A 225,615-nucleotide genomic window follows, 5' to 3' on the forward strand; every position below is an offset into this window, starting at 1 on the left:
CGTTCCAGCGCTGGGCCCGCCCGGTCCCGGTCGTGCTGACCGGCGTACACGCGCCCGACCTCCAGCAGGGTGTACGCGGCGCAGCGCTCGTCGGCGAGTTCCTCGAAGGTGGCCAACGCCTGCCGCAGGCAGCGCAGCGCCTCGTCCGGGTCGCCGCGCCGGTCGTGCAGTCGGCTGAAGCGCCGCAGCACGACGGCCACGCGGTGCCCGTCGCCCAGCGCCGCGGCCTGGCTCAGCGCCCCGTCGAACCAGGACTCGGCCTCGTCGAGTTCGCCCTGCATGAGCTTCATCACGGCCATGGAGCAGGACAGTTGCGCCTCGACGTGCCGGTCGCCCTCGCCGGCCGCGATGGCCAGCGCGCGCTCGACGCGTTCGAGGGCTTCGCCGTCGCGGCCCTGTACCCGGCTGACCGTACTGAGCATGGCCAGCGACAGCGCCTCGCCGCGTTTGTCCTCGCCGTCCTGGCACAGCCCGAGCGAGGACTCCAGGGCGCGGGTGGCGCGGTCGAACTCGTCCTGGTAGATGTGCAGTTGACCGAGGCCGCGCAGCAGGACCGCGGCGCCGCGTACGTTGCCGGCGGCCTCGGCCGCGTCCAGTGCGAGCCGGTGGCCGTGCTGCCAGTCCTGATAGAGGCACCGGTGGTCGTAGTAGGTCGCCGCGCCGGCCGCCAGCTCCCAGGCGAACTCGTCCATGCCCCAGTCCACGGCGAGTTTCACGGCGCCGAGCAGGTTGTCGCGTTCCGTGTCGAACCAGCCGGCCGGGTCGGCCATCAGCCGGTCCACGACCGCGTCCGGCAGCGACCTGCGCGGTGCCAGACCCGGGGCGGCGGCCAGCAGTCCGCCCGGCAGCCGGTCGGTGCCGCGCCCGATCAGGTCGAGCCAGACGGACAGCACCCGGGTGATCGCGTCCCGCTTGTCCGGCGTCGGCAGTTGCGCCGCGATCTCCACGGCACAGGTCCTGATCAGGTCGTGCAGCCGGTAGCGCGGCTCGCCGAGGGCGTCGGTGGCGGTCAGCCGCACCAGGCTGGCGTCGACGAGGGTGTCCAGCACCTCCTCGCCGTCCGAGCGGTCGAGGAGCGGGCCGACCACCCAGCCGGGCAGGGTGTGCGCGCCGAGCAGGCCCAGCAGACTCAGCGCGCGCACCGCGTCGGCCGGAAGCAGTCGCAGGCTCAGTTCGACGCTGGCCCGTACGCTGAGGTCGCCGATCCTGAGCTCGGCCAGTCGCCGTGACTCGTCCTCGATGCGCTCCCGCAGCACCCGCAGCGACCAGGCCGGGCGGCCCGTGAGCTTGCCGCTGGCGATCCGGATCGCCAGCGGCAGGTTGCCGCAGCAGTCCAGGATCGCGTCGGCCTCCTCCGGTTCCCGTTCGACCCGCGGCCGCCCGACGATTCCGGTGAACAGCTCCCGCGCCTCCGCCGGGCTCAGCACGTCCAGGTCGATGTGCCGGGCGCCGGGGAGCTGTGTCAGCAGCGTGCGGCTGGTGATGAGCACGGCGCAGCCGTCGGCCGCGGGCAGCAGGGGAAGCACCTGATCGGCGTGGCCGGCGTCGTCCAGCACCACCAGCATGCGGCGGTCGACGAGCAACGACCGGTAGAGCGCGGCCCGCTCGGACAGGCCGTTCGGGATCGCGCTGCCCGCGATCGAGAGCGCGCGCAGCGCCTCGGCCAGCATCAGCCCCGGGTCCCTCGGCTCGTCCGACGTCCCGGCCAGGTCCAGGTAGAGCTGGCCGTCCGGGAAGGCGGTGCTCGCCAGCCGCGCGGCGTGCGTCACCAGGCTGGACTTGCCCACCCCGGGGCCGCCCACGACGACGGCCACCGGGGCCCGGTTCCGCGCCGATCCGTCGAGCAGTCCGGCGATCTCGGCCAGCGCCTCGGACCGGCCCACGAAGTCGGTGACGTCGAGGGGAAGTTGGCGTACGGGCATCGCCATGGCCGGACGGCCGGCCGCCGCGTCCGGGCTCTCAGGGGGTGTGCCCGAGGGGCTGCTCACCGGGGCCGGAGCGGCCAGGGCGGGATCGGCGGTGAGGATGCGCTGGTGGAGTGCCTGGAGCGGCGGGGTGGGATCGACCCCGAGCTCGTCGGCCAGCGTCCGGCGCAGCCGCTCGTACACCTGCAACGCCTCGCCCTGTCGCCGGCACCGGTAGAGCGCGACGATGAGGTGCTCGGCGACGTACTCGTCGTAGGGGTGCTCGCGGAGCAGGGTGGTCAGCTCGTCGACGACCTCTCGATGGCGGCCCAGGTCGAGTTCGAGGGCCAGGCACTGTTTGTGCGTGGCCGCGCGCTTCTCGTTCAGCCGTGCCGCGTCGATCTCGAGGACCCGGCTGGAGAGGTCGGCCAGCGCGTTCCCGCGCCAGCAGGCCAGCGCCCGCCGCAGCGCGGCGGCCGTCTCCGGCGGGGCGGCCTGGCGGTCGCGTTCGGCGAGGTGCCGCTCGTGGTCGAACTCGAGCAGGTCGAGCTGGTGCCGGGCCAGGTGGATCTCGTAGCCGCCGCGCCGCGTGCTGATGACGGAGTCGGGCGCTCCGCACGCCACGAGGTTGCGGCGCAGCCCGGAGACGGCGTCCTGGACCTGGCGGACCGCGGTGGCGGGCGGGCTTCCGTCCCACATCACGGCGACCAGCCGTTCCATGGTGACGGTGCTGTTGGCGTCGATCAGCAGGGCGGCCAGCATCTTGGCCTGCCTCGGCCCGTTGAACCGGACCGCGTGTCCGGAAATCTGGGCGTGTAACGGCCCCAGCACGCCGAATCTCATGCATCCCCCGGCACGTGAAGACGGACGTCGGCCCCCGGCTGACCTCGCGTGAGGACGAACCTAGGACGACCGACGGACCCTCGTCCATAGTGAGCCCGTTGCCGGGGTCATCGAACGGCGGGATCCAGCCCGTCCCGCGTGCGGCGGCGCGCCGCCTTGAGGAGTCGGGCCCCAGCGTCTCTCGCCCGATTCGCCGGACGGCCGGCCCCGCCGAGCTCTACCGTACGTACATGACCTGTAGCCCATCGTGGTCAACCGAGGAGGATTCCTGTGTCGTCGCGCTACGGCCCCCAGCACGCTCCCGCCGGTGACGTCGGTGCGGCGCTGATGGTGGTCGACTCCCGGCTCAAGGGCATCCATGACGGCATGCGCCGGCCCGCACCCGAACAGCGGGCGCTCGTACAGCAGTTCACCGCGTCGTTGGACTCTCAAGGGGCCGACGAGCTGTTGGACGGGGCGTGCACGCTCGTCTATATGTTCATGACGTGGCTGCGGCAGGCTCACGAGGAGCACGGCAAGGACGTCGTCGAGTACGTGGTGCCCAGCCTCGTGGCGTCGATGCGCAGGATGCCCAGGAGCGTGAGGCCCGAGGCCATTCCCACCATGGCCGGGCTCGTCATCGCCGCGGGCAGCGGCCTCAGCCCCAGTCTGTGGCGCAAGCAGTACGGGGACTGGACAGCGGCCGAGATGAACGCCCTGGAGGCCACCGCCTTCCTGCTCGCGGACCACATCAACCGCATCGCCGACGACCCCGACTTCGCCACCCGCTTGATCACCGACGCCCTCTCCCGCGCGGAGGGGAGCTGACCGAGGGGCGGGAGGGGGACGCGTGGCCCCGTGGGGCGCGTCAGAACTCCAGCATTCCCAGCTCCCGTACCGTCTCCGCCAGTCCTCTGATCAGCTCGTTCTCCGCTCCCTTGCGCCACACCAGGGCGTAGGTGAGCGTGCCCATGTCGGGGACGGGGATCCAGCGGATGTGGGACATGGACCAGTAGCGGGTGACGTGGGAGGGGAACGGGTGGACTATCTCGCGGGTGCTGACCAGGTGGATCAGTTCGTCCGCGTTCGTGATCGGCTCGATGCGTTCGATGGGCTTGCCCCGGGGCGTGTGGAACGAGAGATAGCCGTCCTCCCAGTAGTCGGGCATGTCCGGGGCCGTCGCGTGGGCGAAGTCGGCCAGGGCTTCCAGGGGGACCGAGGAGCGTTCCGCCAGTTCGTGGTCGGCGGCGACCGCCAGGACGCGGGGATCGCGGAAGAGCGGCGGGCCGACCGTGAGGTCGGGCTCGTCCACGGGCAGCCAGCAGATGAGGACGTCGATGTCGCCCTCGCGGAGCCTGCCGAAGGGCTCCACGTAGGGCGCCCGGCGCAGTTGCAGTTCCCACTCGGGGTGGCGGGCGTTGAAGGCCTGCCAGTAGCGGTGCAGATCGGGCACGTTGAAGGGCAGCATGCCGACGCGCAGCCGTGCCGCCTTGCCGCGCGCGGCCATCCGGGCGCGCTCCAGGCTGTTGCTGAGCTGGGTGTAGACCGGTTGCAGGTCGGCCCGTAGCTGTCGGCCGAGCGGGGTGAGCCGGACCTGGCGGCGGTTGGAGCGGTCGAACAGCAGTCCGCCGAGTCTTCGCTCCTGACGGCCGATGGCCTGGCTGACGCGGGCCTGGGTGAGGTGCAGCCGGGTGGCGGCCCGGCCGAAGTGCAGCTCCTCGGCGAGCGTCAGAAAGATCTCGATGTCGCGTATTTCCACGTGCGGCCGTCCCCCGTCAGAAGCCCTGGTGGTCGCATCCTAGGGACTGTGTGATCAAATCCTTGCGTTCGAACCCATGCCGGCGTAGCCATGTGATCGGAAGGAAGAAACCCTCGTGCAAGAACACTTCGACGTGGTCGTCCTGGGAGCGGGGCCCGGCGGCTACGTGTCCGCCATCCGCGCCGCCCAGCTCGGCAAGCGGGTCGCGGTCGTGGAGGAGAAGTACTGGGGCGGTGTCTGTCTCAACGTGGGCTGCATCCCCACCAAGGCGCTGCTGCACAACGCCGAGCTGGCGCGCATCTTCACCCACGAGGCCAAGGAGTTCGGCATCAGGGTGAACGGCGAGGTGTCCTTCGACTACGGCGAGGCGTTCCGGCGCAGCCGCCGCGTCGCGGACGGCCGGGTCAAGGGCGTCCACTACCTGATGAAGAAGAACGGGATCACCGAGTTCGACGGCCGGGGCACCTTCCTGGACGCGCACACCCTCGAGGTCGCCCGGGCGGACGGCGGCACGGCCCGCGTCACCTTCGACAACTGCGTCATCGCGACCGGCGCCACGCCCCGGCTGCTGCCCGGCACCCGGCGCAGCGAGCGCGTGGTGACGTACGAGGAGCAGATCCTCGCCGAGGACGTGCCGCAGTCGATCGTGATCGCGGGCGCCGGTGCCATCGGCATCGAGTTCGCGTACGTCCTGCACAACTACGGCGTCAAGGTCACCATGGTCGAGTTCCTGGACCGGATCGCGCCGCTGGAGGACGCGGACGTCTCCGCCGAACTGGCCAAGCAGTACCGCAAGCTGGGCATCGAGGTGCTGACCTCGACCCGGGTGGACACCATCGACGAGTCCGGTCCGCAGGTGCGGGTGACGGTCACCGGCAAGGACGGCGCGCCCCGGGTCCTCGAGGCCGACAAGGTGCTCCAGGCGATCGGCTTCGCGCCCAACGTCACCGGTTACGGTCTGGAGACGACGGGTGTACGGGTCACCGAGCGCGGCGCCATAGAGGTGGACGGCCGCTGCCGTACCTCCGTGCCGCACATCTACGCCATCGGCGACGTGACGGCGAAGCTGATGCTCGCGCACACCGCCGAGTCCATGGGAGTCGTGGCCGCCGAGACGATCGCGGACGCGGAGACGATGGAGCTCGACTACCCGATGATCCCGCGCGCCACCTACAGCCATCCGCAGATCGCCAGCTTCGGCTGGACGGAGGCGCAGGCGCGGGAGAAGGGCTTCGACGTCAAGGTCGCCAAGTTCCCGTTCACCGCGAACGGGAAGGCGCACGGCCTGGGCGACCCCGTCGGATTCGTCAAGGTGATCAGCGACGCCACGCACGGCGAGATCATCGGCGCCCATCTGATCGGGCCCGACGTCACCGAGCTGCTGCCGGAGCTGACGCTGGCTCAGCAGTGGGATCTGACCGTGCACGAGGTCGCCCGCAATGTGCACGCCCACCCGACGCTGGGCGAGGCGGTCAAGGAGGCCGTGCACGGGCTGGCCGGGCACATGATCAATTTCTGAGCGACCCGGGCCCGCCGGTCACCGGGGACGGTGGCGGGGCGGGCCCGAGGGGCCGTCGGTGACCGGCCGCCTGTCGCCGGCGCGGCTCACTTGCCCGGGTCGCGGAAGCGGCCGAACGCCTTGGTGAGGGCGCTCAGCGGGGACGCGTCCGGCTTCGGCTGCCTCGGTGCGGGCAGTCCCGGTACGCCGTCGCCGCCGGTCGCCTCGGCCAGTGCGGCCTGCGCCGCCTCGGCGGCCTCCCGGTACAGGTCGCGGGACTTGGTCATGGCGTCCAGCGCCTCGGCGTACTTGGTGACCATGGCCTGGGCGTGGACCAGCTCCTCCTCCGGGGTGAGCAGGTGCCAGCCCTGGCGCAGCCGGGCCAGGGCCCGCTCGGCGTCGGCCGTCAGCGGGCGCGCCAGCGCGTCGAACTCCTTGATCCGGTCGAGGAGTTCGGTGGGCTCGGAGCCGTCGAGGAAGACGCTGCGCACGGTGAAGCGGTCCGCGTCGTAGCCGGGGGCCTGCGGTGACGTGGGCAGGACGACGGCGCCGCCGCGCGGCAGCCGTACACCGAACTCCTTCTTCATCGCGAAGTCCGCGATCTGCGCCTGGTCGGGTGTGCTGCGGTGCTCGACCACCCGGTGGCGCAGGCTCGGCGGCAGGAACGCCGAGACCGGCCGCTGTCCCGCCGCGTCCGGCGTCATCGCCTCGTGCACCACGACATGGACGAACCAGCTCTGCCGGGTGCAGTCGCGCAGCCGGTGGCGCAGCTGGTCGTCGTCCTTGGGCAGATGGTTCGTGGTGCGCGCCCGCACGTCCGGGACCGTGTCGTGGTCCCAGGCGATCCGGTCGCTGTCGGGCCAGAACATGGTGGCGGGCGAGGGCCACTCGGCCTGCCACGACCGCTCCGCCTCGGCGGCGAGGACCCAGGTGACACCCGCGCCGTCCTTGCGGCGGCCCTCCGGGTCGTACGTGGTCAGCTGGGCCCGTACGGTCACGTCGTCGGCGACCCGCCAGCGGGCCTCGAAGACGCGGCGGGCCGAGGCGCCGGGGTCGGCGGCCTCGTCGCGCGGGTGCAGCACGGTGGAGCGGGCCGCCTCGACGGGGTCGAGGTCCAGGAAGTCGTCGAGCACCCCGGCCGCCTTCAGAGCGATCAGGTTGCGCCGGACGTCCTGCTCGGGCTCGGGCCCGAGGTGGCGCGCCCGCCCCAGCCACACGGTGTCGGGGACGGTGGTCGATGTGGTGGAGTTCTTGGCCATGGAGTCGTTCTGTAGATGATCAGGGCCTGACCAGTATGCTCCGTCGGCCTGCGGAAGGAAGCGGTCCGGGGCCACGGGTTCACCACATCGTGCCACCGGGGGCCGGAGCCGGCCGGAGCAGCCGCGGAGGTGTCAGGCGCAGGCCGGGCACAGCCCCCGGTAGGTGACCTCGGCCGTGTCCACCGTGAAGCCGAAGCGCTCCTCGGCCGGGAGGTGGGCCAGCAGGTCGCCCGTGGTGCCGACGTCGCGGATCGTGCCGCAGCCGGAGCAGACCAGGTGCTGGTGGGGGCGGTGCGCGTTGGGGTCGTAGCGCTTGGCCCGGCCGTCGGTGGAGACCTCCAGGACCTCGCCGAGGGAGACCATCTCGCCCAGCGTGTTGTAGACCGTCGCCCGGGAGATCTCCGGCAGCAGCCGGGCCGCCCGGGCGTGCACCTCGTCGGCCGTGAGGTGCACATGGTCGCCGTCGAGCACCTGCGCCACCACACGCCGCTGCGACGTCACGCGCCAGCCACGGCCGCGCAGGCGCTCCAGCAAGTCACTCATAGGGGTCCATCCGTTCCGGCTCGGTGGAGCGTCGAGTAGGGGCCAGTAGTGGTGTACCCGCATTCGCCGGGGCCGTACAGCTTCTGACCGAGAACGGAATCGGTGAGCTTCTTGACCTGGACTCTGTCCATCGTAGGATCGAATCACGACGACAGCCAAGGGAGCGGACGAGTCCGGTACGGCAGTACGGCAGGAGAATGAGTCCCTCCGTCCGCCCCACCGGGCCTTGTTCCCTGCCGACGGTCCACCGTCCACCATTGATCGCGACGGGAACCTCCGCCGCAGCACCACGTTCGACCACCCGAAGTCCCCTGAGCAGTGTGATCCACCCAGGAAGGATTCCGATGTCTGAGAACCACGACGCGATCGTCACGGACCCGAAGCCGGAGGACGCGACGGGCGGCTGCCCGGTCGTACACGGTCGCGCCCCGCATCCCACGCAGGGCGGCGGAAACCGTCAGTGGTGGCCCGAGCGGCTCAATCTGAAGATCCTCGCCAAGAACCCCGCCGTGGCCAACCCGCTGGGCGAGGAGTTCGACTACGCCGAGGCGTTCAACCGTCTCGACCTGCCCGCGGTGAAGCGGGACATCGCCGAGGTCCTGACGACCTCGCAGGACTGGTGGCCCGCCGACTTCGGCAACTACGGCCCGCTGATGATCCGGATGGCCTGGCACAGCGCCGGCACCTACCGCATCAGCGACGGCCGCGGCGGCGCCGGTGCCGGTCAGCAGCGGTTCGCCCCGCTCAACAGCTGGCCGGACAACGTCAGCCTGGACAAGGCCCGCCGACTGCTGTGGCCGGTCAAGAAGAAGTACGGCCAGAGCCTGTCCTGGGCCGACCTGCTGGTCCTCACCGGCAATGTCGCCCTGGAGACCATGGGCTTCAAGACCTTCGGCTTCGGCGGCGGCCGCGCGGACGTCTGGGAGCCCGACGAGGACGTCTACTGGGGCCCCGAGACCACCTGGCTCGGCGACGAGCGCTACACGGGCGACCGCGATCTGGAGAACCCGCTCGGCGCCGTCCAGATGGGCCTCATCTACGTCAACCCCGAGGGCCCCAACGGCAACCCGGACCCGATCGCCGCGGCCCGCGACATCCGTGAGACCTTCCGCCGGATGGCGATGAACGACGAGGAGACGGTCGCGCTCATCGCGGGCGGCCACACCTTCGGCAAGACCCATGGCGCGGGCCCCTCGGAGGCCGTCGGCCCCGACCCCGAGGCCGCCCCGCTGGAGGAGCAGGGCCTGGGCTGGCGGAACACGCACGGCACCGGAAAGGGCGGCGACACGATCACCAGCGGCCTCGAGGGCATCTGGACGAACACGCCGACCACCTGGGACAACAGCTTCTTCGAGATCCTCTTCGGCTATGAGTGGGAGCTGTTCAAGAGCCCGGCGGGCGCCTACCAGTGGCGGCCCAAGGACGGCGCCGGGGCGGGCACCGTGCCCGACGCCCACGACCCGTCGAAGAGCCATGCGCCGACCATGCTCACGACCGACCTCTCGCTGCGTCTCGACCCGGTGTACGAGCCGATCTCGCGGCGCTTCAAGGACAACCCCGCCGAGTTCGCGGACGCGTTCGCGCGCGCCTGGTACAAGCTGACCCACCGCGACATGGGCCCGGTCTCGCGCTACCTCGGCCCGGAGGTCCCGTCCGAGGTCCTGCTGTGGCAGGACCCGCTGCCCGAGGTCACCCACGAGCTGGTCTCGGCCGAGGACGTCGCCTCCCTCAAGGAACGGATCCTCGCCTCCGGCCTCACCGTCTCCCAGCTCGTCTTCACCGCCTGGGCCGCCGCCTCGTCCTTCCGCGGCAGCGACAAGCGCGGCGGCGCCAACGGCGCCCGGATCCGGCTGGAGCCGCAGCGCGGCTGGGAGGCCAACGACCCGGACCGCCTCGCGGTGGTGCTGAGCACCCTGGAGGGGATCCAGCAGGAGTTCAACTCCGGCGGCAAGCAGATCTCGCTGGCCGACCTGATCGTCCTCGGCGGGTCCGCCGCCGTGGAGAAGGCCGCCAAGGACGCGGGGCTCGACCTCCAGGTCTCCTTCACCCCGGGCCGCACGGACGCCTCCCAGGAGCAGACCGACGTCGAGTCCTTCGCCGCCCTCGAGCCGACCGCGGACGGCTTCCGCAACTACCTGGGCAAGGGCAACCGCCTCCCGGCCGAGTACCTGCTGCTCGACAAGGCGAACCTGCTGACGCTGAGCGCTCCCGAGCTGACCGTCCTGGTCGGCGGTCTGCGCGTGCTGGGCGCCAACCACCAGGAGTCCTCGGCGGGCGTCTTCACCGAGACCCCCGGGGTGCTGACCAACGACTTCTTCGTCAACCTGCTCGACCTGGGCACGACGTGGAAGGCCACCTCCGACGACGCGCACGCCTTCGAGGGCCGCGACGCCAGTGGCGCGGTCAAGTGGACCGGCACCCGTGCCGACCTGGTCTTCGGCTCCAACTCGGAGCTGCGCGCCCTCGCCGAGGTGTACGCGAGCGACGACGCGAAGGAGAAGTTCGCCAAGGACTTCATCGCCGCGTGGGAGAAGGTCATGAACCTGGACCGGTTCGACCTGGTCTGACCGTCCACAGCAAGTGAAGAGGCGCCTGGCCCGGGCTTTCGCCCGCCAGGCGCCTCTTCGCTCATCTCAGGAGCGCTCAGGCCGTCGGCACCGGGTACGTCGGGTACTCGACGCCCGAGACGTGCTGGACGACCCGGATGACCTGGCACGAGTAGCCGAACTCGTTGTCGTACCAGAGGTAGAGGATCGCGTTGTCGCCGTCCACCTTGGTGGCGCCGGCGTCGACGATCGAGGCGTGGCGCGAGCCGACGAAGTCCATGGAGACGGCGTCGGGGGCGGTGGTGAAGTCGATCTGGCGCTTCAGCGGCGAGTGCAGCGAGACGTCGCGGAGGTGCTCGAGGACCTCCTCGCGGGTGGTCTCACGGCCCAGGCGCAGGCTGAGGATGGCGATCGAGACGTCCGGGACGGGGACGCGGATCGAGCTGCCGGTGATGGGCGCCTTGAGGTCGGGCAGCGCCTTCGCGACGGCGGAGGCGGCACCGGTCTCGGTGATGACCATGTTCAGCGGCGCGGAGCGGCCGCGGCGGTCCGCCTTGTGGTAGTTGTCCAGCAGGTTCTGGTCGTTGGTGAACGAGTGGACGGTCTCCACGTGGCCGCGCAGCACGCCGTACTCGTCGTCCATGGCCTTCAGCGGCGGGACGATCGCGTTGGTGGTGCAGGAGGCGCAGGACAGGATCCGCTCGTCCGGCTTGATCGTGTCGTGGTTGACGCCGTGCACGATGTTGGGCACGTCGCCCTTGCCGGGCGCGGTCAGGACGACCTTGTCGATACCGGGGCGCAGGTGCTGGGAGAGACCCTCGCGGTCGCGCCACTTGCCGGTGTTGTCGATGAGGATGGCGTCCTTGATGCCGTACGCCGTGTAGTCGACCTCGGAGGGGTCGTTGGCGTAGATCACCTTGATCGCGTTGCCGTTGGCGAAGATCGTGCTGGTCGCCTCGTCCACGGTGATCGTGCCCTGGAACTGGCCGTGGATGGAGTCACGGCGCAGCAGGGAGGCGCGCTTGACGAGGTCCGCCTCGCCGCCGCCGCGCACGACCACGGCGCGCAGCCGCAGACCGTTGCCGGAGCCGGCCTTCTCGATGAGCAGGCGCGCGACGAGCCGGCCGATGCGGCCGAACCCGTAGAGGACGACGTCGCGGCCCTCGCGGCGCTCGATCTTGTTGGCACCCGTGGCGCCGATGACGGCCTGGGCGGTGAACTCCGCGACGCTCAGACCGCGGTCGTCGGCCTGGTACTCCGCGGCGAGCATGCCGATGTCGATCTGCGAGGGACCGAGGTCGAGGGTGGTGAGGGCCTGCAGGAAGGGAAGGGTGTCGGTGACCGAGAGCTCCTCGCCGGCGATCTGCCGGGCGAAGCGGTGCGTCTTGAGGATGCTGACCACCGACTTGTTCACCAGGGAGCGGCTGTGGAGGAGGACGGTCACGTCCCGCTCCCGGTGCAGCTTCCCGATGATCGGGATCATCGACTCCGCGATCTCCTCGCGGTTCTTCCAATTGGTGAACGAGTCGTCATTGACAGTCACGAGTTTATCTTTCGAGCTAGGCGGCGCTCATATGCTAACCCGACCCCTGTTCGAACGTTCAAGGGGTGCCGCCCAAGGGTGGGAAGGTCACGCAAACGCCCTGGTCGGTGACCGCGAGTGAGCGATCAGCCCTGTGGCTTCCTCCCCCACACGTACACCGCGTCCCCCTGCTGCAAGGCGCCCCACAGGTGGTGGGCGTCCTCGTGGCGCAGATTGACACAGCCGTGGGAGCCGGGGCCCTCGTAGAGGTTGTTGTAGACGCCGTGGATGGCCTGGCCGCCGCTGAAGTACTGGCTGTACGTCATCGGCGAGTTGTACAGCGTCGACCAGTCGTCCTGCTTGCGCTGCTCGATACGGAACCACCCGGTGCGGGTGGGCAGCTCGGCCCGGCCGGACCTGACGGCGACGGGGGTGAAGACCACCTTGCCGTCCTTGGCGACCCACAGGATCTGGTGGCTCAGGTCGACGCAGGCGACCCGGCCCTCGCGCCTCGGGCAGCCGGTCAGCTTCTCGGGGTAGTTCTGGGCCCACTCCCAGTACAGGGCGGTGTACGTGATCGCTCCGGCGGATCCGTCGGCCGGCACGATCAGCTGGCTCTCCTGGTAGCGCTGGATCGCCTGGCAGTCGGCGGGCGACTGCGAGCCGTCCGCCTCCAGCCCCATCAGCTCCTCGACCTCGCGCTGGTACGGGCCGTCGGAGGTCGAGCACGTCAGCGGGGCGCCCGAGGGCGCCGGTGGGGCGACGCCGTACGCGGGCAGGGCGCCGGCGGTCAGCGCGAGGGGCACGGCGGGGAACAGCGCCCGCACTGCGCGGCGGGCTCGCGGCAACGTCCACATGGCGCTTACATGTGCACCGTCCGCCGAGCGCGTATCCGCGCCGGGCGGAACTTCACTCTCCCGCGCCGGGGCTGAGGGCCCGTCAGGGCCCGGCGGTCCGGTGCGCGGTGGAGGGGGCCGGACGAGGGCCGGCCCCCTCCACCGGTGGGTCAGCAGCCGCTGGTGTGGATGCGGCAGGCGGTGATCAGCGCGGCGGCGTGGTCCTCGCCGCCGAGGCTCTCGGTACGGACGTCCTCGGGCAGCACCTGGAGGGCGTCGATGTCGTGCTCCATCATGATGGGCTCCTTCGTTCGGGAGGTCGTGCCGGACCCGGTGGGTCCGGCTGCCGGCGGCCGGGTGGCCGCCGGACGTTCAGGGGTGGGCGCGTCCGCCCTCGGGCAGCCGCGCGCGGGGACCACGCCGGGCGGGCGGTGGCTTCGGCGCGTGTCGGCCCTCCGGCAGCCACGCGCGCGGTCCGCCGAACCGCAGGCGCAGCAGCAGCGAGAGGCTGCCGCCGAGGCCGCCGGCGTACTCGGCGAGCACCGTCCTGCGGTTCTCGTCCGGCACCAGCAGCCGGCCGTCGTGGACGACGGCCTGTGCGGCCAGGTGCTCGACCAGCAGCTCAGCGGCGGCGCGGTGATGTTCCTCGCCGGTCAACTCGGCCGCGTCGAGCAGGAACTCGGCGTTGCCCGCGAGCCCGTGGCAGGTGGAGGTCGAGTCGGTCGCCCTGCCCGCCCGTACGGCGAGGGCCGCGTCCTCCACCAGTGCGCGCAGGGCGTCGTCGTGGGCGCCGGTGGCCGACCAGAGCCGAACCAGGAAGGTGCCCACCCCGGACGAGCCGCTGCACCAGTGCCGGGCGAGGTCCGGTGAGTCGGAGAGATGACGGGCGCGGTCCACCGGCCACAGCGCACCGGCCGGCCCCGGCCGTGCGGCGGCCGCGAGGGTGGCGCCCGCCTCGACGGCCGCGCCGAGGAACCGCTCCTGCCCCGTGGCCTCGGCCGCGAGCAGCAGGAAGGTGGCGACACCGGCCACGCCGTGCGCGAAGCCGTAGTGCCAGGCTCCGGCGAGGGCGGACGCGAAGTCCTCGGGCACCGGCCAGAAGATCCCCTCGGGGGTGCGCCGGGCCGCCGCGAGCAGTCCGTCGGCGGCCCGCGTGGCACGGTCGAGGAAGCGCGGGTCCCCGGTGGCACGCCAGAAGTGCAGCTGGGCGAGGCCGGATCCGGCCGCCCCGTGGCACACGTCGGGGTTGGGCCACTCGACGGGGAGGGCCAGGGCGAGCGCGGTGGCGCGGGCGGCGAGCGCCGGGTCGTCCAGCGCCCGGGCGGCGTCCAGCAGCGCCCAGGCGGTGCCCGAGCGGCCGAAGTGCAGGCCGGGCAGGTCGCTGGGCAGGGCGTCCTGCCGGTCCGCCGTCCAGTGCGCGGCGGCGGCGAGCCCGTCGCGCAGCGCGTCCCGTGTCACGGCCGCCGAGTCCCCGAGCGCGTCCCAGTGGCGCAGCGCCCGGGCCAGTACGCCCACGCCGCCCGCCGAACCGTGCTGCACGGCCACCGGGTCGCACGTCTCGCCGAACGCCTCCGAGGCCCAGAGCCGTTCGGGGTCGCGCGGACGCATCGTGGCGAGGAGGTGGGCGACGCCGTCTCGCAGCAGGCGTACGGGTGCGGTGGCGTCCGGCCGGGGGTGCGGCGCGGCGCCGGGGGCGAGCGGGGCGGAAGCCGGACCGACGCCCAGCGCTCCCGCGGGCTCGTCGGGCGCGAGGAACCGCCGCGCCCGCTCCAGCGGCCAGCGGTCGGCGGGCTCGTCCCGCATCAGCCCCCGTATCAGGGGCGCGAAACGCCGTACCGGCGCGTTGTCGCGGGCCAGCAGCCCCACCAGGGCGGCCAGGCGCTCCTCCTCCGGCCGGGCGGTCCCGGTGCCCGGCCGGTCCGGGGCGAAGAGCGGGTCGGCGCCGCTCAGCGCGTGCAGGACGGTCGCCCCGAGGGCGTACAGGTCGACGCCCGGCGCCGACGCGGGCGCCACCTGGTCCTGGGCGCGCAGCTCGGGGGCGGTGTAGCCGGGCGTCGCGCCGAGCACCCAGAGTTCGCCCTCGCGCGCCGCCATCTCCAGGTCGATCAGCAGGAGTCGGCCGTCCGGGGTGGCCATCACGTTGTTGGGGTTGAAGTCGTGCAGGGTGACGCCCAGTTCATGGGCGGTGCCGACGAGGTCGACGAGCTGGCGGACCAGGGAGTGGGCCGTACGGTCGTCGGGGCACGCGGTGCCGTCCTGGATCAGCCGCTCGGCGACGGTCCGGCGCAGGGTCGCGCCGGGCACCGCCTCGGCGGCCAGGAACTCGCTGCCCTGCTGCTCGAACACCTCCACCAGGCGCGGGACCCGGCCCGGGCGCAGGCTCCCGAAGCGGTCGAGCAACGCCGCCTCGCGGCGCAGCAGATCGCGGACGTCCAGCCCCTCGAGGCCCGCCCCGACATGGGGCCGCGCCTGTTTGACGACGACCTGGGCACCGGTCCTGGTGTCCTCGGCCCGGAACACCCCGCCCTTGTTGGAGTGCTGGATCGCGCCGCGTACGAGATAGCGGTCGTTCAGCAGGACCGGCTTGGCTGTGGCCTTGCTGCGCGCGGGGGCCGCCGGGCGGTCGGGGAAGGGGTCGCCCGCCCAGCTCGGCGGGCTGAACCAGGCGTTCCGCTCGTCCGCGACCGGCTGGCCATCGGGGTCGGTGAGCCGGGCGGCGAAGCAGCCGTCGGGGGTCAGGACGGGAGCGGCGGAGAACACCCCGTACCGGTAGTACACCTGGCTGCCGGGCAGATAGCGCCGGTCGGAGAGGACGGCCGGCCCCGGCAGCCCGGCCGTGGCCAGGTGCAACTCCTCGGCGAGCAGCCGGAACTGGTCGTCGTCGGCCGGATAGACGGTCAGGAACTTGCCGCCGCCGCCCCGCTCGTACCGCCCGGAGACCAGGGCCGCGACGCGGGCGGGGCTGCCCGCGAACTTGAAGGCGGCCCGGTGGGCGACGAGCACCTCGGCGGAGCGGGCCAGGGTCACGGGGGCGGAGAGCGGCGTGGCCGAGACGTGCAGCTTCCAGCCCTGGGCGCGGCGGGCGGCCCCGGCGGGGACCACATGGCACCAGAAGTCGCCCTGCGTGACGCTCCAGTCGGGCTCCGCGCTCCGCTCGGCCGCCCCACCGCGCTCGGGCGCGGACCGGGCGATGGCGGCGTGGACCAGATCGGGCAGGAGCGCCAGGTCCGCCGGACCTTCGGCGCGGGCCCGCCGGGGGCCCGGGAGGGCCGGGGACGCGGCGGGCGGCGGCGCGGACAGGGGTGACACGCTGTTCGACCTCGCAGTTCACGGGTGGCGGCGGGGCACGCCCCGCCGGGGCGGCTGCACCGAGGGGATCTACTGCTCGGGCCGGATGTAGTCGTCGCCCCAGCTGGTGTCGAGGATGTCCGCCGCGACCGTCCTGGTCGCCGTGCTCCCACCGCCGCGCCCCGCGGCCGCCGCCCCTGGCCCGCCGCCCGCCGAGGTGACGCACGCGCCACCCACCACCAGGACCGTCAGGACGAGAAGACAGCGGACTGCTCTGGGCATGGCACGGCTCCAGGGTCGGGAGGTCATGAACGGGCAACTCCGTTCCTCGTGGGGCCTACGGAGGCACGCGTTCACACAGACATGAGGACCGGAATGTCGGCCTGGCGGGGTTTGCCCGGCCGGACACCCGAAGTCCATCCCGGCGAGCCCTGTTGGTCCAGCGCTTTGACCTGGCAATAGCCTGCATGGCACGGAAGTAGTACGGCCGCATTGCGGGGGAAACACATGACTATCGGGGCAAACTTGGACGGCCTGCCGCAGCTGGACGCGAGGGCCGTCGCGGTCTTCGAGTACGTGCTGTCACAGGGCAGCCTCAAGGGCTGGCCGCCCGCCGCGCCCTCGGCCCTCGGGCTGACCCAGCAGGAGGTCGAGGCCGCCTGCCGGACCCTGCTGCTGCTCCGGCTGCTGCGCCCCGCTCCCGGCAGACCCGAGGAGCTCATAGCCGTCAGCCCCGACGCCGCCGCCGCGGAGGTGGTGGGGCCACTGGAGGCCCGACTCGCCCGGGACGCGGCACACGCCCAGTCCGTACGCGACGACCTGCACTCCCTGATGCCCGCCTACCGCTCCACCCGCCGTCGGCGCGGCCACCGGGAGGGCATCGACCTGCTGCCCGACCTGTCGGCCGCGTCCGCGATGCTCACCGAGGCCGCGGCGGACTGCCGCGAGGAGGTCTTCAGCATCCAGCCGGGTGGCGGCCGCGCACCCCACCGCCTCGGGGACGCCATCGACCGGGATCTGGCGATGCTCCGCCGGGGCATCCGGATGCGCACGCTCTACCAGCACTCGGCGCGCTCCAGCCTCTCCACCCAGGGATATGTGGAGACGCTCGCCGAGGCCGGCGCCGAGTACCGCACCGCCGCCGAACTGCCCGACCGGGCCGTGGTGTTCGACCGGGCCGTGGCCTTCCTCCCCCGGCGCGCGGACGGCGGTTCGGGCGAGGGCGCGGTGCTCGTCCGGGACCCCGATGTGGTCGCCTACCTCTGCCGGGTGTTCGAGCAGCACTGGTCGGGGGCCACCCCGTTCCTGGGCACCAGCGAGGCCGCGTACAAGGAGGTCGGGCCCAGTCTGCGGCGGGCGCTGGTGGGTCTGCTCGCCGAGGGCGCCAAGGACGAGGTGATCGCCCGGCGCATGGGCATGTCGCTGCGCACCTGCCGCCGCCACATCGCGGAGCTGCTGGAGGAGCTGGGCGCCGAGAGCCGTTTCCAGGGCGGTGTGCTGGCCGAACGCGCCGGGCTGAGCGCGCCCGAGGAGCCGGTGGCCCGGGAGCTGGACGAGACCCTGCGCGGGTAGCGGGCCGGTGGTCGGCGTCACCCCGGCCCACCTGCGGGGCCGCTGTGCCCATGGGGCAGGATGGCAGCCCGTTCGGCGCGCGCGTCCGCGGCCCCGAACGACGCTTCACGCACGACGAACTGACAGGTGACAAGATGGCGACACTTCACATAGGACGGCCGGTGTCGGCCCTCGCGCTCGGCCCGGCGCCCGGCCTTCGCCCAGCCCTTTCTCCCTGCCCGGCCCGACGCGGCTCGGAGGGCGTCCGTTGACCCGGGGCCTCGTGCTGCACGACTGGGTGGTCGCCGGGATCGCGCTGGCCGCCGGGCTCGTCGCCGCAGTGCTGCTGCGCGCGCTGCTGCGGTGGCTGGGCAGGCACGCGCTGAGGACGAAGTGGAAAGGCGACGACATCATCGTCGACGCGCTGCGCACGGTCGCTCCCGGGGCCGCCGTCATCGCGGGCGCCGCCGCCGCGGCCTCGGCGCTGCCGCTCACCACCCGTATCGCGGCGATCGTCAACCACTCGCTGACCGCCCTGCTCATCCTCATCACCACGCTCACCACGGCCCGGGTGATCGCGGAGCTGGTGCGGTCCCTGGCGCAGTCGCGGACCGGGGTGGCCGGGTCGGCCACCATCTTCGTCAACATCACCCGTGTCGTGGTGGTGGCGATGGGCTCGCTGGTCGCCCTGGACACCCTGGGCATCTCCATCGCCCCGCTGCTCACCGCCCTCGGCGTGGGCGGCCTCGCGGTGGCTCTGGCGCTCCAGGACACCCTCGCCAACCTCTTCGCCGGGGTGCACATCCTCGCCTCCAAGACCGTGCAGCCCGGTGACTACATGCGGCTCAGCAGCGGCGAGGAGGGGTATGTCGTCGACATCAACTGGCGCAACACCGTGGTGCGCAACCTGTCGAACAACCTGGTCATCATCCCCAACGCCCGCCTCGCGCGGACGAACATGACCAACTTCAGCCGCCCCGAGCAGGAGCTGTCGATCCTCGTGCAGGTGGGGGTGGGGTACGACAGCGACCTGGAACACGTCGAGCGGGTCACCCTCGACGTCATCGACAGCGTGATGGTCGACGTCACCGGCGCGCTCCCCCACCACGAGGCGGCCATCCGCTTCCACACCTTCGGCGACTCCCGGATCAACTTCACGGTGATCCTGGGCGTGGGCGAGTTCAGCGACCAGTACCGGATCAAGCACGAGTTCATCAAGCGCCTGCACAAGCGCTACCGCGCGGAGGGCATCTCCATCCCGGCCCCCGCCCGGACGGTCTCGCTCCAGCACGACGACCCGCTCACCTCCACCGTGCTTCCGCTCCCGCACCCGCGCGAGGCCCCCGAGGCCGCACGACAGCCCTAGGGCCTGTCCGACGGGTCCGCAACGTGGCCGCAACCCCGCCCGTGCTTGGTTGGCGGGGCCGGGGCACGACACGCAGACCGAAGGGCCGTGATCCTCATGTCCGCAGGGAACGCGGGAGACCCGCACGACGGCGGCCACGCGCGCGTGGAGCTGACGCCCGCGGCCGCCGAACTGCTGCGGCGGCTGCGGGCGGCCCACGGGCCCCTGATGTTCCACCAGTCGGGCGGCTGCTGCGACGGCAGCGCGCCCATGTGCTACCCGGACGGCGAGTTCCGTACGGGAGGCTCGGACGTCCTGCTCGAACGCCTCGCCGTCGACGGGGTCGAGGAGCCCGTCCCGTTCTGGATGTCGGCGAGTCAGCACGAGGTCTGGCAGCACACCCGGCTCATCGTCGACGTCGTCGAGGGGCGCGGCAGCGGCTTCTCGCTGGAGGCCCCGGAGGGGGTCCGCTTCCTCATACGCTCCCGGCTGATCTGACTACCCCTCCCCCTGTCAGTCCCGGTCGCGCACGGCGACGATCCCGTTGAAGACTCCCACGTAGGCCGTGCCGTCCGGTCCGATCGTCACCGGCGCCCAGTTGTTGTCGTACGCGGGCCCGGTCCCGGTCAGCCGCTTCCAGCGCACCGCGCCGGTACGGAAGTCGACAGCGGTCAGATACCAGGCGTCGATGCCCAGGGCGTTGGGCTCCTTCTCGTAGAAATAAAGCAACCCGTTCGCCGTGGAGAGCTTGGGGACGGTCGAGGGGGAGCGCACCGCGCTCTCCCACACCGTGTCGCAGCCGCTGCCGTCCGGGCGGACGTCGATCCGGGTCACGCCGCCGGTGACACTCCTGCCGAAGGTCAGCGAGGTGACGTTCTCGTAGCCGTAGTTGTTCTCGACGACGATGCTGTTGCCCCAGGTGATCAGGGAGTTGTCGGTGGTGGAGCGGCCGGCGGCGAACACCGGCACCTTGCAGACCAGCCGCCGGTCGTCCGGGACGCCCGCCCCGCGCCGGTACACCACCACGTTCATCCGGTCGTCGGCGTTGTCGGTGATGGCCACATAGCCGTCGCCGAAGAGGTCCGGGGTGGTGCCCGAGCCCTGGTTGACCGAGCCGGGCTTGGTGCCGGTGCCCCGGTCGTACGTCTGGCGCCACCGCACCACCGGAGTGCCGTCCGCGCTCGCGCCGAAGCTGTACAGGGCGTGGTCGGAGACGATGGAGACGCCGTCCTCGGCCACCGAGAAGGAGTTCTGGATCTCCTCCCCCGCCAGCTCCACCGAGCGGATCCGGCCGGTGCCGGGGTCCACCGTGCCGACCCGGCCCAGCCGCGTCACCCACCAGATGCGGCCCTGCCAGTCCGGCATGACGGAGGTGACCGGGTCGCAGACGCCGCTGGGGAAGAGGTTGGTCCAGCTGACGCAGTCGTGCGGGACGACGCCGGTCAGGTCCCAGTCGTCCACGACGGCGAAGTGCCAGGCGCCGTCCGGCGCCTGCTCGTGGGCGATGCGCAGGATGTGGTGGCGGGAGTCGGCGAGGACGACGCGGTCCTCGTTGTCGAGGTAGAAGTAGGCCCCGCCCGAGGTGTCCTTGAAGATCTTCGAGAAGTCGAGCCGGGTGAGGGCCTCCACGGTGGAGGAGCGCTGCGGCAGCTGGTACTCCGCGAGGGTGGCGAGCGTGCGCGGTTCGAGGAGCTTGAGCCTGAAGCCCTGGAAGGTGCCGCAGACGGTGATCAGCCGGCCGGCCGCGTCGAACGTCGTCGTGGCGCACTCACCGCCGAGGGCCGCGATCTGCTCGCTGGTGACCTGCGGGTCGCGCCCCAGCGGTCCCGCGTACGGGTGGGTGCCGCTGCCCCAGGCGTCGCCGTGCATCCCGCTGCGCCCGTTGGGGGCCAGGAACGGATGCTGGGCGGGGGCCGGCCCCGGGACCGGCCGGGCAGGGGCCGGGGCTCCCTCGTACTGGCTGACCAGGCGGTGGCCGGGCGCCCTGGGTATCTCGGCGGCCCCGGCGGTGGCGGCCGGTGCGGCCAGGGCCAGGGTCAGGGCCAGTGCGCGGGCGAGCGTCCTGCGGGACATACGGCTCCTCTGCGTGCCTGCGTCCGCACGCCTGAATGCCCGCGTACGCACGTCGGTTGTCGCGCCGACGGCCGACGCTAGAGCCGCGATCTTGAAGTGTCCATGGCGGTAGAGGCGGCTTCACGGGCACTTCATGATCGTGCAACGATCGCAGCCGGGGCGCGCCCTGGGCCGCCCGCGCTACGCGGAGAGCCGCCGCTCCAGCGGGGTGCGGAAGCTCGGCCGGACGCGTACGTCGCCGAAGTACTCCGTCAGCCGCCCCGCCTCGGCCTCGATGGCACGGCGGGCGTCGGCGCCCACGTCCGCGAACACATGGGTGACCACCTCGCCGTCCGGGCGCTGCGCCCAGCCCCCGGCGATCCGGCCGTTCCACCACACCGAGGGGCCGATGTTGCCGGTCTTGTCGAAGAGTTCGGCCTTGTGGCCGGTGTCCAGATACCAGTCGCGGTGGCGCCAGCCCATCGGGGTCGGGTCCAGGGCCGGGAGCAGCGCGACCCAGGGCTCGGGCGTCGGCGGCTCCTCCAACTGGTGGGGCAGGGCGTGGCCGGGCCCCTCGTCCAGGTCGACGTCGACGGCTTCGGTCCCGGCCAGCGCCTTGCGGGTGTCGGTCAGGGTCCAGCCGGTCCACCACTTCACGTCCTCGGTGGTGGCGGGCCCGAAGGCGTCCAGATAGCGGGCGGCGAGTTCGGCCCTGGCCTCGTCGGCGGCGAGCTCGGGGTGCGGCTCGGCGACCGTCCAGCGGAACTGGCTCGACGCCCAGCTGCCGAGCGGGCGGCCGCGCCGGATGCGGCCCTCGGCGGCCAGCACACCGAGGAAGCGGCTGGTGATGCGGGGCCGCGCCTCGTACGGCTTGCCCGCGGCCTGGACGATCTGCGCCTTGAGGTCGGGGACGTCGTCGGCGAGTTGGGCGGCCGTCGCCTCGCCGCGCGCCGCGAGGGCCGCGAGCACCGCCTCCTGGGTGGCGGCGAACCAGGCGGCGTCGTGGCCGAGTTGTTCGCCGATCACCTTCGCCAGACCCGCGCGCTCACGGACGGCGACGGCTCGGGCGGCCGCCGCGTCGGCCACCGGGGCGAACTCCGTGGGCAGCACGAACATCGTGCGGCGCATACAGAGCATCCGGACCAGTGAGTGGTCCTCGTACAGCGCGCGTTCGAGCTCCGCCGCCGAGGCGTCGGCGGTACGGGCGGCGACCGACAGGAAGACCGTGGCCGGGTCGGTGGCGTGCAGCGCCACCAGCCGGCGGGCGACCTCCTCGGGGGTGCCCGCGCGAGTGGCGGGGGTGAGGAGGTGGCGGGGGCCGAGGCGGGCGCGCCGCGCCTCGGCCGTGATCTTCCGGCGGGCCGCTGTCATGGCCTGAGGCTACCGACCACGCTCGCGGTGGCGTTCAGCCCGTCCTGGATCGTGGGCGCCATGCTCGTACCGGCGAGGAAGAAGCCGAGCAGCACACAGACCATCGCGTGCGAGGCCTTGAGCCCGCCGCTGCGGAGGAAGATCACCGCCAGCACCATGAGCAACAGCACCACCGAGATCGAAATGGCCATGGCCAACCTCCTCCACCGCGCCGGAATTGCGGCATTCGGCGGCCAGTGTGGCGGAGGAGGCGGGCCGGTCGGGCGTATGGCGTGTCCGCCGTACGGGTGTTGTCGGCCGGGTGACGTCCGTGACGGGCGGGTGTGCCGTCGCGGGGACTAATCGCCGTGGGCGCGCAGGAAGGCCTCCAGGCCCGCGAGGTCGTCGGTGTTGAGGTAGTCGACGTCGGCGGCGAGCAGTTCGCGCCACAGCGCCTCCCGCTCGGGCCCGGCCAGGTCCGGGGTCGCCCAGAACCGTACGCGCTGGCGGTGCGCGTGGGCCCGGGCCACGATCGAACGCAGCTTCTGGCGCTCGGCGTCCGGGAAGGGCCCGGCGCCCAGCCAGCTGAAGCTCTGCGTCCAGTTGCTGCTGATCAGGGGGATGAAGGCGCCGGTGGCGGCCGTGCCGAGGTCGTCGAGGCGGCCGTCGTAGAAGGCGTGGCGCACCTGCTGCGCCTCCATGGGCGCACGGGCGGCGCGGTCGCCGGAGATGACGGGGGTGACGGCGCCCGTCCGCACACGGCCGTACGCGTAGCCGCTGAGCATCCGGCGGTACGGGCGCAACCGCCGGTCGAGTTCGAGGTAGGCGGCGGCGCCGTCGGCCTTGATGTCGATCAGGAGCTGTACGGGGTGGTGGTAGCCCCGGTAGACCGCGCCGTGGTTGGCGTGGACGAGGGCCCGCAGCGGGTCGAGGTAGAGCCTTTCGAGGGTGCGGGCCGGGTCGAGGTCGGCCGGGTCGTGGGCCACCAGGAGCCGGCCGTCGACCAGGTAGATGTCGGCCTCGACGCTGGTGAACCCGTGCCCGAGGGCGTCGAAGAGGGGGTGCGGGTGCTCGTAGTCGTTGTGCGCGTGGGTGCGGCGCAGCGGTCTGGGCCCGGCGGGGCGGGCGCCGGGGCGCTCGGCCGCGGTGGCGGCGGGCGCGATGGCGGCGCAGGCGGCGGCCGCGGCGAGGGCGGCGACGGCGTTGCGGCGGGTCGGTCGAGCCATGGGGTGCTCCCGGGGCGGGGGACGGGCGGACGCGACCGAGTATGCGGGCCCGCCCACGCGGACCGGCAGGCTGCTTCGCGGAGTTGGCCGGTACTTCGCCGGCCGGTCACCCGGTGTCGGGTCGCCGCGCGCGGCGGGCACCGGCCGTCGCAGGCACGTATCGCCACGGCTCTCCCCGGCGTGCCCCGGCCGGCCGGGAGCGGAGGGGCCCACGGGAAGCGTGGGGCGCAGGCACGTTACTGCGACAGCGCGTCCCACTCGGCCGCCCGGTCGCACCACCGCGACAGCAGCGCCCGGTCGTGGCCCACCGCGAGCAGGGACGCGGACGTCTGGGTGCGGTAGCGCTCGACCACCGCCACCAGGGCTGCCGTCGTGGAGGCGTCCAGCATCGCCGTCATCTCGTCGCAGACCAGCAGCCGGGGCCGCAGCACCAGGGCGCGGGCCAGGCAGGCGCGTTGCAGCTGGCCGTCGCTGACCTCGTGGGGGCGGCGGTTGAGCAGGTCGCCGCCGAGGCCGACGAGGTCGGCGAGTTCGTCGACGCGCTCGCGGGCCTCGATGCGGCGGCCGGTGGCGCGCAGCGGCTCGGCGACGATGTCGCGCAGCCGCAGCCGGGGGTCGGCGGAGAGCCGGGGCGACTGGAAGACGACGCCGACGGCGGTGCGCCGCGCGCGCGGCGCGCGGTGGCGCCACTCGGTGACGAGGGCGCCGTCGAGGGTGACCGTGCCGTCGTCCGGCCGGTGCAGCAGCGCCGCGACCCGGGCCAGGGTGGACTTGCCGCAGCCGCTGGGGCCGAGCAGGCCGACCGCCTCGCCGGGGGCCACGGCCAGGCTCACCCGACGGACGACGGGGCGCCCGCGCTCGTACCCGGCGGTGATGTTCTTCAGGTCAAGCACGGCCGGGCTCCTCCAGGTGGTGACAGGCGACCTGGCCGTCGAACGGCGGCAGGGTGCCGCACTGGCCGGTGGCCCGTTCGCAGCGGGGAGCGAACGCGCAGCCCTCCGGCAGGTCGCCCAGTTCGGGCGGCATCCCGGGGATGGGTGCGAACGCCCGCTCCGGAAGCGCGTCGAGCAGGCCCCGAGCATACGGGTGGCGGGGTCCCTCCCCGCCGAAATACGAGGTGGCGTCGGCGAGTTCGACGACGCGCCCGGCGTACATCACGGCCACCCGGTCGGCGATCCGCTCGGCCGCCGCCAGATCGTGGGTGATCATCAGCAGCGCGCGGCCGTCGTCGGCGGTGCGGCGCAGCTCGTCGGCCGTGCGGTCCACCAGGTCGCGGTCGAGGCCGGTCGTCGGCTCGTCCGCGAGCAGCAGCGGCGCGTCCCCGACGAGCGCGAGCGCGGTGGCCGCGCGCTGGGCGAGGCCGCCGGACAGCTCGTGCGGATAGCGGTCGAGGTGCCCGGGCGGGAAGGCGGCCCGGGCGGCGGCCGCCTCGGTCGCGGCGCGCAGTTCGCGCCGGGGGGTGCGGGTGAGCTCGCGCAGGGTCTCGGCGAGCTGCGCCCGTACGGTCCGCACCGGGGTGAGGTGGGCGGCCGGGCTCTGCGGTACGAGACCGATGCGGCGCCCCCGTACCGTACGGGCCAGGGTGCGTTCGTCGGCGGCGAGCAGGTCGACGGGGTCGCCGCCGGCGTGCAGCACGGCGCTGCCCGCCGTCTGGGCGTTGCCCGGCAGCAGGCCGAGGAGCGCGGAGGCGAGGACGGACTTGCCGCAGCCGCTCTCGCCGACCAGGGCCAGGCACTCCCCCGCCGCCAGGTCGAAGGAGACCCCGGTGACGGCGGCGATGGGGCGCCCGCCGCGCATCCGGAAGCGCACGGACAGATCGCGCACCGACAGGACCGTGGTCACAGCATCAGCTCCGATCGGCGGCGCGGGTCGAGGCGTTCGCGCCAGGCTCCGGCCAGGCCCGCGACGGCGAGGGTCGGGACGATGAGCAGCAGCCCGGGGAAGAGCGTCGGCCACCAGTGCCCGGCGAGCAGCGAGCCGCGGGCGGACTGGACGAGGTTGCCGAGGCTGGCCTGGTGGCTGGGCAGGCCCAGGCCCAGGAAGGAGAGCGCGGACTCGTGCCACATGGCGTGCGGCACCATCAGCACCGCCGCGAGCCCGGCGCGCGGCAGCACGGCCGGCAGCAGATGGCGCAGGGCCACCCGCAGCCGGGAGGAGCCGCCGGAGACCGCCGCGTCGATATAGGGGCGGGAGCGCAGCGAGAGCACCTCGGCGCGCACGATCCGGGCCGTGGACAGCCAGTGCGTGACCGCGACCGAGGCGATCACCGGCCATACGCCGGGGCGGAACATCGCGACCACGAAGATGCCGAGGAGCAGATGGGGCACCGAGGAGAACACGTCCACGAGCCGCATCACCAGCCGGTCCGTCCAGCCGCCCAGCGCGGCGGCCGCGGCGCCCACCACCGTGCCGACGACGGTGGCGGTGAGCGCGGCCACGACCCCGACGAGCAGGGAGACGCGCAGGCCGTAGACACAGCGCAGCAGCAGGTCGCGGCCGACGTCGTCGGTGCCGAACGGGTGCTCCCAGGACGGCGGCAGGAGCTTGTGCGAGAGGTCGACGGCCTGCTGGTCGAGCTGGGCCAGCGGCGGTACGAGCAGGACGGCGAGGACGGCCGCCGCCAGGATCACGGCGCAGGCGCGCACCCGCAGGGTGCGGGTGGAGCGGCGGGTGCGCCCGTGCGAACGCCACACGGTGTCCAACGGGTCAGCCATCGAAGCCCACTCTCGGGTCGGCGATGCCGTAGAGCAGGTCGGACAGCAGGTTGCCGAGCAGCACGGCGGCGGTGGCGAGCACGGTCAGCGCGGCGAGCAGCGGGAAGTCCACCGAGGTCGCGGCCTGCACGGTGGCGGCGGCGATGCCCGGCCAGCTGAAGACGGTCTCGACGAGCAGCGCGCCGGTGATGAGTTCGGGCACCCGCGAGCCGACGAGGGTGAGCATCGGCAGCATGCCCGAGCGCAGGGCGTGGCCGAGCAGGACGGTCCGCTCGCTCAGCCCCCGCGCGCGGGCCCCGCGTACCGGGTCCTCCTCCAGGGCGTCGCCGACGCCCTGGCGTACGTACAGGTAGAACCAGGGCAGTTGGGAGACGCCGAGGACGGCGGCTGGCAGCACGAGGTGGCTCGCCACCTGGCCGAAGGTGACGGTGTCGCTCGCCGTGTCGGTCAGTCCTCCGGCGGGCAGCACGTCGAGCTCGAGCGCGAAGAGCCAGATCGCCAGCAGCCCGAGCCAGAAGGCGGGCGCGGCTTCCAGGGTGTACGCGAGCGAGCTGACGCACCGGTCGAGCCAGCCGCCCGGGCGGCGGGCGGCGAACACGCCGAGGCCGGTGCCGAGGACGACGGCGATGAGGAAGGCGGTGGCGGCGAGCAGCACCGACCAGCCGAGCCGTTCGCCGATGACGTCGGCGACGGGCTGGCGCAGGACGCTGGAGTCGCCGAGGTCGCCGGTGAGGGCGGCGGTCAGCCAGTCCCACCAGCGGGTGACCAGGGGCTGGTCGACGCCGAGGTTGGCGCGCAGCTGGTCGAGGTCGTCCTGCGAGGCGGTCAGGCCCGCGGTGCCCGCGTACGCCTTGACCGGGTCGAAGGGGGAGGCCGCGGCCACGGCGAAGACGCCGAAGGTCACCACGAGCAGGACGGGGGCGGCGAACAGGGTCCGCCGCCCCGCCATCCGTGCCATCGGCCCCCAGGGGAGGCGGCGGCTCACTTCTTCGGCGCCCAGGTCTCGACGTTCCACCAGGGGCCGGAGGCGAGTCCGTGGTCGTGCGGCTCGGTCTGGGTGGAGAGGCCCTCCCAGCGGTCGGAGACGACGTAGAGGTGGTCGATGTGAGTGAGGAAGGTGTAGCCGGGGTTCTTCACCAGCTCGCGCTGGATCGTGTCGTACGCGGCCTTGCGCACGGCCGTGTCACCGCTGCGGCGGCCTTCTTCGAGCGCCTTGTCGACGGCCGGGTCGGCGTACCACGCCATGTTGTTGAAGCCGTCGCCGCCGAGGGTGGACTTGAGCAGGTTGTACTGGTCGAAGTCGGGGTCGGCGGGCGAGCCGCCGCCCGCGAGGACCGCCTCGTCCTTCATCTTCGGCTCGATGACCTCCCAGGAGCCGGACTGGGTGGTGATGGCGATGCCCGCCTTCTTGGCGTCGGAGGCGTAGGCGAGGGCGTGGTCCTGGCGGAGCTTGTCGCCGGAGAGGTACCAGAGCGGGAAGGCGGCGCGGACGCCGTCCTTCTCGCGGATGCCGTCGGCGCCCGGCTTCCAGCCCGCCTCGTCGAGGATCTTCTTCGCGCCCGCCAGGTCGTGCCGCCGCTCGGTGCCCTTGGCGAACCAGGGGCTGCCGGTGGGGACCGGTCCGTAGGCGGGCTTGCCGGCGCCGTCGAGGATCTTGTCGACCATCGCCTCGCGGTCCACGGCGAGGTCGAGGGCGCGGCGCACGGCCGGGTCGCCGGTGACCTTGTTGCCGGTGGGCAGGGTCACGTTGCGGTAGTCGTAGGTCTTCGCCGTGTAGGTCTTCTTGTGCTTGTCCTTCTCGAAGCCCTGGGCGAGGTTGGGCGGCAGGATCGCGCCGTCGAGGTCGCCGGAGCGCAGCCGGGTGGCGCGCACGTCGTCGTCCTTGATGATCGCCATGGTGAACTTCTTCACCTTGGGCGCGCCGCCCCAGTACGAGGGGTTGGCCTCGAACGTGATCTTCTCGCTCTTGGACCACTTCACCAGCTTGTAGGGCCCGGTGCCCACGGGGGCGGTGGCGAAGCCGCCGGTGTTGACGTCCTGCCTGCCCGCGAGGTGCTCGGGCGCGATCGGCAGCACGGTGCGCTGCGCGAAGGGCGCGTAGGGGTACTTGAGCGTGAAGACCACCGTGTCCTCGCCCTCGGCGCGCACCTCCTTGACGGCGTCGAGCTCGCCCTTGGAGGGGTTGTTGGTCTTCGGGTCGAGGATCGTCGCGTAGGTGAAGACCACGTCCTTGGCGGAGAACGGCTTCCCGTCGCTGAACGTCACGCCCTTGCGGAGCTTGTACGTGTAGGTCAGCCGGTCGGCGCTGACCTCGGGCAGGGCGACGGCGAGCGCGGGCTTGAGCGCCATCTTCGCGTCGAGGGTCAGCAGCCCGTCGAAGATCTTGGAGTTGCCGTCCTTGCCGTAGCCGAGGAGCGGGCTGAGCGTCTCGGGCTCGTAGGCGATGCCGACGACCGCCGAGTCCTTGGCGCCGCTCTCCCCGCCGTCACCGGGGGTGGAGCAGGCGGCCGCGGTGAGGGCCAGTGCTCCGGCCAGCGCCGCGGCGCCCGCTCCTCGTATCGCCCTGCGGCCCGAACGGGCGACCATGCCCCACACCCCTTATTGAAGATCGACTGTTATTGCGAACTACTTGCAACAGCTCGCCATTTAAACAGCACGCAAAGGAGTGGTCAAAAACGGGACACTCGACGCGGACTATGCAGGTCCGGGCAGCCCCACCAGCTCCGCGACCGCCGCGCGGTGCTCGCCGGCCGAACCCAGCGCGTTCTGCGCCGACTTGGCCCGCTTGAGGTAGAGGTGCGCGGGGTGCTCCCAGGTCATCCCGAGGCCGCCGTGCAACTGGACGCACTCCTCGGCCGCGTGCACCGCGACCCGCGAGCAGTACGCCTGCGCGACCGCCACCGCCAGCGACGCGTCCGGGCTCCCGGTCGCCAGCGCGTCGGCGGCGTTGCGGGCGGCGGCCCGCGCGGAGACGACCTCCAGCCACAGCTGCGCCATCCGGTGCTTGAGCGCCTGGAAGGAGCCGACCGGCCGGTTGAACTGCTTGCGGTCCCGGGTGTACGCGACGGTCTCGGTCAGACACCACTCGGCGACGCCCAGTTGCTCCGAGGCGAGCAGCCCGGCTCCGGCGAGCAGTCCGCGCCGGACAGCGGCCCGCCCGTGGTCCGCGTCGGCCAGCAGCGTGCCGCGCGCGCCGTCGAGGACGACGTCGGCCAGGGGCCGGGTGAGGTCGAGCGGGGTGAGCGGAGCCAGGGCCGCCTCGGCCGCCTCGACGACGTAGAGGCCCTGCCCGGTCGGCACGAGCAGCACGTCGGCGGTGGCGGCGTCGGCCACGGTCCGCACGATCCCGTCGAGTCCGCCGCGCGGCCGCAGCGAGTCGGGCCCCTGCGAGAACGGCACGGCGAGCGCCGCCGTCCTGCGCCCGGACGCCAACTCCGCGACCAGCGCGGCGACTTCGGAGACCTCGGTGTCCAGTCCCAGCAGCGTCTCGGTGGCGATGACGGAGCTGGTGAGGTACGGGACGGGGGCGACGCTCCGGCCGATCTCCTCCAGGACCACGGCGGCCTCGCGGTGCCCCGCGCCCTGACCGCCCAGCTTCTCCGGCACCAGGAGTCCCGCGAGCCCCATCTCGGCGCCGAGCGCCTGCCACAGCCGGGGATCGTACGGGGTGTCGGACTCGGCGCGGGCGAGCGCGGCCGGGGTATCGGTGCGGTCCGCGAGCAGGGAGCGCACGGCGGCCCGGAGGTCCTCCTCGGCCTCCGAGTACAGCAGGTCGGGAGCGGTCTCGGTCATCGGGCCAGGTCCTTCCAGGCGATGTCCTTGTCGTTGCGCGGCTCGGCGGGCAGCCCGAGCACGCGCTCGGCGACGATGTTCAGGAGTACCTCGCTGGTGCCGCCCTCGATGGAGTTGCCCTTCGAGCGCAGATACCGGTATCCGGCGTCCCGGCCGGTGAAGTCGACGAGCTCGGGCCGGCGCATCGTCCAGTCGGAGTACAGCAGCCCCTCCTGGCCGAGCAGTTCGACTTCCAGGCCGCTGATCTCCTGGTTGAGCCGGGCGAACGCGAGCTTCATGCCCGAGCCCTCGGGGCCGGGCTGGCCCGCGACGAGCTGCTGGCGCAGCCGCTCGCCGGTGAGGCGGGCGACCTCGGCCTCCACCCAGAGGGTGAGCAGGCGCTGGTGCAGGTCGTGGGTGCGCAGTTCGGGGCGCTCGCGCCAGGTCTTCGCGACGGACCCGATCATGCCGCCCTCGCGGGGCAGCCGCATCCCACCGATGGAGACCCGCTCGTTCATCAGCGTGGTCTGGGCGACCTTCCAGCCCTCGCCGACCGCGCCGAGGCGGTGGGCGTCGGGGATGCGGACGTCGGTGAGGAAGACCTCGTTGAACTCGGCCTCGCCGGTGATCTGGCGCAGCGGACGCACCTCGACACCGGGGTCGCTCATGTCGCAGATGAAGTAGCTGATGCCCTGGTGCTTGGGCAGATCGGGGTCGGTGCGGGCGATCAGGATGGCCCAGCGGGCGAGATGCGCGCTGGAGGTCCACACCTTCTGCCCGTTGACGACCCAGGTGTCGCCCTCGCGTACGGCTCGGGTGCCCAGCGCGGCGAGGTCGGACCCGGCGCCCGGCTCGCTGAACAGCTGGCACCACACCTCCTCGCCGACCCACAGCGGCCGCAGGAACCGCCGCTTCTGCTCCTCGGTGCCGTACTTGAGCACGGTCGGCGCGGCCATCCCGAGTCCGATGCCGATCCGGCGCGGGTCGTTGTCGGGCGCGCCCGCCGCCGCGAGTTCCGCGTCGACGACCGGCTGGAGCGAGCGCGGCGCCCCCAGCCCGCCCAGGCCCACCGGGTAGTGCACCCAGGCGAGCCCCGCGTCGAAGCGGGCCTTGAGGAAGTCGAGCGCCTCGGTGGTGGCGGGCGGGTGCGCGGCGAGCAGCTCCTGGGTCAGCGCCCGCAGTTCGGCCGCGTCGGGCTGCCGCTCGCTCATCGCCCGGCTCCGTCCGGGAGCACGACGACACGGCCGGTGGTGGTGCCGTCGGCGACCCGCTGGACGGCGGCGGCCGCGTCCTTCATCGGCACGCGCTCACTGATCAGCGGCTTGACCGCGCCCTTGGCGGCGAGCTCGGTGAGCTGCTCGTGGCAGCGCAGGATGGAGGCGGGGTCCTTCTGCGCGTACAGGCCCCAGTGCAGACCGACGATGGAGTAGTTCTTCACCAGCGCGTGGTTGAGGGCGGGGGCGGGGATGCTGCCGCTGGCGAAGCCGACGACGAGGATGCGGCCCTCGAAGGCGACGCACTTGGCGGACTTGGCGTACGCGTCGCCGCCGACCGGGTCGTAGATCACGTCCGCGCCGCGTCCGCCGGTGGCGTCCTTGACGGCGGCCACGATGTCCTCGGTGCGCCGGTCGATGACCAGGTCGCAGCCCAACTGCCGGGCGATCTCCGCCTTGTCGGCCCCGCCGACCACACCGATGACCCTGGCCCCGGCCGCCTTGCCGAGCTGGACGGCCGCGCTGCCGACCCCTCCGGCGGCCGCGTGCACCAGCAGCGTCTCGCCCGCCTGGAGGTTGGCCCTGCGGTGCAGCCCGAACACACCGGTCTGGTAGCCGATGTGCAGGGCGGCGGCCTCGGCGTCGTCGAGCGCGTCGGGCGCGGGCAGCAGGGCGCGCTCGTCTGCGATCACATGGTCGGCGAGCCCACCGAACGGCAGCACGGGGTTGGCGATGACCCGCCGCCCGTCCTCGGTCTCCCCGCAGATCTCCACACCGGGCGTGAACGGCAGCGGCGGCTTGATCTGGTACTGGCCCCGGCACAGCAGCGCGTCCGGGAAGTTGATGTTCGCGGCGCGCACCTTCAGCAGCACCTGCCCCGGGCCCGGGGTGGGGCGCTCGACCTCTTCGAGCCGCATCACCTCGCCCGGCTCGCCGTTCTCGTGCACTCGCCATGCCTGCATTCGGGGCCTCCACGCGCTGTAGGCGGTACGGCTGCGTACCCTTGCGCTCGCATACTAAGCGGTCGCTTGCCGGTGAGGGAACAGCTGGCGCGTTCTCGACGGGTCACGACCCCGCGGTGGCTTACGCGCTCGCGCCCCGCGGCCGCGCCCGTACATGCATCCGCTCCCCTTGCGGCCCGAACAGGCTCAGGAACTCCACCGGCGCGTCCCCGGCGGGGCCGAACCAGTGCGGCAGCCGGGTGTCGAACTCGGCCGCCTCCCCCGCCCCCAGCACCACGTCGTTCCCGGCGAGCACCAGCCGCAGGCGCCCCGCCAGGACGTACAGCCACTCGTAGCCCTCGTGGACGCGCGGCTCGGGCGTGCCACCCGTCCCCCGGTCGACCACCTTGTACGCCTGGAGGCCGCCCGGCTGGCGGGTGAGCGGGACCATGGTCTTGCCGCCGCGCACGATCGGCTTGGCCCGCACCCGGGGGTCCCCGACGGGCGGGGCGCCCACCAGGTCGTCGAGCGGCACCTGATGGGCGCGGGCGATCGGCAGCAGCAGCTCCAGGCTGGGGCGGCGGTTCCCGGACTCCAGACGGGAGAGCGTGGAGACGGAGATCCCGGTCGCCGCCGACAGGTCCCCGAGCGTGGCCCCGCGCTCCTTGCGGATCCTGCGGAGCCGGGGGCCGACCTCGGTCAGTACGTCGTCGAGCGCGCGTTCGTCGTCCATCCGCCCATTGCAGAATCGGCAAAGCGGATTGTCAATCCGGCCTGCGGCTCCGCGCGTCCGCTACTGCCCGGCGGCGGCCAGCCTCCGGAACTCCCAGTGCGTGATCACCATGTCCTGCTCCTGCCCCGGGGTCAGCCCCGCGAGCCGTACGGACCCCTTCCGCCGCCGGGCGACGGCCGCCTGCTCGTGGGCGAAGACGAACAGCAGCCGGGGGAAGGCAAGGAGCAGACGGTCGAGCAGCTCGGTGTCCGGCGGCTGGTACAGCACGATGGTGAATGGCCCCGACTCTGCCTCGTGGCGCGCGAGCAGCCGCCGCAGGGTGTCGTCGTCGTGATCCATCCCGAACCCGATCGCGTCCAGCACACAGCCCCGCACCTCGGCGATCACGCCCTCCACGAAGTCCACCGCGTCGTGCCGGGGAGCGGGCTTGCCGACGAGCCACGAGTCCGGGGCCTCGCTCGCTCTGCGGACGTACATGTCCGCGGTCTCCTTGAGCGTCGACTCCAGCAGCGCCACCCGGTCGCCCGCCGCCTTCCCCATCAGCCGGAGCTGATCGGCGCCCTCCTTGGGCACCCGCGCGAACGGCACCACCAGATCGACGATCTCCTGCCGGTGGTCGCGGCTGCGCACCTTGGGCAGGAGGTGCTTGACCGCCCTGCGCATCGCGCAGCTGTCGCCGACGTGCTCGACCGGCCGCTCCACCAGCAGCCCCTGGGCCACCGCGTAGCGCGAGTGGCTGCGGGCGTAGGCGAAGGTGGCGACGCCCAGGATCTCCGCCGTGTGCTCGAGGGCCGCGTCCGAGAGGTCGGAGATGCGGTCCACCAGGAAGTCGGTGACCTCCGGATACGGCAGGGAGCCCTGGCGCTCGATCAGGGGCCGCAACGCCCTGGCGATCTTCGCCGGGGGCTTGCCGGGCCCGTACCGCTTCTGCCAGTCCGCCATGTCGAAGCGCCCGAGGTTCAGCTTCCCCAGCCACCGGCTGTCCGGAAGCTGGCGCCGACGCACTCCGGGCAGTGTCACGGGCAGCACCACGAAGGCATCGCCGGTCGCGGCCCGTTCGGCGTCGGCGACGATCGCCTCGACCATCACGTAGTACGAGTCGAGCGCGTGCGGCGACAGCAGGATGATCATGCCGTGGCACTTCTTGAGCTCGGTCAGCACCTTGCCGTACCAGACGTCGCCGCCGTTCAGGAAGCCGCTGTCCAGGACCGGTTCGCAGCCCAGGTCCTCCAGGTGTGCGCGGAGTGCGTGCAGGTAGTCACGGCAGTCGCACCCGGCCTCGGGGGTGCACTGCGAGCTGTGGCTGAGGAAGATGCGCGGAGGTGCCATGGCCGCTACTCCCCCGGGCCGAGCGGGCGCGGTATCGGCAGCAGTGCGTACCACCGGACGGCCCCGCCCTCGACGGACAGGCTCGCGGAACCGTCGTCGGAGCGCGGGACCACGGTCCCGTCGAGGAGGTCCACCAGCCGTGCCTCGCCCAGGCCGCGCAGGTCGCGCGGGTGGACGTGGGCAGACACCCGGACCGTCCCGAGGTTGGCGACGCACAGCACGGTCTCGTCGCCATGGCGCCGTACGAGGGTGAGCAAATCCGCCGGGAGGAGGTCCTGTTGATCGACGTCGCCCCGGGACAGGGCGAGGTGTTCCCTGCGCAGCTCCAGCATCGCCGCCACCTCCGGATCCTGGCTCAGCAGAAGCGACAGGGGAACGACGGGGCAGCCCGGCAGACAGAGCAGGATGCGCAGCGCCCAGGCCTGCTGTTCCGGTCCGAGGCCGTCGGACAGTACATGGCCCCACTGCGGTTCGGGCCGCGCCGTGGCCATGAGCGGCTGCGGGCCGCCCACGAGGGCGGTCTCGAGCCCAGCGCTGTACGAGACTCCCGTGCCGAAGCCCCCGAGCACATCCGGCACCACGACATGGCAGGCGGCGCCGTTCGGTTCGGTGCCGCCGAAGTCGGCGACCGCCGTGCTGGGCGGCTCGGTGGTCCGCATCCCGATCAGCACCCGGTCCTCGTAGCCCTCCAACAGGTGGCGCACCTCGGTGAGGACGTCCACCGGGAGCCCGTGGCCGTCGAGCAGGCGCAGCCCGTCGGCGTCGTAGTCCAGCCACTGGCGCATCGAGTCGAGGATCCAGCCGACCGGAACAGTGGCGTCCGCCCCCTGCGAGACCGCCAGATCCACGTCCACGATGACCCGTACCCCGTGGTGGTGGGCGGACATGAGCAGCGACACGAAGCCTCCGAAGTCGCCCAGGGAGTCCGGGATCTCGTCGTCGCGCGGGATTCCGGCCACGTCCCGCCGGACGAACGGGGTGATCGGTCCGATGGCCAGGCAGGTCACCCCGGCCGCCCGGATCGACGCCATCGTCTCCGCCAGGCCGACGAAGGTGACCGGGTCCCGGCCCGCGCGCACCTCCGCGATCACCTCGCCCCGCAGCCACGCGGGCACGTCCGCCGGGTCGGACAGCGCTTCGGTGTCCGGCGTGATGACGTACTGGCGGCCGTCGTCCATGGTGAGTTCGACCGGTCCGCCCGTGCCGGACACGGCCCATTCACCGTCAGGGAGGGCGAAGACGCGGTCGGCGCAGAAGCCGAGGCGCAGTTCACGGGGGACGGACGATCCGCTCGCGCGTTCCCAGAGCATCAGCCTGGAGTCACCTCCTACGGCCGCGATCCGTTGGCCGTCCGTGCTCACGGCCAGGGAAGTGACCTGCCAGGGCGTGGTGCCGTAATCCGTCGATGTCGTGCCCGTGTCGCCGCTGAACCGCTCGTAGACCTTGCCGCTCGCATGCGCCCAGACGAGGAACGCCCCGTCGGGCGATCCGGCGACAGCCACGACGTTGGAGTCCAAGGACCATTCCTCCAGGCCGGGGCCGTACGTCCACAGCTCGCCCGATTCCTTGACGAGCACCATCCACTCCTCGTCGGCGGACAGCCACAGCGCCCTTACCGGGCGGTCCTCGTGCAGCCCGATATCGAGTACTACCCGACGTCTGGGCAGCAGGAGCCCGCCGTCCTCGAAGCTCAGCCGGACGAGACCCGCCCCACGGTCCGCCGGGAACCGCACGAGGCGAGCAGGGCCGTGCAGTTGCCTTTGCCCGGAGGCCACCTCGTACGTGATCGCCCCACCCTCCTCGGTCCAGGCCAGCGCCGCTCCCTCCGTCGACAGGCTGAGGGACCCGCGCGCGGTGGCGCCCCCGGGGACCCGGCCCCTCTCCCCGCCGTCGTCGCCGTGCAGCACGATCGTCCCGTCCCCCAGCAGTACGGCGTACCGCACCCCCTCCGCCACCGCGCCCGAGGCGACCGCCACCTCCTGCGCGCCCCCGGCGTGCGCGATGCCCAGCAAGGGCTCGCCGCTCGCCGACAGCCGCTGCACCACGGCGAAGGGCAGATGCACGCTCTGACCTTCCGCCAGCTCCAGCAGCACCGGCGCCGACCGGGGTGCCAGCACACTCGCCGCCTCGACCCGTGCCGTACGCACCCCTGGGACCGTCACCGTGCGGGCCCCGTCGACCGGCGGGCGGCTGAGCACCACGCCGTCGGAGCGGGCCAGCACCCCGACGGGCAGGTCCCGCTGCACCAGGGCGCGGGCCGAGGCCGTCGTGCCGGGCGGGCGCGCGAAGGCGTCCTGCGGCGGCGCCAGGCCCAGGCGTTCGCAGGACGCCACCTGGATCCGCCAGGCGTCGTCGTACCGCCGCACCCCGCTGGGCAGGCGCGGCACATAGTGCAGGGCCCAGCGCCCGGTCTCGTCGCCCGCGTGACCGGTGGCCGTCACCGCGCGCAGGACACGGCGCAGCTGTTCGCCGATGTGCTCGGGCGTGGAGGTGGCCGGGAACAGATCCGCCCACAGCAGGTCCTCGAACCAGCGGGCGACCGGCTGCGCGCCCAGATGCGCCTCGACCGTCATGTCCCGTACGTCCTGCACGAACTGGCGGGGACGGCGGGCCAGTCGGCGGCGCAGGACGCTGGCCGCGGCCGGGTCGAGGAGCAGGGAGTGCTCGCTGGCCGCCTCCACCAGCGGGGAGAACCACAGCTCGGCCTCCAGGCCGGCCGCCGAGCGCGGCAGGAAGCGCAGCCGGGCCCGCCGCAGCAGTGGCCGCTCGACGCCTGCCGCGAGCGAGAGGCACTCGGCGAGCCGGACGAGATGGGGGCGGCTGTGCGCGAGCTGCGGGATGTACTCCTCCATGGCGCGTTCGGCCTGGGAGCGAAGCTGTGCCGCGGGCGCCTCGACGGGGCTCGTCATGGGCACTCCGCTGGGCCGCGCACCCGCGCCGCCGCCTCGCGCGCGTGGCGTAGCGAGACCCGCCGGTCCAGGGGCACGAACGCCACCTTCTTGCGCAGCGCGGCCGGATAGTCGGTGCTCTCGTACGGAGTGAGACAGACGACGGGGCAGCCGGAGTGGGTCACGGCCTGGACGAAGTCCCGCCACTCCTGCGCGCTCGCGACGCCCGGGCCGGCGAACGGCGGGCGCATCCGGCCGAGGTCGGAGAAGAGGATCACCGGTGTGCCGGGGGGCGGCGGCCGGTACGGGTCGAGGGTGAGCGGGTCCTGGCGCACCACTCCGCGTCCCGGCGCGCCCCGGAACCTCAGCACCTCGACCCGGTCGCGTCCGGCGACGCTGCCCACCAGTTCGCGCAGCCACACGCCGTCCTCGCGGAAGGGCGCCATGCCCGGGCCGTGGTCGAGCAGGAGCTGCGCGCCTCGCCGGGTGCTGAAGCGGCGCCGGCGCGGTACTGCGCGCAGCGCCTGGCGGCCCGCGACGCCGCGCAGCAGCGCCCGCTGGTCGACCTCCCGGCTCGCCACGGGGGTGGCCACCACCGCGAACATGATGCCCCGGGCCCAGTCCGCCTTCCAGGGCGGCTCGTGGGAGAGCGGTACGGCGGTGGTGCTGCGCTCCGGGAGCTCGGTACCGTCAGCCGCGCCGAGGGCACCGTCCGCCGCGCCCGTCCGCCGCGCGGGTCCGCCGATCGCGGTGAGCGAGAAGTCCACCGGCCGTTCGGTCAGCAGGACCGCCCGCTCCTCGCCACGCGGTTGGAGCCCCTCCGGTTGCGGCCCGGAGGGCTCCGGCGGGGTCGCGCGTGCCGCGCCCTCGGCCGTGACGGCCCGCGGCGCCGAGCCGGGTGAGCTGCGCGGGGGCCCGCCGGACACCGCCCCCTGCCGTACCGCCCGCGCGGCGCCGCTCGCCGTGCCGCGACCGGTGGCCCGGGCCGGATGGCTCGGCGCCAGTGCGGTGGGGGCGCGGCGGCCCTGCCCCAGCAGCGCGGCCATGGCGGCGGCGGTCTCCAGGTCCGCGGGCCTCAACTCGGCCATGGCCCGCACCAGATCGCCGAGGAAGAGCTCGCCGCGCCCGCTCACGCGGTCGGCTCCGCCGTGTCGCGCCGCTTGCGCAGGGTCACCGCCTCCAGAACGGCCCACTCCGGCGTGCCCGGCACCACGCCGAGCTGCTGGCTGGCCTTGAGCGCGTCCAGGTACTCGGCGGTGCTGGGCCCGGCCCCCGGCTCCTCCAGTCCTTTGCGGACGTCCAGGATGTGGAGGGCGACCTTCTCCGCGAGCTCCGGATCGTAGCGCTCCCCGAGATGGGAGCCCGCGACCTTCAGCAGATGGGGCTTGGAGGGGGAGCCGAGCTCGAAGACGATGCAGCGGCGCAGGAAGGGGCGGGGCAGCTCCCGCTCGTCGTTGGTCGTGATCACCACGAACGGCGCACGCTCCGGCGGTACGGAGACCGAGCGCTCGTCGTCCCACGGCACCGGGAACGACAGCGAACCGAGCGGGCCCAGCAGGCTGTTGGGCAGGTCCGGATCCGCCTTGTCGATCTCGTCGATGAGGACGACCGACCGCTCCCCTTCGGCGGCCTCGAAGGCCCGCCACAGCGGGCCCTTGGTGTAGTAGTACCCCTTGTCGTCGACGAGCTGCTGCGCCTGCGCGTCGTTGAGCCGCTTCAGCGCGTCGAACCGCCACAGCAGGTCCTCCGGCTCGGTACGGGCCGTGACGACGTGCGCGTGGTAATCCCAGCCCTTGATCCTGGCCACGTTGGGGGCGAGGGTGGACTTGCCGGAGCCGGGCGGGCCGAACAGCAGCAACGGCCGGCCGGTCTTGAGGGCGACGTTGACCGCGAGGACGACCCGGTCGTCGTCGAAGACGTACACCTCGTCGTCGGCGGCATAGCGCCCCGGGGCCACGGCCGGGCCGCTGCCCCTGGGGTCGAACTCCTTGTCGTACCGCAGCACGCGGCCCTCCCTCGACGGTGCGTCCGGAAGTCATTCTGCACGCCCGCGCGCCGCCTCACCCGAGGACGCCGGAACGCGGTACGAGCTGCACGCCCGGGAGGCCCGCGCGCAGCGCCTCCAGGTCGAACTCCCCTTCGGGCAATGGGAATCCGAGCACGCGTAGCCGCTCCGCGCGCGCGAGTGCCGCCATCGCGGCGAGCCCGGGGTTGGGCGCCACGTCCAGGAACACCACCCCGGTGCGCGCGAGCGCCGTCAGGTCGCGCAGGGCCGGGCACGCGGTGATCCGTACCGTACGCAAGCGGCGCAGCCCGACGAGGCAGTCGAGGTCCTCCAGGGCCGGGCTGTCCGCGATGACCAGGGTGCGCAGCAGCGGCAGCCGGGACAGGGCGGCGTTCGGGGACCTGGCACCGCGCCAGACCACGTGGTGGACGCTGTGGGCGAGGCGGTCCAGGCCGCTGGGCAGCTCGCTCCCGGAGATCTCCAAGGACCCGGGCCCGGCCCCCGCTCGGCGCGCCATGGTGGACCACGACTCGACCCGGACGGACTCCGGGGCCGGGCGGGCGGGCGCCGGGAGCACCCGGGCGGCGCGTTCCCTGCGGGCCGCGACGAAACGGCGGACCAGCTCGTGGGCGGCGGCGCCCCCGATCCGCTGCGCGGTGCGCACCACCATCTTCGCCTCCGGGCCGTCGGGCTCCAGGTTCTCCGGGCCGGGCATCAACTCCAGCGCCAGTTCGCCCACTTCGGCGAGCGCGTCCGACTCGGCGGGCGTCCGGGGCGGAATCATCCGGGCCACCCGGAACTCGATCCGTTCGCGCAGGGAAGGATCGACCTCGGCGGTGTACCCGAGCGCCGCCCCGGCCAGCAGATGGAGCCGTACGCGGTGGTCGGCGTCCCGTTCCGCGCGGTCCAGCAGGCCCTCGAGCAGCTCCCCGGCTTCGCGCCGCCGGGCGTGGCCGCACGCCAGGAGGACGACGTCCTGCCAGGCCGGTTCATGGGCCCGGGCCACCAGGAGACCGAAGTCGCCCTGCTCGACGGCGGCTTTCGCCGCGAGATGGGACTGGAAGGTCCGGTGCTGGAAGGAGAGGTAGCCAGGAGCGGGCAGTTGGAGCAGGCCGCTGCGTTCCAGCAGGTGGACCAGGAGCGCGTCGGGCGTCCACCGCTCGGCGGCGGCGGGAAGCGCCGGCAGCAGCCCGGCGAACAGCGCCACCGCCCGGTCCCGCTCGGCCTCGGTGCGGCCGTTGGTGTGCATCCAGTAGGCCAGCCGCTGCAACAGCGCGGTCTTTTCCTCCCGCCCGAGCTCGGCCGCCGCTCCGGGCACCGGGATCTCCCGCTCGACGTCGCGCCGTGACAGCATCATGTCGAGCACCACGTCGTAGAGCTGCAACCGGCTGTGGGGCAGCAGGCCGCGCCGCTGCTCGTGGACGAAGCACAGCAGCGAGCACAGCAGCGGGCTGCTCGCCAGTTCCCGCAGGTCCGGCCGTTCGACGACGGCGGCAAGCAGCGCGTCCCGCCTCTCCTCGAAGAGCCGCTCCGCCCGCCCTTCGGTGCCCGCCGCAGCGACGGCGTACCAGCGGGTGATGAGCTCACGGGCTTCCTCGGGGCCCAGCGGACCCAGGTCCAACGGTGTGAACTCCCAGGCGTCCAGCCACGATTCGGGCACGGCCTGGACCCGTGACGTCACCACGTACGAACAGTCCGGATACGCGGTGAGCAGCTCGCCCAGCCAGGAGTGGATCCTGCCCCGTTCGGCTTCGTCCACCTCGTCGACGCCGTCGACGAGTACGAGGGCCCGGCCGGACGCCAGCACGCGCTCGGCCCAGCCCACCGGCTGTTCGCCAGCGATCGGCACCCCCGTGGCGGCGAGGAACTCGGACGGTCGGGGCAGGACGTCGCCCCGGCCGAGGCTCCTCACCGGCAGGACGAAGGGGAGGTGGTCGTGGAGATGGTCGCCGCCTTCCAGCTGGCCCCGCGCGGCCGAGACGGCCACGTGCCACAGCAGCGTCGTCTTCCCGGAGCCCGCCGCTCCGCGCAGGAGCGTCCGCCGGTTCCCGGCCAGCGCGGTGCCCACGCTGACCGGCATGGAATCCCCGGCGGCGGAGAACGCCCGCAGATCCATGACCAGGTCGCGCAGCGGCCAGCCGCCCTTCGGCTGCGCCGAGGGCACACCGATGCCGAGGACCTCGACCCGGTCGTACCGACGGGCCACGAACTCCAGATACCGTCTCTCGAACGCCTCGTCCGGCACCGGCTCGGATGCACTGTTCATCAGCCCACCGTCCAGCGGATCATCCACGCCTCGTTCTGGATCGAGATGACGTGCTCGCACTCGGCGACGAACGCCTCGGCCGCCTCGGGAGTCTCCACCGACCCGGGCGCGTGCCGCCAGCGGTGGAGCAGCCGCTCCAGCTCCTCGGCGGTGCGCATGAATTCGAGCTGCTGGTACGCGTACCGCTGGGCGATGGCGTGGGCGGTCAGCGCGACCGACACCGACGCCACCACCGGCACCCACGCGGCGAGTCCGCCGGCCGAGAACACCCCGGCGGCCGCCGCCAGCAGGGCGGCCAGCGCGCCGAGGGCCAGCTCCACCCGGCCCGCCAGGGCGACCTTGCCGCGCATCCACTCGGCCTTGGGCCGGTAGTACGTCTCGATCTGGCGCCGCAGCCGGTGCTCGACGTAGGAGTCGAGGTCGGTGACCGGCGGCAGCGGTCTCGCCGACGCGGTGATCCCGGCGGTGTACCGGACCAGGTCGCCGCCGTCCGCGCGGTAGGCACGCCCGCGCTCGGCCAGCAGCCGCCCCGCGCCCTCCGGCTCGCGGTAGGGCCCGACCCGCGCCAGGCAGGTGTACACCTCGGCCTTCAGCGCCTCCGACACCGCCCGCACCCGGATCCAGTCGCTGAGCCGGGCCGCCCCGCCGCGCTGGGCGAACAGCGGCGCCGCCCCGGCGGCCAGGGCCGCGGCGAAGGCGAGCGCCTTGCCGGCGACCTCGCTGTGGCCCATGGCCTGGGCGGCCCCGGTGCCGAACACCGCGGCGAGGAGCGTGAGCAGCAGCGCTCTGCTCCGCGCCCCCTCCACGGCCTTCTTCAGCCGGTCCGCGCTGCGCGACCACACGTTCTGCTGGTCCCAGACGGCCGCGATCTCCGATGCGTCCTCAGTCAGTGCCACAGAGGGATTTTGACGTCAACTCGGCTGCCCCGCACAGGGAAGGCCGCAACCCGGCGACCTCTGCGCGGCCCTGGAGTGTTGAGGGAGTTGCCGGTAGGGATGCGGCCATGACGGACGACACCGCGCCCCCCGCCCCGCTCCCCGGGCTGCCCGCCCCTCCCCCACCCGGCGCCCACGCGCTGCCGCCGGGGACGTACGACGGGACCGCCGTCCTGGTGACCGGCGGCGGCTCCGGTCTGGGCAAGGCGATGGCCGCCGAATTCGCCCGCCTGGGGGCCGACTTGGTGATCGTGGGGCGCGGGAAGGAGCGGCTGGAGGCGGCCCGGGAGGAGCTGGTGGGGCTGGGCGGCCGCGTGGTCGTCGCGGTGTGCGACGTCCGCGAGCCGGAGGCGGTGGGTGCGGCCTTCGACCGGGCGGTACGGGAGGTCGGGCTGCCCGGCGTGCTGGTCAACAGTGCCGCCGCCAACTTCCCCTGCCCGGCCGAGGACTTGTCGCCCAACGCCTGGCGGGCCGTCGTCGACATCACGCTGACCGGCACCTGGTTCACGACCCGCGAGTTCGGCCGCCGCCACCTCGCGGCCGGGACGCCCGGATCGGTGATCAACGTGGGAGCCTCGTACGCGTGGACAGGCGGGCCCGGCTTCGCGCCTTCGGCGGCGGCGAAGGCTGGAGTGCGCAATCTGGTGGAGACGCTGGCGGTGGAGTGGGGCCCGTACGGCATCCAGGTCAACGGGCTGGTACCGGGCCTCTTCCCGCATCCCGACATGCCGCAGGCCATCCGGTCGGGCCTCGACGAGGCGGCGGCGCGCGGCGAACTCGACGCCCGCCAGCCCGCGTCACGGGTCGGCGTGCCCCGTGAGCTCGGCTGGGCGGCCACCTTCCTGGCCTCCCCGTACGCCCGTTTCATCAGCGGCCACACCCTGGTGGTCGACGGCGCCAACTGGCAGCGCCGCACGGTGGTCGCCGCGCCGGTGACGCCCGTACGGGAGCAGCTGGGGCGGGGGCCGTTCCAGGGTTAGGAGCCTGCCTCACGCGCCGTCGAACGTCGGCGGGCGCCGGGCCGCCTTGGCCGTGTAGCCCTCGCGGGCGTCCTCGGAGGTGAGGGTGAGCGCGGCGGCCAGCGCCGTACGGTCGAGTGCCTCGGCCAGCCCGGCGTCGGCGAACGCGTCGATGTTCCGCTTGACCGCCCGCACGGCGAGCGGGGCATTGGCCGCGATCTCGTCGGCCAGCTCCCGCGCCCGCTCCTCCAACTCGTCCACGGACACCACCTGTTGGACCAGCCCCAGGCGCTCGGCGGTGGGCGCGTCGATCCGGCGGCCGGTGAGCGCCAGGAGCTTGGCCCAGCCCGCGCCCGCGTCCCGGGCGATCCGCAGATCGCCGCCGGCGTCCACGGCGACGCCGATCCCCGTCTCGGGGAGCGCGAAGACCGCGTCGCGCGCGGCGATCCTGATGTCGGCCATCAGGGCGAGCTCGAAGCCGAACCCGAGGCAGTAGCCCTGGACGGCGGCGACCACGGGCTGCGGGAGCCGGGCGAACGCGGCGAAGCGCTCGTGGGCCCAGCGGATGCCCTCGTAGTAGCGGTGGGTGCGCTCGGCCGGGGAGCGGCCGGTGAGGGCGCCGCCGGGGGCGGTGACGTCGATCCCGGCGCAGAAGGCCCGGCCCTCGGCGCGCAGCAGGACGCTTCGGATCGCGTCGTCGAAGCGGATCCGGTCGGCGAGGAGGCCGAGCTGGCGGCTGGACTCCCAGCTCCAGCCGTTCAGCTTCTCGGGGCGGCAGAGGGTGAGCACGCCGAGGCCGTGCGCGGTGACCTCCAGGCGCATCCGTTCCTCGCCGTCGCGCACCTCCCGGTCGAGGGTGTCGATCACCGCTGGCCCCATCTCCACGACGACGGAACTGACCTGACGGTACGTCAGAATACCGGCGGCCGGGCCCGAGCGGGAAGCCGTCCCGCTCGGCCCCTCGGCTCCTCCCCTACCGGGGGAACAGCTCGAACGGCACCGCCGGGCGGCCGCCGAAGCGGGCCGCGGCGCGTTCGGCGTTGGCGGTCAGGAAGGTGCGGCAGTACAGCTCGGGCTCCTCGTCCGTGAGGCCCTCGATGTAACTGCGGTGCTCCATCAGCGAGTCCACCGACCGTTCCAGCCCGGCGCTGGCGTCGACCGCGTGGGTCGGCGAGTCGGAGCCCGCCACGGCCACCCACCGCACCCCGTTCCAGGGCTCCAGGCCCTGCTCGACGAGCTCGGGGAAGATCCAGCGGTTGCCGGCGTCCCCGGCGGCGTCGAGCGTGGCCCGGCCGACGGCCCGGTGGTCGGGGGTGTTCCAGACGACGCCGCCCCAGGTGTCCCGGTGGTTGAGCGTGATGACCAGTTCGGGGCGGTGGCGGCGGATGGCGGCCGCGATGTCCCGGCGCAGCCCGGTCCCGTACTCGATCACCCCGTCCCGGTGGTCGAGGAACTCCACCGCCGAGACGCCCACGACGGCCGCGCTCGCGCGCTGCTCCTGCTCGCGCAGCGGCCCGCACTTGGCGGGCTCGATGCCGTCGATGCCCGCCTCGCCCCGGCTGGCGAGCAGATACGTGACCTCGCGGCCCGCGTCGGTCCATCCGGCGATCGCGGCGGCGCACCCGTACTCCAGGTCGTCCGGGTGGGCGACGACGGCGAGGGCGCGCTGCCAGTCGTCGGGCATCTCTTCCAACTGCTCCAACTGCTCTGTCATGGCCGCAGCTTACGAGGCCGGACGGGTGGGGCGGCGCCACGTATCGCCGGTCGCGGTCATGCCTCGCCCCGTACGAGGGCGAGGAGGCGGTCCAGGACGCGCTCGCCGCCCGCCCGCACGCCGTCGTGCTCGTACTCGTCGGTGACCCAGGTGCGCAGTCCGCGTACCGCGCGGGCGGTGGCCAGCGAGTGCGCGGTGTCGACGTACATGTCGTCGTGGTAGACGGCGGCCGCCACCGGCACCTCGTTGGCGGCGAGCGCGGCCGGGTCGTACAGCGGCGTCCAGTCGGTGCGGGCGGCCAGCAGGTCGGCGGTCTCGCGCAGCCGGCGCAGCGCCGGGTCGGTCTCGAAGTGCCAGGGGTGCACGGATTCGCCGGTGAACAGGACGGGGCCGTCCCCGGCGAGCGCCTTCTCGGCGGAGAACTGGGGGAACTCGCCGCGCACCCGGTCGGCGGACCAGGCGGTGGGGCGGGCGTCCTGGGCGTAGATCGCCTCGTGCAGCACGGCGTAGAGGGGGTGACCGGCGTAGGAGAGGGCCGCGTGCACACCCTCCTGGAAGGCGTCCGAGAGCGCGGGGCCGCCCGCCGTGCGGACGAAGGCGTCTTCGATGAGGTAGTGCAGCTGGTGGGCGCCGTCGCCACCGCCGAGGAGCAGGCCGAGGGACTGGAAGGCCGCCGGGGTCAGCACGTAACCGCTGGTCAGGACCGTGCGTTCGGAGGCGAGGCGCTCGGTGACACGGCGCACCCGCTCGACGTCCTGCGGATAGCGGTCGTAGTACGCGGCGTTCTTGCGCTCGATGCGCGGGAAGGCGGCGCGGTAGACGTCGTCCGCGTGCGCGTCGAGGGAGGGCAGTCCGCCCGTGATCAGGACGGCGTCGAGGCCCTCGGGCGCGGTGCAGAGGTAGTGGGTGGCGCAGAAGCCGCCGAAGCTCTGGCCCAGGACGGTCCAGGGCGCGCCGCCGGTGAGCTCGCGGCGGACCAGCTCGCAGTCCTTGACGATGGAGTCGGCGCGGAAGTGGGCGAGGTAGTCGGCCTGTTCGCGGGGGCCGCCGCGCATCGGGAGGGTCTGGCGGTTGGCGGGGGTGGACAGGCCGGTGCCGCGCTGGTCGAGCAGGAGCACCCGGAAGTCGCGCAGGGCGCGCCCGAGCCAGGCCTGCTGTCCGACGAACCGCCGGGCGCCGAAGCCGGGCCCGCCCTCCAGATAGAGCAGCCAGGGCAGTCGCTCCCGCTCGGCCGCGCGTCCCGCGGCGACGACCTCGCGCGCGTAGAGCTCGATCCGCTCGCCGTCGGGGCGGGCGTGGTCGAGCGGCACGGCGAACCGGTGGTCGAAGAGGACGGTTCCGGGCTGGCGGTAGGCGGGCGCGGTGGTCAAGGGTGAGGGCTCCTGATCTCGGGCGTACGGCCGGTCCGGCCCAGTGGATCACACGGGACCGGCGGTGCACGCCCGCGCCCGCCACCTTCCGGCCGTCCGGGAGCGCACTCCGCCGGCGGCTGTCCGTGTGCGTACGGGCGGCGGGCCTCCTAGCGTGGGTCCATGATCAGGTTCGAGCGGGTCAGCAAGGTGTATCCGGACGGCACCAGCGCCGTCGACGGCCTCTCCTTCGAGGTGGACGAGGGAGAACTCGTCACCCTGGTCGGCCCCTCGGGCTGCGGCAAGACCACCACGATGATGATGGTGAACCGGCTGATCGAGCCGACGTCCGGCCGGATCCTGGTGGACGGTGAGGACATCGCCTCGCTCGACCCGGTGAAACTGCGCCGCCGGATCGGCTATGTCATCCAGCAGGTGGGCCTGTTCCCGCACCGCACGGTCCTGGACAACACGGCCACCGTTCCGGCCCTCGTCGGCTGGAAGAGGGCGAAGGCGCGGGCACGGGCCGCCGAACTCCTGGACCTGGTGGGCCTGGACCCGAAGACGTTCGGCTCCCGATATCCCGCCCAGCTCTCCGGCGGCCAGCGCCAGCGCGTCGGGGTCGCGCGGGCGCTGGCGGCGGATCCGCCGGTGCTGCTGATGGACGAGCCGTTCGGGGCGGTGGACCCGGTGGTGCGCGAACGGCTCCAGAACGAGTTCCTGAGCCTCCAGGCGACCGTGCGCAAGACCGTGCTGCTGGTCACGCACGACATCGAGGAGGCAGTGCGGATGGGCGACCGGATGGCGGTGTACGGGGAGGGCCGCATCGAGCAGTTCGACACCCCGGCGGCGGTCCTGGGCGCCCCGGCGACCCCGTACGTGGCCCAGTTCGTGGGCGCGGACCGGGGCCTGAAGCGGCTGTCGGTCACCACGGTGGAGGAGGCCGACCTGGAGCAGCCGCCCCTCGCCCGCCTCGACGAGCCCGCCGACCTGGCCGCCGCGCGGCTGCGCGAGACGGGCGCGCGCTGGGCGGTCGTCCTCAACGCATCGGGCGAGCTGCACGGTTGGGTCTCCACGGACGAGCTGTCGCTGGCCGGGACCCCGGCGAGGGTGGCTGACCTGGCCCGGCGCATGGACGCCTGGGTGCCGGTGGGGGCGCCGCTGAAGCAGGCGTTCAGCGAGATGCTCCAGTACGACGCTGGCTGGGTGGCGGTCCTGGACGGCTCCCACTTCGCGGGCGTCCTGACCCCGGCGAAGCTCCACGAGGCGCTGCGCAGGTCGGTGGACGCGGACGCGCAGGGCGTGGGGCGGGACGAGGTGGACTTCGACTCGGTGGCGGACGCGTAGCCGCGACTTCGGCGGCGGGAATGGTCGGGCACGCCCTGGGGCCAGGCCCTGGAGCCAGGCCCTAGGAGGCCCGCAGCGCCTCCACCGCGAGGCGGGCCGCCGTGCCGATGACCGCGTCGGCCGGGGGCAGGGTGGCGGCGGTGCTGGCGGCGCGGGTGAAGACCGCGACGGCGTAGCGCCCCCCGTCCGGGTACTCGATGACCCCGACCTCGTTGCGCAGGGTCGGCAGGCTGCCCGTCTTGCCCGCGACATGGACGTCGTCGAAGGGGAAGCCGGAGGCCATCCGGTGCGGCCACACCTGGAGCCCGAGCAGCCTTCGGATCGCGGCGCCGTGTTCGGGAGCGCAGGCCTCGTCCCGCCAGACGGCGCCGAGCAGCCTGGTCATGTCACGGGGCGTGCTGCGGTTGGTGCGGGCCGGGTCGAGTGCCCTGAGCCGGGCGACGACGTACGGGTCGGCGAGCGCCCGGGCGCCGCCGGGCCCCGCGTCCTCCTTGATGGTGGCGAGGAGTTCGCGGAAGGTGTGGACGGCGTAGGTGTGCGTCAGGCCGAGCCGGGCCGTGGTGGCGTTGACGGCGTCGAGGCCGACGCGGCCGAGGAGCAGTTCGGCGGCCGCGTTGTCGCTGACGGCCGTCATCAGATAGGCCGCGTCGCGCAGCGACATCCGTACGGGATCGAGCATGGCGGCGACGCCGGTCGGCCCCGACTCCCGCTCCGCAACCGGCACTTCGACCTGCTCGGTGAGGTCCAGGCGCCCCGCCGCCGCCTGCTCGTGCAGCGCGACCAGCAGACAGAGTTTGTGCACGCTCGCGGTGACCACGGCGTGATCGCCGTCGACGCCGATCTCCGCGCCCGAGTCGATGTCCAGGGCGTGCAGCCGGCCCGTGACTCCGGCTTCGTCGAAGGCCTCGCGGATGCGGGCGGGGGCGCCGGTCACAGCCAGTACTCCGCGGCCGGGCGCAGATGCAGCGGGCGCGGAGGCAGTTCGGTGCTCACGGCCGAAGTCTCCCGCAACGCGCGCGCGGCCGCCTCGGCGAAGCTGCTCACCGCCGTGTCGCTGCGGCCGCGCGGCCACGCCACCGACAGCCGCCACGACAGCGGCGCCCCCGCGAGCGGACGCCACACGAGGTCCGGGTCACGGTCGGCGGCGTGGTCGGGATGGGCGTCCCTGGGGGTGAGGGCGACCGCTCGGGCGGAGAGGACGAGGCCGCGGATGAAGCTGGCGCCCTGCCCGTGCCGCAGGGCCGGGGGCGTGTAGCCGTTGCGCGCGCAGGTGGTCAGCACGTCGTCGTGGAGCGCGGGCGCGGCGGCACGGTGGAAGAGGATCAGGTCGTACGGGGAGAGCGCGGACAGCGGGACCGCCTCCAGCGCGGCCTCGGGGGCCTCGCGCGGCAGCAGGACGCCCACTTCGCGGCGCAGGACCGGGCCCAGTTCGAGGCCGGAGACGTCGCAGGGGTGGTGGATGAGCCCGGCGTCCAGGTCGTGCGAGGCGAACTGGGCCAGCTGCTGGCTGGTGGTCAGCTCGCGCAGCTCCAGTTCCACCCCCGGATGCCGCTCCCGGAAGTGCGTCAGGATCGCGGCGACGGTCTCGCCCGCGGTGTCCGGCGGCAGCGCGGCGCGCAGCAGTCCGCTCTCGCCGTCGCGGATGCGGCGCGCGGTGGCCATCAGCGCCTCGGAGCGGGCGAGCAGCTCACGGGCCTGAGCCAGGAGCAGGGTCCCGGCCTTGGTGATCGTCACCTGTCGGCTGCTGCGCTCGAAGAGCCGTACGCCGAGCTCGCGCTCCAGACGCTGGATGCGCTGCGAGAGCGGCGGCTGAGCCATACCGAGCCGCTCGGCGGCCCGACCGAAATGTGACTCTTCTGCAACAGCCGCGAAGCACTCCAGATGCCGAATCAAGTCCACGACCAGCGACGATATCGCAATTTTATCGATCGAGGACTGATAGTGAACTTGGACATACGGCACAGAGTGCTGCTCTGCTCTTGCCATGTCCGCCGCCGGCCCCCGCGCCGGCGACCACCGCGACCCCACCGGAGTGTGATGAACCGGCCCCTGCGGCGTACCGCCGTCTTCTGCGGCGTGCTCACGCTGGCCCTGCTCATACGGGCGACCTGGGTGCAGTTCGCGCGGAGCGACTCGCTCGCCCACCACCCGAACAACCACCGGGTGCGGATCGAGGCGTTCGCCCAGCCGCGCGGCAACATCATCGTCGGCGGCACACCCGTCACCGGGTCGGTGGCGACCCCGGGCTCGGACCTCAAGTACAAGCGCGTCTACAAGGACGGCCCGATGTACGCGCCGGTCACGGGTTTCCTCTCGCAGGCGCAGGGCGCGACGTTCCTGGAGGGCGTGCACGGCGACGTCCTCGGCGGCAAGGACAGCAGGCTGCTCGCCGGCCCCCTCGACACCCTGACCGGGGTGAAGCCGCGCGGCGGCGACGTCATCACCACCATCGCCCCGGAGGCGCAGAAGGCCGCGTACAAGGGGCTGACGGATCTGAAGGCGAAGGGCGCGGTGGTCGCGCTCGACCCGCGTACCGGCCGGATCCTCGCCATGGTGAGCACGCCCTCGTACGACCCCTCGGTCTTCGCGGGCATCTCGCGCAAGGAGAGCGAGGCGTTCAAGAAGCTCGACCAGGACAAGGACAAGCCGCTGAGCAACCGGGCGATGCGCGAGACCTATCCGCCCGGCTCGACCTTCAAGATCCTCACGGCGGCGGCCGCCCTGGAACACGGCACGGTCACCGACATCGACGCGCCCTCGGGTGCCCGGGCCCCGTACCGGCTGCCGCTCAGCACGACGGAGATCGGCAACGTCGTCCCCGACTCCCAGTGCGACAAGGTCTCGATGAGGACCGGCCTCCAGTGGTCCTGCAACAACGTCTTCCTCGACGCCGCGCTGAAGACCGGCAAGGACGGCATGCGCGAGACGGCGGAGAAGTTCGGCTTCAACAAGGAGCAGTTCACTCCGGTACGGGCGGTGGCGAGCGGCTACCCCGAGAAGCTCGACAAGCCGCAGACCGCGCTCACCGGAATGGGCCAGGGCAGCGTCACCGCCACCCCGTTGCAGATGGCCATGGTGACGGCCGGGCTCGCGAACGACGGCAAGGTCATGAAGCCGTACCTGGTCGAGGAGCTGCGCGGGCCGGACCTCTCCCCGCTCGCCAGGACCCGGCCCGAGGTGCTGAGCCAGGCCGTGTCCGGGGCCACCGCGAAGAAGGTCCAGGAAATGATGGAGTTCACCGTCACCGACGGCTCGGGCAGCAAGGTGCGGATCCCGGGTGTGACGGTCGGCGGCAAGCCCGGCACCGCGCAGCACGGCGCCGATGTGCGCGACGAGCGCCCGTACGCCTGGTTCGTCGCGTACGCCAAGCGCGGCGACGGCACCTCCCCGGTCGCGGTGGCGGTCCTCGTCGACCCCAAGGACATGAACATCTCACGCGACGCCATCGCGGGCGGACGCCTGGGGGCACCGATCGCGAAGGCGGTGATGCGGGCGGTGCTGAAGAGGTAGCGCGCCGGGCGCGGGGTTCACAGCTCGGGCTGTGATGGTGTGAGGACGACGGTTCGGATCGGATCCGATCGAACGAGGAGAGAAGCAGTGGCGGGCCAGTCCCCCGATGAGGGCAACGAGCGGAAGACGGACGTGGTGGAGGAGGAGAGGGGGGCGGCGGAGGCCGGGGCGAGCCGGGGTGGCGCGTCGCGGACCGACGTGGCGGAACCCGGCGCGGCGCGGACCGATGTGGCGCAGGCCGGCGCGGCGCGGACCGATGTGGCGCAGGCCGACGTGGCAGAACCCGACACGGAGCATGCCAGCGCGGCAGAACCCGGTACGGGGCAGGACGGCGCGCCGGATCGCCGACCCGAAGCGGCCGACGCGGCCGAGCCCGGCGCGGCGGCGCCCGGCGCCCCGGGTGCCTCCCGTGGCGCTGGCCCGGCCCCCGCATCCGAACCCGAATCCGCAGCCGAACCCGCACCCGAATCCGAATCCGAATCCGAGCGTACGAGCGAGTTCGTGGCGCTCAAGCCGCTCGACCCGCCGGTCGTCAACAAGCCGTCGCGGCCGGTGGCGGCCGGTCCCGCGTCCCGTCCCGCGTCCGGTCCCGCCTCCGGCGCCCGGGACGGGGCGGCGCCGACGCCCGCCCCCGACGCGGCACCGACCGCACCCGCCCCGCTCCCGCCCCTCGACCTGCTCGCGGAGCTCACCAACACCCCGAAGCCGCCGGAGACCCGGGCCCGTACCCTCACCCGTCGTTTCAAGATCTGGATGCCGGTCGTCCTGCTTCTGGCGCTGGTCTTCGTGGTCGTACAGGCGGTGCGCCCGCTGCCGGCGCCGTCGCTGAAGCTGGGCGCCGACACGTCCTCGTACACCTTCGACGGGCGCTTCAGCCTGCCGTGGCCCGCGAAGGGCCAGGGGGCCGTTCAGGTGCAGGGCTCGGGGAGCATCGGCACGTTCGGGGAGCAGCGGCCGGTGCCGACGGCGAGCGTCGCCAAGGTGATGACGGCGTACGTGGTCCTCAAGGGCCACCCCCTCAAGAAGGACGAGGCGGGGCCGACAATCGAGGTCGACGAGAAGGCCGTGCGGGAGGGCCAGTCCAAGGACGAGTCACGCATCGAGGGCCTGACGGCCGGGGCGAGGTTCAGCCAGCAGGACATGCTGAAGATGCTGATGATCCCGTCGGGCAACAACATCGCCCGGCTGCTGGCGCGTTGGGACACCGGCAGCACGGACGAGTCGGCGTTCGTGGCGAAGATGAACGAGGCCGCCAAGGCGCTCGGCATGAAGGACACCACGTACACGGACCCGAGCGGACTGGACCCCAGGACCGTGAGCACGGCGGTCGACCAGCTCAGGCTGGCCGAGGCGGTCATGCGCTTCGACGCGTTCCGGCCGATCGTGGCGCTGCCCAACGCCACGATCAAGGGGCTGCCGCAGCCGATCAACAACAACAACGACGACCTGCTGCTGGCCGGGCTGAGCATCAAGGGCATCAAGACGGGCTCCAACACGGCGGCGGGCGGCGCGCTGATGTGGGCCGCGTACAAGACGGTCGGCGACCTAACCCCGCTGGTCCTCGGCACCATGCTGGACCAGCACGTCGACGGCCCGGACCCCAGCGGCGGGAACAGCCTCAAGCTGGTGAAGGAGAACAGCAAGAAGGTCGTCGCGGCCGTACGGGACGCCCTGACCGCCGCCGTCACCGTGAAGAAGGGCCAGGTGGTGGGGTACGTTGACGACGGGCTCGGCGGCCGGACGCCGCTGGTGGCGACCGCCGACCTGAAGGCGATCGGCGTACCGGGCCAGCGCCTGCCCTTGCGGATCACCGGCGCGGGCGAGTCCGTACCGCACTCCGGCAAGGCCGGCGCGGTGCTGGCCACGCTGACGGTCGGCACCGGCTCCGACGCGCCGAAGGTCCCGGTCGCCCTCCAGAAGGACCTCCGCGAGCCCTCCTTCGGGGCGAAACTGACACGGCTCGGGTGATCCCGGGGCCGACGGCGTGCCGGTGGGACAGGGCGGGTCGCCGGTGTTACGACCGGTTGACCCGGCCCGCCACCGCGTGGCCGATCAGCAGGTAGACCACCGCGGGCAGCCCGTAGTTGAGGATCGTGCGCCAGTCGTCCGACTCGACGTTGAACATGTCACGCGACCAGCCGGAGAGCCAGTTCGCCGCGTGGTGGACCCAGGACACCAGGTCGTTCGCGGTGTTGGCGTCCAAGAGGTAGAAGGCGATCCACAGGATCAGGATCACTGCGGTGATGTCCGCGATGATGAGGATGATCGTCGCGGCGGGGTTTCCGCCATAGCGTCTGGACATGCCCTCCGGGTTGCCGGGAGAGGCGAGTTGAAACCGCCTTCGCACCCGGCCGTGCGGGAGGCGGTACTGTCCATGCGGGACCACAGAGATGTGTGGGCTGCGGGCTGGGGAGCGGGGACGCGTGAGGGAAGTGCTGCTGTCGCTGGCGCCCGACGAGGAGTCGGACGCGGAGGACGTCGAGCGGCTGACGCGCCGGCTCCGGGCGGAGTTGCGCGAGCTGGACGTGGACGTGCTGCCCCCGCCGCCCCTCGGGGAGCTCCCGCCGGGCGCCAAGGGCGGCGACCCGGTCACCGTCGGCGCGATCGTGGTGGTGCTGAGCGCGTCCGGCGGTGTCTTCACCGTCCTCATCGACACCCTCCGGGACTGGCTGGGCCGCCAGTCGGCCCGGCACCGCATCTCGGTGACGATCGACGGCGACTCGATCGAGCTGGAGCACGCGACCGCCGAGGAGCGGCGGGAGTTGATCGACGGCTTCGTGCGCCGTCACCGGGCGGGCGAGTAGCGTGGGCCGGCGGCTGGCCCTCCTGGTGGCCACGTACGAGTACGAGGACGCGGGGCTGCGCCGGCTCACCGCGCCCGCGCATGACGCCGAGGCCCTCGCGGAGGTGCTGCGGGACCCCGAGATCGCGGGGTTCGAGGTCACCACGCTCATCAACGAGCCGCACTACCGGGCGGGCGAGGCCATCGGCGAGCTGTTCCGCGACCGGCGGCGCGACGATCTGACGCTGCTGTACTTCACCGGCCACGGCCTCAAGGACGACGAGGGGCGGCTGCACCTGGCGATGGGCAACACCCGCCGCGACAACCTGGCGTTCACCTCGCTGCCCGCCGAGCTGATCGACCGCGCCATGACCGGCTGCGCCTCCCGGCAGCAGGTGCTGATCCTCGACTGCTGCTACAGCGGCGCCTTTCCGGCCGGTCGCCTCGCCAAGGGCGACACCGACATGCACACCCTGGAACGCTTCCGGGGCAGCGGCCGCAGCGTCCTGACCGCCTCCGACGCCACCCAGTACTCCTTCGAGGGCGACCGGCTGCACGGTCTGGCCCCGCAGTCGGTGTTCACCCGCCATCTGGTGTCCGGGCTGCGCGACGGCAGCGCCGACCTCGACGGCGACGGGGACATCACCCTGGACGAGCTGTACGCGTACGTCCACGACAAGGTCGTGGAGGAGATGCCGCAGCAGCGCCCGAAGAAGCAGGAGAACGTCGAGGGCCGGATCGTCATCGCCCGCAACGTCCACTGGCGGCTGCCCGAGCACCTGCGGCACGCCCTGGCCAGCCCGGTCCCCGCGGACCGGCTGGGCGCGATCGAGGGCCTGGCCCACCGCTACCAGGTGGGCAACGCGACCGTACGGGAGCAGGTGGCGCGGGAGATGCGGCGGCTGCTGGACGACGACAGCCGCGCCGTGTCGACGGCGGCGGCCGCGCGGTTCGATCCGCTGCTGGGCACGGCCGGTCCGGGGGCGGCGACCCCGGGCCAGGGCTCGTCGGCGGCCTTGGCGCCGTCGGCCCCGAACCGCGCGTCCACCGCCACCATCAGGTGGTCCTTCCCCACCGAGGCCGCCGTGCACGCCGAGCTCGCGGTCGTGAACGGGCTGGTCTGCGTCGGCAACAGCTTCGGCAGAGTGCACGCGGTGGAGGTGACCACCGGACGCGGACACTGGCAGTTCGAGGCCGAGAACCCCGTGCGCGCGGTACTGGCCGTGACCGAGGGCGCCCTCGCCGTCGCCGAGGGCCCGTGCGTCCACATGCTCAATGCCTACAGCGGCGGCGAACGCTGGCAGTTCGGTGTGCGCCAGCAGTCGGGCGTGGCCCTGGAGACGGACGGTGGGGCGCTCTACGTCGCCAGCGCGAACAGCGTGGACGCGCTGAACATCGCCACGGGCAAGAAGATCTGGAGGTTCTGCCCCCGCCTGGCGTACTTCCGTTGGCTGGCGGCGGCGGGCGGGCTGGTGTGGACCGCCACCGACCGTGCCGTGTACGGCGTCCACGCGGCGACCGGCAAGCGCACATGGCGGACCGCCATCACGGCCCCGGTCTCCTCCCGGTCCGCCCTGTCCGGCTGGGTCCTGTACGTCGGCAGCGGCGACGGGCAGCTGTACGCGGTCGACGCGCTGACCGGGGAGGTCAGATGGCGCACCCCCGCCGGGGGCGCCATCACCACTTCACCGGCCGTGGCCGACGGCCTGGTCTGCGTCAGCACCGAAACCGGCCTGGTGTGCGGCATCGACGCCGCGACGGGCGAGATCCGCTGGCAGTCGGCCGGTCCCACGCTGACGCGGTCCTCACCCGCGGTGGCCGGCGGCATGGTGTACGTCGGCAGCGCGGACGGCCACCTGTACGCCCTGCACGCGGAGACCGGGACCGAGCAGTGGCGAATCCCCACCACACTCGGCATCCAGCCCCCGCCGCTGGTGTCGGGCGGCGTCGTGTACGTCGCCAACGCGAGCGGCCGTCTGTACGCGGTCGACACGCGCGGAGGGGCGTGAGGGGCGGCGTGCGGCGGGGCGCAGGGCGATCTACACCCCCTTGACCCCGTCGATCCGCTCCCGCAGCAGATCCGCGTGTCCGTTGTGCCGGGCGCCTGCCCGGCGAACACCCGCTGGAACCAGTTCCGTTCGATCTCCGCCATGTGCTGGACGAGGCCGAGCAGCGTCATGGCGCGGACCACCTTCGCACGGGCCACTGACAACGGGGAGGGCACGCGGGCACGCGGCGCGGCGCTCGGGGACGAGCCGGTCGGCGGCGTTGTCGCGGACACCGTATGGCTCCCGGCTCCCCGGCCTCGCCGCCGACCCGCTCCTGCCGGCTGACGTCACCTGTGGATGGTGAGGCAGGCCACGTCACGGCCTTCTATGGATCCGCAGACCTTGTTGTTCTGGTTCATGGAGACGTAGTAGTCCCAGCGCCAGGAACCGTACTTCCCGAGCCAGGGCCCATAGTGGGTCTGGCCGTCCCAGGTACTGGAAATCACTCCCCGGCCCGTGGGGTCGCCGTTCCGATTGGTGACGGTCGCGTAATTCACGTAAAGGCCGGACCCGTTGACGTAGATGCAGGTGGTGCCGTGGCATCCGGTCGCGGTGAAGGTGCCGGTACGCGCGTCGCGGTTCACCGTGACGGTCGTACCGGCGCTGCTCGCCGACACCTTGGCGGCGGCCGGAGCCGACGCCGGGGAGGTGCCGGCGGCGGCGTTGGCCACGGTGGGTGTGAGGGCGGCGCCCATGAGGAGGGCGCCCAGAACGGCCGTGCGCGGCAGGGCGAAGTGCATGTCTGACTCCTTTGCCGAAGGCTTCTGAGAGATACCGAGTCGGCTTTGTATCGGCTCGGTGAAAGGAGTTTGCAGGAGAGGGCGACACCTGGTCGTTGGGACGTCGCGCACGGTTCGTTGTCATTCAGCGCATCCGGATTTCCTTGTTCCGGACATACGCCGGGATTTTCGGTTCCTGGCCGGAAAAGCGTCGTGAACGGGCGGCACGTTCGCACGCGCCGTGCGACGCGCCGCTCAGCGCGCAGCGCGAGCGTCGTCCGCTGCCAGCGCCCGTGCCCGGACGTCGCTCGGCGAGACGCCGTAGGCGCCCCGGAACGCCCGGCTGAAGTCCGCGGGGCGGTGGTACCCCCACCGGGCGGCGGTCTCGCCGATCGTGCGGTGACGCAGTCTCGGGTCGGCCAGGTCCCTGCGGCAGCGTTCCAGTCGGCGGCGCCGGATCGTGGCGGCGACGCTCTCCCCGGAGGTCTGGAAGAGCAGATGCAGGGAGCGCAGCGACATGTGGTGCCGGGCCGCGATCACGGACGGGTTCAGGTCCGGGTCGGCGAGGTTGCGGTCGATGAAGGCCGTGATACGCGTGATCAGGACCTGTCGGCGCGTCTCGGGCGAGAGCCGCTCCGCGGCGTCGACACGCTGGGCGAGGTACGCGGAGGCCAGGTCCAGGGTGACCGTTCCCAGGGTGTTCAGGTCCTGGGGGCGGCAGGCGTGGGCCTGGTCGAGGACCTCGGTGAGGAACGCGGCCAGGATCGCCCCCATGCCACTGGTCGCGGGCATGCGCGTCGCCACCAGGCGGTCGATCCGGTCGAGTGGGAGGGACAGCGCCGAGCGTGGCAGATGAACGATGATCGCCTCGGCGTGGTCTCCGCAGACGCCGCCGTCGAATGGCTGCGAGGTGTCCCAGAGGAGCAGGTCGCCCGCCCGGGCGGCGGTGTCGTTGCGGCGCTGCGACAGCCACATCGGCTCGCCCATGATCAGGGAGAGCTCGTAGACCTCGGGGTCGGACTGGCGGATGAGCGTCCGGGTGCGGAGAGACCGGATCGGCGCGAAGTGCATCGCGGTCACTTTGACCAGACCCAGGTCTGCCGTCTCCGCCCCGGCCTGGAACTCGGCGGCGTGATCGCTGGTGATGATGGTGCGGGCGACGTCCTGCCAGACCAGGTCGCACCACCAGTCGAATCGTTCCGCCGCCGGTATCGGGTCCGTGGACACGCGCGCGACCGGCATGGACTCCCCCGTGGTGAGCGGACAGACGTGCGCGTGGCTCCAGCGCCCGATGGGGCCCACGGGAGATGGCTGCGCACGTTCCGCACGACCCCGGTGGAGCGACGCGACCCCGGGGAAAACGGTAGTGGACCGGCCCCCGGGACCGAGCCTCGTTTCCCGCCATGTCCCGGCCCAGGGACGGAAACCGCCAGGCGCCACGGGCAGGGCGAGGCCGTCGGCGGCGCGGCGGTTGGGCCGTCGAGCCTCTCGGTGCCACGAGGAGGGTACGTGAGTGGCGCATCGGCGATGCCCACCGGCCGGGAACGCGGCCGCGTCAGATCCGCTCCCTGGCCGATCGCGCCCCCAACCCCCGCAACCACGCGGTCACTTCCTCATGCTCCCCGCGCACGGCCGCGTCCAGCGGAGTCAGCTCGTCGTAGCCGACCCAGTCGATGTCACCGCCCCGCTCCCGCAGATACGCGGCCGTCCGCTGCTGTCCGCCGTGGCAGGCACACCACAGGGCCTCCGTGACGTCGGCGGCGGGCGGCGGTGGGGCGTCGGGAGTGAAGTACGCGGCGACGCGGTCGAGTTCGCCGAGGCCTGCCGCCTGCCACAAGGTCGTACGAGCGCCGCGTTCCAGCAGTCGGCGCCCGGCCCGCCACTGGCCGAAAGCGACCGCGTCCGCGATGGCCGTGCCGCCAGCGATGACCGAGCCGTCGACCTCGATGTCGGCGCCCAGGTCGAGCAGTGTGTCCAGGACGGCGACGTCGTCGCAGCTGGCCGCCCAGTGCAGCGGGGTCTCCGCGTGCGGGCCGGCGAACCGGGCTCCGACGTCCGCGCCCGCCGCGACGAGCGCGGCCACGACCGCCGGGCCGTTCGGGAAGTGGCCCGGCCAGTCGGTGGCCACGTGCAGCAGCGTGCGGTTCACCAGTTCGTCGCCGAGGCGGGCGGCGGCGAGGCCGGGGTGGGCGGCGAGGAGGGCCTGGAGGCCACGGACGTCTCCGGAGCGGATGGCCACCGTGACGTCGACCGCCAGCGGCTCGTGCGCGCCGATCAGCATCGCGGACATCGTGGGCGCCGGTCCTTCCGCCGAGAGGCCGTGGGCTCCTGAAGTCGTACGGCGATGTGTGCCGTACGCATATACGCCATCCTATTCCCCGGCCTACTCCTCGATCGCCCCACCCACCGCGCGCAGATGCTCACGGAACGTGAGCGCGGGGTTGCCCCGGCGCCCTTCGAGGTAGCGGGTGAACTGCACCTGCTCGCGCAGGGAGTTGCCCTCGCGGATACGGTCCGCCTGGCGGCGCTCGGTGTCGCGGATCGTCTCGGCGACGGTGAGGAGTTCGGCCGCCCGGTCGGCGGGGACGAAGAGCACGCCGTCGTCGTCCCCGAAGACGACGTCCTCGCGGCTCACGGTCCACTCCCCCACGGTGGCCGCCTCCAGGGCGTCCTTGGCGCGGCCGTCGAGCCGCTGGGGCCCGGTCGGGGTCGCGCCCATGCTGAAGACCGGCAGCCCGATCGCCCGGATGTCGGCCGTGTCGCGGTGCAGGCCCCAGATGACCACTCCGGACAGCCCGGCGTCCTTCGCCTCAAGGACGGCGAGATCGCCGACGCAGGCCTCGTCGAGCCGTCCGCCGTTGTCTACGACGAGGACGTCACCGGGCGCGGCCTCCTCGTACGCCTCCAGGAAGATGTCGACACTGCCGACGTGCCGCACCGGCGCCACCCGCCCGGCGACGCGTCCGCCGTCCACCACGGCGCGTACCACGGGGGGCGCGCACCGCACGGGCACGCGGGCGCGCAGGCACGCGTCCGCCACGTGTGCGGTGGTCAGTGTCGCGAACCGGCTGTGGAGCTCGTCGTGGTCCATGGTCTCGTGTCCCTCTCGCCCGTTCCTGCTCTCGCGGCTTCCTCGACCCCATTGTCGGGGTGCGGCCGGGGTCGACGTGCGGGTGAATTCCTCAAGTCGCTTACGTAGGCGTACGTAGAGGAAAATGTGGATGTGAAAAATCGGGTGGGTTGTCCGGCTGGAGCGGCCCCCTCCGGGGGCGCTCCACTGCCATGATGGGCCCCATGCCCCAGCTGGTCCCTGCCGTTGTCCCGGCAGGCCGCCTCGGACGGTCCGACCAACCGGCCCTCGCGGTGTCCGCCGGTCTGTTTCTGCGGCCCTGGGAACTCGACGACGCGTCATTCGTTTACCAGGCGTACCAGGATCCGGCGATCCAGCACTGGACGCGGCGGCGCGCGGACTGCGAGATCGAGACCCGGGGCTGGATCGCGCGCTGGCGCCAGGGCTGGCGTGCGGAGACGGACGCGCACTGGGCGGTGGCGCGTTCCGACGACGGGGCGCTGGTGGGCTGGGTGGCGCTGTGCTCCCTGGACCTGGCGGTCGGCCGCTCCGACTGCCGGTACTGGATCCTGCCCTCGATGCGCGGGCTGGGGGTCGCTCCGGCGGCGGTCTCCACGCTGGCGTCGTGGGCGCTGGACACGGTGGGGCTGCACCGGATCGAGATCGCCCATCCGATGTCGAACCAGGCCGCCTGCCGGGTGGCCCTGAAGTCGGGCTTCCCGCCGGAGAGCACCCGCCGCAGCGCCCAGTTGCACGCGGACGGCTGGCACGACGTGCACGTCCATGTGTGTGTACAGGAGAGCGCCGAGCAGTGGGCGCAGGAGGGACCGGCGGAGCAGCATGCGCTGGGGCGGGGGCAGCGGCAGATGCACCGGCGGGGCAAGGACCGGTTGCGGGATCGTATTCAGGGCCGCAGAAAGCCTTCGGACAGCAAGTAGGTCACTGTCCCGGTCAGGCCTTCACGAGGCCCTTCGACAGCAGGTAGTTCCTGGCGACGTCCTTGGGCAGCCGTCGCCAGCTGTCCACCTGCTGATTGAGGCTCGCGAGATCGGCGGTCGTGAGCACGGCGTTGAGCGCCCCCAGCGCGCGGGTCACGCCCTCGCTCCCCGCCCGTGAGCGGTTGACGACGGGCACGATGTAGTCGGCGTTCTGAAGGTGGCGGTCGTCGGCGAGGAGAACGAGCCCGAAGGCGTCCAGGGTGGCGTCCGTCGTCGTGGTGAGGACCATCTGGTCCCGTCCGTTCTGCACGGCCTGTTTGGACTGGGTGGTGCCTACGCCTTTGGGGTCGACGGCGGTGATGTCGATGCCGTACGTCTTCTTCAGCCCCGGTTCACAGTAGGGCCGCTGTACGCACTCGTCCCCGGCGGCGAGCCGTACGGGCAGTTTCGCGGCGCCCAGATCGCTGAGGGTCTTGAGCTGGTGCTGCCGGGCGTAGGCGGCGGTCACGGCGAAGGCGTTCTGGTCGACGGCCCTGCCGGGGTCGAGGACGGTGAGGCCGCGCGGGGTGGCCAGGGCGCGCAGGGCCTTCATGGTGGTGGCGAGGTCGGGCGAGCCGACGGGCTCCGCGTCGGGCCCGTGGGCTTTGGCGTTGAGCCAGTCGGCGAAGGTCGCGGCGTATTCCGGTACGACGTCGATCTGCCCGGCTTCCAGGGCGGGTTCGTAGAGCTCCCGGTTGGTGACGGAGAGGATCTTGGTGCTGTAGCCGGCCTGCCCGAGCAGCAGGGCGTACATCTGCGCGAGGAGATCGCTTTCGGTGAATCCGGCGGTGCCGATGGTGAGGTGCTTGCTGTCGCCGGGGGGTGCGGTGACGGCGCCCTGGGTTTCGAGGGTGGGGCCGGTGGTGCAGGCGGTGAGGGCGAGTAGTGCGGCCGGCAGAGCGAACCGGGCTCTCATACGGGGCCACCGCCTCTCGCCCAGAGGGGCGCCAACCGCTGGGCGACCTCGAAGAGCGCCTCCACGAGGAGGGCGAAGACGGCGACGAGGACGGCTCCGGCGACGACCTGCGGGGTGGAGGCGAGGTTGAACCCGGCGGTGATGATCCGCCCGAGCCCGCCACCGCCGGCGAGCGCGGCGAGGGTGGCGGTGGCGACGAGCTGGACGGCCGCGATCCGTACGCCCGTGAGGACGAGCGGCAGGGCGAGCGGCAGCTCGACGCGCCACAACATCTGGCTGCCGGTCATGCCCATGCCCCGCGCGGCCCGTACGACGTCGCGGTCGACCTCGCGCATGCCGACGTACGCGTTGGTGAGGAGCGGCGGTACGGCGAAGAGGATGAGCGCCACGATGGTGGGTGCTTCGCCGTGCCGCCCGAGCGGAGTGAGGAGGAGCAGGACGAGGACGGCGAAGGTGGGGACGGCCCGGCCAATGTTGGAGAGGTTGACGGCGAGGGCGCCGCCTTTGCCCAGGTGGCCGAGGACGAGGGCGACGGGCAGCGCGATGAGGCAGCTGAGGACGAGGCAGAGGGCGGTGAGCCAGAGGTGTTCGCCGAGCCGGTGCCAGATGCCGTTCTCGCCGTGCCAGTGGGCGGAGCTGGTGAGCCAGGACCAGGCGTCGGAGAGGGTGCTCATGGGCGGGCCGCCGTGCACGGCTCGGCGGGCGGGGCCGTAGCCGGGCGGCCCGGGGCTCCGGCGTTCATGCGCGTACCGCCCGGGTCCAGGGGGTGAGCAGCCGCTGGGCGAGGAGGAGGACGAGGTCGGCGGCGACGGCGATGAGGACGCAGAGCACGGAGGCGGTGAGGACCTGCGCCTTGAAGTACGTGTTCATCCCGCTGTAGATGAGGTTGCCGAGGCCGCCGTAGCCGACGATGGCGCCGACGGTGACGAGGGAGACGGCGGAGACGGTGGCGATCCGCAGCCCCGCCATGGCGGCGGGCAGGGCGAGCGGCAGCTCGACGGCGACCAGCAGCCGTACGGGCCCGTATCCCATGCCGCGTGCGGCCTGCCGGGTGTCCTCGGGAACGGCTCGCAACCCCGCGAGGATGTTGCGGACGAGAAGGGTGAGCGAGTAGAGCACGAGCCCGGCGACGACGAGGGTGGCGGAGAGCCCGTACACCGGCAGGAGCAGCGAGAACATCGCGAGGGAGGGGATGGTGTAGAGGACGGTGGTGAGCCCGAGGACGGGCCCGGCGGCCCATCGCCAGCGCCGCGCGGCGACGGCGAGCGGAAGAGCGACGGCGAGCCCGATGGCCACGGAGGCGAGGGTGAGCTGAAGGTGCTGGACGACGGCGTCCCAGAGGATCTGGCTGCGGGAGGACACGTACTCACCGCAGATCCACTCGTTGCGCGCGAGACAGTCGTCCGGGGGCGCGGTGAGGCGGTGGAGTGCGGCGGTCACCTGTCCATTGGAGCGTGGGGGTGGGGTGGGCGCGCGGAGGGGTGGGCCGATGGGGTGTCTGTCTTGAGGACGGCGGGTGTGTTCTGGCAGGGGTGGTGCCTATCCTCCGGCCATGGAGTGGGCGACGGTGGTGGGGACGGCGCTGGGTGCGCTGATCGGTATGGGCGGCACGCTGTTCGCGGAGCGGGCGCGGTGGAGACGGAACTTGGGCGAGCAGGAGCGGGGCGAGTTACGTACGGCGTACGCGCGCTATCTGGACGCGGCGACGCTGGCGCGGGACGCGATCTCGCTGGCCAGCCGGAACGTCGATCTCGAGCCGGGGGAACGCGCCGAGCTCGCGAGATCGGCGATCCACGACAACGCGGTGTACGCCCGCCAGTACGAGCTGGAGCTCGTCGCACCTGCCGAGGTGGTGACGAAGGCGCGGGAGGCGACGAAGGCGTTGGGGGTGTATCGGGATGCGGTGATGGCGGGGGCGACGTATGAGACGGCCGAGTGTGCGGGGGCGCGGCGGGCGTTTCGGGGGGTGCGGCAGTCGACTATGGATGCGATGCGGGTGACGTTGGATCGGGCGCGGTGAGGGGGGCCGGAGCAGGTTGGAGGTGGGGCGGCGACCGAAAACAACTCGCCCGGCCGCGCGTCCGCGCCGTAACCTCGGCCGCCATGAACCATCGTCGGCGCAAGAAGCAGACCCGCCGCCTCTTCGGGGCGATCGTGGAGGGTGACGCGGCCCGGGTCAGGGCGGCACTGAGGTCCGGGGCGGACGCGGAGGGCACGGACGCGGGGGGCACGACTCCTCTCTACGAGGCGGCGGTGAACGGCCGTGCCAAGATCGCCGGCCTGCTGCTGGCGGCCGGGGCGGCCCCCGACGCGGAGAGCCGTGGCCCCGGCGCGGAGGGGACGCCGCTGTGTGCGGCGGCGTGCTGGGGGCACGTCGAGACGGTGCGGGTACTGCTGGCGCAAGGGGCTGATCCGGACCTTCGGGAGGACGGCGGGACGGGTTGGTCCCCGCTGGAGTGGGCGCTGCACGGGCCGCACCCGGAGACGGTCGCGGTTCTGAGGGGCGCGGGCGCGTAGGGGGTGGGTCAGGCGGTGTAGCCGCCGTCGACGGCGAGGGTGGTGCGGGGCACGCAGGAGGCCGGTCAGGCCGTGTAGCCGCCGTCGACGGCGAGGGCCGTGCGGGGCACGCAGGAGGCCGGTCAGGCCGTGTAGCCGCCGTCGACGGCGAGGGTGGTGCCGGTGACGTAGCGTCCGCCGGGGCCGGCCAGGTAGGTGACGGCGGCGGCGATGTCGTCGGCGGTGCCGTACCGCCCCAGCGCGGTGAGCGAACGCTGGAAGTCGGCGGTCTCCCCGGCGGCGGGGTTCATGTCGGTGTCGATCGGGCCCGGATCGACGACGGTGGCGGTGATCCCGCGCGGCCCGAGCTCGCGGGCGAGGCCTTTGGTGAGTCCGATGAGGGCGGTCTTGGCCATGGCCTGGAGGACGAAGTTCGCGCCGGGGACACGTCCGTTGAAGCACGAGCCGATGCTGATGATGCGCCCGCCGTCGCTCATGTGCCGGGCGGCGGCCTGGGCGGCGAGGAAGACAGACCGGACGTCGACGGCGAGGACCCGGTCGAGTTCGTCGACGGTCACGTCGTGGAGAGGGCCGTAGGTGAGGAAGCCGGCGTTGTTGACGAGGATGTCGATGCGCCCGAGCTCCCGTACGGTCTGCTCGACGGCGGCGGTGGCGGCGTCGGGCTGGGTGAGATCGGCGTGAATGACGAGGGCCCGACCCCCATCCGCCTCGATGTCCTTGGCGACGGCGCGGGCTTGGTCCTCGGCCTGTACGTAGGTGAGGGCGACGGCGGCGCCTGCGGCGGCGAGGCGCTTGGCCATGGCGGCGCCGATGCCGCGGCTGCCGCCGGTGATGAGGGCCACCTTGCCGGTCAGCTCGCTCATTGCTGTTTCCTCCTTGGTAGGGACACGCTTGCGATGCTGTGACCGTAAGAGTTGACACCGGTGTCAGGTTCAAGCCGTGGGATCGGGGCGGCCCGCTCCCATGTGCCGCGTACCGCGTGTCGGAGCGATGAGTTTCCCCCTCCGGGCGAGTCACATGGGTACCACCAACAGCAGGAGGTAGCAGATGGCTCAACTACTGAGGGTCCAGAACTTCAACGTCTCGGGGGACGGGTACGGCGCGGGTGCCGCTGAGGAGCAGAGTCTCGAGAACCCCTTCGGGCTCCCCAACGCGAGCGACCTGTTCAGCTGGGCGGGTGCGACGGCGAGTTGGCCGATGCGTACGGATCCCGGGGGCAGCCGGGGCCTGGACGACTACTTCACGCGGGACTTCGCGCGCAACATCGGTGCGGAGATCATGGGCCGGAACAAGTTCGGGCCGCTGCGGGGGCCGTGGGAGAACGAGGAGTGGCGGGGTTGGTGGGGCAAGGAACCGCCGTTCCACACACCGGTGTTCGTGATGACGCACCACAAGCGCCCGTCGTTCACGCTGTCCGACACGACGTTCCACTTCGTGGGCGGGGACCCGGCCGAGGTGCTGGCGCAGGCGCGGGAGGCGGCGCGGGGCAAGGATGTCCGCCTGGGTGGCGGGGTGACGACGATCCGGCAGTTCCTCGATGCGGACTTGGTCGACACGATGCATGTGGCGGTGTCGCCGCAGATCCGATACGGCTCCGGCGTACGGCTGTGGGAATCCCCGGACGAGCTGCGGGACCGCTTCCACTTGGAGGTGGTGCCGAGTTCGAGTGGGGTGATGCATCACTTGTTCTGGAGGCGGTGAGGCGGGGGCGCGCCCGCTGATCGGGCACGGTCGTGATGGAGCTCAGGGGCTCCATCACGACTCAGTGGGGTCGGCACCACCCGGTGGCACTCCGCTGGTGCGGCGGCCCGGCCCGGGACGACGAGGTCCTTCTCCGCTAGCAGGGGGCCGTACCGCCGGAATCGGCCTTCCCCGACGCCAAGAAGCGCATTACCCACTCGTCCGATTTCGGGAAGTACAACAGGATGATGCGGTGACGAACACCGGATATCCCCTGGCCTCCGATCGACCAGACGGCATCAGCTCGATCGTCCTGCTCTTCATCCTCCTGATCGGGCTCATCACCGTCTTCAGCCTGGTGGGTTACCTCGTCTCCTCCGGAGTCGAGCGTGGAAGCCTGCCGAAGACCGCAAGCGCATGGCTTAAGACATCCGCCATCCTTCTCGCCGTTGCGACCGTCCTGATGTACATGCTCGGCGCCGGAAGCCTGATCTTCATGGAAGAGCCGGACATGTACGCGGCCTGCCGTAACGCCGGAGGAGCCGCGAAATACCACGAGTGGGACGGGTACGACGGCAGCTACTTCCCGCCGCGGTTCCTCTGCCACGTCAAGGGAGGCGGAAGCTACCCCGCCCAGGTGCCCGGATACGTGAACCCTTCCCTGCTCCTACTGTCTTCGCTGACAGTCGCGACATCCGGCCTCGCCTGGTTTACCAGACCGAAAGTCGCGACTGACAACACCACGGGGACGCCTGCGCCGTGACGACTGCATCGTTCGTTGAGCGGTCGCCGCCCCTGGAGGCTGAGCATTAGCCCCCGGGCCCTTCCGCACATCAGTCGCTCTGGAACCGGACGACGTGCGCCTCCAGCACTACGACGAGCAACTGAAGGTCCCCGCCCCACGGCACTGCCCTCGACCGGCGCGTTCGCCGTGCCCTCTACCCACACCCGAACCCATCGTCCACGGGCAAATGAAACAGGACGGTCGTCCTGATATCGGGCGGTGTACTCAATCCTGACTGCCCCTCATGGCGCTTAATGCACGGCCCGGTCCCGCTCCGCGTAATGCCGTGCCGCCCGCACCCGATTCCCGCATCGGTCCGAGCACCAGCGACGCGCCGCGTGGGAGCGGATGAACAGGCGGGTGCAGCCCGTCGCGCCGCAGGTCGAGAGTTTGGTGGCTGATGGGCCCGTCAGCAGGGCCGCTCCGTCCTCCGCCAGCTGCGTCAGGGCCGCCTCCAACCGTGTTCCCGGTCTATCCCCCACCGCCACCCGCGGGCCCTTCGCGCTCCACGTCAGCTCACGTACGCCCGGGGCCGCCGCCAGCGCGTCGTTGAAGCACTCCAGGGCTGGCTTCGTTGGGCGTTCGCCCTCGATGTGCGCGCTGAAGATCTCCCTCGTGGCCTCGCGTAGCAGGCGGAGACGCCTCAGCTCCGTCTGCGACAGCGTCCCCACCGGGGCGAGCCCCCGCTCCCGCAGCCATCGGCCCGCCGCCGCCACGTCCGGCAGCCCGTCGTGGGGGCCGCTCGGCAGTTCGTACTCGGTGTTGACCAGGGCGAGGGAGTGGTGCTCCGTCTCGCCGGGGGCGGGGCCTTGGGCTGTGGTCGATCGTTCGGCGGCGTTCACGTTCATAACGGTATCAGTTGAGGTTTGCCGTGACTCCGCGTACGGTCGGCGCTGGCTCATAACGGCAAATGCGCGCTTTCTCCGTTAGGCGTACGGCTGTTCGCGAAGGCACGCACCTATCTAGGACCCACCCATGACACCAACCGACCCGCACAACCGCCTCAACCTCCGCTTCATCGCGCTCGCCATCGGCATGTTCGCCATCGGCACCGACAGCTTCGTGGTCGCCGGCATTCTGCCGAGCGTCGCCGAGGACCTGGACGTCGGCGTTTCCACCAGCGCCGAGCTCATCACCGCGTACGCCCTCGCCTACGCGATCCTGTCGCCGCTCGTGGCCTCGGTCGCCGGGCGGGCCTCCCGCAAGCTGCTGCTCATCGGTGGGCTCGCCGTCTTCGTCGCGGGCAACATCGGCACCGGCCTCGCCCCCACCTTCGAAGCCGCCATGGCCTTCCGCGTCGTCGCGGCGCTCGGCGGCGCCATGTTCACGCCGACCGCCGCGGGCGCCGTCGTCGCCCTGGCCGGACCCGAGCGGCGCGCCACCGCCCTGTCCATCCTCTTCGGAGGGCTCAGCGCGGCCACCGCCCTCGGCTCACCCATCGGCACCGCCATCAGCGGGGTGACGGACTGGCGCGGCACCATGATGTTCGTTGCCGCCGTCGGCGCGCTCGCCGCCGTCGCCGTACTCATCGGGCTGCCCGCCGTACCGCGCCCACCCGCCGTCCCCTTCAAACAGCGGCTCTCCCCGCTCGCCGACGCGCGGATCACCCTCACGCTGGTCCTGCTGCTCGTCTCGTACAGCGGTCTCTTCGTCCTCTACACGTACGTCAGCCAGGTATTCCGACCCGCCACCGGCGGCGCCGGCACCACCCTCGCGTGGCTGCTGTTCGCGTGGGGCGTGGCCGCCGTCGTGGGCAACCTGTTCGCCGGGCGCCTCACCGACGCGTACGGCAACCGGGTCGTCATCAACACCGCAGGTGTTACGGCGGTTTTCGTCTTCCTCACAACACCGTGGAGCAGCCAGCACCTCGTCTCGGCGTTCGTCGCGGTCGTCCTCTGGGGCGCGTGCGGGTGGGCCATGCTCGTCCCGATCCAGCACCGGCTCGTCGGTGTGAACCCTGCCGCCTCCCAGCTCTCCGTCTCCCTGAGTTCCTCGGCCAACTACATCGGCGTCTCGCTGGCGCCGGTCATCGGGGGCTTCCTCCTGGACCACGTGGTGTCCGCCAACCACCTCGGCCTTCCGGCCGCCGCCGTCGTCGCCACCGGTCTGCTGATCGGTGAGCTGAGCCACCGGGTGATCGTGCGCGGCACGGGGGCTGTCGCCGCCGCGACCGACACCCTCACCCCAGCCGCGAACCCTTCCCCCGCCAACCATCCCTGACACGCGCCTGCCACCCGGGTGATCCGTACGTCTGCGGACCCGGCGGGTCGCGGGTCGCCATCCGGCCGTAGGTGTCTCCCGCAACCCCGCAGCCCCTGCGGACGCCACCACCGAAGCACCAGGTCAGACCACCGCTGTGCGACCATTGGCCGATTGCCGGGGAGGGCTCGGCGGTAGTTGAAGCAGGGATTTCGGCATGAGCGTGGTGGGGGATCAGGACGGCGGTTCAGCCGTGCCCGACGACGAGTGGGAGCGGTTCCTGCGCGAGTCGGTGGACGGTGTGGCGGACGCGCCCAAGGAACCGTCCGCGCGCGCCCGGGTGGTGACCAAGCGGCTGCGCAAGAAGCCCGACGCATCACAGATATGGCCCGGCCACTACGCACCGCCCAGGCAGCGGAGGCGAAAGCAGGGCTGGTACGCCGTCGGCTTCCTCGCCTCACTCGCCCTCTTGGCCGTGGCCCTGTTCCCGGGACGCGTGGTCGACTGGCTCGCCCCCGGCGGCGAGGCGACAGACACACCCCTCGCCGCCGAGACCGCTCGCCCCACCCAGGCACCGCCCGCACAGGCTCCGGAGCAACCCACGCTCAAGGAACCGTTCAAGGGCTCCCCTGCGGCACGCTGGGCCGACGGCGCGGCGGGGATCTCGGTTCCCCCCGCCAAGGCGACCGGATGGATGAGTACCCGACAGGTGGCAGAGGCGCTGGGCCACACCCGGGACTTCCTCGTCGATGCCAGCCTGGATCCGGCGGTCCTGCGGGGCGAGCACCCGGGGAAGGCGATCGCCCGGATCAATCCGCACCAACAGGACGTCCAGGACTATCTGTCGACCGCGTTTCGCGCGCCCAGCAAGACCAATGACCCGCTGCTGCTGTTCAGCCGGTTCGACAAGGCGCGTACGCGTCTCGTCGGCGACGTCGTGAAGACGCGGGGCCGGATCACGTATCAGCAGGGCGATCGCGGCGCACTGCGGGTGACCACGGACATCACTTACGTGTACCCGGTGGTGCGCGCGGCCTCGGGCAGCAGTGAGGTCGAGCGTACGATCGTGCGGCGCGAAGTGGTGATGGACTGGGACGATCCCGGGAAGGTGATCACCGAGCCGGGTACGTTCTCCCTCGTCTCGTACAACATCGACATCACGAACGGCGGTTGCGGCACCCCGAACGGCTACCTCACTCCGGCTTTCGGCGCGGAACGGGACACCGGGGCACGCGAGGGCCGCGAGATCGACCCGTACGACCGCAGCACATCCATGGAGGAGCGGATGGGCAAGGGATGCGGGGTCGCGACACGGATGTGAGCCAGCGGGTCAAAGGCGGCCCGCCACCGGTAGGCGGCTTGTGGGCCCCTCTGCCCGTCGAACCCCTGCAGCACGACCGCCGGTACGGCGAGCTGGACCAGGTCCTGCGCGCCTATCTGGGCATGCCCGCCGACGACACCCCGGAACGGCGCAGCGCCGCCCTGGACGCCTACCTCCGCCACACCTGGCACACCCGTCCCTGGGCCCTGGCCACCGCCGAGTCCCAGCTGCGCGAGTACGCCCGCAACCCGCCCGGCAGGCTCCGCCGGCGGCTCGGCGAGTTCTACGCCGTACCCGACACCGGCCTGCCCGGCCGGGACGTACAGAACTGGCTGCTGATCCTCGCCGACCACCTGAGGTCGAGCATCGAGGAAGGCGAGCTGCCGCCGCCGGGTGCTCCCGCGACCCACTGGGAGTGGCACGCCCGCTTCCCCGAACTGGCCCAGCTCCTCGGCGGCTGGTTCTCCCAGGACATGCCGGACGAGTTCACCGACCACGACGCGGCACTCCAGGACTATCTGGACACCACCGACCGTTCGCTCGTCGCCAGGGCGGCCGGGGAGGTCAACGAACTCCTCGCCCTGCACCTCGACGGGACCGACTGCGCCCTCGCCGTCGCCGAACTGGGAATGGAGGTCGACCCGCCGGCCCCGTACACCCCGGCCGCATGGCTCCGGCTCCTGGCCGACAGACTGTCCTGACATGGGACACCACTTCACCTGGGCCGAGGTCTACGAGCGCAGCGACCGGCTCGCCGACCGCCACGACTGGAACGGACTGATCCAGCTCTACGACGTGCTGGACGCGGCCCTCTGCGACACGCCCGCCGCCGACGACCGCGAACTGCGTCAGTGCCGCGCCCGCGTCGCCCGCGTCGCTGTCTTCGAGCTGCCCGCCGCTCGGGCCGCGGACGCCATCCGGATCCTTGAGCGGGAGTTCGAGGACGGGGTGGCCCACTCCGGTGCGCTGTGGGAGACGCTCGCGCACGTCCGGACCTGGGCGGAGGTCGGGGCCCATCTGCGACACCCGCTGCTGCGGCACCTCGTGGCGCACGCGCGCGTGCTGCGTGGGGAGGATCTGTCCGGCGTCGACGGGCTCGATCCGGAGGCGTACGGCGGTGTGCCTCTGTCGCTCGCTCCCTGGGAGGCGGAGTTCTGGGATGTCGCGGAACATCCGAGCTCCTCCGGGCGGAGCAGCGGGGGCACCGCCATCGCCTCGCTCTCCGCCGTCGGGCGCGAGGGGCGCAGACGGCTACCCCCGAGCGGCGGCCGGGCCGTACCCGTGCTCGCCGCGCCCGAGCCACTGGCGCCGGGCGCGCCCACGTACTGCTTCGTCGGGGTCTCCGGGCCCGTACGGTGTGCGGCGGACCAGGCCGTTGCCCGGTACCTTCACGGGCTCCCCGCCCACGAGCGGCCCTCCTACGCCACGCCCCTCCCGTTCGCCGCCGCCTATCCCGACCTCGTACTGGCGCTCGGCGGCAGCAGTGCGTACGGGACGGTGGCCTCCACGGCGCTCGGGCGTATCGCCGTCTGGCGGATGCTCAGGGGATTCGCCGGGCTGGACGCGACAGCGCCCGCAACGGAAGTCTCCGCCTTCGTCGCCGGGCTCTCCTGCCTCACCTGGGAGCTGTCCAGCGACGAGATCTGGTTCCTTCATCTCGCCGTCCATCATGGAGGCGTCAGTTGGATCGTCGACGGGCAGGACGTCGACTGACCTCCTCCCCTACCCGGACGGCCCCGCTCACCCACTCCGCAGCGAAAACGTATGCCCCGCCGGGTCCGCGTACAGCCGCGTGTCCCGCGGTCCGCCGTTGTCCTTCGTGTCCAGCGGGCGGGCGCCCAGTGCGATCACCTGGCGCTCCACCGCGTCCATGTCCACCCGGGGCACCAGCAGTTCCAGGTGCGCCTGCTGGGAGTCGTCGGGGCGGGGCCAGCTGTTGGGGGCCGCGCCGTGGTCGCGGCGGAACGCCATCCTCGTACCACCGCGGCCGGTGATCTCGATGCGTTCCGTGCAGCGTTCCTCTTCCGACGGGGGCTCCGCGCCCAGCAGACGGGCATAGAAGTCCGCCAGCTCCTCCGGCTCGGCGCAGTCGAGGGCAAGGACCGCTGCCTGTACCAGGCCCGTCGACTCCGTCGTGATCTTCTTCGACAGTGCTTCCATCCCAGATTCTCCTCAGCCCCGCGTGCCTCAGTAGTAGCGGCGGTCCTCTTCGACCACCGTCGCGGCAGGGGGCGGCGCCTGGAGACGGCGGCGCTTGAAGATGCTCACGTACGCGGCCGTTCCGATGATGCCCACGGCCATCAGGACGAGACCGGCGACGTGGATGTTCATGCCCTGAACGTGCCAGTCGACCGCGAACGTCAGAATCGCTCCGATCCCTATCAGCAGAATGCATCCGCCCAGGCCCATGGCTGTACCTCCGAACTCGACTGCGCGTACGGTCGGTTCGTACGGGTTCCCCTGAGCGTCCACGTCTAACGTCCACGTCTGACGGCCACATGGGAACGTTCCGTTCCCGCGCACGCGAAAGCGCCCCTGACCGTCGCGTACGGTCAAGGGCGCCTGAGCATCTGCAAAGGTCAGCGCGCGCCCGCCTGGAGGCGGGCCGTGATCTTCGCCAGGCGCTCGCCCTGGTAGCGGGCCGCCACCAGGGTCTCCTCGGAGACCGCGTCGGTGCCGAAGTGGGCCGTGCCGTAGGGGTTGCCGCCCGCGCCGTACACGACCGGGTCCGTGTAGCCGGGGGCGACGATGATCGAGCCCCAGTGGTGGAACGTGTTGTACAGGGCCAGCGTGGTGGACTCGTTGCCGCCGTGGCGGTTGTGGGCGCTGGTGAAGCCGGTGACGGGCTTGTCGGCCATGACGCCGCGCTGCCACAGGCCGCCCGTCGTGTCGATGAACTGCTTCAGCTGCGCCGCTACGTTGCCGAAGCGCGTCGGCGAACCGATGGCGTACGCGTCGGCCCACTCCAGGTCGTCGAGCGTGGCGACCTCGACGACGTCCTTGGTGGCCTCGACGTGCTCGCGCCACGCCGGGTTGGCGTCGATGGCGGCGTCCGGGGCCAGCTCGGGGACCCGGCGCAGCCGGACCTCGGCGCCGGCCTTCTCCGCGCCCTCGGCGATCCCCTTCGCGAGCTGGTGGACGTTACCGGTGGACGAGTAATAGATGACCGCAACCTTGGCACTCATGACGAGGCCCCTCCCAAGCAGAGATCGTTAGTCTGTTCCGGGGCGAAGTGGATACCTATCCGGTTCCGCCCAGGACGAGTAAAGCGGATAGCAATCCACTTTGCAAGAGGGTTCTGGTCAAGGGCGTGCACAGAGAGCCGCTCGTGGATTTGCGGATTCGCTCGAACGAAGCGGATACGTATCCGATAGCCTCGGAACATGACCCGCATCGAACTCTCCGTCACGGGCCAGGCCCCACCCGAGCGCGCCGACGCCGCCCGCAACCGGCGGAAGATCCTCGACGCGGCGAGCCGGCTGGTCAGGGAGCAGGGGCCCCAGGCCGTCACCATGAACGCGGTGGCGCACGCGGCCGGCATGGGCGTCGGCACCGTCTACCGACGGTTCGGCGACGCCAGCCAGCTGTTCCTCGCCCTCCTCGACGACAGCGAGCAACGCTTCCAGCAGGCGTTCCTCAGCGGGCCGCCGCCGCTCGGCCCGGGCGCCCCGGCCGCCGAACGGTTGCGCGCCTTCCTGCACGCCCTCGCCGACCGGATCGTGGAACAGCGCGAGATCATGCAGCTCGCGGAGGCCGCGTCGCCGAGCGCCCGCTACAGCAGCGGGGTGTACGCCATGCTGTTCGCCCACACTTCGATGCTCCTGCGCGAAGCCCGGCCCGAGGCGGACACGGCGATGCTCGCCCATCTGCTGCTCGCCCCCTTCGTACCCAGTCTCTTCGAGCACCTCACCATGCGGCGCGGGATGACGTCGGAGCGCATCAAGGCGGGCATCGACGACCTGCTCGGCGTGGCGCACGACGTGTCACAGGACCCGGTCCGCCCCGTCGACGGCGCATCCTGACCGACCTCCTCGGGCCCGTCGACCAAGATGATCAACTGCGGATCGGTCATATGCCAACGCATAATGTTCAATGGCCACTTGGGCCGGGCATGCACACACCGGAGGCCCCGGTTCCCGACACAGGGCGCCGGGCGGCTCCACGGTTCCACCGCACTTCGTACCTCGTCCTCTCCGCCGCCCGACTCCGAGCGGGCGGGTCGCCTCGACCGAGGTGAGCACATGGTCACCGTCCTTCCGGACTTCGCTCCACCGTCGCGCGTCTACCGCATGCACGGGCACACAGTGCTGGCCCTCTGCGGTGAGATCGACATCGCCACCGCCGTCGAGGTCGTCCCGTATCTGGAGGCGGCGACCGCCCCGTACGAACCCAGGGTCGTGATCGACCTGACGGCGGTCACCTTCTTCGACTGCTCCGGCCTGCGGCTGCTCAGTTCGGCCCGCCGCCGTGTACGCGCCCGCCACGGCAGTCTCACCGTGGTGTGCGCGCACCCCTTCACCCTGCGGATCCTGGCGCTCTCGGGCCTGGGCCCGGCCCTGCACCTGGTCCCCACCTTGGAGGAGGCCGTCCGGCCGCCGGCCCCGGCGGGGCGCGACTGAGGACCGGCGTGAACCGGCCCTGTACGGCTCGCTGCGTGAAGCCGTCTTCACGCGGCACGACGCGTACGACCGCGCCGCCTGCGCCACGACGGCGGGCGACACCGTCGCGTACAAGCCAGTTGATCTCGCAGTCCCTTGGCCGGGGGCCGAGTCGTCGACGGCCTCGTCGGCGCCGGAGTCACGCGGCCTCGGGTTCCGACGCCAGCGGGACCTCCCCCGCCGTCTTGCTGAAGCCGAGCGCCTCGACGATGCGGCCGTCCACCACCCGCATGACGTTGACGCCCCTCACCCAGTCCTGCGGGCCCGCCCCGTACCGGTAGTTCCACACGATCGTGGCGCGCTCGCCCGCCACGATCACCTCCTGCGGCAGGAACTGCGAGCCGCGGTCCTCGACGAGCGCGGTCCACCACCGCGTACAGGCCTCGCGTCCGACGACGCGTTCGCCGCTCGGCGCGGGCTGGACGCTCTCCATGACGCAGCCCTCGGCGATCAGTTCGGGCAGGAGGTGGGCCTCGCGGTGGGTGAACGCGCGGTTGAAGAGCTCGATGACGTCGGCGGTGCTGCGCATGGACACGTCGGCGGTTCCGCTTGTGGACATGAATCCTCCTCGGGAGACGAGATGTAGACCGGTCGGTCTACTGTCGTGCCGGATCAATAGATAGACCGGTTGTTCTACCGCGTCAAGGGCTGGCACAATCGCGGCATGACCACCTCCGCCAAGCCCGGCCCCCGCGAGCGACTCCTGCTCGCCGCCCAGGAGTTGACGTACACCCAGGGCGTCGGCGTCGGCGTGGACGCGCTGCTCAAGGCGGCGGGTGTGGCCCGGCGTTCGCTGTACGAGCACTTCGGGGGCAAGGACGGGCTCATCGCGGAGATGCTGCGCCGCAGCACCGCCGAGGACGTGGAGCAGTACCGCAGGACGATGGACGAGGCGGGCGACGAGCCCCGCGCCCGGCTCCTCGCGGTGGTCGACCGGCTCGGCCGGATCGCCTGCGACCCGCACTTCCACGGCTGCCGCTATCTGGCCGCCGACCTCGCGCTCGCCGACCCGGCGCACCCCGGCCACGAGGTGACCCGGGCCTACCGGCGGGCGGTTCACCGGCTGTTCACCGACGAGTTCACGGCTCTCGGACACGAGCGGCCGGAGTTCGCCGCGGATCAGCTGCTCATCCTCGTCGACGGACTGCTCGCCGCCGGTGCCACCCGCCCCGAGAGCCGGCCCGCCGCCGCGTCCCGCGAGCTCGCGGTGCACATCATCGGCTCCGGGCCGCGCGACTGAGAAGACCCAACGGGCTTCCGGCACAGGGGAATCGAGCGCTCCGCCCCGGCTTCACCCCCTCCGACCAGGCGCGATGGAGGGCACGAGGGGGTCGGACGAGGCGTGGACGATCTTCGGTCGTCGATCCTGTCTCAAAGCTGAGCACAAATTACACACATCCCCTCTACATGCTGGCTTCCGATGGTCTAGATTGTCCGTGCTTCAGCCGCTCGGGCAGGCGAACCAGTGATGATCTGTGGGTCCGACATCTGGGAAAGCCACAGTCGCGTCCCCGGCATCAGACGTGGGGGTGATCAGTTCTTGGAGCCCGCGAAGGGGCCTCGGGTGCGGGGAGCACTGGAGGGTTTTGACGGGTTCCGTATTCCTCGAGGGTCTGGCAGGACAGGCGTGTCCGCTGTCGCCAGGGTGGGTTCTTCAAGCAGCACTGAAACAGCCGGGATGTCATGCGCGGGGGGCGTGGGTCTCCCGAGGGGCAAAACAGTGCGGGAGGCGGGGGCCTCCCGGGGGGAGGAACAGTGTCGGGCGAACACGTCGAACCACTGGCGACCTGGGGGGGCCCGTGCGGCAGGGGGGTTTAGTCAGACCGTTTCCGCCGACGCGAAGACGTCTGGCGGACGAGGCGATCAGCCAGCACGCGAGCGACTGGGAGCAGCGGTACCGCCGTACCGTGATCACCAGCGACACCTTGGCCACCGCCTTCGTGGTGGTGGCGATCGGCAACTTCTTCGGGGCCCGGGACGCGGCCAACTGGCACGAGAAGTGGGGCATCCTCACCTTCGGCACCGAACTGCTGGTGCTGGGAGCCCTCGCGGTGAGCCGGGCGTGGGCCCCGGCCGTACTCGGCCAGGGCGCCGAGGAGTTCCGCCGGCTCGGACGCTCGCTGTTCACGGCGGCCGTCGTCCTGGCACTCGGCGGAATCGCCCTCACCTCGCGCAACATCAAGCTCTGGATCTTCGTCGCGATCCCCGCGCTCGCCCTCACCACCATGACCGCGCGCTATCTCCTGCGCCTGTGGCTGCACAAGCAGCGCAAGGAGGGCCGGTGTCTGCGCCCGGTGCTCGCCGCCGGCAGCCCGGCCACCCTGCACGATCTGATCACCCGGACCCGCAAGTTCCCGCACCTGGGGTGGCGGGTGGACGCGGTGTGCACCACGGACGGCCTCGGGGTCGACGGTGACCACCTGGACGGAGTGCCGATAGTCGGCCAACTCGCGGACGTGGCCGGGCATGTGCGCCGCGACGGCTACCGGGTCGTCGCGGTCACCCCGGACCCGCACTGGTCACCGGACCGGCTCCAGCGGCTGGCCTGGAACCTGGAGGGCAGCGACGCCGAGATGGTCGTGGCACCCGTGCTGATGGAGGTGGCCGGGCCCCGGCTGCACGTCGACGCGGTGCTCGGGATCCCGCTGCTGCGGGTCAGCATGCCGACCTTCACCGGCGGTCGCCGGGCGGTCAAAGAGGTCGTCGACCGCTTGGGCGCAACGATTCTGCTGCTGCTGTTCGCGCCCCTGATGGTGCTCGTCGCCCTGCTCGTCCTCGTGGACAGCCGGGGCGGGGCGTTCTACCGCCAGCGCAGGGTCGGCAAGGACGGCCGCGAGTTCACCATTCTCAAGTTCCGCACCATGGTCGTCGGGGCCGACGCGGCACGGGCCGAGCTGGCCCACCGCAACGAGGGCGCGGGCCTGCTCTTCAAGCTCCGCCGGGATCCACGGGTGACCCGGGTGGGAGCGGTGCTGCGCCGGTACTCGCTCGACGAGCTCCCCCAGCTCTTCAACGTGCTCACCGGGTCGATGTCACTCGTCGGGCCGCGGCCCCCGCTGCCGGAGGAGTCGGCCGCGTACGGCCCGGACATCCGGCGGCGGCTGCTCGTCAAGCCCGGGCTGACCGGGCTGTGGCAGATCAGCGGACGCAGCGATCTGCCCTGGGAGGAGGCCGTCCGCCTCGATCTGCGGTACGTGGAGGACTGGTCGCTCGCCCTGGACACAGTGATCTTGTGGAAGACGCTGCGTGCGGTGCTGTACGGGCAGGGGGCCTACTGATGCGCGGAAGTCGTTGTCCGGCCGGGGTGCGAACGGCGGGCCCGGGCGGCCCGGCCGGGGGGAGGAACGAGTCATGAGGGTCAGCGTTTTCGGGCTCGGCTATGTGGGCTGTGTCTCGGCCGCGTGCCTGGCCAGCACGGGGCACGAGGTCATCGGGGTGGACGTCAACCAGGTCAAGGTCGACCTGGTCAACGACGGCAAGGCCCCCGTGGTCGAGGAGCGCATCGGCGAACTCACCGCCGAGGTCGTACGGACCGGGGCGCTGCGCGCCACCCGTGACGTGCGCGAGGCGATCATGGGCAGCGAGGTGTCGCTGATCTGCGTGGGCACCCCGTCGGAGCCCAACGGCAGCCTGTGCACCACGTACTTGGAGCGGGTCACCGAGCAGATCGGTGCCGCGCTGGCCGAGCGCGGTGGGCGGCACACCATCGTCTTCCGCAGCACCATGCTCCCGGGCACCTGTCTGAACCTGCTGGTGCCGATCCTGGAGAAGCACGTCGGCACGGCCGGGGTGGACTTCGGGGTCGCGGTCAACCCCGAGTTCCTGCGCGAGGGCACCAGCGTGCGGGACTTCTTCGACCCGCCCAAGACCGTCATCGGCGAACTCGACCCGGCGAGCGGCGACGCCGTACTCGCGCTCTACGAGGGCCTGCCCGGCGAGGTGTTCCGGGTGCCGGTCCCGACCGCCGAGGCGATCAAGTACGCGGACAACGCCTTCCACGGCCTCAAGATCGGCTTCGCGAACGAGCTGGGCGCGGTGTGCCAGGCGCTCGGGGTGGACTCGCACCAGGTGATGGATGTCTTCCTGGCCGACCGCAAGCTGAACATCAGCCCCGCCTATCTGCGGCCCGGCTTCGCCTTCGGCGGCTCCTGTCTGCCCAAGGACCTGCGCAGCCTGGTCCACGCGGCGCAGCGGGCCGACATCTCGGTGCCGATCCTCTCCCACGTACTGCCGTCCAACTCCGACCACCTCCAGCGCGCGGTGGACCTCGTCGAGCGCACCGGAAAACGCCGGGTGGGCCTGTTCGGCCTCTCCTTCAAACCCGGCACCGACGACCTCCGCGAGAGCCCGCTCGTAGAGCTGGCGGAGAGACTCTTCGGCAAGGGGTACGACCTGCGGATCCACGACGCCAACGTGAGCCTCTCGCGGCTGATCGGCGCCAACCGCGAGTACATCGAGACCCGGCTGCCGCACCTGACGCAGCTGCTCGCCGACTCCGTCGACGAGGTGCTCGAACACGCCGAGGTGTGCCTGGTCGGGACCAGGGATCCGGCCGTGCTCGCGGCGCTTCCGCATGGCGATGGCCCGGTGCTCATCGACCTCGTCCGCCTTCCCGACGCCGAGGCGCGCCGGGCCGAACCGGGATACATAGGCCTTGCTTGGTAATGCGACACCTCTCGGCCACCGGGGTCGGCGCGCGCTGATCCTGGTGGAGAACCTGTCCGTGCCGTTCGACCGGCGTGTGTGGCAGGAGTGCACGACCCTGCGCGACGCGGGCTGGACCGTGGACGTCATCTGTCCCCAGGGCAGCAAGCGGGACACCGAACCGGAGGCGGTGATCGACGGGGTGCGGATCCACCGCTACCCGCTGCGCGCCGCCACCGGAGGGCCGGCCGGCTATCTGCGGGAGTACGGATCGGCGCTGTGGCACACGGCCCGGCTGGCCCGCAAGGTCGGCCGGGTCCATGTGGTGCACGCCTGCAACCCGCCCGACCTGCTGTTCCTGCCCGCGCTCTGGCTGAAGCGGCGCGGCGCCCGGTTCGTCTTCGACCAGCACGACCTGGTGCCCGAGCTGTACCTCTCCCGGTTCGACCGCGGCGAGGACCTGCTCTACCGCGCCGTGTGCGCGCTGGAGCGGTGGACCTACCGGGCCGCGGACGTGGTGCTCGCCACCAACGAGAGCTACCGGGACGTCGCGATACGCCGGGGCGGCAAGCGGCCCGACGACGTCTTCGTGGTGCGCAGCGCGCCGCAGACCGACCGGTTCCAACCGGTGCCGCCCGAGCCGGAGTTGAAGCGCGGCAAGCCCCATCTGCTGTGCTACCTGGGCGTCATGGGCCCCCAGGACGGCGTCGACTACGCCCTGCGGGCCCTGGCGAAGCTGCGCGACGAGCTGGGGCGGACCGACTGGCACGCGGTGTTCGTCGGTTCCGGCGACGCCTTCGACGCGATGGTGGAGCTGTCCGGGCAACTCGGGCTCTGCGACCAGGTGGAGTTCACCGGGCGGGTGCCGGACGCCGACCTGGTGCGCTATCTGTCCACCGCGGACGTCTGCCTCTCCCCCGACCCGCGCAATCCGCTCAACGACGTGTCGACCATGAACAAGGTCCTGGAGTACATGGCGATGGGCCGCCCGCTCGTCTCCTTCGACCTCCGTGAGGCACGGGTCTCCGCCGGTGACGCGGCCGTCTACGCGCCCGCCGACGACGAGTCCGCGTTCGCCCGGCTCGTCGCGATGCTGCTGGACGACCCGGACCAGCGGGCCCGGATGGGCAAGATCGGCCAGGAGCGGATCAACGGGCCGCTCTCCTGGCGCAACTCGCAGGCGTCGCTGCTCGCCGCCTACGCCGCCGCCTGCCGCGACCACGCTCCGGCGGGTGACCCGTCCGGACGGGGAGGAGGCCGCACCGTTGAGCGATGACCCGATACGCCTGGCCACGGTCGGGCGGATCCTCCGCCGCCGCTGGCGGCTGCTCGCCGTGCTCACGGTGGTGGGCGCGCTCGTCGGCTACGGCACCTCGCTGCTGTTCCCGCCGCGCTACACGGCGTCGGCGTCGGTCCTGCTGCCCGGGCAGTGGGAGGAGCGCGAGCTGCTGACCCAGGCGGAGATCGCGACCAGCTCGACCGTGGTGGACCGCGCGTCCGCCGCCCTCGGCTGGAAGGACGTCAGCGGCGGTGAGCTGCGGGACCGGGTGAGCGCCAAGGCCTCGGACGGCAACATCATCAAGATCTCGGGTACGGCCGGCACCCCGGAGCGCGCCCAGCGGCTCTCCGACCAGGTGGCCCAGCAGTTCGTCACCTTCGCCGGGCGGATCGCGGGCGACACCAGCGACCCCGACACGACGGCGGGTCCCGAGGCGCTGCGGCAGAAGGTCGAGCAGACCAGCCGCCGTATCACCGACCTGGCCAACGCGGCCGATCCCGGGCGGACCGTGGAGAGCGTGCAGGCCCGTACCGAACTGGAGAAGCTGCGCACCGCGTTGCTGGAGGCCATGAAGAAGCTGGACCAGGCCGACCCGGCGGCCAACAAGGCCGGCATGGTCGTCATGGGCCCGGCGCCCCGGCCGACCGGCGAGGCACCGCCGACCAGGACGCAGCTCGTCGTCGCCGGGGCGGTGCTGTTCCTCCTGATCGCGGTCGTCGGCCATCTCGCCGCCGCCCGGATGAACCGCCGGCTGCGCACCGAGCCGGAGATCGCCGCCGCGCTGGGCTCGACGCTCCTCGGCACCGTCGACGTACCCGTGGACCCGGGCGCCGACCGGCCCGCGGGGCAGGGCCCGCGCGGCTGGTTCCGCCGGCTCCTCGGCACCGACACCCGGTGGGACACGCCCACCCCGAGGCTGTCCGGCGACGAGGCAAGCCGCCAGCTCCGCTACCGCCGGGTGTGCGCGCGCCTGCGGGACCGGCTGCCCGCTCCCCGGCGGCTGCTGGTCGTCGTACCGGACGGCGACCGGATCGCCCGCCGGGCCGCCGAGCAGCTCGTCGCGGTGGCCGAGAGCGGCCCGCTGCTGCGGGTGGTGGGAGTCCCGGTGGTCCAGCCGCTGGTGCCGGACCGCGACACCGAGTCCGGCGCTCTGGTCGTGCTCAGCGCGGGCAGCTGGACCGCTCAGGAGCTCACCGGCATCGCCGAGGCGTGCGCGGACGCGGGGCACGAGGTCGTCGGCATCGTCGTCGCCGGCCTGGTCCGCACCCGTCCGGTACGGACGGCCGGTCACCCTCCCGACCACGCCACACCCGCGATCGCGGTACGCGGTCACGCGACGGGAGGTTCTGTGTGACGACGAGCACGACCGCGGAGTCGTCGGGCGCGACTCCGCTCCTCGACCTCCAGGCGCTGGTGGTGGCGGTGCGCAGACGCCGTCGCCTCTGGGGCCTGATGGCGCTGCTCGGCCTGCTGGCCGGCGCGGCGATGGCGGTCCTCATGCCGCCCCCGCCGACCGCGGTGACCAAGGTGCTGGTCACCCACCAGGAGGACCAGCCGAACGACACCGGGACGCTGATCCGCACCGACGTCGCCCTGCTGGGCACCACGCGGATCGCGGCCCAGGCGCTGCGGACCCTCGAGTCCCCGGAGAGACCCGAGGACTTCATGCGTGACTACCGGGGCGCCGGACTGACCAACAACCTGCTCCAGATCACCGTGACCGGCGACAGCGACACACAGGCGGTGGCCCGCGCCAAGGCGCTGGCCGACGCGTTCGTCGCGGACCACGTGAGACGGATGCAGGACGCCGCCAAGGCCGAGGCCAAGGCCCTGCTCGACCAGCGCGACCGGATGCGCGACGAACTCGCCCAGGTCAACAAGGCGATCGGGAACCGGGCGCCGGGCAGCGACCCGAAGGCGTCGGCCAGCATCGAGTCGCTCTTCGCCCGCCGGGCCGAGCTCAACTCGCGGATCGCCGACTTCGACCAGCGCGCCGCCGAGGCGCGCACCGGCGCCCCCAAGCTGGTGGCCGGGACGCAGATCGTGGACGCCCCGCGCGCGGTGCCGCACTCGCTGCCCAAGGCCGCCGTCACCAACGCCGTGATCGGGGCGCTCCTCGGGCTGGTCCTCGGGCTCGCGGTGGCCGCGGTCGGCTCGGTGGTGGCGGACCGCCCCGTACTGCGCCGGGAGATCGCGGCGAACCTGGGCGCCTCGGTCATCGCGGAGCTGCCCCGGGCGCCCCTTCTTCCGGGCCGGTGGCAGCGCCCAAGGACCCGGGCGGCGCGCGAGCGGCTCACCACGACCCTGACCCGCGCCGTGCGCGGCTCGGCGGAACCGGTGTCGCTGCTGGAACTCGGCTGCGCGCGCACCACGAGCGTGCTCGCCCTGGACGTCGCCGGAGCGCTGGCCGAGGACGGCCCGGTGGTCGTCGTCGACGGTCTGCCCGGCCCCCAGCTCGCCCAGCGCCGCGAGCGGCCACAGGATCCGGCGGTGGTGAGCGGCGAGAGCTCCGCGGCCGTGCCGCCTCAGACGCGCCGGCTCGGCGTCGGCTCGGTCGCGCCCGGCACGGCGTGGCTGGACCTCCAGTACCTCGGCACCCAGACCGTGCTCGTCGTCCGTGCCGGGCACGGCAGCGCCGCGTGGCTGCACACCGTGGCACGCCAGCTCGCGGACCAGCGCATCGTGGTGATCGGCGTGGTGCTGGTCGACCCCGACCCTCGGGACCGGACCGACGGCACGCTGTGGGACGGCATGCACACCGCGCTGCGCGGCCATTACGAGCGGCTGGCCCGGCAGAACGGCACGGGGCACCTGCGCAAGGAGCGGCCCTCGATGCCGGCCGCGCGGGTCCCGGACAGCGACCAGGAGGCGCGGTAGACATGTGCGGCATCGCAGGTACGTACCGGTGGCCGGACGGGAAGGCCGTCACCGACCGGCTCACCGAGACCCTCGCCCACCGGGGTCCGGACGGGGCGGGCCGGTACAGCCACCCCGCCGGTGACGGCGAGGTGCAGCTCGGGCACCGCCGGCTCGCCATCATCGACCTGTCCGAGACCGGCGCCCAGCCGATGGTCTCGGACGGCCTCGCCCTGACGTACAACGGCGAGCTCTACAACGCGCCCGAGCTGCGGGCCGAACTCGCCGCCGCCGGGGTGCGCTTCAGGGGCACCTCCGACACCGAGGTGCTGCTGGAGGCGTGGCGGCGCTGGGGCACGGACTGCCTGGCCAAGCTGCGCGGGATGTTCGCGTTCGGGATCTTCGACGAGCGCAGCGGTGAACTGGTGCTCGCCCGGGACCAGTTGGGCATCAAGCCGCTGTTCCTGCTCCGGCGCGGCCCGGGCCTGGTGTTCGCCTCCGAGCTCAAGGCGCTCGCCGCCGCCACCGGCGGGAAGCTGGAGGTGGACCACGCGGCCCTGGTGGCCTCGCTGCTCTACTACTGGGTGCCGGACTCGCGCTGTGCGTTCCGCGAGGCGGAGAAGCTGCCGCCGGGGTCCTGGCTGCGGCTGCGGCCCGACGGCCGGGTGGACCGCGGCCGGTTCTGGAACCTCAAGGACGTCGCCGCCGAGGGCCGGGAGCGGGCGCGCGGCGGCGAGCGGCCGGACCTCGCCGCCATCGTCGAGGAGTCGACCCGCCGGCACCTGCTCTCCGACGTGCCGGTGGCGACCTTCCTCTCCGGCGGTCTCGACTCCAGCTACCTGACCGCCCTCGCGGCCCGCCACCAGCCCGGGATCTCCGCCTACACGATCGGGTTCCGCGCCGAGGACGCCAAGTTCGAGGCGATGCCCGACGACCTGCGCTATGCCCGGCAGGTGGCGGGACGGTACGGCGTCGATCTGCACGAGATCGAGATCGCGCCGAACGTGCTCGACCTGCTGCCGCGGATGACGTACCACCTGGACGAGCCGATCGGCGATCCCGCCGCGATCAACACGTACCTGATCTGCACGGCCGCCCGGGAGGCCGGGGTGAAGGTGATGCTCTCGGGGATGGGCGCCGACGAGCTCTTCGCCGGGTACCGCAAGCACCTGGCCAACCTGCTCGCGCTGCGCTACCAGCGCGTCCCGCGCCCGCTGCGGCGCGGGGTGTCGGCGGCGGTGGACCGGCTGCCGGTCGCCTCGGCCCGCCGGGGCTACCGGTCGGTGCGGTTCGCGAAGCGGTTCCTCTCCTTCGCCGAGCTGCCGGAGGAGACCGCGTTCCGGCGCAGCTACACCATGTACGACCAGGACGAGCTGCTCGCCCTGGTCGATCCGGACCTGGCGGGGACGGTCGACGACGTGCTCACCGAACACGCGGACGTCTACCGGGACAACGACCTCGACGACTTCGTCAACCGCATGTGCCTGGGCGACGCCCGGATGTTCCTGCCGGGCCTGAACCTCGCCTACACCGACCGCTCCAGCATGGCCGCGTCCACCGAGGTGCGGGTGCCGTACGTGGACGTCGAGGTGGTCCGGGCGGCGTTCGCCGTGCCGGGCGAGCGCAAGATCGTGGGACGCCAGGGCAAGGCCGTCCTCAAGGAGGCGGCCACCTCGATCCTGCCCAAGGAGATCGTGTACCGGCCCAAGGGCCTGTTCAGCGCCCCGCTGCGGGCCTGGATGAGCCGGGATCTGGCGCCGCTGGTACGCGAGGTGGTCGAGGACGGCGTGCTCGTACGCTCCGGGATCCTGCGCCGCGAGGCGCTGGCCCGGATGGTCGCCGAGGACGCCGCCGGGCAGCGGGACTTCTCCAAACATCTGTGGCACGTGCTGACCCTCGAGTACTGGTATCGCGATGCGACCTCCGGGGCCGGCCGGGGCGCTCGTCTGTCGGCGTAGAAGACGGTTGAGAAACAAGGGGACTTCGGGTGAAACAGGTTGTTCAGAACTACAAGAGCGGCGAGCTGGCGGTGCTCGACGTGCCGGTGCCGGGGTGCAAGCCGGGCGGTGTGCTGGTCCGCAGCGCCTACTCGCTGATATCCACCGGGACCGAACTCATGAAGGTCTCCGAGGCCGGGATGTCGATGCTCGGCAAGGCCCGCTCCCGGCCGGACCAGGTGGCCAAGGTCATGCAGAGCGTCGCCACCAACGGGGTGCCCGCCACCTACCGCAAGGTGATGGGCAAGCTGGACTCCTACACCCCGCTGGGCTACTCGCTGTGCGGGGTGGTGGAGCAGGTCGGCGCCGGGATCGACGACGTGAAGGTGGGTGACCTGGTCGCCTGCGCCGGCAACGAGCACGCGCTGCACGCCGAGGTGAACTGGGTACCGAAGAACCTCTACACCCCGGTGCCGGACGGCCTCGCCGCGCGCCACGCGGCCTTCGCCACCGTCGGGTCGATCGCGATGCAGGGCGTCCGGCGCGGCGAGCCGCAGCTCGGTGAGGTGGCGGTGGTCATCGGCCTCGGGCTGATCGGGCAGCTGGTGGTGCAGCTCCTGGTCGCCTCCGGGGCCCGTGTCGTCGGGGCCGACCCCGACCCGGCGCGCTGCGAGCTCGCCGAGCGGCTGGGCGCGGCGGCCTGCGGCGATCCGGCGTCGGCGGCGGTGGAGAACGCCGTCGCCGAACTCACCGACGGCCACGGCGTGGACCAGGTGTATCTGGCCGCCGGCGGCGGCAGCAACCAGCCCGTGGAGCTGGCCGCCCGGCTCTGCCGGGACCGGGGCCGGGTCGTCGACATCGGCAAGTGCCGTCTGGACCTGCCGTGGAACGCGTACTACGAGAAGGAGCTCGACGTCCGGTTCTCCCGCAGCTACGGGCCCGGGCGCTACGACCCGGAGTACGAACTCGACGGGCGGGACTACCCGATCGGCTATGTGCGCTGGACCGAGCGCCGCAACCTGGCGTGCTTCCTCGACCTCCTCGCCCGGGGCAGCGTCGACGTGGAGCCGCTGGTCTCCCACATCGCCGACTTCGACGACGCCGTCGAGACGTACCAGCGGCTGAAGGACGGCGATCTGAAGGCCGTGGCCGTGCTGTTCCGGTATCCCGCAGACACGGTCGAGGTGCAGGCTCAGGCGCCGGTGGTGAACGTGCCCGCGGTGGACGTGAAGCCGCGTCCGGTCCGGGCCGCCGGGTCGCCGGTGCGGGTCGCGTTCATCGGCGCCGGCAACTACGCCACCTCCATGCTGCTGCCGCACCTGGCCCAGCGCGAGGGCGTCGAGCTGTCCACGGTCGTCACCACCACCGCGCTGTCGGCGGCCAACGCACGGCGCAAGTTCGGCTTCGGCGCGGCGACCACCGACCTCGACGCGGTGCTCGGCGACGCGTCCGTCGACGCGGTGTTCGTGGTCACCCGCCACAGCTCGCACGCGGAGCTGACCCGAAAGGCCCTGCTGGCGGGCAAGGCCGTCTTCGTGGAGAAGCCGCTGGCGCTCACCGAGGACGAACTGGCGGGTGTGCTCGCGACGGTGGAGGAGTGCGGCAACGACCGGTTGCAGGTGGGCTTCAACCGCCGCTTCGCGCCGCTCCTGACCGAGGCCAAGAAGCGCTTCGGCGCACGGACCGGCCCGGCGAGCCTGCGCTACCTCGTCAACGCGGGCCGGCTCCAGCACGGCAGCTGGTACCTCCAGCAGAGCGCCGAGGGCTCCCGGTTCGCGGGCGAAGGCGGGCACTTCATCGACACGGCGAGCTGGCTGCTCGACGCCGACCCGGTCTCGGTGTACGCGGTCGCCGCGCCCGGCAACGAGGACCTCCAGGTCGTCCTGCGCTACCCCGACGGCTCCACCGCCACCCTCAGCTACGTCACCACCGGCGCGCCCGGCTTCCCCAAGGAGACGCTGGACCTCGTCGCGGACGGCAAGGTGCTGCGGCTCGACGACTTCGTGCGCGCCTCGGTCCACGGCCCCGAGCGGTGGGTCAGTTCGCGGCTGCCGAAGGCCCGGGACAAGGGCCAGAACGCCGAACTGGCCGCGTTCGTCAAGGCGGTGCGGACCGGTGGACCGATGCCGGTGCCGCTGGAGTCGCTGGCCGCCACCACGGCCGCCACCCTCGCCGTACGGTCCGCGCTGGCCGGCGGCGCACCCGTGACCCTGGCCAGGGCGCGATGACCATGAGCGCGGGCTGGTATCTGCGGCGCCTGTCCCGGATGGGTCCGCAGGAGGTCGGCGGCCGCCTCGGCGACGCGGTGCGCAGACGGCGGTGGCGGTCGGCGCGGCCCACCTGCCCGAGCGTGACCGGCGCCCGTTTCACCGCGGCACTGCCCCCCGAGGCGCTCGCCGCGGTGCCACCGGACGCCGCGAAGCGCCTCGTCGCCGAGGCGGACCGGCTGATGGCCGGACACGCCGAGTTCTTCGGGGTGGAGCGCGGCGACCTGGCCGACCCGGACTGGTGGTACGACCCGAAGACCGGGCGCCGGGCCCCGTGGGGCTACGCCTTCGACGTGCCGTACCGCGACGAGGACGCGGTCGGGGACATCAAGCAGATCTGGGAGCTGTCCCGGCACCAGTACCTCACCGTGCTCGCCGCCGCCTACGCGGTCAGCGGGGACGAGCGGTACGCCGAGCGGGTGGCCGGCCATCTGCGGTCGTGGTGGACGGCCAACGCGCCGCTGCGCGGAGTGCACTGGACCAGCGGCATCGAGCTGGGCATCCGGCTGCTCTCCTGGGTGTGGATCCGCCGGCTGCTGGAGGGCTGGCCGGGCGCGGCCGGCCTGTTCGAGGACAACCCGGTGGCGCGCACCCAGATCTGGCACCACCAGCGCTGGCTGGCCGCCTTCCCCAGCCGGGGCTCCTCGGCGAACAACCACGTCGTCGCCGAGGCCGCCGGGCAGTTCGCCGCGGCCTGCGCGTTCGACTGGTTTCCCTCCTCGGCGCGCTGGCGCACCGACGCGCTGCGGTCGCTGGAGCGGAACCTGCGCGCCAACACCTTTCCCTCCGGCCTCAACCGCGAGCTGGCCACCGAGTACCACGGACTGGTGCTCGAACTCGGCCTGGCCGCAGTGGCCGAGGCGGACGCCGCCGGGGTGCGGGTGCCCGCGACGGTCCGCCTCGTGCTGCTGCGGATGACCGACGCGCTCGCGGCCGTCGTGGACAGCCGGTTGCGGCCGCCGCGCCAGGGCGACGCGGACGACGGCCACGGTCTGGTCGTGGACGGCGCGGGCACCGATCGCTGGGGCTCGCTGCTGCTGACCGGGGAGGCCGTGTTCGGCCGGCTCCCCTGGTGGCCGGAGGTGACCGGCACCGATGTGCGCACCCCGCTGCTCGCCGCGCTCATCCGGCCGTACGGGAAGAGCGGCACGGCGGGCCGCCCCGCCAGCCGCCCGGCGCACTTCGCCGACGCGGGCATGACGATCCTGCGCGGCCCCGGAGAGATCTGGTGCCGCTGCGACGGCGGCCCGCACGGCTTCCTCTCCATCGCCGCGCACGCCCACGCGGACGCGCTGTCCGTGGAGGTCCGCCACGACGGGGTCGACGTGCTGGCCGACCCGGGGACGTACTGCTACCACGGGCAGCCCGAGTGGCGGCAGTACTTCCGGTCGACCCTCGGCCACAACACCCTGCGCCTGGACGGAGAGGACCAGTCCGTCTCCGGCGGCCCGTTCCTGTGGACCCGGCACGCGCAGAGCCGCGTCCTGGTCGCGGACACCTCCGGGCAGGGCGTCGCCCGCTGGTGTGCCGAGCACGACGGCTACCAGCCCTCCACGCACCGCCGCCGGGTGGAACTGAGCGCGGCGAGCGGTGAGTTGAGGATCCTCGACGAGGTGCGCGGGCCGCGCCGGGCCGTACAGCTGGCGTTCCACCTCGGCCCAGCGATCACCGCGGACCTGGTGGGCGACCGGGCGGAGCTCACCTGGACCCGCGAGGGCGAGGACCGCTCGGCGACGCTCGACCTGCCGGGGCCGCTGAGCTGGCAGGCCCACCGCGGCGAGAGCGACCCGCCGCTGGGCTGGTACTCCCCCGGCTTCGGGCGCAAGGAACCCACCACCACGCTGCTCGGCACCGGTTTCGCCGACGGCACGCGGGGGTTCACCACCGTACTCAGGTTCCACGGCTAGGGGGGAGGGTGGAGATCAAGAGGCGGTACCGGGTGTGGGCGGCAGCGCTGCCGGCGCTGGCCCTGCTGGCCGCGACCGGCTGCGACAGGTCCACCGACGCCGGTACGGAGCCGAAGGCCGCGGCGCCCTCCACGTCCATGGCCCGGTCTGTGGCCCAGGTCTGCGCCAAGCCCGCGGCCGGGCCGGAGCAGGCCCCCGCGGGCGCGGTGACGGTGGACCCCTCGGTGACCGGCGACCTGGCCGCGAAGACCAAGAACAGCCCCCCGAACACCACGTTCTGGCTGCGGCCGGGCACACACCGGCTGGAGCCGGACCGCTATGCCCAGGTCGTCCCCAAGGAGGGCGACAGCTATGTCGGGGCACCCGGCGCGGTGCTCGACGGCCGCAAGACCAACCAGTACGCGTTCGGCGGCACCGCGTCCGACGTCTCCCTGCGCCATCTGACCGTACGGGGATTCGTCGCGCCGCAGAACGAGGGCGTGGTCAACCACGACTCGGCCGACGGGTGGGTGATCGAGCACACCACGATCCAGGACAACTCCGGCGCCGGGCTGATGGCCGGTGCCCGCCAGCAGGTCCGCGCCAGCTGTCTGCGCGGCAACGGCCAGTACGGGATGAACGCGTACAAGGACGGCGGCCCGATCACCGGTCTGGTGGTCGAGGGCAACGAGATCACGGCCAACAACACCGACGACTGGGAGCGCCGCAAGCCCGGATGCGGCTGTACGGGAGGCATCAAGTTCTGGGCGGTCAACGGCGCCGACGTACGGGGCAACTGGGTGCACGACAACCGCGGCGCCGGACTGTGGGCGGACACCAACAACAACGACTTCCGCATCGAGGACAACGTGCTGGAGGCCAACGACGGCGCCGCGCTGATCTACGAGACCAGCTACAACGCCGTCATCCGCAACAACCGCTTCCTGCGCAACAACCGGGTCGAGGGCCGCAAGTACGCCGACCGCGGCGACACCTTCCCGTTCGCGACCATCTATCTCTCCGAGTCCGGCGGCGAACCGCGGATCCGGGCCCGCACGGACAAGATCGACATCTATCGGAACGTCCTGGAGAACAACTGGTCCGGGATCACCCTGTGGGAGAACGCCGACCGGTTCTGCAACAGCCCGGCCAACACCTCCTCCGGCGACTGCACCTTGCTGGTGCCGCACTCCGGCCGCTGCGAGCGGCGTGCGATCACCAGCGCCCCGCTCTACTCCGACTGCCGGTGGAAGACCCAGCGGGTGGACATCCACGACAACCGCTTCGTGCTGGACCGGGCCGTCGTCGACTGCACGGTGAAGTGCGACCGCATGGCGGTGCTCGCCAACTACGGTACCTATCCGGACTGGTCGCCGTACCAGGGCGAAGGGGTGGCCGAGGCGATCACCCTCAAGCAGCACAACCGCTGGCACGACAACGTCTACGTCGGCCCGTGGAAGTTCGTCGCCCACGACCCGAGCCGGGTGCTCGACTCCGTGCAGTGGCAGAGCCCGCCCTACCAGCAGGACGTGGGCAGCACCTTCACCCCGCAGGCCGGTGGTTGAGATGAGCGGGAGCCAGACGCACGGCGGGCTGCCGGGCGGGCCGGAGGCGGCGCAGGGCCGGCCCGGCGCCGAGGCGCGACCGGCCGGGGCACCGAAGCTCGTCGGCACGGTCTGGGGGCTGCTGATCCTCAACACGCTCGGCTCCGCCGGGGCGCAGACCATCGTGCCGCTGCCGCGCTCCCTCATCCAGCTGGTGACCATGGGCTCGCTGGTCGCCGCGTTCGCCCTGGCCCTCGTCCTCAACCTCCAGCTGCGGCTGAAACCCGGCGCCTACCTGTTCCTGCTCACCCTGCTGCTGGTGCCGAGCGTGCTCTCCAGCGCGCATCTGGAGTCCGGGTTCGGCGCGCTGTTCCGGTGCGGCAGGCTGGCGCTGTTCGTCAGTACGCTGTGGCTGCTCAGCCGCTGGTGGGACGGCGGAACGACGTTCGTGCGGCACCACATCCGGATGTACTTCGCGGTGCTCGGGTCGGTGGCCGCCGGACTGGTCATCTCGCCGGGCGCGGCCCTGCCCGACCTCTACGGCGGCCGGCTGGTCGGCGCGCTGTGGCCGCTCACGCCGCCGCAGATCGGACAGTACGCGGCCGTGATCATCGGCCTCACCGTGCTGCTCCTGATGGGGCGCCGGACCGACCGGAGAAGTGCGGCGGTGGTCATCGTGCCCTCCCTCGTGCTGCTCGCGCTCACCCACACCCGGACGGCCACGCTCGGCCTGTTCATCGGGCTCGCGCTGGCGATCGGCTCGCTCGTCCTGACCAGCGCGGCGGCCCGGCGGTTCTTCACCTGGGCGGTGCTGTGCGGCGCGGTGGCGGCGGTGGCCCTGGGCTCCATGCTCCAGGCGTGGTTCCTGCGCGGCCAGAGCAAGGAGAACTTCTCCAGCCTCACCGGCCGGGCCAAGGTCTGGGACGCGCTGCTGGCAGCGCCGAGGACGCCTGCGGAGAAGGTGTTCGGGGTGGGCCTGGGCGACAAGTCGTTCGGCGGGCTGCCGATCGACAACAGCTGGCTGGCCGTCTACAACGAGCAGGGTCTGACCGGCGTCGGTCTGGTGGCGGCGGTCCTCCTCGTGCTGGGCGGCGTCGCCCTGCTGCGGCCGCCGTCGCTGTCGAGGGCCTGCGCGATCTTCCTGATCAGCTACTGCGCGATCGCGTCGTACACCGAGGCGGGGCTCGGCGACGCCTCGCCGTATCTGCTGCACCTGGCCGTGGCCGCCTCGCTCCTCGCGGCACCCACCGAGGCCGCCGCCCTGCCGACGTCCGCAGTTCCCCGACGACATCTCCCGCGCTGGGCCCGGGATCGGAGGTGACCCCAAGCATGCACGTCCTCGTGGTGCACAACCGCTACTCCTCGGCGCAGCCGAGCGGGGAGAACAAGGTCGTCGACCAGGAAGCCGAGCTGCTGCGCGCCGCCGGCCACCGGGTCGAGGCGTTCGAGCGGCGCAGCGACGACATCGCCGCCCGCTCGCTGCCCGGCAAGGTCAAGGTGCCGCTGCTTGTGCCGTGGAACCCGGCGGTCCGCACCGAGCTCGCCGCCCGGCTGCGCACCGAACGGCCGGACGTGGTGCACGTCCACAACGTCTTCCCGCTGCTGTCGCCCGCGGTCCTCGCCGCCTGCGCCGACGCCGGTGTGCCCGTTGTGGCCACCCTGCACAACTACACCCAGGTCTGTCCGCCCGGCACGCTCCAGCGGGACGGCCGCCCGTGCACCGAGTGCGTCGGGGCGACGCCGCTGCCCGCCGTCCGGCACGGCTGCTACCGCGGTTCCCGGCTCGCCACGGTGCCGCTCGCGGTCAGCCTGTCGGCCAACCGGCGGCGGTGGTGGACCGGCGTGGACCGGTTCTTCTGCATCTCCGCGGCGCAGCGCGACGTGCTGGTGCAGGCAGGCATGCCGGCCGAACGCCTCGCCGTGAAGCACAACTTCGTCCCCGAGCCGGGCGTCCGGCGAACGGGCGAGGGTGAGCACGTGCTCTACCTCGGCCGCCTCGCGGAGGCCAAGGGCGTACGGCTGCTGATGGCCGCGTGGGACGAGCTGGCCGCGCGGGGCGGCGTGGGCGTACCGCTGGTGATCGCCGGGGCCGGGCCGCTGGAGGCCGAGGTGACCGCCTGGGCGGCGGGCCGGGACGACGTGCGCCGCGTCGGCCTGTACGACTCCGCCCAGTGCCAGGAGGCCATCGCGCGGGCGGTGGCCGTGGTGGCCCCCTCGACGTGGCTGGAGGCGTTCGGCCTGGTGGTCGTGGAGGCGATGGCGGCCGGGGTGCCCACCGTCGCCGCAGGCCACGGCGCCTTCGTCGAACTCGTCGAGGACGGGGTGACCGGGCTGCTGCACCAGCCGGGCGAGTCCGCCTCGCTCGCGTCCTGTCTGCGCCGGATCACCGGCGGACAGGCGCGCAACCGGGAGATGGGAGAGGCGGCCCGGCGCCGTTACGAGCAGGGGTTCAGCCCGGCCGTGGGCCTTGAACGCCTGGTGGAGGGGTACCGCTCCGCGATCGCGGGGCGGCCGGTACTGGCTCGTGGCGGGGACATCCGCGCGAGCAGGGGGGATGGGGACAGCAGATGACACGATGCCGACTCTGCGGCTCGGAGGCGATGGCCAGCGTCGTCGACCTCGGGGCGACGCCGCCGTGCGAGAGCTTTCTCGCCGCGGACCAACTGGACCAGCCGGAGCCCGCGTACCCGCTGCACCTGCGGGTCTGCACGGACTGCTGGCTGGCGCAGATCCCGCCGCTGATCACTCCGGAGGAGACGTTCAAGGAGTACGCGTACTTCTCGTCGTACTCGACCTCCTGGGTGGAGCACGCCCGGACGTTCGTGGCCGACGCCGTACAAAAGGTGGGCCTCGGCTCCGAGGGCTCCGAGGGCTCCGACGCCTTCGTCGTCGAAGTGGCGAGCAACGACGGGTACTTGCTCCGGCACGTGGTGGAGCGCGGGATCCGCTGCCTCGGCATCGAGCCGTCGGTGAACGTGGGCGCCGCGGCGCGCGACGCGGGTGTGCCCACGCTCACGGAGTTCCTGAGCCCGCAGACCGGCGCGGCCGTCCGCGCCGAGCACGGCCCGGCGGACCTGGTCGTGGCCAACAACGTGTACGCGCACATCCCGGACGTGGTCGGGTTCACCCAGGGGCTGCGCGCCCTGGTCGCCGACGAGGGCTGGGTCTCCATCGAGGTGCAGCACCTGCTGACCCTGATCGAGCAGAACCAGTACGACACGATCTACCACGAGCACTTCCAGTACTACACGGTCGCCTCCGCGATCCGGGCGCTCGCCAGCGGCGGACTCACGCTGGTGGACGTCGAGTTGCTGCCCACCCACGGCGGCTCGATCCGGCTGTGGGCGCGGCCGACCGAGGTGGCCGGGGAGCCCAGCCGCCGGGTGGCGGAGGTACTGGACCGGGAAAAGGCCGCCGGCCTCCAGGAGCTGTCCGGGTACACCGAGTTCTCCGCCCGGGTGGCCAAGGTGCGCCGCGACCTCCTCAAGTTCCTTGTCGAGGCGGCCGAGCGCGGCGAGACGGTAGTCGGATACGGCGCCCCGGGCAAGGGCAACACCCTGCTCAACCACTGCGGCATCCGGCCCGACCTGCTCGCGTACACCGTCGACCGCAACCCGTACAAGCACGGCAGGTTCACCCCGGGCACCCGCGTCCCGATCCTGCCGCCCGAGCGGATAGCGGCCGACAAGCCGGACTACGTCCTCGTCCTGCCGTGGAACCTGCGGGACGAACTCGTCGAGCAGCTGTCCTTTGTCCATGACTGGGGCGGCCGGCTGGTCTTCCCCATCCCGGAACTGAGCATTGTCGAGGTCAAGCGATGAAGGTCGTCCTGTTCTGCGGCGGTTACGGGCTGCGTATGCGCAACGACGGCTCCGACGACATGCCCAAACCGATGGCGATGGTCGGCCCCAGACCGCTGATCTGGCACGTCATGCGCTACTACGCGTACTTCGGGCACACCGAGTTCATCCTGTGTCTCGGGTACGGGGCCCAGCACATCAAGAACTTCTTCCTCACCTACGAGGAGACGACGTCCAACGACTTCGTGCTGCGGCGCGGGCAGACGGAGCTGCTGTCCACCGACATCGCCGACTGGACGATCACCTTCGCGCAGACCGGCGTCGAGTCCCCGATCGGGGAGCGGCTGCGCCGGGTGCGGCACCATCTGGACGGCGACGAGATGTTCCTGGCCAACTACGCCGATGTGCTCACCGACGCCCCGCTGCCGGAGATGATCGACAACTTCGCCCGGCGCGACGCCGGGGCGTCAATGATGGTGGTGCCGCCGCAGTCCTCCTTCCACTGCGTGGACCTGGGCGAGGACGGTCTGGTGGGGGGCATCACCGCGGTGAGCGACATGCCGCTGTGGGAGAACGGCGGCTACTTCGTCCTGCGCCAGGAGGTCTTCGACCACATACCGGAGAACGGGGACCTGGTCGCCGACGGCTGCGCCCAACTCGCCAAGCGGGGGCGGCTGGTGGCGCACCAGCACCGGGGTTTCTGGAAGCCGACCGACACCGTGAAGGAGCGGGCCGCGCTCGACGCCGCCTATGCCCGGGGCGACCGGCCGTGGGCCGTGTGGGAGCGCGACGGCGCCGGGGTGCGGGCGTGATCCGGCTCGGGGCCGGACCCCTGGAGCGGATCGTGGCGGTGGGCGCGCACTGCGACGACATCGCCATCGGCGCCGGCGGCACCCTGCTGAGCATGTGCCTGGCGCGGCCGGGCCTGCGCGTCGACGCGCTGGTGCTCTCCGGCGGGGGCACCGAGCGGGAGCAGGAGGAGCAGGCCGCGCTCGCCGCCTTCTGCCCGGGCGCCGACCTGCGGCTGACCGTGCTCAAACTGCCGGACGGCCGGATGCCCGTGCACTGGGACGAGGCGAAGGCCGCGGTCGAGGAGCTGCGCGAGCGCACCGAGCCGGACCTGGTCCTGGCCCCGCGCACCGACGACGCGCACCAGGACCACCGCGGCCTGGCGAGGCTGATGCCCACCGCGTTCCGCGACCACCTCGTGCTCGGCTACGAGATCGTCAAGTGGGACGGCGACCTCGGCCGTCCGTCGGCGTACCAACCACTGTCGCCCGAGGTCGCCGAGGAGAAGGTGCGGCTGTTGCAGGAGCACTACCCCTCGCAGCGGCACCGGCCCTGGTACGACCGGGAGGCCTTCCTCGGTCTCGCACGCATCCGCGGCATCGAATGCCACGCGCGCTACGCCGAGGCGTTCGCCGTCACCAAACTCACGCTCGATCTGGGCACTTCCACTGTGGGGGAATGAACCTTGCGCGTACTGCTCACCGGACACCAGGGCTACCTGGGCACCGTGATGGCCCCGGTCCTCACGGCCGCCGGACACGAAGTGGTCGGTCTCGACGCCGACCTGTTCGCCGACTGCCTGCTCGGCCCCCGGCCCGCCGACCCGGCGGGGCACCGGGTGGACCTGCGGGACGTCACCGCCGAACACGTCGCCGGGGTGGACGCCGTGATCCACCTGGCCGCGCTCTCCAACGACCCGCTGGGGTCGCTGGCGCCGGAACTCACCTATGACATCAACCACCACGCCTCCGTACGCCTCGCCCGGCTGGCCCGGGAGGCCGGAGTGCGGCGCTTCCTGTACGCGTCGACGTGCTCGGTCTACGGCGCCGCCGGGGGCGACGACCTGGTGGCCGAGGACGCCCCGCTGCGCCCGGTGACCCCGTACGCGGAGTCGAAGGTACGGGTGGAGGACGACCTGCACGCCCTCGCCGACGGCGACTTCACACCGGTGTACATGCGCAACGCCACCGCCTTCGGCTACTCGCCCCGGCTGCGCGCCGACATCGTGCTGAACAACCTGGTGGGCCACGCGCTCCTGTCGGGCGAGGTGCTGGTGCTCTCCGACGGCACGCCGTGGCGCCCGCTGGTGCACGCCGCCGACATCGCGCGTGCCTTCGCGGCCGCGCTGACCGCGCCGCGGGAAGCGGTGCACGACATGGCGTTCAACATCGGCAGCGAGACCAACAACGTCACGGTCGCCGAGATCGCCGAGCAGGTGGCCGAGGCGGTGTCCGGCGCCAAGGTGCGGATCACCGGGGAGAACGGCGCCGACCCCCGCTCCTACCGGGTGGACTTCTCCCGGTTCCGCGCCGCGATCCCCGGCTTCGACTGCGAGTGGACGGTGAAGCGGGGGGCGCTCGAACTCGCCGAGGCCTACCGGAAGTTCGCCCTGACCCGGGAGGACTTCGAGGGTCGCTTCACCCGGCTCGCCGTGCTGCGCGCGGCGTCCGAGGCGGGCACGGTCGACGGCACGCTGCGGTGGCGCCGGTGACCCACACCGGAGAGGAGATGTACGCGCTGGTGGAGCGGCTCTACCCGCTCTGCCGGAGCATCACGGGCGACGGTGTGCGCGCCACCTTGGACATCGTCGGCGAGTACATCCCGCTCCGGACGCACGAGGTGCCCACCGGGACGCAGGTGCTCGACTGGACGGTGCCGCAGGAGTGGAACATCCGGGACGCCTATGTCGCCGACGCCCAGGGCAACCGGGTCGTCGACTTCGCCGCGTCCAGCCTGCACGTGCTCGGCTACAGCGTGCCGGTGTCCGCGACCATGCCGCTCGACGAGCTGCGCGCACACCTGCACACCCTGCCGGACCACCCGCAGTGGGTGCCCTACCGCACCAGCTACTACAAGCCGGAGTGGGGGTTCTGCCTGGCCCAGGAGACCCTGGACGCGCTGCCGGACGGCGACTACGAGGTGTGCGTCGACTCCACGCTCGAGGACGGCCACCTCACCTACGCCGAGCACGTGATCCCCGGGCAGGTCTCCGACGAGGTGATCGTCTCCTGCCATGTCTGCCACCCCTCGCTGGCCAACGACAACCTGGCCGGCATCGCGGTGGCGACGTACCTCGCCCGGGCGCTGGCGGAGGAACAGCCTTACTACACCTACCGGTTCATCTACGCGCCCGGCACCATCGGGGCGATCACCTGGCTGGCCCGCAACGCGGAGCGGATCGACCAGGTCAAGCACGGCCTCGTCCTGGCCTGCGCCGGGGACCGGGGCCAACTGACGTACAAGCAGAGCAGGCGCGGCGACGCGGAGATCGACCGGGTGATGCGGCACGTGCTCTCCTCCTCCAAACGCCCGCACAGCGTCCGGGAGTTCACTCCGTACGGCTATGACGAGCGGCAGTACTGCTCGCCCGGGTTCGACCTCGGTGTGGGCTCGCTCAGCCGCACGCCGTACGCGGGCTACCCCGAGTACCACACCTCGGCGGACAACCCGGGCTTCGTCTCCCCCGAGGCGATGGCGGACACGCTCGCCGTCTGCCGCGAGGCGTTCTCCGTACTGGACCGCAACCGGCGGTACGTCAACCTCAGCCCGTACGGCGAGCCGCAGCTGGGCCGGCGCGGGCTGTACGACGCGCTCGGCGGGCGCAGCGACACCAAGGAGGCCCAGATGGCCATGCTCTGGGTGCTCAGCCTCTCCGACGGCGAGCACGCGCTGCTGGACGTCGCCGAGCGGTCCGGGCTGCCGTTCGACACCGTCGCCGCCGCGGCCGCCGCCCTGCACGGCGCCGAACTGATCAAGGCATGACGGCGATGACCACCGAGGAGGAGAAGGCGACGGCACCGGCCGGCTCGGCCCGGCGGGCCCTCGTCGGCCGGCTGTCCTGGGGGCTGGCCGACCAGGCGGCCTCCAGCATGTCCAACTTCGCGGTGGGCATCTACGTGGCCCGCTCGCTGGGGGTGACCGCGTTCGGCGTGTTCAGCCTGGCCTGGGTGACCTACGGCGTGGTGCTCAACGTCTCCCGGGGCCTGGCCACCGACCCGCTGGTGGTGCGCTTCAGCGGCGCCTCGGACGCCTCCTGGCGGGGGGCGGTGGCCCGGTCGTCGGGCACCGCGCTCGGCGTCGGCGCCACCCTCGGGGCGGTGTGCCTGGTGGCCGGGCTCGGGGTCGGCGGGCGCCTGGGGCACGCCTTCGCCTGCCTGGGCGTCATGCTGCCCGGGCTGCTGCTCCAGGACGCCTGGCGGTTCTCGTTCTTCGCCGCCGGGAACGGGCGCAAGGCCTTCGTCAACGACGTCGTGTGGGGCCTCGCGCTCGTCCCGGCGATGGTGGTCGCGGACCGCGTGGACACCGTGGCCGCCTTCGTGCTCGCCTGGGGCGCGTCCGCCACGGTGGCGGCCGGGTACGGCTACTTCCAGTCGGGCATCCGGCCGCGGGTGGGCGAGGCGCGCGGGTGGCTGCGCGAGCAGCGCGACCTCGGCTCCCGGTATCTCGTCGAGAACGTCAGCCTCAGCGGCGCCAGCCAGCTGCGGGCGTACGGACTCGGCGCGATCGTGGGGGTCGGCGCGGTGGGTGCGGTGCGGGGCGCCGAACTGCTCCTCGGCCCCTTCCTCGCCGTGCTGATGGGCCTCTCGCTGGTCACCGTCCCGGAGGCGGCCCGGGTGCTGCGGCGGGCCCCGCACCGCCTCAGCACCTTCTGTCTGATGCTCGGCGGCGGGCAGGCCGCCGGAGCGCTGTTCTGGGGCGGCTCGCTGCTGCTGATGCCGGACCGGCTCGGCGAGCTGATGCTCGGCGACGTCTGGCACTCCGCCTCGCGGCTCATCGTGCCGATCACCCTCGGTGTCGCGGGCGCGGGCCTCGGCACCGGCGCGGCGGCCGGGCTGCGCGCCCTGGCCGCGGCCCGGCGCAGCCTGCGCTGCCAGCTCTTCGCCTCCACCTGCTACGTCGGCGGCGGGCTCGGCGGCGCGGCCGCCGCCGGCACGGTCGGCTCGGCCTGGGGCGTCGCCGTCGCGACCCTCAGCGGCTCGGCCGTGTGGTGGTGGCAACTGCGGTCCGCCCTGCGCGAGCACCGCCACGACTCCATCCCCGAAGTGAGGACCTCATGACCGCCCACCCCAGGCTGAGCATCGGCCTGCCCGTGTACAACGGCGAGGAGTACCTGGCCGAGTCCTTCGACGCCCTCCTCGGCCAGACCTACGAGGACTTCGAGCTCATCGTCTCCGACAACGCCTCGACCGACGGGACCCAGGACATCTGCCGCGAGTACGCCGCCAAGGACGCCCGCATCCGCTACCTCCGGCTGCCCCGCAACATCGGCGCCACCCCGAACCACAACCGGGTGCTGACCGAGTCGCGCGGCGAGCTGTTCAAGTGGGCCTCGCACGACGACCTGTACGGCCGGGACCTGCTCGAGCGCTGTGTGGAAGCCCTGGACGAGCGGCCGGACGTCATCCTGGCCCACACCGACCAGGCGGTCATTGACGGCGACGGCCAGGTGAAGGTGCCGTACGAGTACACCCTCGCCACCGGCTCGCGCCGCGCGCCCGAGCGCTTCCGCAGCCTGCTGTTCGAGCCCGGGGGCGACGACTTCTACGGAGTGATGCGGACCGACGTGCTGCGCCGGGTGAAGCCGATGGACAGCTACCACCACGCGGACCGCACCTATGTCGCCGAGATCGCCCTGCACGGGCGCTTCCACCAGGTGCCGGAGCTGCTGTACTTCCGCCGCGACCACCCCACCCGCGCCGAGCGGGCGAACCCCTCCAAGCGCGCCCGGTGCGTCAACCTGGACCCGCGCCGGGCGGGCCCGCTGCACCCGACGCCGCGGCTGCTCGCCGAGTACGTCTGGGGCTTCGTCTCGGCGATCGGGCGGGCGCCGCTGTCCTCGGCCGACCGGCGCGCCTGCCACCGCCATCTGGCCGCCTGGATGACCAGCCGGGCCCGGCCGGGAGCCGGGGAGCGGGTGGAGGACCGGGCCCCGGTCGACCCGGCCCTGCTCACGGTCTCCGTCGACGCCCTTGTCGCCGGGCGTGAGGGCCGTACGGGCCGCGGGGGTCCTGTGGGTTCCGAAGGAGACCAGGCATGAGGTCCGCCGCCGAAACTCCCCTACGAGTGGGCGTGTTCGGCCTCCTCGGCTCCGGCAACCTCGGCAACGACGGGTCACTGGAGGCCCTGCTCGGCTTTCTGCGCGCCGAACATCCGCGGGCGGCCGTGGACGCGCTGTGCGGCGGTCCCGAGGCCGTCACGGCCCGGTTCGCGATACCCGCGACGCGGATGCACTGGTACCGGGGCGAGTACCGGACGGCGTCACGTGCGGCCGCGATCGCGTCGAAGGGCCTCGGCAAAGTCGTCGACGTCGCCCGTACGGCCGCGTGGGTGCGCAAGCACGATGTGGTGATCGTGCCGGGCATGGGCGTCCTGGAGGCCACGCTGCCGCTGCGGCCGTGGGGCTTCCCGTACTCGCTGTTCCTGCTCTGCGCGTCCGGCAGGCTGTTCGGCACCCGGGTCGCGCTGGTCAGCGTGGGCGCCGCCGAGATCGGGAACCGGCCGACCCGGGCCCTGGTGCGCTGGTCAGCGCGGCTGGCGGCGTACCGCTCGTACCGGGACGCCCCGTCGCGCGACGCGATGCGCGCGATGGGTGTGGACACCGCGCGCGACGAGGTCTACCCGGACCTCGCGTTCGCCCTGCCGACACCGCCTGCGGGCCCGCCGTCGGGTCCGCCGGGCCTGGTCTGTGTGGGCGTCATGGCCTTCCGCGGCGGCAACGACGACCGCGCCCGCGCCGAGGACATCCACCGGCGCTACGTCGACGGGATGACCGCGTTCGTCGGCGCGCTGGCCGACGAGGGCCGGCCGGTCCGGCTGCTCACCGGCGACGGGTGCGACGCGCCGGTGGTCGAGGCGATCCTCGACACGGTGGCCTCGCCGCTGGTCACTGCCGCCGAGACGGCCTCCCTGGACGATCTGATGAGGGAGACCGCGGCCGCCGAGACGGTGGTCGCGACCCGCTATCACAACCTGATCTGCGCGCTGAAGACCGGTACGCCGACGCTCGCGGTCGGCTATGCGGTGAAGAGCGAGGCCCTGATGGACCGGATGGGACTCGGCGCGTACTGCCATCCGGCCCGCGAGGTCGACGCCGACCGGCTGCTGGACCAGTTCCGGGCGCTGGAGAAGCGGTCGCAGGAGGTACGGCAGGTCCTCACCGAGCGGAACCGGACCGCCGCGGAGCAACTCACCCACCAGTTCACCGCCTTGACCAGAGTCCTGTTCCCGGCCAACGGCCGCGCGAGGACCCCCACCCATCGGGAGGCCCGATGAAAGCGACCGAAGTCCCGGAGATCAGCGGCGCGTACCTCTTCGAGCCGACGCCGTACGCCGACGAACGCGGCTTCTTCTGCCGCACCTTCGACGCCGACGTGGTCCGCTCGGTGGGCCTCGACCCGGAGGCCTTCATCCAGGACAGCGTGTCCCGCTCGGCCAAGGGCGTGCTGCGCGGCCTGCACCTGCGCTCCGGCGCCGGCGAGGCCAAGCTCGTGCGCTGCTCGTACGGGAGGATCTTCGACGTGGTCGTGGATCTGCGGCCGGACTCGCCGACCTACCGCAACCGGGCCACCTTCGAGCTGTCCGGCGAGACCCAGCGGACCCTGTACATCCCGGCGGGCTGCGCACACGGCTTCCAGTCGCTGACCGAGCCCGCCGACACCTCGTACCGGATCGACCGACCGCACGATCCGGCCGAGGACGTGACGATCGCTTTCGACGACCCGGAGCTGGCCATACCCTGGCCGCTACCGGTCACCTCGATGTCCCAGCGGGACCGGAACGCACCGACCCTCGCGAAGGTCCTGCACGACATAGGGAGTTGAGGCCGGCTTGGACACGAAGAACACCGAACGCACCGAGAGCACCCAGCACTCCGAAGGCGCCGAGAGGCTGCTCCTGCCCCGGTCGCGGGAGGCGAACGAGCGGCTGCACGCGATGATCCCCGGGGGCGCGCACACCTACGCCAAGGGCGACGACCAGTATCCCGAGCACCTGGCCCCCGTCATCAGCCACGGCCGCGGGGCCCATGTGTGGGACGTCGACGGCAACCGCTACATCGAGTACGGCTCGGGACTGCGGTCGGTGAGCCTCGGCCACGCCCATCCGCGCGTGGTCGAGGCGGTACGGCGGGAGCTCGACCGGGGCAGCAACTTCGTCCGGCCGTCCATCGTGGAGGTCGAGGCCGCGGAGCGCTTCCTGGCGACGGTCCCGACCGCCGAGATGGTGAAGTTCGCCAAGAACGGCTCGGACGCCACCACCGCCGCCGTACGCCTCGCCCGCGCCGCCACCGGCCGCCCGCGGGTGGCCATCTGCGCCGACCACCCGTTCTACTCCGTCGACGACTGGTTCATCGGCACCACACCGATGAACGCCGGCATCCCGGCGGCGACCACCGAGCTCACCGTGGCGTTCCCGTACGGGGACCTGGCCGCCACCGAGGAACTGCTCGCCCGGTACGAGGGCGAGGTCGCCTGTCTGATCCTCGAACCCGCCACGCACACCGAGCCGCCGCCCGGATACCTCAGCGGCCTGCGGGAGTTGGCCGACCGGCATGGCTGTGTCCTGGTCTTCGACGAGATGATCACCGGCTTCCGCTGGTCCGAGGCGGGCGCCCAGGGCCTGTACGGCGTCGTCCCCGACCTCTCCACGTTCGGCAAGGCGCTGGGCAACGGGTTCGCCGTGTCCGCGCTGGCGGGGCGCCGCGAGCTGATGGAGCTCGGCGGGCTGCGCGACTCCCGCGAGCGGGTGTTCCTGCTGTCCACGACGCACGGCGCGGAGACGCACGCGCTGGCGGCCGCGATGGCCGTACAGACCACCTACGCCGAGGAGGGCGTCACCGCCCGGCTCCACGCCCTCGGCGAGCGGTTGTCGGCCGGTGTCCGCGCGGCCGCGTCCGCCATGGGCGTGGGCGACCACGTCGTGGTCCGCGGCCGGGCCAGCAACCTGGTCTTCGCCACCCTCGACGAGAGCGGGCAGCCGTCGCAGCCGTACCGCACCCTGTTCCTGCGCCGGCTCCTCGCGGGCGGGGTGCTGGCCCCGTCGTTGGTGGTGAGCAGCGCGCTCGACGACGCCGACATCGACCACACGGTGGACGTGGTGGCCCAGGCGTGCGCGGTGTACCGGAAGGCGCTGGACGCCGGCGACCCCACGCCCTGGCTGGGCGGGAGGCCGGTGAAGCCGGTGTTCCGCCGCCTGGCATGACACACCGTCAGCGGGCCTTCCGCCACCGCGTGCCGGCGACCCGGTCGACGAGCAGACCGCTGGCGGGGACCACCGCCAACGCGGTGCACCAGCCGCCGAGGACGTCGGTCGGATAGTGCGCGCCCAGGGCGACCTGCGCCCAGCCCATGGCGCCCCCGGCGGCGAGCGCCGCGACGGCCACGCACCACGCCCCGGCCGTCCTGCCGAGGCCGAGCAGACCGGTCGCCGGCAGGGCCACCACGAGGGCGAGCGCGGTGAAGAAGGCGGTGTGGCCGCTGGGGTAGGAGAGGTTGCCGTCACCGTGGATGGTGCGCCCCACCAGGTGCTTGAGCACGGTGGCCACCACCACGGTGAGACCGACCCCCACGACGGTGAACACGGCTCCGCGAACCCACCGCAGCACCAGACACGCCAGCACGGCGACCAGGACCAGCCCCACCGACCCACCGGGCTCCCCCAGGAAGTCCAGAGCCAGGGCAACCCGCCGCCACGGCCCCCGCACACTGTCGACCGTGGGGTCGACCAGCCACCGGTCCACGGCACCGGGCCGGCTGTGCCCGGCGTACACCACACCGAGCAGGACGACCACGAGGCCGGCCAGGACCGAGACCCGCCGCACCCCCCTGGCCACACCGACTAACGCCGGAACATCGGACCCGCTCAGCGCACCCGCCCCCGAGCCTTCAGCGCCACGGCCGGGAGTGCCGGGGCCGGCAGCGGGGCGCCGTCGTACCCCTTCACCGTCCCGAAGCGGTTGCCTTCCGTCGAGTTCGTCCGCACCTGCGCGTTGTCCGCCTGCGACCGCCCGATGAAGTTCCCACACGTCTTGCGTAGTTGTAGCGTTTCCACAGGTCAGAAGTATGGCAGGCTGCTGGCGGTCAGCAAAAGGTCAGCATCAGCGCGACGAGGCTCCCTCCGTTCCCCTCAGGGCGCCGTTGGCAGGCACTTCCGAGCAGCTTCACCATGTCCGCCAGGCTGGTGATGACGCGTTCGTGGGCCGCAGACTCACCCAGGCATCGACACCTTCGCCGAACTCCTGGACGGCGCCGGCGATCTTCCCCGCAATGCGCGGTGCCGAGAATCGGACAGAACCGCCTTCAGCGCATGCCGTCAACGGCACGCGTCCACGTCACAGGAACATCGCGGGATCGCCTGGCCAGGAGGCCAACACGTCCTGGTGCCGCCGCGGGGCCGGTTGCGCTTTCAGCCAGAATAATCAAACTCCTGTTCTATGTCGTGAGGTTGGACCTACGGTTGCCCGCATCCATGGTGGATCCCGACCCGGTCCGCCGTGTGAGCACATCCAGCAGTGGCCGGGGGAACAGCTGGCGCCCGTGAGGGTGAAGTGTGCCCTGGGCCGATTCGACCTCGGGACGAAAGGCAGCACCTTCTATGCGTTCCAGATCACCGAGCCCTCTCTTACCCAGGCCGGGACAGTCGGCATTGGCTGCCCGGATCATTCTTCTGCTGACCGCCGTCGCGATGGTGGTCGGCCTCGCTGTAAGACCCGATCTTGCGGGGACTGCTGGCCGGGACGACATGGGCCTGGTCGGCGATTCCTACGACGGTTACGACTCGAAGACCGCTGAACAGCTGCGCGAGGACCAGTGCGTGGCAGCTGAGGCCCTGCGTAAGGGCGGGCCCAGCATGTACGCGCTGGCGCAGGACGCGGTCACCCTGCCGCCCGATCAGCTCCACCAGAAGGTCCACCGGGACCTTATGGACGACAAGACTCCTCTGCATCAGGCCCGCAACGCGGACAGCGCGCTCACCGATCAGTGGCTGAAGAAGGTCAGTGACCAGGAGCAGGCGTGGTCCGGCGCGGTGAGCGGCCTGGACTACCCGCACCCGCCGCGCGGGGGTGGCAAGATCTTCGATCAGGTCGGGCTGCTTCCCTGGCTATACCAGTCCTACGCACTGGACGTGATCAATCCGCTCGCGGATTCCTCACCCACTGCGGACGACAAGACCAAGGCCGCCGCGCTCGCGATCGGTGACCCGCTGTACACCACCGGAGGCACTACGGCGGAGCAGCAGGCGTGGGCGCTGTGGAAGAAGAACTCCGGCAAGGCCGAAGAGAACCAGTGGTTCATCCCCCGGGTGTTCACCGATGACGCCCGGATCTTCCTGTCCTCGGGGGGTTTCCCCACGTCGGCGCCGGCCCCGGACAGTCCCGAGTTCCGTATCACGGTCGAGGACTTGAAGGCTCGCTTCGCCACGTGCTCGTGGCACGACCCGATCGACCCGAACCGGGCTCTGGGCAAGGAGGTCGGGCAGGCCTCTGCGGAGTGGCAGCAGGAGATCGTCTCGCAGGCCCCACAGCGCCAGCAGATTCTCGGTGCGAGCTCGACTGCGGCGAAGGCGTTGCAGGAGGGTACGTTCGCCCTGGGCAGGCTCTTGGGTCAGTCGTGGGTGGCGGACTACTCCACTCGCTGGCTGGACTACTCCACCGAGGGCGGCGTCGGCTGGATCGGTGACGCCTCCAACGTGATCAAGGTGGTGGCGGCTCCGGGCAAGTGCCTGGACGTCGCGGGCGGAAGCGCGGACAACGGCGCTGCCGTGCAGATCTGGACGTGCAACAACGGGCCGGAGCAGGACTGGCGCCTGGAGCCGGACGGCAGTGGCCTGCACTTACGGAACGTGAAGTCGGGCAAGTGCCTGGACGTCGACCATGCCAACAGCGCGGACGGCACGAAGATCCAGATCTGGAACTGCAATCAGGCACCGGCCCAGACGTGGGAAGCCGATGTCCGCGCCACCACCAGCTTGAAGAACACAGGTACGGGAAAGTGCCTGGACCTGCACACGTTCACCAACAGCCAGGACGCCTTCCTCTACCCGTGCAACGGGACGGACGGGCTGAAGTTCAAGGTCTCCCCCAAGGGCCACACCGGCCCGGCCCCGACAAAGGCGAACGTCGACAAGGCCAAGGCGAACGTCACCGCTGCACAGACGGAGGCGAAAAAGCAGCTCGACGCTCTCCGCACCCAGTTGGAGACCGCCAAGAAGGCTGCCGCGACCTCCACTACGGCGCAGCAGGCCGCCTACGCGATCGCTGACCAGAACGGGGCTCCGCGAGGCCGGGGGCTGATCGTCGGCCAGCAGAAGGACCAGGTCACCCAGGGCACTGTCGCCGCGTTGGAGGCGATGGTGAAGGCCGGGGAGACGGCGGAGGCCGCCACCCGCGCCTCGGCTGCCGACAGCGACACCATCACCCAACGCGCCCTCGCTCAGGCGGCGCAGGTGCGCGCCGAGTTCCGTAAGAAGGCAGCCGAGACCGCCGAGTTGCAGGCCAAGGCCGCCCGGGACGCGGCCAAGATGCACCGCGACAACGCCAAGACCGACGCGGAGGCCGCGAAGGCGAAGCTCGCCGACGCCGTCAAGGCCGAGGGCCAGGCGAAAGCCGCTGCGGCCGACGCTCACGCCAAGCGCCTCGCGGCGGAGGCCGAGGAGCAGAAGGCGAAGGCGGAGAAGGAGACGGCCGCCGTCAAGCAGGGCGAGGCCAACCAACACAAGCAGAACGCCCAAACCGAGGCGGGGAAGGCCAAGGACGCCAAAGACCGGGCCGAAGCCGCTGAGCAGACGGCCAAGGGCAAGCGTGACGATGCGGTCAAGGCCCGCGACAAGGCGGTGGGGCTGCGGAGCGATGCCTATGACGCCGAGCAGAAGGCCGACGCCGCGCGCGTCAAGGCCGATGCGAAGGAAGCGTACGCGCAGTCCCTGGACGCGGGTGAGGCCGCTGACGCCGCCCGCAAGGCGGCGGATGAGGCCGCGTCCGCAGCGAACGATGCTGTGGCGGCAGCCAAGCGCGCCCGTTCCGAGGCTGATGCCGCCACCCAGGCCGCTGCCGAGGCTGACGCCGCGGCCACCAGGGCGGAAGCCGCGGCCAAGCGGGCACGCGCCGACGCGGATGGCGCGCAGGCCGCGAAGCTGAAGGCCGACGCGGCGGTCCGGACGGCCACCAGCGCCACCGCCGATGCCATCGAGGCCGCTCAGCACGCGGCAGTCGAAGCCGCAGCCGCGGTCAAACAGGCCAACGTAGCCACAGCCCAGGCCAAGAGCGCCAAAGCCAACGCCGACGCCGCCATGAAGGAGGCCCTCACCGCACTCGCCGCCTCAGCGAAGGCCGCGGGCTACGCCCACGTCACCGCGCAGGCGGCGGCCGATGCCACGGCGGCGGCACGGCAGGTCGCCAAGCCGGCCAACGACGCCGTCCAGCTCGGCAGCCCGTACGCGGACACCGACAGCACAGCCTCCCTGGTGGTATTGACCGGGCAGGCCTCGCGGACGGTCGCCGAGCAGCAGCAGGCCGTCGCCCAGGCACACGCCGACAACGCCAAAACCGAGGCCGAGGCGGCCAAGGACATCGCCAACCAGGCCCAAGGCGATGTGAAGGAGGCCTACCTCCACGCCGCGAACGCCGCAGCGTACGCGGCGGAAGCCCGAGGCTATGCGAAGGAAGCCCTCGGCTACTCGGCACAAGCCGCCGGATACGCGGCCGCAGCCGCCAAGTCGCTGGCCCGCACGGTCGAATACGACCGGCAGGCCACCGAGGACGCGGCAGCCGCCGACAAGGCAGCCGGTCGCGCCGAAGGCTATGCCAAGGAAGCCCGGGAATCCGCCGACCAGGCCGCTCTCGACGCGGCGGCAGCCCGCGAGGCCGCGGCCCAGGCCGCACAGTCCGCCAAGGACGCAGTCGCCGCCGCCGACCGCGCCAACACCGCCGCCACCGAAGCGGAGCAGGCAGCAAAAGAGGCCGACCAGGCCGCCAAGGACACCCAGGCCACATCCCAGCGAGCGGAGACGAAACAGAAGAACACCCAGATCTCAACCGGTGCCGGCAGCATCGGCGGCGTCTTCTTCAAGACCAAGCTCGAACCCGTCGGTGAACCGGAAAACGTCAAGAAGGACAACTGCAACGCCATCCTCCACACCGGCGACTGCATCATCACCGCGACGATCACCTCGAAGGTCTTCGTCGACCTCTACCTGTGCACCAACCCCGACATCCCCGACGCCCAGTCAGGATGCCTCCCCTCCGACACCCTCTTCCTCGACAGCCAGGAGCTGAAGAAGCCCCAGACCCAAGAGGTCACCTACACAATCGGCCAACAGGACTTCAACCACGCCGTCGCCAAGGGATTCATCAAGGCGCTCACCGAGGACTTCACCGGCTGCTGGGACAAGATCACCGGAGGCGGCGGAAGCTGGGGCAACTGCGGCTGGGCTGCCTTCGACATCACCGCCCTGGTCCTCGGGGACATCGCCGTCAAGGCGATCTCCGACGCCGTCAAGGCCTTGGATGCTGCTCTGAGGTTCGGCATCGGACTCGGGGACGCATGGAAGGGGCTGCGCACCGCCGGCCTCACCGAGGCCGCCAGCGTGGGCATTGGCGCAAAGCTTCTCGACAACTTCACCAAGACATGCCTCAAAGGTGGCCGCGCAGCGCGGTCCCACGCGATCGCCGCGTCCGCAGAAAAATGCCCCGAAGAGCTGATCGCCTACAACAGCGACGAGATGAGTCACCTGGCGTACAAGTACCGGACTGAGAGCACATACTTCGAGGCGGACCACAACGTAGCCGTGGCGAGGGTACCCGGTTGGAACGACCCCAAAAACGGTGATTACGTGATCGCCAACAGCAAGTTCAGCGGCCACTCCGAGACAGAGATCCTCGACATATTGAAGAAGAAGGGTGTCGATCCCAAGAAGATCACCGCCATGTACACCGAACGGCAACCGTGCGGCGACTGCGCTGATTCCCTTGCCAAGGCCCTCGCGGCAGGCACCCCGATCAGTTATTCCGTCCCCTACGGCCCTGGCTACGAGTCGGCGGCAAAGAGCCTTCTCGCGACCTACATCAAGCGAGCCAACGGTGGGAGACTGGCCCCTTCCGCGCTGGGCGACAAAGGAGCTGAGGTACAGAAGCACGACTGACCATATGCGGTGAGTAATCGCTGCCAGGCCTCACCGGAACGTACGTTCCGGTGAGGCCTGGCAGTGTCCGAAATTCTATGCCGTTCACGCATCGGCAGGGGAAGTGGTCTATCGAGATGGAGAATCGAAAAGCCGAACCCTTGTCGCTGCGAACGACCGATTCAGGAGAAGTCTTGACGTATATAGACCCCCAGTTACGGGCCAACGCCGAAAAGAACGGGATTCTGCACGCTCCCGAAGAAGTCATCGCCGAGCGGCACGCGCTTGCGGAGGCGGTCTGCGGCCAGCTGCAGCACGCAGGGCTCCCCGCTTACGTGGAATTTTCCAGCGCCCCGAGCGAGAGTCGGGCCGGAGCGCGCGTTTCTGTCAACACCATGGGCGGTCCCGCAGGCGGTGTCTACGTGGGCTGGAATCCCGGAGCATCCCTGGCCGAGGCCGTCATAGGGTTTATGGAGCCGGATCGGCTCGATCTACGGGAGCCGGTGATCGAGTACGGGGAGAAGGTCGGCTCGCTCATGGATGCGGCGATCAGGAGCGTGCTCGTGCTTGCCGGTTTCCATCCTCGTGATGCGAGCGAGGCCAACGACCTGGCCTCGGGAATCCCTGTTGCGGGAACACAGCCGCGGCAGTGGTTCATCGTGCACATCCTCGCGGAGGGCGTGCTCGGTCTCATCGCGGCCGTCCGCTCCTGCGCCCCGAGCGGCGACGATCGTGGTCCACGGGCCGGTATCAGCGCGGAGGGAAAGGCTCGGCTCACGGGGCGGGGCATCCGGATCATGCAGGACGGTCTGCACGGCCTGGGCGATGATGACCGGCAGGAACTGGCGCGCATGTTCCGCAGGCTCGCCGGGGCGATGCACAGTCAGGACATGGCTCGCCGGGGCTTCTGGGCGGCAGACCGGTCAACGTTGGAGCTGGCCGATGAACTCTGCCTGCTCCCAGACAAACCAAGGGCCATGGCCGGTTCCTCACCGACCCCAGCCCAGATTCTCGCAGCCGCTTACCTAGCCCTGCTCGGCAGCATCGAGCTGGCCGACAAGGACACCGTCGACAAGGATCACGCCACCGAGATCACCAGCGCATGGACGGGGACCTTGCTGAGGCGGCTGGACCAGGCCCCCGCTGAGGACCGGCAGGAGTTGGTCCGCCTCTTCCGCCAGGCCGCCCGCGAAGAGACCAACCCCGCCCACCGGGCGCTCGCTTCCAGTTTCACAGGGACCATCGCATTGACCGACGGCTGAGACTTTTCAGCGTGGTCACCGATCGAGGGACGGCGTAGGCGTCCGCACCGCACAAGGCTCCCCCTTTTCTCGGATGGCACCGAACCATGAGCGGGCGGCAATCAGCGGTGGATCCCCCAGGTTATCGAAACCGGGGGATCCACCGATTACCGAGCCAACGCCCGGGCTCATCTGATCCTTGTCAGTAGAGCCAGCAAAGGGTCATCAACAGTCCGATCAGGCCTGCTCACAACTCCCGAACCCTGCAAGACGCTCCGCGCGAGTGAGCCGTGCTCGTGAAGGGCTGCCGCTCCCGGAGGAACGTCGGCAAGGGCTCATGGGCCATCCCCGGAGCCACCCCCTCCCGCATCTGTGCGAGACATGAAAACCCCAGCTCAGCGCACCCTACCCCGCGCCTTCAACACCCCCGCCGGCAACTCCGGCGCCGCCAACCGCCCCCCGTCATACCCCTTCACCTCACCGAACCGCGCCCCCGTCATCCACTCCTGGCGCGCCTCCTCGATGTCCGCCTGCGACCGCCCGATGAAGTTCCACCACATCACGATCTCCTCCTCGAACGGCTCGCCGCCCAGGAGCATCAGGCCCGCGTCCGAGGCGGCGCGCAGGGGGAGTTCGGTGCGGCCGCAGCCGAGGTAGAGCATGGAGCCGGGGAGGACCGGGACGCCGTCGACGTGGGCCTCGCCGGACATCGACAGGACCGCGTACTCGAAGTCGGGGTCCAGGGGGAGGGAGAGGTCCGCGCCCGCCGCGAGGGTGAGGTCGGCGCCTACCAGGGGGGTGTAGATCGTGCCCGGAGACGCCGCGCCGTCGAGCTCGCCCAGGATCACCGTGGCCGTCAGGCCCGGCGCGGTGACCGTCGGCAGGTCCGCGTGGTGCTGGAAGTGCGGCTCGGTGTGGCGGTGGGCGTCGGGCAGGGCCACCCAGAGCTGGGCACCGTGCAGCAGGCGGGCGTGCGGGCGGGGGCTCTCCTCGGAGTGGCTGATCGCCCGGCCCGAGGTCATCAGACCCAGTTCGCGCGGACGTACGGTCTGGAGGCTGCCCAGGCTGTCGCGGTGCAGCACCTCGCCCTCGTGCAGCCAGCTCACCGTCTGGAGCCCCATGTGCGGGTGCGGCGGCACCTGCATACCGGGCTCGTCGGCGATGTCGTCCGGGCCGTAGTGGTCGACGAAGGCCCAGGCGCCGACCATGCGGCGGCCGAGGTTCGGCAGCAGCCGGCGGACCTCGGTGGACTCGCCGAGTTTGACGGTGCGCGGCGACAGCAGCTCGCGCACCGGCTCGGCGACGACGAAGCCGCGGCCGCCGCACACGGAGAGTGTGGCCTGACGATCGAGATTGCTCATGACGGTCAACCTATTCCTCTCGGGGCACCCGGTGGCAGCCTCCCACGCATAGCGGGGACAAGGGGTGGTGGAATTTTCAACCACCACACCTGGTTGGCGTCCTCGTATTCGCCCGAGGCGGGTCCCGTCCCCGCACAGCCCAGGAAGGACGTTCCGTGGTCGACAGCTACGACGAGCGTTACTACGCGTTCGGGACCACCGCCGAGCGCTGGGACCGCGCCCACCAGTTCTTCGAGGCCAAGGAGTACGTCACGGCCGTACGCATCCTCACCGGCATCGTCGACGAGGTGCCCGAGCAGGTCGCGCCGAGGCTGCTGCTCGCCCGTGCCTACTACCACTCGGCCCAGCTCAAGAAGGCCGAAACCGAGCTGCGGGCCGTGCTGGAGCGCGACCCCGTCGAGCGGTACGCGACGCTGATGCTCGGCCGCACCCTGGAGCGCCAGGGCCGGTCCGAGGACGCGGCGCGCTATCTGCGGCTCGCCGCCGCCTTCGACGGGGACGTCACGGCACAGCTGTGACCTGCGGATTCGGCGCGGCGACCGGTCCTTGAGTCGCGCATGGCACACTGGCCGCCGATCCGCCGAAGGAGTGCCACGCCGTGCCCATGATCCGCAACCTCCGCAGGGCGGTCCGCCGTGCCTACCGCCGCACGGTGGACCTCAGCCACCCGGCCCGCTCGCCGCTCGGCAGCGCCGTGGTGAACTGCGTGGTCTACCGGGACGGGGTGCGCCAGCCGGGCGACTGCCCGGTGGAGGAGGCCGTACGGCGGGTGCGCAAGGCCAAGGAGGGGTTCGTGTGGGTCGGGCTGTACGAGCCGAGCGCCGAGGAGTTCGCCGGGATCGCCGAGCTCTTCGGGCTGCATCCGCTGGCCGTCGAGGACGCGGTCCGCGCCCATCAGCGCCCGCAGGTCCAGCCGTACGACGACGTCCTGTTCGCGGTCCTCAAGACCGTCGGCTACGTCGAGCACGAGGAGCTCACCGCGACCAGCGAGGTCGTCGAGACCGGTGAGCTGATGGTGTTCACCGGGCCCGACTTCGTGGTCACCGTGCGGCACGGCAGGCACGGCTCGCTCGGCCCGCTGCGCGAGGCACTGGAAGAGACGCCCGACCAGCTCGCCAAGGGCCCGGCGGCGGTGCTGCACGCCATAGCGGACCACGTCGTCGACGACTACCTCGTGGTCATCGACGCGATGCAGGTCGACGTGGACGCGGTGGAGACCGCCGTGTTCAGCGACAGCGCCGGGCGCGGCGACGCGGGCCGCATCTACCAGCTCAAGCGCGAACTCCTGGAGTTCAAGCGGGCGGTGACGCCGCTGTACCGGCCGCTCAAGGCCCTCGCCACCGACCCGATGCCGCTGATCGGCCCGGAGACCCAGCCGTACTTCCGCGATGTCTTCGACCATCTGGCCCGGGTCAACGAGCAGATCGGCTCGTTCGACGCGCTGCTCGACTCGATCCTCCAGGCCCATCTGGCCCAGGTGACGGTGGCGCAGAACGAGGACATGCGCAAGATCACGGCGTGGGCGGCGATCGTCGCGGTGCCCACGATGGTGTGCGGGATCTACGGCATGAACTTCGACCACATGCCGGAGCTGCACTGGACGTACGGCTATCCGCTCGCCCTCGTCGTCATGGCCGTCGCCTGTGTCGCCATCCACCGCGGGTTCCGCCGCAACGGCTGGCTGTGACGGCGGTGTTGACAGACGGGCGCGGTCACCGTCCGTAGAAGCGGTGGTTCCGACTCCGCCACCGATTTTCGGCCAACTCGACTACAGGTATCACCTAACCGGTCACGCTGTGCCACATTGCTCGGCATGGAGACCAACACCGTGTTCTGCACGATCGTCCCGCCCCACGTCCTCGACAAGCTCGCGCAGGCCGAGGACCCCCTCACGTATGAGCCAGCCCGGCGCACCCTGGAGCACGACGCGCTTCTGCGCACCCAGCGCCGGATCACCACCGTGCGTGGCATGGCCGCCCCCACGGGCACGCCGTCCGACAAGCCCGCCCGCACCATCTACGACGCCCGGCACGTGGAGACGCTGCCCGGCGCCAAGGTCCACTCCGAGAGCGACACGCCGTCCAAGGACGCCAGCGTCAACCGCGCGCACGCCGGACTCGGTGCCACTTTCGAGCTGTATCTCAAGGCGTACGGCCGGCACTCCATCGACGACTCCGGGCTGCCGCTGAACGCGACCGTCCACTACGGCGCGAAGTACGACAACGCCTTCTGGAACGGCGAGCAGATGGTGTTCGGCGACGGGGACGGCGAGCTGTTCCTCGACTTCACCATCCCGGTCGACGTCATCGGCCACGAACTCACCCACGGCGTCACGCAGTACACCGCCAACCTGGAGTACTTCGGGCAGTCCGGCGCGCTCAACGAGTCGCTCTCCGACGTCTTCGGCTCGCTCATCAAGCAGTACGCGCTGGGACAGTCCGCCGACCAGGCCGACTGGCTGATCGGCGCCGGGCTGCTCGGCCCGGAGATCCACGGCGAGGCGCTCCGGTCGATGAAGGCGCCGGGCACGGCGTACGACGACCCGCGGCTCGGCAAGGACCCGCAGCCCGCCACGATGGAGGACTATGTGCGCACCAGCCGCGACAACGGTGGTGTGCACATCAACTCCGGCATCCCCAACCACGCGTTCTACCTGGTGGCCAACGCCCTGGGCGGGAACGCCTGGGAGCGGGCCGGGAAGATCTGGTACTCCACGCTGACCGGCGGGGAGCTGGCGAGCGACGCCCAGTTCGCCGACTTCAGCCGCCTCACGGTGGCCACCGCGCGCACCCTGTACGGCGACGGCGACGAGCTCCAGGCCGTCACCAAGGCATGGAGCCAGGTCGGGGTGCCGACCTCCTGAAGGGGCCGGGACCGGTCAGGGAATCGGGATCTCCAGCTCGGGCCGGTCCCACAGCACCGCGGGCGGGTTCGCCCGGGCCGTGCCGACGCGCAGCGCGCCCACGCTGCGGTAGAAGCCCTCGGCGGGCGGGTGCGAGACCACCCGGACGCGGTCGAGGCCGGCGGCCCGGGCGCGGCCGGTCATGTGCGCGATGAGCAGGCGCCCGATGCCGAGCCCCTGGGCGTCGTCCGCCACGAACATCAGGTCGAGCTCGGGCGGGGCGAGGAGCAGGGCGTAGAAGCCGAGGAGGCGGTCGTCGGCGCCGACCGCCGCGTACACCTCGTGGGTCTCGATGTAGTCGGGGCCCACCCGGTAGCCCGCGACCATCGCGGCGTACGGGCCTTCGTAGGCGCGCGACGACCGTACGAGCCGGGTGAGGCGCTTGGCGTCGCGCGCGATCGCGCGCCGGATCCGCACGCCCTCGCCACCCTTGCTCGTAATGCGTGAAGTCATGTGCTGAGTATTACCGATGGGGGGCCGTCCGGGCGAACCGGCGCCGTGGCGCAGGAGGAGGCCGTGGTGGCAGCGGACGGGAGGTACGCGCAACGGCGTACGGCGCTGTGCGCGCCGGGGCTCAGCCGACCGTAAGTATCGGCCCGCCCGGGCGCACGCGGCGCATGGGCGGCGGATGCTGGAGGTGCGCGGTGCGCACACGGAGGAGGCCGTCGTGGGAATGCTCGTGATCGAAGGCAGCTACCGGATCACCGGTGCCCGCCCGGACGGCGACTCCGTCCGCTTCTACCCGGCCGACCCCGCCCAGTGGGACCTGGTGCCGGGGCCGCACCGCGTCCAGCGCAACAGCACCGGCGGCGCCCAGCTGCGCCTGGACGGCATCGACACGCTGGAGACGCACTACATCCCGGCGCACGGGCGCGAGACGCACCAGCCGCCGCCGTTCGCGGACGCGGCGGCCGACGCGCTCACCAGGTGGCTCGGCTTCACCGGCGTCGAGCGCGACGCGCACGGCACGGTCACCGCCTCCGAGCCCGACCGGGCGCCCGGATTCGTCCTCACCCGGGGCGCCGACCTGCACGGGCGCTGTGTGGCACTGGCCGGCCGGGGCCCGGCGCCCGCGCCCGGCGGACGGCAGCACTTCGTGGACGCGGCGCTGGTCCAGCGGACCGCCAACTTCGCCCAGCTGGCCGACGGGCTCGCCTATCCGACGTACTACACCAAGCTCTTCGTCGAGCTGCGCGCGGCGATGACGGCCGCGGTGCAGGAGGCGCGCACGGCCGCCAACGGGCTGTGGCCGGTGGACCTGACCGCGACCGGCGCGAAGATCGACGGTCTGGTGTCGCTCACCGAGACCGCGGTCGTGCTGCCCAAGCTGTTCCGGCGGCTGGCGGACTATCTGGTCCTGGGCGCGGGCGACCCCTCGCTCGCCGGGTTCAAGGCGTTCCTGGACCAGCGCCCCGACCGCGTACTGATCGTGTCCAAGGGGCAGTTCACCACGTTGTCGACGGTCGTGGAGGTCGCCGACCAGACGGTCCGGATGACCGAGCCCCCGGAGAACCTGGTCTTCGAGGAGCGCTGACGGCGGCCTCCACGGCGGCGGCTACTGGTCCCGGTAGGCCTCCAGCAGGCGCAGCCACACCTCGCTGATCGTCGGGTACGCCGGTACCGCGTGCCACAGCCGCCCGATCGGGACCTCCGCGGCGACCGCGACCGTGGCGGAGTGGATGAGCTCGCCCACGCCGGGGCCGACGAAGGTGACGCCGAGCAGGACCTCGCGGTCCAGGTCGACGACCATCCGGGCGCGGCCCCGGTAGCCGTCCGCGTACAGACCGGCGCCCGCGACTCCGCTCATGTCGTAGTCGACGGCCCGGACGCGGTGTCCGGCCGCCTCCGCCTCGGCCAGCGTCAGCCCCGCCGAGGCGGCCTCGGGGTCGGTGAAGACGACCTGGGGGACGGCGGCGCGGTCGGCGGTGGCGGCGTGGGCGCCCCACGGGTCGGTCTCCAAGAGCGGGACCTTCGCCGCGCGGGCGGCGATCGCGGCGCCCGCGATCCGCGCCTGGTACTTGCCCTGGTGGGTCAGGAGCGCCCGGTGGTTGACGTCGCCCACCGCGTACAGCCAGTCGCTTCCCGCCACCCGGCAGGAGTCGTCGACCGGCAGCCAGGAGCCGGGCTCCATGCCGATGGTGTCCAGGCCGATGTCGTCGGTGCGCGGGGCGCGGCCGGTGGCGAAGAGGATCTCGTCGGCCTCGATGCGCCCGCCGTCGTCCAGGACGACCGTGAGGGGGCCGCCGCCACCCTCCCGTACGACCTCGGACACGTTCACGTTCGTACGGACGGAGGCACCCGCCTCCTTCAGGGCCTCGGCGACCAGCTCGCCCGCGAACGGCTCCATCTTCGGCAGCAGCCCCTCGCCGCGCACCAGGACCGTCACCTGGGCGCCGAACGCCTGCCAGGCCGTCGCCATCTCGACGCCGACCACTCCCCCGCCGACGACCACCAGACGGCCGGGCACCTGCTGGGCGCTGGTGGCCTCGCGGCTGGTCCAGGGCCTGGCGTCGGCGAGGCCCGGCAGGTCGGGCACGACCGCGCGGCTGCCGGTGCAGACCGCGACCGCGTGCCGGGCGGTCAGCACGTGGTGCTCGCCCTCGGGGCTGGTGACGCTGACCTTGCGGGTGCCGTAGAGGCGGCCGTGGCCGCGGTAGAGGTGGGCGCCGATGCTGTCCAGCCAGCGCACCTGCCCGTCGTCCTTCCAGTGCGAGGTGTACTCGTCGCGGTGCGCGAGCACGGCCGGCACGTCCAGCGGGCCCGTCACGCTGCCGCGCAGGCCCGGCACCCTGCGTGCGTCCGCGCGGGCGATCACCGGCCGCAGCAGCGCCTTGCTGGGCATGCACGCCCAGTACGAACACTCGCCGCCCACGAGCTCGCTCTCCACCACGGCGGCGCTCAGCCCCGCCGCCCGCACCCGGTCGGCGAGGTTCTCGCCCACCGGTCCGGCTCCCAGCACCACCACGTCGTATTCCAGAGCTTCCGTCATAGGCACAGTCTGGTGGGATGAGTACCTCGGAGCCACAGGGGCAGGCGCCCGGTCGGCACGATGCACACGGAATACCACGACGGCGGCCGCCGTTGTGCGAATCGGCTTCACGGTGAGGCCAGGAAGAGGGAGTGCGTGATGGCGACTGTGGAGCTGACCAAGGAGAACTTCGACCAGGTCGTGTCCGACAACGACTTCGTCCTGATCGACTTCTGGGCCTCCTGGTGCGGTCCCTGCCGGCAGTTCGGCCCGGTCTACGAGGCCGCCTCCGAGCGGCACGACGACCTGGTCTTCGCCAAGGTGGACACCGAGGCCCAGCAGGAGCTGGCGGCGGCCTTCGAGATCCGCTCGATCCCCACGCTGATGATCGTGCGCGACAACGTGGCGATCTTCTCGCAGCCCGGCGCGCTGCCGGAGGCCGCGCTCGAGGACGTGATCGGCCAGGCCCGCGCCCTCGACATGGACGAGGTCCGCAAGTCGGTCGAGGAAGCCGACAAGGCGCAGTAGGGCCCGCGCCCCGGCGGCCCCTCGTGTCAGGGGGCCGCCGGCCTCAGCCCAGCTGCCAGGCGATCAGCGACAGGGACACCATCGACAGGAGTGTCGAGAGCAGCACGGTGTCCCTGGGCAGCTCGGTGTCCAGGGAGTACTCGGACGCGAAGATGAAGGCGTTCTGCGCGGTCGGCAGCCCGGCGCACAGCACCACGGCGAACAGCGCGTGCCCCTCGAGCCCGAAGAGCCAGCGCCCCAGCGCGTAGGCGATCAGGGGCTGCGCCGCGACCTTCAGCCCCACCAGGATCAGCCGCTCGGCCCGGCCGTCGGCGTCGGGCCGGGCGCGCGCGTTCAGCGACATGCCGAGCGCGAAGAGCGCGGAGGGGACGGCGCCGCCGCCGAGGATCTGGAGCGGCGAGACCACCTCGGCGGGCAGCCGCAGCCCGAGCCCCGCGACCACGAGGCCCAGCGCGGACGCCCCGATCACCGGGTTGCGGAAGGGCAGTTGGAGGATGCGCGTCCACCGCTCGCGCCCGGGCCGCCGTACGTCCAGCTCGATCAGGACCAGGATCAGCGGCGTGATGAACAGCATCTGGAAGAGCGCGGCGGCGACGATGAACGAGGTGTCGTGCAGGACGTGCACGGCGACCGGGATGCCCAGGTTCGCGGAGTTCACATAGGACGCGGCCATCGCGCCTATCGCCTGCTCGCCGCGCTTGCGGCGGAACATCCAGCGGCTGACCAGCAGCCCGGCCGCGAACACCGTGAGCAGGCTCGCGGCGAAGACGGCCACGCCCGGGCGGGCCAGGTCGCCCGGGTGCGAGCGTGACATCGTCAGGAACAGCAGCGACGGCATCGCGAAGGTGAACGCGAACCGGCCCAGCACGTGCTGCGCCTGGTCGCCGAGCACGTTGAAGCGCCCGGCGCCCCAGCCGCAGGCGGTGAGCGCCCAGATGGGCAGGAAGCCGCTGATCACGTTGTGCACCGCGTCAGCATAGGAGCGCGGTGGACGGCCGGAGCAGGCGGCACCGGCAGCCCTACAGGGGCGCGGGGAACTGCGCGACCAGCCACAGACGACCCGCAGCCGACCTCCTGCCCTCAGAAACCATGCCCAGCCGGCTCCCGCCGGACCGTCGTCCAGCGCAGTTCCGTGAACGCCTCCACGTTCGCCGCGCCGCCGAACCGCGCACCGGTTCCGGACGCCGCGACGCCGCCGAAGGGCGCCACCGCCTCGTCGTTGACCGTCTGGTCGTTGATGTGGGCGATGCCCGTGGGGATGCGGTCCGCGAGCTCCAGGCCGAGGGCGGTGTCACGGGTGACGATGCCGAGGGAGAGCCCGTACGGGCCGTCGGCGGCCAGCGCGGCCGCCTCGTCGAGGGTGTGGAACGGCCGTACGGGCGCCACCGGCCCGAAGACCTCCTCCGCGTAGGCCGGGGTGGCGTCGTCGACGTCGGCGAGGACGGTCGGCCGGTAGAACAGGTCCCGGTGGGTGCCGCCCGCGGCGAGCCGGGCGCCACGGGCGGTGCTGGCCTCCACCAGGTGGTGCACCTTGGCGAGTTGGGACCGGTCGATCAGCGGGCCGAGGTGGACCTGCTCGCGGTACGGGTCGCCCACGGCCAGCGCGTCGGCCCGGGCGGCGAGCCGCTCCACGTACTCCTCGTAGAGCGAGGCGTGCACGAGGTGGCGGCCGGTCGTCATACAGATCTGGCCCTGGTGGAAGAAGGAGCCCCAGGATGCCTGGGCCACCGCGCCCCCGATGTCGGCGTCCTCCAGGACGACCAGCGCGGAGTTCCCGCCGAGCTCCAGATGGGCGCGCTTGAGCAGCCGCCCGGCGGCCTCGCCGACCCTGCGTCCGGCGGCGGTCGAGCCGGTGAAGGAGATCACCGGCACACCGGGGTCCGCGACCAGGGCCTGTCCGGCCTCGGCGCCGCCCGGCACCACGTGCAGCAGCCCCTCGGGCAGCCCGGCCTCCTCGAAGACCGCGGCGAGCGCGAGGCCGCCGCAGACGGCGGTGCGCGGGTCGGGCTTGAGGACCACGGCGTTGCCGAGCGCGAGGGCGGGCGCGACCGAGCGGACGGAGAGGATGAGGGGGGCGTTGAACGGCGCGATCACGCCGGTCACCCCGACCGGTACGCGCCGGGTGAAGCTGAGCCTCGGCTCCTCGCTCGGCAGCACCTCGCCCAGCGGCCGGGAGGCGAGCGCCGCGGCCTCGTAGCACTCCTGGGCGGCCACGTGCAGCTCGAAGTCGGCCTTGCCGGGTATCGAGCCCGACTCACGGACGAGCCATTCGCGCAGCTCGTCGGCGTAGTGGGTGAACAGGTCGCCCGCGCGGCGCAGGACGGCCGCGCGGGCGAGGTGCGGGGAGCGGGCCCAGCCGGGCTGGGCGGTGCGGCCCGCCGCGACGGCCGCCGCGATGTCGTCGGCGGTGGCCAGGGTGAGCGTGCCCAGACCCTCTCCCGTGGCGGGTTCGGTGACCTCGTACTCACCCCCCGACAGCGTGCGCGACTGCCAGGTCTTGGGGTCGAGCAGGGTCATGAAGGATCTCCAGTCTCACGCGTGATCGAGCGGAAGCCATGATCGCGGGGAAGTCCCGTGCGGCATCCTAGTCCGGTCCCGTGGAGAAACGACTCGCTCCCGTCACACCTGAGTCACCGGCAGCATCCGTGAGGCGTACGGCAGTTGAACTGGAAGGCTGCGATCCGCTCACGCGGGCCGTCCTCGGCGCCCGGTCGGCTCCCGTTCAGCGCTCCAGGACCAGGGCGAGCCCCTGGCCGACGCCGATACAGAGGGCGGCAAGCCCCACGCCCGAGCCCGCGGCGGCCAGTTGGTGGGCCACCGCGCCGGCCAGCCGGGCGCCCGAGGCGCCGAGCGGATGGCCGAGCGCGATGGCGCCGCCGCGCGGGTTGACCACGGCCGGATCCAGCTCGGGCCACTCGGCCAGGCACCCCAAGGACTGTGCGGCGAAGGCCTCGTTGAGCTCGAAGACGCGCAGGTCGCGCTGGCCCTTGCCCGCCTTGGCCAGCGCGGTGCGCACCGCCTCGACCGGGCCGAGGCCGAAGAGCTGCGGCTCGATGCCGGTGACCGCGGAGGTGCGGATGCGGGCGAGCGGCTCGCGGCCGGTGGCGCGCAGCCCTTCCTCGTCGACGAGGAGCAGCGCGGCGGCGCCGTCGTTGAGCGGCGAGGAGTTGCCCGCGGTCACCGAACCGCCTTCGCGGAAGGCGGGCTTGAGCCGGGCGAGCGCCTCCATGGTGGAGGACTCGCGGATGCACTCGTCGCGGACCAGGTCGACGCCCTCGTACGGGACGACCTCGTCCTCGTACAGGCCCTTCGCCCAGGCCTCGGCGGCCTTGCGGTGGCTGTCGAGGGCGAAGGCGTCCTGCTGCTCGCGGGTCAGCGCGTGGCGGTCCGCGATCAGTTCCGCGCCCTCGCCGAGCGCGACCGTCCACTCGGCGGGCATCCTCGGGTTGGTCATGCGCCAGCCGAGGGTGGTGGACCAGAGCTGCTGGTGGCCGGCCGGGAAGGCGCGCTCGGGCTTCTGCATCACCCACGGGGCGCGGGACATCGACTCCACACCGCCCGCGACCGCGATGTGCGCGTCGCCGAGCGCGATGGCGCGGGCGGCCTGGATGACGGCCTCCAGGCCGGAGCCGCACAGGCGGTTGACGGTGACACCGGGAACGGACACCGGCAGCCCGGCGAGCAGCACGGCCATCCGGGCCACATCGCGGTTGTCCTCGCCCGCGCCGTTGGCGTCGCCGAAGTAGACGTCGTCGAGCCGGGCCGGGTCGAGCTGCGGGGAGCGGCCGACGAGCGACTTCACCACGTGTGCGGCCAGGTCGTCGGGCCGCACCGAGGAGAGCGCGCCCCCGAACTTGCCGATGGGGGTGCGCACGGCGTCGACGATGTAGACGTCCCGGATGCTCATCGGTTCTCTCCCGCTGCTCGGTCGGCCGTGCTCCGCGTGGGTGGGCGACGCTTCCGGTCCGACGCACTCTGTTCGCCCAGTGAACTTTGGTTCACAATCAGTGCCGAGTGTCGGCCCGGCCGGGCGCGCTGTCAACGGCCCTTGGAGGACACGTGTCCGAAGACCCGTCGGTGGGCCCGCTGGAGCGCGGGCTCGCGGTGCTGCGCGCGCTCGCCGCGCGCGACCTGGACCGGGGCGCGCTCGTACGGTCCACCGGTCTCGCCCGGGCGACGGTGGACCGGGTGGTGGCGACCCTGGACGGGCTCGGCCTGGTCCGCGCCGACGGCCGGGAGGTGGCGCTCGCGCCGCGTCTGATGGCCCTGTCCGGCGCCTATCTGCGCGCCGGCGGGATTCCGGCGGCGCTCGGTCCGCCGGTGGCTGCGCTCGCGGACGAGCTGGACGAGTCCGTGTCGGTGGCCGTGCCGGACGGGCCGGGCGTCCGCGTGGTCCTCCAGGCGGCAGCCCGCCGCCGCAGGATGGCGCTCGCCTTCCGCATCGGCGACCTGCTGCCCGCCGACCGCTGTGCGCCGGGCGCGCTCTTCGCCGACCGGGCGCTGGAGTGGGCGCTCGACGAGGAGCTGATCGAGCCGGGGCTGATCGCGGTGGCGGTGCCCGTACGGGACGCGGCGGGCGCGACGGTGTGTGCGGTGAGCGTGGCGAGCCACACCAGCAGACATACGCCCGCCTCCCTGCGCGACACGGCGCTCCCCCGGTTGCGCGAGGCGCGCGACGCCATGGAGGCGGCGCTCGCCAAGCGGCGCGCGCCGGAGCCGGATCCGGTGACGGGCGCTCTCGTCACGGCGTCCGCCGGGCTCAAGCAGGAGCTCGGGCCCGGGTTCCTCCAGTCGCTGGCCCGGGGGCTCGCGGTGATGTGCGCGCTGGGGGCGGACCGGGGCGAGGGGCTGACGCTCACGACCGTCTCCGAGGCGACCGGCCTGGCCAGGGCCACCGTACGGCGCTCGCTCCACACTCTCGTACACCTGGGCTACGCGGACTGCGACGGGCGCCGTTTCCGGCTGCTCCCCCGGGTGCTCGAACTGGGCTGTGCCCGGCTGTCCGCGCTCGGGCCCGCCGAGGTCGCCCAGCCGCATCTGGCGCGCCTGGTGGCGCGGACGGGCGAGTCGGCCTCGATGGCGGTGCTCGACGGGGCGGACATCCGCTATGTGGCGCGTGTCCCGACCGTACGGATCATGAGCGTCGACATCACGGTGGGGACGCGGTTCCCGGCGTACGCGACGTCGATGGGCCGGGTGCTGCTGGCCGGTCTCGCGCCGGGCGAGCGGCCGCCGCTGCCGGACGGGCTGCCCGCGCTCACCCCGAACACGGTGACGTCGGCGGCCGAGTTGGCGCGGGTCGTCCAGCGGTGTGCGGACGAGGGGTACGCGCTGGTGGCCGAGGAGTTGGAGGAGGGTCTGCGGTCGCTGGCCGTGCCCGTGCTCGGGGCGGACGGGCGGGTGGCGGCGGCGGTGAACGTGGCGCAGCACGCGGGGCGTGGGAGCGCGGAGGAGATGGTGCGGGCGGTGCTGCCGGAGCTGCGGGCGACGGCCGGGGCGATCTCGGCGGAGCTGGCGGTGCTGGGTCACTCCGGGGCGACGAGCGCGGTGAGGCCGTAGTCGAGCTCGGCGCCGTCCACGAGGATCGCCTCGACGGTACGGGTGGCGGGGTCCACGTCGGCGACGATGCCGTGCCCGGCGTAGCGGGGGTAGCCCGTCTCACCGGTCTCGCCGGTCGCCTCGACGAGGGCGGAGCGAACGGCGCTGTCGGCGACCGACGCGGTGCCGCGGGTCTCCACATGGGAGGGGACGATGAGGATGACGAAGCGGGAGGGGTGCATGGGGGGACGGTAGGGGCGCGGAGGCGGCGGGCGGCGGGTGCCACTCCGCTGTTGGCGGATTTTCCCCACCTGCTCCGCGCGCTAGGTGGACTCCCGCCGCACCAGGCTCGCGCCCATCAGGTCCCCGCGCTCCCCCACCGTGGCCGGGTCGCGCACCGCCGCGTCCACCAGCTCGGCCAGGTGGCGGCCCGCGACCATGTCGATGTTGACGGTGGTCAGCCGGGGCCGCAGGAGGCTGCCCAGCAGGAGGTTGTCGGCGCCGACGATCGCCGCCTGCCCCGGAACGTCGACGCCGGCGTCCTGGAGGGCGCGCATCAGGAGCATCGCGTACTCGTCGTTGTACGCGAACACCGCGTCCAGGCCCAGCCCCCGCCAGCGCCGGGCCAGTGCGGCCGCGGCCTCCTCCTCGTACGCCAGCTCCAGCGGCTCGACCACCGTGTCCGTGCCCGCGACGGCCTTGCGCGCGCCCGCCAGGCGAGGGGTGGAGAAGAGCTCCAGGCCGGGTTCGGCCGGCACCACGACGCCGATGCGGCGGTGGCCGCGCTCCACCAGGTGATCTACCGCGCACCGGCCTATCGCGCGCTGGTCCATCAGCAGCGAGTGCGCGCCCTCGACGCGCTGCGGCCCGAGGGTGACGACCGCGCGCGCCCCCGACCGCTTCAGCAGCTCGACGCCCTGCGCGGTCAGCTCGGTCTCACCGAGCGAGATCACCGCGACCGGGCGCAGCTCGGCCCAGGCGCGGGCCGCGTCGTCGGCTCCCATGCCGAGGCTGCCGTACTGCACCACGGTGTAGTCGAGGCGCCGCAGCGCCCACTGCAACTCGTTGAGGAAGCGGCCGTAGAGCGGCCCGACCGGGATGTGCCCGCTGGGCAGCAGCACGATCCGGGTACGCCCGGCCCGCAGACTGCGGGCCGCCGCGTGCGGCACATACCCCAGCTCCTGGGCGGCCTCGCGCACCCGCACCCGGGTGGGCTCGCTGATGCGTACGGCCGAGGTGTTGTTGAGGACATAGCTCACCGTGGCCCGTGAGACACCGGCCAGCCGGGCCACGTCGGCACTGGTCGGGACCGGACGTTCGGCAGGCTGCTCCGACTGCTGCGGCTGCTTCGCTGTATCGCTCATCGCGTTCGGCATCCTTGCAGAAGCGGCGGGGGCGCGGTCCGGGGGTTGGCCGAAGTCGGTGGGGTGGGAGGCTATGGGGGCGCGGCACCCGGCGTGAGGGTGCCGCCGTTTCGCCCGAGCGCCACCAACTCGTCGACGGCCCCGGCCGCGCAGACACTGCCCGCCCGGAGTGGTGGCAGGGCCCAGTGCGGGCCGGGGCGCGCCGTGAGGTCGGGACGGGGTACGCCGAGCCAGGTCCCCGGGCGCAGGCATTCGGCGTCCGGCGCCCGCCACCCGGCATGGGTGCCGGGCGGGGCGAGGGCGTAGTACCAGACGCCGACGCCGTACGCGTCGTGGATGACGGCTCCGCCGGGGAGGGTTCTGGCGAGGAACGCGGCGACGACGTCGGGGTCTTCGCTGCCTGCGGCGGTGTGGACGATGGGCGCGGGCAGGCGGATCGCGTCGAACTTCTTGCCGGTCGGCACGAGGGCAATACCTACGGCGAATTCGCGTCGGGCCTGGGCGGGGACGGGGTGCGCGGAGGCGAGCCAGTCCGTGACGACCCTGTGGGCGCGGGCCATCATGGCGTGATCCCCCCGGCTCCGGCCGCTGCGGCGCACCCGGCGTGCGCGTAGCTGGTGTGGTCACCGCCGGTGTCGCCGACGAGCATGCGGGTGGGGGTGTCGGCGCCGGGTTCGTGGCACACCTCGCAGTGGCGGTACCGCGCCGGGTCCGCGGCTTCACCGGTGTCGCTCATACGTCACCCGCTTCGACGCCCCACCGTGACGCCACGAGGGCCGGCCCCTCGGATGTGTGCCTGCTCACCGGATCTCCCCTTCGCCATGCCATATGGACAGAACGGAGGATGGACTCGTGGCAGGGGCACAAGTGCTACAGCCTGTATCCCCTCAGATCCCCCGGCGGGGTTGCTCAATCGCGCCGATCCACTCCGCGTAGTGCGTCAACGACTCGGCGTCGGCCCGTTTCAGCCGGCGCAGCGTCGCCGCTGTCTCACGGGCCCACGGGTGCTCACGCGTGTGCTGCGGGGCGATACGGCGCGCGGCCTTCAGCGACTCGAAGGCATCGTCCATGCGGCCGGCCCACAACTGGGCGCGGGCCAGTTCGATGGAGAACCCGGAGCGCCGCTCAGCGGGCATCCCGTTCGGCGGCTTCCACTCGCGGGCGGTCCTCAGGGCCCGTTCGGCGTAGTCGCTGCCCAGACTCACGGCGACCGACACCTCGTGGGCGCGCACGGAGTCGGGGCCGAAGGCCGTGCCGTCGTAGACGTCCTCCCGGAGCCGGTCGGCCAGTCGCAGTGCCTCGTCGAGGTGGCTGTCGGCTGCCTCCGCGTCACCGGCCCGGCCCGCGATGACGGCTGCTCGCATGTGCAGGGACCCACGGGCCGCACTTGCCCTGTCGCGATCGGGCGCCGGACTGGCGTCGATGGCCGCCTCCAGGGCACGCAGGCCCGCCCTGTGGGCGCGAGCGGCAAAGAACGTCTCCGTCCGCACGTACGCCACCGAGGCCGCCAGCAGCGGCTCTTCGGCCCGGAGCGAGGCCCACCTCATCAGGTCCACCAGACGGGCGGAGAGGTCATGGGCACCGAACTTGAACGCCACGGCGTCGGCGGTCCGCGCGGCGGAGACGACCAGCGCGGCGGCGCGGCGTTCCTGGGCGCCCCGCTCCACAAGCAGGGAACGAAGGCTGTCCTCCAAGAGGCCCGGAATCACCTGCGAGATGCGGCCGTACTGGGCCCCCAGACGCCAGTTCACGGCTTCGTCCGCCGCCGCACACAGTTCGGGCAGCGTCCGGGTCGGCGGGCCCGCCGGGACGTCGTACGCGGCCAGCGCGGCGGAGATCGCGGGCAGGGCCCGGTGCACGCGGTGCTCCGTGCGCGCGTAGCCGGTACGGAGCACGGACGGGTCGACGCCAAGGGCGTCCGCCAGAGCGTCCAAAGAGGAATCGCCCGGCATCCGGGCCCCTCGTTCGACAGCCTTGACCATGGCGAGGGAGACAAAGGAGGCGCGGGCTAGGTCTTGTTGTGTCATGCGGCGGGAGCGGCGGGTGGCGGCGATGCGCTGCCCCACCTCGCGTGCGCGGTCGGCGGGCATACTGAACTCCGTTCGGGGCTGCACGACGAACGGTACCCATGCGTACAGACCGCGCGTACGTGAACTGCTGTCCCCACAGCCCGGGTTGGGGCAGCCCGGGTGTCGGCTACCCGGTGACGATGCGAACGAGCTCGTTCAGTGAGCGGATCCGCCAGTCCGCAGCCGCCGCCTCGGGCGTGTCCGCCCACAGATGGCCCCATGGCCCTCGCCGCAGGTGCGCCGTCTTCAGGCCCGCGGCGCGGGCGGGGCCGATGTCGTTGGCCGGATGGTCGCCGACGTACAGCGTCTCGTCCGGTGAAGTCCGCGCGGCTTCGACGACGCGCTCGAAGAACGCCGTTGAGGGCTTGGCCACGCCCCACTCGCCGGACGTGGCGATCACGTCGGCGGGTAGATCGAGTGCCCGCAGGAGTTCGGCGGCGCGAGTCGTCTGGTTCCCGGCGATCACGACCCGTACGCCCCGCTCACGCAGAGCCGTCAGGACGGGGCGTACGTCCGGGTACAGATCGGATTCGTCCAGGAACTCGCCCCGGCCGGCGGCCTCGCGAGCCGCATACTCCGCAGCCACGTCGATGTCCGGTCGGATGAGCCGCAGCGCGTCCGCGTTGTCCCGCCCCTGGGCGACCACGGCGCCGACCAGGGCGGCCACGGTGTGCCGGGGAGCGTCGAGCCAGTCGGCCCAGGAAGCCCAGTAACGGTCGTCCCGCACAAGGGTCTCGCCGACGTCGAAGGCCACTGCCCGAATCATGCCCCGGATCCTACGACCCGATCCCCGCGCCTCCGGACCCAGCCGATCCCACGGGAGTCACGCGGACACCTCGTCCCCCACCCCCCGCTCCAGATACTCCTCCCGAACCTCCCGCGCCCCGAACGGCCACACCTTCTCGAAACGTGCCCACGCCAGGAACGCGACACAGCCCAGCGCGACCCAGGCCAGGGACCATTCGATCGGGTGGCGGCCGGGAGCGTTCTTGTCGGCGTAGCCGTAGATGACCAGCCAGCCCACCAGGGCGACCAGGCTGGGCAGCGGGTAGAGCCACATCCGGTAGGGGCGGGGCAGGGACGGCTGGCGGTGGCGCAGTACCGTCGCCGCGGCGATCTGGGCCAGCGCCTGGACCAGCACCATCACCGTCGTGAGCAGCTGGATCAGCGTCGCCAGATCCGTGTGGCGGCCGATGAGGAAGCCGATCGCCGTGATCACGCCCATGGTGGCCAGGCCCAGGGTGGGGAAGCGGTGCCGGGGGTGGAGCTTGGCGTACGGGCGGAAGAAGACGCGGTCGCGGGCGGCGTCGTAGGGCACCCGGGAGCCGCCGAGCAGACCGGTGAACACGGAGGCGAAGGCCGTGATGAGGATGAGGACGGTGACGACGTCGGCGGCGCCCTTGCCCCAGGTCTTCTCCAGGACGGCGGAGGCCACCGAGGTGGAGGCGATGTCACCGGGGTCGGTCATCCGCTGCCAGTCGATGACGCCGAGGGTGCCGATCTGGAGGAGCAGGTAGATCGCCATGATGCCGAGGATCGAGAAGACGATGGAGCGCGGCAGGGTACGGCCGGGGTTCTTGATCTCGGCGCCCATGTACGCGGTGGTGTTGTAGCCGAGGTAGTCGTAGATGCCGATGGTGAGACCCGCGGCGAAACCGAGCCAGAAGTGGTCGCTGGTGAGCTCGAAGGCGCCCGAGGGGTAGGTGAAGGCGCGATCGGCGCTGAAGTGGGTGGCCGAGGCGACGATGACCAGGGTCACCGAGGCGATCATCACGGTCCACATCACGGCGGTGATGCGCGCGATGTGCTCGATGCCGCGCCAGAGCAGCAGCACGACCAGCGCTATCACCCCGAGTCCGACCAGGTCCCCGGTCGTCCGTCCCATGTCCGGGGCCAGATAGCCGAGGTACTGGACGAAGCCGACCACGCCCGTCGACATGATCAGCGGGATGAAGAGCATCGCCGTCCACACGAACAGGAACGGCATCAGCCGTCCGGTGCGGTACTGGAATGCCTGGCGCAGATAGACGTAACTACCTCCGGAGCCGGGCAGTGAGGCGCCGAGTTCGGCCCAGATCAGCCCGTCGGCCAGCGCGAGCACCGCTCCCGCGATGAAGCCGAGGACGGCCTGCGGCCCGCCGAAGGCGGCCACCATCAGCGGGATGGTGACGAACGGGCCGATGCCGCACATCTGGCTCATGTTGATGGCGACGGCCTGGAAGAGTCCGATACGGCGGACGAAGCCGCCGGACGGCGGCGGGGTTCCGGACACGAGGGGACCTCCCTGGGGCGGCTGGGGACGCTGGGTGCTGGGGACGCTGGGTGCTGGGGTGCTGGGGCGCTGGTGAAGTCGGCCGGCAACAGGGCGGGTTCGCCGGGGGCGGTCGGTCCGGCGCGCCGGGCGTGCTCAAGTTAAGTACCTTTACTTTGAGCGTCAAGAGGTCGCCCGGAAACCGTCGGGAGCGATACGTGAGAATGAGCGGATGACCAGCAGCGACGAGGGTGAGCAGCCCTGGAACCCACAGCGCCAGCGCAACAGCAACGAGCGGCTGCTGCTCGACCGGCTGCGCGCGGGCGGCCCCTCGTCGCGCGCCCAGCTCGCCCGTGAGAGCGGTCTGTCCAAGCCCACGGTCTCCAGCGCGCTGGCCGCGCTCGCCGCCACCGGCCTGGTCCGCGAGGCCGGGACGCACACCCCCGAGCGCGGCCGGTCCGCGGTGCTCTACGCCCCGGACCCGACCGCCGGGTACGCGCTGGGCATCGACATCGGGCGGGCCTGGCTGCGGGTGGCGCTCGCGGATCTGGACGGCGCGGTGGTGGCCCGCTCCGAGGTCCGCAACCAGGCCCGCACCTCCGGCACCATGGCGGACCTGGTGGTCACCACAGCCCACCAACTGGTCGCCGGATCCGGGGTGGACGCGGAGAAGATCGCCCAGGCGGTCGTCGGCACGCCCGGTGTGTACGACGCGGAGAAGCGGCGGGTGCGCTACGCCCAGCATCTGCCCGGCTGGGGCCGCACCGGCCTGTTCGACCGGATGCGCGACGGGCTCGGGGTGCCGCTCGCGGTGCACAACGACGCCAACCTTGCGGCGCTCGGCGAGTACACCTTCGGCGTCGGCGCGGGCAGCCGGCTGTTCGTGTACGTGATGGTCGGCACCGGCCTCGGCATGGGCGTGGTCAGCGAGGGCCGGCTCTTCACCGGGGCGCACGGCGGCGCCGGCGAGATCGGCTTCCTGCCCTGGCCCGGACGGCAGAAGCCGGACACCCTGGAGCACGCCGTGTCCGGCGACGCGGTGGTGGCGGCGGCGCGCTCGCACGGCATGGCCGGGCCGCTGACGGCTAAGGACGTCTTCGCGGCGGCACGGGCCGGCGACCCCGCCGCGGTCAAGGCGGTCGAGCTGGAGGGCGAGCGCCTGGCCCACACCGTGGCGGCGGTCGCGGCGGTGCTCGACCCGGATCTGGTGGTGCTCGGCGGGGGCGTGGGGCACAGCGCGGATCTGCTGCTGCGGACCGTACGGGAGACCCTGCGCACCCTGACCCCGCTGCGCCCGAAGGTGGCGCCGAGCTCCCTGGGCGAGGACGCGGTGCTGCTCGGCGCGGTGGCGACGGCGCTGGACACGGCGCGGGACGTGACCTTCGAGCGGCGGACGCGCTCGGGTGCCCCTGGCCGTTGACCCGGCGGCGGCCTTGGCCCTCCCCACCATGGCCGATGACCCGGCCTTGGCGGTTGACCCGGCCCCGGCCGTGGCCTGGCTCTCGCCGAGACGGCGCGCTCTGAGGGGCTCAAGGAGGCTCCCCTCGAGGGGCTCGGTCGTTGACATGGATTGCTCAGATCTCTACCTTCGGGGTGCAGGTTAGTAAGGATTCCTAACTTGGCTGGCCGGACCGCTCGCCGGCCCGGACACCTACGGATGCTTGACCTGGATGCCGGGAGACCTCCGTGTTCCACCGTCGACTCTTCGTCCGCAGAAGGACCGCCGCGGCCGCCGCGTTCACCCTGGCCCTCGCGCTCGCCTCGGGCGTCCACCCGGCAACTCCCGCCGCCCGCGCGGCGGTCGCCCCCAGCACGACCGCGCTGTCCGGCTACGCCATCCAGTCCACCGCCGCGGTCACCGACTCCGCGGCGGCGGTCTCCAGCCCCGGCTACCCGGCGGCAGGCTGGTACCGGGCGGGGCCGCGCTCCACGGTCCTCGCGGCCCTGCTCGCGGCCGGCAAGTACGCCGACCCGTTCTACTCCACCAACCAGAAAAACATTCCCACGGCGGACTTCACCGTCCCGTGGTGGTACCGCTCGGACTTCACCGTCACGGACACCTCCTCGCGTACGTACCTCGACTTCAGCGGTGTCGTCTCGGCCGCCGACGTGTTCGTCAACGGGCGACAGCTCGCGGACAAGGCCGCGGTCGCCGGGGCCTACACCCGCCACGAGCTGGACATCACCTCGGCGGTGCGGCCCGGCACCAACACCGTGGCGTTCCGCGTCCAGCCCAACGATCCCAGGAAGCACTTCACCATGGGATGGATCGACTGGCTCCAGCCGCCGCCGGACGAGAACATGGGAATCGTCAGGGACGTGCTGGTGCGGCGCGGCGGCCCGGTGGCGCTGCGGGACGCGCACGTGGTGACCGCGCTCGTCGTGCCGTCCCTCGCGGGCGCCGACCTGACGGTGAAGGCCCAGGCCCGCAACGACTCGGCGAGCCCCGTCACCGCGACCGTCTCCGGCACCGTCGGCGCGGTCTCCTTCAGCCAGGACGTCACCCTCGCCGCCCATGAGACCAAGGCCGTCACCTTCACCCCGGCCGCCTACCCCCAGCTCCACCTCGCCTCGCCGCGCGTGTGGTGGCCGGCCGGGATGGGCGAGCAGGCGCTGTACGGGCTCGATCTGACCGCCTCGGTCTCCGGCAGCGCCTCCGACACCGTGCATGAGACCTTCGGCATCCGCGACGTGAAGGCGCCGCTCAACGCGGACGGCGCCCGCCAGTACACGATCAACGGCCGCCCGCTGCTGATCAAGGGCGGCGGCTGGTCACCGGACGAGTATCTGCGCTGGGACAGCGCCTATGCGGAGGACCGGCTCACGTACGCGCTGGACCTGGGTCTCAACACCATCCGCCTCGAAGGGCACATCGAACCGGACGAGTTCTTCGACCTCGCGGACCGCTACGGCATCCTCACCCTCCCCGGCTGGGAGTGCTGCGACAAGTGGGAGGGCCAGGTCAACGGGAGCGAGCCGGGCGAGAAGTGGAGCGCGGCGGACTACCCGGTCGCGAAGGCGTCGATGGCCGCGGAGGCGGCCCGGCTGCGCGACCACCCCAGTGTGATCTCCTTCCTCATCGGCAGCGACTTCGCCCCGGACGCGACGATCGAGAAGAACTACGTGGACGCGCTGCGGGCCGCCGACTGGCCGACGCCCGTGGTGGCCGCCGCCTCCGCCAACTCCGCGCCCATCAGCGGAAGTTCGGGCATGAAGATGAGCGGCCCGTACGACTGGGTGCCGCCGAACTACTGGTACAACAAGCAGGAGGGCGGGGCGACCGGCTTCAACTCCGAGACCAGCGCGGGCCCCGACGTGCCCACCCTGGACACCCTGCGCCGGATGATGTCACCGGCCGAGCTGGAGACGCTCTGGAAGAACCCGTCGGCCAAGCAGTACCACCGCTCGTCCTCCTCCGTCTTCGCCACCCTCGGCATCTACGACGCGGCGCTGAGCGGGCGCTACGGCCCTCCCAGCGGTCTGGACGACTATGTGCGCAAGGCGCAGCTCGCCCAGTACGAGAACGTCCGCGCGCAGTACGAGGCGTACGCCCGCAACGCCAAGGACGTGTCCAAGCCCGCGACCGGCGTCGTGTACTGGATGTTCAACAGCGGCTGGACCTCCCTGCACTGGCAGTTGGTGGACCGCTGCCTCGACCAGGGCGGCGCGTACTTCGGCGCGAAGAAGGCGAACGAGCCGCTGCACGTCCAGTACTCCTACGACGACCGCTCGGTCGCGGTGGTGAACAACCGGCACGAACCCGTCTCGGGTCTCACCGCCCGGGTGACGCTCTTCAGCACGGACGGGACGCAGAGGTACGACCGGACGGCGACGGGCGTGGCCGTGGGCGGCGACGGGGGGAGGACGACCGCGCTGACCGTCCCGGCGAGCGTGAGCGGGCTGTCGACCACCTACCTGGCCCGGCTGCTGCTCACCGACGCGAGCGGCAAGGAGGTCAGCCGCAATGTGTACTGGCTCTCCACCAAGGCGGACGTCCTCGACTACGCGCAGACCGACTGGTACCACACCCCCACCACGGCCTACGCCGACCTGAAGGGGCTGAGCACGATGGCGCAGGCGGCGGTGACCGCCACCGGCGCGACCACCGCCCACCCCGATGGCACCTCGACCACGACCGTCACCCTCACCCGCACGGGCCCGGGCAGCACCCCGGCCCTGCTCACCGACGTCCACCTCGTCGACGCGCGGAACGCCCCGGTGCTGCCCGTGCGCTGGTCGGACAACCAGGTCACGCTCTGGCCCGGCGAGACGACGACGCTCACCGCCACCTACCGCACCGCCGACCTGCGCGGATCCGCCCCGTGGCTGCGGGTCTCGGGCTGGAACACCCCGACGGCCACGGTCCACGGCTGAGCCGGGCGGCCGGTCAGGTCCTGGCCAGCACCGGCCACACCGCCGGGTCCTCGAAGTTCAGCGCCCACAGGGAGGTGTTGCGCACGCCGTAGCGGGCCAGGACCGGCAGGTCGGCCTCGACGCCCCGGGCGTCCTGGTACCAGACCTCGCGGGCGGTGTCCCCGTCCTGGTAGGAGAAGTGCGGGGTCTGCGACACCGGGTCGAGCCGGTACGGCGCGCCCTCGGCGACGCGCAGCGCCTCCGCCTCCCGCCAGGTGACGTGCCGGGCGCGGCCGCCTCCGGCCGCGGGCCAGTCCCAGCCGTACGCGGGCAGGGCCATCTCGATCCGGTCGGGCGGGATCAGCGCGGTGGCCCGGCGCAGGATCTCCTCGTACCAGTCGACCCCGGCGAGCGGTCCGGGGGCGCCGCCCGACCAGTGCCGGTCGTACGCCATGATCCGCACCCGGTCGGCGGCCCGGCCGAGCGCCGCGTAGTCCCAGACGCGCCCGGTGGTTGCGGTCTGCGGGGAGACGGTGCTCACGCACTTCTTGGCCAGGGCGTGCAGCCGGGCGCACAGCTCGGCGATGAACGTGGCGTAGTTCGCCCGTACCGCCGGGTAGGCCGCGTCGCCGGTCGGGGCGATCGACTCGTAGTCGATGTCCAGGCCGTCGTAGGAGCGGCTGCCCACCACCGTGAGCAGGGCCGTGATGTGCGTGGCGCGGCGGGCCGGGTCGGCCAGGATCGCGGCGAGGACGCCGGGCTTCATGGTCTCCATGACGGTCGGCACCACCGCGATCCCGGCCGCGTGCAGCCCGTCGACGACGCGCTGGGCGCCCGCGCCGGGGTGGCCGTCGATGCGCTCGGCGCTGATCGCCTGGTACCAGAACGGGCTGACGGTGTGCAGCTGGGCCGCGTGGCGCAGGGCGTCCTGGTAGGCGCCCTCCTGGTCCCAGTACGGCAGCCAGCCGGAGACCGTGCGGGGCGGCGCGGGGTCGGCGGCGGAGAGGGGCGGGGGCACGGCGAGGACGGCCAGGAGGGCGGCGAGCAGCGCCGCGCAGGCTCGGATGATCATGTCCCGAGCCTGGCGGCCGTCCGCTCGCGGGGCCCGCGTCCGCTGCGCCGTCCGGCGCAAGCGCGGCGCCGACAGTCACCCGCAGGCGGTCCCGGGGCCGGTCAGACGGTCGCGAAGACCCGCTCGAAGGCCCTCAGCGTCGCCCGGTCCGCCGTGCGGTCCAGGACGGCGAATACCACTTCGTCGAAGTGGCGCGCGAACCTGCCGTCGCCGGTGAGGTGGGTGTGGAAGGCGCCCGCCACCCGCGCCGGGTCGTTGCGGAAGACCCCGCAGCCCCAGGCGCCGAGCACCAGCCGCCGGTAGCCGCAGACGGCGGCGGTCTCCAGGACCCGCTCGGCGCGCCGCGCCAGGGCGTCCGGGATACGGCCGGCCGCCTCCGGGGTCCGCTGCCGGATCACTCCCGCGTTGGGCGCGGGCGAGGTCAGGAAGCCGACCCGGAACGGCTCGTCGAGGAGCCGGCCCCGGTCGTCCCGGAAGACCGGCACACCGGGCGAGTGGATCACCCGGTCGGTGTAGAAGACATCGCGGTCGGCGCGGTGGTGCTCGTAGAATCCGGGCGCCCGCAGCAGCGTCGCGTAGAGCGCGGAGGAGCGGCACAGCGCCTCCTCCTGGGCCTGGGCGCCGTTCAGGAAGCCGCCGCCGGGGTTGCGTGCGGAGGCGAAGTTCAGCACGGCCACCTCGCCGGATCCCTCGCCCACCAGCCGCCGGGCCGCCTCCAGGCTGCTCTCGCCGGTCACCGCGCATACGCTGGAGCGGTCGGTGTCGGGCGTCACGGGCACCGGGCCGGGGCCGAAGAGCCGGGTTCCGTCGACGGCCGCCGCCAGCCAGGCGGCGATCGAGACCGTGGCACCGGCGGGCGTCTCGTACGCCCCGACTTCGGTGATCTTCACGGTGTGGCGCGCGAGGTCGCGCAGTCGTGCACTCATATCTAGCATCGTTGACGCCAGGAGAACACTCCCGCAACATACTTTCCGTCCGGATGGGCACTCTTGTGCGAGAAGACGGCAGTGGCTTAGGTGGGACAGTGCACCGAAAAGGCCCCCGAGTTGGGGAAGCGACCATGCTGACCAGACAGTTCACCGAAACGGAAGCGGATGATCTGCTTCGATGTATCTGCTTCAAGACCGGCCCACCTCGTGCCGTCGGTGTAGAAGTGGAGTGGCTCGTCCATGATCTGCACGACCCCCGCCTCCCCGTCGAGCACGACCGACTCGCCGCCGCCTACGCCTCGTTGAGGGCGCTCCCCCTGCGGTCGGCACTCACCGTCGAACCAGGCGGCCAGCTGGAGCTCAGCTCGCTTCCCGCCGGTTCCCTCATGGAGTGCGTCGACTCCGTCGCGGCCGATCTGCGAGCCGTCCGGACCGCGCTGCGCGCCAGGGACCTCACTCTCGCCGGGCACGGCCAGGACCCGTGGCAGCCGCCGCGCCGCTTCCTGCACGAGCCCCGCTACGACGCCATGGAAGCCCACTTCGACCGGACCGGCCCGGCCGGGCGGGCCATGATGTGCGCCTCCGCCTCCGTCCAGGTCTGCCTCGACGCCGGGTACGAGGAGCCGGGCCCGCTCGGCTTCGGACGCCGCTGGCGCCTGGCCCACCTCCTCGGCGCGGTCCTGGTGGCCGCGTTCGCCAACTCCCCCTGGCGGGAGGGCGAGCGGACCGGCTGGCGCTCCTCCCGGCAGGCGGTGTGGGCGGACATCGACCCGGTACGCTCGCTCGCGCCCCCGCTGGACGCCGAGCCCCGGGCCGCCTGGGCGGCGTATGTGCTGGACGCGCCGGTGATGTGCGTGCGCTGCGACGACGGGCCGTGGGACGCACCCCAGGGGCTCACCTTCCGGGAGTGGCTGCGCTCGGGCGAGCCGCGCCCGGCCACTCGCGAGGACCTCGACTACCACCTCACCACGCTCTTCCCGCCGGTACGGCCGCGCGGGCACCTGGAGCTGCGCATGATCGACGCGCAGCCCGGCGAGGACGGCTGGATCGTCCCGCTCGCCGTGACCACCGCGCTCTTCGACGACCAGGAGGCGGCCGAGACCGCCTACCGCGCCGTCAAGTCGCTCGCGGAGAGGGCGGGTTCGGCGCCCGCGCCGCGCAACCCGCTGTGGGCCGACGCGGCCCGGTCGGGGCTCGCCGACCCCGAGCTGCGCGAGGCCGCCGCGCTCTGCTTCGCCGCCGCGCTGGAGGCACTGCCCCGGCTCGGCGCCACCCCCGAGGTCCGCGCGGCGGTCGTCGCCTTCACGGACCGCCATGTCGCACGGGGCCTCTCCCCCGCGGACATCCCCCTCGCGCCCGCACCCGGGAAGGACACCCCCTCATGACCGGCCCCGTACCCACCGGAGCGGCCCCCACCGACCCGGGGGCGCTGCGGCAGCGCGCCCTGGACGCCCTCACCGCCGCGCGGGCGCGCACCGCCACCCTCACCTCGTGCGTCGACGACCACGACCTCACCGCCCAGCACTCCCCGCTGATGTCACCGCTGGTCTGGGACCTGGCGCACATCGGCAACCAGGAGGAGCAGTGGCTGCTGCGGGCCGTCGCCGGGCGGGACGCGATGCGCCCGGAGATCGACTCGCTGTACGACGCCTTCGAGCACCCCCGGGCCTCCCGCCCCTCGCTGCCGCTGCTCTCGCCCGCCGAGGCGCGCCGCTACGCCGCGGAGGTGCGCGGGCGGGCGCTCGACGTCCTGGAGTCCACCCCGCTGGAGGGCGGTTCCCGCCTCGTCGACGCGGGCTTCGCCTTCGGGATGATCGCCCAGCACGAACAGCAGCACGACGAGACGATGCTGATCACCCATCAGCTCCGCACCGGCCCGGCCGCGCTCTCCGCCCCCGAGCCGCCGCCCGGCTCCACCGCGGACCTGCCCCGCGAAGTGCTGGTCCCCGGCGGCCCGTTCACCATGGGCACCTCGGCCGAGCCCTGGGCCCTGGACAACGAGCGCCCGGCCCACCACCGCATCGTCCCGGCCTTCCACCTGGACACCACCCCGGTGACCTGCGGCGCGTATCTGCGCTTCATCGAGGACGGCGGTTACACCGACGAGCGCTGGTGGGAGCCGAAGGGCTGGGCCATGGTGCGCCGGCACGGGCTCACCGCCCCGCTGTTCTGGCGCCAGGAGGGCGGCCAGTGGCTGCGCCGCCGGTTCGGGGTGACCGAGCCCGTACCACTGGACGAGCCGGTGCTCCACGTCAGCTGGTACGAGGCCGACGCCTACGCCCGCTGGGCCGGACGGCGGCTGCCGACCGAGGAGGAGTGGGAGAAGGCGGCCCGGTTCGACCCGGCATCCGGCCGCTCCCGACGCTACCCGTGGGGCGACGCCGACCCCACCTCCGAGCACGCCAACCTGGGCCAGCGCCATCTGCGCCCGGCCCCCGCCGGGGCCTATCCGGCGGGCGCGTCGCCGCTGGGCGTGCGCCAGCTGATCGGTGACGTGTGGGAGTGGACGTCCAGCGACTTCATGCCCTACCCCGGTTTCGTCGCCTTCCCCTACCGCGAGTACTCGGAGGTGTTCTTCGGCCCCGACCACAAGGTGCTGCGCGGCGGCTCGTTCGCCGTGGACCAGGTGGCCTGCCGGGGCACCTTCCGCAACTGGGACCTTCCGGTGCGGCGGCAGATCTTCGCCGGGTTCCGGACCGCGAGGGACGCCTGATGTGCCGTCATATCGCCTTCGTGGGCGAGCCTTCGACCCTCGGTGAGCTCCTGGTGAGCCCGCCGCACGCGCTCTACCGGCAGTCCTGGGCGCCGCGCCGACAGCGGTACGGGACGGTCAACGCCGACGGGTTCGGGGTCGGCTGGTACGCCGAGGGCGACCCGGTGCCGGGCCGCTACCGCCGGCCGGGCCCGATCTGGGCCGACCCGTCCTTCGCGGACCTGGCCCGGGTGGTGCGCACCGGCGCGCTGCTCGCCGCGGTCCGGGACGCCACCGAGCCGGGCCCGGACAACGAGGCGGCCGCCGCCCCCTACGCCGCCGGGCCCTGGCTGTTCAGCCACAACGGCGCCGTGCGCGGCTGGCCCGGCTCGCTGGCGGCCCTGGCCGCCGGGCTGCCCGCCGAGGAGCTGCTGCGCCTGGAGGCCCGCTGCGACTCCGCGCTGGTGTGGGCGCTGCTGCTGCACCGGCTGCGGGCGGGCGACGAGCTGGGCCGGGCGCTCGCCGAGACGGTGGCCGAGGTCGCCGGGGCGGCCCCCGAGTCCCGGCTGAACCTGCTGCTCACGGACGGCGTGACGATCGCCGCCACGGCCTGGGGCGACACCCTGTGGTACCTGGCCCGGCCGGGCGAGCGCACGGTCGTCGCCTCCGAGCCCTACGACGACGACCCGCACTGGCACGAGGTCCCCGACCGCACCCTGCTGGCCGCGACCCGTACCGATGTCGTACTGACCCCCCTCAAGGAGCCTTCCTCGTGCACGAGTCCCACCCGTTCCAGCTGACCCGCACCCTGCCCGAGGACGCCACCGGAGCCGCGCTGCGCGCCGACGTCCTGAACGGGCTGACGGGCACGCCCAAGACCCTGCCGCCCAAATGGTTCTACGACGCCCGCGGCAGCGAGCTGTTCGAGGAGATCACCCGGCTCGACGAGTACTACCCCACGCGCGCCGAGCGCGAGATCCTGGAGCGGCGCGCGGCCGAGATCGCCGCTGCCTCCGGCGCCCGCACCCTGGTCGAGCTGGGCTCGGGCTCCTCGGAGAAGACCCGGCTGCTGCTGGACGCGCTGCCCGACCCGCTCACGTACATCCCGGTGGACGTCAGCGAGAGCGCCCTGACCGGGGCGGCGCGGACGCTGATCGAGGAGCGGCCGAAGCTGGAGGTGCACGCGCTGATCGCCGACTTCACCCGCCCGCTCGACCTGCCCGCGGCCCCCGGCCCGCGCCTGGTGGTCTTCCTCGGCGGCACCATCGGCAATCTGCTGCCCGCCGAGCGCGCCGAGTTCCTGGCGTCGGTCGCCGCGGTGATGGAGCCCGGCGACAGTCTGCTGCTCGGCACCGACCTGGTGAAGGAGGAGTCGGTCCTGGTGCGGGCGTACGACGACGAGGCAGGGGTGACGGCGGAGTTCAACAAGAACGTGCTGGCCGTCATCGACCGCGAGCTCGGCGCGGACTTCGGCCTCGACGACTTCGCGCACGTGGCGCGCTGGGACGCCGAGCACGAGTGGATCGAGATGCGGCTGCGGGCCCGCGCCGACCTCACGGTGAAGATCCCCGAGCTGGACCTGGTGGTCCGCTTCGCGGAGGGCGAGGAGCTGCGGACCGAGATCTCGGCGAAGTTCCGCCGCGAGGGCGTCCGGGCGGAGCTGGCGGCCGCCGGGCTGACGGCCACCCACTGGTGGACCGACGCCGACGGCCGGTTCGCGCTGTCGCTGGCGGTCCTCGGCGGCGCGGGCGCCGTCACGGGAACAGCAGCGAGCTGATCCGTGAGGAGGCCGACCTGGCCGCCGTCCTCGGGTCGGCGCCCGTGAGCACGGCGGTCATGTACGGCTTGATCGGGTTGTCGGCCTCGACGGCGGCCCACTGGGGCGAGTTGGGCGTGGCCCTGCCCTGGGCCGCGCCCTGCGCCATCGCGGCCGTGCCCGCCTGGTTCTCCACGGCGGCCGCGAGCGAGGGCTTGTTGGGGACATAGCTCATGGTGGCGGCGAGGTCCTGCTGCCACTTCTCCCCGGCGAGCGCCTTGACCACCTGTACGGCCTCGTTGTGGTGGGCCGACCGCTTGGGCACGATCAGGTCCGAGCCGCCGGTGAAGACCGCGCCGGGCTTCGCGGCCGTCTTGCCGGGGATGGGGAAGTAGCCGAGCTTGTCGGCGAGGGCCGGGTTGGCCTTCTGGATGGCCTTGGCGGTGCCGGGGACGGCGATGATCTGGGCGACCTTGCCCTTGGCGAAGACCTCGGCCTGCGGGGGCGTGGCCTCGTCGGCGTTCTTGGGCCCGGCGCCCAGCGCCTGGAGGCGGCGGTAGAAGTCCATGCCGCGCAGCGCGGCGGGCGTGGCGAGGGTGCCGGTCCACTCTCCGGCGCTCTCCTGGGCGAGCTCGCCGCCCTCGTCCCAGATGAACCCGGCGAGGGTGTACCAGTCCTGTCCGGCGAGGTAGATGCCCTGGGTGGCGCCCGTGTTGAGCTTCTCCGTGTCGCTCAGCCACTCGGCGCGCGTCTTGGGGGCCTTGGTGATGCCCGCCGCCTCGAACAGGTCCTTGTGGTAGATGACGACGCGGTTCGCCGCGTACCAGGGGATGCCGTACTGCACCCCGTCGACCCTGCCGGGCTCCGCGAGGCCCGGCAGCCAGTCCTTGCTGCCCCAGTCGCGCAGCGACTCCAGGGTCAGGTCGAGCAGTCCGCCGCTGGCCGCGTACTGGGCGACCTGGGTGTTGCCGACTTCGATGACGTCGGGCGCCTCACCGGCCTTGAGGGCGGCGGTCACCTTCTGGCCGACGCCGGTCCACTCCTGGATCCGTACGTCGAGCTTCACCGAGGGGTGCTCCTTCTCGTACGCGTCGGTGAAGCGCTCGACGAACTCGTCGGAGGCGCTGTCCTTCATCAGCCACACGGTGACGGTGGTGGTGGAGTCCCCGCCCACGCCCGGCAGCGCGCCGCAGCCGCCGAGTGCGAGGGCCGTGACGAGCACGACGGGGGCATGGAGGAAGCGGTTCTTCACGGAGGTCACCTTCTGCGTCATGGCACGGGCAGTCATGACCCGACGTGGGGAAAGCGCAGACGGCTCTTCTGGGGGAAAGGGCGGTTGGCTAGTTCGGGTGCGGCCGATTTTGGTCTGTACCAATGGACCGGTCAAGCCCCGTTACGGAACCGAGGCCGCGCCCGCGTCCGGCGCGACGCCTCGCGAAGCGGCGCGAGGTGGGGCACGGTGGAGGGACGCGACGAAGAGGAGTGCACCTCCATGTCCAACCACACGTACCGCGTCACCGAGATCGTCGGCACCTCCCCCGAGGGCGTCGACCAGGCCATCCGCAACGGCGTCGCCCGCGCCGCGCAGACCTTGCGCAATCTCGACTGGTTCGAGGTGACCCAGGTACGCGGCCAGATCGCGGGCGGGCAGATCGAGCACTACCAGGTGGGTCTGAAGGTCGGCTTCCGACTGGACGACGACCAGGAGGTGTGAGATCCCGGGGCGAGGGGTGGTCGCTCAGGTCCGCCCCTCGCGCTCCTGCGCGTCCTTCAGCGTCTCGGTGGGCGCGGCCCACCGCGCCCGGACGACCCGGAAACCCGCCCGTTCGGCGGCGTCGCACACCAGCTCGTCGTCGTCCACCAGCATCCGCACCTCGCGCCCCGCGCCGAGGCGGCGCAGCAGCTCCAGCTTGGCGGTCCGGGCGGGCCTGCGGTCGGCGTTCGGCCGCATGTGCAGCGCCCCCTCGGGCAGGCCCTGCGCGGCCAGCCACACCAGGGTGTCCCGGCGGCAGCGCTCGGGCCGGCCGGTGAGGTAGACGACCTCGCACTCCTGGGCGGCCGCCAGACACAGCGCGATGCCCTCCGCCAGCGGAGGGTCGGCCGGGGCGGCGGCGAAGAACGCCTTCCAGTCGCGCCCCGCGCCCTCCAGGAAGTGCTGGCGGTGACCGCTGTCCGCGAGCGTGCCGTCCAGGTCGAATACGGCCAGTGGCCTGGTGTTCTGCGTCATGCGGCCAGCCTAGGACGCGTGGTGGGGAATCCTGGCGCCGCGCAGACGTTGAAGGCGGTGTGAGCTCAGTGATCGCGTCGACGCGCTTCTCCGTCCTGGACCGCTCCCGTATCCGCGCGGGACACGACGGCCCGCGAGCGCTGCGGGACACCGTGGCCTTCGCCCAGGAGGCCGAGCGGCTCGGCTACCACCGCTTCTGGGTCTCCGAGCACCACAGCGTGCCGGGCGTCGCGGGCTCCGCGCCGACCGTGCTCGCCGCGGCCGTCGCCGCCGCGACCGCCACGATCCGGGTCGGCACCGGCGGGGTGATGCTCCCCAACCACCAACCGCTGGTGGTGGCCGAGCAGTTCGGCGTCCTGGAGTCGCTGTTCCCCGGCCGCATCGACATGGGCCTGGGCCGCTCGGTGGGCTTCACCGACGGCATCCGCAAGGCGCTGGGCCGTGGCAAGGAGGACGCCGACGCGTTCCCCGAGCGCCTCGCCGAGCTCCTCGGCTACTTCGACGGTACGCAGACGGCCCACCCGCAGGTGCACGCGCGCCCCGCCGAGGGGCTGCGCGTCCCGGCGTTCGTGCTCGCCACCGGCCAGGGCGCCCGGGTCGCCGCCGAGGCGGGGCTGCCGCTGGTCATCGCCAACGTGCGCGGCGAGGACGCCATGCTGCGGGTGATCGACGACTACCGCGCGGCCTTCCGCCCCTCCGCCTGGGGCGAGCGGCCGTACGTGGTGCTCTCCGGCACGGTGGCGGTCGCCGCCACCACCGAGGAGGCCCACCGCCTCCTGCTGCCCCAGGCGTGGTCCACGGCGTACTCGCGCACCCGCGGCGCCTTCCCGCCGCTCTCCCCCGCCGAGGACGTCGAGGCGGCGGCGATGACGGAGCGCGAGCGGACGCTGTACGAGGAGGCGCTGCACGGCCAGATCCACGGCACCGAGGACCAGGTCGCGGACACCCTGGACAAGCTCCTCTCGCGCAGCGCGGCCGACGAGTACCTCGTCACCACCAGCACGTACGACCGCACGGCCATGCTCGACTCCTACCGGCGGCTCGCCCGGCTCGCGGGCCTGACCAGCGCCTGAGCCTAGAATTTCCGGTATGCGAAGCCCCGCGCGACCCGACAGCGACCCGAGCGACCGCGCCCATGACCCCTTCGTGCGGGTCAGGGGCGCCCGTGAGCACAATCTGCGCGGGGTCGACGTGGACATCCCCCGGGACGCGCTCGCGGTCTTCACCGGAGTCTCCGGCTCGGGGAAGTCCTCGCTCGCCTTCGGGACCCTCTACGCGGAGGCGCAGCGCCGCTACTTCGAGTCGGTGGCGCCGTACGCCCGGCGGCTCATCCACCAGGTGGGCGCGCCGAAGGTGGCGGAGATCTCGGGGCTGCCGCCCGCCGTCTCCCTGGAGCAGCGGCGCTCGTCGCCGACCTCGCGCTCCTCGGTCGGCACCGTCACCACGCTCTCCAACTCGCTGCGGATGCTGTTCTCCCGCGCGGGCAGCTATCCGCCGGGCGCCGCGCGCCTGGACTCGGACGCCTTCTCGCCCAACACCACGGCCGGGGCCTGCCCCGAGTGCCACGGCCTGGGCCGGGTCCACCGCACCAGCGAGGAGCTGCTGGTCCCCGACCCGTCGCTGTCGATCCGCGACGGCGCGATCGCGGCCTGGCCGGGCGCCTGGCAGGGCAAGAACCTGCGCGACGTCCTCGACGCGCTCGGATACGACGTCGACCGGCCCTGGCGCGAACTGGACGCGGCGGACCGCCGGTGGATCCTGTTCACGGACGAGCAGCCGGTAGTCACCGTGCACCCAGTGCGCGACGCGGACCGTATCCAACGCCCGTACCAGGGCACGTACATGAGCGCCCACCGCTATGTGATGAAGACGTTCGCCGAGAGCAAGAGCCCGGCACTGCGCACGAAGGCGGAGCGGTTCCTCACCGCCGCCGACTGCCCGGTCTGCGGCGGCAGCAGGCTGCGGCCCGAGGCCCTCGCGGTCACCTTCGCGGGCCGCACCATCGCACAGCTGGCGGCCCTCCCGCTCGACTCGCTGGCCGAGGTGCTGCGGTCGGCCGACGCGGGACCCACCGCCGAGGTCCTGACGGCCGACCTGCTGAGCCGGATCGACCCCGTCACCGAGCTCGGCCTCGGCTACCTGAGCCTGGACCGGACCGCGCCCACCCTCTCCGCCGGGGAGTTGCAGCGGCTGCGGCTCGCCACCCAGCTGCGGTCGGGGCTCTTCGGGGTGGTGTACGTGCTGGACGAGCCGTCGGCGGGGCTGCACCCGGCCGACACCGAGGCCCTGCTCACGGTCCTGGACCGGCTGAAGGCGGCCGGGAACTCGGTGTTCGTCGTCGAGCACCACCTCGATGTGGTGCGGCACGCCGACTGGCTGGTGGACGTCGGCCCGCTTGCGGGTGTGCACGGCGGGCGGGTGCTGCACAGCGGCCCGCCGAAAGAGCTGGCCGAGGTCACCGAGTCGCAGACCCGGCGCTTCCTCTTCGACACCGCGCCCGCGCCGGTACGCGAGGTGCGCGAGCCGTCGGGGTGGCTGAAGGTCGGACCGGTGACCCGGCACAATCTGCGCGCTCTGACGGCCGAGCTGCCGCTGGGCGTCTTCACGGCGGTGACCGGCGTCTCGGGCTCCGGCAAGTCCACCCTGGTCGGCGAGATCACCGGGGAACTGCCGGGCGTGGGACGGCTGGTGACGGTCGATCAGAAGCCGATCGGCCGCACCCCCCGCTCCAACCTCGCCACCTACACCGGCCTCTTCGACGTCGTACGCAAGCTCTTCACCGCCACCGACGAGGCGCGGGCGCGCGGCTACAAGGCGGGCCGGTTCTCCTTCAACGTGCCCGGCGGGCGCTGCGAGACCTGCCAGGGCGAGGGGTTCGTCTCGGTGGAGCTGCTGTTCCTGCCGAGTACGTACACGCCCTGCCCGAACTGCCACGGCGCCCGGTACAACCCCGAGACGCTTCAGGTCACCCACCGGGGCCGCACCATCGCCGAGGTGCTCGACCTGACCGTGGAGGAGGCGGCCGGCTTCTTCGCGGACACCCCGGCCGCCGCCCGGAGCCTGGCCGCGCTGCTGGAGGTGGGCCTCGGCTATCTGCGCCTGGGCCAGCCCGCCACCGAGCTCTCCGGCGGCGAGGCCCAGCGCATCAAGCTGGCGTCCGAACTCCAGAGAACGCGGCGGGAGCACACGCTGTATCTGCTGGACGAGCCCACGACCGGGCTGCACCCGGCCGATGTCGAAGTGCTGCTGCGCCAGTTGCACGGACTTGTCGACGCGGGCCACTCCGTGGTCGTGGTCGAGCACGACATGACGGTGGTGGCGGGCGCGGACTGGGTGGTCGACCTCGGGCCGGGCGGCGGCGACGCGGGCGGCAGGATCGTTGCGGCGGGCCCGCCGCGCGAGGTCGCCTCGGCGGGGACCGGGCGCACGGCTCCGTATCTGGCGAAGGCCTTCCGGGACTGAACACCCGGACGGCCGGGAGCGGCCGCGATCAGTAGCAGAACCTCCCCGGACGGCAAGCTGACGGCCCGTCAATTCGTGGCGGATCCCCGGCTGTTCGACCCGTAAAAGCGGACTTACTCTCAAGTTCACCCGGGTATGACGTCACCCCAGTTCCTCCTCGCACCCCCACCCCATCGAAGTCATTCGAACGAGGAGCCCCCCATGGCAACCCGCAGACTCCGCGCGTCCGCCGCCCTGACAGCCGCCACGGCCGCGCTCACCCTCGGCGCCACCCACGCCGCCGGCGCCCTCTCGGCCGGATCCACCACCGTGACCCCGGCCGGCCACTCCTTCACCGCCAAGCTCAACGGCAAGGCCACCTTCACGGCCGGTTCCACCACCATGACCTGCACGGTCTCGGCCTCCGCCCCCAACGGAACGGCCACCAACAAGATCCCGGCCGCCCCCGGCAACCACAACGACGCCGGGGCCGTCTCCGCGCCCATCAACCCGCCGACCTTCAGCGGCTGCACCACCAGCATCTTCGGCGTCGGCGTGACGGTCACCAGCAACGCCACCAACGGCCAGTGGAGCATCTCGGCCCAGAACGGCTCGCCCGTCTCGGCCGCGCTCACCATGCCCAAGGGCGGGGTCGTCATCAAGACGAGCGGCCTGGCCAGCTGTACGCTCACCGCCTCGCCCACCGGCCCCACCAGCGTCAACGGCACCTGGACCAACGGCGCTCCCTCCAGGCTCGCCATCGCCAACGCGCCGGTGGCCGCCACCGGGACCGGCGGGTTCCTGTGTCCGACGGGCAACCAGACGGCCACCTTCTCGGCCGCCTACGACGTCACCGACACCACCGACCCGGCCCAGCAGATCACCGTCGGCGGCTGAGCCGTACGCGACGAGGTGTGCCCCGGGCCCGAGGCCGGGGGCACACCCACCGCGTCCCGGCCTCAGCGGCCGACCTTGCGCGCCTTCCTGGTCGCGCGCAGCCACTCCTTGTTCATCGCCGCGATCGACGGCAGCGGGATGCCCTTGGGGCAGGCGGTGGCGCACTCCCCGGTGAGGGTGCAGCCGCCGAAGCCCTCCGCGTCCATCTGGCCCACCATGTCGAGCACCCGGGTCTCACGCTCGGGCGCGCCCTGCGGCAGTACGTTGAGGTGGTTGACCTTGGCCGAGGTGAACAGCATGGCCGAGCCGTTGGGGCAGGCCGCCACGCAGGCGCCGCAGCCGATGCACTCGGCGTGCTCGAAGGCGGAGTCGGCGTCCGGCTTGGGCACGGGGGTGGCGTGCGCCTCGGGCGCGGCTCCGGTGGGGGCGCTGATGTAGCCGCCCGCCTGGATGATCCGGTCGAAGGCCGAGCGGTCCACCACCAGGTCCTTGACGACCGGGAAGGCGGCGGCCCGCCACGGCTCGACGTCGATGGTGTCGCCGTCCTCGAAGGCCCGCATGTGCAGCTGGCAGGTGGTGGTCCGCTCGGGCCCGTGCGCGTCGCCGTTGATGACCAGGCTGCACGCGCCGCAGATGCCCTCGCGGCAGTCGTGGTCGAAGGCGACCGGGTCCTCGCCCTTGAGGATGAGCTCCTCGTTGAGCGTGTCGAGCATCTCCAGGAAGGACATGTCGGCCGAGATGCCGTCCACTTCGTAGGTGGACATCGCTCCGTCGGCGTCGGCGTTGGGCTGCCGCCAGACGCGCAGGGTGAGCTTCATGCGTAGCTCCGCTGGGTGGGGTGGACGTACTCGAAGACGAGGTCTTCCTTGTGCAGGACGGGGGCCGTGCCGGTCCCGGTGAACTCCCAGGCGGCGGCGTAGGAGAACTCCTCGTCGCGGCGGGCCGCCTCGCCGTCCGGGGTCTGGGACTCCTCGCGGAAGTGGCCGCCGCAGGACTCGGCGCGGTGCAGCGCGTCGAGGCACATCAGCTCGGCGAGCTCCAGGTAGTCGACGATGCGGTTGGCCTTCTCCAGGGACTGGTTGAACTCCTCACCGGTGCCCGGGACCTTGATGCGGCGCCAGAACTCGTCGCGGATCTGCGGGATCCGCTCCAGCGCCTTGCGCAGCCCCTCCTCGGTGCGGGCCATTCCGCAGTACTCCCACATGAGTTCGCCGAGCTCGCGGTGGAAGGAGTCGGGGGTGCGGTCGCCGTCCACGGCGAGCAGCAGGTTGAGCCGGTCCTCGGTCTCCGCGACCGCCTCCGCGACCGCCGGGTGCTCGGCGGTCACCGGCTCCTGGTGCGGGTTGCGCGCCAGATAGTCGTTGATCGTGGAGGGGAGGACGAAGTAGCCGTCGGCCAGGCCCTGCATCAGGGCCGAGGCGCCGAGCCGGTTGGCGCCGTGGTCGGAGAAGTTGGCCTCGCCGATCGCGAACAGGCCGGGGACGGTGGTCTGGAGGTCGTAGTCGACCCACAGGCCGCCCATCGTGTAGTGCACGGCGGGGTAGATCCGCATCGGCACCTCGTACGGGTTCTCGGCGGTGATCCGCTCGTACATCTCGAAGAGGTTGCCGTACTTCTCCTCGACCTTGTCGCGCCCCATCCGCGCGATGGCGTCCGCGAAGTCGAGGTAGACGCCCTGGCCGCCGGGGCCGACCCCGCGCCCCTCGTCGCAGACGTTCTTGGCGGCGCGCGAGGCGATGTCGCGCGGGACGAGGTTGCCGAAGGAGGGGTAGATCCGCTCCAGGTAGTAGTCGCGCTCCTCCTCGGGGATCTCGGCGGCCGGGCGGGTGTCGCCCTTGGCCTTCGGCACCCAGATGCGGCCGTCGTTGCGCAGCGACTCGCTCATCAGGGTCAGCTTGGACTGGTGGTCGCCGGTGCGCGGGATGCAGGTGGGGTGGATCTGGGTGAAGCAGGGGTTGGCGAAGAGGGCACCGCGCCGGTGCGCCCGCCACACGGCCGTCGCGTTGGAGTTCATCGCGTTGGTGGAGAGGTAGAAGACGTTGCCGTAGCCGCCGGACGCCAGCACCACCGCGTCCGCGAAGTAGGTGTCGACGCGGCCCGTGACCAGGTCGCGGGCCACGATCCCGCGCGCCCGGCCGTCCACCACGATCAGGTCCAGCATCTCGGTGCGCGCGTGCAGTTCCACGTTGCCCGCCGCGATCTGCCGCGACAGCGCCTGGTAGGCGCCGAGCAGCAGCTGCTGGCCGGTCTGGCCGCGCGCGTAGAACGTGCGCGAGACCTGGACGCCGCCGAAGGAGCGGGTGTCGAGGAGGCCGCCGTACTCACGTGCGAAGGGCACGCCCTGCGCCACGCACTGGTCGATGATCTCCACCGAGATCTGCGCCAGGCGGTGGACGTTGGACTCGCGGGCCCGGAAGTCGCCGCCCTTGACGGTGTCGTAGAAGAGGCGGTGGATGGAGTCGCCGTCGTTGCGGTAGTTCTTGGCGGCGTTGATGCCGCCCTGGGCGGCGATGGAGTGGGCGCGGCGCGGGGAGTCCTGGAAGCAGAACTGGACGACGTGGTAGCCCTGTTCGGCCAGGGTCGCCCCCGCCGAGCCGCCCGCGAGCCCGGTGCCGACGACGATCACGGTGTGCTTGCGTCGGTTGGCCGGGTTGACGAGCTTCGCCTCGAAGCGACGGGTGTCCCAGCGCTCGGCGATGGGCCCGGAGGGCGCCTTGGTGTCGGCGATCGGCTCGCCGAGCGTGTAGGCCGTGTAGTCGATGGACGGGGTCATTCAGCTCACCACTCCGGTCATGACGGCGACGGGGACGGCGATGAAGCCGGCGGTCAGCACCAGCGCCAGCACGTTGGCGAGGGCCTTGAGGAACCGGTCGCGGGCCGCGCTGCCCGCGCCGAGCGTCTGGGCCGCGCTCCACAAGCCGTGCCGGACGTGCAGTCCGAGGGCGAGCATCGCCACGATGTAGACGGTGTTGCCGTACCAGGTGGAGAAGGTGTCGATGACGTTCTGGTACGGGTGCCCGGACTGGAAGCCGCCGGGGTGGGCGGTGCCGGTGGTCAGGTCCAGGATGTGCCAGACGATGAAGAGCCCGAGGATGATCCCGCCCCAGCGCATGGTGCGGGTGGCGTAGCTCGCCCGGGGGCGCCTGTGCACGTACTGGCTCGGGCGGGCCCTGATGTCGCGCCGGCTCAGCTGGTACGCGCAGACCGCGTGCGCCACGACGGCGGCGACCAGCACCACCCGGATGATCCACAGGGCCCACTCGTAGTGCAGGAACGGCTCGCCGACGGTGCGCAGCCAGTGCGCGTACCCGTTGAAGTCGCCCGCACCGAAGAAGATCTTGAGGTTGCCGAACATGTGGACGGCCAGATACGTCAGCATGATCAGACCACTGACGGCCATGACCGTCTTCTTGCCGACGGTCGAGTCCCACACCGTGCGCGTCAAGGACGGTTTTCGTTCCGTCCGCGTTGCCAGAGCCATGCCATAGACGCTAGGGGCCGAGGTCCCGAGAGGTCCAAGACATGGATGCGCTCATTTCCATAGCCATGTCCTATCGTGTTCCCATGCAGTTCCAGCAGCTCCTGTACTTCGTGGCCGTCGCGGAGACCCGCCACTTCACCCGCGCCGCCGAGCAGGTCCATGTCTCCCAGCCCTCGCTCTCCCAGCAGATCAGGGCGCTGGAGAAGGAGCTGGGCGCCGAGCTGTTCAGCCGCGCCCGGGGCAACATCGCGCTCACCGACGCGGGCGAGGCGCTGCTTCCGCTGGCCCGCCGCATCCTCGCCGACGCGGACACCGCCCGTATCGAGGTGCAGGAGCTGGCCCAGCTGCGGCGCGGCCGGGTCCGTCTCGGCGCCACCCCGAGCCTGTGCACCGGACTGCTGCCGGACGTGCTGCGCGCCTTCCACGACCGCCATCCGGGCATCCAGCTCCTCATCGAGGAGGGCGGCTCCCACGACCTCGTACGGGAGCTCGCGCGCGGCGCGCTCGACCTCGCCCTGGTGGTGCTCCCGCTGCCGCCCGGCTCCCCCGCGCTGACCAGCGTCGAGCTCTTCCACGAGGATCTGGTGGTGGTCTCGGCCGCCGCCGGACCCGCCCCCGGCAGCGACGGCCGCGTCCAGGTCCGCGATCTGCGCGACGCCCCGCTCGTCATGTTCCGGCACGGCTACGACCTGCGCGAACTCACCGTCGCCGCCTGCCGCGCGGAGGGCTTCGAGCCGGTCTTCACGGTCGAGGGCGGCGAGATGGACGCGGTGCTCGGCTTCGTCCGGGCCGGGCTCGGCATCGCGGTGGTGCCGAGCATGGTGGCCGCCCGGGCGGGCCGCGACCTGCGGGTCACCCCGCTGGCCCGCCCGGGTCTGCGCCGTACGATCGCGCTCGCCCACCGCAGCGACGTGGACCCGCCGCGCGCCGCGCGGGAGTTGCAGCGGGTCCTGCTGGGCATCGGTACGGGTCAGACCGCGTCGGTGAGCGCCAGCGAGTGAATGCGGTCCGGGGCGCCCGGACGCGCGTAGTACCAGCCCTGCGCGGTGTCGCAGCCCAACTCGCGCAGCTGCTCGGCCTGCGCCCCGGTCTCCACGCCCTCGACGGTCACGGCCAGGTGCAGGCTGTGGGCGAGCGACACGATCCCCTCGACGATCTTGATGTCGACCGGGTCGGCCGGGTGCTGCTGCATGGACTGGGTGAACGAGCGGTCCAGCTTCAGCACGCTCACCGGCAGCCGGCGCAGGTTCGCCAGGTTGGAGTAGCCCGTGCCGAAGTCGTCGAGCGCGATGTCCACGCCCATGTCCGCGAGCTGGCGCAGCGGCTTGAGCAGGTCGTCGTCGGCGCCGATCAGCGCGGACTCGGTGACCTCCAGGCACAGCGCGCCCGGCTCCAGACCGGAGCGCTCCAGGACCTCCACCGTGTCGGCCACCAGACCGGGGTGGTGCAGCTGGGTCGGCGAGAGGTTCACGTTGACCCGCAGCGGGCCGCCCGCCCGCGAACCCGGGTGGCGCTCCTGCCAGAACCGCGCCTGGCGTACCGACTCCGCCATCACCCAGCGGCCCAGCGGCACGATCAGACCGGTGTGCTCGGCGAGCGGGATGAACCGGTCCGGGCCGAGGACCCCGTGCTGCGGGTGCGACCAGCGCACCAGCGCCTCCGCCCCGTGCACACTGCCGTCGCCCAGGTGCACCAGCGGCTGGTACTCGATGAAGAACTCACCGCGCTCCAGCGCCGCCGGCAGCGCGTTGGTGAGCCCGTGCCGGGTGATCGCGCGGGCGTCGGCCTCCGGGTCGGCCCGCTCGAAGCGGTTGCCGCCCGCCGCCTTGGCCCGGTACATCGTGATGTCGGCGCTGCGCAGCACCTCCGCCGGGCCGCGCTCGCCCGCCGGGCCCTCGACCACGCCGATCGAGCCCCGCACGGACAGCTCGCGGCCCTCCAGGCGGATCGGGACGGCGAGCACGTTGAGGATGCGCGAGGCCAGTTCGTCGACCTCGCGCAGGGTGTCGGTGCCGGTGGTCAGCGCCACGAACTCGTCGCCGCCCAGCCGCGCCACCATCTCGCCCGGCCCGGTCGCACAGCTCTGCAACCGGTCGGCGACCTCCACCAGGAGCCGGTCGCCCGCCGAGTGGCCCAGGCTGTCGTTGACCGCCTTGAAGCCGTCGAGGTCGAGGTAGCAGAGCCCGAACCGCTTGCCCTCGCCCGCCGCGAGCGCCTTGTCGAGCCGCTCGAAGAACAGGGTGCGGTTGGGCAGCCCCGTGAGCGCGTCATGGGTGGCCTCGTAGCGCAGCCGCAGGTTGAGCAGCCGCCGCTCGGTGGTGTCCTCGAGCAGGGCCAGCTGGTACTGGGGGCGGCCCTCGGCGTCGCGCAGCAGCGAGACCGTCAGATTGGTCCACAGGACGGTGCCGTCGCCCCGGTAGTACGGCTTCTCGACCCGGTAGTGGTCGCGCTCGCCCCGCACCAGCTCCTCGTAGAGCTTCCAGACCTGCGGCGCGTCCTCGGGGTGCACCCACTCGCTGACGTTGCGGCTGCGGAGCTGCCCCTCGACGCCGCCGAACATCCGGGTGAGGGTCTCGTTGACCTCCAGGACGCGGCCTTCGAGGTCGGCGATGCCGATGCCGACGGCCGCGCCCTCGAAGACCGCCCGGAACCGGGCCTCGGTGGCGTGCAGGGCCTCCTCGGCGGCGCTACGCGCGGAGAGTGCCGAGCGGGCGATGGCCTCCTGCTCGCTCAGCGTGCGCTCGCGCAGCGCCTGGGCGAACCCGGCGGCCAGCGCGTGCTGGAGGCGGGCACACCGGGCCCGCGCCTCCTCGGCCCGCAGGCCGCCGCCCGTACCGCAGTACAGGACGAGATAGGAGTCGACGACGCCGAGGGTGCGGCTGAGCGCGTCCGGGTCGGTGCAGTGGACGCCGACCAGGGCGGCGCCGACCTCGTGGGCGGGCGCCGGGTCGAAGTGGCGGCGGTGCAGCGCCTCGATGAGGCGGCGGGCCAGCGGCAGCAGATGGCGCTCGAACTCGGGGCGGGTCAGCGAGGTGGCCGTCACCGGGAAGATGGCGCGGCTCCAGATCGTGGCGAACCGTCTGAGCCTGGACTCCGGGCCGTCGGGATCGACGGGCTGCCCGTCCTTGCGGATCGGAGTGCTCACGCTATGCGTCCCACGCCGGCGAACCCCGAGAAGGCATAGGCGTCTTCCTGCTCCGGTGAGCTCTCCGGGCGCCACATCGGCATCTGCACCAGACCGGGCGCGACCATCTCGAACCCGTCGAAGAAGGTGGCGATCTCCTCGCTGGTGCGCATGACCAGCGGGTTGCGGATGGTGCGGTAGACGCCCACCGCACCGCCGGCCCGGTCCTCGCTGAGCGGAATACCCTCGTACGCGGCGTGGGTGAGGATCAGCAGGCTGCCGGGGGCGAGCGCGTCACGCAGCTCGGCGACCGCGGCGCGCGGGTCGTCGGAGTCCTCCACGAAGTGCAGGACCGCGACCAGGAGCAGCGCGACCGGCTTGTCCAGGTCGAGCAGCCGGCCGACCTCGGGGCTGGACAGGACGTCCTGCGGCTTGCGCAGATCGGCGGCGACCACGCCCGCCCGCTCGTTGCCCTCCAGGACGGCCCTGCTGTGGGCGACGGCCACCGGGTCGTGGTCGACGTAGACGACCCGCGCCTCGGGGGCGCCGCTCTGGGCTATCTCGTGGACGTTGCCGAACGTGGGGATACCCGAGCCGATGTCCAGGAACTGGGTGATTCCCTCGTCCAGGGCGAAACGGACGGCCCGCCGCATGAACGCCCGGTTCGCCTGCATCACCTTGGGCAGTCCGGGAATGAACTCCATGGCCTTGCGCGCGGCTTCCCGGTCCACCTCGAAGTTGTGCGAGCCGCCCAGGTAGTAGTCGTAGATGCGGGACACACTCGGCACCGAGATGTCGATGCCCGTAGGGGCCCAGGCGGGACGCTCCATCTATGTCTCCAACAACTCGCCGCGGGGGGTGTGGTGGCCATGTGCATGGTCAGTGTTCGAGCTGAGGCTACTGATCGTCCGGCAGGAGGGCGAGTAAAAACGGAAAATGCCGATCCGTTATTGGTCACACACACATTCGGTCACATCCCCCGGGGCGCACGTCGAACCCGCCACCGCGCGGGGGACACGGTGACGGGCCGACGGCTCTGGAGGGACGATTACTTGGTGGTGGCGATCAGCTTTCCCTCGGGCGAGACGGCCCACCAGGTGCCGCCCACGCCCTGGCCGTTGGTGTCGCCGGGCTTGCTGTCGCCGGCGTAGGTGTAGACCGGCCAGCAGTTGATGGACTGCTGCTTGATGCCGTCGGGCCGGTTGAAGGTCACGAAGCCCTTCTGGATGATGCCTTCGGTGTCCTTCTTCTCCACCGGGGCGACCACCGGCCACTTCTTCAGGCAGTCCCCGGTGCAGGCCGACTTCATGGGCCACGCCGAGTCCTTCTTGAACCGGTACACCGTCATCCCCTTGGCATCGACGATGATCTTGCCGAGCTTGGCGTCGTCGCGGACCGACAGGCCCGGCAGGCTCGGCGCCTGCTCACCGGCGCCCGCGCTGTCCGCCGAGGGCGTCGCCTTCTTGCCGTCGGGGGCCGAGGCGTGCCAGGTGCCGCCCACGCCCTGCCCCATCGCGTCGCCGGGCTTGGTGTCCTTGGTGTACCGGTACATCGGCCAGCCGGCGATCGTCAGCTGCTTGGTGCCGTCGGCGCGGCTGACCTCGCCGATGAGACTGGCGTCGGTGCCGGGGGCCGCGACGGCGCTGCCGGCGGGCACCGCGGGCCACAGCTTCGCGCAGTCGCCGTCGCAATTCGACTTCGGCGGGCTGGCGGTGTCCTTGTCGAAGCGGTAGAGCGTGAACCCGGCGCTGTCGGTGACCACCTTGCCCAGCTCCTTGCTGTCCCACACCGCGAGCTGCCCGGCCGACTTGGCCGCCGCCTGGGAGGCCGCCCCGTTCGCCGAGCCGTAGCCGCCGTCCCCGTATCCGTAGCCGGAGCCGCTGCCGGCCGCCGGGGCGGCGTTGCCGACCGACTGGCCCTTCGGCGAGGCACTTCCCTTGTCCTGGCCGCACGCCGTCGCCGTGAGTGCCAGTACTGCCGCCGCCGTCACCGCGAGCGAGGCGTTGCGCCAGGTTGCCATGTCAACTCCCTTGGATCCGCTGTCCGTTGTGGCGCCCGGGTGCGCCTTTCATGGCCCTAGGTACGCGTCACGGCCCCCCGAGCGTTCAACGCCTGCGAAAGAATTTTCCCGCCCGCCCCGAACCGGCCCGTGCGGTTCCAAACGCAAATGCGGCCAACCTCCCTCCATCAGGCGAATCCCTGGCACTCTCATGGCCGAGCGGCCCGAAGGGCCGGATGATCCTCGGCGTGCATGTAACCCGTCTGGCCCAGCGGCTGCTCTCGGCGGCCGCCCTCGCCCTGCTGCTGACCGGCCCCGCGCCGTACGCGCGCGCGGATGCCTGCGCCTACGCGTCGGTCTCCGGCGGCGCCGGGGACGACTGGGCGGTGGCGATCGCCGGGGGCGGCGTCTGCACCCCCTCGCCGCCCCCGCCCACCCCGGAGCCCCCGCCGCCGAAACCGCCCGAACCCAAGCCCCCGGCGCCCCAGCCCCCGCCGCCTCCGCCTCCGCCCGCCCCGCCGAAGCCCGTACCGCCCCCGGCGCCGCCGCTCAAGCCCCGGCCGCCCGCGCCGCGACCGGTGCCGCCCGCGGCACCCGTACCGCCCAAGCCGGCCCCTCCGGCGCCGCCCGCACCCGTGCCACCGGCGCCGAGCCCGTCGGCCACCCCGCCGACGAAGCGGCCGGTCGCCCTGCCCGCCTACCGCCGTCAGCCGCGCAAGAAGCCCGCGCCGGGGCTCTCCACGGTGACGCTCACCCTGCTGATCACGGCGCCCGCGGTGATCGCCGTCGCGGTGCTCCGCCCCCGCTCGCGCTAGCCGCGCGGCGCCGTTCTCCCTTTTCTCCCTCGCCGGAGGTATCCCCGTGAAGGACTGGATCGTCCTCGCCATCGCGATGGCCGCCGCGTGCGCCGTCGTGCTGACCATCGTCGTCGTCAACCACCGTCGTATCCGCGAGGACGACGACCCCTCCCAGACCCCGGACGTCATGGAGTACATGACGATGATGATGGGAGTGGTGTACGCGATCGTCCTCGGCCTCGCCATCGCGGGCGTCTGGGAGGCCCGTGGCGCCGCCTCGGAGACCGTCCGCCAGGAGGCGCAGGCGCTGCACGAGGTCAGCGAGCGCGCCCATGTCTACCCGGCCCCGGTCCGCGAGCGCATCCGCGCCGACGTCGACTCGTACGTCTCCTATGTGGTCAACGCCGAGTGGCACCACATGGAGGTGTCGGGCGAGCTCGGCGAGCGGGGGGACACCCTGCTCTCCAAGCTGCGCAGGGACGTCACCGACTACCAGCCCGCCAACGACCACGAGGGCCAGGCCTACCAGCCGCTGGTCGACCAGGTGGCGGCCGTCGACGACGCCCGCACCCAGCGCGGCCAGGGCGCCGGGGCCACCATGCCGGGGGTCGTCTGGTTCGGGCTGATCACCGGGGCCGTGGTGACCGTTGGCCTGATCTTCACTCTCCAGATCCGCCGCACCGGGCGCGAGCTGCTGCTGGCCGGGCTTTTCAGCGTGCTCATCGCCTTCCTGCTCTTCCTGATCTGGGACTTCGACGCCCCGTTCGGCCGGGGTCTGTCGGCCACCGCGGCTCCCTTCCACGACCTCTTCCCCGAACTGTTCACCTGACGAAACCGCCGTTGACACCCCGACAGGTCCGCCGGGTGGGGGAACGGAATGCCCCATTCGCCGGACAGCGATCGCGGCCCGGGCCGCCCGCTCCTAGCGTGTCGGGCATCGAGGTGCATTTCCGGCTTTATGTGGAAACCAGTTCCGCAGTGCGCCTCGGGGACCCGGAGGATTGTCCATGGGCGCGATACGTATCGCCTCCGCCACTTTGCTCGGCGCCGCGGCGATCTCCCTCGCCGCCCCCGCCGCGGCTCTCGCCGCCGACGGCGGCGGCGCGCACGGCAGCAACATCACGTCGTTCGGCTTCAGCGTGACCCCCTCCACCATCGCCCCCGGCGGTACGGTCACGCTGAACGTCACCGGGTGCCCCTCCACCGCCACCGCCTCCTCCGGCGTCTTCAACACGGTGACCATCTCACCGAACAGCTCCACGACCGCCCAGGTCGACTTCAACGCCAAGCGCGGTGCCACCTACGCCGTGACCTTCATGTGCGGCGGCGAGCGGGGCACCACCGATCTCACCATCACCGGCGGGATCCAGCCGCTGCGGCCCACCACCCGGCCCACCATCAGCACCACCACCGCGCCCTCGCGCGGCGTCCGGGGCGGTCTCGGCGGTAGTGCGCAGGGCTTCGACATGACCGAGATGGCGGTCGGCCTCGCGCTCATCGCGGTGGCGGGCGGCGGGCTGATGGTCTATCTGCGCCGCCGCGACCACTGAGCCCGGCCGAACGAGCAGGGCCGTCGGCCCGCCCACGGAAAAGGGCCGTGAACCGCCGGTCGCCCCGAGTCCTGGCCAGGACTCGGGGCGACCGGCGGTTCGGCTCTTTCCGGGAGGTTCGGCCGGTCAGATCCGCCCGCCGGCTGTGCGGCGGCGCCGTGCCACGAACACGACACCACCGATGGCGGCCAGCGCCACCAGGGACCCGCCGACGGCCAGCTCGGTCTGGGTGGGGCCGGCGGAGCCGCCGAGCCCGCCCATCGCGCCGCGGCCGGGGAGCACGGTGAAGCTGCGCGTCTCCGTTCTGGGGTTGTCGTTGCAGCGGACCGACAGGTTGTACGACCCGGGGGTGATGTGGTCGTGGATCCTGGCGGTCGCGAACCCGGTGTCCCCGCCCGACAGGGACGTGGGGGAAAAGGCGTTGGACGTCACGATGCCGCCGTGGCCGCAGCCGTTGGCCGTGATCGTCAGCGTCGAGCCCGGGTGCACCGCGCTCGGGTTGACGGTGACATTGCTCGGACCGAAGTTGGCGGCGGCGAGCGGGGCCGAGAGCCCCACCGCCGCGAAGGCGGCCACAGCCACCGGGAGAGCGCGTGCAGCACGCATGGTTGAACCTCCGAGGGAGGGCGCCCCAAAGCCGTGCTCCGGGAAATTCGACGAGTACGCCTCCCATGACGAACCCTCACCGCACCCTCTTCACCTCGCATGTCGGCGCTGGTCCACCCTGGTGAGCCGACACGCCGGTGGACGGGCGGCGGATCTGACGGACGCGCAGGTCACAGACCGTCAGAACTTTTATCGGACCATGACACGGATGGGTCACCCCGGCTGCCGCCCCCCGTCGGGCCCCGGCGGGCCCCCGCCACGGCCGCCTTGTCGGCCACCACCCGTTCGCCCCTCTCCGATCGCCGGAGTGCGAGCACGCCCCTACCGTGCCTACAGGTGGCACGGAGGGCTTTGGAGGGAGCGAGATGGGGCAGGAAGAGGGCGGCTCGGAGCATCGGAGGCGGTCGCCGTGGGGGGCGCTGGCGCTGGTGATGCTCACCGGTCTGGCGCTGGTGCGCAACGGCGCCGACGTCACGATGGGCCCCCCGCAGCCCGCGGCCGCCGCCGCGCTGTCGGGCAGGCCCGAGGTGTTCGTCCCCACCACCTCGCTCGCCCCGGTCGAGCCGCTGCCGTACGCGCAGGCCTCCCGGGTGAAGATCCCCGCGATCAAGGTGGACGCCCCCGTCATCGAGGTCGGCATCGACCAGGACGGCTGGGTGCAGGCACCGCCGCCGGACGACCCCAACCTGGCCGGCTGGTACCAGAACGCGATCGCCCCCGGCCAGCGCGGCACCGCCGTCATGGTCGGCCACGTCGACACCCTGCGGGGCCCCGCCGTCTTCTACGGCCTGGGCTCGCTCAAGAAGGGCAACCACGTCGAGGTGACCCGCTACGACGGGCATGTGGCCGTCTTCGAGGTGTACGGCGTCGAGGTCTACGACAAGAACAACTTCCCGGGTGCCCGGGTGTACGGCGACACCGGGCACCCGGAGCTGCGGGTGATCACCTGCGGCGGCGGCTTCACCCGCGCGAAGGGCTACGACGGCAACGTGGTCGTCTACGCCCGGATGGTGGCCACCCGCTGAACCGCCGTCCTCAGCGCCTGCCCGCGAACCCCCCTGCGCTCAGCGCCGCTTGGGCGGTACGCGCAGGTGGTAGCCGGAGGTCAGCAGCCGGGGCAGATAGGTGCGCAGCGCCGCCACGCTCTGCGAGCGGTCGCCCCCGGCGTCGTGCGAGAGCACCACGACGCCGGGGGCGGCGCCGTCCCGCACCCGGCGCACGATGGTCTCGGTGCCGGGCGTCGTCCAGTCGAGGGTGTCCAGCGTCCAGCCCATCGGCTCCATGCCCAGCTCGGCGCCGATCTCGAACGAGTTGCGGTTCCAGGCCCCGTAGGGCGCGCGGAACCACTGCGGCCGCTCCCCCAGCACCTCCTCGACCACCTCGCTGGTCCGGGTCATCTCGTCGCGTACCGCCTCCCGCGACATCTTGATGAGCAGCGGGTGGGTCCAGGAGTGGTTGCCGATCACATGCCCGTCGTCGCGCATCTCGCGCAGCAGGTCGCGGTTGTCGGTGACCATCTCGCCGCAGACGAAGAACATCGCGCGCACGTCGTACTCGCGCAGGGTCCCCAGGATCTGCGGGGTGTAGCGCGGGTCGGGGCCGTCGTCGAAGGTCAGCACCATGGTCTGCGGGCCGAGCTCAGGCATGCTGAGGAAGGGCCTGCGGCGCACCGGCGGCAGCGCCGTGCGGTACTGCGGCGGCGCCTCGGCGGTCATCGGCTCCAGGCGGTACGCGGAGGACTTCAGCCGGGGCGCGGCGGCCTGCGGGCCCGCGGCGGGGCCGGCGGCCCCGCCCTCCGGGGCGCCGGTGTCCTCGGCGGTCAGCATCCGCAGGGCGGCCGCGGCTCCCAGACAGGCGCCGAGGCGCAGCAGGGTGCGCCGCCCGGGGAGCATCTGATCCTTTTTCATGACCCATGGCTCGCACGGTCAACGGCCCCGGCGGCTGAAGCGCACCGCCCGCGCGGCCGAAAACACCCGTTGGGGTGTACCCGCGAACGCCGTCGTGACGTCGTTCAGTGGCGGCGCACCAGCGGGAACGGCAGTGTCTCACGGATCGTCAGACCGGTGAGGAACATGACCAGCCGGTCCACCCCGATGCCCAGCCCGCCGGTGGGCGGCATGGCGTACTCCAGCGCGTCCAGGAACTCCTCGTCGAGCTCCATCGCCTCCGGGTCGCCGCCCGCCGCCAGCAGCGACTGCGCGGTGAGCCGCCGGCGCTGCTCCACCGGGTCGGTCAACTCTGAATAAGCGGTGCCCAGTTCGGTGCCGAACGCCACCAGGTCCCAGCGCTCGGCCAGCCGGGGGTCACGGCGGTGCTGGCGGGTGAGCGGGGAGACGTCGGTGGGGAAGTCCTTGTAGAAGGTGGGCAGCTGGGTCCGCTCCTCGACCAGCCGCTCGTACATCTCCAGGGCCACGTCGCCCCGGCTGTTCTCGGGGGTGTGCGGGACCCCCGCCTTGTCGCACAGCCGGCGCAGCTCGCGCTCGTCGGTGTCGGCGCCGACCTCCTCGCCCAGCGCCTCGGAGAGCGCCCCGTACAGCGTCTTCACCGGCCAGGGGCCGGAGATGTCGTGCTCCACCAGCCGCCCGTCGGGCCCGGCCTTGCGGGCCACCGGCGCGCCGAACGCGGCGGTCGCCGCGCCCTGGATGAGCTCGCGGGTCAGATCGAGCATCACGTCGTAGTCGGCGAAGGCCTGGTAGGCCTCCAGCATCGTGAACTCGGGGTTGTGCTTGTACGAGACGCCCTCGTTGCGGAAGGTGCGGCCCATCTCGAAGACCTTCTCGACGCCGCCGACGCACAGCCGCTTGAGATACAGCTCGGGGGCGATGCGCAGATACAGGTCCAGGTCGTAGGCGTTGATGTGGGTGGTGAAGGGGCGGGCGTTGGCGCCGCCGTGGATCTGCTGGAGCATCGGGGTCTCGACCTCCAGATAGCCCCGGTCGAGCAGGCCCTGGCGCAGCGCCTGTACGGCGGTGGAGCGCGCCCGTACGACCTCACGGGCCTCGGGCCGGGCCACCAGGTCGAGGTAGCGGCGGCGCACCCGCGCCTCGGGGTCGGCCAGCCCGAGCCGTTTGTCGGGCAGCGGGCGCAGGCACTTCCCGGTCATCTGCCAGCCGGTCACGAACAGCGAGTACTCGCCCTTGGCCGTGGTGCCGGTGGTGCCCGTGGCGCTGATGTGGTCGCCGAGGTCGACATCGCGGGTGAAGTGGTCGAGCACCTCGGCGCCGGTGCCGTCCCGGGTGAGGGCGAGCTGGAGGTCGCCGGACCAGTCGCGCAGCACCACGAAGACGACCCCGCCGAAGTCGCGCACGGCGAGCACCCGCCCGGCCACCGTCGCGGCCGTCCCCGCACCGCTGGCCCGCAGCTCGGCCAGGGTGTGCGTACGGGAGGGGATGACCACCGGATACGGTTCGGCGCCCTCGGCGCGCAGCCGCTCCAGCTTGCGGTGGCGCACCCGCACCTGCTCGGGCAGCCGCCGCTCCCCCGCCCGCTCGACGTCCGCCCCGGCCAGCCCCAGCGCCTCGATGGACGGCAGCCCCTCGGTGGTGACGGGGCTGGTGACGCCCCTGGGGTGCCCCTTGCCCCACAGCTTGCGCAGGCTGGGTACGGAGACGAAGCCCTCCGCGATGCCGGAGGCGAGGCCCACGCGGGCGAGCGAGCCCGCGTCCCCGTAGCAGAGGAAGCGCGGGAACCACTGCGGCTGGTACTTCACGTTCGAGCGGTAGAGCGCCTCCAGCTGCCACCACTTGGAGAAGAACAGCAGCAGCCTGCGCCACAGCCGCAGCACCGGGCCCGCGCCGATCCTGGCGCCCTCCTCGAAGGCCGAGCGGAACACCGCGAAGTTGAGCGAGATCCGCCGGATGCCGAGCTTCGGGGCGTACGCGCAGAGCTCGGCCACCATGAACTCCATGACGCCGTTGGGCGCGCTGCGGTCGCGCCGCATCAGGTCGAGCGAGATGCCGTCCGGGCCCCAGGGCACGAACGAGAGCAGCGCGATGAGCCTGCCCTCGGCGTCGAAGGCCTCCACCAGCAGGCAGTCCCCGTCGGCCGGGTCGCCGAGCCGGTCCAGGGCCATGGAGAAGCCGCGTTCGGTCTCGGTGTCGCGCCAGGCGTCGGCCCGGTCGACGATCTGCCCCATCTCCTCGTCGGTGAGCGCCGAGTGGCGCCGGATCCGGGTGGTGGCGCCGGTCCGGGCGACGCGGCGCACGGCCTGCCGGGTCACCCGCATCTCACGGCCGTCCAGGTCGAACCGGGCCACGTGCAGGATGGCCTCGTCGCCCAGCTGCATGGCGTTCAGCCCGTGCCGGGCGTAGACGGTGGCGCCCTCCTCGGAGGCGCCCATCACGGCGGGCGCCCAGGCGTACTTCCTGGCCACGTCCAGCCAGGCGGCGATGGCGGGCCCCCACGCCTCGGGGTCGCCCACCGGGTCGCCGCTGGCCAGGGCGACGCCGGCCTCCACCCGGTAGGTGACGGCCGCCTTGCCGCTCGGCGAGAAGACGACCGCCTTGTCGCGGCGGGTGGCGAAGTAGCCGAGCGAGTCGTCGCGGCCGTAGGAGCGCAGCAGGGCCCGGATACGGGGCTCCTCGTCGCCGTGCAGCGCGGCTTCCATGCGCTGCGAGCGGAAGAGCGTGGTGGCCGCGCTGAGCAGCGCGATCGCGCCGAACAGTCCGAGGAAGAAGTAGAGCGGGCGGGGCGGGCGGCCGTCGAACTGGCCGCCGGAGGCGAGGCCGCCGAGCACCCGGTTGGTGGCCCACAGCAGCCGCTGGCCGCGCGGGAGCGTGCCGGGGAAGATCTCCACCAGCGCCCAGCCGGCCAGGACGCCCGCGCCCAGTCCCAGGAGCAGCACCAGCAGCGCCCGGTGGACGGCGCCGCGCCGGGTCTCGGCGTAGAACTCGCGGCGCGCCAGGATCAGCACCAGCAGCGCGGCCCCGCACACCACGCCGTTGGCGGCCCACACCCACTCGGTGACGGCGACGAGCAGCACGTCGGCGAGGAAGAGCAGCCCGAGGTAGCCGACCACCAGCCACCAGGCGACCTTCTTGCGGGCGCCGATGGCGGCGGCGAGCAGCAGCAGGAAGACGGCGTAGGCGAGGTTGGCGCTGACGGGGACGGTCACCCGGTCGAGGAACCAGGAGAACGGCTGGAGCAGCCGGCGCAGCACGGGCACCAGCGAGATGACCCCGCAGTACAGCCCGAGCCCGCCGAAGAACATCGCGAAGGCCTCCGGCACCCGGCTCAGGAACCGGGACCGCGCGGGCGCCCGGTTCCGTGCCGGTATGGGCGTCTCCTCGCTGACACTCATGCCTTGCACTCTAGGGAGCGGCACGGCGGGGCGCCTGTCGGACGCGCCTCGGCGGGGGGCTAGCCTCGTTCGTGTGACAGCACCATTCGAACGTGGTACGGACGGTCCGAAGGTCATCGTCGTCGGGGTGGACGGCTCCGATTCCTCGCTGCGCGCGGCGGCGTACGCGAGCGGGCTGGCGCGGCGCCAGAACGCGCTCCTCGCGGTGGTGTACGTCCAGCCGTTGGTGCCCGCGGGCGCCGCGATGGGGGCGCCGGTCGCCGACACCACCGGGGAGATCGCCGAGAGCCTCGCCGAGGAGATCCGGGCGGCGGCGGAGCGGGTGCGGGACCTGTGGACGGTGCGCTGGGAGTTCCACACGCTGCGGGGCGACGCGTACGGGGGCCTTGTGGCGGCGGCGGACGAGCTCAAGGCGGACGCGGTGGTGGTGGGTGCGTCGGAGTCGGCGGGCCACCGCATCGTGGGCTCGGTGGCGGTCCGCCTGGTGAAGTCCGGCCGCTGGCCGGTAACGGTGGTGCCGTAGCGTTGCGCCCGGCCTTCGTCTGCGGCTGTGTGGGTGGCTGATCGCGCAGTTCCCCGCGCCCCTTTTGTGCCCGGTCTTCGTCTGCGGCTGAGTGGGCGGCTGGCCGCGCAGTTCCCCGCGCCCCTAAACCCGTGTTCGGCTGCGGGTCGTGGTGGGCTGGCCGCGCAGTTCCCCGCGCCCCTAGGGGGTCGGCCGCAGCCGGAGAACCCAGCTCAGCCACAGGCCTTTAGGGGCGCGGGGAACTGCGCGAGAAGCGGCCACGACCCGCAGACGAACGAGGGTTTTCAGGGGCGCGGGGAACTGCGCGAGAAGAGGCCACGGTCCGCAGACGAAAGAGGGTTTGGGGGCGCGGGGAACTGCGCGAGCAACCCGCCACCGACCCGCAGACGAAGACCGGGCCCAAAAAGGGCCGCGGGGAACTGCGCGAGCAACCCGCCACCGGCCCGCAGGCGAAGTCAGTGGGGGGCCATCTTCAGGCCGTCCCGGCCCGCCCCGCGCCCCAGCACCGCCTCCCGGATCTCCGCCTCGGCGCGCCGGTAGTCCTCCCGTTCCGGCGAGGCGCGAAGTGCCTCCGGCAGGGACACCACGCGACCGCGGTCGGGATCGACCCACTGGGGGATGAACTCCGCCCGGGTCACCTCCCAGCGCGCCCCGGCGCGCCCCGGCGGCGCGAACGTGAAGCGCGCGATCGAGCTCATGTTCCCGCGCGGATCCCGCTCACCGTTGTTGTTGAACATCTCCCCGGCGATCTGGTCGCCCTCGCCGTACACGATCCAGGTCCCGTTGACCTTCTCGTACGCCTGCGGGATGTGCGCATGCGTGCCCAGGATCAGGTCGATGTCCGGGCGCCCCCCGGTGCGGGCGGCGGTCAGGGCCTTGCCGAGCCGGAGCTGCTGCTCGTCGGGCTCGGTCTGCCACTCGGTGCCCCAGTGGAGGCTGACGACGACCACATCGGCCCCGGCCCGCCGGGCCGCGCGGGCGTCCGCGAGGATCTTCTCCTCGTCGATGAGGTGGACGGCCCAGGGCTGCCCGTCGGGCATCGGGTAGCCGTTGGTGTCGTACGTGTACGCCAGCTGGGCGACCCTCGCCCCGCCCGCCTCCAGGAGCGCCGGCGCGGCGGACTCCCCGGCCGTGCGGCCCGAACCGGTGTGCTTGAGGCCCACCTTGTCGAAGGCGCCCAGGGTCCGGGCGATCCCCTCGGCCCCGTCGTCGAGGCTGTGGTTGGAGGCGGTCGAGCAGGAGTCGTACCCGGCGTCCTTGAGCGCGGCGGCCACCTGCGGCGGCGACTTGAAGGCCGGATAGCCGGTGAAGGGCCCGCCGTCCGGCCCGTACACCGTCTCCATGTGGCAGATCGCCAGGTCCGCCCGCGAGATCACCGGCTTGACCCCGGCGAGCATCGGCCGGAAGTCGTAGCCGTCCCCGCTCGCGTCCGCCGCCGCGCGCTCGATGGTCGAGGAGTGCGGCAGGACGTCACCGGTGGCGACCAGCGTGAACGGGTGCGGGGCCGCCGTCGCGGAGCCGCCCGCGGGCGACGGCGTGCCGGGGCGCTCGGAGTCCTGGTGGTGGGGCAGGCGCGCGGGGGCGGGGTGCTCCGCCGCGCACCCGGCGCTCGCGGCGACGACGAGGGCCGCGACGGCCGCCGCCCGCCGGCTCGTTGTGCTGGTCATGGCAGCGGCTCCACGGGTCGGGTCCGGGACCCGGGTTCGAGGCCAGGGGCCGAAGCCGAGGTCCGGAATTGTCTGATGAATTATCAGATATCCATATAATGCCTAATTGACTCCTCCCCCAACCGTTCGGCGCACCATTCGCCGCTTCATTCGACCGTTCGTCGCATGTCGCGGTCCGGCGGCTGTCCCTTCGCCTGCGACTGCGCTCGGATACGGGCTGCGGCCTGCGGACTTCTCGGGAAGGGAGCACCACGGTGAGCACGGGATCCTCGGATGCGGCCCCACGGAGCGCGGCGCCGCCGCGGCGCTACACCCGCGAGCCCGACCTCGCGGCGCTCCAGCGCGAGCACGGCCCCGCCCTGATGCACTTCCTGCTGGGCCTCACCTACGGCGACCGCCAGCGCGCCGAGGACCTGCTCCAGGAGACGCTGGTACGGGCCTGGCAGCACCCGGAGGCGTTCGAGGGCCCGTACGCCTCGATGCGGCCGTGGCTGTTCACCGTCGGGCGGCGCCTCGCGATCGACGCCCGCAGGAGCCGGCAGGCGCGGCCGGTCGAGGTCCACGACGCCGTGCTGGACGCGCGCGTGGAGGCGCAGGACGACCACGCCGAGCGCTCGGCGGCGGCGCTGGACGTACGGGACGCGGTGCGCACATTGAGCCCCGAGCACCGCACGGTGCTGACGCAGATCTACTTCCGGGGACTGAGCGTGGCCGAGGCGGCCGACGTCCTGGGGGTGCCGTGCGGCACCGTCAAGTCCCGTTCGTACTATGCTCTGCGGGCCCTGGCGCGGGTCCTGCCGGGCTACTCGTCCGGCGGCCCGTCCGCCAGGTCCTCCTCGGAGAGCAGGGCCAGCAGCGAGGGTGTCTCCGCCACCTCCAGATAGGCCGCCCGGCAGCCGGGGCAGCTGCGCAGATGGCCGGCGACCCGGCGGTCCTCGTCCGGTGCGAGGGCGCCGAGGACGTACGCGCCGAGCAGCTGCCGCACATGCATGGGCACCTCGTGTGGGACGACGGATCCTGCCCTTCTGGCCACGGCGGGCGCGCGCCCCCGGTTCAATGCTCCCTGGAGCTCCCTGGAGCGCCTGGACAGTCGATGAAAGAGGCGAGAAGGAATGCGTCCGGAGGGTACGAACGGGACCAGTGGTGGCGAGCTGCTGGTACCGATGGCTTGGATGTACGCGGAGTACATCGCCGACGAATTACTGCGCACCGGCGATCTGATGCCGCCGACCACGCTCGAGTTCAGGGCCGGACGCGACGCCTTGGCGTTGACGATCTTCCTGTCGGACGGCGCGGTCGGCGGCGCGCGGGTGGTGGCGCGGCTCGACGAGTGGAGTTCGCTGACCGCGGCCGGCCGGCCGTGGCACAGCTGGGTCCGCGAGCGCCTGGAGGAGCGGGAGGCGGCGGAGTCCGGCCCCGATCTGGCGCTGGCGCGGGACGCGTGGCAGTGGCTCCAGGAGACCGAGCTGCTGGCCGCGGACCTGGACGCGGTGGTGCCGGGCGGGGTCGACCCGCGTGCCGAGGCCGAGGACGAGCCGCGGGTGTGGACCCCGGCGTGGGAACTCGGCCTGCCGCTCGGGCATCTGGCGATCCATCTGTTCTGACGCGCCGCCGGGGGGGCACCGGCAGGGCGTCAGCGGCCGCCGCGACGCAGCAGGTGGTCGCGGAGGGTACGGGTGTGGCGGCGGCTGACGGGGAGCTCGGCCCCGCTGATACGGACGGTCATGCTGCCCGCGTCCAGCCGCAGTTCGTCGATCCTGGCGAGCGCCACGAGGTGGCTGCGGTGGATGCGGACGAACCCGTGCGCGCGCCAGCGGTCCTCCAGCGTGGACAGCGGCACGCGCACGAGATGGCTGCCGGAGTCGGTGTGCAGCCGGGCGTAGTCGCCCTGCGCCTCGGCGTACGCGATGTCGGCGACGGCCAGGAACCGGGTGACGCCGCCGAGCTCCACGGGTATGTGGTCGGCCGCCGCGCCGGGGCCGGTGCGCTCCCCGGCCAGCTCGGCCACCCGGCGCACCGCCTCGGCCAGCCGTTCGCGGCGGACGGGCTTGAGCACGTAGTCGACCGCCTTCAGGTCGAACGCCTGCACGGCGAAGCCCTCGTGGGCGGTGACGAAGACGATCAGCGGCGGCCGGGCGAACCCGGCCAGCAGCCGGGCGATGTCGAGTCCGGTGAGCCCCGCCATGTGGATGTCGAGGAAGACGACGTCCACGCCCTGGTCGTCGGCGGGCCCGGCGTCGAGCGCGCCGCTGATCAGGCGCAGCGCATCGGTGGCCCCGGTGGCGCCCTCGGCGCTGCGGATCCTCGGGTCGGAGCGCAGGAGGTACAGGAGCTCTTCGAGGGCGGGGGCTTCGTCGTCGACCGCCAGTACGCGCAGCATGCGCCCGGATTGTAGGTGGGCCGGCTGCTCGCTGTCCCTTCGCGTGTGACTTGAGTGATTGGGCCGCCGTCTGCGTACCAGACGGCATGAGGCCGCTGGAACTCCACCGGGACATCGGGGCGTACGCGCTCGGGGTCCTCGGTGCCGCCGACACCTTCCGCTTCGAGGAGCACCTGGCGGGCTGTGCGCACTGCGCACGCCTGCTGGAGGAGCTCGGGAGCGTGGAGGCGCTGCTCGCCGCGTACGTCCGCTGGACCCCGCCCGGGGTGGAGCCGGTCGCGGTGCCCTCGCCCGCGCTGCTGCACTCGGCGCTGGGGGTGGTGGGCGGCCGGCTGCGGGCGCGCCGCAGGCGGCGGCTCGGGCTGCTGGTGGCCGCGGCGGCGCTGGTGGTGGGGGCGCCGTTCGGGGCGCTGGCGCTGCTGACGGAGCCGGCCGCGCCGCACTGGGCGGCGACCGCGTCGGCTCCCGGGGTGACGGCGACGCTGGCGGCGGCCCCCGCCGGGTTCGGCACCGACGTGGGCCTCGACGTGGGCGGGGTGCGCGGCCCGGCGGTGTGCACGCTGGTCGCGGTGGGGCGCGGCGGTGAGGAGAACACGGTGGCGACCTGGGCGGTACGGGACGGGGCGCAGGTGACGATGCGGGGGGCGGCGGCGCTGGCGCCCTCGGACATCTCCCGCTTCGAGGTGCGCACCCAGGACGGGGCCCGGCTCGCCACGCTGACCAGGTCGGGCTGAGCACGGCTGCCTCGGGGGCGGCTACTTGAGGAGCTTGGACATCCTGCGGTCGGCGAGGATCTTGCCGCCGGTCTGGCAGGTGGCGCAGTACTGGAGCGAGGAGTCCGCGAAGGAGACCTCACGGACGGTGTCGCCGCACACCGGGCAGGGCTCGCCGGTGCGGCCGTGGACCCGCATCCCGCTCTTCTTCTCCGCCTTGAGGCGGCCCGCCGCGACGCCGTGCGAGCGCTCCACCGCGTCGGTGAGGGTGGCGCGGACCGCCTCGTAGAGGGTGGTGATCTCCTCCTCGGTGAGCCGGTCCACCGCCTTGAACGGGGACATCCGCGCCACATGGAGGATCTCGTCGCTGTAGGCGTTGCCGATCCCGGCGATCAGCGACTGGTCGCGCAGGGCGCCCTTGAGCTGGCGCCGCTCCCCCGCGAGCAGCCCGGCGAGCCGGTCGCGGTCGAAGTCGGGGGCGAGCGGGTCGGGCCCGAGCCGGGCGATGCCGGGCACCTCCCCCGGGTCGCGCACCAGATAGGCGGCGAGGCTCTTGCGGGTGCCCGCCTCGGTCAGGTCGAACCCGGCGCCGCCCTCCAGCGCGACCCGCAGCGCCAGCGGCCCCTTGCCGGGGCGCGGGGGCCCGGCGGGCAGCTCGTCGTGCCAGCGCAGCCAGCCGGCCCGGGCCAGATGGACCGCCAGATGGAGCCCGTCGGCGTCGATGTCCAGGAACTTGCCGTACCGCCCCACTCCCGTGACCGTCCGCCCGTCGAGCGCGCTCAGCGGCGGGTCGTACGTCTTGAGGACGCTGATCGCGACGGGCTGGGCGCGGGCGATCCGGTGGCCGACGAGATGGGTGGCGAGGAACTCACGGAGCGCTTCGACTTCGGGCAATTCCGGCATACCTCACAGAGTAACCGGGCGGACGACAGCATTCCGGTCGTGCTCCCGCCCCTGCCGGGGGCCGGACGGGAGCCGGTCTCACATCTCGGCCGAGGCGCCGCGTTCCGGGACGACGAACTCGCACCAGACGCACTTGCCGCTGCCCCTCGACTCCACGCCCCACACGTCGGCGAGCCGGTCCACCAGCATCAGCCCGCGCCCCGACACCCCCGAGTCACCCGCCTCGCGGCGGCGCGGCAGCGCGCTGGAGCGGTCCTCGACCTCGACGCGCAGCCGCCGCTGGGGCCCGGCCAGCACCCGTACGGTCACGATGGCGCCGCCGTCGGTGTGCATCAGCGCGTTGGTGATCAGCTCGTCGGCGGCCAGCTCGATCTCGTCGGCCCGCTCCCGGGCGCCCCAGGCCCGTACCGCCGCCCGGATCATATGGCGCGAGGAGCTCAGCGCCTCCGGGTCGTTCTGCGCCACGTGCTGCTGGAGCCGGCCGCCGCTCTGCGGGGCCTCCAGGGCGCGGCGGCGCAGGAGCAGCAGCGCCACGTCGTCGTCGCCCGCCCGGTCGTCGACCACGTCGCACAGCCGGTCCGCGAGCTCCTGGAGGTCGCCGGGCCCCGAGCGCACCAGTGAGGCGAGCAGCTGCATCCCGTCGTCGAGGTCGGCGCCGGGCTGCTCGACCAGGCCGTCGGTGTAGAGCAGCAGGGTCTGGCCGGGGTCCAGCTCGACGGTGGAGACGGGGTATTCGAGCCGCCCGAACTCCGCCGACAGGCCCAGCGGAAGCCCGCCCTCCACCGGCAGTCTGCGGCAGCTGCCGTCGGTGTACCGCAGCAGCGGGTCGACGTGTCCGGCCCGCACCAGCTGGACGACTCCGGTCGACAGGTCGGCCTCGGCGTAGGTGCAGGTGGCGAACCGGTCGGTGTCCAGCTCGTGCAGGAACACCGAGGCGCGGGCCATCACGGTGGCCGGGGTGTGCCCCTCGGCGGCGTACGCGCGCAGCACGATCCGCAGCTGGCCCATCACGGCGGCGGCGTGCGTGTCATGGCCCTGGACGTCGCCGATGACCGCGCCGACCCGGCCGCCGGGCAGCGGGATGACGTCGTACCAGTCGCCGCCGATGTCCCGGCCGAACCGGGCCGAGCGGTAGCGCACCGCGAGCTGCGCGCCGGGCACCTCGGGGATGCGGCGCGGCAGCATGGCCTGCTGGAGCCCCTCGGCGAGGTCGTGCTCCTGCTCGTACAGCACGGCCCGCTGGAGGCTCTGCGCGATGGAACTGCCCAGCGCCACCAGGAGGTTGCGCTCATCGGTGGTGAACCCGGTCTTGTCGCTGTAGAGCAGGCCGAGCGCGCCGATCGGGCGGGCCTGGGCGATCAGCGGCAGATAGGCGGCGGCGGTGATACCGAGGCCGCTGATGTGCGGCCACAGGCGCGGGTAGGAGGCGGCGAAGTCGTCGGCGGTCTGGATGAACCGGGGCGCGAGCGTGCGCACGACCTCGCTCATCGGGTACTGCTCGTCGACCCGGGTCCAGCGGGTGCCGGGCACGAAGCTGTCCTCGGGGCCCTCGGCGACCAGGTGGATCCGGCCCGCCTCCAGGAGGCCCATCACCAGGCTGGTGGCGCCCAGGTGCTCCAGCCCGTGCGAGCCCTTGAGCACGTCGATGACGTCCTGGACGGTACGGGCGTGCGCGAGGGCGGCCGTGGTGCTGTCCACCACGCTGGTACGGCGCCGGTGGTCCTCGTCGTCGGCGGGCGGCCGGTCGGAGTACTCGGTGAGCTCCTGGGTGGCGTCCCGGACCACGCCGATGATGCGCCGCGGGCGGCCGCCGGCCGCGCGCACCACATAGCCCTGGGTGTGCGTCCAGCGCGCGGTGCCGTCGCGCAGCCGGACGCGGAAGTAGGCGCCGTAGTGGGTGCTGCCGTTCTTCAGCGCCTGCGAGACCAGCGCGTCGAGCCGGGCCGCCTCGGCGGGGGTGACCCGGCTGCCCAGCGTCTCGGGCCGGTCGTCGTACTCCTCGGGCGTCATGTCGAAGACGGCGAGCGCCGAGGCGTCCATGTGCATCTGCCCGCTGGTGAGGTCCCAGTCGAAGGTGCCCATGCGGTTGAGGGCGAGGCTGTGACCGGGGGTCGCGGGCCAGTCGTCCATCGTCACTCCGATCCTCGGTCCGATCGGGGGCGTCCGTCAGGGGATTCTGGCGTCCAGCGGCGGCTCGGTGTCGAAGTCGGAGGTGCCCGAGGACATCCCGCCGCCGCCGGACGGGTCCGGCGGGAAGACCGGCGGCGGCTCCGAGGGCAGCGTGGGCAGCTCGGTGGAGGGCGTCGGCACGATCTGCCGGCTGGGGGCCGTGGGGGGCTTGCTGGTCAGCTTGGGGCTCACGGTCACGGTGGCCGTCGGGCAGCCGGAGGGCGGGAGCGTGCTCGGCGCGTTGCCGCCGGGCGGGCCGGTCGGCGGCGACTGGGTCACCGTGACGGTCGGGGCCGGGCTCGGGCAGTTGACGCTCGGCGAGGTGCTGTTGGTGGACGGCGCGGACTGGCTCGGCGAGATGCCCGCGGTGGACTGGTCCGGGCTCACCGGCACGCTCGGCGAGTCGCTGACCACCGGCGCCGTCGGGTCGATCTGGATGTCGGGCCGCTCGCGGTCGTGCGTGCCGTGGTCGCCGGTCGGCCGCTCGATCCAGGTGTTGTTGACGACGTTCACGATGATCAGGCTGTTGATGACCGTGGTGGTGCGGTTGATGACGACGGTCCGCTGCGGCTGGTAGCCGGGCCACGACTGGCCCCGGGAGGCGGCACCCCGGGTGGCGACCGGCGGCTTGAGCGGGTTGCCGCAGGCGCAGCGCACCCGGGGCGAGCCGTGGTCGTCGACCAGGACGGCGGTACCGGCCTGGAGCACCGACTGGAAGGCCGTGGCGTGGCCGTCCTTGAAGCCGTGGTTGGTGACCCGGGTGTCGGCGCGCAGCACCACGGGGGTCAGCCCGCGCAGGAAGGAGGGCAGGTCGCCCGGGTTGATCCCGGCGGTCTCGGAGAACGCGCGCGCCTTGGCCCGGTCGGCGTCGAGGAAGCGGATCTGCTGCTCGACGTCGCAGCTCGCCACCGACTGGGTGCCGCCGTAGAGGCCGGGCGTGGAGCCCGAGACGGCCTTGATGGCCTGCACGGTCGCCGTGGGGCTGCTGGGCACGTTCGACGGCGGCTGGGAGGGCGTGAGCGGCTTGGCCGACTTGGCCGTCGACTCCGTGAACGGGTCGGGGCCGGACGCGGCGACCGGTTGCAGGAACAGCTCCTTCTGGTCGGAGGCGCTGCTGCCGTTGCTGTCACCGCCACAGGCCGCGACGAGCACTCCGAGGGACATGACGACTGCCGCCAGGGTGAACCGGCGCGGGGTCGAGCGCACGTAGATCTCCCACCTATTCGCCCCGAGTTATCCCTCATTGTCTGCCGGAGATCCACCGGTCCCGCAAGCCGACCGCCGCCGTACGGGAGGCTTAAGCCCGGGCGGCCGGACACACCTGTGCCCCCTGCCGGAACAGGGGGCACACAGGCGCAGGCACACGCACTCGGGGTCACGGCGGCCCGGCCGTCCGGTCGACGGCCGCCGCCCGACGGGCGCTCGGCTCAGTCGACGCCCGGCAGGATGTGCGGTTCGGCCAGGTCGTCCTCGTAACCGGCCAGCCGGATCGGGGCCGAACGGGCCCAGACCTCCAGGTTGCGGAGCTTCTCGGGCCGGCCCGGCCGGTCGCTGTGTTCGGGCGTCCGCTGTTCGCGTTCTGTCGTCTCTGGTGTCACCGCGCACTCCTCTGTGTCGCGTAACCCTGGGCGTACTGGCGGCTCCGGTCCCTTCCCGGTCGCCGGCCACCCAAGGGGGCAGGGGTCAGGGGCAGTTCTGACGCGGTGGCGCCGGCACTCTGTCGGAAGCTCGGCCCAGTGTGCGGGCCGGTCCCGGAACGGGCATCGAGGACTGGTCGATCCTTTGATGGCTTCCGTCGGGGTCAGAGTAACCAAATGAGCGGGCCCCCGCTCGATGGGGCCACTTCCTTTGCGTCAACTTTCCTTCGCCGCGCGTTCAGCACGGAGTTCATCCAGCCATGATCTGCTGGCCCGCGACGACCGCCACCCGGGGAGGAGTTCACATGGACCTGCCGAGCCGGCCTCGGTCCGTCGCGGAGCTGATGGACCTGCTGCACGCCTGCCGGGACGCCTGGGACACACCGGACCGCAGCGGCGATCCGGTCGATCTGCACGACCACGCGCTACAGACCGCCCATCTGCTGCGGCGCGCCCATCCGAGTGACAAGGAGCTCCAGGTCGCGGGGCTCGTCCACGACCTCGGGCATCTGCTCCGTCCGGGTGACGACGCCGGGCACGCGGACCGCGCGGCGGACGCGGTGCGCCCGCTGCTGGGGGCACGGGTGGCCACGCTGGTGCGGCTGCACGTTCCGGCCAAGCGCTATCTCGCGGCCGTCGAGCCCGACCGGACGCTGTCGCCGCAGAGCGAACGGACCCTGCGGGCGCAGGGCGGGGTGATGACGCCCGAGGAGGCGGACGCCTTCGCGCTCGACCCGGAGGCGGAGGCGGCGCTCACCCTGCGCCAGGCCGACGACGCCGGCAAGGTCGTGGGGCTCCACGCGGGCGTGATGGAGGACTGGCGGCCGGTCCTGGAGCTGGTGGCCGCCCGGCACGGCGGCACAGCGGACGCCTGACGCCCGACGCCCGACGCACCGGTGGCCGGGCTCCCGGGGGGAGTCCGGCCACCGTGCGCCTACCGGGTGCGGTCTACCACTTCCCGGGCGCGTAGTCCTTGAGGAAGACGCTGTGCAGGTCCTCGCCCGCCTCGCCGCGCACGATCGGGTCGTAGACGCGGGCGGCGCCGTCGACCAGGTCGAGCGGGGCGTGGAAGCCCTCCTCGGCGAGCCGCAGCTTGTCGTGGTGCGGGCGCTCGTCGGTGATCCAGCCGGTGTCGACCGAGGTCATCAGGATCTTGTCGGTCTCGAACATCTCCTGGCCGCTGGTCCGCGTGACCATGTTCATGGCGGCCTTGGCGGCGTTGGTGTTGGGGTGCCCCGCGCCCTTGTAGCCGCGGCTGAACACGCCCTCCATCGCGGAGACGTTCACCACGTACGCGCGGCCGTTCGGCGCCTTGCGGGCGGCCTCGGCCATCGCCGGGCGCAACATGCTGATCAGGATGAACGGCGCCGTGTAGTTGCACAGCTGGGTCTCGAGCAGCTCGACCGGGGAGATCTGGTCGATCGACTGCACCCAGGTGTTGGTGTCGACGACGTCCGGGAGCAGACCGCCCGCGTCGATGGCGGTGCCGTCGTGGTGCTTGGCGATGGTGGCGTTGCCCGCGACCAGCGCGAGGTCGGCGACCCGCTGGGCGTCGAGGCCGGAGGTGCCGAGCGGCAGCGCGGCCAGGCCGTCCACCGCGCCCGAGTTGAACGCGCCGATGACGTGGTGCGCGGGCAGCTCACCGGCGGGCAGCGGCGCGCCCTCGCCGTCGACCAGGGCGGCGTAGGCGGAGGGCAGCCGGCGCACGGTCTGGGTGGCGTTGTTGATCAGGATGTCCAGCGGGCCGCGCTCCGCGGTCTGCTCGGCCAGGGCGACCGCCTGCGCCGGGTCGCGCAGGTCGATGCCGACGACCTCCAGGCGGTGCATCCAGTCCGCCGAGTCCTCCATCGCCTTGAAGCGGCGGATGGCGTCCTTGGGGAAGCGGGTGGTGATGGTGGTGTGGGCGCCGTCGCGCAGCAGCCGCAGCGCGATGTACATGCCGATCTTCGCCCGGCCGCCGGTGAGCAGGGCGCGCTTGCCACTGAGGTCGGTGCGGGCCTCCCGGCGCATCCGGTTCTCGGCGGCGCAGCTCTGACAGAGCTGGTGGTAGAAGTAGTCGACCTCGACGTACCGCGCCTTGCAGATGTAGCAGGAGCGCGGGCGCTGGAGTATCCCCGCGATCTGGCCGGTGGGGGTCGCGGACGACGGCAGGATGCCCTCGGTCTCGTCGTCGATGCGCTCGGCGGAGCCGGTGGCGGTGGCCTCGGTGACGGCCCGGTCATGGGCGGTCTTGGCGGCCCTGCGCTCCTGGCGGCGGCGCTGCTTCACGGTCCGGTAGATCGCGGCGGTGGCGCGGCGCACGGCGATCGCGTCCGGGTGGTCGACCTCGATGCTGTCGAGCTCGTCCAGCACGCTGAGGCAGACGGCGAGGCGCTCCGGGTCGATGCCGGGACCGAACGCGACCTCGGGTTCACCGGGCTGCTGGCCGATGCCGGGACCGTACTCCTGGTCCTGGATGTCCTGTGTCACCGTCATCGCCGTCGCCGTTCCTCGGTCATGTGTGCGGTCTCGCCCGCGCGTGGAAGTCACCAAAAGCGCAATCGTACGGATCGAGGCCGCCGCACACCAAACCGCGAGCCGGTGAAGCGCCGGTCAGACGCGCACGGGCGGCCGGTCGAAGACGCAGTCGCCGCACAGCCCCGCGCCCGGGCAGCGGTAGTACAGGCAGCAGCTGCGGCGCCGGAAGGCCGGGCCGGGGAGCAGGGTGCCGGTGCCCGCCAGATCGGGGTGGGAGAAGAGCTCGGCGCCGAGCTCCAGCGCCCGCCGGGCCGCGTCGGGGCGGCCCTCGCGCAGGGCCCAGCGGTGCACCTCGCGCACGGCCCCGGCGAGCGCGGAGCCCGCGTTGCCCCACAGCAGCCCACGGGAGACGCGGGTGTCGCGCCGGAAGGCCTCGGCGAGCGGGACCAGGTGGGCGTCCTGGACGCTCTCGCGGATCTGCGCGGCGGTGCCGGGCAGCGCCCGCCGCCCTGCATCGAGCAGCAGGTCGTCGGGGGCACCGCGGCCGCCGTCCCAGGACAGCGCCTCGGGGTCGAGGTCGGGCAGTTCGCCGTGGAGCACGGCGGACCCGAGGGCGATCGACCAGAGGCGGGCGGCGAGTCCCAGGTGGGCGATGGAGGCGCCGGTACGGCGGTCGGGGGCGCTCAGGGCCGACGTGACGGCGTCGACCCGGGACTTCAGCGGGCCGCCCTCACCGCCGTACAACCGCGCCAGCGGGCGGTGGGCGCCGTCGGCCGGTCCGGTGCGCAGCTCGAAGAACCCGCCCACCGCGGCCAGCGCCGCCAGATCCACCGCTCGTCCCTTCGCTCGCGCCCGCACGGACAGGTGCGTGTCCGCGCCGGGATGGCCGTGATTCTTCCAGATTTTCGACCGAACTCACGTGCGACTACTACGCGACATCCCCCGTTCCGCTCCTGGCCGAAATGTTCCCCTCACACCCGCCCTCACCAGCAGTTGTGCCAAATGTCCGTTGTATGGACGACTTCTGGAGTAGCCACGTACTCCTATGGCAGTACGTGTCAATGCGGTCTCAAGGACGACGACGTAAGGCGATTCGCGAGAGATCGTGGATGCATGAGTGCCCTTGCCCTGTCCGTGCTGCTCTCCCTGGTCTCCGCCGTCGCCTACGCGGCCGCGGCGATCGTCCAGGAGCGCGTGGCCGCGGCCACCCCCGACAGCACCTACCTCCGCCAGGGCGCCTGGTGGGTCTCCGTGGCACTCAACGGTCTCGGCGCCCTGCTGCACGTGGTGGCACTCGCGTGCGGGCCGCTCACCCTCGTCCAGCCGCTGGGCGCGCTCACCATCGTCTTCGCGCTGCCGATGGCCGCCGTCTTCGTGCGCCGCAGGGCGGGCGCGGCGGCCTGGCGCGGCGCGGTCATGGCGACGGCCGGGCTCGCCGGACTGCTCGCCCTCACCACCGACGCGGACGCCGACTCGGTCGGCGGCGGGGACCGTCTGCTCCTCGCGGGCGCCACCTTCGGCGGGATGGCGGTGCTCTTCCTGGCCTCGCGCGCGATGCACCGGCCGGTGGTGCGCAGTGTGCTGCTCGCCGCCGCGGCCGGTGTCTCCTTCGGCATGGCGTCGGTCTTCACCAAGCTGGTGGCGGAGGACTGGGACGCGGGGCTCCAGCTCAGCGAGGTGCCCAGCCTGCTCGCCATCGCCGTGCTCGCCGCCGCCGGGCTGCTGCTCTCCCAGGCCTCCTACCGGGGCGCGGGCCTCGCGGCGCCGCTGGCGACCGTCACCGTGGTCAACCCGGTGGTCGCGGCGACCGTCGGACTCACCCTGTTCGGCGAGGAGTTCCGCTACGGGACGGCCGGCCTGGCCGTCGCGCTGGCCAGCGGTGTGGTGGCGGCGGGCGGGCTGATCCTGCTCACCACCGAGCGGATCGGCGAGACCTCCCGGCGCTCACGCACCGAGCGCAAGCAGACCCTGCCGGGGATCCCGGCGCCCGGTCAGAGCGCCGAGAGCGCCGAGTCCGGTCAGAGGCTGACGCCGCCCGCCCTGAGGTAGGCCAGCGGGTCGATGTCCGAGCCGTAGCCGGGGCCGGTGCGGATCTCGAAGTGCAGATGCGGCCCGGTGGCGTTGCCGGTGGAGCCGGAACGGCCGATCCGCTGGCCCGTGTTGACCTGCTGTCCGGCCCGTACGTTCACCGCCGAGAGATGGCCGTACTGGCTGTACCTGCCGTCGGCGTGCCGGATCACCACCTGGTAGCCGTAGCTGCCGCCCCAGCCCGCCTCGACGACCTTGCCGGTGGCCACGGCCCGTACCGAGGTCCCGGTCGAGACGGGGAAGTCGACGCCCGTGTGATAGCCGCTCGCCCAGGACGAACCGGCCTTGTGGTACGGCGTGCTGGGCCCGGCGTCGACGGGCGCGGTGAACCCGGACGTCTGGTGGACGACGGGCGTTCGGTGCGGCTGCTTGTGCGGGGCGGCGGGCTTCTTCGGCTGCGGCTTGGCGGGCTGCTTGTGCTGGGGGTGCTGCGGCTGCTGCGGCTTCGGGCGGGCCTTCGGCGGCGCCGCCGTGTCCGGCAGGGACAGCCGCTGGCCGGGCAAAATCAGATCGGGGTCGGGCCCCACGACCTTCCGGTTCTCCGTGTACAGCGTGTGCCAGCCGCCCCGGACGTGCTCGGTGTGGGCGATACGGGAGAGGGAGTCGCCGCGCACGACGGTGTAGCCCTCGCGCTTGCCGGGGACCTTGGTGGGGCTCGCCTGCGGCACCGCCTTCTCGACTACGCGCGCGTGGTGCTGCTGGGTCGCCTCGGTGGTGTGCGCGGTAGGGGCAGTGTGCTTGGTGTGGGCGGTGTGCGTGGTGTGGGCGGTGGTCCGGGTCAGGCCCGCCTCGCCCGAGCAGACCGGCCAGGCGCCCGGACCCTGGGCCTTCAGCACCTTCTCGGCTACGGCTATCTGCTCGCTCCTGGACGCCAGGTCGGCGCGCGGGGCGTACTGCCGGCCGCCGTAGGCCACCCATGTCGACTGGCTGAACTGGAGCCCGCCGTAGTAGCCGTTGCCGGTGTTGATCTTCCAGTTGTCGGTGGACTCGCAGGCCGCGACCTTGTCCCAGACGTCCAGGGAGGCGGCGTGCGCGGCGCCCGCGCCGATCAGCGGCAGGGCCATGCCCGCCCCGCCCGCCGTCACGGTCAGCGACGCCCGGTTGATACGGCTCGGCTGGTACCGCCGGTGCCGCCCGCGTACGGACATGGGTCCCCCTCGAACGCATCGGGAGCCGCCAAAGTAGGGGCTCTGAACGGACCGTGACAAGGGTGCGTACCCACCTTCGCGGGGAATGCGGGCCGAGTCGCGCCGCTTGCAGTTCTCCGTAGGGTGGACCGAGCAGCGCACTTCGATGATCCGAGGAGCAGAGCCATGAGTGGAACAGCCCAGATCGGCGTGACCGGACTCGCCGTCATGGGGCGCAACCTCGCCCGCAACTTCGCTCGCAACGGCCTGACGGTGGCGGTGCACAACCGGACGGCGGCCAAGACCCGGGCGCTGGTCGAGGAGTTCGGCGAGGAGGGGCGGTTCGTGCCCACCGAGTCGGCCGAGGAGTTCGTGGCCGCACTCGAACGGCCGCGCCGGCTGGTCGTCATGGTGAAGGCGGGCGAGCCCACCGACGCGGTGATCCAGGAGTTCGCGCCGCTGCTCGAAGAGGGCGACGTCATCATCGACGGCGGCAACGCGCACTTCGAGGACACCCGCCGGCGCGAGCGCGAGCTGCGCGAGCGCGGCATCCACTTCGTGGGCGCGGGCGTCTCGGGCGGCGAGGAGGGCGCGCTGCACGGCCCGAGCATCATGCCGGGCGGCTCCGCCGAGTCGTACGAGTCGCTGGGCCCGCTCCTGGAGAAGATCGCGGCGAAGGCGCCGGACGGCACCCCGTGTGTGACGCACGTGGGCCCGGACGGGGCGGGCCACTTCGTGAAGATGGTGCACAACGGCATCGAGTACGCCGACATGCAGCTGATCGCCGAGGCCTACCACCTGCTGCGCACGGTCGCCGGGTACTCCCCCGCCAAGATCGCCAAGACCTTCCGGGGCTGGAACACCGGCCGCCTCGACTCGTATCTGATCGAGATCACGGCGGAGGTCCTCGCCCACGAGGACGCGGCGACCGGGAAGCCGTTCGTCGACGTCGTCCAGGACCGGGCCGAGCAGAAGGGCACCGGACGCTGGACCGTGCAGATCGCCCTGGACCTCGGGGTGCCGGTGTCCGGGATCGCCGAGGCGGTGTTCGCGCGCTCCCTCTCCGGCCACGCCGAGCTGCGCGAGGCCTCCGGCGCGCTCGCCGGGCCCGTGCCCGAGCCGCTCGACGAGAAGGCGGCCGAGGCGTTCGCCGCCCAGGTGGAGCAGGCGCTGTACGCCTCGAAGATCGTGTCGTACACCCAGGGCTTCCACCAGATCCGGGCGGGCAGCGAGCAGTACGAGTGGGGGGTGGACCTCGGCTCGGTGGCCGCGATCTGGCGGGCCGGATGCATCATCCGGGCGGCGTTCCTGGACCGCATCCGGGCCGCGTTCGACGCCGAGCCCGACCTGGTGAGCCTGCTGTCGGACAAGCGGTTCGGCGAGGAGATCGGGGCGGCGCAGGAGGACTGGCGCGCGGTGGTCGTGGCGGCGACGCGGCAGGGCGTGCCGGTGCCGGGCTTCTCGGCGGCGCTGGCGTACTACGACGCGCTGCGGGCCGAGCGGCTGCCGGCGGCGCTCACCCAGGGGCAGCGCGACTTCTTCGGGGCGCACACCTACCGCCGGGTGGACCGCGAGGGCTCGTTCCACACGCTGTGGGGCGGGGACCGCACGGAGGTCGAGGCGGGCTGAGCCGACGCGGGCTGAGCCGAGGCGGGCGCGGTCCGGTGCTCCCGGGCCGCGCCCACGCGCTCACACCAGCTTCGCCGCCGCCTCCAGGCCGAGGCGCGGGCTGGACAGCACCGGGATCCTCGAGGGGACCAGCTGGGCCCCCGGGGTCATGGAGGCCTGGGCCAGGACGATGACGTCCGCGTCCTCGACCACCTCGATGGCCTCGGCCACCGCCCAGGCGTAGCCCTCCAGGTCGCCCTTCTCGAAGCGACGCCAGGCGTCGGCCACCACGACCGTCCGCAGCTCGACCTCGCGGTCCGCCTCGGCCGCCTCCTCGTGGAGCAGCTCGGTGGTCGGGCGCAGGGTGGACTCCAGTGCGGCGAGGACCGTGATCCGGGTGCCGTAGGCGACGGCCGCGGCGGCCATCGGGCGGTCCACCCGCAGGACGGGCAGGCCGAGCTCGGCCCCGGCGGCCTCCGCGACGCCGCCGATCGTCGAGCAGGTGCACAGCAGGGCCGTCGCGCCCTCGGCCGCGGCCTCGGAGATGACGGTCCTGGTGGCTTCGGCGGCCCCGGCGGGGCCGGCTCCGCGGGCCCGGCCGAGCAGCTCCTCGTACACCAGGTGGCGCAGTTCGAGGCCGGGGTGGTGCTCGTCGCGCAGGGCGTTGAAGACCGGCACGTGCACCATCGAGGTGTGGAGCAGCGTGAGGGTGCTGGCCATGACGTTTCTCCCGGAGTCAGTGCTGGGGAACGGCGGCGGGTCCGGCGGGGGCGGGGAGGGAGGCGACGGCCTGCGGGCTGCGGCGCTGGTCGGTGCCGGGGACGGGGGCCGAGGCGTCGTCGCCGAGCTCCACGATGCGGTTGTCCGCGTCGACGTGGACGACGCTCGGGCGCAGGGTGCGCGCCTCGGCGTCGTCGACCTGGGCGTAGCTGATGAGGATCACCAGGTCGCCGGGGTGGACTAGGTGGGCGGCGGCGCCGTTGATGCCGATGACGCCCGAGCCGCGCTCGCCTTCGATGACATACGTCTCCAGCCGGGCGCCGTTGTCGATGTCGACGATGTGGACGAGCTCGCCGGGGAGCAGGTCGGCGGCTTCCATCAGCTCGGCGTCGACCGTCACCGATCCCACGTAGTGGAGGTCGGCCTGGGTCACGGTGGCCCGGTGGATCTTGGACTTGAACATGGTGCGCAGCACAGCGTCACTCCCTGCCAGACAAAGGGTCGCGCCCCCGGTCGGGGTACGCGCCGTCGCCTGACAGGGTAAGGCCCCCGTCCCCCGTACGGGTCTGTGACCTGCCCCTCCATCTCAACAGCGGCGCCGGTTGAATGCCCGGCTCCGGATCGGCCGCCCGTTACGCGGACGTCCCGGCCTCCGGCGACGCGTCGGCCTCCGCCCGTACGCCCTCCGCCTCGCCCGCGTCCTGGGCACGCTTGCCCACGACCGCGGCGGCCGCCAGCGCGCTGCCGAGGAACGCGAGGGCGACCGTCCAGGGGCGGTCCAGGACGTGGCCGGAGGCGTGGTCGAGGGAGTAGCGCCCGGCCCCGGCGACGCCGATCGCGGCGGCGGTGAAGCCGAGGAACGCCGGGTACTCGAAGCCGCCGCCCTGGGCGAAGAACCCGGCGGGCGCGTGCACGGAGACCGCGCCCGCCATCGCTCCGGCCGCGGCGGCCCCGGCGGCCGGAGTGGCGAGGCCCAGGGCCAGGAGCGCGCCCCCGCCCGCCTCGCCGAGCCCGGCGGCCACGGCGCTCTGCCGGCCCGGCCGGAAGCCCATGTGCTCCATGGCGGCGGCCGTGCCCTCGATCCCGCCGCCGCCGAACCAGCCGAAGAGCTTCTGGGTGCCGTGCGCCGCGAGGACCGCGCCGGTGCCCACCCGAAGGACCAGAAGTCCCAGGTCCCGTCGGTTGATGCATGTCATGGCTGCCTCCCGCGGTGGCCGTCCGTTGCGTGGCACGCCGTCACGGGCGTACGCAACCCACTCTCCGGTGCGACGGGCGCGGGGCCGCAGCGTTGCTGGGCCGTTGGGGTGTCCCGCGCTCCTTCACGGCCCGGCCGCACGGACGGCCGGGGTCAGTGCTCGCCCTGGGCCGTCTCGATGCCGCCGTGCAGATCGGCGGCGGCCTCGGCCGCCGAGACCGCGGAGGCGCAGAGGCAGACGAGCAGCGCGGCCGCTATCAGCCCAGGGCCGCGCGAGCGGAGCGGGGCGGTGGACGGGCGGCGGTCCAGCAGGGCGGCGACCCGGCGCGGTACCGGTCCCGCGACGGCCGCGAGCGCGGCGCGCGGGCGAGGGGCATGGGCGGCCGTACGGCCGGCGAGGGCGGCCCGGCCGATGGCGCGGGCGGCGAGCCGGCGGTCGCCCACGGCCCCGGCGGCGGCCTCGTCGGCCCAGCGCTCCAGGGCGTACGCGAGGGGCGCGCGCAGCGAGCGGAGCGAGGGGTGCAGATGCGCCGCGAGCTCGGCGGCGGCCAGGAAGAGGTGGTGGCGGCCGCGCAGATGGGCCCGCTCATGGGCGAACAGGGCCTCGCGCTCGGCCGGTTCGAGGGCGCGCAGCATGCCGGTGGTCACCACGATGCGGCCGGGGCGGCCGGGCAGCGCGTAGGCGTACGGGCCGGGGTCGCGCACCACCGCGAGCTCTCCGGTGGAGGGCGCGAGGCGGCGGCGGGCGGTACGCAGCTCGCCGAGCTGGCGGCGGGCGGTGCGGATCAGGGCGAGGCCGCTGAGGGCGAGCAGGGCGGCGGCCGCGCAGCCGGCGGGCCGGGCGACGGCGACGGGCACCGCGTCGAACGGGGTCACCAGATGGCCGAGGGCGGCGACGTACGGGAGCCGCAGGGCGCCCGCGACGGTGAGCAGTGAGAGGGCGGCGGCCGAGCAGAGGGCGAGGCCGGTGGAGGCGGCGGCGAGCAGCCAGGCGGCGGGCCTCGGCGGCAGCGCATCGGCGAGCCGGCGGGCCGCCGGAGCGGCGAGGAACGGCACGAGCAGCGGAACCCACACCGCGAGGATCATCCCCGGTCACCCCCGGTCCGGTCCCGGCCGAAGGCGGCCCGGTCGTCGGATATCGCCTCGCCGGACGCGCCCGCCTCGCCGTCGAGCAGGGTCCGCAGCAGCCGCTCGTCCTCGTCGCTGAGCTGCGAGACGAAGCGGGCGAGGACCGTGGAGCGGTCCTCCTCCTTGGCGAGTTCGGTGTGCATCCGGCGGGCGGTGAGGCCCGGTGCGTCCTCGGTGGGCGTGTAGGCGAAGCCCCGGCCGGAGCGGTCGCGGGTGACGGCGCCCTTCTCGTACAGCCGGGTGAGGATCGTCGTCACGGTGGTGCGGGCCAGGCTGCCGCCGAGCGCGCCCTGGACCTCGCCGGGCGTCAGCGGCCCGTCGGCCGCCCACAGCGCCGCGAGCACCCCGGCCTCCAGTTCCCCGGCGGGCCGCCGCGCGTCGGCGCCCGCACGGCCGGCGAGGTGGCCGGACTCGTCAATGACGCCCATGGGAACGATCCTCCTCGATCTTTCGTCTACAGTTCTGTAGACCGTCTACACCACTGTAGTCAGTCGGGCTCCGCGCTGCTCGCGGCCCGAAAACCATTATGGGAGGGCCCACCGCCATGGCCGCACCCCTGTTCGCCGCGGCCCCACAGGCCGTGAACGTGCTGGACGCGGGCTCGCTGCTGTCGGCGTTCGGCGCGATCGGCATCGCCGTCGTGCTGTTCGCCGAGACCGGCCTGCTCGTCGGCTTCTTCCTGCCGGGCGACTCACTGCTGTTCACCGCCGGGCTGCTGTGCGTGCCGGGCGGCGACGGACCGGTGTCGCTCTCCCTGCCGCAGGTGCTGCTCGCCTCGATGGCGGGCGCGCTGATCGGCGCGCAGGCGGGCTACTGGATCGGCCGCCGCGGCGGCCGGGCGCTGCTCGCCCGCGCGAAGTCCCGCAAGCTCCACGAGGGCGCGGCCCGCGCCGAGGAGCTGCTCGGCAGGTACGGCCATGCGAAGGCGATCGTCCTGGCCCGCTTCGTGCCGATCGTGCGGACCGTGCTCAACCCGCTGGCGGGCGTGCTCGGCGTCCCGGCCGGGGTCTTCGCGCTCTGGCAGGTCGTCGGCGGCACGGTGTGGACGTGTGGCCTGGTCCTCGGCGGGTATGCGCTGGGCTCGTCGATCCCGAACGTCGACCGCTATCTGCTGCCGCTGGTGGCACTGGTCGTGGCCGTCTCGCTGCTGCCCGTCGCCCTGGAGATCCTGCGCGCCCGCCGCGCCCGCCCCACCGAGGACGCCCACTGATGCACTTCGACAACGGGTGGTACACCTGGGTCACCGAACAGGCGCAGCGGGCGCCCGGCCCCGTCGACACCGCCGTGCGGCTCTGGTCGGACTACGGCCTGGGACTCTTCGCCGCCTTGATGCTCCTCGCCTGGTGGCGGGCCCGGCCGGGCGGAGGCGCCCGGCTGGCCATGGCGCTGGCCGCGCCGCTCGTCGTGGTCGCCGCGTTCGGCGCCAACGACCTTTTCAAGTCGGCCGTCCACGAACAGCGCCCCTGCCGGACCCTGCACGTGCTGACCGTGGAGGCCTGTCCGCCGCTGGGCGACTGGTCCTTCCCCAGCAACCACGCGGCGATCGCGGCAGCGGCCGCCGTGGCCGTCCTCCTCGTCGACCCGCTGCTCGGCGCGCTCGCCGTGCCGGCCGCGCTCCTGATGGCCGCCTCGCGGGTGTGGATCGGCGCGCACTACCCGCACGACGTCCTGGCCGGTCTGGCCGTCGGCGCCGTGGCCGCTCTGCTCCTCACCCTGCTCGCGGGCCGGGCGGCGCCGCTGGTGGAGCGGCTCGCCGGCACACGGCTGCGCCCGCTGGTGGCCGTCCGATGACGAGGGCCCGGCGCGTCGGAGCGGCGGTCTGCCTGCTGCTGTTCGTCCTGCTCACGGTGGCCGTCGCCGTACGGGACGGGGCACCGCTGCCCGGCGACCGGGCCTCGCACGCCTGGGCGCTCGACCACCGGCCGCCGGTGGCGCAGGCGGTGACCCGCGCGCTCACCGCCACCGGCTCCGGGCCGCTCCCGTATCTGCTGGCCGTCGGCGCCGGGCTGCTGGCCGGGCGGGACCCCCGCCAGCGCCTGTGCGCGGCGGCCGGGGCCCTCGCGGTCCTCGCCCTCGGCCAGGCCGTGCGGTACGGAGTGATGAAGGCCGTGGCCCGCCCCCGCCCCCCGCTGACCGACTGGGCCACCCACGCCTCCGGCTACTCCTTCCCCTCCGGCCACACCACCACCGCCGCGCTGACGGCCGGGCTGCTCGCCTGGGGTGTCATCGCACGCTCCCGCTCGGCCTCCGCGCGGCTCACCGTCGCGCTGATCCTGCTCTGGGGCGCGGCGGTCGGCCTCTCCCGTGTCTACCTCGGGGTGCACTGGCTGACCGATGTGCTCGGCGGCTGGCTGTTCGCGGCGGTGTGGCTGACGCTGGGCACGGTGGTGACGGCGCCGCACATACCGGACGGGATACGGCGCGAGGAGCCGGTGGGCCGCCGCTGAGGGCCGCCGTCGAGCGGCGCCGCTGAGGGGCGGCGGACAGGCTTCCGACGGTCGGCCCCCTGCTCAGCAGGCCGCCATGCACGCCTCGCAGTAGCGGTCGGCGTCGGAGAGGTCCGGGTCCGGCGGGACCGCCGCGTCCGGGCGGCCGAGGACGCGCCCGCACATCGTCCTCGGCTCGTCGGTGCTCATGACGTGCCAGAGCAGGGCGGCCCGTCCCGTGGTCCCGGATCCGCCGGGGTCCCGCTCGGCTCTCATCTCGTGCACGGCAGCGCCCTTTCGTTGAGATGCGTTCGGATTCCTACGGCGTCGGTCGCGCGCCCTTCCCGTGCGCTCAGACGCTCTTGAAGTACGCGTTCCAGCCGCCCGCCGGGGCCTGGCCCACGTCCAGCGCCCGCAGCTTCTCCAGCACCCGGGGGTCCTGGACGTCGAGCCAGTCCACGAACTGGCGGAACGACACCAGCCGTACGTCCTTCTTCCCGGCCATCCCCTTCAGCGCCTCCTCGACGGCGTCCATGTAGATGCCGCCGTTCCACTCCTCGAAGTGGTTGCCGATGAAGAAGGGCGCGCGGTTCGTCTCGTACGCGCGCTGGAAACCCGCGAGATAGGCGCGGGTCGCCTGCTGGCGCCAGGCCGGGTAGCGCGACGGCACGCCCCGGGTGGTGTTCTTCGACTGGTTGGCGAGGATGTTGTAGTCCATCGACAGCACCTCGAAGGAGTGCCCGGGGAAGGGCACGGCCTGGAGCGGCAGGTCCCAGAGGCCCTGGCGTCTGCTCGGCCACACCTGGCGGCCGCCGGGCGAGGAGGCGTCATAGCGCCAGCCGAGCTGCCGTGCGGTGGGCAGCAGGTTGTCCTGCCCGAGCAGACAGGGGGTGCGCCCGCCGACCAGCTCCTTGCGGTAGTCGAAGGGCAGCGGGTCCAGATCGCGCCAGCCGGTGTGGGTGCGCCACTCGGTGACGAAGGAGACGGCCTGCTCGATCTCGCTGCGCCACTGGCCGGGCGACCAGGTGGCGACCGACCCCGAGCCGCCGCAGAAGTGCCCGTTGAAATGCGTGCCGATCTCATGGCCGTCGTACCACGCCTCGCTCAGACATTTGAGGGTCTCGCGCACATGTGCGTCGGTCAGATAACCGATATCGGAGGCGCCGACCGGATTGTTGGGCGGCCGGTAACGCGACTTGGCGGATTCCGGCAGGAGATAGAGCCCGGAGAGGAAGAACGTCATCGAGGCGCCGTGGTCGCGGGCGAGCTCCAGAAAGCGCGGGAAGAGCCCGTTGCCGACTTCTCCGGCGCCGTCCCAGGAAAAGACCACGAACTGCGGCGGGGTCTCGCCCGGTTCCAGCGGCCGGGGCCTGGCGGGCTGGTGCGGCTGCGGTCCGGCGTCCGCCGTCGAACCGTCACCGATCAGCCTGACCTGCGACTTCCCCGGCGCGTTGGGGGCGGCCGGATGGCCGGGCCCGTTCCCCGGCGCATAGGGCCGCCCGGCGGCGCCACCCTGGTCCTCGGTCCCGCATCCGGCGATCCCGGCCGCCGCGGCGCCAAGTCCGGCCCCGAGCAGTCCCCTTCGGGTGATCTCTCGCATCGCCTCTCCCGTCAGTCGTCCCGCGGGCCCTTTGCTGCGCGGACCGGAGAGTTCTGAATTGATCCGACAACCGATAACCGCCTCAGCGTACGACGTGTTCAACGCCTTTCCCGGTAAACACAGAGGGGCCGCACCGGTTTTCTCCACGCCGCCGTCAATTCCCGTTCACCGCACCCCGGCGAGTGGAACGGGCGGCGCGCACACAGCCGTACGAAGTCCTGGGACTCCACGTCGCAAACGGTGGGCGACCAGTGGTGACGGCCGGGCCCGCGCACCGGGAAGATGTGGGCCATGCAGGCAACTTCGCACACGGGCACACGGGGTGCGCCGACCGTGTCCCGGCTCTCGTTCCGCACCGCGGACCTCGACGAGGCACGTCAGGTGATCGGCGAGACGTACTACGCCAATTCGATCGACGTACTGGACCGCGAGCACCGGCTCGACGCCGCCTTCGAGGTCGTGCGGCTGGGGCCGCTGACCCTGGGTGACCTGCGCTGCGGCACCGATGTGCGCATGCGCTTCGGCGACTTGGGGGCCTACCACGTCGACATCCCCCTGTCGGGAGAGCTCGCCTGGCGGCAGGGGACCCGGCCGCCCGCCACCGCGAACGCCCGGCGCGCGGCGGTCTTCCATCCGGTGGGCGAACCCACTCTGGAGCGGTGGAACCGGGACTGCCGCCTGCTGGCCGTCAAGATCTGCGCCCAGGACCTGGGGCGCCAGCTGGAGGTCCTGCTCGACCGCTCGGTCCCCGCCGGGACGCGGCTCGACCCCGACCTCGACATCAGCCAGGGGCCCGGGCTGAGCTGGGCGCGTCTGGTGGCCCTGACGGTCCAGGAGATGGACAACGAGCACGGGGCGCTGTCCCAGCCGCTGATGGCCGCCCGCCTCCAGGACGCCCTGCTCACGGGGCTGCTCCTGGCCACCGGGCACCGCTACCGGGAGGAGCTGGACGCGCCCGTCAAGGGCGCGCCGCCCGGCCCCGTCAAACGGGTGGTGGACGCGATACACGCGCACCCGGAGCGCCCGTACACCACCACCGAGCTGGCCGGCATCGGCCAAGTCGGCGCCCGCTGGCTCCAGGAGGGCTTCCGCCGCCATATGGGCATGTCCCCGATGGCGTATCTGCGCGACGTCCGCATGAGCCGGGTGCACGCGGAGCTGCGCAAGGCCGACCCGGGCCAACTGACCGTGGGAGAAGCGGCCTACCGCTGGGGCTTCACCCACCTGGGCCGCTTCGCCGACGGCTACCGCACACGCTTCGGCGAACTGCCCTCGCAGACGCTGGGCACCCCCTGAGCACCGGCGCGCTGCGGGAAACGGCCACGCATCCCGGATCAGTCCCCGGGGATCTGGGCGATACGTTGTGAGCACCGTGCCCGGGACCCGGCACGGCGTCGGCACCGTCGTCGACGGCAGCACGCGGGCTGTTCCCGGGCCAGATCAGCTCCCCCCGCTGAGCCGGGGACAGCCCGCGGTCCGATGTCCCGTAAGAGCCCGTCCGGGCAACCGGCCGCGCCGCTGCGGCCCGCCCGTGGCCATGTCCGGATCCTGCAGAGACCTGTCATTGCGGACGCCTGGGCGGCGGGCGGATATTGGGGCCATGCACTCCTCCCTGACCGGCCCGCACGTGGTCGTGTTCGCGCTCTTCCCCGGTATCGACGCGCTCGACGTGACCGGTCCCGCCGAGGTGTTCGCCATGGCCAACCAGGTGCTCGGCGGCCGGCGGGCGGGATACGAGGTGCACCTGGCCGGGGAGCGGCGCGGGCCGGTGGAGACCTCCGCCGGGGTGCGGCTGCACGTGGAGGAGCTCTTCGACGAGCAGGGCGTGATCGACACCCTGGTGGTGCCGGGCCGGATGGCCGTCGGCGCCGACGGGCCGGAGCCGCACGTCGATCCCGGTGTGGTCGCCTGGCTGCGCGCGGCCGGGCCGGCCGCGGGCCGGGTCGCGTCGGTCTGTGTCGGCGCCCATGTGACCGCCGCCGCCGGTCTGCTCGACGGCCACCGCGCGACCACCCACTGGGCGACCGCCGAGCGGTTCGCCGAGCGGTATCCGGCCGTCGACGTCGACCCCGACCCCATCTTCGTCCGCTCGGGGCGGATGTGGACCAGCGCCGGGATCACCTCGTCGATGGACCTCGCCCTGGCACTCGTGGCCGAGGACCACGGGGACGAGGTCGCCCTCGACGTCGCACGGATCCTGGTCATGTACCTCCAGCGGCCCGGCGGTCAGAGCCAGTTCAGCGTGCCCCTCTCACAGCCCCCCGGGACCCGCGCCGACCTGCGCGAACTGCGGCAGTGGATCGCCGAGCACCTCGACGGCGACCTGTCCGTGCCCGCGCTGGCCGCCCGCATGTCCATGAGCGAGCGCCACTTCGCCCGGGTCTTCAAGGCCGAGACCGGCAGCGCGCCCGGCGCGTTCGTCGAGCGGATGCGGCTGGAGGCCGCCCGCCGACTGCTGGAGCGCACCTCGCGGCTCGCCCCCGACATCGCGCACGCCTGCGGCTTCGGCTCGGTCGAGACGCTGCACCGCGTCTTCCGCGACCGGTTGAACACCACTCCCGGCGAGTACCGCAACCGGTTCCGCACCGCCGCCTGACCCCCTCTGCCCCTCTGCCCCTCTCCTCCCCTGCCCCTCTCCCCCTCTCCCTCGCTTCCGCCGCGCCCCCACCGGCCGCGGCGGCGATCCCGCACGCCCTCACACCCCTCGGAGCCACCATGAAGTTCACCGCCACCCACATCGGCACCGCCACCGTCCTCTTGGAGATCGACGGCGTACGGCTGCTCACCGACCCGGTCTTCGACCCGGCGCCCGCCGAGTACCGCCACGATCCCGTGGTCCTGCGCTCCACCGCCGGCCCCGCGCTCACCGTCGACGACCTCCCGGACATCGACGCGGTCCTGCTCAGCCACGACGACCACCCCGACAACCTCGACGCCACCGGGCGCACCCTGCTGGCCGGCCGCCCCGTCCTGACCACCGAGAGCGGCGCGGCCCGCCTCGGCGACCGGGCGGTGGGGCTCGCGCCCTGGTCCTCGTACGCGCTCGAGGTGCGCGGCACCGCCCTGCGGGTCACCGCCACGCCGGGCGTGCACGGCCCGGTCGGCGACGTCGTCGGCTTCGTCGTCGAGGCGGAGGGCGAGACGGAGGCCCTCTACATCTCCGGCGACACCGTCCACGTCGACGCGCTCGACGAGATCGGCCGCCGTTTCTCCATCGGCACCGCGCTCCTCCACCTCGGCGCGGCCCGGATCGCCGCCTTCGGCGACGGCCGCCTCCTGACCATGGACGCGGCCCAGGGCGCCGCCCTCACCTGCTCCCTCGGCGCGCACACCGCCGTCCCCGTCCACTACGCCTCGTGGCAGCACTTCACGGAGGACCGCGAACAGATCACCGCCGCGTTCACCACGGCCGGACTCGCCGACCGCCTCCGCTGGCTGACGCCCGGGGCTCGGGAGACGCTCGGCTGAGCGCGGGGGCCCATCTCCAGGGCACGGAAGTCCCGGTCTTACGTTGCCGGTCTAAGCGTCGGGCGGAGCAGCAGACTCGTTCCTCACCTGTGGTGCCGTTGCCGGTGTCGCGGTCACCGCCCTATCCTCATGGCAACGCGTCGACGGAGACGAGTAGCCGCGGGTTCACGTGAGCTGAGAGAGCTGCCGGTAGCTGTGAAGGCAGTCTCGCGCCCCGCGGTGAAGACCCTCCTGAGCGCGGGGAGGAACGGCCCTGCATGGGTCCAATGCCCCGCCGGCCGGCCCCCGTGACCGGGCCTGACGAGGCCATCACTGTGTGGTGGCGAAGGCGTGGTGGTACCGCGAGTCCCCTTCTCGCCCACGCTTCCAAGGGATCATGACGACGCCCCCGGAGGGCCGCGATGATCCATCCTACGAGCCGCGTACTGGTCACTGACCTGCGGCAACATCTCAACCAGACCGTTTCGGTCTGCGGCTGGGTGAATACTCACCGCCTGCAGCGCACCATGCAGTTCGTCCTCGTACGCGACCACACCGGCACGGTGCAGGTCACCCATCGGCGCGCCGGAGACCGCGACCTGCTCGAAGAGGCCCTGGAACAAGTGACCATCGAGTCCGCCGTACGGATCACAGGCCGGGTGGTCGACAACCCGGTGGTGAAGCTCGGCGGTCTGGAGATCCTTCCGGAGCGGGTGGAAGTGCTGAGCCGGGCGGAGGCGGCGCTGCCCATCGACGAGCTCACCGGGCTGGAGCAGCGCCTGGACTGGCGCTTCCTCGATGTCCGCCGCCGCCCCGCCGCCCAGTTGTTGTTCGCGGTGCAGACGACCCTGGAGCAGGGGATGCGCGCGTTCGCGTACGGTCAGGGCTGCACCGAGATGCACACGCCGAAGCTGATGGGGACCGCCTCGGAGTCCGGGGCGGAGGTGTTCAAGCTCGGCTACTTCGACCGGTCCGCCTACCTCGCCCAGTCGCCCCAGTTCTTCAAGCAGATGGCGATCGCCGCCGGAATCGACCGAGTTTTCGAGATCGGCCCTGTCTTCCGTGCGGAGCCGTCGTTCACGTCCCGGCATGCGACCGAGTTCACGGGCATCGATGTCGAACTGGCGTGGATCAACGGCGTCGAGGACGTGATGGCGTTCGAGGAGCAGATGCTCGCGCACGCCATCGCCCAGGTCTCCGAGCAGCACGGGGAGGAGATCCGGGAGGCGTACGGGGTGGAGGTCGTCGTACCGAAGACGCCGTTCCCACGCATCACGATGGCCGAGGCCCAGGCGGTGCTGCGGGCCAGGGGCTGGGACCCGCAGGGCGTGAAGGAGGACCTCGACCCGGAGGGCGAGCGCGGCATCGCCGCCTACGTGCGGAAGCAGACGGGGCACGAGTTCGCGTTCATCACGCACTACCCCACCGGCATCCGGCCCTTCTACCACATGCGACCGGCCGGCCAGCCGGACGTGACACTGAGCTTCGACCTGCTATGGAAGGGACTGGAGATCACCACCGGGGCACAGCGCGAGCACCGCTACGACGTACTGCTCCAGCAGGCCACGGAGAAGGGCATGAGCACCGAGCCCATGCAGGACTACCTGAACTGCTTCCGGTACGGATGCCCACCCCACGGCGGCCTCGGCATGGGGCTGGGCCGGATGCTGATGGTGATGCTCGGCCTGGACTCCATCCGCGAGGCCACCTTCCTCTTCCGCGGACCCAACCGACTCACCCCATAGCCTGATTGTCTGGATCACGGCCGTCTCGGGCGGCGCTACGGCAAGTGCTTGGCGCCGCCCGAGACGGCTTCAGGCCCTGCGCTGCCGCCGGCGGCGGTCGGGCCCTGCACCGGCGCCACTGAGCCCGAGCAGGGAAGGCAGGGGTGCGCCGCTGTTCCAGGAGCCGAACAGGTCGCGATTGAGGGCCACGATGTGGTGTTTGAGCGCGAGCTGGCGGGCGCTGCCGCTGTACTCACACGTGGCTACGAACAGAGCGACGTCGGCATGGTGTTCGGCGAATGCCATGCCGACGAACTTCTGCATGTCGCCGCTGGGGACCTTTCGGTGCGGGGCGTAGTGCTTGACCTGGACGACCAGGCGGCGGCCGTCGTGCAGGTCGCCGAGGATGTCGGCGGCCAAGTCGCCCGAGCCGCCGACCACCATCACCTTCGTGCAGCCGTCGCGCCTGCACAGCTCGGCGACGTACTCCTCGAAGTCCTGCCAGCCCATGGCGTCGATGACTGCCATGGAACGTTCGAGCTCCATACGCCGGTTCTGCTCCCGCCAGATGCGGTCGCCGCCCCGCTCTCTGCGATGAGTCCGCCAGAGGAGCGAACCGCCCGCACTCACGACCGTGGCGACCACAAAGGCGATGAGAACCCACATGTACTGCCAGAGCACGAAGAGGGAGAGGGCGAGCATTACCGCAGCGGTTCCGGTGTGCCGGCGCATTCGCTGTCGCCGAGCCTTACTGGTCCGCCTCTTACGCTGTGGCATGCCGGTCTCCCCCGTCCGCTGATCTGTTGGCAGTGTGAGGATGCTCAGCTCTCGCGCCAAGAGGTTGTTTCCAGCCTCCGCGTCAGTAGCGGGCGTTGCGGAGGTCGGTGAGCCACGGTTCGTCGGGGTGCTTGTCCCAGTGGTCGCGCAGGACTTGCTCGCGCTGGGCAAACCGGCCCTGCCGGGCCAGGCCCCCGTGGGAGAGGTTGACGCTCATGCTCAGCGTCGTGTCCCCGGTGACCCAGTGAGGGGTCAGAACGTGGCTCCACAGCAGGTCGCCGGGTCCCATACGCACAGCCTGGACTGTGCGGGCGTCATGGAGAGGCGGGTGCTCGCCGGTGGACTCGCAGCGGATCGCGGCGGCTGCCGACATCACCTCCTCCGGGGCGTAGTAACTGTGGAAGGTCTTGGCACCCTCGATCTGCCAGACGAGGCCGTGGGACTGGTCGGTGTGATAGGTGGAGTGGCCGCCCGGGCCCGAAAGAAACAACAGTGGTGAACAGCGCTGCCAGGTGAACCCGTGGGCGGACAGGAAGGTGCGCCACGGGATCATGACCTCCTCCTGGAAGCCTGCCAGCAGGTCGTCGTAGAACCGCGCCAGGTGGAAGTGAACGAGCCGGAACGGCCACTGGGCGACCTCTTCGACAGGAGCTTGCCGGAAGGCCCTGGTTCTGGTGCTTCGGATCCCCGGGTCGAGGTCGCCGAGCAGCGTGAAGCGGACCTCGTCGTCGTTGCGGATGACGTCCAGGATCTCCAACGCCCGTGGCAGCGTGAAGCGGAAGGGCCTCAGGTGCGGGGCGAGGTAGAAGTTGGGCGGGTCCATCCAGCGTTGGGTGAACTCACCCGGTGTCGCGATGGTGTCGATCACGTGCTTCCCCTTCTTCGGTTCACCGCGCGGCACGGCAGATCGCTGCGCAGTCGGGGATGACTTTGTCCCCAGGGGGCGCCGCCAGGTAGTCGCGGATCACCGACCGCGGGGCTTGGATGGAGACGCCGGTGGTGCCGTACGGGCAGCGGCGAAGATGCCCGTCCGCCGAGACGTACAGCAGGGTCGATCGGCACGACTCGCTGGGGAAATGGAGCAGCATGGCGTGCAGCGCCGCGAGGTGCTCCTGGAAACGCGGAGTGAGCTGGAAATAGCGAGCAAGGCGGTCGGTATCGTTCCGTTGGCGCTGTACGTACTCGTCGGGGCTGAGCCCAGCCTTGGCCTGAGCAGCCCGTTCGAGCATGACCGGGCTGAGCTGCACCTCGATCCCCACATCCCGCAGCGCCGTGTACATGCCGCGAGCCTCGGTATCGGACACGTCCCAGTACGTCAGGTGGAGCACCTTCACGGAGGCTGGCACAGCCTGCAAAGTGGCGAGAGCAGTCTCCACTGAGCGAGTCGTGCGTCCGAGCTGCATCGCGCCAGCCGAGTCGGCGGACACAGTGAGGTTCGCCAAGAGATGCCCGATCCGCGCGAGCCCTGCCACATCGGCTTCCGCACGAGCAGAGGTCACTACGGACACCGCGAGCCCGAACTGGTGGGCCAGGCGGATGAGGTCGCGCAGCTGCGGGTGGTGGGTCGGCTCCCCGCCGGTCAGGCAGACCCCTTCAACGCCTATTTCCTTCAATCGGGACAGGGTGCGGGTGTAGGTGGGGATCTCCAGGTAGCCGGGCGCACGATCAGGCCGCAGGCAGAAGCCGCACGCGATCTTGCAGTGGCCGGCGGTGCTGATAAGAGCCTCGGTGAAGCGGACAGGTTCCCGTGCGGTTCTACTCATTGCATCCCCGTGTTGTCCCACAGTGCGATCTCCACCGTGCTCTGGTAGAAGGCGCACATCTCGGGGTCAGGTTCGCTGCCCCCGATGAGGAGCTGTTCGTTGCGGGAGGGGCCGCCGCAGATCGCGAGGGCCGGGCAGGTGCCGCACGCGGGGATCGGCGCGATCGTCTTCGCGATGCCACGGAGGAGTTCGGGCTTCGCCTTCAGCTCGTCGATGGTGTGGAGGAAGGCGGGCTCGTCGAAGTTGATGTCGCACAGGCTCAGGCGGTCGCCGGGGAGCAGCGCGGCGTTCAGGGTCTGGTCGCTCTGCATGTGGTCGAACAGCATCGGGCGGCGCCGGTCGAGGGCCTGGAACGCCCGGTCCAGCACGGAGAACATCATCGCGCCGCGCCCGAGTGCCACCATGCGCGCTTCGTAGAGTTCTTTTGCCAGCGCGGCCCCACTGACTCTCCAGCGGCCGCCGGTGGGGATGGGGGTGTTGGCATAGATGAACTTGAGGCCGAGTTCGTCGATGATCCACCGCACAGTGTCCGCGAGCCGTCCGATGTTGGCGGAAGTCGGCGTGAGGTTGCAGCCCACGTGCACGCCTTCCGTCTCCAGCAGCCGTCGGACGTTGCGACGGATCCGGTCGTCGGCAGGCTGGCCACCGAGCAGCAGCCGGTTGGCGGAATTGACCGCCGGTGGTCCGTCGATGGAGACGCCGACGCCGTAGTGGTAGCGGGCGAAGTGCTTGACCATGGCGTCCGTGTGGCGCGCGCCGTTGGTGACGACGGTACGGCGGATGCTCTTCACCCCGTGCTGGGCGGCGAGCCGGTCCGCGAGCTCATCGCCGTACTGCATGAGATCGAAGCGCATGGTCGGCTCGCCGCCGAACCACTGAATCGACACTTGTTCGTGCCCGGCGTTCGTTTCGAACAGGTAGGCCAGCCCGACGGCGACTTCCTCCTCGGTCATGTCTGCCTTGCCCGTGTTCGTCTTCACAAAGCAGTAGTCGCACGCCATGTTGCACTTGTCGGTCAACACGATACGAAGTCCGCTGATGCGCGACGGTGTCGCATCGAGTCCGAGGCGGGCGAGGCGGTGTCGGAGCGCTGTGCGTCCGTCCGTGCGGGGGCCGTCAGACACGAAGCCGAGCTCGGCGAGAGCGGTGTGGGTCGCGGTCGGGGGAACCGCGGAGAGGTCGGTGACCTCCCCGCGGTCGAGGTAGACGCTCTCCAGCAAGACCGGGTCGAGGAGAACAGCTTCCCCGTCGCGGTCGAACTGGCGGTATTTCCCCCACAGAAGCTGGGAGGAAGCCACTGTCCTAAGCGGCTTCCACCTCGGCGATGCCCAGGTCTGTCATCGTCGTGCGGACCAGCTCCACGCCCTTGTCCCGGAGGATCCGCGACGCGAGGGGCGACCCGCCGTCGGCAAGGACGATCATGCCCGGCAGTGTGGGGTTCGGGGCGATCACGGTGATGCCGGCCGGCTCGGTGCTGATGACGAGGACGGCGTTCCGCAGCTCGACCCAGTCAGTCTGCTCCTTGAGCGCTTCACTGATCCTGGTTTGGTCGGCCTTGAAATTCGCCTGCTCCCCCATCCACACCCCGGCCTTCGACTTAGAATCCACGACGTCCGCATGTAGCAGGTGGTCGCCTTTGCTGCGGCGTGCAATCGGCATATCACTCATCTCCTGTCCGAATACAGAGGGTTGTGGGCTGATGCCGTACAAAGCAGCGGCTCAGCCGCCCGGACAGGAGCGTGACGGGGATCAACCGGAAGCGCACATCGCCGCGGTGATATCACTGCGGCGATAAAGAAGGACCCGAGGTCAGGCAGGGTGCCATGGCGCCCTGTCAGCAAGGCGCGAGATGGAGAGTACGAGCAACATTCCATCGGTAGGCCCGCGCTTCTCGGCGCAGTACCACCAGATGCGCCTGCTCCACCAGAACATCCACAGGGTCGAGTTCTCGCAGCGGCCGCAGCGCGGCGCGGACACCGGCTGCCGGCAGCGTTCTGTTCGAGTAGGCGATGCCCATGTGTGGGCGAAATACCGCAGCAGGTTTCCGGAAGGGCAGGCCGTGGCGAGCCCCGACCTCGTGGAGCATCTGGTAGAGGTCCAGGAGCGGCCTCCAGGGTGCGACGCTGTATCGGATCGCCCCGCGCGATGCGGAGAGCGGGATGGCGCGGAGCGTGAACCGCCCTGAAACCCTTTGTTGTGCGTCTGCCGTGAGTCGGTCGAGCCGGTCGCCGCCGATCTCCCCGACAAGGCCGATCCTGCCAAGGGTCAGATGCAGACCGTCAGGGGCGATGTCGTCGAACCCGAAATGGGCCAACGCCCGCTGGCACTGCCGCATGTGACCGACCAGGGGTGACTCCTCAGGAATGGTCAGCATCCAGTAATAGGCCCGGGTGTCCCCGCTCCATCCAGGCCGCTCCCAGTGATCGACCATCTTCTCGACCGCGTCAAAGGCGGCCCAGTCGTGCGCGGCGATGACTGCCGGGTCAGTCGTGCTCGGCGGCGGGCTGGGAGGGAAGGGTCCCGAATCGACTGTGCGCTGCATCCACGGCCCTTCTGGTCGGCGGTACCGGCCGCGCCAGTTTCGCAGAGCCGACCAGCGCACGCGCTTGTGGGGCGGACTGCCACACCCTCAGCACCTCGCCGTACTCACGAACCGTCGGAAGGTCTCGCCACGGAGCAGCAAGCGCGTACAAGTCACCGGCTCGCTGAACCACCGAGCGGATCGGGGCCCCGCCATCCGCCTCCAGGATCTCCCGACCGAGTGCCATGGCCTGCTCCACGTCCGGACGGTCACTCGTGAGCAAGGCAGTCGCCACATCAAGACGGACCAAAGCACGGCTCCAGGCGGAATCAGACTGCCGCACGCGTTCGTCGATCTCATCCGCGTAGCCCAGGACACGGTGCGGAGTTCGCAGTGCCACGTGGACGGTCGCGGCATTGGCGAGGGTACGAGCCAGGGCATAAGGGGCGAATGAGATACATGGAGTAAGGCCATCCGGCACGTTGTGCTGCCCGCTCAGGTCTAAGGCAGCCTCAATGGCCCGCTCCGCCCCAGCAGCGTCGCCCAGTTTCCCCAGGGCCCGAGCCCGGCCGTTGGCTTGAAGCCTGATCGCCTGCGGGTGGCCCGGGTCGAGGGCCACCCCCGCATCGGCAAAGGCCGCGGCCTCCTCGAACCGGCCGGCGTAGTAGGCGTTGAGGGAGCGGGTCCCCTGGATCCACATGCCCAGTTCACGGTCGTCGATGTGCCGGGCAAGTTCCGCGGCCTCGGCGCAGTACGCCTCAGCCAGAAGCTCCCGACCCGCATTGACTGCCATGTAGGCCAACAGGGCGGACGCCTGGGAAGCAAGCCGGAAAAGCGCCTCGCGCTGACGTGGGAGCTGCCGTCCCTCCAGCAGCTCACCGACGTAACGCCGGACCTCCAGCACCTCACCAACGAGGCTGTACGGCCCTTCGGCCTCATAGCGCTCCACCACGCCCCCGATCGTTTCCTGGATAACCAGCAAAGTGCTGGGATCCGTATTGGAGGAGGCAACGGTGTGGAGCCGACGCGCGACCTCGACCGGGCTCTCCCATGCCGGCTCTCGTGCGATTGCCATGGTCGCGGTATGTAGTCGAGCCGGGCCGGTAGCCACGAGTTCGGGAGCAGCATCCGCCGGCACTCCCAGCCCTCGAAGGACCATCCCGATCTTCTCCACATGCGTCAGCCGCCGCGTACCGGATTCGAGCGCGGAGAGATACGGCTGACTCAGCCCCGTAAGGCTTGCCAAATCTTCTTGTCGCAGATGGGTAATCTGCCGTATCCGACGAAAAGCCGCCCCGAAGTCCCAGTTCGCGAGCAATACCTTGACCTCCACGTCACGCCAGACCCTCTCGGGGACGCAGGGCTGGCGGGCGGAGTCACGAGCGGATACACGGGAGCAAGTAGCGCAGTACGTCTCGGTGTTGTAACGACTCAGGCGTAGGCCACATCCGTCACACCGACGCTGCTCCGATGCCATCATCCGCCTCCGCTCAGTCGGAAGACCTACAGTAGGTGCCGCCAAAGGGCTGCCAAGACAACACTCCTCTGGCGCGACCGAGCAACGTCGCTTCCCGGCCATGCCGTTGAGACCCATACGTCTGGCTATCGGCGCGCCGCGCAATGTTATGTGTCCCTGGCGCGACAACCCTTTCCATCACCGCGACCAGGACAATTCTCTTGCTCGGCACGTTTCAGCCATAGACCCGGACATGAAAAGCCTATTGCCAAGCAGTTCTTCGCGTCCTTCTGTGCGCAGGGGCACCCCCTGGCTGGAACAGCTTCCACATCACTTGAGTGATATCACCATCGACATGTGCACAGAGTGCCCGGCACAAGGAGACTCTCGGCACATCGCGGTCCCCTGCACCGGAGGCCGTGACGCCCAGGGTTGCCTTCCCGTACGTCGGCCTGCAGAGGTGCCGCATGCTCACCAGATCCACCAGGATTCAGCCCATGCCTCTCATGACCGCCCAGGCCCGTGAGTCGTGTCTCTTACCTGCCCAAGGACCGATCGCCCGCACCCCAGGAGATCACGCCAGGTGCACCAGGCGGCTGCTCCGGTCCGGCGGGGTGAGGTGATGCGGCACGACAGAGAGTCAGTGGGCCTGCAGGGTTTCACCCCGGTCTATCACCCAGCGGGGTTCGACCGCGAGCTGCGAGCTGTGCTCGCGGATCTGCAAATGGGACGGTGGCTGTCGGTGCGGGATCTGCTGGCCCAGACCGGGGACGACTGGGCGTTGCGGACAGCCCGGACACAGGTGTTGGCGGTTGCGGCGGCGCGTACGGATGGGGTTGAGGCGTGGCTGGCGGAAGAACCGGATAGCGCGGACGCGGCGGTGATGCGGGCCCGGGTCGCGGTGGAGCGGGCCTTGCAGGCACATCGCGCCGGACAGGCGACGCTGGTTGCACTGGAGTCGCAGGCGCGGCAGGCCTGCCTGATCGCGGCGCGGCGCGTCCCCGCTGACCCGGTGCCGTGGGTGGGGCTACTGGCCTTGGCGCAGGTGGATGTGGGTCTTCAGTATGGCGAGCATTGGCGGGTGGCGTGGGAGGAGATGCTGCCAGCAGGTCCGTGGGGGCTGCTGGCGCGGGTGTGTGAGCGGGACTCAAGCAGCGCCCGGGAGGCGTTCCACCGGATGATGCAGTTCTTCTACGCCTGCCCACATACGTCAGTGGCGGATGCGATCAACTTCTCGCAGTGGACAGTGTCCTGGGCACCGGTTGGCTCGCCGCTGCGGATGCTGCCGCTCTACGCCTACATGGAGAGCTACCGGCGTCACCGGGAGGAGGGGACGGCGGACCCGCTCCAGCATCGGCAATGGTCGCGCGAGCCAGTGATCCACTATGTGAAGCGTGCCTTTCTCGGCTGGAATATCCGGGCCGCACCATGTACGTCGGTGGTGGATCTCAACTACCTGGCGCACGCCTTGTGGGCAGGACATCAGTACGCGGATGCGGCGAAGGTGTTCCAGGTACTCGACCGGAACGCCACGAGGCTGCCGTGGGCGTACGTGTGCGACGACCCCTCCTCCCCCCAGTCGGCGATGCGTGAGTTCGTCCGCGCCCGGGCCCAGTGCCTGACGACGACCCGAACTCGCGCTGTCGCTTCCTCCAAGCACAGCCTTCGTAGCGTCTGACCCCGCTCCCTCCGGTGATCACGAATCAACTGCACCGAAGACCCGGTCGAGCCGCGGCTGGGTGGCCATTTCCCGCGCGTCGCCACCGCCCTCCGGCACCGCGCACGAACAGCGCCCCGCAGCGCAACTGATCCTGACTGCCTGTTCGCAGGTCTCGTGTTCCGCCGAACCGACGGGCGACCGCTCGCACCGCACCACGTCCTCGACCGGCTCCATCAGCTGTCCGAGAAAGCCTGCGTCCCGCGGATCACCGTCCACGACCTGCGCCGCCTGGCAGCGACGATCACGATCACCGCCGGCGTGACGCTCACCGTAGTCTCCAAGACTCTCCGGCACTGGACCCTGTCGACCACCGCGAATATCTACAGCCACCTCACCCGGCAGGCAGCCCGCGAAGCCGTGGACGTCATCGACCGGACCCTCACCAGGGCCCGGACCACCGATCCCAAAGGGAGCCGTCCGGCGTGGCTGCGACCACCACGCGACCACATCCGCCAGCTCCGCGATGCCCCCGGCGCACTCCGCTCCCCCGCGCCGCCGGCCTTCTGCGCCGCAGCGGACCGGCCGCAGCCTGGACGTGCGACCCCCCTGGCCCCGGACACACGAAAGGCCGTCCTCTCACTCACGAGAGAACGGCCTCCGACCTGCGAAAAGCAGAGTCGGGACGACAGGATTTGAACCTGCGACCCCTTGACCCCCAGTCAAGTGCGCTACCAAGCTGCGCCACGTCCCGGTGCCCGTCTGACCTGGGGTTTCCCCTGGCCGGTCGTGCATGAGAACCATACCTCACTCAGGGCGGTGTTCCGGTACGGGGAGCGACGGCGGGGGACAATGGGCGCATGGAGACTTCTTCGCGCCGGGACCGGGACGCCGAGGGGCGGGCGCGCAACGCGCGGCCCAGGGACGGGCTGGGGCGGCCGTTGCCCTATGGGGTGCCCGGAGTCGACCGCCAGCCCGAAGGGGTCGTGCGCTCGCCGCAGGAGACCGTGCGGGAGGCGCAGCGGCTGCTCGACGCGGGGATGCCGTTCCACGCGCACGAGGTGTTCGAGGACGCCTGGAAGTCGGGGCCGCAGAGCGAGGCCGAGCTGTGGCGCGGGCTCGCGCAGCTCGCCGTCGGGCTCACCCATGCCGCGCGCGGCAACGCGAAGGGCGGCTCCGCGCTGCTGTCCCGGGGCGCGGACTCGCTGGGGCGGTATGTGGGGATTCCGCTGTACGGGATCGATCTGAAGGGGCTCATGGCGTGGGCCCATGAGCTGACCGACCGGCTGCCGGGGCCGGTCGACGCGGCGACCGAGGCGCCCCGGCTCACGGGCTGACGGGCTCACGGGCTGACAGGCTCACGGGCTGAGGGCAGGCACGGGCTTCAGTCGCCGAGCAGCACCACCTCCAGCCTTCTCGGCCCGTGCACCCCCTCCACCCGGTCCAGTTCGATGTCGCTCGTCGCGGACGGGCCCGAGATCCAGGTCAGCGGTCGGGTCGGATCGAGCCGTGCCATGGCCTGCGGGACCGACGCCACCACCTGGTCCGGTACCCGTACGACGCAGATGTGGTGGTCCGGGATCAGGGTGATGCGGCGGCGGCCCTGGTCCGGGCCGCCGTCCAGGACCAGGGTGCCGGTCTCCGCGATGGCGAGCGCGCAGCCGGTCACCACGCTGTCCACCTGGTCGAGTTCGGCGGCCGTGGCCCCGGGCATGTCCTGGACGCGTACGGGTTCGGCGGCGCTCAGCCAGTGGGGCGGCAGCGCGGGCGGCACCAGGACCGTGGCCGCGCCGCGCTCGGCGAGCAGCCGCCCGAGCAGCGCCGGCAGGGCGGCGGGGTCCGTGCGGTGCACGATCGCCCGGTAGTCGGCCAGGTTCTCGTGCAGCAGGTCGAGCACGGTGTCCGGATCGTCCGCGGTGTGGCTGGTCAGATAGTCCCGGGCGGGGGCGGGCGCCTCGGGGGCGTCGGCCACGGCCGTGCGGACGCGGGCCAGGATACGCTCGCGCGAGTTCATCGGCCGCTGTCCTTCCACCAGTCCCGGAACGACTGCTCCGGCAGCTCCGGCAGGGCGCGGCTCGCGGTCCACGCTGTCGCGCCCGGTGGGTTCTTCGGGTGGAGGCGGCGGGTCCGGGTCGCCGCCCGCTCCGCCGCCGCCAGCACCGCCGGGCGGTCCATCGCCCAGCTCGCCGCCTTCATCGCCGCCTTCTCCAGCCGGTGCCCCTTGCCGCCCCGCTCCGCCACGCGCTCCCGCAGGTGGACCAGCACCTCGGGGATGTCGATGGCGACCGGGCACACCTCGTAGCACGCGCCGCAGAGCGAGGAGGCGTACGGGAGCGAGGCGTCGATCTCGCTGGTGGTGCCGCGCAGTTGGGGGCTGAGGATCGCGCCGATGGGGCCGGGGTAGACCGAGCCGTACGCATGGCCGCCGGCCCGTTCGTACACCGGGCAGACATTGAGGCACGCCGAGCAGCGGATGCAGCGCAGCGCCTGTCGGCCCACCTCGTCGGCGAGGGTGTCGGTGCGGCCGTTGTCGAGCAGGACCAGGTGGAAGGCGGAGGGGCCGTCGCCGTCCGTGGTGCCCGTCCACATGCTGGTGTACGGGTTCATCCGCTCGGCGGTGGAGGAGCGCGGCAGCGTCTGGAGGAAGACCTCCAGGTCCCGCCAGGTGGGGACCACCTTCTCGATGCCGACGACGGAGATCAGCGTCTCGGGCAGGGTCAGGCACATCCGGCCGTTGCCCTCGGACTCCAGGACGACGAGGGTGCCGGTCTCGGCGACCATGAAGTTCGCGCCGGAGACACCGACCTTGGCACGCAGGAACTTCTCGCGCAGATGCAGCCGCGCCGCCTCGGCCAGCTCGGCGGGGGTGTCGGTCAGACCGTCCGGGGCCGGGCGGCCCCACTTCCCCATCTCCTCCTGGAAGATGTCCCGGATCTCGGCCCGGTTGCGGTGGATCGCCGGGACCAGGATGTGGGACGGACGGTCGTGGCCGAGCTGCACGATCAGTTCGGCCAGGTCGGTCTCGTACGCGCGGACGCCCTCGGCGGCCAGGGCCTCGTTGAGGCCGATCTCCTGGGTGGCCATCGACTTGACCTTGACGACCTCGCGCTCGCCCGTCGCCCTGACCAGGTCCACGACGATGCGGTTGGCCTCGTCGGCGTCGGCGGCCCAGTGGACGGTGCCCCCGGCGCGTACGACGGACTCCTCCAACCGCACCAGATGGCGGTCGAGATGGCGCAGGGTGTGGTCCTTGATCCGGCGGCCGGCCTCGCGCAGCTGCTGCCAGTCGGCGAGCTCGGCGACCGCTCTGGCGCGTTTGTCGCGGATGGTGTGGGTGGCGTGGCGGAGGTTGGCGCGCAGGGTGGTGTCGTGGACCGCGCCCCTGGCCGCCACGGGGAAGGCCGGCATACCGACGAAGGTGCCGCTCATACGTAGGGCTCCGCTTCCGTACTGGCCAGGATCTCGGCGAGGTGCAGGGGCCGCAGGGTGTCGCCCCTGCGGCGCAGGATGCCGCCCAGGTGCATCAGACAGGAGCTGTCGGCGCCGCAGAGCACCTCGGCGCCGGTGCTGAGCGCGCTGTCCGCCTTGTCGGTGCCCATGGCCGCCGAGACGTCCGGGTTCTTGAGGGCGAAGGTGCCGCCGAAGCCGCAGCACTCGTCGGCGCCGGGCAGTTCCCGCAGCTCCAGGCCCTTGACCGCCTCCAGGAGGCGGCGCGGCCGGTCCCCGAGCCCCAGTATGCGCAGACCGTGACAGGACGGGTGATACGTGACGGTGTACGGGAAGTACGCGCCGACGTCCGTGACGCCGAGGACGTCCACCAGGAACTCGGAGAGCTCGTACATACGCGGGACCAGCGAGTCCGCGACCTCACCGAGCTCCGCGCCCCGGCCCTCGGCGGCGGCCTTGCGGGCGATGCGCGGGTAGTTGTCGCGGACCATCGCCGCGCAGGATCCGGAGGGGGTGACCACATGGTCGTACCCCTCGAACACCTTGCCCATCCGGCGCACCAGCGGCTCGGTCTCACGGCGGTAGCCGGTGTTGAACTGCGCCTGTCCGCAGCACGTCTGGCCGGGTGGGAAGCCGACCTCCACGCCGAGGCGTTCGAGGAGTCTCACCGTCGCGATGCCCGTGGCCGGGTACACCGCGTCATTGACGCAGGTGACGAAGAGTGCGACACGCATGGTCGGAGGATAGGCGGTGCCCGACGGCCCCGGTAGGCCTCGCTGTTCGCGCCGTCGCACGGATGCGGCAGACTCGGGGCCGTGAGAAAGATCTATGTGATCGGCATCGGGGCGGGCGACCCCGACCATCTGACGCTCCAGGCCGTCAAGGCGCTGAACAAGGCGGATGCCTTCTTCATCATGGAGAAGGGCGAGGAGAAGTCCGATCTGACGCGGCTGCGCAGGGACATCCTCGACGCGCACGTCACCGGTCGCCCGTACCGGCTCGTCGAGGCGCGGGACCCCGAGCGCGACCGCAAGACATCGGACTACTCGCCCGCCGTCGACGACTGGCGCCGCCGCCGGGCCGACCTCTATGAGCGGTTCATCGTGGACGACCTGGCCGAGGACGAGTGCGGGGCGTTCCTGGTGTGGGGCGACCCGGCGCTGTACGACTCCACGCTAGGCATCCTGGAGGAGATCCTGGAGCGGGGCGCGGTCTCGTTCGCGTACGAGGTGGTGCCCGGCATCAGCAGCGTCTCGGCGCTCCTGGCCAAGCACCGCACGGGGCTGAACCGGGTGGCCCGGCCGGTGCAGATCACCACCGGGCGGCGGCTCGCGGAGGGCTGGCCGGAGGGGGTCGACGACGTGGTGGTGATGCTGGACGCCCGTCAGGCCTTCACCCGCCATCTCGACCAGGACCTGTACATCTACTGGGGCGCGTACGTCGGCACTCCGGACGAGATCCTGGTCCAGGGGCGGCTGTCGGAGGTCTGCGACCGGATCGAGGAGCTGCGGGCGGCGGCGCGGGAGCGCAAGGGGTGGATCATGGACACCTATCTGCTGCGCCGGGGCTGAGCAGCGCGCTGAGCAGTGCGAGGACGCTCGCCACGTCCGGGGCGGTGGTGACCCCGGCGGGCGGGTCGGGCCGCCGCACGACCACGACCGGCAGCCCCAGCTCGCGGGCGGCGGTGAGCTTGGCGGCGGTGGCGGGGCCGCCGCTGTCCTTGGTGACGAGCACGTCGATGCGGTGCTCCCGCAGGAGCCGGCGCTCGCCTTCGAGGGTGAACGGGCCCCGGTCGAGGACGACTTGGCAGTGGCGGGGGGTGGGCGGCTGTGGCGGCTCGACCGACCGTATGAGGAACCAGACGGCTTCCTCCCGGGGTACGAAGGCCTGGAGGCCCAGGCGGCCGGTGGCGAGGAAGGCCCTTCGGCCGAGGGCGGGCAGCAGGGCGGCGGCCTCGTCGAGCGAGCCCGCGCTGTGCCAGCGGTCGCCCGGGCCGGGGGTCCAGCCCGGGCGGCGCAGGGCGATGAGCTCGACGCCGGTGTTGCGGGCGGCTTCGGCGGCGTTCTCGCTGATGCGGTGGGCGAAGGGGTGGGTGGCGTCGAGGAGTGCGGTGACGTGGTGTTCCCGCATCCATGCCGCGAGGCCCTGCGGGCCGCCGAAGCCGCCGATCCTGAGCTCGCCGGGGACGGGCCTCGGCGTGCTGACGCGGCCGGCGAGGGCGGTGGTGACGCGGGTGCCGGCGGCGGTGAGCGCGGTGGCCAGGGCTCGGGCTTCTGCGGTGCCGCCGAGGATCAGGGCGTGCGGGGTGGGCATGGGGCGAGGATAGTTTCCCCACCCCGCCCCGTTCCCTCATCCCTCCGGGGGTGGGTGGGTGGCGGGCCCCCGGGCCCCTCGGGCGGGGCTGCGCCCCCGCTGCGCGTTCGTCTGCGGCCCGGTGGGGGCTGGTCGCGCAGTTCCCCGCGCCCCTGAACCCGCCTGCGGCTGAGCTCAGTGCTGCGGCTGCGGCCGACTACCTAAGGGGCGCGGGGAACTGCGCGAGCAACCCGCCACTCAGCCGCAGACAAAGGCCGGGCCCAGAGCGCGTTACCACTCCACGTCCAAGGACTCCGGTGATCGGTGGATCAGGGTGGGGTGCATCGGGACCGGGGCGGACGGGGACGTCAGGCGCAGGGTGGGGTAGTGGGTGGTCAGGAGGTGGATGGTCAGGCGGAGTTGCTCTCGGGCCAGTTGCGAGCCGGGGCAGCTGTGGGCCCCGTGGCCGAAGGCCAGGTGGCGGGAGGGCGGGCGGGTGATGTCGAACACGTCCGGCCGGTCGTGGCGCCGCGCGTCGCGGTTCGCCGAGCCGAACGCGACGAAGACGGAGGCGCCCGTGGGCAGCTCGGTCCCGGACAGCAGCACCGGCCGGGTCGTGATGCGCCGGAAACCCTGGAGCGCCGAGTCGTAACGCGCCGCCTCCTCGATCGCCGCGGGAATCAGCTCCGGCTTCTCGCAGAGGAGCTCCCACTGCGGGCGGTGGCGCAGCAGATGCAGCACGGTCGTACCGATCTGCGCCGTCGTCGTCAGATGGCCGGCCAGGAGGAAGTTCTGGAGGTGGGCCACCAGTTCGTGGCGCTCCTCCAGGGTCAGCTCACCGGTGCCCGGGGCCAGCGCCGTCAGCAGGGCCGTGCAGAGGTCGTCGCGCGGCTGGGCGCGTCTCGCCCGTACATATGTGTCGAGCAGCTGCTGCATGGTCACCACGTCCCGCGCCGCCGCGATCTGCTCGGACTCCTCCAGCGGCCGGAACAGCAGCTCCTCCGCGCGGTTCCCGCCGCGTACCGCCACCGGCACGTCCTTAGCGTCCAGCCCGATCAGCCGCCCGATGACGTCCCCGGGCAGCACCGTGGCGTACTCCCCCATCAGCTCCACCCGCCCGCGCGCGGCGAACGACTCGACGAGGGCGGTCGCGCGCTCGGTGGCGTACGGCAGTACGGCGGCGACCCGGGCGGCGGAGAGTCCCTTCACGATGGGTGCGCGCAGCCGCTGGTGCCGGGGCCCGTCCGAGGTGACCACGACGGGGCGGCCGCCGAAGCCGAAGCCGAGCTCGGCGAGGACGGCGGGGCCGGGGATCACGTCGGGGCGCAGCGCGTTCGCCGAGGAGAACGCCTCGGGGCGGCGCAGCACCTCCCGTACGTCGGCGTCGCGCGCGACCAGCCAGGCGTCCAGCTCGGGGACGAAGGTCAGCCCCTCGGCGCGGCGGGCGCGCGCGTAGTGCGGATAGGGGTCGCGCTGGAACGCGTCGAGCCGTGCGTGCTCATGCCTGTCCACAGGCTCATCGTGTACGAAGCAGCCGCATGGCGGAAGAGCACCGGTAGGGCCGGAAGTGCCCGGGGTGCGGGGGGCTCAGGTTTTCCGGCCGGGCACAGTCCGCGCGGCACGCGGCCGCCGGGTCCGGGGAAGGGGGCCCGGCGGCCGCGCCGCGCGCGTCAGGCCTCGGTGGTGAGCACCCCGATCAGCCGGGTGACCGCCTGCACCATCGCCTGCCGCCCGACCGTCAGATAGCTGCGGGCGTCCACCGCCTCCGGGTGGGCGGCGAGATAGGCACGGATCGCGTCGGTCATGGCGATGTTCAGCGCCGTACCGATGTTGATCTTCGCCATCCCGCCCGCGACCGCCGCCGACAGCTCGTCGTCGGGGACGCCCGAGGAGCCGTGGAGGACCAGCGGGACGTGCAGCGCCGCGTCGAGGCGCCCCAGCAGAGCGTGGTCGAGCGCGGCCGTGCGGGTGGTCATGGCGTGGGTGTTGCCGATGGCGACGGCGAGCGCGTCGACGCCCGACTCGGCGACGAAGGCGCGCGCCTCCTCGGGGTCGGTGCGGGCGCCGGGCGCGTGCGCGTCCAGCGGCGGCTGCCCGTTCTTGCCGCCGACCTCGCCCAGTTCGGCCTCGATCCACAGGCCCTGGGTGTGCGCCCAATCAGCGGCGGCCCGCGTCGCGGCGAGGTTCTGGTCGTACGGCAGATGGCCGCCGTCGTACATCACCGAGCTGAACCCGGCGTCGGCCGCCTGCCGCAGCAGGTCGTCGCGCTTGACGTGGTCGAGGTGGAGCGCCACCGGTACGGCGGCGGCCTCGGCGGCCGCGACGGCGGCCCGGGCGAGCGGCAGCACCCGGCCGTAGCGGAACTTCACCGCGTTCTCGCTGATCTGGAGGACGACCGGCGAGTGCGCCGCCTCGGCCCCGGCGATGACGGCCTCGGCGTGCTCCAGCGTGATGATGTTGAAGGCGGCGACGGCGCCGCGCTTGGCGGCGGCTTCGGTGACCAGGGCCCCGGTCTGGGCGAGTGGCATCGTGCTTCCCCTGTCCTGTTCCTGTGTGCGTACGGGTGCTTCAGGAGCCGTCGAGGATCACCGAGCGGGTGAGGTGGCGCGGGCGGTCCGGGTCCAGGCCCCGGGCGGCCGCGACGGCGACCGCGAGCCGCTGTGCCCGGACGAGCTCGGCCAAGGGGTCGAGGTGCCCGGCCACCCACTGGGCCCCGGTGGCGCGCACCTGCTCGGCGAGGCCGTCCGGGGCCTCGCCGAACATCCAGGTGGCCGTGGTGTCGGTGGAGATACTGATCGGGCCGTGGCGGTACTCCATCGCGGGGTACGCCTCGGTCCACGACAGGGACGCCTCGCGCATCTTCAGCGCGGCCTCCTGGGCGAGCCCGACGGTCCAGCCGCGCCCCAGGAACGTGAACTGGCCGCGTCCGACCAGCCCTTCGGGCAGCGGCTCGGCCAGCGCGGTGCGCGCGTCGGCGACGGCCTGTTCGGTGTGCAGGCCGAGGTGGGCGCGGAGCAGGGTGAGCGCGGTGGTGGCGAAGCGGGTCTGGACGACCGACTCCTCGTCGGCGAACTCCAGGACCACGACGTCGTCGGCGGCCCGCATCACCGGGGTCTCGGGATCGGCCGTGATCGCGGTGGTACGGGCGCCGCCGCGCACCGCCGCGAGGAGTTCGAGGACCTCGGTGGTGGTGCCGGAGCGGGTGAGGGCGACCACCCGGTCGTAGGAGCGGCCGGCCGGGTACTCGGACGCGGCGAAGGCGTCGGTCTCGCCCTGGCCCGCGCCCTCGCGCAGCGCGGCGGCGGCCTGGGCCATGAACAGCGAGGTGCCGCAGCCGACGATCGCGACCCGCTCGCCCGGCGCGGGCAGGGCGTCCTTGTGGTGCACCGCCAGCTCGGCGGCGCGCTTCCAGCACTCGGGCTGGCTGCTGAGTTCGTTCTCGACGTGGCTCATGCCGGGCTCCCACCACTTGGATGCGTGTTTCTGCAAAATATAGCTAGCTTTCAAGCACAATCAAGCATTCACGGGTGGGTTAAAGTCATCACTGACGGTGACGGCGGTGAGGTGCGCACACGCGTACGGGAGAGAAGAGGATCCGGATGTCGCGCGACGCCCGCTGGCAGGCACTCCTTGAACTGCTCGTGGAGCAGGGCCGACTGGACGTCGAGGAGGCGGCGACGGCGCTCGGGGTGTCCGCCGCCACCATCCGCCGCGACTTCGACCAGCTCGCCGAGCAGCAGATGCTGGTCCGTACGCGCGGGGGCGCGGTCGTCCACGGTGTGTCGTACGAGCTGCCGCTGCGCTACAAGACGGCCCGCCAGGCCTCCGAGAAGCAGCGCATCGCCAAGGCCGTGGCGGATCTGATCGCGCCCGGCGAGGCGGTGGGCCTCACCGGCGGCACCACGACCACGGAGGTGGCCCGGGCGCTCGCGGTGCGGCCCGAACTCGCCTCGGGATCACCGGCGTTGACGATCGTGACGAACGCCCTGAACATCGCCAACGAGCTGGCGGTACGGCCTCAGTTCAAGATCGTGGTCACGGGTGGGGTGGCCCGGCCGCAGTCGTACGAGCTCACCGGGCCGCTGGCCGGGGGCGTGCTGAACCAGATCACCATGGATGTGGCGGTGCTCGGGGTCGGCGCGTTCGACGTGGCGCACGGGGCCACGGCGCACGACGAGGACGAGGCGGGGATCAACCGGTTGCTCTGCGAGCGGGCGGAGCGGGTGGTCGTCGCGGCGGACTCCACGAAGTTGGGGCGGCGGACGTTCGCGCGGATCTGTTCGACGGGTCAGGTGGGGACGCTGGTGACGGATTCGGGTGTCTCCGACGAGACGGTCGAGCGGTTCACCGAGGCGGGCGTCACGGTGCTCGCCGTCTGAGGCGTGCTTGTCCGTCTCAGGCGTCAGCCCAAGCCCAGCGCCGGAAGGATGACCGCCTCCAAAAACTCCGGCAGGGTCTCCGTCTGGGTGAATCGGTCCTCGAAGAGGCGTTCCACCCGCAGGACGCCCATGAACGCGGGGGCCACGAAGTCGATCGCGCGGTTGTCCGGCGCCAGCTCGCCGCGCTCCACCCCGCGCCGCAGCATCGCGTCGAGCGCCGCGATCTCCGGGTTCAGGACCGTCTCGCGCAGCGCCTCGCGCAGATCGGGGTGCATCACATAGGCCTGGCCCACGGCCTCCATCAGCTCGGTGTCGCGGCCCTTGCGGCGCGACGCGGCGCGAGCGGCCTCACGCAGGTCGCCCGCGAGCGTGCCCGTGTCGATCCCGGTGAAGAACGAGCAGCGGCTCGCCCCGAGCGCCGCCGTGACCAGGACCGGCTTGGACTTCCACTGGCGGTAGAGCGTGGCCTTGCCGCACTTGGTGCGCGCGGCGACGCCCTCCATGGTCACGGCGTCGTAGCCGCCCTCGCGCAGCAGGTCGAGCACCGCCTCGTACAGCTCCAGCTCCCGTTCGGGGCTGATCTTGCTGCGGCGGGCGGCGGCCGTCGCGGCCTGCGTGGACATCGCGTCCCTCCGGTGCGTGGGGCAGTGCTCCTGCACGTACGAGAGTAGGCCCCGCTCAACCGAGACGCAAACGTATCGAGACGTTTGCGTCTCGATGAAAGCCGATCTAGCCTTCCTACGTTTGCTTGTCCGATTTCTGCTCGATTTCTCGTCTCAGAGGGGCCGGAGAATGGCTGCCGGTATACGTCCGGGGATTCGTCCCACCGGACCGGAGACGACCGGTACCCCCCGGCCGCCCCTGGTGCGCGAGCTGCTGCTCGTCACCGCGCTCTTCGTCGTCTACAAGTTCGGCCGTCAGCTGGCGAACGGGCACGAGACCCGCGCCTTCCACAACGCCGACCGCGTCTGGGACTGGGAGCGCGCCCTGCGTCTGCCCGGCGAGGGCGCGGTGCAGGGCCTGCTGCTCCACGACGACACGCTGATCCGTGTGGCCAACACCTTCTACGCCACCGTCCACTTCCCCGCGACGGTCGCCTTCCTGGTGTGGCTGTACGTCCGCCGGCCCGCCCACTACCTCTGGTCCCGCCGGGTCCTGGCCCTGGTGACCACGGCCGCGCTCGCCCTGCACGTCCTGCTGCCGCTGGCGCCCCCGCGCATGCTCGCGGCGGCCGGTCTCGTCGACACCGCGCAGGTGTACGGGCCGTCGGTGTACGCGGCGACACCGGACACCGACACCATGGCCAACCAGTTCGCGGCGATGCCCTCGCTGCACTTCGGGTGGGCGCTGATGGTCGCCATCGGCCTGATCGCGGCGACCCGCGGCCGGTGGCGGTGGCTGTGGCTGCTGCACCCGGTCCTCACCCTGCTGGTGATCGTCGGCACCGCCAACCACTACTGGCTGGACGCGCTCGTCGCCACCGCCCTGCTCGGCGCCGCCCTGTACCTCGTACCGCGTCCCAAGCCGGTACGGGAAGGCCGCGCCGTCGCCGCGGACGTGCCCCGGGCCCCCGCGCCCCGGCCCGCCGTGGCACCCCTGACCGCCCGTGCCCCGGAGTCTGCCCTGACCTCCGGGCGCACGGGCTCCCCCGAGACGGCCGACGCGCCGCGGCTCGCGGAGGCGCTGCGATGAACGAGTCCGCGGTCCTCGCCGTCCTGCTCTCGCTCGCCTCGGCCGCGGGCTACGCCCTCGCCGCCGTCGCCCAGTCCCGGCTGGCCACCGCCAGCGGGGGCGGCGGGCTGGCCGCGCTGCTCGCCCGCCCCCAGTGGTGGTGGGCCGTCGGGCTCAACGCGGCGGGCGCCCTGATGCACGTCGCGGCCCTGCACTACGGCCCGCTCACCCTGGTCCAGCCGCTGGGCGCGCTGACGCTGGTGGCGGCGCTGCCGATCGGCGCGTACTACCAGCGGCGCCGGGTGACCCGGCGCGAGTGGCGCGGCGCCGCCTGGACGCTGGCGGGGCTCACCGGTCTGATCGCGCTGACCGGGCCCGCGACGCCCGGGGACGCGCTGAGCCTGCGGGAGGGTCTCGCGGTCGCGGCGGCCACCGCGCTCCTGATCGCGGCGGCGTCCCGGGCCGGTGCGGGCTCGGGCCGCGTCGGCCTCGGCCACGCCACCGCCTCCGGCGTCGCCTCGGGCGTGGCCTCCGCGCTCACCCAGACCGTCACCGCCTCGCTCGCCCGGGAGCTGCCGGGCGGCCCGATGGCCTGGTGGCAGACGACCCTGCTGGCCGTGCTCGTGGCGGCGTTCGCGGTGGGCGGGCTGCTGCTCTCGCAGGCCGCGTTCCGGGGCGGACTCGCGGCGCCGCTCGCCGTGGTGAACCTCGCCAACCCGGCGGCGGCCGCGGTGATCGGCGTGGCGCTGCTCGGCGAGCGCTTCCACGGCGGGCCGCTGGGCTGGCTGACCGCGGCGGTGGCGGCGGGTGTCGCCGCCCGCGGCGTGCTCATGCTGACCGGCGCGGAGCCCCCGCAGGTCCCGGCGCCACGCGCCCCGGAGCCGGCGCGGGTGCCGGTCTGAGCGACACATACATCCGGCAGGGGCCGCACCGGGATTCCGGTGCGGCCCCTGCTTTCCCTTTCGGTCAGGTCAGGTCAGGTCAGGTCAGGCGAGCGTGACCGTGAAGCCGTGCGCGGTCGGGACCGAGGCCGTCTTCACCTCGGTCACGCCCGTCCTGGCGTCGTAGAACCACCCCGATCCCGCCTCCGACAGCTCCTCGGCGGAGCCGTAGCGGTGCAGCCGCTGGCCGCCCGCCGCGACGACGCCGGGTGCGGACCCGGCGTGCACCGTGAAGCGGTACGCGCGCGTCGAGGGCTTGCCCGTGTAGCTGCCCACGCTGGGGCCGACCTCGATGACCGAGGCGCGGCCCGCCGAGTGCACCCGGACCTGCTGGGTGGCCGAGGCGCCCTGGGCGAACTGCCGGGTCACGCCGTCGTCCTCGTACAGCGTGTAGGAGGACGTCCCCGTCCGCGGGTAGATGTCGTAGTCCAGCTCGGCCTTGTCGCGGGTCTGCCAGGACAGGGTGCCCTTGGGCCACATCGGCACGATGGAGCCGCCCTTGACGAACAGCGGCAGGGTGTCGAGCGGCGCCTTGTAGCCGTTGAGCGTGGTCGGACCCTGGTAGGTCTTGCCCGTCCAGTAGTCGGTCCAGGTGCCCTTGGGCAGGTAGATGCCGTCGCGCACCTCCGTGTCGCTGTAGACCGGGGCGACCAGGAAGTCCGGGCCCGCCAGGAACTCGTACTTGGCGTTCGGCCCCAGTGTGTTCGGGTCGTCCGGGTACTCCAGGGAGAGCGGGCGGACCGCGCCGACTCCGGTCTTCGTGGCTTCCTTGGAGAGCCCGTACATGTACGGGATGAGCCGCTCCTTGAGCTGGAGGTACTTGCGGTTGATGGAGGTGTACGGCTCGCCGTCCAGCCAGGGCTGCTGGTCGTGCGGCTTGTGCGTGGTGAGGTCGCTCGACCAGCCGTCCATGGTCATGATGGCGGGCAGGAACGCCTTCCACTGGAGGTCGCGGGCGTACATCTTCGGGTCGTGGGCGTAGATGCTGCCGACGTCACCGGTGTTGTAGGCGATGCCGGAGAGCGTGGCGCCCGCATAGGTGGGGATCTGCCAGCGGATGTAGTCCCAGCTCAGCTTCTGGTCGCCGCTCCACAGGACGCCGCAGCGCTGGGCGCCCGCCCAGGAGACCGGCAGCCAGACGAAGCCGCGGGCGTCGCTGTTGTCCTCGATGCCGGCCTTGGCCTGGTCGCAGGCGTTCAGGGCGAAGCCGTAGCCGTTGCCGACCCAGGCGACGTCGAGCTTGGCGACCCGCTGGCCCGCCTTGACCTGCTCGGCGAGCTTGTCGAGGCCGTCCTGGGTCCACAGGCCGAGCTGCGCGTTGTGCGCCTGGAGGCCCTGGCCGGTCTCGGCGAGGTTCTCGTAGCCGCAGCCATAGCCGTCGTTGACCAGCATCCAGCCGAGCGGCATCTGGTTCTGGGTGTACCCGTCGGCGACCTTCAGCGCGTCCAGGGTGTGCCGCTCACCCCGGTTGGCGTTGTGCAGATAGCAGTCGGAGTCGCCGGGTTCGAGCCCGTACACCGGAGGCATGAACGGCTTGCCCACCAGCGAGGTGTACTTGCCGATCACGGACTTCACATCTCCGGTGAAGTAGTAGGCGTCGAGCCGCCGTTCCTGCTGGCCGGTGCGGACGCGGGGGCCGAAGTCGTAGACGCCGGGCGCGAAGGTGTTGCGGAAGACGCCGTAGCCGGCCGAGGAGACGTAGAAGGGCTGGGAGTTGTTCCAGCCGCCCTCGTTCCAGTTGGTGTTGTTGCCGACGTTCATCACCTGGTCGCGGTGGGAGAAGCTGCCGTTCTGCTCGCCGCCGCCGAAGAACTGCTCGGTGGCGCCGCGCGCCAGGCTCTGGCGCAGCCCGCCGGTGGTCCAGCGCAGCGGGTCGGCCTCCTGCCAGACGGCGGTGCGGTTGTCGGCCTTGTAGAGCGCGAACCGCAGGGGCTTCTTGTAGACGCGCAGCACGCTTTCCTGGGCGCGGATCCCGTAGTAGGCGCCCGCGTCGAAGGAGCTGGTGGCCCGGCGCGGCTGGGGCTGGTGCTGGATCATACGGCTGCCCGGCGGGTCCGCGAGGACGCCGTCGGGGGACGCCTGGAGCCGCAGGGTGTCGTCCGCGAAGAACTCGGCGCGGGCCTTGAGGGCGCCCGCCGCGATCTCGTACCTGCCGTGCCCGCCGGAGAAGCCGGTGAGGTTCCCGGCGTCGCTCGCCTCGGGCAGATAGGCCTTGCCCGTGAAGGAGTTGTCGTGCACGTCGTAGGGGACGACGACCACGTGGTACGTGCCGGAGGCCTTGGGGATGACCGTCGCCTCGGGGTCGGCGGTCCCGGCGCTCTCGGCGACCTTCCTGCCCGCCGCGTCGTAGATGTAGAGGTCGAAGTCGTCGGTGGGCTTCTCCCACTGGATGGATACGGGGACGCCGCCCTCGGGGTTGTCGTCCCACTCGCCGGCCGGTGGGTTCACCGTCAGGTCGAAGCGGGCGCAGACGGCGTTGGACGGGTCCTCGGCGGGGGTGCCGCACTTGTCGGGCGAGCCGACCGTGCCCTTGGGATAGACCGGGCTCTGCCAGGTGACGCTCGTGGAGGCGCCGTCGAGGGTGCCGGAGGGCGGGGCGGCGTCGGCCGCCGAGGCGGCCGGGACCGTGAGCGCGGTGAGGGTGAGCGCGCCCGCCGCGAGCACGGCGGCGGCCGCTCTCCCTCGGCGGTGTCGAAGATTCCGCAAGGAGTGTTCTCCGTTCGTACCGAGCCGCTTGCCAGCCGCTTCCGAGCTGCTGCCGAAGCCGCTTTCGAACAACAGGGGGTGCAGTTCGTGCGCGTTCATGCTTGGAACAGTGGAGTTTCGAGCATCAAGATTCATGACGCGGCCGGTACATGTCAACGGCTTCGCGGATACCGGACGAGTAAAGACCCGTGGGGCCGGGCCTCATTTCGTCATCTTGACGATATTGAGGCGACCCAATATCGTCGCCATGACGAAAACAGGAGGTCCCGTCATGGCCGACATCAACCGCCGTCTGGGCTGGCGTCATCTGCGCTCCGCCCCCACCGCCCATATCCGCCACCACCGGCGCGGCAAGCTCGTCCACGACGGGCCGGGGCTCAGCTTCTGGTTCCGACCGCTGACCGCCGCCCTCTCCGAAGTGCCGGTCGACGACCGGGAGTTGGCGATGGCCTTCCACGCCCGTACCTCCGACTTCCAGGACGTGACCGCGCAGGCCACCGTCACGTACCGGATCAGCGACCCGGCCGTCGCCGCCGCCCGGCTGGACTTCTCGGTCGACCCGGACAGCGGTGTGTGGCGCGGCGCCCCGCTGGAGCAGCTGTCCACGCTGCTCACCGAGACCGCCCAGCAGCACGCGCTCGACGTGCTCGCCCGCACCCCGCTCGCGGCGGCCCTCGTCGACGGGGTGGCGTCCGTGCGCGAGCGGATCTCGGACGGGCTGGCGGCCGAGCCCCGGCTGCCCGCCACCGGCATCGAGGTGGTGGCGGTCCGGGTGGTGGCCATCCGCCCCGAGCCGGAGGTCGAGCGGGCGCTGCGCACCCCCGCCCGCGAGCAGATCCAGCAGGAGGCCGACCGGGCCACCTACGAGCGCCGGGCGGTGGCCGTCGAGCGCGAGCGCACGATCGCCGAGAACGAGCTCGCCAGCCGGATCGAACTGGCCCGCAGGGAAGAGCAGTTGGTCGAGCAGCGCGGCACCAACGCCCGCCGCGAGGCCGAGGAGAACGCGGCCGCCGACGGGGTGCGCGCCCGGGCCGAGGCGGCCCGTACGGTCCGGCTCGCCGAGGCCGAGGCGGAGGCCGCCCGTACCACCGGCGAGGCCCGCGCCCAGGCGCAGGCCGCCTGGCTGCGGGTGCACGGCGACTGCGACCCGGCGACGCTGCACGCCCTCACGGCGACCCGGCTGGCCGAGAACCTGCCCCGGATCGACAGCCTCACCCTCTCCCCCGACGTGCTCACCGGGCTGCTCGCCAAGCTGGCCCGCCCGGGCGGTGAGGAGCGGTGAGCCTGGCGCCGCGCGCGGTGCTCGTCCACCGCACCACGGAGTACGAGGAGTTGCTGGCCCGGCACGGCACCCACGGCCAGGCCGCGTTCTTCCTCGCCTCGCGCGGCCGCTCCCTCGACGAGGTGGCCGAGCGCCATCACCGCACCCGGCGGGCGCTCGCCGAGGTCGCGGCGGCGGTGCCGCTCCAGTGGCGCCAGTCGCGGGTGGAGCGGGCCGATCTGGACCGGTTCCTGTTCGCGCCGCAGGACGTGGTCGTGGTGGTCGGGCAGGACGGGCTGGTGGCGAACGCGGCCAAGTACCTCTCGGGCCAGCCCGTGGTCGGCATCGACACCGACCCGGGCCGCAACCCGGGCGTGCTGGTCCGTCACCGCCCGTCCGACGCGCGGAAGTTGCTGCCGGAGGCGGGCTCGGCCCGCGCCGACGAGCTCACCATGGTGGAGGCGGTCGCGGACGACACCCAGCGGCTGCTCGCGCTGAACGAGATCTATCTGGGGCCGCCGGGCCACCAGACCGCCCGCTACCGTCTGGGCCCGGACGACCCGGACGCCGCCCCGGAGCCCCAGGCCTCCTCGGGTCTGCTGGTCGGCACCGGCACGGGGGCCACGGGCTGGCTGCGCTCGCTGTGGCAGCAGCGCGGCAGCCGGCTCGCGCTGCCGGGCCCGGCCGACCCCCGGCTCGTCTGGTTCGTACGGGAGGCCTGGCCCTCCCCGACGACCGGGACGGCCTTGGTGGAAGGGGTGCTCGACGGCGTCGAGCGCCTTCGGCTGACGGTCGAGTCGGACCGCCTGGTGGCCTTCGGCGACGGAATCGAGTCGGACGCGCTGGAGTTGACGTGGGGACAGACAGTGAGCGTGGGGCGGTCGGACATCGCGCTGCGGCTGGTCGGATGAGCCCCGTGTGCCGTGGGCGCGCTCCCGCGTGAGCCCCCTCACAGCGTATGACGGGTCTATAAATCACGTTGACCCTGTCAGAAGCGACAAATACTCTTCATCCATGTTCGTTACGGGGTAAGATCACCGCTTTTTTCGCAGTGGAGATCATCAACATCCACCGGCGCTGCCGGGAAGATCCCTGGCTGGCGTCGGGCGGAGTCGAAGGATTCCAGCACGAAGCACGGGGGAAGCACGTTGAAAGTTCGTCTGCTCGGATCTCTGGAAATCACCGACGGCCATCTCACCTTCCGCGTTCCGGGGGAGAAGTTACGCGCGATCGTGGCGGCACTCGCCCTCTCGCCCGGCCGGCCCGTCTCACGTCACGATCTCATCGACGAGCTGTGGGGAGAGGAACTCCCCCGCAACGCCGAGAACTCGCTCCAGGGCCATGTCGCCCGGCTGCGCCGCATCATCGAGTCCCGCACGGGGCGCGACGGGCCGCGCGGCCTCATCCAGACGTCCAGCTTCGGCTATGCGCTGTCGCTGCCCGAACGGGACGTCGACGCCTCGCTGTTCACCGCCCTGGTGCGGCAGGCCACCGCCGCACGCCGGGCCTCGCCCGAGCGGGTGGTCAAGCTGCTCACCGAGGCCCTCGCCCTGTGGCGCGGGCCCGCGCTCCTCGACACCGGCCAGGGCATGATCAGCCGGCTCGCCTACACCCGGCTCACCGAGGTGCGGCTGATGGCGTACGAGCACCTCTTCGACGCCGAGCTGGACCTCGGCAGACATCGCGAGGTGGTCACCGAACTCCAGCAGCTGCACGCCCAGTACCCACTGCGGGAGCGGTTTTGCGAGCAGCTCATCACCGCGCTGTACCGCTCGGGCCGCCAGGCCGAGGCACTCGACGCCTACCACCGCACCCGGCAGCGGCTCTCGCACAACCTCGGCCTGGAGCCTGGGGACGCGCTGCGCGCCCGCTTCCAGGACATCCTGAGGAGGGAGCCGGTCGCGCTCTGATCACGGGGGGCGTGTCGTCGCCTTCCGGTCCGCCCGGCAGGCGACGACACGGCCGCCACGACAGGCCCTCGGGGCGTCCGTCAGGGTGACTTGGCCAGAGCCAGCAGCCGGCCCAGCGCCCCGGCGGCCGCCCCGCCCTGCCACGCCAGATAGCCGGGCTGGACCAGATGCGGATCCCAGGTCCGCTGGTAGGCGAGCCGCTCGGCCGCCCGGTGGCGCCACTCGCCGCGTTCGGCGGCCAGCCGCAGCAGCCTCGCCGCCAGCACGCTCGCCGAGCCCAGTTCGTACTGCGCGCAGAGCCCGGCGAACGGGGTGAACCCGAGGTGCAGCCACTGGGCCCGCTCAGCCGTGAGGACCCGTACGGCCTCCAGGTTGACCGCTTCCAGGGCGCCCTGCGGGGCGCCGGGCACCCGGTGGGCGGTGTGGTGCAGCCAGCCCGGGCGGCCGCCGAAGACCGGCAGATAGGTGACGCGGGCGACGGTCTCGTCCCCGACGCGGCCGGTGAACACCCGCCGCCCGCCCGCCTCCCCGGCTGCGGTGCCGCTGTCCTCGTACGCCTCTTCGGCCGCTTCCACCCCCGCCAGCCACGCCCGGGAGACCGCGAGCCGCAGTGCGGCCAGGCGCGGGCCGCCGAGGCGGAATTCGGGAAGGTAGAGCGCATAGGAGGAGCCCGCCTGGTTCACCGTGAAGCCGCAGCGCGAGAACAGCTGGGCCTCCGCGCGCCGCAGCCCGGTGGCCACCACTTTGCGGCGGCGCTCCGCGGCGAATTCCACGAAGGCGCGCAGCAAGGGCTCCTGGCCGTCGTGGGGAGCGATCACTCCGGCGCTCTGGTGCAGCTGAGCGCCGGTGTCCCGATAAGGGATCACCCCCTGCCGTCCCGCCACGGTGAAATACTCCGCCCCCTCGCTCATCGCGGGAAAGGCACCGGGATTGTCGCCATAGGCGCGTAACGCGCCGAAATCCGTGTCGCCGCTGCCCACGGCGAAGGTGTCGATGCTCATGACATTCCCCCCTGTCACGAGCATCGTCGCAGCGACAGGCACCAATTCCCTGACACGGCGGTCTCAGTCCCGTCTCAGAGTCCTCTCAGCGGGGCCCTGCCGACGGGATCCGCGCCGGCTCGCAAGGCCTACGGCGCCAGGCAGGCGGCCAGGGTCCGCACCACCGCCGCCGCGGCCACCGCGTGCCCCAGGCTGTTCAGCCGGCCCGGCTGCGGGGCCCACAGCGTACGGGGGTCGGTGTCCGGCTGCTTCATCAGGTCGATGTGCAGCGCCCCATGACGAAGCGTCACTATCGTCAGCCGCTCCACCAAAAGGCGCTGGCGGGAGCGCACCCGGTCGCGCTGCGCCGGGGCCACCTGACCGGAGGCGGACCAGTCGAAGGGGCTGACGACCACGGTGTGGCGACAGGCCGTCTCCTGCAACGAGGCGACGATTCGGCTGAGTTCGGTCTCCACCGCATCCGCGTCGAACCGGCGCGCCCGCACGTCCGGCCCACCGCACACGATCAGGGCGAGGTCGGCCCGGAAGGCGAGTGCCTGGGCGAGCTGGCGCGAGCGCACCTCGGCGAGGACGAGTTCGCGCCGGGCCTGCACCAGCAGACAGGCGAGGCCGGGGCGGGCCTCGCGCAGCGCCCGGGCCACCCGGTCGGGCCAGACCCGGGGCCGGTAGCCGGGGACCACCGCACCCCGGGCGAGCCGGCCCTCCTGGCCGCTGAGCACCACGGCCCGCCGCCACGGGAGGCCGCCGAGCAGGGCCCTGGCCTCGCCCGGGCGCAGACAGCGCGGATCGTCGTCCTCCATCGCACAGCCCCGCCTTTCGCTCGCCCCCGCGCTGCCGTCGTAATGACCGGCTGTCCGGTAGTCAACCGCCTGTGGCACCAGGACAGTTGTGTGAAGCGCAGTTCGGGCCACCCCCGGCCGCCCGCGACGGGTACCCCGGGGCGCGCCGGGTAAGACACGCGTCTCAGTGTCGTCTCAGTGGGGTCTCAGCGGCCCCCGCCAGGATCCATCCGTACGAGGATGGGAGAGGTACCCGAAGAGGTCCACCGGGGGTTCCGGGCACGCGCCGGACCGGGCACGTGCGCCCGCGCAGGTTCGAATCCTGCCCTCTCCGCCACAGCACTGCTTCGCCGAGCGCGCCGAGGTGTCCGTCGATGAGTCCGTCCCCCAAGTCCGTTCTGGTGGTAGGCAATCCAGCCGCGGGAACGTACTCGCGGGAGATGGCTCACAAGGTCGCGCGACGGATCGCGGGGGCCGGAACGCCCGTCGAGCTGGCTGTGACAGAGCGGCCGGGCCATGCCCAGCAGCTCGCCCGCGCCGCGGGCGGGCCGGGCGGCCCGGCCGTCCTGGTGTGCGTGGGGGGCGACGGCACCGCCCACGAGATCGTGACGGGGCTGCTCGCCGGGCGGGAGGAGCGGCGCGCCGCCCTGCTTGTCCTGCCCGGCGGCCGGGGCAACTCCTTCTACCGCGAGCTGTGGTCCGACCGGCCCTGGCCCGCCGCCCTGGAGGCCGCGCTGGCGGCGCCCCGGATCCGCCGCGTCGATCTGGCGCGGATCGCCGAGACCGGTGAACTGGCCCTGCTCGGCGCCTCGTCGGGGCTCGCCGCGCAGGCGCTGACCAGTGTGCGGGACGCGCTGGGGCCGGACCGGCGGCGCTATCAGTCGGCGGTGGCGCGGACGATGATCGCGTTTCGGCCTTACCGGGGGCGGGTGAGCGTGGACGGGGCCGTCGTGCAGTGCGGTGAGACCGTCTCGGTCCTGGTGGGCGGCGGCCGGCGGCGGGGCGGGCAGTTCATGCCGCTGCCCCGCTCGGTCCTGGACGACGGGCTCCTCGACATCTGTGTGGCGGGCGCGCGGCTGCCGCTGCGGGAGATGGTGCGCCTGGCCCGGGACGGCAGCCATGTGGGGCGCGCCGGGGTGGTGTACGCGCGGGGACGCCAGGTGGTGGTGGAGCGCACGGACGGCGAGCCGCTCTTCTTCGAGCACGACGGCGACCTGCTGTACACCGGCTCGGACCGCTACACGCTGGACGTGGTCCCGCGCGCGCTGCCGGTGCTCGCCCCGTAGCCCTCCGGCGCGGCCGGCTCGGGCAGCCCGCGCGCCAGCCACCAGGCGAGGGCGCACAGACCGATCAGCGGGGCGAGCGCCCACCCGAGGCCCACCGTCTCGCCCAGCGCGCCGATCCCCGGCGAGACCACTCCCCCGACGCTCACCGCGAGCCCCAGCGTCACCCCGCTCGCGGTGCCGACCCGGCTCGGCAGGAAGTCCTGTCCGAGGGTGACGTGGAGGGAGAACGGCACGTACAGCACGGCGGCCGCCAGTGCGGCGAGGGCGAGGAGCGCGGGCCCGGGCACCAGGACCACGCCCGCCACGGCCGGGACCGAGGCGGCGTACGCGATCCGTACGGTACGGACCCGGCCCCAGCGCACCGCGAGCCGTCCCCCGGCGACGGTCCCCGCCGCCCCGCCCGCGAAGAGGGTGAACAGCGCGGCCGACCCGGTCGCGGGGCCGCCGCCGACGCGCTCCTGGGCGTAGAGGCCGATGAAGGCGCTCAGGCCGACGAAGACCACCGAGCGGCACACCACGATCGCCGAGAGCCGCAGGAACACCGGCCAGTTGTCCGGCGCGGCGGACCGGGCGGCGGCGGCCTGCCCGGCCGCCGTCCGCCGCGCCAGGACCCGCACCGCCGACGCCGTGCCGAGGACCCCGGCCACCGCGGGCACCACCAGCCATGGCGTCGCCCCCAGCCCTCCGGCCGTGAGCACCGGCCCCACGACGACGGGTGCGAGCGCGAAGCCGAGGGTGCCGCCCAGTGAGTACCAGCCCATGGCGACATGGCTGCCCCGGCCGGCGGCCCGGGCGAGCCGCGCGGACTCGGGGTGGTAGGCGGCGACGCCGATCCCGGCGAGCGCGACCGCCAGCCAGGTCAGCGCGTAGGAGCCGCCGAGGCCGGACAGGGCGATGCCCACGCCCGCGCAGAGGCTGCTCACCGGGATCAGCCACGGCATCGTCCACCGGTCGGTGAGCGCGCCGAACAGGGGCTGGACGACCGAGGAGAGCAGGGTCGCGGCGAGGACGACGCCGGACGCCGCCGTATAGCCGTAGCCGCGCTCGGCGACCAGGAAGGGGACGAGCGCGGGCACCGCCCCCTGGTAGAAGTCGACCGCGGCGTGGCCGAGGGCCATCACCGTGATCGCGGACGCCCTGGGGGCCTTCGTCGGCTGCGCTGTCGTCGTCACCCCTCGATCCTGCGAGCGCGGCCCCTCGGCGGGCTTCCGATAAAGTGCCGAGCTGTGCCGATTTTCCGCCACGGTCCGCCGCACGTCCCCACCACAACCCGGTACCTCGCGCCGGGTACGGGGGTACGGGCGCACCGCCACGAGGTGCACCAGGTCGTCTACGCGGGCCGCGGCGTCCTCTCCGTGACCACGGACGCGGGCAGTTGGGTCGCCCCGGCCACCCGGGCGATCTGGGTGCCGGCCGGGACCCCGCACGAGCACCGGGCGTACGGGGAGACCGCGCTGCACACCGTGGGTGTTCCGGTGGACCGCGATCCGCTGGGCCTCGAGCGGCCCGCGGTGCTGGCGGTGGGGCCGCTGCTGCGCGAGCTGATCATCGCGTACAGCTCGCCGGGGCCGAAGGAGACGCCCGAGGACCGCCGGATGCTGGCGGTCGTCCTGGACCAGTTGCGGCAC

General features: G+C 72.3%; 202 protein-coding genes, 2 tRNA genes and 4 pseudogenes (2 of these 208 cut by a window edge). 95 read left to right on the plus strand and 113 right to left on the minus strand.

What is annotated here, in order from left to right:
• Positions 1–2,747 carry the 5' portion of an AfsR/SARP family transcriptional regulator gene (locus ABD236_RS14180; RefSeq protein ID WP_344073968.1) on the minus strand. 193 nt of this gene lie to the left of the window's left edge, so only the first 2,747 of its 2,940 coding nucleotides appear in the window; the start codon lies at positions 2,745–2,747; the stop codon falls past the left edge of the window.
• A 270-nt stretch (positions 2,748–3,017) separates the two neighbouring features.
• Between ABD236_RS14180 and ABD236_RS14185 the strand changes: the two genes are divergently transcribed.
• Positions 3,018–3,554 carry a hypothetical protein gene (locus ABD236_RS14185; protein WP_344073969.1) on the plus strand — a complete coding sequence of 179 codons (537 nt, stop codon included), beginning with the start codon at positions 3,018–3,020 and terminating at the stop codon, positions 3,552–3,554.
• Between the two features lie 40 nt (positions 3,555–3,594).
• On the opposite strand, the gene ABD236_RS14190 is transcribed toward ABD236_RS14185, so the two are convergent.
• Positions 3,595–4,485: a LysR family transcriptional regulator gene (locus ABD236_RS14190; RefSeq protein ID WP_344073970.1), complete on the minus strand. Its 891-nt coding sequence runs from the start codon at positions 4,483–4,485 to the stop codon at positions 3,595–3,597.
• A gap of 115 nt (positions 4,486–4,600) precedes the next feature.
• Between ABD236_RS14190 and lpdA the strand changes: the two genes are divergently transcribed.
• Complete coding sequence (gene lpdA, locus ABD236_RS14195; RefSeq protein ID WP_344073971.1) at positions 4,601–6,004, plus strand: dihydrolipoyl dehydrogenase; 1,404 nt, start codon at positions 4,601–4,603, stop codon at positions 6,002–6,004.
• A gap of 86 nt (positions 6,005–6,090) precedes the next feature.
• Here the strand turns inward: lpdA and ABD236_RS14200 are convergent, their stop codons facing one another.
• Positions 6,091–7,242, minus strand: a complete 1,152-nt coding sequence (locus ABD236_RS14200) for a hypothetical protein (protein ID WP_344073972.1) — start codon at positions 7,240–7,242, stop codon at positions 6,091–6,093.
• 132 nt (positions 7,243–7,374) lie between these two features.
• Positions 7,375–7,785, minus strand: coding sequence for a Fur family transcriptional regulator (locus ABD236_RS14205; RefSeq protein ID WP_344073973.1), 411 nt, complete (start codon positions 7,783–7,785; stop codon positions 7,375–7,377).
• A gap of 344 nt (positions 7,786–8,129) precedes the next feature.
• Between ABD236_RS14205 and katG the strand changes: the two genes are divergently transcribed.
• On the plus strand, positions 8,130–10,352 hold the full coding sequence (gene katG / locus ABD236_RS14210) for a catalase/peroxidase HPI (protein ID WP_344073974.1): 2,223 nt from the start codon (positions 8,130–8,132) through the stop codon (positions 10,350–10,352).
• A gap of 76 nt (positions 10,353–10,428) precedes the next feature.
• Here katG and ABD236_RS14215 read toward each other — a convergent pair whose 3' ends face one another.
• From ABD236_RS14215 to ABD236_RS14235, 5 genes are all read right to left on the minus strand, one after another.
• Complete coding sequence (locus tag ABD236_RS14215) at positions 10,429–11,874, minus strand: glyceraldehyde-3-phosphate dehydrogenase (RefSeq protein WP_344073975.1); 1,446 nt, start codon at positions 11,872–11,874, stop codon at positions 10,429–10,431.
• Positions 11,875–11,999: 125 nt separating this feature from the next.
• Complete coding sequence (locus tag ABD236_RS14220) at positions 12,000–12,710, minus strand: L,D-transpeptidase (protein WP_344073976.1); 711 nt, start codon at positions 12,708–12,710, stop codon at positions 12,000–12,002.
• Between the two features lie 149 nt (positions 12,711–12,859).
• Entirely contained in the window at positions 12,860–12,985 is a 126-nt protein-coding gene (locus ABD236_RS14225; protein ID WP_344073977.1) for an ALQxL family class IV lanthipeptide, read from the minus strand.
• 76 nt (positions 12,986–13,061) lie between these two features.
• The gene (gene lanL, locus ABD236_RS14230) at positions 13,062–15,998 is read right to left on the minus strand and encodes a class IV lanthionine synthetase LanL (protein ID WP_344073978.1); all 2,937 of its coding nucleotides are present in this window, start codon (positions 15,996–15,998) and stop codon (positions 13,062–13,064) included.
• A gap of 69 nt (positions 15,999–16,067) precedes the next feature.
• Positions 16,068–16,259: a hypothetical protein gene (locus ABD236_RS14235; protein ID WP_344073980.1), complete on the minus strand. Its 192-nt coding sequence runs from the start codon at positions 16,257–16,259 to the stop codon at positions 16,068–16,070.
• Between the two features lie 225 nt (positions 16,260–16,484).
• On the opposite strand from ABD236_RS14235, the gene ABD236_RS14240 reads away from it, so the two are divergent.
• The 3 genes from ABD236_RS14240 to ABD236_RS14250 all read left to right on the plus strand — a co-directional run bounded on the left by ABD236_RS14240 (position 16,485) and on the right by ABD236_RS14250 (position 19,371).
• Positions 16,485–17,549: a hypothetical protein gene (locus ABD236_RS14240; RefSeq protein ID WP_344073981.1), complete on the plus strand. Its 1,065-nt coding sequence runs from the start codon at positions 16,485–16,487 to the stop codon at positions 17,547–17,549.
• Between the two features lie 247 nt (positions 17,550–17,796).
• Positions 17,797–18,894 carry a mechanosensitive ion channel family protein gene (locus tag ABD236_RS14245; RefSeq protein WP_344073982.1) on the plus strand — a complete coding sequence of 366 codons (1,098 nt, stop codon included), beginning with the start codon at positions 17,797–17,799 and terminating at the stop codon, positions 18,892–18,894.
• 96 nt (positions 18,895–18,990) lie between these two features.
• Complete coding sequence (locus ABD236_RS14250; protein WP_344073984.1) at positions 18,991–19,371, plus strand: DUF779 domain-containing protein; 381 nt, start codon at positions 18,991–18,993, stop codon at positions 19,369–19,371.
• A 15-nt stretch (positions 19,372–19,386) separates the two neighbouring features.
• Here the strand turns inward: ABD236_RS14250 and ABD236_RS14255 are convergent, their stop codons facing one another.
• The 19 genes from ABD236_RS14255 to ABD236_RS14345 all read right to left on the minus strand — a co-directional run bounded on the left by ABD236_RS14255 (position 19,387) and on the right by ABD236_RS14345 (position 42,258).
• Positions 19,387–20,946 carry a hypothetical protein gene (locus ABD236_RS14255; RefSeq protein ID WP_344073985.1) on the minus strand — a complete coding sequence of 520 codons (1,560 nt, stop codon included), beginning with the start codon at positions 20,944–20,946 and terminating at the stop codon, positions 19,387–19,389.
• Between the two features lie 180 nt (positions 20,947–21,126).
• On the minus strand, positions 21,127–22,296 hold the full coding sequence (locus tag ABD236_RS14260) for a winged helix DNA-binding domain-containing protein (RefSeq protein ID WP_344073986.1): 1,170 nt from the start codon (positions 22,294–22,296) through the stop codon (positions 21,127–21,129).
• Positions 22,293–22,487, minus strand: coding sequence for a hypothetical protein (locus ABD236_RS14265; protein WP_344073987.1), 195 nt, complete (start codon positions 22,485–22,487; stop codon positions 22,293–22,295). The genes ABD236_RS14260 and ABD236_RS14265 overlap by 4 nt, the downstream gene beginning before the upstream one ends.
• Before the next feature lie 147 nt (positions 22,488–22,634).
• Positions 22,635–23,501 (minus strand): phosphatidylinositol-specific phospholipase C/glycerophosphodiester phosphodiesterase family protein, encoded by an 867-nt coding sequence (locus ABD236_RS14270; RefSeq protein ID WP_344073989.1) that lies wholly within the window; start codon positions 23,499–23,501, stop codon positions 22,635–22,637.
• A gap of 236 nt (positions 23,502–23,737) precedes the next feature.
• The gene (locus ABD236_RS14275) at positions 23,738–24,394 is read right to left on the minus strand and encodes an ABC transporter ATP-binding protein (RefSeq protein WP_344073990.1); all 657 of its coding nucleotides are present in this window, start codon (positions 24,392–24,394) and stop codon (positions 23,738–23,740) included.
• Positions 24,387–25,298, minus strand: a complete 912-nt coding sequence (locus ABD236_RS14280; RefSeq protein WP_344074239.1) for an ABC transporter ATP-binding protein — start codon at positions 25,296–25,298, stop codon at positions 24,387–24,389. Before ABD236_RS14280 ends, ABD236_RS14275 begins: the two co-directional genes overlap by 8 nt.
• Before the next feature lie 41 nt (positions 25,299–25,339).
• Positions 25,340–26,215 (minus strand): ABC transporter permease, encoded by an 876-nt coding sequence (locus tag ABD236_RS14285; protein ID WP_344073991.1) that lies wholly within the window; start codon positions 26,213–26,215, stop codon positions 25,340–25,342.
• On the minus strand, positions 26,208–27,173 hold the full coding sequence (locus ABD236_RS14290; RefSeq protein WP_344073992.1) for an ABC transporter permease: 966 nt from the start codon (positions 27,171–27,173) through the stop codon (positions 26,208–26,210). The genes ABD236_RS14285 and ABD236_RS14290 overlap by 8 nt, the downstream gene beginning before the upstream one ends.
• 23 nt (positions 27,174–27,196) lie before the next feature.
• Positions 27,197–28,801 (minus strand): ABC transporter substrate-binding protein, encoded by a 1,605-nt coding sequence (locus ABD236_RS14295; protein WP_344073993.1) that lies wholly within the window; start codon positions 28,799–28,801, stop codon positions 27,197–27,199.
• A 108-nt stretch (positions 28,802–28,909) separates the two neighbouring features.
• On the minus strand, positions 28,910–30,007 hold the full coding sequence (locus ABD236_RS14300) for an acyl-CoA dehydrogenase family protein (RefSeq protein ID WP_344073994.1): 1,098 nt from the start codon (positions 30,005–30,007) through the stop codon (positions 28,910–28,912).
• Positions 30,004–31,197, minus strand: a complete 1,194-nt coding sequence (locus tag ABD236_RS14305) for an acyl-CoA dehydrogenase family protein (RefSeq protein WP_344073995.1) — start codon at positions 31,195–31,197, stop codon at positions 30,004–30,006. The genes ABD236_RS14300 and ABD236_RS14305 overlap by 4 nt, the downstream gene beginning before the upstream one ends.
• Positions 31,194–32,162, minus strand: a complete 969-nt coding sequence (locus tag ABD236_RS14310; RefSeq protein WP_344073996.1) for an NADPH:quinone oxidoreductase family protein — start codon at positions 32,160–32,162, stop codon at positions 31,194–31,196. Before ABD236_RS14310 ends, ABD236_RS14305 begins: the two co-directional genes overlap by 4 nt.
• Before the next feature lie 121 nt (positions 32,163–32,283).
• Entirely contained in the window at positions 32,284–32,874 is a 591-nt protein-coding gene (locus ABD236_RS14315) for a helix-turn-helix domain-containing protein (RefSeq protein ID WP_344073997.1), read from the minus strand.
• A gap of 60 nt (positions 32,875–32,934) precedes the next feature.
• Complete coding sequence (locus ABD236_RS14320) at positions 32,935–34,203, minus strand: toll/interleukin-1 receptor domain-containing protein (RefSeq protein ID WP_344073999.1); 1,269 nt, start codon at positions 34,201–34,203, stop codon at positions 32,935–32,937.
• Between the two features lie 5 nt (positions 34,204–34,208).
• Positions 34,209–37,112, minus strand: a complete 2,904-nt coding sequence (locus ABD236_RS14325) for a hypothetical protein (RefSeq protein ID WP_344074000.1) — start codon at positions 37,110–37,112, stop codon at positions 34,209–34,211.
• The gene (locus tag ABD236_RS14330; protein ID WP_344074001.1) at positions 37,109–38,224 is read right to left on the minus strand and encodes a serine/threonine-protein kinase; all 1,116 of its coding nucleotides are present in this window, start codon (positions 38,222–38,224) and stop codon (positions 37,109–37,111) included. Before ABD236_RS14330 ends, ABD236_RS14325 begins: the two co-directional genes overlap by 4 nt.
• Complete coding sequence (locus tag ABD236_RS14335) at positions 38,221–39,096, minus strand: AAA family ATPase (protein WP_344074002.1); 876 nt, start codon at positions 39,094–39,096, stop codon at positions 38,221–38,223. The genes ABD236_RS14330 and ABD236_RS14335 overlap by 4 nt, the downstream gene beginning before the upstream one ends.
• 55 nt (positions 39,097–39,151) lie before the next feature.
• On the minus strand, positions 39,152–41,362 hold the full coding sequence (locus ABD236_RS14340) for an NACHT domain-containing protein (protein WP_344074003.1): 2,211 nt from the start codon (positions 41,360–41,362) through the stop codon (positions 39,152–39,154).
• Positions 41,362–42,258, minus strand: coding sequence for a DUF4231 domain-containing protein (locus tag ABD236_RS14345; RefSeq protein ID WP_344074004.1), 897 nt, complete (start codon positions 42,256–42,258; stop codon positions 41,362–41,364). Before ABD236_RS14345 ends, ABD236_RS14340 begins: the two co-directional genes overlap by 1 nt.
• Before the next feature lie 107 nt (positions 42,259–42,365).
• On the opposite strand from ABD236_RS14345, the gene ABD236_RS14350 reads away from it, so the two are divergent.
• Positions 42,366–43,277 carry an SDR family oxidoreductase gene (locus tag ABD236_RS14350; protein WP_344074005.1) on the plus strand — a complete coding sequence of 304 codons (912 nt, stop codon included), beginning with the start codon at positions 42,366–42,368 and terminating at the stop codon, positions 43,275–43,277.
• Between the two features lie 9 nt (positions 43,278–43,286).
• On the opposite strand, the gene ABD236_RS14355 is transcribed toward ABD236_RS14350, so the two are convergent.
• The 3 genes from ABD236_RS14355 to ABD236_RS14365 form a co-directional block, all read right to left on the minus strand.
• Positions 43,287–44,123 carry an enoyl-CoA hydratase/isomerase family protein gene (locus tag ABD236_RS14355; RefSeq protein WP_344074006.1) on the minus strand — a complete coding sequence of 279 codons (837 nt, stop codon included), beginning with the start codon at positions 44,121–44,123 and terminating at the stop codon, positions 43,287–43,289.
• Between the two features lie 106 nt (positions 44,124–44,229).
• Positions 44,230–44,970 carry a PIG-L deacetylase family protein gene (locus tag ABD236_RS14360; protein WP_344074007.1) on the minus strand — a complete coding sequence of 247 codons (741 nt, stop codon included), beginning with the start codon at positions 44,968–44,970 and terminating at the stop codon, positions 44,230–44,232.
• 56 nt (positions 44,971–45,026) lie between these two features.
• Positions 45,027–46,340: an alpha/beta fold hydrolase gene (locus ABD236_RS14365; RefSeq protein ID WP_344074008.1), complete on the minus strand. Its 1,314-nt coding sequence runs from the start codon at positions 46,338–46,340 to the stop codon at positions 45,027–45,029.
• A gap of 162 nt (positions 46,341–46,502) precedes the next feature.
• On the opposite strand from ABD236_RS14365, the gene ABD236_RS14370 reads away from it, so the two are divergent.
• Positions 46,503–47,666 (plus strand): ABC transporter ATP-binding protein, encoded by a 1,164-nt coding sequence (locus tag ABD236_RS14370; RefSeq protein WP_344074009.1) that lies wholly within the window; start codon positions 46,503–46,505, stop codon positions 47,664–47,666.
• A gap of 61 nt (positions 47,667–47,727) precedes the next feature.
• Here the strand turns inward: ABD236_RS14370 and ABD236_RS14375 are convergent, their stop codons facing one another.
• Together ABD236_RS14375 and ABD236_RS14380 are read right to left on the minus strand one after the other, a co-directional pair.
• The gene (locus tag ABD236_RS14375) at positions 47,728–48,600 is read right to left on the minus strand and encodes a serine hydrolase (RefSeq protein WP_344074010.1); all 873 of its coding nucleotides are present in this window, start codon (positions 48,598–48,600) and stop codon (positions 47,728–47,730) included.
• A complete protein-coding gene (locus tag ABD236_RS14380; protein ID WP_344074240.1) occupies positions 48,597–49,565 on the minus strand; it encodes a LysR family transcriptional regulator in 969 nt (322 codons plus the stop codon). The genes ABD236_RS14375 and ABD236_RS14380 overlap by 4 nt, the downstream gene beginning before the upstream one ends.
• A 138-nt stretch (positions 49,566–49,703) precedes the next feature.
• Here ABD236_RS14380 and ABD236_RS14385 point away from each other — a divergent pair, with 138 nt between their 5' ends.
• Positions 49,704–51,176, plus strand: coding sequence for a peptidoglycan D,D-transpeptidase FtsI family protein (locus tag ABD236_RS14385; RefSeq protein ID WP_344074012.1), 1,473 nt, complete (start codon positions 49,704–49,706; stop codon positions 51,174–51,176).
• A gap of 87 nt (positions 51,177–51,263) precedes the next feature.
• Positions 51,264–53,144, plus strand: a complete 1,881-nt coding sequence (locus ABD236_RS14390) for a D-alanyl-D-alanine carboxypeptidase family protein (protein ID WP_344074013.1) — start codon at positions 51,264–51,266, stop codon at positions 53,142–53,144.
• 46 nt (positions 53,145–53,190) lie between these two features.
• Here ABD236_RS14390 and ABD236_RS14395 read toward each other — a convergent pair whose 3' ends face one another.
• Positions 53,191–53,478 (minus strand): hypothetical protein, encoded by a 288-nt coding sequence (locus ABD236_RS14395; protein WP_344074014.1) that lies wholly within the window; start codon positions 53,476–53,478, stop codon positions 53,191–53,193.
• A 121-nt stretch (positions 53,479–53,599) separates the two neighbouring features.
• Between ABD236_RS14395 and ABD236_RS14400 the strand changes: the two genes are divergently transcribed.
• Together ABD236_RS14400 and ABD236_RS14405 are read left to right on the plus strand one after the other, a co-directional pair.
• Positions 53,600–53,980, plus strand: coding sequence for an effector-associated constant component EACC1 (locus tag ABD236_RS14400; RefSeq protein ID WP_344074015.1), 381 nt, complete (start codon positions 53,600–53,602; stop codon positions 53,978–53,980).
• A 1-nt stretch (position 53,981) separates the two neighbouring features.
• Positions 53,982–55,967, plus strand: coding sequence for a caspase, EACC1-associated type (locus ABD236_RS14405; RefSeq protein ID WP_344074016.1), 1,986 nt, complete (start codon positions 53,982–53,984; stop codon positions 55,965–55,967).
• A 98-nt stretch (positions 55,968–56,065) separates the two neighbouring features.
• Here ABD236_RS14405 and ABD236_RS14410 read toward each other — a convergent pair.
• From ABD236_RS14410 to ABD236_RS14430, 5 genes and pseudogenes are all read right to left on the minus strand, one after another.
• A pseudogene (locus tag ABD236_RS14410) lies at positions 56,066–56,140 on the minus strand (mycothiol transferase); the annotation flags it as partial.
• Positions 56,141–56,293: 153 nt separating this feature from the next.
• Positions 56,294–56,746 (minus strand): hypothetical protein, encoded by a 453-nt coding sequence (locus ABD236_RS14415; RefSeq protein ID WP_344074017.1) that lies wholly within the window; start codon positions 56,744–56,746, stop codon positions 56,294–56,296.
• 234 nt (positions 56,747–56,980) lie between these two features.
• Entirely contained in the window at positions 56,981–57,967 is a 987-nt protein-coding gene (locus ABD236_RS14420; RefSeq protein WP_344074018.1) for an AraC-like ligand-binding domain-containing protein, read from the minus strand.
• Between the two features lie 313 nt (positions 57,968–58,280).
• Entirely contained in the window at positions 58,281–59,015 is a 735-nt protein-coding gene (locus tag ABD236_RS14425) for an ankyrin repeat domain-containing protein (RefSeq protein WP_344074019.1), read from the minus strand.
• A gap of 93 nt (positions 59,016–59,108) precedes the next feature.
• Positions 59,109–59,816 (minus strand): RraA family protein, encoded by a 708-nt coding sequence (locus ABD236_RS14430; RefSeq protein ID WP_344074020.1) that lies wholly within the window; start codon positions 59,814–59,816, stop codon positions 59,109–59,111.
• Positions 59,817–60,019: 203 nt separating this feature from the next.
• Between ABD236_RS14430 and ABD236_RS14435 the strand changes: the two genes are divergently transcribed.
• Positions 60,020–60,733 carry a GNAT family N-acetyltransferase gene (locus ABD236_RS14435; RefSeq protein ID WP_344074022.1) on the plus strand — a complete coding sequence of 238 codons (714 nt, stop codon included), beginning with the start codon at positions 60,020–60,022 and terminating at the stop codon, positions 60,731–60,733.
• A gap of 13 nt (positions 60,734–60,746) precedes the next feature.
• Here ABD236_RS14435 and ABD236_RS14440 read toward each other — a convergent pair whose 3' ends face one another.
• From ABD236_RS14440 to ABD236_RS14450, 3 genes are all read right to left on the minus strand, one after another.
• Entirely contained in the window at positions 60,747–61,688 is a 942-nt protein-coding gene (locus tag ABD236_RS14440) for an ABC transporter substrate-binding protein (RefSeq protein WP_344074023.1), read from the minus strand.
• A complete protein-coding gene (locus tag ABD236_RS14445) occupies positions 61,685–62,362 on the minus strand; it encodes an ABC transporter permease (protein ID WP_344074025.1) in 678 nt (225 codons plus the stop codon). The genes ABD236_RS14440 and ABD236_RS14445 overlap by 4 nt, the downstream gene beginning before the upstream one ends.
• Before the next feature lie 64 nt (positions 62,363–62,426).
• A complete protein-coding gene (locus ABD236_RS14450; protein WP_344074027.1) occupies positions 62,427–63,128 on the minus strand; it encodes an ABC transporter permease in 702 nt (233 codons plus the stop codon).
• A gap of 112 nt (positions 63,129–63,240) precedes the next feature.
• Here ABD236_RS14450 and ABD236_RS14455 point away from each other — a divergent pair, with 112 nt between their 5' ends.
• Positions 63,241–63,708, plus strand: coding sequence for a hypothetical protein (locus ABD236_RS14455; protein ID WP_344074028.1), 468 nt, complete (start codon positions 63,241–63,243; stop codon positions 63,706–63,708).
• A gap of 83 nt (positions 63,709–63,791) precedes the next feature.
• On the plus strand, positions 63,792–64,205 hold the full coding sequence (locus ABD236_RS14460) for an ankyrin repeat domain-containing protein (RefSeq protein WP_344074030.1): 414 nt from the start codon (positions 63,792–63,794) through the stop codon (positions 64,203–64,205).
• Positions 64,206–64,327: 122 nt separating this feature from the next.
• On the opposite strand, the gene ABD236_RS14465 is transcribed toward ABD236_RS14460, so the two are convergent.
• The gene (locus ABD236_RS14465; protein WP_344074032.1) at positions 64,328–65,068 is read right to left on the minus strand and encodes an SDR family NAD(P)-dependent oxidoreductase; all 741 of its coding nucleotides are present in this window, start codon (positions 65,066–65,068) and stop codon (positions 64,328–64,330) included.
• A gap of 184 nt (positions 65,069–65,252) precedes the next feature.
• Here ABD236_RS14465 and ABD236_RS14470 point away from each other — a divergent pair, with 184 nt between their 5' ends.
• The gene (locus ABD236_RS14470; RefSeq protein ID WP_344074033.1) at positions 65,253–65,906 is read left to right on the plus strand and encodes a dihydrofolate reductase family protein; all 654 of its coding nucleotides are present in this window, start codon (positions 65,253–65,255) and stop codon (positions 65,904–65,906) included.
• Between the two features lie 232 nt (positions 65,907–66,138).
• A complete protein-coding gene (locus ABD236_RS14475) occupies positions 66,139–66,648 on the plus strand; it encodes a hypothetical protein (protein WP_344074034.1) in 510 nt (169 codons plus the stop codon).
• Positions 66,649–66,920: 272 nt separating this feature from the next.
• On the opposite strand, the gene ABD236_RS14480 is transcribed toward ABD236_RS14475, so the two are convergent.
• The gene (locus ABD236_RS14480) at positions 66,921–67,511 is read right to left on the minus strand and encodes a CGNR zinc finger domain-containing protein (protein ID WP_344074036.1); all 591 of its coding nucleotides are present in this window, start codon (positions 67,509–67,511) and stop codon (positions 66,921–66,923) included.
• Between the two features lie 133 nt (positions 67,512–67,644).
• Here ABD236_RS14480 and ABD236_RS14485 point away from each other — a divergent pair, with 133 nt between their 5' ends.
• The 4 genes from ABD236_RS14485 to ABD236_RS14500 all read left to right on the plus strand — a co-directional run bounded on the left by ABD236_RS14485 (position 67,645) and on the right by ABD236_RS14500 (position 71,902).
• Positions 67,645–68,889: an MFS transporter gene (locus tag ABD236_RS14485; protein WP_344074037.1), complete on the plus strand. Its 1,245-nt coding sequence runs from the start codon at positions 67,645–67,647 to the stop codon at positions 68,887–68,889.
• A 196-nt stretch (positions 68,890–69,085) separates the two neighbouring features.
• Positions 69,086–70,189 carry a hypothetical protein gene (locus tag ABD236_RS14490; RefSeq protein ID WP_344074039.1) on the plus strand — a complete coding sequence of 368 codons (1,104 nt, stop codon included), beginning with the start codon at positions 69,086–69,088 and terminating at the stop codon, positions 70,187–70,189.
• 38 nt (positions 70,190–70,227) lie between these two features.
• Positions 70,228–70,890, plus strand: a complete 663-nt coding sequence (locus ABD236_RS14495) for a contact-dependent growth inhibition system immunity protein (RefSeq protein ID WP_425543866.1) — start codon at positions 70,228–70,230, stop codon at positions 70,888–70,890.
• Position 70,891: 1 nt separating this feature from the next.
• Positions 70,892–71,902: a hypothetical protein gene (locus ABD236_RS14500; protein ID WP_344074040.1), complete on the plus strand. Its 1,011-nt coding sequence runs from the start codon at positions 70,892–70,894 to the stop codon at positions 71,900–71,902.
• 27 nt (positions 71,903–71,929) lie between these two features.
• On the opposite strand, the gene ABD236_RS14505 is transcribed toward ABD236_RS14500, so the two are convergent.
• From ABD236_RS14505 to wrbA, 3 genes are all read right to left on the minus strand, one after another.
• The gene (locus ABD236_RS14505) at positions 71,930–72,349 is read right to left on the minus strand and encodes a VOC family protein (protein ID WP_344074041.1); all 420 of its coding nucleotides are present in this window, start codon (positions 72,347–72,349) and stop codon (positions 71,930–71,932) included.
• 27 nt (positions 72,350–72,376) lie between these two features.
• The gene (locus ABD236_RS35010; RefSeq protein WP_425543867.1) at positions 72,377–72,520 is read right to left on the minus strand and encodes a hypothetical protein; all 144 of its coding nucleotides are present in this window, start codon (positions 72,518–72,520) and stop codon (positions 72,377–72,379) included.
• Between the two features lie 248 nt (positions 72,521–72,768).
• On the minus strand, positions 72,769–73,374 hold the full coding sequence (wrbA, locus tag ABD236_RS14515) for an NAD(P)H:quinone oxidoreductase (protein ID WP_344074043.1): 606 nt from the start codon (positions 73,372–73,374) through the stop codon (positions 72,769–72,771).
• Between the two features lie 198 nt (positions 73,375–73,572).
• On the opposite strand from wrbA, the gene ABD236_RS14520 reads away from it, so the two are divergent.
• Together ABD236_RS14520 and ABD236_RS14525 are read left to right on the plus strand one after the other, a co-directional pair.
• Positions 73,573–74,211: a TetR/AcrR family transcriptional regulator gene (locus tag ABD236_RS14520; protein WP_344074044.1), complete on the plus strand. Its 639-nt coding sequence runs from the start codon at positions 73,573–73,575 to the stop codon at positions 74,209–74,211.
• A 219-nt stretch (positions 74,212–74,430) separates the two neighbouring features.
• The gene (locus ABD236_RS14525; protein WP_344074045.1) at positions 74,431–74,808 is read left to right on the plus strand and encodes an STAS domain-containing protein; all 378 of its coding nucleotides are present in this window, start codon (positions 74,431–74,433) and stop codon (positions 74,806–74,808) included.
• Between the two features lie 178 nt (positions 74,809–74,986).
• Here the strand turns inward: ABD236_RS14525 and ABD236_RS14530 are convergent, their stop codons facing one another.
• The gene (locus tag ABD236_RS14530) at positions 74,987–75,406 is read right to left on the minus strand and encodes a nuclear transport factor 2 family protein (RefSeq protein ID WP_344074046.1); all 420 of its coding nucleotides are present in this window, start codon (positions 75,404–75,406) and stop codon (positions 74,987–74,989) included.
• A gap of 105 nt (positions 75,407–75,511) precedes the next feature.
• Here ABD236_RS14530 and ABD236_RS14535 point away from each other — a divergent pair, with 105 nt between their 5' ends.
• The 22 genes and pseudogenes from ABD236_RS14535 to ABD236_RS14640 all read left to right on the plus strand — a co-directional run bounded on the left by ABD236_RS14535 (position 75,512) and on the right by ABD236_RS14640 (position 104,267).
• Positions 75,512–76,087, plus strand: coding sequence for a TetR/AcrR family transcriptional regulator (locus ABD236_RS14535; RefSeq protein ID WP_344074047.1), 576 nt, complete (start codon positions 75,512–75,514; stop codon positions 76,085–76,087).
• A gap of 559 nt (positions 76,088–76,646) precedes the next feature.
• On the plus strand, positions 76,647–78,125 hold the full coding sequence (locus ABD236_RS14540) for a sugar transferase (protein ID WP_344074048.1): 1,479 nt from the start codon (positions 76,647–76,649) through the stop codon (positions 78,123–78,125).
• Positions 78,126–78,198: 73 nt separating this feature from the next.
• A complete protein-coding gene (locus tag ABD236_RS14545) occupies positions 78,199–79,512 on the plus strand; it encodes a nucleotide sugar dehydrogenase (protein WP_344074049.1) in 1,314 nt (437 codons plus the stop codon).
• A pseudogene (locus ABD236_RS14550) lies at positions 79,502–80,760 on the plus strand (glycosyltransferase family 4 protein). Before ABD236_RS14545 ends, ABD236_RS14550 begins: the two are co-directional and overlap by 11 nt.
• On the plus strand, positions 80,757–82,124 hold the full coding sequence (locus ABD236_RS14555; RefSeq protein ID WP_344074051.1) for a Wzz/FepE/Etk N-terminal domain-containing protein: 1,368 nt from the start codon (positions 80,757–80,759) through the stop codon (positions 82,122–82,124). Before ABD236_RS14550 ends, ABD236_RS14555 begins: the two are co-directional and overlap by 4 nt.
• Positions 82,121–83,647, plus strand: coding sequence for a Wzz/FepE/Etk N-terminal domain-containing protein (locus tag ABD236_RS14560; RefSeq protein WP_344074052.1), 1,527 nt, complete (start codon positions 82,121–82,123; stop codon positions 83,645–83,647). Before ABD236_RS14555 ends, ABD236_RS14560 begins: the two co-directional genes overlap by 4 nt.
• Positions 83,648–83,649: 2 nt before the next feature.
• Positions 83,650–85,584 (plus strand): asparagine synthase (glutamine-hydrolyzing), encoded by a 1,935-nt coding sequence (gene asnB / locus ABD236_RS14565; RefSeq protein ID WP_344074053.1) that lies wholly within the window; start codon positions 83,650–83,652, stop codon positions 85,582–85,584.
• A gap of 29 nt (positions 85,585–85,613) precedes the next feature.
• Positions 85,614–87,791 carry a bi-domain-containing oxidoreductase gene (locus tag ABD236_RS14570; protein WP_344074054.1) on the plus strand — a complete coding sequence of 726 codons (2,178 nt, stop codon included), beginning with the start codon at positions 85,614–85,616 and terminating at the stop codon, positions 87,789–87,791.
• Complete coding sequence (locus tag ABD236_RS14575) at positions 87,788–89,737, plus strand: alginate lyase family protein (RefSeq protein WP_344074055.1); 1,950 nt, start codon at positions 87,788–87,790, stop codon at positions 89,735–89,737. Before ABD236_RS14570 ends, ABD236_RS14575 begins: the two co-directional genes overlap by 4 nt.
• A gap of 8 nt (positions 89,738–89,745) precedes the next feature.
• Positions 89,746–91,281, plus strand: a complete 1,536-nt coding sequence (locus ABD236_RS14580) for a right-handed parallel beta-helix repeat-containing protein (protein ID WP_344074056.1) — start codon at positions 89,746–89,748, stop codon at positions 91,279–91,281.
• Between the two features lies 1 nt (position 91,282).
• Entirely contained in the window at positions 91,283–92,581 is a 1,299-nt protein-coding gene (locus tag ABD236_RS14585) for an O-antigen ligase domain-containing protein (protein ID WP_344074057.1), read from the plus strand.
• A gap of 8 nt (positions 92,582–92,589) precedes the next feature.
• Positions 92,590–93,831, plus strand: coding sequence for a glycosyltransferase (locus ABD236_RS14590; protein WP_344074058.1), 1,242 nt, complete (start codon positions 92,590–92,592; stop codon positions 93,829–93,831).
• Entirely contained in the window at positions 93,828–95,081 is a 1,254-nt protein-coding gene (locus tag ABD236_RS14595) for a class I SAM-dependent methyltransferase (protein WP_344074059.1), read from the plus strand. Before ABD236_RS14590 ends, ABD236_RS14595 begins: the two co-directional genes overlap by 4 nt.
• Positions 95,078–95,872, plus strand: a complete 795-nt coding sequence (locus ABD236_RS14600; protein WP_344074060.1) for a glycosyltransferase family protein — start codon at positions 95,078–95,080, stop codon at positions 95,870–95,872. The genes ABD236_RS14595 and ABD236_RS14600 overlap by 4 nt, the downstream gene beginning before the upstream one ends.
• The gene (locus ABD236_RS14605) at positions 95,869–96,531 is read left to right on the plus strand and encodes a PIG-L deacetylase family protein (protein WP_344074061.1); all 663 of its coding nucleotides are present in this window, start codon (positions 95,869–95,871) and stop codon (positions 96,529–96,531) included. Before ABD236_RS14600 ends, ABD236_RS14605 begins: the two co-directional genes overlap by 4 nt.
• Positions 96,532–96,534: 3 nt before the next feature.
• On the plus strand, positions 96,535–97,560 hold the full coding sequence (locus ABD236_RS14610; RefSeq protein WP_344074062.1) for an NAD-dependent epimerase/dehydratase family protein: 1,026 nt from the start codon (positions 96,535–96,537) through the stop codon (positions 97,558–97,560).
• Positions 97,548–98,831 carry a DUF4910 domain-containing protein gene (locus ABD236_RS14615; protein WP_344074063.1) on the plus strand — a complete coding sequence of 428 codons (1,284 nt, stop codon included), beginning with the start codon at positions 97,548–97,550 and terminating at the stop codon, positions 98,829–98,831. The genes ABD236_RS14610 and ABD236_RS14615 overlap by 13 nt, the downstream gene beginning before the upstream one ends.
• Entirely contained in the window at positions 98,828–100,126 is a 1,299-nt protein-coding gene (locus tag ABD236_RS14620) for an MATE family efflux transporter (protein ID WP_344074064.1), read from the plus strand. The genes ABD236_RS14615 and ABD236_RS14620 overlap by 4 nt, the downstream gene beginning before the upstream one ends.
• Complete coding sequence (locus ABD236_RS14625; RefSeq protein WP_344074065.1) at positions 100,123–101,106, plus strand: glycosyltransferase family 2 protein; 984 nt, start codon at positions 100,123–100,125, stop codon at positions 101,104–101,106. The genes ABD236_RS14620 and ABD236_RS14625 overlap by 4 nt, the downstream gene beginning before the upstream one ends.
• Positions 101,103–102,341 carry a polysaccharide pyruvyl transferase family protein gene (locus ABD236_RS14630; RefSeq protein ID WP_344074066.1) on the plus strand — a complete coding sequence of 413 codons (1,239 nt, stop codon included), beginning with the start codon at positions 101,103–101,105 and terminating at the stop codon, positions 102,339–102,341. Before ABD236_RS14625 ends, ABD236_RS14630 begins: the two co-directional genes overlap by 4 nt.
• Positions 102,338–102,889, plus strand: a complete 552-nt coding sequence (gene rfbC, locus ABD236_RS14635; RefSeq protein WP_344074067.1) for a dTDP-4-dehydrorhamnose 3,5-epimerase — start codon at positions 102,338–102,340, stop codon at positions 102,887–102,889. The genes ABD236_RS14630 and rfbC overlap by 4 nt, the downstream gene beginning before the upstream one ends.
• A gap of 7 nt (positions 102,890–102,896) precedes the next feature.
• Positions 102,897–104,267, plus strand: a complete 1,371-nt coding sequence (locus ABD236_RS14640) for a glutamate-1-semialdehyde 2,1-aminomutase (protein ID WP_425543868.1) — start codon at positions 102,897–102,899, stop codon at positions 104,265–104,267.
• A gap of 7 nt (positions 104,268–104,274) precedes the next feature.
• Here the strand turns inward: ABD236_RS14640 and ABD236_RS14645 are convergent, their stop codons facing one another.
• Together ABD236_RS14645 and ABD236_RS14650 are read right to left on the minus strand one after the other, a co-directional pair.
• The gene (locus tag ABD236_RS14645) at positions 104,275–104,898 is read right to left on the minus strand and encodes a phosphatase PAP2 family protein (protein WP_344074068.1); all 624 of its coding nucleotides are present in this window, start codon (positions 104,896–104,898) and stop codon (positions 104,275–104,277) included.
• A 29-nt stretch (positions 104,899–104,927) separates the two neighbouring features.
• Positions 104,928–105,083 (minus strand): annotated as a pseudogene (locus ABD236_RS14650) (pirin family protein); the annotation flags it as partial.
• Between the two features lie 627 nt (positions 105,084–105,710).
• Between ABD236_RS14650 and ABD236_RS14655 the strand changes: the two are divergent.
• Both ABD236_RS14655 and ABD236_RS14660 read left to right on the plus strand, forming a co-directional pair.
• Positions 105,711–110,204 (plus strand): RICIN domain-containing protein, encoded by a 4,494-nt coding sequence (locus ABD236_RS14655; RefSeq protein ID WP_344074069.1) that lies wholly within the window; start codon positions 105,711–105,713, stop codon positions 110,202–110,204.
• Between the two features lie 77 nt (positions 110,205–110,281).
• On the plus strand, positions 110,282–111,445 hold the full coding sequence (locus ABD236_RS14660; RefSeq protein ID WP_344074070.1) for a hypothetical protein: 1,164 nt from the start codon (positions 110,282–110,284) through the stop codon (positions 111,443–111,445).
• A gap of 374 nt (positions 111,446–111,819) precedes the next feature.
• Here ABD236_RS14660 and ABD236_RS14665 read toward each other — a convergent pair whose 3' ends face one another.
• A complete protein-coding gene (locus tag ABD236_RS14665; RefSeq protein WP_344074071.1) occupies positions 111,820–112,785 on the minus strand; it encodes a pirin family protein in 966 nt (321 codons plus the stop codon).
• 155 nt (positions 112,786–112,940) lie between these two features.
• Between ABD236_RS14665 and ABD236_RS14670 the strand changes: the two genes are divergently transcribed.
• The 3 genes from ABD236_RS14670 to ABD236_RS14680 all read left to right on the plus strand — a co-directional run bounded on the left by ABD236_RS14670 (position 112,941) and on the right by ABD236_RS14680 (position 115,648).
• The gene (locus tag ABD236_RS14670; protein ID WP_344074072.1) at positions 112,941–113,303 is read left to right on the plus strand and encodes a tetratricopeptide repeat protein; all 363 of its coding nucleotides are present in this window, start codon (positions 112,941–112,943) and stop codon (positions 113,301–113,303) included.
• A gap of 86 nt (positions 113,304–113,389) precedes the next feature.
• Positions 113,390–114,472: a magnesium/cobalt transporter CorA gene (gene corA / locus ABD236_RS14675; protein ID WP_344074243.1), complete on the plus strand. Its 1,083-nt coding sequence runs from the start codon at positions 113,390–113,392 to the stop codon at positions 114,470–114,472.
• 126 nt (positions 114,473–114,598) lie between these two features.
• Positions 114,599–115,648, plus strand: a complete 1,050-nt coding sequence (locus tag ABD236_RS14680) for a M4 family metallopeptidase (protein ID WP_344074073.1) — start codon at positions 114,599–114,601, stop codon at positions 115,646–115,648.
• 15 nt (positions 115,649–115,663) lie between these two features.
• Here ABD236_RS14680 and ABD236_RS14685 read toward each other — a convergent pair whose 3' ends face one another.
• Positions 115,664–116,140, minus strand: a complete 477-nt coding sequence (locus tag ABD236_RS14685) for a GNAT family N-acetyltransferase (RefSeq protein ID WP_344074074.1) — start codon at positions 116,138–116,140, stop codon at positions 115,664–115,666.
• 220 nt (positions 116,141–116,360) lie between these two features.
• Between ABD236_RS14685 and ABD236_RS14690 the strand changes: the two genes are divergently transcribed.
• The gene (locus ABD236_RS14690; protein ID WP_344074244.1) at positions 116,361–117,221 is read left to right on the plus strand and encodes a nuclease; all 861 of its coding nucleotides are present in this window, start codon (positions 116,361–116,363) and stop codon (positions 117,219–117,221) included.
• A 21-nt stretch (positions 117,222–117,242) separates the two neighbouring features.
• On the opposite strand, the gene ABD236_RS14695 is transcribed toward ABD236_RS14690, so the two are convergent.
• Positions 117,243–118,676, minus strand: coding sequence for a dihydrolipoyl dehydrogenase family protein (locus tag ABD236_RS14695; RefSeq protein ID WP_344074075.1), 1,434 nt, complete (start codon positions 118,674–118,676; stop codon positions 117,243–117,245).
• A 138-nt stretch (positions 118,677–118,814) separates the two neighbouring features.
• Between ABD236_RS14695 and trxA the strand changes: the two genes are divergently transcribed.
• Positions 118,815–119,183: a thioredoxin gene (gene trxA, locus ABD236_RS14700; RefSeq protein WP_344074076.1), complete on the plus strand. Its 369-nt coding sequence runs from the start codon at positions 118,815–118,817 to the stop codon at positions 119,181–119,183.
• 43 nt (positions 119,184–119,226) lie between these two features.
• Here trxA and ABD236_RS14705 read toward each other — a convergent pair whose 3' ends face one another.
• From ABD236_RS14705 to ABD236_RS14715, 3 genes are all read right to left on the minus strand, one after another.
• Positions 119,227–120,150 carry an AEC family transporter gene (locus tag ABD236_RS14705; RefSeq protein ID WP_344074077.1) on the minus strand — a complete coding sequence of 308 codons (924 nt, stop codon included), beginning with the start codon at positions 120,148–120,150 and terminating at the stop codon, positions 119,227–119,229.
• Between the two features lie 113 nt (positions 120,151–120,263).
• Positions 120,264–121,700, minus strand: coding sequence for a benzaldehyde dehydrogenase (locus tag ABD236_RS14710; protein ID WP_344074078.1), 1,437 nt, complete (start codon positions 121,698–121,700; stop codon positions 120,264–120,266).
• Positions 121,701–121,905: 205 nt separating this feature from the next.
• Positions 121,906–123,090 carry a thiolase family protein gene (locus ABD236_RS14715; RefSeq protein WP_344074079.1) on the minus strand — a complete coding sequence of 395 codons (1,185 nt, stop codon included), beginning with the start codon at positions 123,088–123,090 and terminating at the stop codon, positions 121,906–121,908.
• A gap of 152 nt (positions 123,091–123,242) precedes the next feature.
• On the opposite strand from ABD236_RS14715, the gene ABD236_RS14720 reads away from it, so the two are divergent.
• Entirely contained in the window at positions 123,243–124,742 is a 1,500-nt protein-coding gene (locus ABD236_RS14720) for an IclR family transcriptional regulator domain-containing protein (RefSeq protein WP_344074080.1), read from the plus strand.
• Here the strand turns inward: ABD236_RS14720 and ABD236_RS14725 are convergent.
• The 7 genes from ABD236_RS14725 to ABD236_RS14755 all read right to left on the minus strand — a co-directional run bounded on the left by ABD236_RS14725 (position 124,709) and on the right by ABD236_RS14755 (position 130,426).
• The gene (locus ABD236_RS14725; RefSeq protein ID WP_344074081.1) at positions 124,709–124,963 is read right to left on the minus strand and encodes a hypothetical protein; all 255 of its coding nucleotides are present in this window, start codon (positions 124,961–124,963) and stop codon (positions 124,709–124,711) included. The two genes, ABD236_RS14720 and ABD236_RS14725, sit on opposite strands and share 34 nt — an antisense overlap.
• Before the next feature lie 81 nt (positions 124,964–125,044).
• Complete coding sequence (locus ABD236_RS14730) at positions 125,045–126,085, minus strand: LacI family DNA-binding transcriptional regulator (protein WP_344074082.1); 1,041 nt, start codon at positions 126,083–126,085, stop codon at positions 125,045–125,047.
• Between the two features lie 71 nt (positions 126,086–126,156).
• Complete coding sequence (locus ABD236_RS14735; RefSeq protein ID WP_344074083.1) at positions 126,157–126,648, minus strand: hypothetical protein; 492 nt, start codon at positions 126,646–126,648, stop codon at positions 126,157–126,159.
• Entirely contained in the window at positions 126,645–126,821 is a 177-nt protein-coding gene (locus ABD236_RS14740; RefSeq protein WP_344074084.1) for a hypothetical protein, read from the minus strand. Before ABD236_RS14740 ends, ABD236_RS14735 begins: the two co-directional genes overlap by 4 nt.
• A gap of 151 nt (positions 126,822–126,972) precedes the next feature.
• On the minus strand, positions 126,973–128,175 hold the full coding sequence (locus ABD236_RS14745; protein WP_344074085.1) for a helix-turn-helix domain-containing protein: 1,203 nt from the start codon (positions 128,173–128,175) through the stop codon (positions 126,973–126,975).
• A gap of 106 nt (positions 128,176–128,281) precedes the next feature.
• The gene (locus ABD236_RS14750; RefSeq protein WP_344074086.1) at positions 128,282–128,920 is read right to left on the minus strand and encodes an HAD family hydrolase; all 639 of its coding nucleotides are present in this window, start codon (positions 128,918–128,920) and stop codon (positions 128,282–128,284) included.
• 57 nt (positions 128,921–128,977) lie between these two features.
• Entirely contained in the window at positions 128,978–130,426 is a 1,449-nt protein-coding gene (locus tag ABD236_RS14755; protein ID WP_344074087.1) for an APC family permease, read from the minus strand.
• A 211-nt stretch (positions 130,427–130,637) separates the two neighbouring features.
• Between ABD236_RS14755 and ABD236_RS14760 the strand changes: the two genes are divergently transcribed.
• On the plus strand, positions 130,638–131,825 hold the full coding sequence (locus ABD236_RS14760; RefSeq protein WP_344074088.1) for an ROK family protein: 1,188 nt from the start codon (positions 130,638–130,640) through the stop codon (positions 131,823–131,825).
• Positions 131,826–132,091: 266 nt separating this feature from the next.
• On the plus strand, positions 132,092–134,779 hold the full coding sequence (locus tag ABD236_RS14765) for a glycoside hydrolase family 2 protein (RefSeq protein ID WP_425543869.1): 2,688 nt from the start codon (positions 132,092–132,094) through the stop codon (positions 134,777–134,779).
• A gap of 13 nt (positions 134,780–134,792) precedes the next feature.
• Here the strand turns inward: ABD236_RS14765 and ABD236_RS14770 are convergent, their stop codons facing one another.
• Together ABD236_RS14770 and ABD236_RS14775 are read right to left on the minus strand one after the other, a co-directional pair.
• The gene (locus ABD236_RS14770) at positions 134,793–135,830 is read right to left on the minus strand and encodes a glycosyl hydrolase family 18 protein (protein WP_344074089.1); all 1,038 of its coding nucleotides are present in this window, start codon (positions 135,828–135,830) and stop codon (positions 134,793–134,795) included.
• A gap of 101 nt (positions 135,831–135,931) precedes the next feature.
• Entirely contained in the window at positions 135,932–136,756 is an 825-nt protein-coding gene (locus ABD236_RS14775) for a TIGR02452 family protein (protein ID WP_344074090.1), read from the minus strand.
• A 134-nt stretch (positions 136,757–136,890) separates the two neighbouring features.
• On the opposite strand from ABD236_RS14775, the gene egtA reads away from it, so the two are divergent.
• Genes egtA through egtD form a run of 4 tightly spaced genes read left to right on the plus strand, consistent with a single transcriptional unit; the run spans position 136,891 to position 141,228 of the window.
• Positions 136,891–138,144, plus strand: coding sequence for an ergothioneine biosynthesis glutamate--cysteine ligase EgtA (gene egtA / locus ABD236_RS14780; protein WP_344074091.1), 1,254 nt, complete (start codon positions 136,891–136,893; stop codon positions 138,142–138,144).
• Positions 138,141–139,472 (plus strand): ergothioneine biosynthesis protein EgtB, encoded by a 1,332-nt coding sequence (gene egtB / locus ABD236_RS14785; RefSeq protein WP_344074092.1) that lies wholly within the window; start codon positions 138,141–138,143, stop codon positions 139,470–139,472. The genes egtA and egtB overlap by 4 nt, the downstream gene beginning before the upstream one ends.
• Positions 139,472–140,251 carry an ergothioneine biosynthesis protein EgtC gene (gene egtC / locus ABD236_RS14790; protein ID WP_344074093.1) on the plus strand — a complete coding sequence of 260 codons (780 nt, stop codon included), beginning with the start codon at positions 139,472–139,474 and terminating at the stop codon, positions 140,249–140,251. The genes egtB and egtC overlap by 1 nt, the downstream gene beginning before the upstream one ends.
• Positions 140,224–141,228: an L-histidine N(alpha)-methyltransferase gene (egtD, locus tag ABD236_RS14795; protein ID WP_344074094.1), complete on the plus strand. Its 1,005-nt coding sequence runs from the start codon at positions 140,224–140,226 to the stop codon at positions 141,226–141,228. The genes egtC and egtD overlap by 28 nt, the downstream gene beginning before the upstream one ends.
• On the opposite strand, the gene ABD236_RS14800 is transcribed toward egtD, so the two are convergent.
• Positions 141,206–142,459 carry an extracellular solute-binding protein gene (locus ABD236_RS14800; protein ID WP_344074246.1) on the minus strand — a complete coding sequence of 418 codons (1,254 nt, stop codon included), beginning with the start codon at positions 142,457–142,459 and terminating at the stop codon, positions 141,206–141,208. The two genes, egtD and ABD236_RS14800, sit on opposite strands and share 23 nt — an antisense overlap.
• Before the next feature lie 240 nt (positions 142,460–142,699).
• Here ABD236_RS14800 and ABD236_RS14805 point away from each other — a divergent pair, with 240 nt between their 5' ends.
• Positions 142,700–142,921: a dodecin gene (locus tag ABD236_RS14805; RefSeq protein ID WP_344074095.1), complete on the plus strand. Its 222-nt coding sequence runs from the start codon at positions 142,700–142,702 to the stop codon at positions 142,919–142,921.
• A 24-nt stretch (positions 142,922–142,945) separates the two neighbouring features.
• Here the strand turns inward: ABD236_RS14805 and ABD236_RS14810 are convergent, their stop codons facing one another.
• Positions 142,946–143,434: a phosphatase domain-containing protein gene (locus ABD236_RS14810; RefSeq protein ID WP_344074096.1), complete on the minus strand. Its 489-nt coding sequence runs from the start codon at positions 143,432–143,434 to the stop codon at positions 142,946–142,948.
• Positions 143,435–143,493: 59 nt separating this feature from the next.
• On the opposite strand from ABD236_RS14810, the gene ABD236_RS14815 reads away from it, so the two are divergent.
• The 3 genes from ABD236_RS14815 to ABD236_RS14825 all read left to right on the plus strand — a co-directional run bounded on the left by ABD236_RS14815 (position 143,494) and on the right by ABD236_RS14825 (position 147,772).
• Positions 143,494–144,507 (plus strand): LLM class flavin-dependent oxidoreductase, encoded by a 1,014-nt coding sequence (locus ABD236_RS14815; RefSeq protein ID WP_344074097.1) that lies wholly within the window; start codon positions 143,494–143,496, stop codon positions 144,505–144,507.
• A 16-nt stretch (positions 144,508–144,523) separates the two neighbouring features.
• The gene (locus ABD236_RS14820) at positions 144,524–146,896 is read left to right on the plus strand and encodes an ATP-binding cassette domain-containing protein (RefSeq protein ID WP_344074098.1); all 2,373 of its coding nucleotides are present in this window, start codon (positions 144,524–144,526) and stop codon (positions 146,894–146,896) included.
• A 201-nt stretch (positions 146,897–147,097) separates the two neighbouring features.
• Positions 147,098–147,772: a hypothetical protein gene (locus ABD236_RS14825; protein ID WP_344074099.1), complete on the plus strand. Its 675-nt coding sequence runs from the start codon at positions 147,098–147,100 to the stop codon at positions 147,770–147,772.
• A gap of 62 nt (positions 147,773–147,834) precedes the next feature.
• Here the strand turns inward: ABD236_RS14825 and ABD236_RS14830 are convergent, their stop codons facing one another.
• From ABD236_RS14830 to ABD236_RS14840, 3 genes are read right to left on the minus strand one after another with little or no spacing between them, the layout of a single operon-like run.
• A complete protein-coding gene (locus tag ABD236_RS14830; protein ID WP_344074100.1) occupies positions 147,835–148,590 on the minus strand; it encodes a succinate dehydrogenase/fumarate reductase iron-sulfur subunit in 756 nt (251 codons plus the stop codon).
• Complete coding sequence (locus ABD236_RS14835; RefSeq protein WP_344074101.1) at positions 148,587–150,545, minus strand: fumarate reductase/succinate dehydrogenase flavoprotein subunit; 1,959 nt, start codon at positions 150,543–150,545, stop codon at positions 148,587–148,589. Before ABD236_RS14835 ends, ABD236_RS14830 begins: the two co-directional genes overlap by 4 nt.
• Positions 150,546–151,253: a succinate dehydrogenase gene (locus ABD236_RS14840; protein WP_344074102.1), complete on the minus strand. Its 708-nt coding sequence runs from the start codon at positions 151,251–151,253 to the stop codon at positions 150,546–150,548.
• Positions 151,254–151,336: 83 nt separating this feature from the next.
• Between ABD236_RS14840 and ABD236_RS14845 the strand changes: the two genes are divergently transcribed.
• Positions 151,337–152,254: a LysR family transcriptional regulator gene (locus ABD236_RS14845; protein WP_344074103.1), complete on the plus strand. Its 918-nt coding sequence runs from the start codon at positions 151,337–151,339 to the stop codon at positions 152,252–152,254.
• Here the strand turns inward: ABD236_RS14845 and ABD236_RS14850 are convergent.
• The 3 genes from ABD236_RS14850 to ABD236_RS14860 all read right to left on the minus strand — a co-directional run bounded on the left by ABD236_RS14850 (position 152,224) and on the right by ABD236_RS14860 (position 156,397).
• A complete protein-coding gene (locus tag ABD236_RS14850) occupies positions 152,224–154,398 on the minus strand; it encodes a putative bifunctional diguanylate cyclase/phosphodiesterase (RefSeq protein WP_344074104.1) in 2,175 nt (724 codons plus the stop codon). The genes ABD236_RS14845 and ABD236_RS14850 overlap by 31 nt on opposite strands.
• The gene (locus ABD236_RS14855) at positions 154,395–155,207 is read right to left on the minus strand and encodes an SAM-dependent methyltransferase (RefSeq protein WP_344074105.1); all 813 of its coding nucleotides are present in this window, start codon (positions 155,205–155,207) and stop codon (positions 154,395–154,397) included. Before ABD236_RS14855 ends, ABD236_RS14850 begins: the two co-directional genes overlap by 4 nt.
• A gap of 218 nt (positions 155,208–155,425) precedes the next feature.
• Positions 155,426–156,397 (minus strand): SCO0930 family lipoprotein, encoded by a 972-nt coding sequence (locus ABD236_RS14860; protein ID WP_344074106.1) that lies wholly within the window; start codon positions 156,395–156,397, stop codon positions 155,426–155,428.
• A gap of 227 nt (positions 156,398–156,624) precedes the next feature.
• Between ABD236_RS14860 and ABD236_RS14865 the strand changes: the two genes are divergently transcribed.
• The 3 genes from ABD236_RS14865 (at position 156,625) to ABD236_RS14875 (ending at position 158,723) form a co-directional block, all read left to right on the plus strand.
• Complete coding sequence (locus ABD236_RS14865) at positions 156,625–157,191, plus strand: hypothetical protein (protein WP_344074107.1); 567 nt, start codon at positions 156,625–156,627, stop codon at positions 157,189–157,191.
• Between the two features lie 46 nt (positions 157,192–157,237).
• On the plus strand, positions 157,238–158,002 hold the full coding sequence (locus tag ABD236_RS14870; protein ID WP_344074108.1) for a bestrophin-like domain: 765 nt from the start codon (positions 157,238–157,240) through the stop codon (positions 158,000–158,002).
• A 178-nt stretch (positions 158,003–158,180) separates the two neighbouring features.
• Positions 158,181–158,723, plus strand: coding sequence for a hypothetical protein (locus tag ABD236_RS14875; RefSeq protein WP_344074109.1), 543 nt, complete (start codon positions 158,181–158,183; stop codon positions 158,721–158,723).
• A gap of 126 nt (positions 158,724–158,849) precedes the next feature.
• On the opposite strand, the gene ABD236_RS14880 is transcribed toward ABD236_RS14875, so the two are convergent.
• The gene (locus tag ABD236_RS14880) at positions 158,850–159,329 is read right to left on the minus strand and encodes a hypothetical protein (RefSeq protein WP_344074110.1); all 480 of its coding nucleotides are present in this window, start codon (positions 159,327–159,329) and stop codon (positions 158,850–158,852) included.
• Positions 159,330–159,694: 365 nt separating this feature from the next.
• On the opposite strand from ABD236_RS14880, the gene ABD236_RS14885 reads away from it, so the two are divergent.
• A complete protein-coding gene (locus tag ABD236_RS14885) occupies positions 159,695–160,354 on the plus strand; it encodes a class F sortase (protein WP_344074111.1) in 660 nt (219 codons plus the stop codon).
• A 39-nt stretch (positions 160,355–160,393) separates the two neighbouring features.
• On the opposite strand, the gene ABD236_RS14890 is transcribed toward ABD236_RS14885, so the two are convergent.
• Both ABD236_RS14890 and lysX read right to left on the minus strand, forming a co-directional pair.
• Positions 160,394–161,236 (minus strand): polysaccharide deacetylase family protein, encoded by an 843-nt coding sequence (locus ABD236_RS14890; RefSeq protein WP_344074112.1) that lies wholly within the window; start codon positions 161,234–161,236, stop codon positions 160,394–160,396.
• Between the two features lie 104 nt (positions 161,237–161,340).
• Positions 161,341–164,628, minus strand: coding sequence for a bifunctional lysylphosphatidylglycerol synthetase/lysine--tRNA ligase LysX (lysX, locus tag ABD236_RS14895; protein ID WP_344074113.1), 3,288 nt, complete (start codon positions 164,626–164,628; stop codon positions 161,341–161,343).
• Between the two features lie 73 nt (positions 164,629–164,701).
• Here lysX and ABD236_RS14900 point away from each other — a divergent pair, with 73 nt between their 5' ends.
• Complete coding sequence (locus ABD236_RS14900; RefSeq protein WP_344074114.1) at positions 164,702–165,151, plus strand: universal stress protein; 450 nt, start codon at positions 164,702–164,704, stop codon at positions 165,149–165,151.
• Positions 165,152–165,606: 455 nt separating this feature from the next.
• On the opposite strand, the gene ABD236_RS14905 is transcribed toward ABD236_RS14900, so the two are convergent.
• Positions 165,607–166,818: a CapA family protein gene (locus ABD236_RS14905; protein WP_344074115.1), complete on the minus strand. Its 1,212-nt coding sequence runs from the start codon at positions 166,816–166,818 to the stop codon at positions 165,607–165,609.
• 254 nt (positions 166,819–167,072) lie between these two features.
• Here ABD236_RS14905 and ABD236_RS14910 point away from each other — a divergent pair, with 254 nt between their 5' ends.
• Complete coding sequence (locus tag ABD236_RS14910) at positions 167,073–167,702, plus strand: sigma-70 family RNA polymerase sigma factor (protein WP_344074116.1); 630 nt, start codon at positions 167,073–167,075, stop codon at positions 167,700–167,702.
• Here ABD236_RS14910 and ABD236_RS14915 read toward each other — a convergent pair.
• A complete protein-coding gene (locus ABD236_RS14915; RefSeq protein ID WP_344074117.1) occupies positions 167,621–167,809 on the minus strand; it encodes a zf-HC2 domain-containing protein in 189 nt (62 codons plus the stop codon). The genes ABD236_RS14910 and ABD236_RS14915 overlap by 82 nt on opposite strands.
• A gap of 121 nt (positions 167,810–167,930) precedes the next feature.
• Between ABD236_RS14915 and ABD236_RS14920 the strand changes: the two genes are divergently transcribed.
• Positions 167,931–168,422, plus strand: coding sequence for a hypothetical protein (locus ABD236_RS14920; protein ID WP_344074118.1), 492 nt, complete (start codon positions 167,931–167,933; stop codon positions 168,420–168,422).
• Between the two features lie 29 nt (positions 168,423–168,451).
• Here ABD236_RS14920 and ABD236_RS14925 read toward each other — a convergent pair whose 3' ends face one another.
• Positions 168,452–169,198 carry a LytR/AlgR family response regulator transcription factor gene (locus tag ABD236_RS14925; RefSeq protein ID WP_344074119.1) on the minus strand — a complete coding sequence of 249 codons (747 nt, stop codon included), beginning with the start codon at positions 169,196–169,198 and terminating at the stop codon, positions 168,452–168,454.
• Between the two features lie 86 nt (positions 169,199–169,284).
• Between ABD236_RS14925 and ABD236_RS14930 the strand changes: the two genes are divergently transcribed.
• Positions 169,285–169,932 (plus strand): zf-HC2 domain-containing protein, encoded by a 648-nt coding sequence (locus ABD236_RS14930; protein WP_344074120.1) that lies wholly within the window; start codon positions 169,285–169,287, stop codon positions 169,930–169,932.
• Between the two features lie 21 nt (positions 169,933–169,953).
• Here ABD236_RS14930 and ABD236_RS14935 read toward each other — a convergent pair whose 3' ends face one another.
• From ABD236_RS14935 to ABD236_RS14950, 4 genes are all read right to left on the minus strand, one after another.
• Positions 169,954–170,814 (minus strand): Fpg/Nei family DNA glycosylase, encoded by an 861-nt coding sequence (locus ABD236_RS14935; protein ID WP_344074121.1) that lies wholly within the window; start codon positions 170,812–170,814, stop codon positions 169,954–169,956.
• 78 nt (positions 170,815–170,892) lie between these two features.
• Positions 170,893–172,944 (minus strand): SpoIIE family protein phosphatase, encoded by a 2,052-nt coding sequence (locus ABD236_RS14940; RefSeq protein WP_344074122.1) that lies wholly within the window; start codon positions 172,942–172,944, stop codon positions 170,893–170,895.
• 36 nt (positions 172,945–172,980) lie between these two features.
• Positions 172,981–174,189 (minus strand): DUF6777 domain-containing protein, encoded by a 1,209-nt coding sequence (locus ABD236_RS14945; protein WP_344074123.1) that lies wholly within the window; start codon positions 174,187–174,189, stop codon positions 172,981–172,983.
• Between the two features lie 221 nt (positions 174,190–174,410).
• Positions 174,411–174,581, minus strand: a complete 171-nt coding sequence (locus tag ABD236_RS14950; RefSeq protein ID WP_344074124.1) for a hypothetical protein — start codon at positions 174,579–174,581, stop codon at positions 174,411–174,413.
• Positions 174,582–174,925: 344 nt separating this feature from the next.
• On the opposite strand from ABD236_RS14950, the gene ABD236_RS14955 reads away from it, so the two are divergent.
• Complete coding sequence (locus tag ABD236_RS14955) at positions 174,926–175,495, plus strand: inositol oxygenase family protein (RefSeq protein WP_344074125.1); 570 nt, start codon at positions 174,926–174,928, stop codon at positions 175,493–175,495.
• Positions 175,496–175,568: 73 nt separating this feature from the next.
• On the opposite strand, the gene ABD236_RS14960 is transcribed toward ABD236_RS14955, so the two are convergent.
• Entirely contained in the window at positions 175,569–177,095 is a 1,527-nt protein-coding gene (locus tag ABD236_RS14960; protein ID WP_344074126.1) for an SDR family NAD(P)-dependent oxidoreductase, read from the minus strand.
• A gap of 117 nt (positions 177,096–177,212) precedes the next feature.
• Positions 177,213–177,908 carry a (2Fe-2S)-binding protein gene (locus tag ABD236_RS14965; RefSeq protein WP_344074127.1) on the minus strand — a complete coding sequence of 232 codons (696 nt, stop codon included), beginning with the start codon at positions 177,906–177,908 and terminating at the stop codon, positions 177,213–177,215.
• A gap of 282 nt (positions 177,909–178,190) precedes the next feature.
• On the opposite strand from ABD236_RS14965, the pseudogene ABD236_RS14970 reads away from it, so the two are divergent.
• Positions 178,191–179,099, plus strand: a pseudogene (locus ABD236_RS14970) (DMT family transporter); the annotation flags it as partial.
• On the opposite strand, the gene ABD236_RS14975 reads toward ABD236_RS14970, so the two are convergent.
• The gene (locus ABD236_RS14975; protein ID WP_344074128.1) at positions 179,096–180,313 is read right to left on the minus strand and encodes a transglycosylase family protein; all 1,218 of its coding nucleotides are present in this window, start codon (positions 180,311–180,313) and stop codon (positions 179,096–179,098) included. The pseudogene ABD236_RS14970 and the gene ABD236_RS14975 overlap by 4 nt on opposite strands.
• A gap of 165 nt (positions 180,314–180,478) precedes the next feature.
• On the opposite strand from ABD236_RS14975, the gene gndA reads away from it, so the two are divergent.
• Positions 180,479–181,921, plus strand: a complete 1,443-nt coding sequence (gndA, locus tag ABD236_RS14980) for an NADP-dependent phosphogluconate dehydrogenase (protein ID WP_344074129.1) — start codon at positions 180,479–180,481, stop codon at positions 181,919–181,921.
• A gap of 60 nt (positions 181,922–181,981) precedes the next feature.
• Here the strand turns inward: gndA and ABD236_RS14985 are convergent, their stop codons facing one another.
• The 5 genes from ABD236_RS14985 to ABD236_RS15005 all read right to left on the minus strand — a co-directional run bounded on the left by ABD236_RS14985 (position 181,982) and on the right by ABD236_RS15005 (position 185,371).
• Positions 181,982–182,620 (minus strand): aspartate/glutamate racemase family protein, encoded by a 639-nt coding sequence (locus ABD236_RS14985; protein WP_344074130.1) that lies wholly within the window; start codon positions 182,618–182,620, stop codon positions 181,982–181,984.
• Positions 182,621–182,636: 16 nt separating this feature from the next.
• The gene (gene panD / locus ABD236_RS14990) at positions 182,637–183,095 is read right to left on the minus strand and encodes an aspartate 1-decarboxylase (protein ID WP_344074131.1); all 459 of its coding nucleotides are present in this window, start codon (positions 183,093–183,095) and stop codon (positions 182,637–182,639) included.
• A gap of 157 nt (positions 183,096–183,252) precedes the next feature.
• Positions 183,253–183,816, minus strand: a complete 564-nt coding sequence (locus ABD236_RS14995; RefSeq protein ID WP_344074132.1) for a DoxX family membrane protein — start codon at positions 183,814–183,816, stop codon at positions 183,253–183,255.
• A 152-nt stretch (positions 183,817–183,968) separates the two neighbouring features.
• On the minus strand, positions 183,969–184,901 hold the full coding sequence (locus ABD236_RS15000) for a M56 family metallopeptidase (RefSeq protein ID WP_344074133.1): 933 nt from the start codon (positions 184,899–184,901) through the stop codon (positions 183,969–183,971).
• Positions 184,898–185,371: a BlaI/MecI/CopY family transcriptional regulator gene (locus ABD236_RS15005; RefSeq protein ID WP_344074134.1), complete on the minus strand. Its 474-nt coding sequence runs from the start codon at positions 185,369–185,371 to the stop codon at positions 184,898–184,900. The genes ABD236_RS15000 and ABD236_RS15005 overlap by 4 nt, the downstream gene beginning before the upstream one ends.
• A 116-nt stretch (positions 185,372–185,487) precedes the next feature.
• On the opposite strand from ABD236_RS15005, the gene ABD236_RS15010 reads away from it, so the two are divergent.
• The 3 genes from ABD236_RS15010 to ABD236_RS15020 are packed head-to-tail and all read left to right on the plus strand — an operon-like array spanning position 185,488 to position 187,390.
• Positions 185,488–186,153, plus strand: coding sequence for a DedA family protein (locus ABD236_RS15010; protein WP_344074135.1), 666 nt, complete (start codon positions 185,488–185,490; stop codon positions 186,151–186,153).
• Complete coding sequence (locus ABD236_RS15015; RefSeq protein ID WP_344074136.1) at positions 186,153–186,734, plus strand: phosphatase PAP2 family protein; 582 nt, start codon at positions 186,153–186,155, stop codon at positions 186,732–186,734. Before ABD236_RS15010 ends, ABD236_RS15015 begins: the two co-directional genes overlap by 1 nt.
• Positions 186,731–187,390, plus strand: a complete 660-nt coding sequence (locus tag ABD236_RS15020) for a phosphatase PAP2 family protein (RefSeq protein ID WP_344074137.1) — start codon at positions 186,731–186,733, stop codon at positions 187,388–187,390. The genes ABD236_RS15015 and ABD236_RS15020 overlap by 4 nt, the downstream gene beginning before the upstream one ends.
• Positions 187,391–187,453: 63 nt before the next feature.
• On the opposite strand, the gene ABD236_RS15025 is transcribed toward ABD236_RS15020, so the two are convergent.
• Entirely contained in the window at positions 187,454–187,654 is a 201-nt protein-coding gene (locus tag ABD236_RS15025; protein WP_344074138.1) for a hypothetical protein, read from the minus strand.
• Between the two features lie 67 nt (positions 187,655–187,721).
• The gene (locus ABD236_RS15030; RefSeq protein ID WP_344074139.1) at positions 187,722–188,969 is read right to left on the minus strand and encodes a polysaccharide deacetylase family protein; all 1,248 of its coding nucleotides are present in this window, start codon (positions 188,967–188,969) and stop codon (positions 187,722–187,724) included.
• A 333-nt stretch (positions 188,970–189,302) separates the two neighbouring features.
• On the opposite strand from ABD236_RS15030, the gene ABD236_RS15035 reads away from it, so the two are divergent.
• The 4 genes from ABD236_RS15035 to aspS all read left to right on the plus strand — a co-directional run bounded on the left by ABD236_RS15035 (position 189,303) and on the right by aspS (position 194,161).
• Complete coding sequence (locus ABD236_RS15035; RefSeq protein ID WP_344074140.1) at positions 189,303–190,265, plus strand: AraC family transcriptional regulator; 963 nt, start codon at positions 189,303–189,305, stop codon at positions 190,263–190,265.
• A 304-nt stretch (positions 190,266–190,569) separates the two neighbouring features.
• On the plus strand, positions 190,570–191,565 hold the full coding sequence (locus ABD236_RS15040) for a GlxA family transcriptional regulator (protein WP_344074141.1): 996 nt from the start codon (positions 190,570–190,572) through the stop codon (positions 191,563–191,565).
• A 119-nt stretch (positions 191,566–191,684) separates the two neighbouring features.
• Positions 191,685–192,437 carry an MBL fold metallo-hydrolase gene (locus ABD236_RS15045; RefSeq protein WP_344074142.1) on the plus strand — a complete coding sequence of 251 codons (753 nt, stop codon included), beginning with the start codon at positions 191,685–191,687 and terminating at the stop codon, positions 192,435–192,437.
• 401 nt (positions 192,438–192,838) lie between these two features.
• Entirely contained in the window at positions 192,839–194,161 is a 1,323-nt protein-coding gene (gene aspS, locus ABD236_RS15050; RefSeq protein ID WP_344074143.1) for an aspartate--tRNA(Asn) ligase, read from the plus strand.
• 69 nt (positions 194,162–194,230) lie between these two features.
• On the opposite strand, the gene ABD236_RS15055 is transcribed toward aspS, so the two are convergent.
• The 7 genes from ABD236_RS15055 to ABD236_RS15085 form a co-directional block, all read right to left on the minus strand.
• Positions 194,231–194,842, minus strand: a complete 612-nt coding sequence (locus tag ABD236_RS15055; protein ID WP_344074144.1) for a restriction endonuclease — start codon at positions 194,840–194,842, stop codon at positions 194,231–194,233.
• A gap of 157 nt (positions 194,843–194,999) precedes the next feature.
• Positions 195,000–195,785 carry a hypothetical protein gene (locus ABD236_RS15060; protein ID WP_344074145.1) on the minus strand — a complete coding sequence of 262 codons (786 nt, stop codon included), beginning with the start codon at positions 195,783–195,785 and terminating at the stop codon, positions 195,000–195,002.
• Between the two features lie 19 nt (positions 195,786–195,804).
• Positions 195,805–196,680 carry a radical SAM protein gene (locus ABD236_RS15065; RefSeq protein ID WP_344074146.1) on the minus strand — a complete coding sequence of 292 codons (876 nt, stop codon included), beginning with the start codon at positions 196,678–196,680 and terminating at the stop codon, positions 195,805–195,807.
• Entirely contained in the window at positions 196,677–197,978 is a 1,302-nt protein-coding gene (locus tag ABD236_RS15070) for a radical SAM protein (protein ID WP_344074147.1), read from the minus strand. Before ABD236_RS15070 ends, ABD236_RS15065 begins: the two co-directional genes overlap by 4 nt.
• A 4-nt stretch (positions 197,979–197,982) precedes the next feature.
• Positions 197,983–198,339, minus strand: coding sequence for a hypothetical protein (locus ABD236_RS15075; RefSeq protein ID WP_344074148.1), 357 nt, complete (start codon positions 198,337–198,339; stop codon positions 197,983–197,985).
• A 175-nt stretch (positions 198,340–198,514) separates the two neighbouring features.
• Positions 198,515–199,222, minus strand: a complete 708-nt coding sequence (locus tag ABD236_RS15080) for a 2'-5' RNA ligase family protein (protein ID WP_344074149.1) — start codon at positions 199,220–199,222, stop codon at positions 198,515–198,517.
• On the minus strand, positions 199,164–200,534 hold the full coding sequence (locus ABD236_RS15085) for a helix-turn-helix domain-containing protein (RefSeq protein WP_344074150.1): 1,371 nt from the start codon (positions 200,532–200,534) through the stop codon (positions 199,164–199,166). The genes ABD236_RS15080 and ABD236_RS15085 overlap by 59 nt, the downstream gene beginning before the upstream one ends.
• Before the next feature lie 745 nt (positions 200,535–201,279).
• On the opposite strand from ABD236_RS15085, the gene ABD236_RS15090 reads away from it, so the two are divergent.
• Positions 201,280–202,335, plus strand: coding sequence for a hypothetical protein (locus ABD236_RS15090; RefSeq protein WP_344074151.1), 1,056 nt, complete (start codon positions 201,280–201,282; stop codon positions 202,333–202,335).
• 156 nt (positions 202,336–202,491) lie between these two features.
• Positions 202,492–203,013, plus strand: a complete 522-nt coding sequence (locus ABD236_RS35015) for a tyrosine-type recombinase/integrase (protein WP_425543870.1) — start codon at positions 202,492–202,494, stop codon at positions 203,011–203,013.
• Here the strand turns inward: ABD236_RS35015 and ABD236_RS15100 are convergent.
• Positions 202,995–203,068, minus strand: a tRNA-Pro gene (locus ABD236_RS15100). The two genes, ABD236_RS35015 and ABD236_RS15100, sit on opposite strands and share 19 nt — an antisense overlap.
• A gap of 106 nt (positions 203,069–203,174) precedes the next feature.
• On the opposite strand from ABD236_RS15100, the gene ABD236_RS15105 reads away from it, so the two are divergent.
• Entirely contained in the window at positions 203,175–203,651 is a 477-nt protein-coding gene (locus tag ABD236_RS15105; protein ID WP_344074153.1) for a DUF309 domain-containing protein, read from the plus strand.
• A 47-nt stretch (positions 203,652–203,698) separates the two neighbouring features.
• Here ABD236_RS15105 and ABD236_RS15110 read toward each other — a convergent pair whose 3' ends face one another.
• Genes ABD236_RS15110 through ABD236_RS15120 form a run of 3 tightly spaced genes read right to left on the minus strand, consistent with a single transcriptional unit; the run spans position 203,699 to position 206,495 of the window.
• Positions 203,699–204,328: a LutC/YkgG family protein gene (locus tag ABD236_RS15110; RefSeq protein ID WP_344074154.1), complete on the minus strand. Its 630-nt coding sequence runs from the start codon at positions 204,326–204,328 to the stop codon at positions 203,699–203,701.
• Positions 204,325–205,743 (minus strand): LutB/LldF family L-lactate oxidation iron-sulfur protein, encoded by a 1,419-nt coding sequence (locus ABD236_RS15115; protein ID WP_344074155.1) that lies wholly within the window; start codon positions 205,741–205,743, stop codon positions 204,325–204,327. The genes ABD236_RS15110 and ABD236_RS15115 overlap by 4 nt, the downstream gene beginning before the upstream one ends.
• Positions 205,740–206,495: a (Fe-S)-binding protein gene (locus ABD236_RS15120; protein ID WP_344074156.1), complete on the minus strand. Its 756-nt coding sequence runs from the start codon at positions 206,493–206,495 to the stop codon at positions 205,740–205,742. The genes ABD236_RS15115 and ABD236_RS15120 overlap by 4 nt, the downstream gene beginning before the upstream one ends.
• 81 nt (positions 206,496–206,576) lie before the next feature.
• Between ABD236_RS15120 and cobF the strand changes: the two genes are divergently transcribed.
• Positions 206,577–207,332, plus strand: coding sequence for a precorrin-6A synthase (deacetylating) (cobF, locus tag ABD236_RS15125; RefSeq protein ID WP_344074157.1), 756 nt, complete (start codon positions 206,577–206,579; stop codon positions 207,330–207,332).
• On the opposite strand, the gene ABD236_RS15130 is transcribed toward cobF, so the two are convergent.
• From ABD236_RS15130 to ABD236_RS15145, 4 genes are all read right to left on the minus strand, one after another.
• Positions 207,301–208,074 carry a cobalt-precorrin-6A reductase gene (locus ABD236_RS15130; RefSeq protein ID WP_344074158.1) on the minus strand — a complete coding sequence of 258 codons (774 nt, stop codon included), beginning with the start codon at positions 208,072–208,074 and terminating at the stop codon, positions 207,301–207,303. The genes cobF and ABD236_RS15130 overlap by 32 nt on opposite strands.
• Positions 208,075–208,344: 270 nt before the next feature.
• Positions 208,345–209,565, minus strand: coding sequence for a cytochrome P450 (locus tag ABD236_RS15135; protein ID WP_344074159.1), 1,221 nt, complete (start codon positions 209,563–209,565; stop codon positions 208,345–208,347).
• Between the two features lie 158 nt (positions 209,566–209,723).
• Positions 209,724–210,581, minus strand: coding sequence for a class II fructose-bisphosphate aldolase (locus ABD236_RS15140; RefSeq protein WP_344074160.1), 858 nt, complete (start codon positions 210,579–210,581; stop codon positions 209,724–209,726).
• A gap of 40 nt (positions 210,582–210,621) precedes the next feature.
• Positions 210,622–211,506, minus strand: coding sequence for an SIS domain-containing protein (locus ABD236_RS15145; protein WP_344074161.1), 885 nt, complete (start codon positions 211,504–211,506; stop codon positions 210,622–210,624).
• Between the two features lie 146 nt (positions 211,507–211,652).
• Between ABD236_RS15145 and ABD236_RS15150 the strand changes: the two genes are divergently transcribed.
• Complete coding sequence (locus ABD236_RS15150; protein ID WP_344074162.1) at positions 211,653–212,432, plus strand: DeoR/GlpR family DNA-binding transcription regulator; 780 nt, start codon at positions 211,653–211,655, stop codon at positions 212,430–212,432.
• A gap of 23 nt (positions 212,433–212,455) precedes the next feature.
• On the opposite strand, the gene ABD236_RS15155 is transcribed toward ABD236_RS15150, so the two are convergent.
• Entirely contained in the window at positions 212,456–213,055 is a 600-nt protein-coding gene (locus tag ABD236_RS15155; RefSeq protein ID WP_344074163.1) for a TetR/AcrR family transcriptional regulator, read from the minus strand.
• A gap of 169 nt (positions 213,056–213,224) precedes the next feature.
• Here ABD236_RS15155 and ABD236_RS15160 point away from each other — a divergent pair, with 169 nt between their 5' ends.
• Both ABD236_RS15160 and ABD236_RS15165 read left to right on the plus strand, forming a co-directional pair.
• Positions 213,225–214,124 (plus strand): phosphatase PAP2 family protein, encoded by a 900-nt coding sequence (locus tag ABD236_RS15160; RefSeq protein WP_344074164.1) that lies wholly within the window; start codon positions 213,225–213,227, stop codon positions 214,122–214,124.
• Positions 214,121–215,005: a DMT family transporter gene (locus ABD236_RS15165; protein ID WP_344074165.1), complete on the plus strand. Its 885-nt coding sequence runs from the start codon at positions 214,121–214,123 to the stop codon at positions 215,003–215,005. Before ABD236_RS15160 ends, ABD236_RS15165 begins: the two co-directional genes overlap by 4 nt.
• Before the next feature lie 84 nt (positions 215,006–215,089).
• Here ABD236_RS15165 and ABD236_RS15170 read toward each other — a convergent pair whose 3' ends face one another.
• Positions 215,090–217,750 carry a glycoside hydrolase family 31 protein gene (locus tag ABD236_RS15170; protein ID WP_344074166.1) on the minus strand — a complete coding sequence of 887 codons (2,661 nt, stop codon included), beginning with the start codon at positions 217,748–217,750 and terminating at the stop codon, positions 215,090–215,092.
• Positions 217,751–218,021: 271 nt separating this feature from the next.
• Between ABD236_RS15170 and ABD236_RS15175 the strand changes: the two genes are divergently transcribed.
• The 3 genes from ABD236_RS15175 to ABD236_RS15185 all read left to right on the plus strand — a co-directional run bounded on the left by ABD236_RS15175 (position 218,022) and on the right by ABD236_RS15185 (position 220,921).
• Positions 218,022–219,032, plus strand: a complete 1,011-nt coding sequence (locus ABD236_RS15175) for an SPFH domain-containing protein (RefSeq protein WP_344074167.1) — start codon at positions 218,022–218,024, stop codon at positions 219,030–219,032.
• Positions 219,029–219,922: a hypothetical protein gene (locus ABD236_RS15180; protein WP_344074168.1), complete on the plus strand. Its 894-nt coding sequence runs from the start codon at positions 219,029–219,031 to the stop codon at positions 219,920–219,922. The genes ABD236_RS15175 and ABD236_RS15180 overlap by 4 nt, the downstream gene beginning before the upstream one ends.
• A gap of 237 nt (positions 219,923–220,159) precedes the next feature.
• Positions 220,160–220,921, plus strand: coding sequence for an AfsR/SARP family transcriptional regulator (locus ABD236_RS15185; RefSeq protein ID WP_344074169.1), 762 nt, complete (start codon positions 220,160–220,162; stop codon positions 220,919–220,921).
• A gap of 80 nt (positions 220,922–221,001) precedes the next feature.
• Here the strand turns inward: ABD236_RS15185 and ABD236_RS15190 are convergent, their stop codons facing one another.
• Together ABD236_RS15190 and ABD236_RS15195 are read right to left on the minus strand one after the other, a co-directional pair.
• Positions 221,002–221,922, minus strand: coding sequence for a phosphatidylglycerol lysyltransferase domain-containing protein (locus tag ABD236_RS15190; protein WP_344074170.1), 921 nt, complete (start codon positions 221,920–221,922; stop codon positions 221,002–221,004).
• 128 nt (positions 221,923–222,050) lie between these two features.
• Positions 222,051–222,722, minus strand: a complete 672-nt coding sequence (locus tag ABD236_RS15195; protein ID WP_344074171.1) for a GDSL-type esterase/lipase family protein — start codon at positions 222,720–222,722, stop codon at positions 222,051–222,053.
• A gap of 222 nt (positions 222,723–222,944) precedes the next feature.
• Between ABD236_RS15195 and ABD236_RS15200 the strand changes: the two genes are divergently transcribed.
• Together ABD236_RS15200 and ABD236_RS15205 are read left to right on the plus strand one after the other, a co-directional pair.
• Positions 222,945–223,038: transfer RNA gene (locus tag ABD236_RS15200), tRNA-Cys, on the plus strand.
• Positions 223,039–223,075: 37 nt separating this feature from the next.
• Complete coding sequence (locus ABD236_RS15205; protein WP_344074172.1) at positions 223,076–223,987, plus strand: diacylglycerol/lipid kinase family protein; 912 nt, start codon at positions 223,076–223,078, stop codon at positions 223,985–223,987.
• On the opposite strand, the gene ABD236_RS15210 is transcribed toward ABD236_RS15205, so the two are convergent.
• Entirely contained in the window at positions 223,939–225,105 is a 1,167-nt protein-coding gene (locus ABD236_RS15210) for an MFS transporter (protein WP_344074247.1), read from the minus strand. The genes ABD236_RS15205 and ABD236_RS15210 overlap by 49 nt on opposite strands.
• 108 nt (positions 225,106–225,213) lie before the next feature.
• On the opposite strand from ABD236_RS15210, the gene ABD236_RS15215 reads away from it, so the two are divergent.
• A protein-coding gene (locus ABD236_RS15215) for an AraC family transcriptional regulator (protein WP_344074173.1) crosses the window boundary here: on the plus strand, positions 225,214–225,615 show its 5' end (the start). 402 nt of this gene lie beyond the right edge of the window; only the first 402 of its 804 coding nucleotides appear in the window; its start codon is at positions 225,214–225,216; its stop codon lies beyond the right edge, outside the window.

The sequence above is a fragment of the Streptomyces crystallinus genome (assembly GCF_039521265.1).
Taxonomy (GTDB): domain Bacteria; phylum Actinomycetota; class Actinomycetes; order Streptomycetales; family Streptomycetaceae; genus Streptomyces; species Streptomyces crystallinus.

What these genes read in the sequence shown, in the direction of transcription:
- ABD236_RS14960 (WP_344074126.1), bottom strand. Translation starts at nt 177,095, where the DNA reads ATGACGGTGACACAGGACATCCAGGACCAGGAGTACGGTCCCGGCATC.
- ABD236_RS14395 (WP_344074014.1), bottom strand. Translation starts at nt 53,478, where the DNA reads ATGTCCAGACGCTATGGCGGAAACCCCGCCGCGACGATCATCCTCATC.
- ABD236_RS15055 (WP_344074144.1), bottom strand. Translation starts at nt 194,842, where the DNA reads ATGCTCGCCCTCTCCCTCTTCGTGCTCTGGCAGTACATGTGGGTTCTC.
- ABD236_RS15140 (WP_344074160.1), bottom strand. Translation starts at nt 210,581, where the DNA reads ATGCCACTCGCCCAGACCGGGGCCCTGGTCACCGAAGCCGCCGCCAAG.
- wrbA (WP_344074043.1), bottom strand. Translation starts at nt 73,374, where the DNA reads ATGAGTGCCAAGGTTGCGGTCATCTATTACTCGTCCACCGGTAACGTC.
- ABD236_RS14525 (WP_344074045.1), top strand. Translation starts at nt 74,431, where the DNA reads ATGGTCACCGTCCTTCCGGACTTCGCTCCACCGTCGCGCGTCTACCGC.
- ABD236_RS14265 (WP_344073987.1), bottom strand. Translation starts at nt 22,487, where the DNA reads ATGGCCATTTCGATCTCGGTGGTGCTGTTGCTCATGGTGCTGGCGGTG.
- ABD236_RS14880 (WP_344074110.1), bottom strand. Translation starts at nt 159,329, where the DNA reads ATGCGTGCTGCACGCGCTCTCCCGGTGGCTGTGGCCGCCTTCGCGGCG.
- ABD236_RS14935 (WP_344074121.1), bottom strand. Translation starts at nt 170,814, where the DNA reads ATGCCGGAATTGCCCGAAGTCGAAGCGCTCCGTGAGTTCCTCGCCACC.
- ABD236_RS14660 (WP_344074070.1), top strand. Translation starts at nt 110,282, where the DNA reads ATGCCGTTCACGCATCGGCAGGGGAAGTGGTCTATCGAGATGGAGAAT.
- ABD236_RS14285 (WP_344073991.1), bottom strand. Translation starts at nt 26,215, where the DNA reads ATGGCTGACCCGTTGGACACCGTGTGGCGTTCGCACGGGCGCACCCGC.
- ABD236_RS15075 (WP_344074148.1), bottom strand. Translation starts at nt 198,339, where the DNA reads ATGCCGATTGCACGCCGCAGCAAAGGCGACCACCTGCTACATGCGGAC.
- ABD236_RS14465 (WP_344074032.1), bottom strand. Translation starts at nt 65,068, where the DNA reads ATGAGCGAGCTGACCGGCAAGGTGGCCCTCATCACCGGCGGCAGCCGC.
- ABD236_RS15155 (WP_344074163.1), bottom strand. Translation starts at nt 213,055, where the DNA reads ATGTCCACGCAGGCCGCGACGGCCGCCGCCCGCCGCAGCAAGATCAGC.
- ABD236_RS15040 (WP_344074141.1), top strand. Translation starts at nt 190,570, where the DNA reads ATGCACTCCTCCCTGACCGGCCCGCACGTGGTCGTGTTCGCGCTCTTC.
- lysX (WP_344074113.1), bottom strand. Translation starts at nt 164,628, where the DNA reads ATGAGTGTCAGCGAGGAGACGCCCATACCGGCACGGAACCGGGCGCCC.
- ABD236_RS14315 (WP_344073997.1), bottom strand. Translation starts at nt 32,874, where the DNA reads ATGGACGACGAACGCGCGCTCGACGACGTACTGACCGAGGTCGGCCCC.
- ABD236_RS14295 (WP_344073993.1), bottom strand. Translation starts at nt 28,801, where the DNA reads ATGGTCGCCCGTTCGGGCCGCAGGGCGATACGAGGAGCGGGCGCCGCG.
- ABD236_RS15205 (WP_344074172.1), top strand. Translation starts at nt 223,076, where the DNA reads ATGAGTCCGTCCCCCAAGTCCGTTCTGGTGGTAGGCAATCCAGCCGCG.
- ABD236_RS14710 (WP_344074078.1), bottom strand. Translation starts at nt 121,700, where the DNA reads ATGACCCTGCTCGACCCCAAGACCTGGCAGTCGCGCACGCTGTCGGGG.
- ABD236_RS14680 (WP_344074073.1), top strand. Translation starts at nt 114,599, where the DNA reads ATGGAGACCAACACCGTGTTCTGCACGATCGTCCCGCCCCACGTCCTC.
- ABD236_RS14625 (WP_344074065.1), top strand. Translation starts at nt 100,123, where the DNA reads ATGACCGCCCACCCCAGGCTGAGCATCGGCCTGCCCGTGTACAACGGC.
- ABD236_RS15190 (WP_344074170.1), bottom strand. Translation starts at nt 221,922, where the DNA reads ATGAGCATCGACACCTTCGCCGTGGGCAGCGGCGACACGGATTTCGGC.
- ABD236_RS15165 (WP_344074165.1), top strand. Translation starts at nt 214,121, where the DNA reads ATGAACGAGTCCGCGGTCCTCGCCGTCCTGCTCTCGCTCGCCTCGGCC.
- ABD236_RS14430 (WP_344074020.1), bottom strand. Translation starts at nt 59,816, where the DNA reads ATGGACCACGACGAGCTCCACAGCCGGTTCGCGACACTGACCACCGCA.
- egtC (WP_344074093.1), top strand. Translation starts at nt 139,472, where the DNA reads ATGTGCCGTCATATCGCCTTCGTGGGCGAGCCTTCGACCCTCGGTGAG.
- ABD236_RS15110 (WP_344074154.1), bottom strand. Translation starts at nt 204,328, where the DNA reads ATGAACTCGCGCGAGCGTATCCTGGCCCGCGTCCGCACGGCCGTGGCC.
- ABD236_RS15105 (WP_344074153.1), top strand. Translation starts at nt 203,175, where the DNA reads ATGGAGACTTCTTCGCGCCGGGACCGGGACGCCGAGGGGCGGGCGCGC.
- ABD236_RS14975 (WP_344074128.1), bottom strand. Translation starts at nt 180,313, where the DNA reads ATGTCCGTACGCGGGCGGCACCGGCGGTACCAGCCGAGCCGTATCAAC.
- ABD236_RS14370 (WP_344074009.1), top strand. Translation starts at nt 46,503, where the DNA reads ATGATCAGGTTCGAGCGGGTCAGCAAGGTGTATCCGGACGGCACCAGC.
- ABD236_RS14875 (WP_344074109.1), top strand. Translation starts at nt 158,181, where the DNA reads ATGGGCGCGATACGTATCGCCTCCGCCACTTTGCTCGGCGCCGCGGCG.
- ABD236_RS14305 (WP_344073995.1), bottom strand. Translation starts at nt 31,197, where the DNA reads ATGAGCGAGCGGCAGCCCGACGCGGCCGAACTGCGGGCGCTGACCCAG.
- ABD236_RS14715 (WP_344074079.1), bottom strand. Translation starts at nt 123,090, where the DNA reads ATGAGCATCCGGGACGTCTACATCGTCGACGCCGTGCGCACCCCCATC.
- ABD236_RS15080 (WP_344074149.1), bottom strand. Translation starts at nt 199,222, where the DNA reads ATGCAGCGCACAGTCGATTCGGGACCCTTCCCTCCCAGCCCGCCGCCG.
- ABD236_RS14490 (WP_344074039.1), top strand. Translation starts at nt 69,086, where the DNA reads ATGAGCGTGGTGGGGGATCAGGACGGCGGTTCAGCCGTGCCCGACGAC.
- ABD236_RS14665 (WP_344074071.1), bottom strand. Translation starts at nt 112,785, where the DNA reads ATGAGCAATCTCGATCGTCAGGCCACACTCTCCGTGTGCGGCGGCCGC.
- ABD236_RS14805 (WP_344074095.1), top strand. Translation starts at nt 142,700, where the DNA reads ATGTCCAACCACACGTACCGCGTCACCGAGATCGTCGGCACCTCCCCC.
- ABD236_RS14690 (WP_344074244.1), top strand. Translation starts at nt 116,361, where the DNA reads ATGCTCGTGATCGAAGGCAGCTACCGGATCACCGGTGCCCGCCCGGAC.
- ABD236_RS14530 (WP_344074046.1), bottom strand. Translation starts at nt 75,406, where the DNA reads ATGTCCACAAGCGGAACCGCCGACGTGTCCATGCGCAGCACCGCCGAC.
- ABD236_RS15150 (WP_344074162.1), top strand. Translation starts at nt 211,653, where the DNA reads ATGTCGCGCGACGCCCGCTGGCAGGCACTCCTTGAACTGCTCGTGGAG.
- ABD236_RS15090 (WP_344074151.1), top strand. Translation starts at nt 201,280, where the DNA reads ATGCGGCACGACAGAGAGTCAGTGGGCCTGCAGGGTTTCACCCCGGTC.
- ABD236_RS15020 (WP_344074137.1), top strand. Translation starts at nt 186,731, where the DNA reads ATGACGAGGGCCCGGCGCGTCGGAGCGGCGGTCTGCCTGCTGCTGTTC.
- ABD236_RS14820 (WP_344074098.1), top strand. Translation starts at nt 144,524, where the DNA reads ATGCGAAGCCCCGCGCGACCCGACAGCGACCCGAGCGACCGCGCCCAT.
- ABD236_RS14545 (WP_344074049.1), top strand. Translation starts at nt 78,199, where the DNA reads ATGAGGGTCAGCGTTTTCGGGCTCGGCTATGTGGGCTGTGTCTCGGCC.
- ABD236_RS15015 (WP_344074136.1), top strand. Translation starts at nt 186,153, where the DNA reads ATGCACTTCGACAACGGGTGGTACACCTGGGTCACCGAACAGGCGCAG.
- ABD236_RS14340 (WP_344074003.1), bottom strand. Translation starts at nt 41,362, where the DNA reads ATGAACAGTGCATCCGAGCCGGTGCCGGACGAGGCGTTCGAGAGACGG.
- ABD236_RS14360 (WP_344074007.1), bottom strand. Translation starts at nt 44,970, where the DNA reads ATGACAGAGCAGTTGGAGCAGTTGGAAGAGATGCCCGACGACTGGCAG.
- ABD236_RS15175 (WP_344074167.1), top strand. Translation starts at nt 218,022, where the DNA reads ATGGCCGACATCAACCGCCGTCTGGGCTGGCGTCATCTGCGCTCCGCC.
- ABD236_RS14840 (WP_344074102.1), bottom strand. Translation starts at nt 151,253, where the DNA reads ATGGCTCTGGCAACGCGGACGGAACGAAAACCGTCCTTGACGCGCACG.
- ABD236_RS14575 (WP_344074055.1), top strand. Translation starts at nt 87,788, where the DNA reads ATGACCATGAGCGCGGGCTGGTATCTGCGGCGCCTGTCCCGGATGGGT.
- ABD236_RS15000 (WP_344074133.1), bottom strand. Translation starts at nt 184,901, where the DNA reads ATGATCCTCGCGGTGTGGGTTCCGCTGCTCGTGCCGTTCCTCGCCGCT.
- ABD236_RS14270 (WP_344073989.1), bottom strand. Translation starts at nt 23,501, where the DNA reads ATGGCTCGACCGACCCGCCGCAACGCCGTCGCCGCCCTCGCCGCGGCC.
- ABD236_RS14830 (WP_344074100.1), bottom strand. Translation starts at nt 148,590, where the DNA reads ATGAAGCTCACCCTGCGCGTCTGGCGGCAGCCCAACGCCGACGCCGAC.
- ABD236_RS14845 (WP_344074103.1), top strand. Translation starts at nt 151,337, where the DNA reads ATGCAGTTCCAGCAGCTCCTGTACTTCGTGGCCGTCGCGGAGACCCGC.
- ABD236_RS14290 (WP_344073992.1), bottom strand. Translation starts at nt 27,173, where the DNA reads ATGGCACGGATGGCGGGGCGGCGGACCCTGTTCGCCGCCCCCGTCCTG.
- ABD236_RS14240 (WP_344073981.1), top strand. Translation starts at nt 16,485, where the DNA reads ATGACTATCGGGGCAAACTTGGACGGCCTGCCGCAGCTGGACGCGAGG.
- ABD236_RS14770 (WP_344074089.1), bottom strand. Translation starts at nt 135,830, where the DNA reads ATGATCATCCGAGCCTGCGCGGCGCTGCTCGCCGCCCTCCTGGCCGTC.
- ABD236_RS14505 (WP_344074041.1), bottom strand. Translation starts at nt 72,349, where the DNA reads ATGGAAGCACTGTCGAAGAAGATCACGACGGAGTCGACGGGCCTGGTA.
- ABD236_RS14250 (WP_344073984.1), top strand. Translation starts at nt 18,991, where the DNA reads ATGTCCGCAGGGAACGCGGGAGACCCGCACGACGGCGGCCACGCGCGC.
- ABD236_RS15045 (WP_344074142.1), top strand. Translation starts at nt 191,685, where the DNA reads ATGAAGTTCACCGCCACCCACATCGGCACCGCCACCGTCCTCTTGGAG.
- ABD236_RS14730 (WP_344074082.1), bottom strand. Translation starts at nt 126,085, where the DNA reads ATGAGCGATACAGCGAAGCAGCCGCAGCAGTCGGAGCAGCCTGCCGAA.
- ABD236_RS14745 (WP_344074085.1), bottom strand. Translation starts at nt 128,175, where the DNA reads ATGCCCGCCGACCGCGCACGCGAGGTGGGGCAGCGCATCGCCGCCACC.
- ABD236_RS14385 (WP_344074012.1), top strand. Translation starts at nt 49,704, where the DNA reads ATGAACCGGCCCCTGCGGCGTACCGCCGTCTTCTGCGGCGTGCTCACG.
- ABD236_RS15115 (WP_344074155.1), bottom strand. Translation starts at nt 205,743, where the DNA reads ATGAGCGGCACCTTCGTCGGTATGCCGGCCTTCCCCGTGGCGGCCAGG.
- ABD236_RS15210 (WP_344074247.1), bottom strand. Translation starts at nt 225,105, where the DNA reads ATGGCCCTCGGCCACGCCGCGGTCGACTTCTACCAGGGGGCGGTGCCC.
- trxA (WP_344074076.1), top strand. Translation starts at nt 118,815, where the DNA reads ATGGCGACTGTGGAGCTGACCAAGGAGAACTTCGACCAGGTCGTGTCC.
- ABD236_RS14500 (WP_344074040.1), top strand. Translation starts at nt 70,892, where the DNA reads ATGGGACACCACTTCACCTGGGCCGAGGTCTACGAGCGCAGCGACCGG.
- ABD236_RS14535 (WP_344074047.1), top strand. Translation starts at nt 75,512, where the DNA reads ATGACCACCTCCGCCAAGCCCGGCCCCCGCGAGCGACTCCTGCTCGCC.
- ABD236_RS14415 (WP_344074017.1), bottom strand. Translation starts at nt 56,746, where the DNA reads ATGCACTTCGCCCTGCCGCGCACGGCCGTTCTGGGCGCCCTCCTCATG.
- ABD236_RS14280 (WP_344074239.1), bottom strand. Translation starts at nt 25,298, where the DNA reads ATGCGCGGCGGGCGCCCCATCGCCGCCGTCACCGGGGTCTCCTTCGAC.
- gndA (WP_344074129.1), top strand. Translation starts at nt 180,479, where the DNA reads ATGAGTGGAACAGCCCAGATCGGCGTGACCGGACTCGCCGTCATGGGG.
- ABD236_RS14860 (WP_344074106.1), bottom strand. Translation starts at nt 156,397, where the DNA reads ATGGCAACCTGGCGCAACGCCTCGCTCGCGGTGACGGCGGCGGCAGTA.
- ABD236_RS15010 (WP_344074135.1), top strand. Translation starts at nt 185,488, where the DNA reads ATGGCCGCACCCCTGTTCGCCGCGGCCCCACAGGCCGTGAACGTGCTG.
- ABD236_RS14995 (WP_344074132.1), bottom strand. Translation starts at nt 183,816, where the DNA reads ATGACATGCATCAACCGACGGGACCTGGGACTTCTGGTCCTTCGGGTG.
- ABD236_RS14905 (WP_344074115.1), bottom strand. Translation starts at nt 166,818, where the DNA reads ATGACCAGCACAACGAGCCGGCGGGCGGCGGCCGTCGCGGCCCTCGTC.
- ABD236_RS14325 (WP_344074000.1), bottom strand. Translation starts at nt 37,112, where the DNA reads ATGACGAGCCCCGTCGAGGCGCCCGCGGCACAGCTTCGCTCCCAGGCC.
- ABD236_RS14855 (WP_344074105.1), bottom strand. Translation starts at nt 155,207, where the DNA reads ATGGAGCGTCCCGCCTGGGCCCCTACGGGCATCGACATCTCGGTGCCG.
- ABD236_RS14235 (WP_344073980.1), bottom strand. Translation starts at nt 16,259, where the DNA reads ATGCCCAGAGCAGTCCGCTGTCTTCTCGTCCTGACGGTCCTGGTGGTG.
- ABD236_RS14740 (WP_344074084.1), bottom strand. Translation starts at nt 126,821, where the DNA reads ATGAGCGACACCGGTGAAGCCGCGGACCCGGCGCGGTACCGCCACTGC.
- ABD236_RS14630 (WP_344074066.1), top strand. Translation starts at nt 101,103, where the DNA reads ATGAGGTCCGCCGCCGAAACTCCCCTACGAGTGGGCGTGTTCGGCCTC.
- ABD236_RS14825 (WP_344074099.1), top strand. Translation starts at nt 147,098, where the DNA reads ATGGCAACCCGCAGACTCCGCGCGTCCGCCGCCCTGACAGCCGCCACG.
- ABD236_RS14920 (WP_344074118.1), top strand. Translation starts at nt 167,931, where the DNA reads ATGCGTCCGGAGGGTACGAACGGGACCAGTGGTGGCGAGCTGCTGGTA.
- ABD236_RS15145 (WP_344074161.1), bottom strand. Translation starts at nt 211,506, where the DNA reads ATGAGCCACGTCGAGAACGAACTCAGCAGCCAGCCCGAGTGCTGGAAG.
- corA (WP_344074243.1), top strand. Translation starts at nt 113,390, where the DNA reads ATGATCCGCAACCTCCGCAGGGCGGTCCGCCGTGCCTACCGCCGCACG.
- ABD236_RS14255 (WP_344073985.1), bottom strand. Translation starts at nt 20,946, where the DNA reads ATGTCCCGCAGGACGCTCGCCCGCGCACTGGCCCTGACCCTGGCCCTG.
- ABD236_RS14595 (WP_344074059.1), top strand. Translation starts at nt 93,828, where the DNA reads ATGACACGATGCCGACTCTGCGGCTCGGAGGCGATGGCCAGCGTCGTC.
- ABD236_RS14445 (WP_344074025.1), bottom strand. Translation starts at nt 62,362, where the DNA reads ATGAGCACCCTCTCCGACGCCTGGTCCTGGCTCACCAGCTCCGCCCAC.
- ABD236_RS14260 (WP_344073986.1), bottom strand. Translation starts at nt 22,296, where the DNA reads ATGACAGCGGCCCGCCGGAAGATCACGGCCGAGGCGCGGCGCGCCCGC.
- ABD236_RS14420 (WP_344074018.1), bottom strand. Translation starts at nt 57,967, where the DNA reads ATGCCGGTCGCGCGCGTGTCCACGGACCCGATACCGGCGGCGGAACGA.
- aspS (WP_344074143.1), top strand. Translation starts at nt 192,839, where the DNA reads ATGATCCATCCTACGAGCCGCGTACTGGTCACTGACCTGCGGCAACAT.
- ABD236_RS14955 (WP_344074125.1), top strand. Translation starts at nt 174,926, where the DNA reads ATGGACCTGCCGAGCCGGCCTCGGTCCGTCGCGGAGCTGATGGACCTG.
- ABD236_RS14205 (WP_344073973.1), bottom strand. Translation starts at nt 7,785, where the DNA reads ATGAGTGACTTGCTGGAGCGCCTGCGCGGCCGTGGCTGGCGCGTGACG.
- egtA (WP_344074091.1), top strand. Translation starts at nt 136,891, where the DNA reads ATGCTGACCAGACAGTTCACCGAAACGGAAGCGGATGATCTGCTTCGA.
- ABD236_RS14925 (WP_344074119.1), bottom strand. Translation starts at nt 169,198, where the DNA reads ATGCTGCGCGTACTGGCGGTCGACGACGAAGCCCCCGCCCTCGAAGAG.
- ABD236_RS15065 (WP_344074146.1), bottom strand. Translation starts at nt 196,680, where the DNA reads ATGAGTAGAACCGCACGGGAACCTGTCCGCTTCACCGAGGCTCTTATC.
- ABD236_RS14620 (WP_344074064.1), top strand. Translation starts at nt 98,828, where the DNA reads ATGACGGCGATGACCACCGAGGAGGAGAAGGCGACGGCACCGGCCGGC.
- ABD236_RS14455 (WP_344074028.1), top strand. Translation starts at nt 63,241, where the DNA reads ATGGAGTGGGCGACGGTGGTGGGGACGGCGCTGGGTGCGCTGATCGGT.
- ABD236_RS14220 (WP_344073976.1), bottom strand. Translation starts at nt 12,710, where the DNA reads ATGTGGACGTTGCCGCGAGCCCGCCGCGCAGTGCGGGCGCTGTTCCCC.
- ABD236_RS14520 (WP_344074044.1), top strand. Translation starts at nt 73,573, where the DNA reads ATGACCCGCATCGAACTCTCCGTCACGGGCCAGGCCCCACCCGAGCGC.
- ABD236_RS14835 (WP_344074101.1), bottom strand. Translation starts at nt 150,545, where the DNA reads ATGACCCCGTCCATCGACTACACGGCCTACACGCTCGGCGAGCCGATC.
- ABD236_RS15120 (WP_344074156.1), bottom strand. Translation starts at nt 206,495, where the DNA reads ATGCGTGTCGCACTCTTCGTCACCTGCGTCAATGACGCGGTGTACCCG.
- ABD236_RS14940 (WP_344074122.1), bottom strand. Translation starts at nt 172,944, where the DNA reads ATGGACGACTGGCCCGCGACCCCCGGTCACAGCCTCGCCCTCAACCGC.
- ABD236_RS14735 (WP_344074083.1), bottom strand. Translation starts at nt 126,648, where the DNA reads ATGATGGCCCGCGCCCACAGGGTCGTCACGGACTGGCTCGCCTCCGCG.
- ABD236_RS14985 (WP_344074130.1), bottom strand. Translation starts at nt 182,620, where the DNA reads ATGGCCAGCACCCTCACGCTGCTCCACACCTCGATGGTGCACGTGCCG.
- ABD236_RS14890 (WP_344074112.1), bottom strand. Translation starts at nt 161,236, where the DNA reads ATGAAAAAGGATCAGATGCTCCCCGGGCGGCGCACCCTGCTGCGCCTC.
- ABD236_RS14750 (WP_344074086.1), bottom strand. Translation starts at nt 128,920, where the DNA reads ATGATTCGGGCAGTGGCCTTCGACGTCGGCGAGACCCTTGTGCGGGAC.
- ABD236_RS15005 (WP_344074134.1), bottom strand. Translation starts at nt 185,371, where the DNA reads ATGGGCGTCATTGACGAGTCCGGCCACCTCGCCGGCCGTGCGGGCGCC.
- ABD236_RS14425 (WP_344074019.1), bottom strand. Translation starts at nt 59,015, where the DNA reads ATGTCCGCGATGCTGATCGGCGCGCACGAGCCGCTGGCGGTCGACGTC.
- ABD236_RS14775 (WP_344074090.1), bottom strand. Translation starts at nt 136,756, where the DNA reads ATGAGTGCACGACTGCGCGACCTCGCGCGCCACACCGTGAAGATCACC.
- ABD236_RS15030 (WP_344074139.1), bottom strand. Translation starts at nt 188,969, where the DNA reads ATGCGAGAGATCACCCGAAGGGGACTGCTCGGGGCCGGACTTGGCGCC.
- ABD236_RS14460 (WP_344074030.1), top strand. Translation starts at nt 63,792, where the DNA reads ATGAACCATCGTCGGCGCAAGAAGCAGACCCGCCGCCTCTTCGGGGCG.
- ABD236_RS14915 (WP_344074117.1), bottom strand. Translation starts at nt 167,809, where the DNA reads ATGCATGTGCGGCAGCTGCTCGGCGCGTACGTCCTCGGCGCCCTCGCA.
- ABD236_RS14585 (WP_344074057.1), top strand. Translation starts at nt 91,283, where the DNA reads ATGAGCGGGAGCCAGACGCACGGCGGGCTGCCGGGCGGGCCGGAGGCG.
- ABD236_RS14350 (WP_344074005.1), top strand. Translation starts at nt 42,366, where the DNA reads ATGACGGACGACACCGCGCCCCCCGCCCCGCTCCCCGGGCTGCCCGCC.
- ABD236_RS14200 (WP_344073972.1), bottom strand. Translation starts at nt 7,242, where the DNA reads ATGGCCAAGAACTCCACCACATCGACCACCGTCCCCGACACCGTGTGG.
- ABD236_RS14760 (WP_344074088.1), top strand. Translation starts at nt 130,638, where the DNA reads ATGACCAGCAGCGACGAGGGTGAGCAGCCCTGGAACCCACAGCGCCAG.
- ABD236_RS14320 (WP_344073999.1), bottom strand. Translation starts at nt 34,203, where the DNA reads ATGGCACCTCCGCGCATCTTCCTCAGCCACAGCTCGCAGTGCACCCCC.
- ABD236_RS14310 (WP_344073996.1), bottom strand. Translation starts at nt 32,162, where the DNA reads ATGCAGGCATGGCGAGTGCACGAGAACGGCGAGCCGGGCGAGGTGATG.
- ABD236_RS14695 (WP_344074075.1), bottom strand. Translation starts at nt 118,676, where the DNA reads ATGACGGAAGCTCTGGAATACGACGTGGTGGTGCTGGGAGCCGGACCG.
- ABD236_RS14440 (WP_344074023.1), bottom strand. Translation starts at nt 61,688, where the DNA reads ATGAGAGCCCGGTTCGCTCTGCCGGCCGCACTACTCGCCCTCACCGCC.
- ABD236_RS15130 (WP_344074158.1), bottom strand. Translation starts at nt 208,074, where the DNA reads ATGCCCACCCCGCACGCCCTGATCCTCGGCGGCACCGCAGAAGCCCGA.
- ABD236_RS14470 (WP_344074033.1), top strand. Translation starts at nt 65,253, where the DNA reads ATGGCTCAACTACTGAGGGTCCAGAACTTCAACGTCTCGGGGGACGGG.
- ABD236_RS14300 (WP_344073994.1), bottom strand. Translation starts at nt 30,007, where the DNA reads ATGACCGAGACCGCTCCCGACCTGCTGTACTCGGAGGCCGAGGAGGAC.
- katG (WP_344073974.1), top strand. Translation starts at nt 8,130, where the DNA reads ATGTCTGAGAACCACGACGCGATCGTCACGGACCCGAAGCCGGAGGAC.
- ABD236_RS14685 (WP_344074074.1), bottom strand. Translation starts at nt 116,140, where the DNA reads ATGACTTCACGCATTACGAGCAAGGGTGGCGAGGGCGTGCGGATCCGG.
- ABD236_RS35010 (WP_425543867.1), bottom strand. Translation starts at nt 72,520, where the DNA reads ATGAACATCCACGTCGCCGGTCTCGTCCTGATGGCCGTGGGCATCATC.
- ABD236_RS14810 (WP_344074096.1), bottom strand. Translation starts at nt 143,434, where the DNA reads ATGACGCAGAACACCAGGCCACTGGCCGTATTCGACCTGGACGGCACG.
- ABD236_RS14885 (WP_344074111.1), top strand. Translation starts at nt 159,695, where the DNA reads ATGGGGCAGGAAGAGGGCGGCTCGGAGCATCGGAGGCGGTCGCCGTGG.
- ABD236_RS14725 (WP_344074081.1), bottom strand. Translation starts at nt 124,963, where the DNA reads ATGCACCCCTCCCGCTTCGTCATCCTCATCGTCCCCTCCCATGTGGAG.
- ABD236_RS14600 (WP_344074060.1), top strand. Translation starts at nt 95,078, where the DNA reads ATGAAGGTCGTCCTGTTCTGCGGCGGTTACGGGCTGCGTATGCGCAAC.
- ABD236_RS14225 (WP_344073977.1), bottom strand. Translation starts at nt 12,985, where the DNA reads ATGATGGAGCACGACATCGACGCCCTCCAGGTGCTGCCCGAGGACGTC.
- ABD236_RS15160 (WP_344074164.1), top strand. Translation starts at nt 213,225, where the DNA reads ATGGCTGCCGGTATACGTCCGGGGATTCGTCCCACCGGACCGGAGACG.
- egtB (WP_344074092.1), top strand. Translation starts at nt 138,141, where the DNA reads ATGACCGGCCCCGTACCCACCGGAGCGGCCCCCACCGACCCGGGGGCG.
- ABD236_RS15195 (WP_344074171.1), bottom strand. Translation starts at nt 222,722, where the DNA reads ATGGAGGACGACGATCCGCGCTGTCTGCGCCCGGGCGAGGCCAGGGCC.
- ABD236_RS14930 (WP_344074120.1), top strand. Translation starts at nt 169,285, where the DNA reads ATGAGGCCGCTGGAACTCCACCGGGACATCGGGGCGTACGCGCTCGGG.
- rfbC (WP_344074067.1), top strand. Translation starts at nt 102,338, where the DNA reads ATGAAAGCGACCGAAGTCCCGGAGATCAGCGGCGCGTACCTCTTCGAG.
- ABD236_RS14485 (WP_344074037.1), top strand. Translation starts at nt 67,645, where the DNA reads ATGACACCAACCGACCCGCACAACCGCCTCAACCTCCGCTTCATCGCG.
- ABD236_RS14590 (WP_344074058.1), top strand. Translation starts at nt 92,590, where the DNA reads ATGCACGTCCTCGTGGTGCACAACCGCTACTCCTCGGCGCAGCCGAGC.
- ABD236_RS14435 (WP_344074022.1), top strand. Translation starts at nt 60,020, where the DNA reads ATGCCCCAGCTGGTCCCTGCCGTTGTCCCGGCAGGCCGCCTCGGACGG.
- asnB (WP_344074053.1), top strand. Translation starts at nt 83,650, where the DNA reads ATGTGCGGCATCGCAGGTACGTACCGGTGGCCGGACGGGAAGGCCGTC.